At 67.2% G+C, this 229,732-nt stretch carries 209 protein-coding genes, 2 tRNA genes and 3 pseudogenes (2 of these 214 running past the window's edge); 94 read left to right on the top strand and 120 right to left on the bottom strand.

Annotated elements, in window-relative coordinates:
• The 9 genes from WS57_RS24990 to WS57_RS24950 all read right to left on the bottom strand — a co-directional run.
• On the bottom strand, window positions 1-252 hold the beginning of the coding sequence (locus WS57_RS24990) for a cupin domain-containing protein (RefSeq protein WP_069244963.1). It extends 483 nt beyond the left edge of the window; the window shows 252 of its 735 coding nt (coding positions 1-252); it begins with the start codon at window positions 250-252; the stop codon falls past the left edge of the window.
• Between the two features lie 117 nt (window positions 253-369).
• Window positions 370-825: a helix-turn-helix domain-containing protein gene (locus WS57_RS24985; protein ID WP_069244962.1), complete on the bottom strand. Its 456-nt coding sequence runs from the start codon at window positions 823-825 to the stop codon at window positions 370-372.
• 107 nt (window positions 826-932) lie between these two features.
• Window positions 933-2,267 (bottom strand): NAD(P)/FAD-dependent oxidoreductase, encoded by a 1,335-nt coding sequence (locus tag WS57_RS24980; RefSeq protein ID WP_069244961.1) that lies wholly within the window; start codon window positions 2,265-2,267, stop codon window positions 933-935.
• 141 nt (window positions 2,268-2,408) lie between these two features.
• Window positions 2,409-4,283, bottom strand: a complete 1,875-nt coding sequence (locus tag WS57_RS24975) for an ABC transporter ATP-binding protein (protein WP_069244960.1) — start codon at window positions 4,281-4,283, stop codon at window positions 2,409-2,411.
• Window positions 4,283-5,245, bottom strand: a complete 963-nt coding sequence (locus tag WS57_RS24970) for an ABC transporter permease (protein ID WP_059482427.1) — start codon at window positions 5,243-5,245, stop codon at window positions 4,283-4,285. Before WS57_RS24970 ends, WS57_RS24975 begins: the two co-directional genes overlap by 1 nt.
• A gap of 31 nt (window positions 5,246-5,276) precedes the next feature.
• Complete coding sequence (locus WS57_RS24965; protein ID WP_059482429.1) at window positions 5,277-6,230, bottom strand: ABC transporter permease; 954 nt, start codon at window positions 6,228-6,230, stop codon at window positions 5,277-5,279.
• 79 nt (window positions 6,231-6,309) lie between these two features.
• On the bottom strand, window positions 6,310-7,893 hold the full coding sequence (locus tag WS57_RS24960; RefSeq protein WP_009693088.1) for an ABC transporter substrate-binding protein: 1,584 nt from the start codon (window positions 7,891-7,893) through the stop codon (window positions 6,310-6,312).
• A 110-nt stretch (window positions 7,894-8,003) separates the two neighbouring features.
• The gene (locus WS57_RS24955; protein WP_069244959.1) at window positions 8,004-8,225 is read right to left on the bottom strand and encodes a hypothetical protein; all 222 of its coding nucleotides are present in this window, start codon (window positions 8,223-8,225) and stop codon (window positions 8,004-8,006) included.
• Between the two features lie 175 nt (window positions 8,226-8,400).
• Window positions 8,401-9,069, bottom strand: a complete 669-nt coding sequence (locus tag WS57_RS24950; RefSeq protein WP_059482432.1) for a haloacid dehalogenase type II — start codon at window positions 9,067-9,069, stop codon at window positions 8,401-8,403.
• A gap of 414 nt (window positions 9,070-9,483) precedes the next feature.
• Here WS57_RS24950 and WS57_RS24945 point away from each other — a divergent pair, with 414 nt between their 5' ends.
• From WS57_RS24945 to WS57_RS36200, 7 genes are all read left to right on the top strand, one after another.
• Entirely contained in the window at window positions 9,484-10,344 is an 861-nt protein-coding gene (locus WS57_RS24945) for a GNAT family N-acetyltransferase (RefSeq protein ID WP_069244958.1), read from the top strand.
• Between the two features lie 9 nt (window positions 10,345-10,353).
• Entirely contained in the window at window positions 10,354-11,289 is a 936-nt protein-coding gene (locus WS57_RS24940) for a 2-hydroxyacid dehydrogenase (protein WP_069244957.1), read from the top strand.
• A 169-nt stretch (window positions 11,290-11,458) separates the two neighbouring features.
• On the top strand, window positions 11,459-12,859 hold the full coding sequence (locus WS57_RS24935; protein ID WP_009693097.1) for an aspartate aminotransferase family protein: 1,401 nt from the start codon (window positions 11,459-11,461) through the stop codon (window positions 12,857-12,859).
• An 85-nt stretch (window positions 12,860-12,944) separates the two neighbouring features.
• Window positions 12,945-13,436 carry an Lrp/AsnC family transcriptional regulator gene (locus WS57_RS24930; RefSeq protein ID WP_009693098.1) on the top strand — a complete coding sequence of 164 codons (492 nt, stop codon included), beginning with the start codon at window positions 12,945-12,947 and terminating at the stop codon, window positions 13,434-13,436.
• A gap of 97 nt (window positions 13,437-13,533) precedes the next feature.
• On the top strand, window positions 13,534-15,006 hold the full coding sequence (locus WS57_RS24925; RefSeq protein ID WP_069244956.1) for an NAD-dependent succinate-semialdehyde dehydrogenase: 1,473 nt from the start codon (window positions 13,534-13,536) through the stop codon (window positions 15,004-15,006).
• A 48-nt stretch (window positions 15,007-15,054) separates the two neighbouring features.
• Complete coding sequence (locus WS57_RS24920; protein ID WP_069244955.1) at window positions 15,055-16,047, top strand: M14 family metallopeptidase; 993 nt, start codon at window positions 15,055-15,057, stop codon at window positions 16,045-16,047.
• A 180-nt stretch (window positions 16,048-16,227) separates the two neighbouring features.
• A complete protein-coding gene (locus WS57_RS36200) occupies window positions 16,228-16,554 on the top strand; it encodes a DUF4148 domain-containing protein (protein WP_081337664.1) in 327 nt (108 codons plus the stop codon).
• A gap of 44 nt (window positions 16,555-16,598) precedes the next feature.
• On the opposite strand, the gene WS57_RS24910 is transcribed toward WS57_RS36200, so the two are convergent.
• From WS57_RS24910 to WS57_RS24885, 6 genes are all read right to left on the bottom strand, one after another.
• On the bottom strand, window positions 16,599-17,339 hold the full coding sequence (locus WS57_RS24910) for an enoyl-CoA hydratase-related protein (protein WP_167361741.1): 741 nt from the start codon (window positions 17,337-17,339) through the stop codon (window positions 16,599-16,601).
• Between the two features lie 238 nt (window positions 17,340-17,577).
• Window positions 17,578-18,366 carry a flavin reductase family protein gene (locus tag WS57_RS24905; protein WP_009689561.1) on the bottom strand — a complete coding sequence of 263 codons (789 nt, stop codon included), beginning with the start codon at window positions 18,364-18,366 and terminating at the stop codon, window positions 17,578-17,580.
• Between the two features lie 264 nt (window positions 18,367-18,630).
• On the bottom strand, window positions 18,631-19,845 hold the full coding sequence (locus WS57_RS24900) for a CaiB/BaiF CoA transferase family protein (protein WP_069244954.1): 1,215 nt from the start codon (window positions 19,843-19,845) through the stop codon (window positions 18,631-18,633).
• A gap of 122 nt (window positions 19,846-19,967) precedes the next feature.
• Entirely contained in the window at window positions 19,968-21,044 is a 1,077-nt protein-coding gene (locus WS57_RS24895) for an alcohol dehydrogenase (protein WP_069244953.1), read from the bottom strand.
• A 67-nt stretch (window positions 21,045-21,111) separates the two neighbouring features.
• A complete protein-coding gene (locus tag WS57_RS24890; protein ID WP_059518436.1) occupies window positions 21,112-22,302 on the bottom strand; it encodes a porin in 1,191 nt (396 codons plus the stop codon).
• Window positions 22,303-22,679: 377 nt separating this feature from the next.
• Window positions 22,680-23,741, bottom strand: a complete 1,062-nt coding sequence (locus tag WS57_RS24885; RefSeq protein WP_009689555.1) for an LLM class flavin-dependent oxidoreductase — start codon at window positions 23,739-23,741, stop codon at window positions 22,680-22,682.
• A gap of 453 nt (window positions 23,742-24,194) precedes the next feature.
• Here WS57_RS24885 and WS57_RS24880 point away from each other — a divergent pair, with 453 nt between their 5' ends.
• The 17 genes from WS57_RS24880 (at window position 24,195) to WS57_RS24800 (ending at window position 46,367) form a co-directional block, all read left to right on the top strand.
• Complete coding sequence (locus WS57_RS24880) at window positions 24,195-25,850, top strand: long-chain fatty acid--CoA ligase (RefSeq protein WP_069244952.1); 1,656 nt, start codon at window positions 24,195-24,197, stop codon at window positions 25,848-25,850.
• Between the two features lie 4 nt (window positions 25,851-25,854).
• Window positions 25,855-27,066, top strand: coding sequence for an SDR family oxidoreductase (locus WS57_RS24875; protein WP_069244951.1), 1,212 nt, complete (start codon window positions 25,855-25,857; stop codon window positions 27,064-27,066).
• Window positions 27,067-27,249: 183 nt separating this feature from the next.
• Entirely contained in the window at window positions 27,250-28,062 is an 813-nt protein-coding gene (locus WS57_RS24870; RefSeq protein ID WP_069245477.1) for an SDR family NAD(P)-dependent oxidoreductase, read from the top strand.
• A gap of 45 nt (window positions 28,063-28,107) precedes the next feature.
• A complete protein-coding gene (locus WS57_RS24865; RefSeq protein ID WP_009689551.1) occupies window positions 28,108-28,881 on the top strand; it encodes an enoyl-CoA hydratase/isomerase family protein in 774 nt (257 codons plus the stop codon).
• A 78-nt stretch (window positions 28,882-28,959) separates the two neighbouring features.
• Entirely contained in the window at window positions 28,960-31,248 is a 2,289-nt protein-coding gene (locus WS57_RS24860; protein WP_069244950.1) for an acyl-CoA dehydrogenase family protein, read from the top strand.
• Window positions 31,249-31,291: 43 nt separating this feature from the next.
• The gene (locus tag WS57_RS24855; protein WP_063894479.1) at window positions 31,292-33,376 is read left to right on the top strand and encodes an acetate--CoA ligase family protein; all 2,085 of its coding nucleotides are present in this window, start codon (window positions 31,292-31,294) and stop codon (window positions 33,374-33,376) included.
• A 49-nt stretch (window positions 33,377-33,425) separates the two neighbouring features.
• The gene (locus tag WS57_RS24850) at window positions 33,426-34,013 is read left to right on the top strand and encodes a nuclear transport factor 2 family protein (protein WP_009689548.1); all 588 of its coding nucleotides are present in this window, start codon (window positions 33,426-33,428) and stop codon (window positions 34,011-34,013) included.
• Entirely contained in the window at window positions 34,010-34,891 is an 882-nt protein-coding gene (locus WS57_RS24845; protein WP_059600957.1) for an SMP-30/gluconolactonase/LRE family protein, read from the top strand. Before WS57_RS24850 ends, WS57_RS24845 begins: the two co-directional genes overlap by 4 nt.
• Complete coding sequence (locus WS57_RS24840; RefSeq protein ID WP_230949662.1) at window positions 34,851-35,672, top strand: SDR family NAD(P)-dependent oxidoreductase; 822 nt, start codon at window positions 34,851-34,853, stop codon at window positions 35,670-35,672. Before WS57_RS24845 ends, WS57_RS24840 begins: the two co-directional genes overlap by 41 nt.
• A 133-nt stretch (window positions 35,673-35,805) precedes the next feature.
• The gene (locus WS57_RS24835; RefSeq protein ID WP_069244949.1) at window positions 35,806-37,167 is read left to right on the top strand and encodes an MFS transporter; all 1,362 of its coding nucleotides are present in this window, start codon (window positions 35,806-35,808) and stop codon (window positions 37,165-37,167) included.
• Between the two features lie 130 nt (window positions 37,168-37,297).
• The gene (locus tag WS57_RS24830; RefSeq protein WP_040127125.1) at window positions 37,298-38,227 is read left to right on the top strand and encodes a LysR family transcriptional regulator; all 930 of its coding nucleotides are present in this window, start codon (window positions 37,298-37,300) and stop codon (window positions 38,225-38,227) included.
• A gap of 170 nt (window positions 38,228-38,397) precedes the next feature.
• The gene (locus tag WS57_RS24825) at window positions 38,398-39,189 is read left to right on the top strand and encodes an enoyl-CoA hydratase/isomerase family protein (protein WP_009689543.1); all 792 of its coding nucleotides are present in this window, start codon (window positions 38,398-38,400) and stop codon (window positions 39,187-39,189) included.
• 140 nt (window positions 39,190-39,329) lie between these two features.
• Window positions 39,330-40,082 (top strand): SDR family NAD(P)-dependent oxidoreductase, encoded by a 753-nt coding sequence (locus WS57_RS24820; protein ID WP_059518474.1) that lies wholly within the window; start codon window positions 39,330-39,332, stop codon window positions 40,080-40,082.
• Window positions 40,083-40,327: 245 nt separating this feature from the next.
• Window positions 40,328-42,235, top strand: a complete 1,908-nt coding sequence (gene hflK, locus WS57_RS24815; RefSeq protein WP_069244948.1) for a protease modulator HflK — start codon at window positions 40,328-40,330, stop codon at window positions 42,233-42,235.
• Between the two features lie 93 nt (window positions 42,236-42,328).
• A complete protein-coding gene (gene hflC, locus WS57_RS24810) occupies window positions 42,329-43,366 on the top strand; it encodes a protease modulator HflC (RefSeq protein ID WP_069244947.1) in 1,038 nt (345 codons plus the stop codon).
• Entirely contained in the window at window positions 43,363-44,406 is a 1,044-nt protein-coding gene (locus WS57_RS24805) for an SPFH domain-containing protein (RefSeq protein WP_069244946.1), read from the top strand. Before hflC ends, WS57_RS24805 begins: the two co-directional genes overlap by 4 nt.
• Entirely contained in the window at window positions 44,403-46,367 is a 1,965-nt protein-coding gene (locus tag WS57_RS24800) for a heavy metal translocating P-type ATPase (protein WP_009689536.1), read from the top strand. The genes WS57_RS24805 and WS57_RS24800 overlap by 4 nt, the downstream gene beginning before the upstream one ends.
• A 348-nt stretch (window positions 46,368-46,715) precedes the next feature.
• Here the strand turns inward: WS57_RS24800 and WS57_RS24795 are convergent.
• Window positions 46,716-47,926 (bottom strand): IS3 family transposase gene (locus tag WS57_RS24795; protein WP_155774291.1). Its coding sequence is split into 2 segments (ribosomal slippage): window positions 46,716-47,611 and window positions 47,611-47,926, totalling 1,212 coding nucleotides; the frame shifts between segments, so codons are not numbered across the junction.
• Between the two features lie 154 nt (window positions 47,927-48,080).
• Between WS57_RS24795 and WS57_RS24785 the strand changes: the two genes are divergently transcribed.
• Entirely contained in the window at window positions 48,081-48,521 is a 441-nt protein-coding gene (locus WS57_RS24785; RefSeq protein ID WP_069244945.1) for a hypothetical protein, read from the top strand.
• Between the two features lie 258 nt (window positions 48,522-48,779).
• On the opposite strand, the gene WS57_RS24780 is transcribed toward WS57_RS24785, so the two are convergent.
• From WS57_RS24780 to WS57_RS24745, 10 genes and pseudogenes are all read right to left on the bottom strand, one after another.
• The gene (locus WS57_RS24780; RefSeq protein ID WP_038455837.1) at window positions 48,780-50,030 is read right to left on the bottom strand and encodes an IS256 family transposase; all 1,251 of its coding nucleotides are present in this window, start codon (window positions 50,028-50,030) and stop codon (window positions 48,780-48,782) included.
• Window positions 50,031-50,289: 259 nt separating this feature from the next.
• Entirely contained in the window at window positions 50,290-51,033 is a 744-nt protein-coding gene (locus WS57_RS24775) for a hypothetical protein (RefSeq protein WP_155741124.1), read from the bottom strand.
• Window positions 51,034-51,529: 496 nt separating this feature from the next.
• A pseudogene (gene wecB / locus WS57_RS24770) lies at window positions 51,530-52,392 on the bottom strand (non-hydrolyzing UDP-N-acetylglucosamine 2-epimerase); the annotation flags it as partial.
• 249 nt (window positions 52,393-52,641) lie between these two features.
• A complete protein-coding gene (locus tag WS57_RS24765; RefSeq protein WP_009689534.1) occupies window positions 52,642-53,025 on the bottom strand; it encodes a type II toxin-antitoxin system VapC family toxin in 384 nt (127 codons plus the stop codon).
• Window positions 53,022-53,228: a DUF2191 domain-containing protein gene (locus tag WS57_RS24760; protein WP_059514585.1), complete on the bottom strand. Its 207-nt coding sequence runs from the start codon at window positions 53,226-53,228 to the stop codon at window positions 53,022-53,024. Before WS57_RS24760 ends, WS57_RS24765 begins: the two co-directional genes overlap by 4 nt.
• A 178-nt stretch (window positions 53,229-53,406) precedes the next feature.
• Complete coding sequence (locus tag WS57_RS37260; RefSeq protein WP_155741123.1) at window positions 53,407-53,688, bottom strand: hypothetical protein; 282 nt, start codon at window positions 53,686-53,688, stop codon at window positions 53,407-53,409.
• A 20-nt stretch (window positions 53,689-53,708) separates the two neighbouring features.
• Window positions 53,709-54,158 carry a CBS domain-containing protein gene (locus tag WS57_RS24755; RefSeq protein ID WP_059514569.1) on the bottom strand — a complete coding sequence of 150 codons (450 nt, stop codon included), beginning with the start codon at window positions 54,156-54,158 and terminating at the stop codon, window positions 53,709-53,711.
• A gap of 815 nt (window positions 54,159-54,973) precedes the next feature.
• Entirely contained in the window at window positions 54,974-55,213 is a 240-nt protein-coding gene (locus tag WS57_RS36195; RefSeq protein WP_081056715.1) for a hypothetical protein, read from the bottom strand.
• 223 nt (window positions 55,214-55,436) lie between these two features.
• On the bottom strand, window positions 55,437-57,815 hold the full coding sequence (locus WS57_RS24750; protein WP_208610305.1) for an exo-beta-N-acetylmuramidase NamZ domain-containing protein: 2,379 nt from the start codon (window positions 57,813-57,815) through the stop codon (window positions 55,437-55,439).
• Window positions 57,816-57,945: 130 nt separating this feature from the next.
• Entirely contained in the window at window positions 57,946-58,419 is a 474-nt protein-coding gene (locus WS57_RS24745) for a hypothetical protein (protein ID WP_009689529.1), read from the bottom strand.
• 420 nt (window positions 58,420-58,839) lie between these two features.
• On the opposite strand from WS57_RS24745, the gene WS57_RS24740 reads away from it, so the two are divergent.
• The gene (locus WS57_RS24740) at window positions 58,840-59,337 is read left to right on the top strand and encodes a lecithin retinol acyltransferase family protein (protein WP_009689528.1); all 498 of its coding nucleotides are present in this window, start codon (window positions 58,840-58,842) and stop codon (window positions 59,335-59,337) included.
• A 21-nt stretch (window positions 59,338-59,358) separates the two neighbouring features.
• On the opposite strand, the gene WS57_RS24735 is transcribed toward WS57_RS24740, so the two are convergent.
• From WS57_RS24735 to WS57_RS24720, 4 genes are all read right to left on the bottom strand, one after another.
• The gene (locus tag WS57_RS24735) at window positions 59,359-59,556 is read right to left on the bottom strand and encodes a hypothetical protein (RefSeq protein WP_069244944.1); all 198 of its coding nucleotides are present in this window, start codon (window positions 59,554-59,556) and stop codon (window positions 59,359-59,361) included.
• A 45-nt stretch (window positions 59,557-59,601) separates the two neighbouring features.
• Window positions 59,602-60,858: a putative glycoside hydrolase gene (locus WS57_RS24730; RefSeq protein WP_009689526.1), complete on the bottom strand. Its 1,257-nt coding sequence runs from the start codon at window positions 60,856-60,858 to the stop codon at window positions 59,602-59,604.
• On the bottom strand, window positions 60,855-61,646 hold the full coding sequence (locus WS57_RS24725) for a polysaccharide deacetylase family protein (protein ID WP_009689525.1): 792 nt from the start codon (window positions 61,644-61,646) through the stop codon (window positions 60,855-60,857). Before WS57_RS24725 ends, WS57_RS24730 begins: the two co-directional genes overlap by 4 nt.
• A 102-nt stretch (window positions 61,647-61,748) precedes the next feature.
• Complete coding sequence (locus WS57_RS24720) at window positions 61,749-62,699, bottom strand: 1-phosphofructokinase family hexose kinase (protein ID WP_009689524.1); 951 nt, start codon at window positions 62,697-62,699, stop codon at window positions 61,749-61,751.
• 201 nt (window positions 62,700-62,900) lie between these two features.
• Between WS57_RS24720 and WS57_RS24715 the strand changes: the two genes are divergently transcribed.
• Complete coding sequence (locus tag WS57_RS24715) at window positions 62,901-64,697, top strand: adenosylcobalamin-dependent ribonucleoside-diphosphate reductase (RefSeq protein ID WP_059514563.1); 1,797 nt, start codon at window positions 62,901-62,903, stop codon at window positions 64,695-64,697.
• A 76-nt stretch (window positions 64,698-64,773) separates the two neighbouring features.
• Here the strand turns inward: WS57_RS24715 and ftsH (WS57_RS24710) are convergent, their stop codons facing one another.
• Genes ftsH (WS57_RS24710) through WS57_RS24700 form a run of 3 tightly spaced genes read right to left on the bottom strand, consistent with a single transcriptional unit; the run spans window position 64,774 to window position 67,887 of the window.
• Window positions 64,774-66,657 (bottom strand): ATP-dependent zinc metalloprotease FtsH, encoded by a 1,884-nt coding sequence (gene ftsH, locus WS57_RS24710; RefSeq protein ID WP_059514561.1) that lies wholly within the window; start codon window positions 66,655-66,657, stop codon window positions 64,774-64,776.
• Between the two features lie 33 nt (window positions 66,658-66,690).
• Complete coding sequence (locus WS57_RS24705) at window positions 66,691-67,200, bottom strand: BCAM0308 family protein (RefSeq protein WP_009689520.1); 510 nt, start codon at window positions 67,198-67,200, stop codon at window positions 66,691-66,693.
• Between the two features lie 39 nt (window positions 67,201-67,239).
• Window positions 67,240-67,887, bottom strand: a complete 648-nt coding sequence (locus WS57_RS24700) for a BON domain-containing protein (RefSeq protein WP_059514559.1) — start codon at window positions 67,885-67,887, stop codon at window positions 67,240-67,242.
• 290 nt (window positions 67,888-68,177) lie between these two features.
• Here WS57_RS24700 and WS57_RS24695 point away from each other — a divergent pair, with 290 nt between their 5' ends.
• The 10 genes from WS57_RS24695 (at window position 68,178) to WS57_RS24650 (ending at window position 79,875) form a co-directional block, all read left to right on the top strand.
• Window positions 68,178-68,366, top strand: a complete 189-nt coding sequence (locus WS57_RS24695) for a DUF2964 family protein (protein WP_059505352.1) — start codon at window positions 68,178-68,180, stop codon at window positions 68,364-68,366.
• Window positions 68,367-68,588: 222 nt separating this feature from the next.
• Entirely contained in the window at window positions 68,589-70,091 is a 1,503-nt protein-coding gene (locus WS57_RS24690) for an efflux transporter outer membrane subunit (RefSeq protein ID WP_059600813.1), read from the top strand.
• Complete coding sequence (locus WS57_RS24685; RefSeq protein WP_069244943.1) at window positions 70,088-71,161, top strand: HlyD family secretion protein; 1,074 nt, start codon at window positions 70,088-70,090, stop codon at window positions 71,159-71,161. The genes WS57_RS24690 and WS57_RS24685 overlap by 4 nt, the downstream gene beginning before the upstream one ends.
• Window positions 71,158-73,986: a ribosome-associated ATPase/putative transporter RbbA gene (gene rbbA / locus WS57_RS24680; protein ID WP_069244942.1), complete on the top strand. Its 2,829-nt coding sequence runs from the start codon at window positions 71,158-71,160 to the stop codon at window positions 73,984-73,986. Before WS57_RS24685 ends, rbbA begins: the two co-directional genes overlap by 4 nt.
• 2 nt (window positions 73,987-73,988) lie before the next feature.
• On the top strand, window positions 73,989-75,113 hold the full coding sequence (locus WS57_RS24675) for an ABC transporter permease (protein ID WP_012218238.1): 1,125 nt from the start codon (window positions 73,989-73,991) through the stop codon (window positions 75,111-75,113).
• Window positions 75,114-75,269: 156 nt separating this feature from the next.
• Window positions 75,270-75,491 (top strand): DUF2964 family protein, encoded by a 222-nt coding sequence (locus tag WS57_RS24670; RefSeq protein WP_006415456.1) that lies wholly within the window; start codon window positions 75,270-75,272, stop codon window positions 75,489-75,491.
• Window positions 75,488-76,624, top strand: a complete 1,137-nt coding sequence (locus WS57_RS24665) for an ABC transporter permease (protein ID WP_006415422.1) — start codon at window positions 75,488-75,490, stop codon at window positions 76,622-76,624. The genes WS57_RS24670 and WS57_RS24665 overlap by 4 nt, the downstream gene beginning before the upstream one ends.
• Complete coding sequence (locus WS57_RS24660) at window positions 76,621-77,325, top strand: ABC transporter ATP-binding protein (RefSeq protein ID WP_059514550.1); 705 nt, start codon at window positions 76,621-76,623, stop codon at window positions 77,323-77,325. Before WS57_RS24665 ends, WS57_RS24660 begins: the two co-directional genes overlap by 4 nt.
• Window positions 77,322-78,407 carry an HlyD family secretion protein gene (locus tag WS57_RS24655; RefSeq protein WP_006415444.1) on the top strand — a complete coding sequence of 362 codons (1,086 nt, stop codon included), beginning with the start codon at window positions 77,322-77,324 and terminating at the stop codon, window positions 78,405-78,407. The genes WS57_RS24660 and WS57_RS24655 overlap by 4 nt, the downstream gene beginning before the upstream one ends.
• On the top strand, window positions 78,385-79,875 hold the full coding sequence (locus tag WS57_RS24650) for an efflux transporter outer membrane subunit (protein ID WP_006415442.1): 1,491 nt from the start codon (window positions 78,385-78,387) through the stop codon (window positions 79,873-79,875). The genes WS57_RS24655 and WS57_RS24650 overlap by 23 nt, the downstream gene beginning before the upstream one ends.
• A 20-nt stretch (window positions 79,876-79,895) precedes the next feature.
• On the opposite strand, the gene WS57_RS24645 is transcribed toward WS57_RS24650, so the two are convergent.
• A complete protein-coding gene (locus tag WS57_RS24645) occupies window positions 79,896-80,345 on the bottom strand; it encodes a hypothetical protein (RefSeq protein WP_069244941.1) in 450 nt (149 codons plus the stop codon).
• A gap of 230 nt (window positions 80,346-80,575) precedes the next feature.
• On the opposite strand from WS57_RS24645, the gene WS57_RS24640 reads away from it, so the two are divergent.
• Window positions 80,576-81,979 carry an MBL fold metallo-hydrolase RNA specificity domain-containing protein gene (locus WS57_RS24640; RefSeq protein ID WP_009693634.1) on the top strand — a complete coding sequence of 468 codons (1,404 nt, stop codon included), beginning with the start codon at window positions 80,576-80,578 and terminating at the stop codon, window positions 81,977-81,979.
• A 96-nt stretch (window positions 81,980-82,075) separates the two neighbouring features.
• Here WS57_RS24640 and WS57_RS24635 read toward each other — a convergent pair whose 3' ends face one another.
• From WS57_RS24635 to WS57_RS24615, 5 genes are read right to left on the bottom strand one after another with little or no spacing between them, the layout of a single operon-like run.
• Window positions 82,076-83,116, bottom strand: a complete 1,041-nt coding sequence (locus WS57_RS24635; RefSeq protein ID WP_009693635.1) for a zinc-dependent alcohol dehydrogenase family protein — start codon at window positions 83,114-83,116, stop codon at window positions 82,076-82,078.
• Window positions 83,113-84,144, bottom strand: coding sequence for a bifunctional enoyl-CoA hydratase/phosphate acetyltransferase (locus WS57_RS24630; RefSeq protein ID WP_059514548.1), 1,032 nt, complete (start codon window positions 84,142-84,144; stop codon window positions 83,113-83,115). The genes WS57_RS24635 and WS57_RS24630 overlap by 4 nt, the downstream gene beginning before the upstream one ends.
• Window positions 84,141-85,964, bottom strand: coding sequence for a PHA/PHB synthase family protein (locus tag WS57_RS24625; RefSeq protein WP_009690641.1), 1,824 nt, complete (start codon window positions 85,962-85,964; stop codon window positions 84,141-84,143). Before WS57_RS24625 ends, WS57_RS24630 begins: the two co-directional genes overlap by 4 nt.
• Complete coding sequence (locus WS57_RS24620; RefSeq protein WP_009690640.1) at window positions 85,961-86,707, bottom strand: beta-ketoacyl-ACP reductase; 747 nt, start codon at window positions 86,705-86,707, stop codon at window positions 85,961-85,963. The genes WS57_RS24625 and WS57_RS24620 overlap by 4 nt, the downstream gene beginning before the upstream one ends.
• Window positions 86,697-87,227 (bottom strand): hypothetical protein, encoded by a 531-nt coding sequence (locus WS57_RS24615; RefSeq protein WP_009690639.1) that lies wholly within the window; start codon window positions 87,225-87,227, stop codon window positions 86,697-86,699. The genes WS57_RS24620 and WS57_RS24615 overlap by 11 nt, the downstream gene beginning before the upstream one ends.
• A gap of 190 nt (window positions 87,228-87,417) precedes the next feature.
• On the opposite strand from WS57_RS24615, the gene WS57_RS24610 reads away from it, so the two are divergent.
• From WS57_RS24610 to WS57_RS24595, 4 genes are all read left to right on the top strand, one after another.
• Entirely contained in the window at window positions 87,418-88,257 is an 840-nt protein-coding gene (locus WS57_RS24610; protein WP_009690638.1) for a universal stress protein, read from the top strand.
• Between the two features lie 8 nt (window positions 88,258-88,265).
• Window positions 88,266-89,465: an acetate/propionate family kinase gene (locus WS57_RS24605; protein ID WP_059514546.1), complete on the top strand. Its 1,200-nt coding sequence runs from the start codon at window positions 88,266-88,268 to the stop codon at window positions 89,463-89,465.
• A 69-nt stretch (window positions 89,466-89,534) separates the two neighbouring features.
• Window positions 89,535-90,038 carry a universal stress protein gene (locus WS57_RS24600; protein ID WP_009690636.1) on the top strand — a complete coding sequence of 168 codons (504 nt, stop codon included), beginning with the start codon at window positions 89,535-89,537 and terminating at the stop codon, window positions 90,036-90,038.
• The gene (locus WS57_RS24595) at window positions 90,035-90,868 is read left to right on the top strand and encodes a universal stress protein (RefSeq protein ID WP_009690635.1); all 834 of its coding nucleotides are present in this window, start codon (window positions 90,035-90,037) and stop codon (window positions 90,866-90,868) included. Before WS57_RS24600 ends, WS57_RS24595 begins: the two co-directional genes overlap by 4 nt.
• 48 nt (window positions 90,869-90,916) lie before the next feature.
• Here WS57_RS24595 and WS57_RS24590 read toward each other — a convergent pair whose 3' ends face one another.
• Window positions 90,917-91,387, bottom strand: a complete 471-nt coding sequence (locus WS57_RS24590) for a universal stress protein (protein ID WP_009690634.1) — start codon at window positions 91,385-91,387, stop codon at window positions 90,917-90,919.
• A gap of 247 nt (window positions 91,388-91,634) precedes the next feature.
• Here WS57_RS24590 and WS57_RS24585 point away from each other — a divergent pair, with 247 nt between their 5' ends.
• The 3 genes from WS57_RS24585 (at window position 91,635) to fnr (ending at window position 95,469) form a co-directional block, all read left to right on the top strand.
• Window positions 91,635-93,629 (top strand): PAS domain S-box protein, encoded by a 1,995-nt coding sequence (locus WS57_RS24585; RefSeq protein ID WP_059514583.1) that lies wholly within the window; start codon window positions 91,635-91,637, stop codon window positions 93,627-93,629.
• Entirely contained in the window at window positions 93,626-94,273 is a 648-nt protein-coding gene (locus WS57_RS24580; RefSeq protein ID WP_009690631.1) for a response regulator transcription factor, read from the top strand. Before WS57_RS24585 ends, WS57_RS24580 begins: the two co-directional genes overlap by 4 nt.
• 422 nt (window positions 94,274-94,695) lie before the next feature.
• Window positions 94,696-95,469 (top strand): fumarate/nitrate reduction transcriptional regulator Fnr, encoded by a 774-nt coding sequence (fnr, locus tag WS57_RS24575; RefSeq protein WP_009690630.1) that lies wholly within the window; start codon window positions 94,696-94,698, stop codon window positions 95,467-95,469.
• Between the two features lie 25 nt (window positions 95,470-95,494).
• On the opposite strand, the gene WS57_RS24570 is transcribed toward fnr, so the two are convergent.
• On the bottom strand, window positions 95,495-96,484 hold the full coding sequence (locus WS57_RS24570) for a zinc-dependent alcohol dehydrogenase family protein (protein WP_059514542.1): 990 nt from the start codon (window positions 96,482-96,484) through the stop codon (window positions 95,495-95,497).
• 173 nt (window positions 96,485-96,657) lie between these two features.
• Between WS57_RS24570 and WS57_RS24565 the strand changes: the two genes are divergently transcribed.
• The 5 genes from WS57_RS24565 (at window position 96,658) to WS57_RS24545 (ending at window position 101,351) form a co-directional block, all read left to right on the top strand.
• A complete protein-coding gene (locus tag WS57_RS24565; protein ID WP_009690627.1) occupies window positions 96,658-97,665 on the top strand; it encodes an Acg family FMN-binding oxidoreductase in 1,008 nt (335 codons plus the stop codon).
• Window positions 97,666-97,684: 19 nt separating this feature from the next.
• Complete coding sequence (locus WS57_RS24560; protein ID WP_009690626.1) at window positions 97,685-98,020, top strand: c-type cytochrome; 336 nt, start codon at window positions 97,685-97,687, stop codon at window positions 98,018-98,020.
• Between the two features lie 22 nt (window positions 98,021-98,042).
• Window positions 98,043-99,071 carry an LOG family protein gene (locus WS57_RS24555; protein WP_069244940.1) on the top strand — a complete coding sequence of 343 codons (1,029 nt, stop codon included), beginning with the start codon at window positions 98,043-98,045 and terminating at the stop codon, window positions 99,069-99,071.
• A 171-nt stretch (window positions 99,072-99,242) separates the two neighbouring features.
• The gene (locus WS57_RS24550) at window positions 99,243-99,452 is read left to right on the top strand and encodes a hypothetical protein (protein ID WP_420481042.1); all 210 of its coding nucleotides are present in this window, start codon (window positions 99,243-99,245) and stop codon (window positions 99,450-99,452) included.
• 132 nt (window positions 99,453-99,584) lie between these two features.
• Window positions 99,585-101,351, top strand: a complete 1,767-nt coding sequence (locus WS57_RS24545; protein ID WP_059514536.1) for a SulP family inorganic anion transporter — start codon at window positions 99,585-99,587, stop codon at window positions 101,349-101,351.
• Between the two features lie 93 nt (window positions 101,352-101,444).
• Here the strand turns inward: WS57_RS24545 and WS57_RS24540 are convergent, their stop codons facing one another.
• Both WS57_RS24540 and WS57_RS24535 read right to left on the bottom strand, forming a co-directional pair.
• A complete protein-coding gene (locus tag WS57_RS24540; protein ID WP_009690622.1) occupies window positions 101,445-101,684 on the bottom strand; it encodes a hypothetical protein in 240 nt (79 codons plus the stop codon).
• Window positions 101,685-101,732: 48 nt separating this feature from the next.
• Entirely contained in the window at window positions 101,733-102,383 is a 651-nt protein-coding gene (locus WS57_RS24535; protein ID WP_009690621.1) for a BON domain-containing protein, read from the bottom strand.
• A gap of 231 nt (window positions 102,384-102,614) precedes the next feature.
• On the opposite strand from WS57_RS24535, the gene WS57_RS24530 reads away from it, so the two are divergent.
• Window positions 102,615-103,280 carry a nitroreductase family protein gene (locus tag WS57_RS24530; RefSeq protein ID WP_059514534.1) on the top strand — a complete coding sequence of 222 codons (666 nt, stop codon included), beginning with the start codon at window positions 102,615-102,617 and terminating at the stop codon, window positions 103,278-103,280.
• Window positions 103,281-103,384: 104 nt separating this feature from the next.
• Here WS57_RS24530 and WS57_RS24525 read toward each other — a convergent pair whose 3' ends face one another.
• From WS57_RS24525 to WS57_RS24510, 4 genes are all read right to left on the bottom strand, one after another.
• The gene (locus WS57_RS24525; RefSeq protein ID WP_009690619.1) at window positions 103,385-103,819 is read right to left on the bottom strand and encodes an Hsp20/alpha crystallin family protein; all 435 of its coding nucleotides are present in this window, start codon (window positions 103,817-103,819) and stop codon (window positions 103,385-103,387) included.
• Between the two features lie 177 nt (window positions 103,820-103,996).
• Window positions 103,997-104,272, bottom strand: a complete 276-nt coding sequence (locus tag WS57_RS24520) for a DUF1488 domain-containing protein (RefSeq protein ID WP_009690618.1) — start codon at window positions 104,270-104,272, stop codon at window positions 103,997-103,999.
• Between the two features lie 43 nt (window positions 104,273-104,315).
• A complete protein-coding gene (locus tag WS57_RS24515) occupies window positions 104,316-104,789 on the bottom strand; it encodes a universal stress protein (RefSeq protein ID WP_012218262.1) in 474 nt (157 codons plus the stop codon).
• 203 nt (window positions 104,790-104,992) lie between these two features.
• Window positions 104,993-105,430, bottom strand: coding sequence for a hypothetical protein (locus tag WS57_RS24510; RefSeq protein ID WP_059514530.1), 438 nt, complete (start codon window positions 105,428-105,430; stop codon window positions 104,993-104,995).
• Window positions 105,431-105,746: 316 nt separating this feature from the next.
• Between WS57_RS24510 and WS57_RS24505 the strand changes: the two genes are divergently transcribed.
• Entirely contained in the window at window positions 105,747-107,351 is a 1,605-nt protein-coding gene (locus tag WS57_RS24505) for an AAA family ATPase (protein ID WP_059514528.1), read from the top strand.
• 60 nt (window positions 107,352-107,411) lie between these two features.
• Here WS57_RS24505 and WS57_RS24500 read toward each other — a convergent pair whose 3' ends face one another.
• Window positions 107,412-107,861 (bottom strand): CBS domain-containing protein, encoded by a 450-nt coding sequence (locus WS57_RS24500; RefSeq protein ID WP_069244939.1) that lies wholly within the window; start codon window positions 107,859-107,861, stop codon window positions 107,412-107,414.
• Window positions 107,862-108,169: 308 nt separating this feature from the next.
• Here WS57_RS24500 and WS57_RS24495 point away from each other — a divergent pair, with 308 nt between their 5' ends.
• The gene (locus tag WS57_RS24495; protein ID WP_059514526.1) at window positions 108,170-108,763 is read left to right on the top strand and encodes a rhomboid family intramembrane serine protease; all 594 of its coding nucleotides are present in this window, start codon (window positions 108,170-108,172) and stop codon (window positions 108,761-108,763) included.
• Between the two features lie 34 nt (window positions 108,764-108,797).
• Here the strand turns inward: WS57_RS24495 and WS57_RS24490 are convergent, their stop codons facing one another.
• The 4 genes from WS57_RS24490 to WS57_RS24475 all read right to left on the bottom strand — a co-directional run bounded on the left by WS57_RS24490 (window position 108,798) and on the right by WS57_RS24475 (window position 113,687).
• Window positions 108,798-109,262 carry a hypothetical protein gene (locus WS57_RS24490; protein WP_009690611.1) on the bottom strand — a complete coding sequence of 155 codons (465 nt, stop codon included), beginning with the start codon at window positions 109,260-109,262 and terminating at the stop codon, window positions 108,798-108,800.
• A gap of 153 nt (window positions 109,263-109,415) precedes the next feature.
• Window positions 109,416-110,675 (bottom strand): nitrate/sulfonate/bicarbonate ABC transporter ATP-binding protein, encoded by a 1,260-nt coding sequence (locus tag WS57_RS24485; protein WP_069245475.1) that lies wholly within the window; start codon window positions 110,673-110,675, stop codon window positions 109,416-109,418.
• A gap of 119 nt (window positions 110,676-110,794) precedes the next feature.
• The gene (locus WS57_RS24480; RefSeq protein WP_059600802.1) at window positions 110,795-112,528 is read right to left on the bottom strand and encodes an ABC transporter permease; all 1,734 of its coding nucleotides are present in this window, start codon (window positions 112,526-112,528) and stop codon (window positions 110,795-110,797) included.
• Window positions 112,529-112,727: 199 nt separating this feature from the next.
• Window positions 112,728-113,687, bottom strand: a complete 960-nt coding sequence (locus tag WS57_RS24475) for a hypothetical protein (RefSeq protein ID WP_009690607.1) — start codon at window positions 113,685-113,687, stop codon at window positions 112,728-112,730.
• Between the two features lie 23 nt (window positions 113,688-113,710).
• On the opposite strand from WS57_RS24475, the pseudogene WS57_RS38300 reads away from it, so the two are divergent.
• Window positions 113,711-114,708 (top strand): annotated as a pseudogene (locus tag WS57_RS38300) (ribose-phosphate diphosphokinase).
• On the opposite strand, the gene WS57_RS24465 reads toward WS57_RS38300, so the two are convergent.
• The 5 genes from WS57_RS24465 to WS57_RS24440 form a co-directional block, all read right to left on the bottom strand.
• Window positions 114,611-115,987, bottom strand: coding sequence for a nicotinate phosphoribosyltransferase (locus WS57_RS24465; protein WP_059514579.1), 1,377 nt, complete (start codon window positions 115,985-115,987; stop codon window positions 114,611-114,613). The pseudogene WS57_RS38300 and the gene WS57_RS24465 overlap by 98 nt on opposite strands.
• 720 nt (window positions 115,988-116,707) lie before the next feature.
• A complete protein-coding gene (locus WS57_RS24455; RefSeq protein WP_012464860.1) occupies window positions 116,708-116,947 on the bottom strand; it encodes a hypothetical protein in 240 nt (79 codons plus the stop codon).
• 43 nt (window positions 116,948-116,990) lie between these two features.
• The gene (locus tag WS57_RS24450; RefSeq protein ID WP_063888039.1) at window positions 116,991-117,437 is read right to left on the bottom strand and encodes a hypothetical protein; all 447 of its coding nucleotides are present in this window, start codon (window positions 117,435-117,437) and stop codon (window positions 116,991-116,993) included.
• Window positions 117,438-117,527: 90 nt separating this feature from the next.
• A complete protein-coding gene (locus WS57_RS24445) occupies window positions 117,528-117,977 on the bottom strand; it encodes a CBS domain-containing protein (protein ID WP_059514523.1) in 450 nt (149 codons plus the stop codon).
• A gap of 168 nt (window positions 117,978-118,145) precedes the next feature.
• The gene (locus WS57_RS24440; RefSeq protein ID WP_230945461.1) at window positions 118,146-118,595 is read right to left on the bottom strand and encodes a flavodoxin family protein; all 450 of its coding nucleotides are present in this window, start codon (window positions 118,593-118,595) and stop codon (window positions 118,146-118,148) included.
• A gap of 145 nt (window positions 118,596-118,740) precedes the next feature.
• Here WS57_RS24440 and phaZ (WS57_RS24435) point away from each other — a divergent pair, with 145 nt between their 5' ends.
• Window positions 118,741-119,955, top strand: a complete 1,215-nt coding sequence (gene phaZ, locus WS57_RS24435; RefSeq protein WP_009690598.1) for a polyhydroxyalkanoate depolymerase — start codon at window positions 118,741-118,743, stop codon at window positions 119,953-119,955.
• Window positions 119,956-120,007: 52 nt separating this feature from the next.
• On the opposite strand, the gene ppsA is transcribed toward phaZ (WS57_RS24435), so the two are convergent.
• From ppsA to WS57_RS24390, 10 genes and pseudogenes are all read right to left on the bottom strand, one after another.
• Complete coding sequence (gene ppsA / locus WS57_RS24430; protein ID WP_059514575.1) at window positions 120,008-122,419, bottom strand: phosphoenolpyruvate synthase; 2,412 nt, start codon at window positions 122,417-122,419, stop codon at window positions 120,008-120,010.
• Between the two features lie 294 nt (window positions 122,420-122,713).
• Window positions 122,714-123,001: a hypothetical protein gene (locus tag WS57_RS38295; protein WP_335645810.1), complete on the bottom strand. Its 288-nt coding sequence runs from the start codon at window positions 122,999-123,001 to the stop codon at window positions 122,714-122,716.
• A pseudogene (locus tag WS57_RS38290) lies at window positions 122,892-123,200 on the bottom strand (hypothetical protein); the annotation flags it as partial. The gene WS57_RS38295 and the pseudogene WS57_RS38290, both read right to left, overlap by 110 nt.
• Before the next feature lie 427 nt (window positions 123,201-123,627).
• Entirely contained in the window at window positions 123,628-124,962 is a 1,335-nt protein-coding gene (locus WS57_RS24420) for a serine hydrolase domain-containing protein (protein WP_059514521.1), read from the bottom strand.
• Window positions 124,963-125,009: 47 nt separating this feature from the next.
• On the bottom strand, window positions 125,010-125,375 hold the full coding sequence (locus tag WS57_RS24415; protein ID WP_009691114.1) for a BON domain-containing protein: 366 nt from the start codon (window positions 125,373-125,375) through the stop codon (window positions 125,010-125,012).
• Between the two features lie 75 nt (window positions 125,376-125,450).
• Complete coding sequence (locus WS57_RS24410) at window positions 125,451-126,509, bottom strand: porin (protein ID WP_009691113.1); 1,059 nt, start codon at window positions 126,507-126,509, stop codon at window positions 125,451-125,453.
• A 115-nt stretch (window positions 126,510-126,624) separates the two neighbouring features.
• Entirely contained in the window at window positions 126,625-127,923 is a 1,299-nt protein-coding gene (locus tag WS57_RS24405; RefSeq protein WP_059514516.1) for an MFS transporter, read from the bottom strand.
• Between the two features lie 43 nt (window positions 127,924-127,966).
• Window positions 127,967-129,109, bottom strand: a complete 1,143-nt coding sequence (locus WS57_RS24400) for a CaiB/BaiF CoA transferase family protein (RefSeq protein WP_009691110.1) — start codon at window positions 129,107-129,109, stop codon at window positions 127,967-127,969.
• A complete protein-coding gene (locus WS57_RS24395) occupies window positions 129,106-130,293 on the bottom strand; it encodes an acyl-CoA dehydrogenase family protein (protein WP_059514514.1) in 1,188 nt (395 codons plus the stop codon). Before WS57_RS24395 ends, WS57_RS24400 begins: the two co-directional genes overlap by 4 nt.
• A gap of 11 nt (window positions 130,294-130,304) precedes the next feature.
• Window positions 130,305-131,858 (bottom strand): AMP-binding protein, encoded by a 1,554-nt coding sequence (locus WS57_RS24390; protein WP_059514513.1) that lies wholly within the window; start codon window positions 131,856-131,858, stop codon window positions 130,305-130,307.
• 101 nt (window positions 131,859-131,959) lie between these two features.
• Between WS57_RS24390 and WS57_RS24385 the strand changes: the two genes are divergently transcribed.
• A complete protein-coding gene (locus WS57_RS24385) occupies window positions 131,960-132,850 on the top strand; it encodes a LysR family transcriptional regulator (protein WP_009691106.1) in 891 nt (296 codons plus the stop codon).
• Between the two features lie 22 nt (window positions 132,851-132,872).
• Here the strand turns inward: WS57_RS24385 and WS57_RS24380 are convergent.
• The 3 genes from WS57_RS24380 to WS57_RS24365 all read right to left on the bottom strand — a co-directional run bounded on the left by WS57_RS24380 (window position 132,873) and on the right by WS57_RS24365 (window position 135,739).
• Window positions 132,873-133,999 (bottom strand): IS3 family transposase gene (locus tag WS57_RS24380; protein ID WP_419468979.1). Its coding sequence is split into 2 segments (ribosomal slippage): window positions 132,873-133,741 and window positions 133,741-133,999, totalling 1,128 coding nucleotides; the frame shifts between segments, so codons are not numbered across the junction.
• Between the two features lie 665 nt (window positions 134,000-134,664).
• A tRNA-Arg gene (locus tag WS57_RS24370) sits at window positions 134,665-134,741 on the bottom strand.
• A gap of 167 nt (window positions 134,742-134,908) precedes the next feature.
• Window positions 134,909-135,739, bottom strand: coding sequence for an undecaprenyl-diphosphate phosphatase (locus WS57_RS24365; RefSeq protein WP_009688196.1), 831 nt, complete (start codon window positions 135,737-135,739; stop codon window positions 134,909-134,911).
• 484 nt (window positions 135,740-136,223) lie between these two features.
• Here WS57_RS24365 and WS57_RS24360 point away from each other — a divergent pair, with 484 nt between their 5' ends.
• The 5 genes from WS57_RS24360 (at window position 136,224) to WS57_RS24340 (ending at window position 141,709) form a co-directional block, all read left to right on the top strand.
• Window positions 136,224-137,135, top strand: coding sequence for an aldose epimerase (locus tag WS57_RS24360; RefSeq protein ID WP_069244938.1), 912 nt, complete (start codon window positions 136,224-136,226; stop codon window positions 137,133-137,135).
• A 134-nt stretch (window positions 137,136-137,269) separates the two neighbouring features.
• Window positions 137,270-137,950 carry a peptidoglycan DD-metalloendopeptidase family protein gene (locus WS57_RS24355; RefSeq protein WP_059518583.1) on the top strand — a complete coding sequence of 227 codons (681 nt, stop codon included), beginning with the start codon at window positions 137,270-137,272 and terminating at the stop codon, window positions 137,948-137,950.
• Between the two features lie 366 nt (window positions 137,951-138,316).
• Window positions 138,317-139,936 (top strand): acyl-CoA synthetase, encoded by a 1,620-nt coding sequence (locus WS57_RS24350; protein ID WP_069244937.1) that lies wholly within the window; start codon window positions 138,317-138,319, stop codon window positions 139,934-139,936.
• A 65-nt stretch (window positions 139,937-140,001) separates the two neighbouring features.
• The gene (locus WS57_RS24345; protein WP_009688202.1) at window positions 140,002-140,325 is read left to right on the top strand and encodes a DUF2288 domain-containing protein; all 324 of its coding nucleotides are present in this window, start codon (window positions 140,002-140,004) and stop codon (window positions 140,323-140,325) included.
• A 10-nt stretch (window positions 140,326-140,335) separates the two neighbouring features.
• Window positions 140,336-141,709 (top strand): MATE family efflux transporter, encoded by a 1,374-nt coding sequence (locus tag WS57_RS24340; RefSeq protein WP_059518587.1) that lies wholly within the window; start codon window positions 140,336-140,338, stop codon window positions 141,707-141,709.
• Between the two features lie 43 nt (window positions 141,710-141,752).
• On the opposite strand, the gene WS57_RS37700 is transcribed toward WS57_RS24340, so the two are convergent.
• Window positions 141,753-141,926 (bottom strand): hypothetical protein, encoded by a 174-nt coding sequence (locus tag WS57_RS37700; protein ID WP_167361740.1) that lies wholly within the window; start codon window positions 141,924-141,926, stop codon window positions 141,753-141,755.
• A gap of 135 nt (window positions 141,927-142,061) precedes the next feature.
• Between WS57_RS37700 and WS57_RS37695 the strand changes: the two genes are divergently transcribed.
• On the top strand, window positions 142,062-142,232 hold the full coding sequence (locus WS57_RS37695; protein WP_009687382.1) for a hypothetical protein: 171 nt from the start codon (window positions 142,062-142,064) through the stop codon (window positions 142,230-142,232).
• Between the two features lie 232 nt (window positions 142,233-142,464).
• Here the strand turns inward: WS57_RS37695 and WS57_RS24335 are convergent, their stop codons facing one another.
• A complete protein-coding gene (locus WS57_RS24335) occupies window positions 142,465-143,271 on the bottom strand; it encodes a GNAT family N-acetyltransferase (RefSeq protein ID WP_009687383.1) in 807 nt (268 codons plus the stop codon).
• Between the two features lie 149 nt (window positions 143,272-143,420).
• A complete protein-coding gene (sixA, locus tag WS57_RS24330; protein ID WP_040127108.1) occupies window positions 143,421-143,882 on the bottom strand; it encodes a phosphohistidine phosphatase SixA in 462 nt (153 codons plus the stop codon).
• 149 nt (window positions 143,883-144,031) lie between these two features.
• Here sixA and WS57_RS24325 point away from each other — a divergent pair.
• Window positions 144,032-144,108: transfer RNA gene (locus WS57_RS24325), tRNA-Pro, on the top strand.
• A 202-nt stretch (window positions 144,109-144,310) separates the two neighbouring features.
• Here the strand turns inward: WS57_RS24325 and WS57_RS24320 are convergent.
• Both WS57_RS24320 and WS57_RS24315 read right to left on the bottom strand, forming a co-directional pair.
• A complete protein-coding gene (locus WS57_RS24320) occupies window positions 144,311-144,706 on the bottom strand; it encodes an immunity 50 family protein (protein ID WP_059513300.1) in 396 nt (131 codons plus the stop codon).
• Window positions 144,707-144,747: 41 nt separating this feature from the next.
• Window positions 144,748-145,869 (bottom strand): sensor histidine kinase, encoded by a 1,122-nt coding sequence (locus tag WS57_RS24315; RefSeq protein WP_009691009.1) that lies wholly within the window; start codon window positions 145,867-145,869, stop codon window positions 144,748-144,750.
• Between the two features lie 244 nt (window positions 145,870-146,113).
• On the opposite strand from WS57_RS24315, the gene WS57_RS24310 reads away from it, so the two are divergent.
• On the top strand, window positions 146,114-146,545 hold the full coding sequence (locus WS57_RS24310) for a hypothetical protein (protein ID WP_009691010.1): 432 nt from the start codon (window positions 146,114-146,116) through the stop codon (window positions 146,543-146,545).
• 61 nt (window positions 146,546-146,606) lie between these two features.
• Here WS57_RS24310 and ppx read toward each other — a convergent pair whose 3' ends face one another.
• Entirely contained in the window at window positions 146,607-148,121 is a 1,515-nt protein-coding gene (gene ppx / locus WS57_RS24305; protein ID WP_069244936.1) for an exopolyphosphatase, read from the bottom strand.
• Window positions 148,122-148,399: 278 nt separating this feature from the next.
• Here ppx and ppk1 point away from each other — a divergent pair, with 278 nt between their 5' ends.
• A complete protein-coding gene (ppk1, locus tag WS57_RS24300) occupies window positions 148,400-150,463 on the top strand; it encodes a polyphosphate kinase 1 (protein WP_059482489.1) in 2,064 nt (687 codons plus the stop codon).
• A gap of 108 nt (window positions 150,464-150,571) precedes the next feature.
• Here ppk1 and phoR read toward each other — a convergent pair whose 3' ends face one another.
• From phoR to WS57_RS24245, 11 genes are all read right to left on the bottom strand, one after another.
• Entirely contained in the window at window positions 150,572-151,891 is a 1,320-nt protein-coding gene (gene phoR, locus WS57_RS24295) for a phosphate regulon sensor histidine kinase PhoR (protein WP_009691014.1), read from the bottom strand.
• A 57-nt stretch (window positions 151,892-151,948) separates the two neighbouring features.
• On the bottom strand, window positions 151,949-152,650 hold the full coding sequence (gene phoB / locus WS57_RS24290; protein WP_009691015.1) for a phosphate regulon transcriptional regulator PhoB: 702 nt from the start codon (window positions 152,648-152,650) through the stop codon (window positions 151,949-151,951).
• Window positions 152,651-152,680: 30 nt separating this feature from the next.
• On the bottom strand, window positions 152,681-153,385 hold the full coding sequence (gene phoU / locus WS57_RS24285; protein ID WP_009691016.1) for a phosphate signaling complex protein PhoU: 705 nt from the start codon (window positions 153,383-153,385) through the stop codon (window positions 152,681-152,683).
• Between the two features lie 18 nt (window positions 153,386-153,403).
• On the bottom strand, window positions 153,404-154,252 hold the full coding sequence (pstB, locus tag WS57_RS24280; RefSeq protein ID WP_009691017.1) for a phosphate ABC transporter ATP-binding protein PstB: 849 nt from the start codon (window positions 154,250-154,252) through the stop codon (window positions 153,404-153,406).
• A gap of 15 nt (window positions 154,253-154,267) precedes the next feature.
• Window positions 154,268-155,161 (bottom strand): phosphate ABC transporter permease PstA, encoded by an 894-nt coding sequence (gene pstA, locus WS57_RS24275; protein ID WP_069244935.1) that lies wholly within the window; start codon window positions 155,159-155,161, stop codon window positions 154,268-154,270.
• Window positions 155,158-156,144 carry a phosphate ABC transporter permease PstC gene (pstC, locus tag WS57_RS24270; protein ID WP_069244934.1) on the bottom strand — a complete coding sequence of 329 codons (987 nt, stop codon included), beginning with the start codon at window positions 156,142-156,144 and terminating at the stop codon, window positions 155,158-155,160. Before pstC ends, pstA begins: the two co-directional genes overlap by 4 nt.
• Window positions 156,145-156,238: 94 nt before the next feature.
• The gene (pstS, locus tag WS57_RS24265; RefSeq protein WP_069244933.1) at window positions 156,239-157,270 is read right to left on the bottom strand and encodes a phosphate ABC transporter substrate-binding protein PstS; all 1,032 of its coding nucleotides are present in this window, start codon (window positions 157,268-157,270) and stop codon (window positions 156,239-156,241) included.
• A gap of 468 nt (window positions 157,271-157,738) precedes the next feature.
• Window positions 157,739-159,094, bottom strand: coding sequence for a phosphoglucosamine mutase (gene glmM / locus WS57_RS24260; protein WP_040127100.1), 1,356 nt, complete (start codon window positions 159,092-159,094; stop codon window positions 157,739-157,741).
• Between the two features lie 28 nt (window positions 159,095-159,122).
• Window positions 159,123-160,025, bottom strand: coding sequence for a dihydropteroate synthase (gene folP / locus WS57_RS24255; RefSeq protein WP_409070486.1), 903 nt, complete (start codon window positions 160,023-160,025; stop codon window positions 159,123-159,125).
• Window positions 160,026-160,092: 67 nt separating this feature from the next.
• A complete protein-coding gene (gene ftsH, locus WS57_RS24250) occupies window positions 160,093-161,988 on the bottom strand; it encodes an ATP-dependent zinc metalloprotease FtsH (protein ID WP_040127098.1) in 1,896 nt (631 codons plus the stop codon).
• A 166-nt stretch (window positions 161,989-162,154) separates the two neighbouring features.
• The gene (locus tag WS57_RS24245; RefSeq protein ID WP_040127097.1) at window positions 162,155-162,817 is read right to left on the bottom strand and encodes an RlmE family RNA methyltransferase; all 663 of its coding nucleotides are present in this window, start codon (window positions 162,815-162,817) and stop codon (window positions 162,155-162,157) included.
• 194 nt (window positions 162,818-163,011) lie between these two features.
• Between WS57_RS24245 and WS57_RS24240 the strand changes: the two genes are divergently transcribed.
• A complete protein-coding gene (locus WS57_RS24240) occupies window positions 163,012-163,539 on the top strand; it encodes a YhbY family RNA-binding protein (protein ID WP_059513553.1) in 528 nt (175 codons plus the stop codon).
• Window positions 163,540-163,618: 79 nt separating this feature from the next.
• On the opposite strand, the gene WS57_RS24235 is transcribed toward WS57_RS24240, so the two are convergent.
• The 8 genes from WS57_RS24235 to gloB form a co-directional block, all read right to left on the bottom strand.
• The gene (locus tag WS57_RS24235; protein ID WP_040127095.1) at window positions 163,619-164,077 is read right to left on the bottom strand and encodes a DUF4149 domain-containing protein; all 459 of its coding nucleotides are present in this window, start codon (window positions 164,075-164,077) and stop codon (window positions 163,619-163,621) included.
• Between the two features lie 14 nt (window positions 164,078-164,091).
• The gene (gene greA / locus WS57_RS24230; protein ID WP_006476345.1) at window positions 164,092-164,568 is read right to left on the bottom strand and encodes a transcription elongation factor GreA; all 477 of its coding nucleotides are present in this window, start codon (window positions 164,566-164,568) and stop codon (window positions 164,092-164,094) included.
• Between the two features lie 118 nt (window positions 164,569-164,686).
• Window positions 164,687-167,941: a carbamoyl-phosphate synthase large subunit gene (gene carB, locus WS57_RS24225; RefSeq protein WP_009690097.1), complete on the bottom strand. Its 3,255-nt coding sequence runs from the start codon at window positions 167,939-167,941 to the stop codon at window positions 164,687-164,689.
• Between the two features lie 49 nt (window positions 167,942-167,990).
• Entirely contained in the window at window positions 167,991-168,662 is a 672-nt protein-coding gene (gene leuE, locus WS57_RS24220; RefSeq protein ID WP_009690098.1) for a leucine efflux protein LeuE, read from the bottom strand.
• Between the two features lie 26 nt (window positions 168,663-168,688).
• Window positions 168,689-169,834, bottom strand: coding sequence for a glutamine-hydrolyzing carbamoyl-phosphate synthase small subunit (gene carA, locus WS57_RS24215; protein ID WP_009690099.1), 1,146 nt, complete (start codon window positions 169,832-169,834; stop codon window positions 168,689-168,691).
• A gap of 354 nt (window positions 169,835-170,188) precedes the next feature.
• Complete coding sequence (locus WS57_RS24210; RefSeq protein ID WP_059601131.1) at window positions 170,189-171,406, bottom strand: MFS transporter; 1,218 nt, start codon at window positions 171,404-171,406, stop codon at window positions 170,189-170,191.
• A gap of 137 nt (window positions 171,407-171,543) precedes the next feature.
• The gene (locus WS57_RS24205; protein ID WP_040127093.1) at window positions 171,544-173,124 is read right to left on the bottom strand and encodes a transglycosylase SLT domain-containing protein; all 1,581 of its coding nucleotides are present in this window, start codon (window positions 173,122-173,124) and stop codon (window positions 171,544-171,546) included.
• Between the two features lie 151 nt (window positions 173,125-173,275).
• The gene (gene gloB, locus WS57_RS24200; RefSeq protein WP_059514489.1) at window positions 173,276-174,082 is read right to left on the bottom strand and encodes a hydroxyacylglutathione hydrolase; all 807 of its coding nucleotides are present in this window, start codon (window positions 174,080-174,082) and stop codon (window positions 173,276-173,278) included.
• 18 nt (window positions 174,083-174,100) lie between these two features.
• Here gloB and WS57_RS24195 point away from each other — a divergent pair, with 18 nt between their 5' ends.
• The 3 genes from WS57_RS24195 to dnaQ are packed head-to-tail and all read left to right on the top strand — an operon-like array spanning window position 174,101 to window position 176,131.
• Window positions 174,101-174,913, top strand: a complete 813-nt coding sequence (locus WS57_RS24195) for a class I SAM-dependent methyltransferase (RefSeq protein ID WP_040127091.1) — start codon at window positions 174,101-174,103, stop codon at window positions 174,911-174,913.
• Complete coding sequence (gene rnhA, locus WS57_RS24190) at window positions 174,910-175,353, top strand: ribonuclease HI (protein ID WP_009689084.1); 444 nt, start codon at window positions 174,910-174,912, stop codon at window positions 175,351-175,353. The genes WS57_RS24195 and rnhA overlap by 4 nt, the downstream gene beginning before the upstream one ends.
• A 43-nt stretch (window positions 175,354-175,396) precedes the next feature.
• Window positions 175,397-176,131, top strand: coding sequence for a DNA polymerase III subunit epsilon (gene dnaQ / locus WS57_RS24185; RefSeq protein ID WP_040127089.1), 735 nt, complete (start codon window positions 175,397-175,399; stop codon window positions 176,129-176,131).
• A gap of 28 nt (window positions 176,132-176,159) precedes the next feature.
• On the opposite strand, the gene WS57_RS24180 is transcribed toward dnaQ, so the two are convergent.
• On the bottom strand, window positions 176,160-176,492 hold the full coding sequence (locus WS57_RS24180) for a YnfA family protein (protein WP_059514507.1): 333 nt from the start codon (window positions 176,490-176,492) through the stop codon (window positions 176,160-176,162).
• Window positions 176,493-177,000: 508 nt separating this feature from the next.
• Between WS57_RS24180 and proP the strand changes: the two genes are divergently transcribed.
• Window positions 177,001-178,488, top strand: coding sequence for a glycine betaine/L-proline transporter ProP (gene proP, locus WS57_RS24175; RefSeq protein ID WP_040127088.1), 1,488 nt, complete (start codon window positions 177,001-177,003; stop codon window positions 178,486-178,488).
• Between the two features lie 130 nt (window positions 178,489-178,618).
• Here proP and WS57_RS24170 read toward each other — a convergent pair whose 3' ends face one another.
• Window positions 178,619-178,816: a hypothetical protein gene (locus WS57_RS24170; RefSeq protein ID WP_069245474.1), complete on the bottom strand. Its 198-nt coding sequence runs from the start codon at window positions 178,814-178,816 to the stop codon at window positions 178,619-178,621.
• Between the two features lie 171 nt (window positions 178,817-178,987).
• A complete protein-coding gene (locus tag WS57_RS24165) occupies window positions 178,988-179,617 on the bottom strand; it encodes a glutathione S-transferase family protein (protein ID WP_059482504.1) in 630 nt (209 codons plus the stop codon).
• Between the two features lie 200 nt (window positions 179,618-179,817).
• Between WS57_RS24165 and phaZ (WS57_RS24160) the strand changes: the two genes are divergently transcribed.
• Window positions 179,818-181,062, top strand: a complete 1,245-nt coding sequence (phaZ, locus tag WS57_RS24160; RefSeq protein WP_069244931.1) for a polyhydroxyalkanoate depolymerase — start codon at window positions 179,818-179,820, stop codon at window positions 181,060-181,062.
• On the opposite strand, the gene WS57_RS24155 is transcribed toward phaZ (WS57_RS24160), so the two are convergent.
• From WS57_RS24155 to madL, 11 genes are all read right to left on the bottom strand, one after another.
• A complete protein-coding gene (locus WS57_RS24155; RefSeq protein WP_059514483.1) occupies window positions 181,049-181,717 on the bottom strand; it encodes a phosphoribosyltransferase in 669 nt (222 codons plus the stop codon). The two genes, phaZ (WS57_RS24160) and WS57_RS24155, sit on opposite strands and share 14 nt — an antisense overlap.
• Window positions 181,718-181,879: 162 nt before the next feature.
• Window positions 181,880-182,401, bottom strand: a complete 522-nt coding sequence (locus tag WS57_RS24150) for a phospholipase D-like domain-containing protein (RefSeq protein ID WP_059601933.1) — start codon at window positions 182,399-182,401, stop codon at window positions 181,880-181,882.
• A gap of 106 nt (window positions 182,402-182,507) precedes the next feature.
• Window positions 182,508-183,440 carry a malonate decarboxylase subunit epsilon gene (gene mdcH / locus WS57_RS24145; protein ID WP_059601931.1) on the bottom strand — a complete coding sequence of 311 codons (933 nt, stop codon included), beginning with the start codon at window positions 183,438-183,440 and terminating at the stop codon, window positions 182,508-182,510.
• Entirely contained in the window at window positions 183,437-184,303 is an 867-nt protein-coding gene (gene mdcB / locus WS57_RS24140; RefSeq protein ID WP_069244930.1) for a triphosphoribosyl-dephospho-CoA synthase MdcB, read from the bottom strand. Before mdcB ends, mdcH begins: the two co-directional genes overlap by 4 nt.
• The gene (gene mdcG, locus WS57_RS24135) at window positions 184,300-184,968 is read right to left on the bottom strand and encodes a malonate decarboxylase holo-[acyl-carrier-protein] synthase (protein WP_059514475.1); all 669 of its coding nucleotides are present in this window, start codon (window positions 184,966-184,968) and stop codon (window positions 184,300-184,302) included. The genes mdcB and mdcG overlap by 4 nt, the downstream gene beginning before the upstream one ends.
• Window positions 184,955-185,662 carry a biotin-independent malonate decarboxylase subunit gamma gene (gene mdcE / locus WS57_RS24130; RefSeq protein WP_059514473.1) on the bottom strand — a complete coding sequence of 236 codons (708 nt, stop codon included), beginning with the start codon at window positions 185,660-185,662 and terminating at the stop codon, window positions 184,955-184,957. The genes mdcG and mdcE overlap by 14 nt, the downstream gene beginning before the upstream one ends.
• Before the next feature lie 58 nt (window positions 185,663-185,720).
• Complete coding sequence (locus WS57_RS24125; protein ID WP_059514471.1) at window positions 185,721-186,647, bottom strand: biotin-independent malonate decarboxylase subunit beta; 927 nt, start codon at window positions 186,645-186,647, stop codon at window positions 185,721-185,723.
• Window positions 186,644-186,961 carry a malonate decarboxylase acyl carrier protein gene (gene mdcC / locus WS57_RS24120; protein WP_009690389.1) on the bottom strand — a complete coding sequence of 106 codons (318 nt, stop codon included), beginning with the start codon at window positions 186,959-186,961 and terminating at the stop codon, window positions 186,644-186,646. Before mdcC ends, WS57_RS24125 begins: the two co-directional genes overlap by 4 nt.
• A gap of 10 nt (window positions 186,962-186,971) precedes the next feature.
• Window positions 186,972-188,618, bottom strand: coding sequence for a malonate decarboxylase subunit alpha (gene mdcA / locus WS57_RS24115; protein WP_059601925.1), 1,647 nt, complete (start codon window positions 188,616-188,618; stop codon window positions 186,972-186,974).
• A gap of 149 nt (window positions 188,619-188,767) precedes the next feature.
• On the bottom strand, window positions 188,768-189,535 hold the full coding sequence (madM, locus tag WS57_RS24110) for a malonate transporter subunit MadM (RefSeq protein ID WP_040127077.1): 768 nt from the start codon (window positions 189,533-189,535) through the stop codon (window positions 188,768-188,770).
• Window positions 189,536-189,546: 11 nt separating this feature from the next.
• Window positions 189,547-189,942 (bottom strand): malonate transporter subunit MadL, encoded by a 396-nt coding sequence (gene madL / locus WS57_RS24105; RefSeq protein WP_059601923.1) that lies wholly within the window; start codon window positions 189,940-189,942, stop codon window positions 189,547-189,549.
• A gap of 320 nt (window positions 189,943-190,262) precedes the next feature.
• Here madL and WS57_RS24100 point away from each other — a divergent pair, with 320 nt between their 5' ends.
• Both WS57_RS24100 and WS57_RS24095 read left to right on the top strand, forming a co-directional pair.
• Window positions 190,263-191,111 (top strand): LysR substrate-binding domain-containing protein, encoded by an 849-nt coding sequence (locus WS57_RS24100; protein ID WP_040127075.1) that lies wholly within the window; start codon window positions 190,263-190,265, stop codon window positions 191,109-191,111.
• A gap of 149 nt (window positions 191,112-191,260) precedes the next feature.
• Window positions 191,261-191,533 carry a DUF4148 domain-containing protein gene (locus tag WS57_RS24095; protein WP_009691082.1) on the top strand — a complete coding sequence of 91 codons (273 nt, stop codon included), beginning with the start codon at window positions 191,261-191,263 and terminating at the stop codon, window positions 191,531-191,533.
• Between the two features lie 40 nt (window positions 191,534-191,573).
• Here the strand turns inward: WS57_RS24095 and WS57_RS24090 are convergent, their stop codons facing one another.
• Complete coding sequence (locus WS57_RS24090; RefSeq protein WP_059514465.1) at window positions 191,574-192,491, bottom strand: 3-hydroxyacyl-CoA dehydrogenase NAD-binding domain-containing protein; 918 nt, start codon at window positions 192,489-192,491, stop codon at window positions 191,574-191,576.
• A gap of 241 nt (window positions 192,492-192,732) precedes the next feature.
• Between WS57_RS24090 and WS57_RS24085 the strand changes: the two genes are divergently transcribed.
• Window positions 192,733-193,173: an Hsp20/alpha crystallin family protein gene (locus WS57_RS24085; RefSeq protein ID WP_009691080.1), complete on the top strand. Its 441-nt coding sequence runs from the start codon at window positions 192,733-192,735 to the stop codon at window positions 193,171-193,173.
• Window positions 193,174-193,190: 17 nt separating this feature from the next.
• A complete protein-coding gene (locus tag WS57_RS24080) occupies window positions 193,191-193,601 on the top strand; it encodes an Hsp20/alpha crystallin family protein (protein ID WP_060298206.1) in 411 nt (136 codons plus the stop codon).
• Window positions 193,602-193,712: 111 nt separating this feature from the next.
• Here WS57_RS24080 and WS57_RS24075 read toward each other — a convergent pair whose 3' ends face one another.
• Window positions 193,713-194,015: a zf-TFIIB domain-containing protein gene (locus WS57_RS24075; protein WP_059514461.1), complete on the bottom strand. Its 303-nt coding sequence runs from the start codon at window positions 194,013-194,015 to the stop codon at window positions 193,713-193,715.
• A 72-nt stretch (window positions 194,016-194,087) separates the two neighbouring features.
• The gene (locus WS57_RS24070; RefSeq protein ID WP_059514460.1) at window positions 194,088-194,834 is read right to left on the bottom strand and encodes a TerC family protein; all 747 of its coding nucleotides are present in this window, start codon (window positions 194,832-194,834) and stop codon (window positions 194,088-194,090) included.
• 106 nt (window positions 194,835-194,940) lie between these two features.
• Here WS57_RS24070 and WS57_RS24065 point away from each other — a divergent pair, with 106 nt between their 5' ends.
• The 7 genes from WS57_RS24065 (at window position 194,941) to WS57_RS24035 (ending at window position 204,526) form a co-directional block, all read left to right on the top strand.
• Complete coding sequence (locus tag WS57_RS24065) at window positions 194,941-195,834, top strand: LysR family transcriptional regulator (protein WP_059601919.1); 894 nt, start codon at window positions 194,941-194,943, stop codon at window positions 195,832-195,834.
• Between the two features lie 161 nt (window positions 195,835-195,995).
• A complete protein-coding gene (locus tag WS57_RS24060) occupies window positions 195,996-197,123 on the top strand; it encodes a DUF2242 domain-containing protein (protein WP_069244929.1) in 1,128 nt (375 codons plus the stop codon).
• Window positions 197,124-198,133: 1,010 nt separating this feature from the next.
• Window positions 198,134-199,336, top strand: a complete 1,203-nt coding sequence (locus WS57_RS24055; protein ID WP_069244928.1) for an MFS transporter — start codon at window positions 198,134-198,136, stop codon at window positions 199,334-199,336.
• Between the two features lie 645 nt (window positions 199,337-199,981).
• A complete protein-coding gene (locus WS57_RS24050) occupies window positions 199,982-200,464 on the top strand; it encodes a spore coat U domain-containing protein (protein WP_052102212.1) in 483 nt (160 codons plus the stop codon).
• Window positions 200,465-200,479: 15 nt separating this feature from the next.
• A complete protein-coding gene (locus tag WS57_RS24045) occupies window positions 200,480-201,199 on the top strand; it encodes a molecular chaperone (protein WP_009688547.1) in 720 nt (239 codons plus the stop codon).
• An 82-nt stretch (window positions 201,200-201,281) separates the two neighbouring features.
• Window positions 201,282-203,567 (top strand): fimbria/pilus outer membrane usher protein, encoded by a 2,286-nt coding sequence (locus WS57_RS24040; protein ID WP_230949705.1) that lies wholly within the window; start codon window positions 201,282-201,284, stop codon window positions 203,565-203,567.
• On the top strand, window positions 203,564-204,526 hold the full coding sequence (locus WS57_RS24035) for a spore coat U domain-containing protein (RefSeq protein WP_069244927.1): 963 nt from the start codon (window positions 203,564-203,566) through the stop codon (window positions 204,524-204,526). Before WS57_RS24040 ends, WS57_RS24035 begins: the two co-directional genes overlap by 4 nt.
• A gap of 75 nt (window positions 204,527-204,601) precedes the next feature.
• On the opposite strand, the gene WS57_RS24030 is transcribed toward WS57_RS24035, so the two are convergent.
• Entirely contained in the window at window positions 204,602-205,261 is a 660-nt protein-coding gene (locus tag WS57_RS24030) for a carbonic anhydrase (RefSeq protein WP_009692827.1), read from the bottom strand.
• Window positions 205,262-205,754: 493 nt separating this feature from the next.
• Here WS57_RS24030 and WS57_RS24025 point away from each other — a divergent pair, with 493 nt between their 5' ends.
• The 3 genes from WS57_RS24025 (at window position 205,755) to WS57_RS24015 (ending at window position 212,856) form a co-directional block, all read left to right on the top strand.
• Complete coding sequence (locus WS57_RS24025; protein WP_069244926.1) at window positions 205,755-209,414, top strand: CheR family methyltransferase; 3,660 nt, start codon at window positions 205,755-205,757, stop codon at window positions 209,412-209,414.
• 126 nt (window positions 209,415-209,540) lie between these two features.
• Window positions 209,541-211,019 (top strand): sensor domain-containing diguanylate cyclase, encoded by a 1,479-nt coding sequence (locus WS57_RS24020; RefSeq protein ID WP_069244925.1) that lies wholly within the window; start codon window positions 209,541-209,543, stop codon window positions 211,017-211,019.
• A gap of 208 nt (window positions 211,020-211,227) precedes the next feature.
• Window positions 211,228-212,856 carry a histidine-type phosphatase gene (locus tag WS57_RS24015; RefSeq protein ID WP_069244924.1) on the top strand — a complete coding sequence of 543 codons (1,629 nt, stop codon included), beginning with the start codon at window positions 211,228-211,230 and terminating at the stop codon, window positions 212,854-212,856.
• An 86-nt stretch (window positions 212,857-212,942) separates the two neighbouring features.
• On the opposite strand, the gene WS57_RS24010 is transcribed toward WS57_RS24015, so the two are convergent.
• The 4 genes from WS57_RS24010 to WS57_RS23995 form a co-directional block, all read right to left on the bottom strand.
• On the bottom strand, window positions 212,943-213,236 hold the full coding sequence (locus WS57_RS24010; RefSeq protein ID WP_009692823.1) for a hypothetical protein: 294 nt from the start codon (window positions 213,234-213,236) through the stop codon (window positions 212,943-212,945).
• 137 nt (window positions 213,237-213,373) lie between these two features.
• Window positions 213,374-214,396 carry a histone deacetylase family protein gene (locus WS57_RS24005; RefSeq protein WP_059601905.1) on the bottom strand — a complete coding sequence of 341 codons (1,023 nt, stop codon included), beginning with the start codon at window positions 214,394-214,396 and terminating at the stop codon, window positions 213,374-213,376.
• Window positions 214,397-214,427: 31 nt separating this feature from the next.
• The gene (locus WS57_RS24000; RefSeq protein ID WP_069244923.1) at window positions 214,428-215,699 is read right to left on the bottom strand and encodes a Zn-dependent hydrolase; all 1,272 of its coding nucleotides are present in this window, start codon (window positions 215,697-215,699) and stop codon (window positions 214,428-214,430) included.
• Window positions 215,700-215,730: 31 nt separating this feature from the next.
• Complete coding sequence (locus tag WS57_RS23995) at window positions 215,731-217,038, bottom strand: MFS transporter (protein WP_040127058.1); 1,308 nt, start codon at window positions 217,036-217,038, stop codon at window positions 215,731-215,733.
• A gap of 197 nt (window positions 217,039-217,235) precedes the next feature.
• Here WS57_RS23995 and WS57_RS23990 point away from each other — a divergent pair, with 197 nt between their 5' ends.
• Window positions 217,236-218,192 carry a LysR family transcriptional regulator gene (locus WS57_RS23990; protein WP_059514440.1) on the top strand — a complete coding sequence of 319 codons (957 nt, stop codon included), beginning with the start codon at window positions 217,236-217,238 and terminating at the stop codon, window positions 218,190-218,192.
• A gap of 62 nt (window positions 218,193-218,254) precedes the next feature.
• On the opposite strand, the gene WS57_RS23985 is transcribed toward WS57_RS23990, so the two are convergent.
• From WS57_RS23985 to WS57_RS23975, 3 genes are all read right to left on the bottom strand, one after another.
• Window positions 218,255-219,685 (bottom strand): purine-cytosine permease family protein, encoded by a 1,431-nt coding sequence (locus tag WS57_RS23985; protein ID WP_040128811.1) that lies wholly within the window; start codon window positions 219,683-219,685, stop codon window positions 218,255-218,257.
• Between the two features lie 345 nt (window positions 219,686-220,030).
• Window positions 220,031-220,660, bottom strand: coding sequence for an NAD(P)H-binding protein (locus WS57_RS23980; protein WP_009692813.1), 630 nt, complete (start codon window positions 220,658-220,660; stop codon window positions 220,031-220,033).
• A 99-nt stretch (window positions 220,661-220,759) separates the two neighbouring features.
• Window positions 220,760-221,800 carry an AraC family transcriptional regulator gene (locus WS57_RS23975; protein WP_009692812.1) on the bottom strand — a complete coding sequence of 347 codons (1,041 nt, stop codon included), beginning with the start codon at window positions 221,798-221,800 and terminating at the stop codon, window positions 220,760-220,762.
• Window positions 221,801-222,025: 225 nt separating this feature from the next.
• Between WS57_RS23975 and WS57_RS23970 the strand changes: the two genes are divergently transcribed.
• From WS57_RS23970 to WS57_RS23935, 8 genes are all read left to right on the top strand, one after another.
• A complete protein-coding gene (locus WS57_RS23970; RefSeq protein ID WP_236871919.1) occupies window positions 222,026-223,003 on the top strand; it encodes an alpha/beta hydrolase in 978 nt (325 codons plus the stop codon).
• A gap of 756 nt (window positions 223,004-223,759) precedes the next feature.
• Entirely contained in the window at window positions 223,760-224,785 is a 1,026-nt protein-coding gene (locus WS57_RS23965; RefSeq protein ID WP_069244922.1) for a substrate-binding domain-containing protein, read from the top strand.
• A 62-nt stretch (window positions 224,786-224,847) separates the two neighbouring features.
• Entirely contained in the window at window positions 224,848-225,876 is a 1,029-nt protein-coding gene (locus tag WS57_RS23960) for an ABC transporter substrate-binding protein (protein ID WP_009687499.1), read from the top strand.
• Window positions 225,877-225,882: 6 nt separating this feature from the next.
• A complete protein-coding gene (locus tag WS57_RS23955; RefSeq protein WP_059514436.1) occupies window positions 225,883-226,707 on the top strand; it encodes an ABC transporter permease in 825 nt (274 codons plus the stop codon).
• A gap of 11 nt (window positions 226,708-226,718) precedes the next feature.
• Window positions 226,719-227,609: an ABC transporter permease gene (locus WS57_RS23950; RefSeq protein ID WP_069244921.1), complete on the top strand. Its 891-nt coding sequence runs from the start codon at window positions 226,719-226,721 to the stop codon at window positions 227,607-227,609.
• Window positions 227,610-227,622: 13 nt separating this feature from the next.
• Window positions 227,623-228,654 carry an ABC transporter ATP-binding protein gene (locus WS57_RS23945; RefSeq protein ID WP_059514432.1) on the top strand — a complete coding sequence of 344 codons (1,032 nt, stop codon included), beginning with the start codon at window positions 227,623-227,625 and terminating at the stop codon, window positions 228,652-228,654.
• A gap of 41 nt (window positions 228,655-228,695) precedes the next feature.
• Window positions 228,696-229,520, top strand: coding sequence for a phosphodiesterase (locus WS57_RS23940; protein ID WP_069244920.1), 825 nt, complete (start codon window positions 228,696-228,698; stop codon window positions 229,518-229,520).
• Window positions 229,521-229,683: 163 nt separating this feature from the next.
• Window positions 229,684-229,732, top strand: partial view of an MFS transporter gene (locus WS57_RS23935; protein ID WP_059514428.1) — the start only. The gene runs 1,148 nt beyond the window's last position; the window shows 49 of its 1,197 coding nt (coding positions 1-49); it begins with the start codon at window positions 229,684-229,686; the stop codon falls past the right edge of the window.

Raw genomic sequence — 229,732 nt, 5'->3', positions numbered from 1 at the left:
CACTAACGGGGCGGCGCCGGCCGCCTCGAGCGTCAGCTCGCCCTCGACCACCACGAGCGTTTCGATATGCGGATAACTCGCGATGTCGAGTTCGCCGACGAAACGAATGCGCCCGGCAGCCATCGAGTCGGGCCCTTCCCATGCGATCTCCCGATGCCGCGAAAAAGGATCGCTGCCGCCGAACGCACGCCTGTCGAACCCGCTTGACGACGGTGTGCCGTCGGCACGGTGCAACACGAAAACTGCGGTCATTTCTGCTCCTGTGCTGTGCGCGACGGCCCGATCCCGAACCGTCGCGTCATATCGGAATTCGCCGTTCGCCGGCGTGCCGGCCCGAAACCGCCAGCGTCTCCCGCTCCGCCCTTGTGCCTACGCGGCGCGACACGACGCTTCGCGATGCGCGGTGCGTGTGCGCGCCGACGCGGTTCGCGCCGGCGTGCCACCGGGGCGCGCAACCACGTAGTCGCGCGGCGTGATCCCGAGCACGCGCCGGAAATGCCGACACAGGTGACTCTGGTCGAAGAACCCGACGTCGGTCGCGACGACCGATGGCGCGAGACCGGCGCGCAACAGGTCCTGCGCGCGCCGCACCCGCACGAGGCACAGATACCGATGCGGCGACAAGCCGGTCTCGCTGCGAAAGCGCGCGGTGAAGCGCGATACGCTCAAGCCGGCCACCGCCGCGAGCGTGTCGAGATTCAGCGGCTGCGCAAACGATGCGTCGATCGTGCGCAGCACATCGCCGATCGCCGGCGATACGGGCCGCGCGACCCGCGATGTGCGGGGCGTCGCGCCGTCGGCCGCGTCGTGAAGCAGGTCGAGCATGCTGGCCGCCCTCATGCCGCCGCCTGCACGACCGCGGCCGGCGCGGCAAGGCCCTCGATCGGGCAAACGAAACGCACTTTCATCTTCATTCCCCTCCGGCGCTCGCTTCAGTGCAGGAAATCCTGTATCCGGTAATACGCGCCGACGATCGGCAGGAACCACGCGTGCCCGAAATGGCCGGGCATCGCCGGCCACGCGAGTTCGCGCCACGGATTCGACGCGGCCGCGCCGTACAGCACGTCGGCCATCACGCGGCCCATGTGCACCGACATCTGCACGCCGTGGCCGCTGTAGCCCATCGAGTAATAGAGCCCGTCATGCTGGCCCGCGCGCGGCAGCCGGTCGGCCGTGATGTCGACCAGCCCGCCCCAGCAGTAATCGAGCCGCACGTCGGCCAGCTCGGGGAAATAGGCGGCCATGCCGGCGCGCAGGATTTCCCCGCTCTTCGCGTCGGAGCGCGGGCTCGACATCGCGAAGCGTGCGCGGCCGCCGAACAGCAGCCGGTTGTCGGGCGTCACGCGGAAGTAGTTGCCGATCTGGCGCGACGTCACGTACGCACGCCGATGCGGGAACAGCCTGTCGAGCTGCGCGTCGGGCAGCGGCTCGGTGACGACGATGAAGCTGCCGACCGGCGCGATGCGTCGCCGGAACCACGCGAACGGCCCATGCTGCGACGCGCCGGTGGCCACCAGCACGCGGTCGGCGACGATCGTGCCGCGCGCGCACGTGATCGCGTGGCGCTCGCCTTCCAGCCGCTTCAGCTGCGTGACGGCCGCGTGCTCGTAGATGCGCGCACCGGCCCGAACCGCGGCGTGCGCGAGCCCGACGCCGAACTTGCCCATGTGCATCTGCGCGCCATTGCGCTGCAGGAGCCCACCGTAGAAGCCGTCCGAGGCGACCTCGTCGCGAATCCGCGACGGCTCGATCAGTTCGATGTCCGGATCGACATCGCGCCGCAATGTTTCGAACGTCTTCGCGAGCCCGGCGAAATGCTGCGGCTTCGCGGCGAGCTTCAGCTTGCCGGCGCGCCGGAAGTCGCAATCGATCGCGTGCTCGGCAACGATCGTCTCGACGCTCCTGACCGCGCTTTCGTATGCGCGATAGAACTGTTTCGCCGGCTCGGCGCCGATGCGCGCGGCAAGCGACGCATAATCCTGCGCAACGCCCGTATTGCACTGGCCGCCGTTGCGGCCGGACGCTTCGCCCGCGACCTGCGCGGCTTCGAGCACGATCACCGATACGCCGCGCTGTGCGAGCGCCAGCGCCGCCGACAGGCCGGTGAAGCCGCCGCCGATCACGACCACGTCGGCGCGCCCTTCGACGGGCCCCTCGCAACCGGCGCGAAACGCGGGGCGAGTATCCAGCCAGTACGATTCGAATTTCATCGGGTCCTTTTCGAGCATTCCGGCGACGACGAGCGGCGACCGTTCACTGGAAGTCATTTAATCACCGTCAAAAAGCGCAGTTACCGCGTATTCGCGCACCGCACGCGTACAAATCGCCGTTTTGCGCGACCGTCGCAGCAGACTATGCGGCACGCCGGCCGCCTCGCCCCGGGCGAGGCACGGTCGACGCGTCGCGCGCTACAGCCGCACCGGCTGCACCGGCGCGACGCCCGCCTGCACCGGTTCGGCCTGGAAGCGCGCGAGATCCTCCTCGCTGCGATGGCACAGCACCTGCGCGCCGTTGTCGAGCGTGCGCAGCGCCGGCGCCGTCCGGTTGCATACGCCGTCCACCCGCATCGCGCAGCGCGCCAGGAACGGGCACAGCCCGGCGTCGTCCGCGCTCGCGCCGATCGGCACCAGCGGCCGATGACAGCGCTCGACAGCGTCATCGAGCCAGCCCGCGCGCAGCTCGGGCGCGGACGACACGAGCAGGTGCGAATACGGGTGGTAAGGCGGTGCGCACAGCGCATCGCGACTGCCGGTTTCGACGCGACGGCCGGCATACAGCACGACGATGTCGTCGCTGATCGCACGCACCTTCGCGATGTCGTGCGTGATGAACACGTACGACACGCCGAGCTTCGCCTGCAGGTCGCGCAGCAGGTCCATGATCGCGGCGCCGACCACGGTATCGAGCGCCGACGTGACTTCGTCGCACAGGATCAGGTCGGGCTCGGCCGCAAGCGCGCGCGCGAGGTTCACGCGCTGCTTCTGGCCGCCGGACAGCTCGCCGGTGCGCCGCTCGGCCACCGCCTGCGGGAGCCGCACGAGTTCGAGCAGTTCCGCGACGTGCTGCCGCGCACGCGCGCCCTTGATCCCGTGATAGAACGCCAGCGGCCGCGCCAGCGTGCGCTCGACGGTATGCACCGGATTGAGCGCGGTATCGGCGTTCTGGAACACGATCTGCACGCGACGGTGTTGCTCCTTGGTGCGCTTGCCGATATCGCGCGCGAGCGGCTCGCCGTCGAGCAGGATCTCGCCGCCCGTCGCCGGCACGAGGCCCGCGATCACCTTCGCGAGCGTCGTCTTGCCGGAGCCCGATTCGCCGATCACGCCGACCGTCTGCCCGCGGCCGATGCGCAGGTCCACTTCGTGCAGGATCACCTTCGCGGGCCAACCGGTCGCGGTGCGGCCGCCGTACCCGGCGATCGCGCCGCGCACGTCGAGCAGCGGCACCGGTGCGGCTCGCTGCGGTGCCGCGTCGCGTTCGGCGTCGCCGGGCGTGACCGCCGCGATCAGGCTTTGCGTGTAAGGATGCGTCGGCGCATGCAGAATCTGTTCGGTGTCGCCGGCCTCGCGAATCACGCCGTCGCTCAGCACGACGATCCGGTCGGCCATCTGCGCGACCACGGCCAGGTCGTGCGACACGTACACCGCACTCATCCCGCACCGCCGGATCACGTTCTTGAACGCCTGCAGGACGTCGATCTGCGTGGTCACGTCGAGCGCGGTGGTCGGCTCGTCGAGAATCACGAGTTCGGGATCGGTGATCAGCGCCATCGCAGCCATCAGGCGCTGCAACTGGCCGCCCGAGACCTGGTGCGGATAGCGCTTGCCGATCGTTTCCGGCTCCGGCAGCGCGAGCGCACGGAACAGTTCGACCGCCTTCGCCTGCGCGTCGCGCTTCGTCATCGTCCGGTGGATCAGCGCGCTTTCGATCACCTGGTCGAGAATCGTGCGCGACGGGTTGAAGGCGGCCGCGGCGCTCTGCGCGATATACGCGACCTTGCGGCCGCGCAGCGCCGCCAACGCGGCCGCGGACAGCGTGCAGACGTCCGTGCCGCCGAGCTTCACCGAGCCGCCGGCGATCCGGCAGCCGGCGCGCGCATGGCCCATCAGCGACAGCGCGATCGTCGTCTTGCCGGAGCCGGATTCGCCGATCAGCGCGAGCACTTCGCCACGCCGGATCTCGAAGTCGACGCCGTGGACGATCGTCGTTTCCTCGCCGCCCGGCCGGCCGCCGACCACGCGCAGCCCGCGCACCTCGACGAGCGGGTTCGATTCGTGTTGCATCAGTGTCCTCCCGCGGCGCCGGCCGCGCCCTTGCGGCGGCCGCGATGCGGCAAGCCGTCGATCATCAGGTTGACGCCCACCGTCAGGATCGCGATGGCGACCGCGGGCATGATCGCGACGGCCGAGCCGTCGCCGAGGCTCGCGATGTTCTCGCGCACGAGCGAACCGAGATCCGCGTAAGGCGGCTGCACGCCCAGCCCGAGAAAACTGAGACCGCTCAGCAGCAGCACGACGAACGTGAAGCGCAGGCCGGTATCCGCGAGCATCGGATGGATCATGTTCGGCAGCATCTCGACGCACGCGATGTACAGCGCGCCTTCGCCGCGCGCCTTCGCCACCTGCACGAACTCGAGCGTGCTGATGTTGATTGCCAGCGCGCGCGCGATCCGGTACGAGCCCGGCATGTAGCTGACCGCGGCGGTCAGGATCAGCAGCGGCAGCGACGAGCCGAACGCGGCGACGAACATCAGCGCGAACATCTTCGACGGAATCGACGTGAGCGCGTCGAGCAGCCGGCTCATCGTCTCGTCGACCGCACGGCCCGACACGGTGGCGAGCAGCCCGAGCGTCGTGCCGGTCACCGCGGCGAGCAGCACGGCCGCGAGCGCGAGCAGCACGGTCAGCCGCGTGCCGTACAGAATGCGGCTCAGCATGTCGCGGCCGAGAAAGTCCGAGCCGAACGGCAGCTTCGCGCTGAACGGCGCGAACACGTCCGGCGTGACGATTGCGCCGACGTCGTGCGGCGCAAGCAGCGGCGCGAACACGGCGATGAACAGCATCAGGCCGACCATCGACAAGCCGACCCGGCCGCCGGTCGTCAGTTTCGCGCGCGCGGCGCGGCGGCGCTTGCGCGGCTGGTCGGGGGAAGGCGCGGCGGGCGGCGTCGCGCCACCCCACGGCGAGCGCGGCTCGCCGGACGGCGGCAGCGCGCTGCTGCGGTGAACGGGTTCGGTCGGGTGCATGGGCGGCATCTCGAAAAAGGGACGGGACCGTTCAGGTCCGCAGTCGCGGGTTCGACACGATCGAGCAGAGGTCGGCGAACAGCACGAGCATCAGGTAGGCGACGCAGAAGATCAGCGTGCACGCCTGGACCAGCGGGAAGTCGCGGTTGCCGACGGCGTCGACCATCAGGCTGGCGAGGCCCGGATAGTTGAAGATCGTCTCGACGACGATCACGCCGCCGAGCAGGTAGGACAGGCTCAATGCGATCGCATTGGCGATCGGACCGATCGCGTTGGGCAGCGCATGGCGCAGCACGACGCGCGCCGGGCTCGCGCCCTTGAGCACGGCCATCTCGACATACGACGCGCTCAGCTGCTCGATGACCGCCGCCCGCGTCATCCGCGCCATCTGCGCAATCACGACCGCGCACAGCGTCAGCACCGGCATCGCATAGGCGCGCAGAAAATCGTGAACGCTTTCGATCGGACCGCTGTACGACAGCGCGGACAGCCAGTGCAGCTTCACGGCGAGCACGAGCACCGCGACCGTCGCGATCAGGAATTCCGGCGTCGCGACGAGCGACAGCGTGCCGAGGCTGATCACGCGATCGACCACCGATTCGCGCTTGACCGCCGCGAGAATGCCGAGCAGCAGCGCGATCGGCACCGACACGGCGGTCGTGATCGCGGCGAGCGCCAGCGACTTCGGCAGGCGCCCGCCGATCATTTCGGACACCGGCATGTCGCCCGACAGCGAGCGGCCGAAATCCCCGTGCAGCAGGCCGGCGAGCCAGTGCACATAGCGCACGTGAGCCGGCATGTCGAGACCGAACTGCTGACGCAGCGCGGCGACCGTTTCCGGCGTCGCGGACTGGCCGAGCGCGGCCTGCGCGGCATCGCCCGGCAGCAGGTTCGTGATCGTGAAAATGATCGCGGACACGATCAGCAGCGTCAGCGCGGTGACCGCGATGCGCCGGCCGATCAGCCCGAGCAGGATTCGGTTCATGAAGCGGCACTCCCGGAAAGATCGCGCGCGGCCGGGGCGGTTGCCCGTACCGGCCGCGCGACGGCGGCACGTCGCGGCGTCAAGCGTTCCACCAGACATGCTCGGCGAACATGAAGCCCATCATCCCGCCGGTCGGGATCGAGCCGAGACCCGCGAGCCGCTTGTCGTATGCATCGAGGAAGCTGATGAACGCCGGAATGCCGATCCTGCCCTGCTGCGACACGATGGCCTGCAATTCGCCGTACATCTGCTTGCGCTTGGCGTCGTCGGTCTCGGAGCGCGCGGCGAGCAGCAGCTGATCGAACTTCGCGTTCTTCCAGCCCGATTCGTTCCACGGCGCATCCGACTTGAAGAACTGCGTGAACAGCACGTCGGCGCTCGAGCGCGGATTGACGTTGCCGAATCCGAGCGGATGCTTCATCCAGTGGTTCGACCAGTAGCCGTCGGACGACACACGGTTCACCTGCAGGTTCAGCCCGATCTTCTGGCCGGCCTGCTGCAGCAGCACGGCCATCTCGACCGAGCCGTTCGCGTCGGACGTCGCATAGATCGGCGGCAGCGAAACGCCGAGCGCGCCGGCCTTCTGGAACAGGAACTTCGCCTTGTCGGGATCGTGTGCCCGCTGCGGCAGCGATGCGTTGAAGTAGCGATGGCCCGGCGGAATCGGCTGATCGTTGCCGATCACCGCATAGCCGCGAAACACGGCGGTGCGGATCTGCTCGCGGTCGAACAGGTACTTCATTCCTTCGACGAAATCCGGGTTCGCGGTCACCGGATTCTCGCTGCGCATGATCAGGTCGGTATAGAGGCCCGACTTGGTTTCCCTGAGCGCATAGCCGGAAGCCGACGCGACACGCTGCGTCGAGCGCGGATCGACGGCGTTCACGAGATGCACGTCGCCCGACAGCAGCGCGTTCAGACGCGCGGCGCTGTCGGTGATGCCGATCAGCTCGATCTGGTCGAGGTACGGCATTCCCGGCTTGAAATAATTGTCGTTGCGCACGCCGATCGTCGACACGCCCGGCTTGAACGACTTCAGCTTGTACGGTCCGCAGCCGATGCCGGCCGTGAAGTCGGTCGTGCCGTCCTTGACGATCACGAGCTGCGGCGTGGCGAGGATGACCGGCAGATCCGCGTTCGCGCTGACGAGCGTCAGCGTGACTTCGTCCGGGCCGCTCGCCTTCGCGTCGGCGAACTGGTCGGCGAGCGTCTTGACCTTCGACGCGGTGGCCGCGTTCTTGTGGCGCATCAGCGAGAACACGACGTCGGCCGGCCCGACGGGCTTGCCGTCGTGGAACGTGACGCCCTTGCGCAGCTTGATGATCCAGGTCTTCGCGTCGCTCGTCTGCAGCGACTCGGCCAGGTTCATCTGCGGCGTCAGGCTCGCGTCGAGCTGCGTGAGGCCGCTGTAGAACATGAAGAAGCGGATGTAGTCGGCGCCCGTCGAGCCCTTGGCCGGGTCGAGCGTATCGGCCGTCGAACTCGATTCGTTCGCGACCCGGATCTTGCCGCCGCGCTTCGGCGCGGGTGCGGCAAAGGCCGACTGCGCGTCCATCAGCAGTCCGCCGCCGCCGACGGCCATCATGCCGCTCGCTGCCATGACCCGCATCATGTCGCGGCGCGTGAAGCCACCCTTGCCGCCGTTGTCGATATCGTCGCTCATCCGAACTGCTCCTGACTGTGGAAAGTGGGTCCTGGGGTCCAGCGTGATTCGAGAAACCCGTCGCGTCCGCCTGCTGGTGGCGCTCGCAACGTCGTGCGCATGGATTTCATTTAAGCATCGCCAAAATGCGGGTTGTCGCGATTCACGGCGGCTGCACGATACGATTCGACCGTTTTGAACCGCCTGCGCAGCATGATTTGCTGCGTCCGCCGGTGCACCGCCATTTGCTCGATGCGCGGCGCGCGCGACCTCGAAACGATCGGAAGATTGCCGCGCCCGCGCGCCGCCGGCGCAACGTGGCGGGCGATGCCGTTGCCGAGCGGCACCGGCACGTCTGCATCGGGCGAAGACGATGCGATCGGATTCGGCGCGCGCGGCTGCGCGAGACGATCCGCAAGGCGCGCGATCTTCCGATGCGGACGGCCTGCGAGCGCCCGGGTTTTCCCGGGCCTCGCGGCAGGCCGGCAGCAGGCTGCGCGGCGCGATGCCGTGCGGCCGACGCTTCGCTTACAGGCCGAGCTGCGTCGCGAGATGGCCGATGTCCGACACCTCGTAGTAGTTGTAGAACGGCGTGCCCGGCTCGTGGCCGCGGTTGACGAACGCCTTGTGCTTGATGCCGAGATCCTCGGCCGTCATCAGGTCGTAGCGCAGGCTCGACGACACGTGCAGCACGTCCTCCGGCTTGCAGCCGAGCTTGCCGAACATGTATTCGAAGCCCTGCATCCGCGGCTTGTACGACTGCGCCTGTTGCGCGGTGAAGACCGCATGGAACGGCGCGCCGAGCTTGTCGACGTTGCTCATGATCTGATCGTCGGACGCGTTCGACAGGATCACCAGCTTGTATTTGCTCGCGAGGCGCGACAGGCCGGCCGGTACGTCCGGATGCGGGCCCCAGGTCGGCACCGCCAGATAGAAGCGCTCGGCTTCGGCTTCGTCGAACTTCACGCCGACCCGCGCGCAGGTGCGGCGGATCGCGTTGACGACGACGTCGCGATACGGCTTCCATGCGCCGAGCACCTCGTCGAGCCGATAGGCGGCGAACGCGCGCACGAATTCCTCCATTGCGACCGGCGAAAGCCGGTCCGCATAGACCTCGCGCGCCATCTCGGCCATCCGGAAGCGGGTCAGCGTGCCGTAGCAGTCGAACGTGATGAACTTCGGTTCAAATTGGATCATGGTGACGTCCTGTCGGTGTGAAGCCCCGGCAGGGCCGGGGACGGGCTGGGATTGAACACAATTGAATCAGGGCAAAAAATCCGCCGCGCATCGTTCGACGCCGCTCGAAACGCACAATCGTCGCGTGTTGCACGCCGCGGGCAGCACGATCTGCGGTGTGCTCGGGCGCGGCGCGGGTCGCGCGCGGGCCGCGGCGCCGCCGCGTTTTCATCGTAGTGGCATGCGCGCAGCAGAAGCTGCCGGAACGAACCGCCGTGCCGGCACCCGCCGCGCGTTCGCGGCCGCCGAACGCGCCGGTTTGCGTCGATTTCGCCACGCCATGCGCCGCGGCCGGAAAACAGGCGAATCGTCCTATCCGCGCCGCGCTGTCGCTGGCAGAGTCGATATGTCATTCCTACCCATCCGGAGTCCGGCGTGTCCGACCTCAATCCTTCCAGCACGCTCATCTATCGCCCGTTCGCCGACACCGACCTGCCCGCCGCGCATCGTCTGTCGGAAGCGGTCAAGTGGCCGCATCGGCTCGACGACTGGCGCTTCGCCGCCGAGCTCGGCAGCGGCTTTGCCGCCGAAGACGCGACCGGCGTCGTCGGCACCGCGCTCGGCTGGCGCTTCGACGACTCGCACGCATCGCTCGGCATGGTGATCGTGTCGCCCGAGCGCCAGGGCCGCGGCATCGGCCGCGAACTGCTCGCCCGCGTCGTCGACAGTCTCGGCGCGCGCACGATCTTTCTGCATGCGACACCGTCGGGCGAACCGCTCTATGTGAAATTCGGCTTCGAAGCGATCGGCACGATCGACCAGCATCAGGGCGCCGCCTTCCAGCCGCCGCTGATCTCGCTGCCGCCCGGCGAGCGCCTGCGGCCGCTCGGCACGAACGACGGACCGCGCCTCGCGGCGCTCGCGTCGCGCGCGGCCGGCTACGAGCGCGGCGCGGTGATCGAGGCGCTGCTCGGCGTCGCCAACGGCATCGCGCTTGACCGCGACGGCGAGCTGCTCGGCTTCTCGCTGTTTCGCCGCTTCGGCCGCGGCCATGTGATCGGGCCGGTGGTCGCGCCCGACGCGCTGCGCGCGCAGGCGCTCATCAGCCACTGGCTCGCGCTGCACGAGGGCATGTTCGTGCGCCTGGACGTACCGGGCGACAGCGGGCTGTCGGACTGGCTGCAGGGACTGGGCCTGCCGCGCGTCGATACCGTCGTCGCGATGGCGCGCGGCGCAGCGCCCGCGCGCGATCCGGCGCTGCGCGCGTTCGCGATCGTCAACCAGGCGCTCGGCTGAGCCGGCGCGATGCGTACGACGAGCTTCGTCTACAAGGCCGACCCGGTGCGCGGCACGCAGTGGGCGCAGCGCTTCGCGCAACAGGCGCCCGAGCTTGCATTCCGGATCTGGCCGGATATCGGCGACCCGCACGCGGTGCGCTACCTCGCTGCATGGCAACCGCCGGACGATCCGCTCGCGCTGCTGCCGAATCTCGAGATCGTGTTCTCGGTCGGTGCGGGCATCGACCAGTTCGACCTGTCGCGCATCCCTGCCCACATTCCGGTGGTCCGGATGATCGAACCGGGCATCGTCGAAGGCATGGTCGAGTACGTGACGCAGGCAGTCCTGACGATTCACCGCGACCTGTTCGACTATGCGGCGCAGCAGCGCGCCGAGGTATGGCGCGAGCGGCCGGTACGGCCGGCCGCGTCGCGGCGCATCGGCGTGCTCGGGCTTGGCACACTCGGCCAGGCCGTGCTCGACACGCTGCGGCGCTTCGGTTTTCAGTGCGCGGGCTGGAGCCGCACACCGCGCACGCTCGACGGCATCGACTGCTACGCGGGCGACGCGGCGCTCGACCGCTTCCTCGGCCGCACCGACATCCTGATCTGCCTGCTGCCGCTCACCGCCGATACGCGCGGGCTGCTCGGCGCGCGCGTGTTCGACGCGCTGCCGGCCGGCGCCTCGCTTGTGCAGGTCGGGCGCGGCCCGCAGCTCGATGCGACCGCGCTGCTCGCGGCGCTCGACCGCGGCCATCTCGACAGCGCGATCCTCGACGTGACGGACCCCGAACCTTTGCCCGCCGGCCACCCGTTGTGGTCGCATCCGCGCATCCGCATCACGCCGCACATCGCCAGCGCGACGCGCCCCGACACGGCCGTCGACGCCGTACTCGCGAACCTCGCGCGCCATCGCGCGGGCCAGCCGATGGTCGGCGTCGTCGATCGCACGCGCGGTTACTGAGCCGCGCCGGCCAGCCGCCGCACCGGTGCAGGGGCGCAGCAGAAAATGCCGCAGCGCCCCGTGCAAACGCCGCGTCCATACGTTTCCGACTGCAAATTGAAGGCGCGTGCCGATTTCTCGCTCGGTAGCATGAACTCACCGCTGACACCCGACGAGAGTCCTGCCTGCCATGAACCGAGCCGCGCTGATCGAAGCCGATCGTCAACATCTGATCCACCCCGTCGTCAACTACCGTGCGCACGAGGCGCGCGGCGTCACCGTGCTCGAATCCGCCGACGGCGTATTCCTGCGCGACGGCGACGGCAACACGCTGCTCGACGCGTTCTCGGGCCTGTGGTGCGTGAACGTCGGCTACGGTCGCGACAGCATCGTGAAAGCCGCCGCCGAGCAGATGGCGAAGCTGCCGTACGCGACCGGCTATTTCCATTTCGGCTCGCAGCCCGCGATCGAACTGGCCGAGCGGCTTGCCGCACTCGCCCCGCCGTCGCTGAACCGCGTGTACTTCACGCTCGGCGGTTCGGACGCGGTCGATTCCGCGGTCCGCTTCATTACGCACTATTTCAACGCGACCGGCCGCCCGTCGAAGAAGCAGATGATCGCGCTCGAGCGCGGCTATCACGGCTCGTCGTCGTTCGGCGCCGGCCTCACCGCGCTACCCGCGTTCCATCGCCATTTCGACCTGCCGCGCGCCGGCCAGCATCACATTCCGTCGCCCTACCCGTACCGCCATCCGCTCGGCGACGATCCGCAGGCGCTGATCGCCGCGTCGGTCGCGGCGCTCGAGGCGAAGGTCGCGGAACTCGGCGCGGAGAACGTCGCGGCATTCTTCTGCGAACCGGTGCAAGGCTCCGGCGGCGTGATCGTTCCCCCGCCCGGCTGGCTGAAGGCGATGCGCGACGCGTGCCGGCGCCTCGACATCCTGTTCGTCGCGGACGAGGTCATCACGGGCTTCGGCCGCACCGGCCCGCTGTTCGCGTGCGAGACCGAGCAGGTCGACCCGGACCTGATGACCGTCGCGAAGGGGTTGACCGCCGGCTATGCGCCGATGGGGGCCGTACTGATGTCCGACGCCGTCTACGAAGGGATCGCCGGCAGCCGCGCCGATTCGGCCGTGGTCGGGCACGGCTACACGTATTCCGCGCATCCGGTCAGCGCCGCGATCGGCCTCGAAGTGCTGAAGCTGTATCACGAAGGCGGCCTGCTCGCGAACGGCCAGGCGATGGCGCCGCGCTTCGCGGCGGGCCTCGACGCGCTGCGCGCGCATCCGCTCGTCGGCGACGCACGGTCGGTCGGCCTGCTCGGCGCGCTCGAACTGGTGGCCGACAAGACGCGCAAGACGCGCTTCGATGCCGCGCTGAACGTGCCCGACAAGATCGCCGCGGCAGCGTACGCGAATGGCGTGGTGTTTCGCGCGTTCGGCGACGGCACGCTCGGTTTCGCGCCGGCGCTGAGCTTCACGGCAGGCGAATTCGACCTGATGTTCGAGCGCGTGCGCAAGACGCTCGACGACGTGCTCGGCGACGCGGGCGTCCGGCGTGCGCTCGACGCCGCACAGGCGCAGCCGGCCTGAATCATGCAAGGGAAAGCCGGGCTTGTGGCGGCCATCGTTCGACTCTAAAGTAACCGGACATTCCATTTTTTCCCCTCACGTGAACATGACGGAAAGCAAGCTGGATCGCATTGACCTGCGCATCCTCTCCCAGTTGCAGAAGCGCGGCCGCATGACCAACGTCGAACTGGCCGATGCGGTCGGGCTGTCGCCCAGTCCATGCCTGATCCGCGTGAAGCGGCTGGAAAAAGCCGGCTACATCGGCGGCTACGGTGCGCACATCCAGCTCGAGAAGCTCGGCGACGTGCAGGTCGTGTTTACGGAAGTCACGCTGGCCGACCACCGGCGCGAGGACTTCGACCGCTTCGTCGCGGCGATCCGCAATGTCGACGAAATCGTCGAATGCCATCTGGCGAGCGGCGGCTACGACTACCTGCTCAAGTTCGTCACGCGCAGCGTGAGCCATTACCAGACGATCGTCGAAGGCTTGCTCGAACAGAACATCGGCATCGAGAAGTATTTCAGCTACGTGATCATCAAGTCGCCGTTCGTCAAACGGCACTACCCGCTCGAATCGCTGTTCGGCGAACGGCACTGACGAGCGGCGTGCGACCTCCGCGGACGCGGCAGCCTGCCCGCCGCGCGGGGCGCGCGCGCCCGCACCGCCGCCGAACGGCCTTATGCAAGGACCCATCATGCCGCTTACGCTGTCCCGAACCGAACTCGTTCGCACCGCCAACCTGATCGACGGCACGTGGCGCGACGCGCGCGACGGCCGTCGCTTCGAGGTCACCGATCCGGCGACGCTCGAGATCGTCGCCCGCGCGCCCGACAGCGACGCCGCCGATGCGCGCGCCGCGACCGATGCTGCTGCACGCGCACTGCCCGCATGGCGCGCGACGCCGGCCCGCGAACGCGCCGCGATCCTGCGCGCGTGGCATGCGGCGATCGTCGCGCACACCGACGATCTCGCCAGGCTGATATCGCGCGAACAGGGCAAGCCGCTCGCCGAAGCGCGCGGCGAAGTCGCATACGGCGCATCGTACGTGCTGTGGTTCGCCGAGGAAGCGACGCGCACGTACGGCGACCTGATTCCGCAGCAGCAGCACGGCAAGCGACTCAGCGCGGTGAAGGAGCCGATCGGCATCGTCGCCGCGATCACGCCGTGGAATTTCCCGCTGGCGATGATCGCACGCAAGATCGCGCCCGCGCTCGCGGCCGGCTGCACGGTCGTCGCGAAACCGGCAGAGGACACGCCGCTGACCGCGCTCGCGCTGGCCTTCCTCGCGCAGGAAGCCGGCGTGCCGCCCGGCGTGCTGAACATGATCGCCGCGTCGCGCGAGCACGGCATCGATGCGGTGGCCGACTGGCTCGCCGACGGCCGCGTACGCAAGATCACGTTCACCGGCTCGACGCCGGTCGGCAAGCTGCTCGCGCGCGAATCGGCCGCGACGCTGAAGAAGCTGTCGCTGGAACTCGGCGGCAATGCGCCGTTCATCGTGTTCGACGATGCGGAGCTCGATGCCGCGGTCGACGGACTGATGGCCGCCAAGTTTCGCAACGGCGGCCAGACCTGCGTGTCGCCGAATCGCGTGTACGTGCAGGCCGGCGTCTACGACGCATTCGCCGCGAAGCTCGCCGCACGCGTCGCCGCGCTCAAAGTTGCGCCGGCGACCGACCCGGCCGCGCAGATCGGCCCGATGATCAATGCACGGGCGGTCGACAAGATCGCGCGGCACGTCGGCGACGCGATCGAGCGCGGCGCGCGCGTGCTGACGGGCGGCAAACGTCTGACCGAACTCGGGCCGCACTATTACGCACCGACGGTGCTCGGCGACGCCGGCGGCGACATGCAGCTGACGTGCGAGGAAACCTTCGGCCCGGTCGCGGCGCTGTTCCGGTTCGATAGCGAGGACGAAGCCGTCGGCGCCGCGAACGACACGCCGTTCGGGCTCGCCGCGTATTTCTACACGCGGGACGTGCGGCGCATCGCACGCGTGTCGGCGCGGCTCGAAACGGGCATCGTCGGCATCAACGAAGGCGCGCTGGCGAGCGAAGCCGCGCCGTTCGGCGGGGTGAAGGAATCGGGCTATGGCCGTGAAGGCTCGCGCTACGGCCTCGACGACTACCTGTCGATCAAGTATCTGTGCCAGGGCGGCCTCGACTGAGCCCGCGCGCACCGAGATCGTCCGTCACACTTCAGGATCCGCACTGCCATGACCGCATCCGCTTCTGCCTTCGTTCCCTACCCGATCGAAGTCGCGTTTCCCGACCTGAGCGCGCACCGCGCAGGCAATACCGGCGTCGACCATGTCTATCGCTTCGAATCGGGCATACCGGGCCCGAACGTGATGGTCAACGCGCTCACGCACGGCAACGAGGTGTGCGGCGCGATCGTCGTCGATGCGCTGCTCGCGCTCGGCGTGCGGCCCCGGCGCGGCACGCTGACGCTGTCGTTTGCGAACGTCGCGGCCTATGCGCGCTTCGACGCTGCGCGGCCCGACGCGGCGCGCTTCGTCGACCAGGATTTCAACCGCGTGTGGACGCCCGCCGTGCTCGACGACCTGTCGATCCGCTCGGCGGAGCTCGATCGCGCCCGCGCGCTGCGACCGTTCGTCGACGCCGCCGACTGGCTGCTCGACCTGCACTCGATGCATGAACGCAGCGCGCCGCTGATCGTCGCGGGGCCGCTCGACAAGGGCGTCACGCTCGCGCGCCGCGTCGGCGCGCCGGCGACGGTGATCCGCGACGCCGGACACCCGGAAGGCACGCGGATGCGCGACTACGCGGGCTTCGGCGACCCGGTGAGCCCGAAGTGCGCGCTGCTCGTCGAATGCGGACAGCACTGGGAAGCGCGCGCGGTCGACGTTGCACGCGACTGCACCGCGCGGTTCATGGTCGCCTCGGGTGTGCTCGATGCCGCCGATCTGCCGGCCGACTGGTTCCTGCCGTTGCCGGACACGATGCGCATCGTGCAGGTGACGCAGCCCGTCGTCGCGACGAGCCTCGATTTTCGCTTCGCGGGCAACTATACGGGCCTCGAACATTTCGCTGAAGCCGGCACCGTGATCGGCTGGTCGAACGGCGAGCCCGTCGCGACGCCTTACCCGGACTGCGTGCTCGTGATGCCGTCGCTGCGGCAGTTGCGACCCGGCGTCACCGTCGTGCGGCTCGGGCGGCTCGAGAGTGAAGTCGCGCCACTGGGGTGAAACGGCCCGGCAACACTCGACAGCCGCAGCGGCGGGCAATTCCGGTCCATGCCGATTTGCGCGCCGATTGCAGCCGCGCGGCACCGCACCACCCTCCTTGCTCATCGGGAATAGGGGTCTATACTTAGACAGCCTTTGGCAGTCCCGTTGTCAAACACGACCCACGTCGACGGAGGGGATATGAACCTGCACCGCGGCATCAAGATCGCTGGCATGGGCGTACTGCTCGCCAGTGCCGTAACGTCTGCACAATCGTCACCCGCCTATGGGGACGCCCCCCCGCCACTGACCCGCGCCGAAGTCCGACAGCAGGTGATCGACCTGAAAGCGGTCGGTTATCGTCCCGAGATCACCGGCAACGCGCTGTACCCGAACGACCTGGTCGAAGCTCAACGACGCCTGGCCTGCAAGCAACGGCTGCAGGCCCAGGGTGCGGGCGAGGCGGAATCGGGACGACGTTGCAATATCGTCAGCACGATCACGACGATCAATCCGTCAGTCTATTGACCTTCGATGCACGGGTTGCGTGGCACGGCTCCTGCAGATCGTCCTTAATTCTTCCTGCCGAAGCCGGCAACGATCGCCCGCGACTCAGCCGACTCGAGCAGCGTTTCGAACTCGTAGAGTTCGGACCTGAACAGCGCGTTCATGCCCGCGAACGCATGGTTCTTGAGCAGCACCTTGGTCTTGACGACCGCGGCGGCGGGCATCGCCGCCAGTTTCTCCGCGCGTTCGCGAGCATAGGCGAACAGCTTTTCAGGCGGAAGCACGCGATTGACGAGGCCGGTGCGCAATGCATGGTCGGCGTCGAACGTCTCGGCAAACAACATCGCCTCGGCCGCCAGTCGATAACCGGCGGTCATCGGAGCCAGTCGGCTCGACCCGAACTCGGGGCTCACGCCGATTCTGGTAAATGGCATGCCGAATATCGCGTTGGAAGCCGCATACACGACGTCGCAGTGATACAGCAGCGTCGTCCCGATCCCCATCGCCGGTCCCGCTACGGCAGCCATCAGCGGTTTCGTCAGCACGTTCACCGTATCCATGAAGGTCAGGACCGGACGATAGCCCTCGCGGGCGACGGATTCGGACTTCAGGTCCTTCCCGGCCGTAAACATGTCGGTCTGGCCACGCACGAGAAGAACCCGAACGTCCGGGTCGTTTTCGGCATCGGAAAATGCCTCGCGAAGCATCGTATAGGCATTGTCGTCGAGCGCATTCCTGCGCTCGCGTCGATTGATTTCGATTTCGGCCACGCCATTGGATACAACATAGAGAATCGGCAGGTCCACTGTCGGTATCCTGATAACTTGAATCAAAAGACGCGCTTCATGAATCGGGGCTGCGCTGTGCCCTGAAATTCACCGGTTCCAGCCTGTCGTCATCGAAATAGCGCGCCAGGTCGAACCCGTAATCTCTCGGGTTGCCCCGTGCAGGTACGGCCGCGGAGCGAAAACCTGCGGAAATGGGAGGCGCCCATTGCCGCACCGCGTTGACCGCCCAGTCGTATGCCGGCATCCGGACCTCCGCTTACTGCGCCAGTGCACGAATTCCCGCATTGAAGTTGACCATCGGCGAGCCTGCGTCGCCGGTGGTCGTCTTGCGGATCTTGCCGACAAACATCTCGTGCGTGCCAAGGGTCGCGGTGTGGATGACGTCGCATTCGACATTGGCCAGCGCGTCCACCAGGATCGGCAGGCCGTCGAGCCCGGCACCCCACTGCCCCTCGGCAAAACGCGGGCCGCCCTGCGGCGCGTTCAGGAATTTCGTCACCACGTCCTGGTGTGCGTGGCCCAGGATATTGGCCACGAATTTGCCGTGGGTTCTCAACGGCTGGAGCATGGAGGAATCGCGGTGCACGAAGAAGCCCACCAGCGGCGGCTCGGCGGAAATCGCCGTCAGGCTGGAGACGACCATCCCGCTCGGATTGGCGAGGTCCCCCGTCGTGATCGCGGACACACCGGCTGCGAGCATGCGCATCGCCGCCTTGAAGTCTTCGACGGAGCTGCCGCCCGAGCACGGGTTGCGCACAATGTGCGCGCGAATCAGGCCGGCTTCGTTGACCCAGTTGAACTTCCGGGCAAAACCCACCATGGCGCCGAATCCGGCTTCCCATTCCGCATCGCCCGCCTTGCCGGACAGAAATCGAATGACTTGAGGATTGACCCAGACATGTTCTTCATCGGCGCGCTGGCCGACTCGCGCAATCGCGCGATCCAGCAGCGCACTGGGCTGCTCGTCTACCAGAATCTCGAACTGCTGGAAGTGCGATGGCGCAATCAGCGTAATCGCACCACTGTTGGTCATATGCAGACGCATTGCAAGTCTCCGTATTGCTTGCTTATCGATCAATCCAACCGCCACTCACGTTTCGATCCGCGTCGTCGGGATCGACAACGCGAGTGCGATTGCTTTTGAATCGATTCTAAGCTGTCCGGAAGATCCGGCTCAATTCAAAAAACTCGCTTTCTGTATTAGGAAATTGACATCAATACGCTTCGAATTTTTCTTGTTGCTCGTACCGGGATGAATCGGGCATCGATATCGCGATAGCTCGATGGCCGGCGCGGGCGCGGTTCGCGCTCACACCACGCCACGCTCGGCCAATTCGGCAATACGCTCCGCGCTGTAGCCGAGCACCTGTTGCAGCACGTCGCGCGTGCCCTCGCCCAGCTGCGGCGGCGCGCACCGCACCGGCATGCGCTCGCCATCGAAGCGCCACGGCGGCGCAAGCACGGGCGTCGTACCCGATTCCGTATGAGGATGAGCTTGCGTGGTCAGGAGCCCCGCTTGCGTCGCACGCTCGGACAGCAGTGCTTCGCGCAGCCCCGCCACCTCGCCGCATGGAATGCCCGCACCCGCAAGCTTGTCGAGCAGCGCGGCGCGTTTCTCGGCGGCAATCGCGCGGCGGACTTCGGGCAGCAGCGCGGCACGATTCCGCGAGCGCAGGATATTGGTCTTGAAGCGCGCGTCGTCGGCGAGATCGGGGCGCAGCAGCACTTCACGGCAGAAGCGCTCGTACTGACCGTTATTGCCGACCGCGACCACGAGCGGGCCATCTGCGGCGTCGAACACGCCGTACGGCACGATCGACGGATGCTCGTTGCCGAAACGCGGCGGATCCTCGCCGGCCACGAGCGCCTCGAGTCCGTAGTACGCCGTGATCATGAGCCCGCAGTCGAACAGCGCCATTTCGATGTGACGGCCGCGGTCGGTACGTTGGCGCTCGTAGAGTGCCGCGAGAATCGCCTGCGCCGAGTACATGCCCGTGAAAAGGTCGACGGCCGCAATCCCGAACTTGAGCGGCGGCCGTTCGGCTTCGCCATTCAACGCCATCAATCCGGCCTCGCCCTGCACGAGCAGATCGTAGCCGGGGCGATCGGCCTCCGGGCCGGCGCGATCGTAACCGGAAATCGAGCAGTAAACGAGCCGGTCGTTGTCGCGCTTCAGTTGCGCGTAGCCCAGGCCCAGCTTTTCCGCGCCCCCGAACTTGAAGTTCTGAACGACGACATCGCAGGTGTTCGCAAGGTCGCGAGCGATCTGCTGCCCTTCCGGCGTTTGCAGGTCGAGCGTGAGCGAGCGCTTGTTGCGATTCACGCTGTTGAAATAGGCCGTTTCCGTGCGGCCGATGCGCAGGCCCCAATCGCGCGTATCGTCGCCGCGACCGGGATGCTCGACCTTGATGACCTCGGCACCCAGGTCGCCGAGCACCATCGCGCACCACGGGCCGGCCAGCACGCGCGAAAGATCGAGCACGCGCACGCCGGCAAGCGGCAGGGCGCTGTTTTCTGAAGCCATCGGATTGTTCCTCGTTGGATTACGCCAGACATGGCTAACGCCGGCCCGCGAGTGGCGTTTCGTCCATCCGGCAGATGGGTTTGCGGCCGTCCGTGACGACCCGGAACACCATTCGCGTTCGTTTACGCCGCTGTTTCTTCGAGACCGGAAAAATCGAGCACCGTGCGCCCACGCACGCGGCCGTTGCTCAAATCGTCGAATGCGTCGTTGATTTCATTCGCCCGGCGCGTGCGCAGCGGCGGCGGAAGCAACTGGCCGCTTTTCGCGAGCCGAACCGTCTCCTTCAGGTCCGCGAGCGTGCCGACGAACGAGCCGACAATGGCCAGCGATCGCTGCGCGATCGGCGGCATGGGGATGGACAGTTCGCCGCCATGCAATCCGACGATCACGTACATGCCGCCCTTGCACAGCGCGGTGTTCGCCAGCGCGAAGGTGCCGGGCATGCCGACGAAATCGATCGCGCCGGCCAGTCGCCCTTCGGTCGATGCGAGCAGTTCCGCGCCTGCCTCGTCGTGATTCGAACGCAGCGTCTTGGTGGCACCGAGTTCCCGCGCGGCGGCAAGCTTGTCTTCGTCGACATCGCAGGCGATCACGTTCTCGACTCCACGCGCACGCAGGATCGAGATCGCGGACATCCCCACGCCCCCGCAGCCGATCACCGCCACCCAGTCGCCCGCATGGGGCTGCGGCAGCCTGGCCACGGCCGCATACGACGTCAGCCCCGAGCAGGCCAGCGTTGCCGCAAACGCGTCGTCCAGCCCGTCGACATCGACCAGATATTTCTCGTCGGGAACCAGCAGATGCGACGCAAACGCGCCCGGCGTCGCGATGCCGATGTTGCGCGGCTTCACGCAGAGGTTTGCCCGGCCGATTTCACATGCGCGGCACGTTCCGCAGCCGATCCACGGAAACACCAGCTTCTTCTGGCCGACTGCGGACTCGGTCACGTCTTCACCGCATGCGACGATCGTCCCGAGCGGCTCGTGGCCAAGCGTCAGCGGCGGCCGCAAGCCGCGTTCGCTCAACATCGCCTTCTTGCCGCCGCCCATATCGAAGTAGCCTTCCCACAGGTGAATATCCGAGTGGCACAGTCCGGCGTGGGTGATCCTGATCAGGACCTCCCGGCCCTTCGGCACCGGCGTCTCGCGCAGTTTCACCTGCAACGGCTTGCCATGTTCGATGACGTCGTAGCTGAACATTCCAATGCTCCTCAATGACCCTTTGCGCGGCGACGTCATGCGCCATCACGCGACGGGAATATCAGGCTCAGAAACTTTGCCGGAGGCCGATCCGCGCGACAACCTGTTTGCCGGTGGCGCTATCGACGATGTTGTCGATGTCGGCAACGGCGCGGCCGCCCTGCGAATTCACGCCTCGTGCGTCCTGGTAGCCCACCGCGGCATACAGCGCCGTACGCTTCGACAGGCTGTACCACGCGAGCCCGTAAAACTGGTTCGAGTGCTGGTTGCCGACCTTCGTGCCGTCCGGTCTCGTCACGCCGGCCGACGTCTGGTAGTTCCAGCCGATGGACGTCGAGAACATCGGCGTCCACATGTACTGGGCGCCCAGGTCGAACGTATTGAACCGGACCGCCGCGCCGTTGAAACTCGTCATATTCCCGAATTCGGCGTTCGACCACGAACCCGCGAACGTCCACGCGCCCTTCGTGTATTGCGCGGCCACCATCGCGATCTGGTACGACCGCGCGCTGACGTAGCCGGCGTCCAGTTGATGGCTCAGCAGCGTGCCCGAGCCGTTCGACGTGAACCAGCCGGTGCCGCTCGTCGTGCCGGTGGGATTCTTGAAGAACTCGTATGCCGCCCCGACCTTCAGGCCCACGCCCGTATCGTATTGCGCGCCGAAGTTGTATTGCAGGCCGTTTGTGACGTCGCCGGCGACGCCGCCAAGCGCGAGCCCGCCGCCGAACGTCAGGCCCTTGATGTTCGGGCTCAGGTAGCGAATCGAATTGTTTTCACGAAGATTGATTGCCGCGTTGTCGAGATCGCCCGCGTGCATCGAGGCGCCGTTCGAATTCAGCGTACCTGCATCCAGCGCCATCGTGAAGTTGTAGACGGAATCGTACTGGCGCCCGAGCGTCACCTGGCCGTATTGCGCGCTGCGCAGGCCGACGAAAATCTGGCGGCCCCACATCAGGCCGCCCTGACCGAAGCCACCGGTCGAAATATTGACGCCCGATTCCAGCGTAAAGATCGTGTGAAGACCGCCGCCCAGGTCTTCGTCACCCCGGATACCCCAGCGCGAGCCCGCCGTGCCCGACAGCGAATCCATCGCAAACTTCGAGCCGGCCGGCGTGACCGTGCCGTTTGCATTGGTCGTGCCGGTGTTGTTGGTGTATGTCATGGCCTGGTCGAGAATGCCATAGATCATGACCGAGCTTTGTGCGTGTGCTGCAACTGTGAACATCGCCAACGCAGCGCTCACGTAAGTCTTTTTCATTGCAGTGTCTCCAATCTTTTTCTATTAATTGCGTGATCCGATACGACTCGTATCCGTCCGCGAGGTGAAAAGAAATCGAAAATACGACGTTGTTTCAATCTCCATACGACAACACGACAAGACAACTCATACCCGCATCCGATTCTTATGACGATTGCTCGCGCGGTTTCTCCATGTGCTGCATCGGCGCACGGGTGGGCCGCTCATTGCAGGCAGCCTGCGTGCAGGCCGAATCGGCTCATCGGCCGCCGACGGCATATCGGGCTGCTCGCCCGCCAGCAATCCGGAATGACTGAAAGTGCGACGGTGCAATCCGCGCGATCGCACCACTGTCGTTCATGTTCGGACGCAATGCCGCCGTCCCTGCCTTCGCGCGGTCAAGCTGCGAGCTTGCTGTTGCGAGCCAGTTCCTTGCGTACTTCCGGGATGATCCTGTCGCCCCAGAGTTCGATCTGCCGGAGCATCGTCTTCTGGTCGCAGTCGCCAAGCTGCGTTTGAAGTGCAATATGGTTCGGCTTCAGGATGTCGATTTCGGCGAGCAGCTTGTCGATCACTTCGTTTACCGAGCCGACCGGCAGGTTCTGGCGCAACTGGTCGAGCGTCATGTCGGCTGCGCAGGGCGTCTCCTTCATCAGGTAGCCGTCGTCCACGTCCATCCGACGATCCTTCAGTGCCTCCGAAATGCGGCGCGCCCAGCGCGCCGAATCCAGGTACGCATCGATCTCGGCCTTGCTGTCCGATGCGAAGCCACACCGTAGAAACCCGATCCTGGTCTGGCCAAGGTCCTTGCCCCGCTCCGCGGCCATCGCCTCCAGCCGACTGCGCAGGCCGCGCAGTGCATCGTTGCCGCCGTGCAGAACGGTCGTAAACAGGTTCACGTTCTCGTTGAATGCGCGACCCAGCGTGCCCGGGTTCATCGAGGTGATCCAGAGCGGCACCTTCTTCTGGACCGTACGAACCGCAACCGAGGTCGGCAGCATGTCGAAGTGCTTGCCCTTGTACTCGAAGACCTTCTCGTTGAGCCCCTTGTTGAGGATGTCCCAGACCTCGTGAAAGATCTCGCCGCTGTTGGCGAGGCTGCAGCCGAATCGCTCGAATTCGAATTGCTGGTAGCCCGAGCCGATCCCCAGCTCGAGGCGCCCTTCGGACAGCGTATCGGCGAGACCGATCTCGGTCAGCAGGCGTGCCGGATGGTAGAGCGGAAGAATGCACACCGCCGAGCCGAGGCGGATCTTCGTCGTCCTGGCCGCGGCATGCGCGATCGTCATCAACGGCGACGGCGACAGCGAGTAGTTGTTGAAATGGTGCTCGGCGTACCACGCGGCATCGAAGCCGGCCTGCTCGGCCACGACCGTTTGCTCGATGGTGTTGTGGATGACGCTCTGTGATGTCTGAGCGTAGCTGCGCTGCTGCGCAAGTAGAAATACGCCGAATTCCATGATGACATCTCCGTTGTAGTGGTGAATGGCTTACTGGCTGGAGCTCAAGCTGAAGCGGATTATGAGCAGCCCGTCACCCATCACACAACCCACACAATTTCTCGTTCTGTATTGCGAATTCGACATAAATACGCGCCCGTTTTCGCTCATTCCGTGTAGTACATTAGCTCCAGCCATTTGAGGATATTTCCGGCGCCGGATCGGTATTAACCCTGTAGTTCATCTCGATGCGCGTGTTGCGTGAAGCAGGCTCGGGAAGCACTGCAGACGTCATCCGATACGATTCGCAGGACGGAATGCCGATGCAGACCGTCTGCATACCGAATCGATTATGTCGAGATGCCGAAGCCTGCCGAACCGGCAGGCGTTGCGCGGACCTGCCTCGGGCGCAGCCTGCCGAATCGGCAGGCGGGTTCATGGAGCGAGACTTTAGACCGATAAAACAGGACGACGATGAACGGACTGATGCAACAACGGCAACTGCTGATCTCCGATCTGATCGAGCATGCGGCCAACTACCATGGCGAGCGGGAAATCGTGTCCCACCTGGGAAGCGGCAGGATTCATCGCTACAGCTGGTCGGCCGCACTCGGCCGCTCGAAGCAGGTTGCAAATCTGATGCGCTGTCTGGGCGTGAACGCCGGTCAGCGCGTCGCGACGCTGGCGTGGAATACCCACCGCCACCTCGAACTCTATTACGGGGTGTCCGGCACCGGCGCGGTCCTGACTACCGTCAATCCGCGCCTGTTCGCCGAGCAGATCGTCTACATCCTCAACCACTCCGAAAGCACATATGTATTCTTCGACGTGGACCTGGCCGCGCTCGTCGAGGAAATTGCGCCGCAATGTCCGGCGGTCAAAGGCTTCATCGCACTGTGCGAAGCCGATCGGATGCCCGAGCTGACCGTCCCCGGCCTCGCCTGCTATGAATCCCTGATCGCAGCATGCAGCGACGCATATGCATGGCCGCGATTCGACGAAAACAGCGCGTCGTCCATGTGCTTCACGTCGGGCACGACCGGCCATCCCAAAGGCGTCCTGTACAGCCACCGCTCAACGGTCCTGCATGCGATGTCCACCTGCATGGCCGACAGCTTCGCGATCAGCGCGCGCGACAGCATCCTCCTGATCGTTCCGATGTTTCATGTGAACGGATGGGGCATCCCGCATTCGTCCGCAATGGCCGGCGCCAAGCTCGTTCTGCCGGGCTCGCGACTGTCCGGGGAAAACGTGTACGCGATGCTCCGCGACGAGAAGTGCTCGGTGTCTTGCGGCGTGCCGACCGTCTGGATGTCGCTGCTCGACTATGCGCAGAACGTGGATCCGGCGCAGCGCCGCCGCGACATCGTGATGACGCGCGCACTGTCGGGCGGATCGGCCGCCCCGCGCCGCGTCATCGAGCGGCTCGAGCAGTTTTTCGGCGCGAGTCTGTATCAGGCGTGGGGAATGACCGAGACGAGTCCGGTCGTGACCGTGAACGTGCCGCTTGCCAAGCACGCGCATTTGACGCCCGACCAGCGCATCGAACTCCAGATGCTGGCCGGCCGCCCGCTGCCCGGTACCGAAATCGCAATCTTCGACGACGCGGGCAACCTGCTTGCCCGCGACGGACAGACCACCGGCCAGCTGAAAGTGCGCGGCGCATGGGTTTCCCGTGCGTACTACAGGCACGACCATGACGGATGGGACCCGGACGGCTGGTTCGCGACCGGCGATATGGCGACGTTGAACGCCGACGGCTTTCTCAGGATCACCGACCGCGCGAAAGACGTGATCAAGTCGGGCGGCGAATGGATTTCCTCGCTGGACCTGGAAAGCGCGGCGCTCAGCCATCCCGCGATTGCCGAGGCAGCGGTCATTGGCCTGCCTCACTCGCACTGGCAGGAGCGCCCGCTGCTCGTCGCGGTAAGGCGCGACGGCATGGAGGCGACGGCGCAGGACGTCCTGGATCACATGCGCCGTCACGTTGCCAAATGGTGGCTTCCCGACGACGTCGTGTTCGTGGATGCCCTGCCCCATACCGCGACAGGAAAGCTGTACAAGGTCGCGCTGCGCAAGCAGTTCGAGGGCTTCCGGTTCTCGACCGATATCGAACACGCCCGGGGATAAACCTATGCAATCCGAAAAGACCGTGTTTATCACGGGATCCGCGTCGGGTATCGGCCACGCGAGCGCCATGCGCTTCGCCAGGGCCGGCTGGCGCTGCGTGCTGGTGGATCACCAGGCCGAGGCGCTGCAGCGCTTGCTCGAGACGATGCCGCATGCCGGCGAGCCGCACCTGATGCGCGTCGTAGACCTCACGAAGCCCGAGGACATCGCGACGCTGGCCGAGGACATGCCGCATCTCGATGCGCTGATCAACAATGCAGGCATGTCGGACAGCACGCAATTGCCGCTCACGGCCATGACGCAAGCGCAGTTCGCGCCGCTCGTCCGTCTGAATCTCGACGCCCCTCGCCTGATATTCGAGGCACTGGAAGCCCGGCTCAAACCGCATGCCCGCGTCGTCAATGTCGCGTCGGGCGCCGGACTGCATGCCATTCCATTGCGCGGCGCGTACTCGCCCACCAAGGCCGGCGTGATCGCGTTCACGAAGGCACTGGCCCTTGCGCGCCCGGATCTTGGCGTGACAGCACTGTGCCCCGGTTTCGTGCGCACCGAAATCGTACGTCGCCTGATCGAATCGGGCCGGCTCGATCCGGTTCGCGCAGCAGGAAAAACGCCGCTCGGCCGGATCGCGGAACCGGCTGAACTCGCCGAGGCGTTGTTCTTTCTCGGTAGCAAAGGCGCTCGCCCCTTATCGGGATCCGCCCTGTCGGTGGACGGCGCGGCATCGGTGTACGGCGGCTCTGCCCCGTGCACGCCGGCCGAGTATGACGTGCTGCCCATGGACACCGATACGGCCATCGAGGTTGCGGGTACTGCGCCGGGCGCCACGCAGGACTGGATGGCGCTGCAGACGGGCAACCGGAATGCAGGGTACACCGCGGTCATCGACGCCTCCGCGCTGAACGCGCCCGAGGGCCAGCGTCTGAACGCAGCGCATGAAGCGGCAACGCGCTTCGCTCGTTCGCATGCGCACAGCGCGAGCCTCACGCTTTTGCTTCCCACGCAGTCCACGGACTGGCGCACCTGCGGCGACGAGGCGGCAGCACGCATGTTCGTCGCGACCCAAGCTTGCGAATGGGGCTCGAAGGGGCTGCGCATCAACTCGTTCGAAGTCCACGCGCATACGTCGGTCGATGAAGTGCGGCCCATTGCCCATTACATGGCCGGCGCGGCGGCGCAATTTTTGACCGGACAGTCGTGGACACTCGCCCGCTGAACGACGCAAACCCGTAACGGATGGAGACAAGGATGGCGCAGTCAATCGAGCCACCGCGGATCAAGGAAAAGTTCATCGCCGCACGCGGCTACCGGCGTCCGGGGACCGGCACCCTACCGCATCCTCGGCCGGGCTTTCCCGGGCGGGATGCGCAATACGCCGGCCAGCCTGCGAGGCACGGCCATGAATGACATTGAAAACACGCTGTCGTGGCTGGGCCTGTCCGGACGCACCTGCGTCGTGACGGGCGGCGCCGGCGGTATCGGATCGGAAACGGCCCGGCGAATGGCGGCGGCCGGCGCAAAAGTCGCCGTCCTCGATCGAACCGAAGCGTCCTGCACCGAGGTCGTCGACGACATTCGGCGGGCGGGCGGCACCGCCATCGCCATCGGCTGCGACGTATCCGACGCCGCCTCCGTGGCGGCCGCCGCCAGGACGGTGTTGCGTGAACTCGGCGCTCCCCGCGTGCTGGTCAACAACGCAGGTATCGGCGGAGGCGGCCGCACTGCCCTGCTCGATGCATCGCTCGATGAGTGGAACCGCCTGCTGTCGATCAACCTGACCGGTGCATTCCTGTGCGCACAGGCATTCGGCGCCCAGATGCGCGACGCAGGACGAGGCGGAGCCATGGTGCATGTCGCGTCGATCGGCGGCGACATCGCGATACCGAACGGTATCGCGTACAGCGTGAGCAAGGCAGGCGTCCTGATGCTGTCGAAGCAGCTTTGCCTCGAACTCGCACCGTTCGGCATTCGCAGCAACTGCATCAGCCCCGGCTTGGTTCGCACGCCGATGAGCGAAGCCTATTACCGGGACGAAGGCCGCCTGCAGGCGCGCAACAAGGCAGTACCGAGCGGCCGGATCGCCACCCCGGCCGACATGGCGGAAGCGATTCTTTTCCTGTCCAGCGCCCGATCCGGCTATGTCAACGGCGAAGATCTCCTGATCGACGGCGGCTTGAGCCAGGTCGTCATGGCGAACATTCCGCGCATCTGATTGGCTGTACACACACCACGCGAAATCAATAGAGGAAGTCACAAAATGGAATTCAATACCCTGCTGGTCGAGATCAAGAACAGGATCGCGGTCGTGACGCTCAACCGCCCGGAAAAGCGCAACGCGCAGAACACGGAAATGCGCCATGAAATCATCGAGTGTTTCGATGTGCTCGGTGCGCGCGACGACGTGTCGGTCATCATCGTGACGGGTGCAGGTTCCGCGTTCTCGGCCGGCGCCGATCTCAGCGACCGCAAGGATCTGTCGCAGCCGGGCGCGTTTCCGAAGCATCACCGCATCGTTCGCGAATCGGCGTATGCGATCCGCGAGTGCCCGAAGCCCATCATCGCCGCGATCAATGGCGCCGCGATGGGCGCCGGTTTCGGCATCGTCATGAACTCGGACATCTGGGTGGCAGCGGAAGAGGCTTACGTATCGATGCCCGAGATCAACGTCGGCCTCGCCGGGGGCGTGTCGTTCCTGAATCGCATTTTCGGCCAGTCGCGGGCCCGCCGCATGTTTTACACGGGCATGAAGGTCACCGGACGCGAGCTGTATCGGCTCGGCCTTGTGGAAGCGTGCACGACGCAGGAAGAACTGCTGCCGTTCGCGATGGAAATCGCCACGGAAATCGCGTCGAAATCGCCCATCGCGCTGCGCCTCGCGAAGGAAGCGGCCCGTCTGACCGAGAACATGCCGCTGCGAGAAGCCTACCGCTACGAACAGGGCAACACGGAATTCCTGTCGAAAACGGAAGACTCGAAGGAAGCGCAGCGCGCCTTCATCGAGAAGCGCGCGCCCGTGTACGTCGGCCGCTGATCAACCGGACACCTTCGGAAATACGCGGCGACGCCCTCGTCCGGTACAGCCGCGCTATCGGATTACATCGAGTCAATCATGAGCGAAGTCGACCAGGTGAAGGATGAAGCGTTTTATGCAGCGTTTCGCCAAAAAATCGCTGACTATATTGAAGCCAATGTCCCTGCTGAAGTGCGCGCCGCGACGCGCGCCAACCGGAAGCTGGGCCGCGAGCTGCTGAGCCGATACACGGCGGCCATGGCCAAGGGCGGGCTCGGCTACTCGGCGCCCGGCTGGACCAAAGAGTTCGGCGGACCGGGCTGGGACGTGATGCAGCGCCTCATCTTCGAAGAAGTGACGGCGGCAATGGACTGCCCGCAGCTGTATCACCACGGTATCGGCCACATCGGCCCCGTCATCCAGGCGTTCGGCACCGACGCGCAGAAAGCGCGCTTTCTGCCCCCGATCATCGACGGCTCGGAATGGTGGTGCCAGGGCTATTCGGAGCCCGGCGCCGGCTCCGACCTCGCGTCCCTCAAGACCTCCGCGGTTCTGGACGAAGCCGGCGAGCATTACATCGTCAACGGCCAGAAGATATGGACCTCGCACGCGCAGGAAGCGGACATCATGTATACGCTCGTGCGAACGAGCAACGCAGGCAAGCCCCAGGAAGGCATCACGCTGCTGCTGATCCCGATGAATTCGCCGGGCATCGAAGTTCGGCCGATCCATACGATCGACCAGTGGCACCACGTCAACGAAGTGTTCCTGAACGACGTCAAGGTGCCCGTGTTCAATCGCATCGGCGCCGAAGGACAGGGCTGGTCATACGGCAAGTTCCTGCTCGACCGCGAGCGCCTGAGCCCGGCCCTGACGCCGCGCCTGCTTCGTCACGTCCAGCAGGTCACCGAGCTGGTTCGCGACAAGATCAGGGAAAAAGGCGCGACCCCGTCGTTGCTGAAAGCGCTCGACCGCTTGTTCGAAGTCGAAGCCGGTGCCTACGGGACACGCGAAATCCTGCTGTCGGCGATCCGGGAAGACATGGCCGGCACGTTGCAGTCGTCCAAGTCCTCGGCGCTGAAAATGGCCTGCTCGAAACAGAGCCAGGAAGTGACGTCGATTGCGATGGACGTGCTCGGCCCCGAATACGCCGCGCGCCTGCTGCCGCTGACAATGCCGGAAGACGAGTTGAATCTCGAGCGCAACTTCGTCCATACCTACCTCTTCTACCGTTCGCGTACGCTCGCAGGCGGTTCGACCGAAGTCCAGAAGAACATCATCGCCAAATCGATCATGGACGCGGGCTATGCCGTGACCACGATGTTCCGCGGCGACCTGTTCGACTCGTCGTCCCGCTTGGCCGCTGCCGCCGAAACGCACCCGGGCAACGCCGTCGAAGGCGCGGCCTCGGGCAAGTGGCGGCAAGCCCTCGAACTGGGCTGGCAGTCGGTCCTGGTCTCGGAAGACAACGGCGGCATCGGTGCGACGCTCGCCGATCTCGCAGGCATCGTCGAAGCGGCCTCGCGTTATCCGAACGTCGCGCCGCTGGTCGAGCGTTGTGCGGTGGCCCCCGTTCTCCTCGACGCAGCGGCCGCCGCACCGACCGTCCCGCCCGTGCTCGAACAGCTGCTGAGCGGCGAAGCCTCCGTGTCGCCGGTTCTGCAATCGCACCTGGGCACCCCGCTGCAGGCCGCTACGGTCAGCCTGGAAGGCAAGGTGCTGCGCGGTGCGGTACGCGGTTCGAACGAAAGCGAGCCGGCAACGCACCTCATCTTCAATGCGTCGACCCCGCAAGGCCAGGCGCTGGTGTTGATCGAGCGTGCGCGTCTGGCCGAGCGTGCGCGGTTCTTCGGCGGGATCGACGGTACGGTGACCGTCGATTACGTCGTCGACGGCCTCCAGGTCAACGAGGACGACATTGCCCTGACCGGCGCTGCAGCGAACGTCGCGGTCAACCAGGCGCTGCAGATCGGCGCACTGCTGACCTGTGTCCAGATCGTCGGGGCAGTCGGCGCCCAGGTCGAGCAGACGATCCAGTACCTGAACGACCGCGTGCAGTTCGGCAAGCCGCTGGCCGTTCATCAGGCGCTCAGGCACAACGTCGTGGACTGCTATGTGGCCTACGAGGGGATCAAGGGGCAAGTCGCTCGCCTGATCGAAGGCTTCGCAGGCAGCAACGACTGCGCGATCGATCGCCTGGTGATCCTGACCAAGATGTTCTGCGCAGGCGTCGCCAGGGAAGTCGGCCACGCGGTGATCCAGATGCACGGCGGCATGGGCATGACGGTGGAAATGCCCGCGACCCAGCTCTGCATGCAGTCGCGCACTGCCGCGGAACGGTTCGGCAATCGCAGCCAATGTCTCGACTGGCTCGTCGCGCAAGCCTGACTCCGAACTTCGTTCCGGCAATCATCGATCTCACTCGCATACCATGACATCGTCTACTCTCAGCGCACTGTTCGACGCCCGGTCGGTGGCCGTTATCGGCGCCTCGTCGGATCCGGACCGCATCGGCGGGCGCGTATTGCGATTCCTTCGCGAATCCGGCTATGAAGGCACCTTGTTCCCGATCAACCGCAGCGGCGCGGAAGTCCAGGGCTTGCCGGCCTACGCGTCGATCCTCGACGTGCCCGAGGTTCCCGACCAAGCCATCATCGTGGTGCCGACCGGCAGCGTGGAATCCGCATTGCACGATGCGATCCGCAAGGGCGTCAGGTCCGTGGTCGTGCTGACCGCGGGCTTTGCGGAAATCGACGCGCAAGGTCGTGCCGCTCAGGAGCGGATGGCCGCCCTGTGCAAAGCCGCCGGCGTGCGCATGATCGGCCCGAATTCGCTGGGTCTCCTGAATGTCGAATCGCGTCTGTTCTCGACATTCTCGGTCGTGCTCTACGGCGTGCGCCCCCAGGCCGGCAACATCGCGCTGGCGACGCAATCGGGCGCGTTCGGCTCCGCGCTTTACGGCGCCGCCACGCTGCGCGGCATGGGCTTCAGCAAGATCGTGGCGACCGGCAACGAAGCAGACGTCGACGTCGCGGAGGCCATCGACTACCTGGCCGGCGATCCGGGCACGCGGGTCATCATGGCCGCGCTCGAATCGGCAAAGGACGGCCGGAAACTGCGGCGCGCGCTGCTGAAAGCGGCCCATGCGCAAAAGCCCGTCATCATCATGAAGGTCGGCCGCTCGGCGCTCGGCGCTGCCGCGGCGGCAACCCACACGGGTTCGCTGGCCGGCAACGATGCGGCCTATGACGCCGTATTCGCGGAGTGCGGTGCGTATCGCGCCCGCTCGCAGGAAGAGATGCTGGACGTCGCGTACCTGATCTCGACCACGGGCCGCCTGCCCGTCAACAACGAACTCGGTGTCCTCACGTCGTCGGGCGGCATCGGCGTGATGGTCGCCGACGCATGCGGCGATTCCGGCCTCACGATGCCTGCGCTGCCCGAAGCGGCCAGAACGGCCATGCTCGAACTGCTGCCGTTCGCGGTCGCAGCCAACCCGCTCGACGTCACTGCTCAGATCACCTCGGTCAGGAACGGCACGGTCCGGGCGCTCGACCTCATGCTGTCGAACAGCAGCTACGGCACGACGCTCGCGTACCTGGCGTCGGCGGGCCTGGCTCCCGCATCGTTCAAGAGCAATTACGCGCAGCCGCTTGCCGAGCTCAAGGCAAGACATCCTGAACGCGACGTCGTCATCGTCACGCTGTCCGTGCCCGAGGTGGATCGCGAACTCGAAAAGATCGGCATTCCGGTATTCAACGACGCAACGCGCGCCACGCTTGCACTGGGCGCTGCGGCAACGATCCGCGCACGTTGGGCGAACCTCTACGAGCCGGCGGAAGCGTCGCGACAGGCCCGCGCGCTGGGCGACGTGAACACGGAGGCACTGGCCAAGGAAGCATTGGCCGACGCCGGCCTGCCGGTGCCGCGAGACGTGCTGGCCGTCGACGCCGATGCAGCGGTTGCCGCCGCCGAGGCGATGGGCTACCCCGTGGTACTCAAGATCGTCAGCCCGCAGATCGTGCACAAGACCGAAGTCGGTGGCGTCGCCCTCGACGTCAGGAACGCCGACGGCGTGCGTGCGGCCTGCCGGCAGATCCTGGACAGCGTGCGTGCCCATGCACCCGGTGCGCAGATCGACGGCATCCTTGTGTGCCCGATGATCGTGGGCGGCACCGAAATGATCCTCGGCGTGAACAACGATGCCACCTTCGGCCCGATGATTCTCGTCGGTGCCGGCGGCGTCAATACCGAGCTGTACAAGGACGTGTCGCTGGTTTCCGCCCCGCTCACGCCTGCGCGCGCACGCGAGGCGCTCGATCGGGTGAAGGCGACGGCCCTCCTGAAGGGCTGGCGTGGTGCAGCGCCGAAGGACATGGATGCCCTGGTCACGGCCATGGTCAAACTGTCGGATTTCGCGATGAACCACCCGGAGATCATCAGCGTCGACGTCAATCCGCTGGTCGTGCGCGAGCGCGGCGCGGCCGTGCTCGACGCCGTCATCGTCAAGCAATAGCGGCAAGCAGAAAAGCATCGGTATTTCCCTCTTTCAGCCAGGCAAACATATGGACCACAACGAAGTATCGAATCAGGCAGTACAGGATCTGCTCGACCGTGAAGCCATTCGCGAATGTCTGTACCGCTATTGCCGAGGCGTGGACCGGCGGGACGAGGCGGCGTTGCGCGCAACCTACTGGCCGGACGCGACGGACCGCCACGGCCCTTACCAGGGCTCGGCAACCGGCTTCTGCGATTGGGTGCTGGACGTACTGAGGACCCCGCGCCGCGGCGTCCACCTGATCGGCAACATCATGATCGAGTTGCACGGCGACCAGGCACTGGCGGAAAGCTATTTCCACGCGGTTCAGGAAGACCGCCAGGTCGTGCCCGATACGGTCACGGAAGTCTCGCTGTATGGCCGCTATATCGACCGTTTCGAAAAACGACATGGCGAATGGAAGGTCGCGGCCCGCACCGTGGTCTACGACTGGTCGCGCAGCACGCCGGTCGCGGACCCGACCGAAACCGGCATGTTCGGCACCGCGCGTCGTCCGCTCGGCGCCCATTGCCCCCACGACGCGCTCTACGAAGCCCGTGCCGACATGCTGGCGCGTTGCGCGGCGCAACCGGGCGACTCGCGCAAGGCATCATGACCCATCACGCCATCAGCATTTGCGGCGACTCGCGTGACGCGCTGGGCGAATGCCCGCTGTGGGACGACCGCAAGCAGATCCTGTACTGGATCGATTCCCGCGCGTGTCTCGTGAAGGCGCGCGAGCTGGCGACGCATACGGTTCGCGAATGGACATTGCCTTCGCAGATCGGCGCGATCGCATTGTGCGAAAGCGGTCGCCTGCTCGTCGCGCTCGTCGACAGCTTCCATTTTCTCGATGTCGATAGCGGCGAGCTCACGCACTTCGTCGATGTGACGCACCCGGCCCCGAACATGCGCCTCAACGACGGCCGGGTCGATCGCGAAGGCCGTCTCGTCCTCGGTTCGATGGCGCTCGGGCGCCGCGAACCCGTCGGCGAGTTGTATCAACTCGACGGCCAGGGCAACCTGAAGGTGCTGGAGACCGGTATCTGCATCACGAACTCGACATGCTTCTCGCCAGACGGCCGGTATCTGTACTTTTCGGACAGCTTGAGCCACCAGCTGCGTCGCTACCGCTACGACACCTCGGCCGGCACGCTGAGCGAGCGAACGCTGTTCGTGGATACGACCTCGCTCAAATCGGGCCCCGACGGCGCCATCATCGATGCCGAAGGCAATCTCTGGACGGCCCTGGTCATCTCGGGACAACTGGCCCGCTTCACCGCCGACGGCAGGCTGGACCGGATTATCGACCTGCCTACCGTCTATCCGACTTGCCCGTCCATCGGCGGGCCGGCTCTCGACACGATCTTCGTGACCAGCATCAGCGACAGCGGGAATGCGCTCAGGAGCGCCAACCCGAATGCCGGGGCGCTGGTCGCCGTGACCGGTACGGGTGTGCGCGGCCTGCCGGAATGCCGCTTCAAGGATCAGTGAATCAATCAGACGACATTCAGGAGTCGAAATGGCGAAGCAACTGGAAGGCAAGGTCGCGCTTGTGACAGGCGGCGCTCAGGGTATCGGTCGAGGGATCGTCAACAAATTCGTTCGCGAGGGTGCGGTCGTGGGCGTGCTGGATCGCGACCTCGGCGCGGCTCAGGCTGCAGCCGACGACATCAACGCACAGGGCGGTATCGCCCATGCATTCGGCGGCAACGTTGCCGAACGCGACACGATTTTCAACGCTGCCGCCGGCCTCGCCGAAGTTGCCGGCCGTCTCGACATCATCGTGAGCAACGCGATGTGGGTGCGCTATGCGCCGGTTCTGGAAATCACCGAGAAGGACGTGTCGATGATGACGGGCACGGGTTTCAATTCGGTCGTGTGGGGCATTCAGGCTGCGGCGCAATACATGAAGGACGGCGGCTCGGTCGTCAATATCGCGTCGTCGTCGGGCTTCATCGGTCTGCCCAAGGCACTCGTCTACTGCGGCGTGAAGGCCGGCGTGCTCGGCCTGATGCGCGCGGCCGCGGCGGAGCTCGGGCCGCGCGGCATTCGCGTGAACGCGGTCGCCCCGGGCTATACGGAGACCGAAGGCGTGGTCAAGAACGTGTCCGAGGAGACGCGCAAGATCCGTCAGGCGAAAACGCCGATGCCTCGCCTCGGCCGCCCCGACGACATCGCGAATGCCGTGTGCTTCCTGGCTTCGAACGAAAGTGCGTTCGTGAACGGCGAATGCGTACGCGTGGATGGCGGCTCCGCCATTGCCTATCTCTGAAGCGTATCGGGAGTCCGGTGTGATGTAGCGTGTGATGTAGAAAACCGAACAGGACGGCAGGGCGGCGTGGCCCGGGACGAATGGCCGCCCCGCCCTGCTCGAATCCCGTTCAAAACATAAAAGGAGACAAAACATGCAGACCATTGACGTCAAGTCGTTCATCGATCAACGACCACTCAAGCCTTTCCACGCAATTCTCTTTTCGCTGATGTTCCTGACCATCGTCCTCGATGGTCTCGATACCTCGGCGATGGGCCTGATCGCGCCCGCGCTGATCAAGCAATGGGGTGTGACCAAGACCGATCTGGCGCCGGTGCTCAGCGCCGCGCTGGTCGGTATCGGCATTGGCGCAATTTTCGGTGCGCCGCTCGCCGACCGCATCGGCCGTCGCGTCGTGCTCGTGACGTCGGTCGCCTTTTTCGGCGTGTTCTCGATCGCTGCAGGATGCTCGACCAACGTGACCGAACTGATGTGGTCGCGTCTGCTGACCGGCGTCGGCCTCGGCGCCGCCATCCCGCTGTGCGCGACGCTCATGAACGAGTTCCTGCCCTCGCGCATGCGCTCGCGTGCCGTGAACTTCATGCTCTTCGGCTTCGCCGTGGGCGGCGGCATTACCGGCCCGCTGGCCAAGTCGGTCATCCCGGCACATGGTTGGGAAGGCTATCTGATCATCGGCGGCATCGCACCGGTCATCGTTGCCGTGCTGCTCGCGTTCTTTCTGCCGGAATCGGTTCGATACCTGGCGGCGGCGGGCAAAGGACAGGACAAGATCGCGAAGGCATTGAAGCGCATCGATCCAACCGCCGATTTCACGGACACGACCTTCGTCGCCGAGGTGTCGGCTGCAGCCGAAAAGCGCCGGTTTCCGGTATCCGAACTGTTCTCCGACAAGCTGCGCGGCCCGACGCTGCTGCTGTGGGTCGCCTATATCTGCTCGACGATCACGCTGTACGTGCTGAGCATGTGGCTTCCGACCATACTCCAGGGAGACGGCCGCACGCTCGGCCAGACCGCCGACACGATGATGTGGTTCAACTGGTGCTCGGGTATCGCCATCCTGCTGGGCGGCATTCTGATGGACAAGTTCGGCCCGGTCCGCGTGATCTCCGCGTACTTCGCGATCTCCATGTCGATGGCGCTGCTGGTGTCGATCAGCGGTGCGCGCGGCGATACCTTGCTCACGCTGCTGATCTTGGCGGCGATGACCAACAACGGCGCTTGCTCGTCGATGTCGACGCTCGCGACGCAAATGTACCCGACCAGCAGCCGCGCCACCGGCGCAGCCTGGGTGCTCGGCATGGGCCGCTTCGGGGGCATTGCCGGCACGTTCCTGGGCCCTGTTATGATCGGCCTGGGCTGGCCGTTGACGACCATCGTGGCATGGATCGCGCTCCCGGCAGTGATCGCATCGGTCTCGATCTTCTGCATCGGCTTTCGCATTCCTTCACTGCGGCGTGGCTACGCAGGCTTGCCCGCAGGTGAGGCCGTCCACTGACGGACCAGCGACTCCGAATGCGACTCGGCAAGGCCGCTGCCTGTGTGTAGCGGCTTTGTGTTTTTCCGATTGGGGTAACCCCGTACCTACAATAGCCCCGTTCATTGTCAGCGGGGAAGGTGGAGACTTCGTGGACAGACTTCGCGCAATGGAATTCTTTCTTTCCATTTCCAGAAACAAGAGCTTTTCGGAAACTGCCCGCCAATTCGGCATCGCGCCGGCCTCCGTTTCGAGAATGGTCCTGGATCTCGAGAACGACCTGAAGGTCAAGCTGTTCACCCGCACGACCCGCTGCGTCACGCTGACCGAAGCGGGCATCGAGTACGCAAAGCACGTCGAAGGCATTCTGCGCAGCATCGACGACGCGCACCGGAGCATCTCGTCCATCACCTCGGCCCCGTCGGGCACGCTGCGCGTGCATTCACGCGTCATGTTCGGCCTCGGTGTATTGCCGACCCTGATCACCGAATTCTCCAAGCTGTACCCGAGCATTCAGATTGAATTGACGCTGAGCGAAGCGCCGTCGGATCTGAACAAGGACCAGATCGATATCGACTTTCGGATTGCCCCGCCGATCGAATCCGGCATCAAGCGGAGAATTCTGTTCCGAAGCGAACGCCACCTGGTGGTCTCCCCCGGTTACTTCATCGGCCGCAGTTCCGTCACGGCGCCGGAAGAACTGAAGAACCATCAATGCATCGCCTATTCCATGCCGGGATCCGGTTATTCCTGGCGATTCCGGAAAGACGGCGCGGAAACCGAGGTTCATTTTCAGCCCCGTCATGTCACCAACAACGGTATTGCCCTGCTCGAATTCGCGCGCATGGGGGAAGGTATCGTGCTGCTCGACGACTACACCGTCCACAAGGATCTGATCAGCGGAAAACTCGTCCGCCTGCTCCCCGAGTATCAGGTCACCAACTCCAGCTTTGAAGACGGGATGTACGCGACGATTATCGATTCACCGGCCATCCCGACCAAGATCCGCCTGTTCCTGGATTTCGTGGCCTCCCGCGTGTCCGGTCCGGAACTCCGCTTCTCCGCGTACGAGTCGCCGTGAAGCGAAGCGGTGTCGTCTGCCGCGATGCATGATAACGCCGCGTCGTCGCACCGACTAGCCGCTATTTCAGGCAAATCAGAACGCGTTTTTGATTGAAAATCGCCCGACCTCGGGGCCGTACAATTCCTGACAGCCCGATTCAAAAAATCCCTTCAGGAGACGATACGACCATGAGCGAAGCACTCGGCATAGACACCGACTCGGTCACCCTGGAAGTCACGGACGGCGTGGCCGTCGTCACGCTGAATCGCCCCGAGGTCAAGAACGCGCTGTCGCGAGCCATGCGTCGCCGCCTGATTGCCGTATTCGACGAAATCAGCGCGCGCGACGACATTCGCTGTGCGGTGCTCACCGGTGCCGGCAATACCTTTTGTTCGGGTGCGGACCTGCGTGACCGCCCCGACCCCGACGTCCCCGGCGACTTCCTCGACCACAACCGCTGGACCCGCGAAACTGGCAACGCCATCAAGGAATGCGCGAAGCCCGTGATCGCGGCGGTCAACGGCGCGGCCCTCGGCGCCGGCCTCGGTTTGATGGCCGCTTGCGACATCATGTACGCGAGCGAGAACGCCGTCTTCGCGATGCCCGAAATCAACGTCGGCCTGGCCGGTGGTGCGTCGATGCTGCGCACGCTGTTCGGTCGTTCGACCGTCCGTCGCATGTTCTTTACCGGCGACAAACTGACGGCCCGGGACCTACTCCGTCGCAACGTACTGGAAGACGTGCTGCCCGCCGACGCGCTGATGCCGCACGTCATGGAACTTGCCCGCCGCATCGCCGGGAAATCGCCCATCGCGCTGATTCAGGCGAAGAAGGCCGCGAACTTCACCGATCAAATGCCGCAGCGCGAAGCTTACCGTCACGAGCAGGACATCACGATGATGCTGTCCAGGACGGAAGACGCCAGGGAAGCGCGTATGGCGTTTCTGGAAAAGCGTGAACCGGTATTCAAGGGTCGCTAGGCAGCGCTCTCGACGATACCGCTTCCAGGCGCTTGCGTTCCGGCACGCCGGCAATGGCCTCGGCAAAGTCCGCGAGGCCATCGAGCGTGCTCGACCGCCACTATGAAGCCGTTCTCAACAAGTCATCGACGGAGAGTGAAATGCAACAGGATCTGGCCGGACGCCATGCGCTCGTGACGGGCGCCGGCGCGGGTATCGGCAAGGCTGCCGCGCTTCGACTCGCGGCACGTGGCGCTGTCGTCGGCGTCAACGATCTGAAGGAGGAACTGGTCGAGGACACGGTCGCCGCCGTGATCGCCGCCGGCGGCCGCGCGTTCCCGATCGTGAAGAACGTCAGCACCCGCGAAGGCATCACCGAGGCCGTGAACGCAGTCCACGCCCGAGGCGGTCGCTTCGACATCCTGGTCAACAATGCGGCCTGGGTGCGCTACCAGTCGGTTGCGGACATCGCGCCGGAAACCATGGATCGAATGCTCGACATCGGCTTCAAGGCCGTGGTCTGGGGTATCCAGGCCGCTGCAGCGGTGATGGGCGAAGGCGGCGCCATCGTCAACGTGGCATCGACGGCTGCGCTGCGCTCGGCCGCCCACTCGATCGTGTATTCGGGCATCAAGTCAGGAATCCTGGGCATCACGCGTGCCGCAGCGGCCGAGCTCGGCGCCCGCAAGATTCGCGTCAACGCGGTTTGCCCTTCCGCGGTGCCGACCGAAGGCACGGTCCGCAACCGCAACGAAGAGCGCGACGCGAGGCGCGTGGCCACGACGCCGCTGGGCCGCCTCGGCAACGTCGACGACATCGCCAGCGCGATCGCGTATCTGGCATCGGACGATGCCGGCTTCGTCACCGCGCAATGGCTGGCCGTCGACGGCGGGATCACTTTCACGAATCTCTGAGTCTTCCGCTCTCCTTCGGCTTCGGGGTGTTTCATCGTGCTGCGCAGGCGGATCGTCCCCCCGTTTCGACCACACCCGCCGCGACGCGGGTGACGTGCTCGCCTGTTCGAGGGTCGCCCTCCGACCGGTCGGTCCGGCCCTCGCCTGCGCACCTTGAGTTTCACCGCCCGCCGCGCTACATTGCCGCTCGCAGAATTTCGCGCGGGCACCTGCGCATCCCCGTAATGCGTACGTAAGGAACCCCGATGGGGCAACAGGCGGAAGGCAGCGACAACACCCCCGACAGCCCGGCCGGCCGCGGCGACGCCCTCGTGCCCGTCGCATGGGCCGCCGCATTGCTGGTCGCCGCGCTCGGCACGCTGAGTGCGGTCGACATCCTGCCGGTCGACCTGCGCTGGTGCGCGCCGCTCGCAAGCGCGTGGTGCAACGTGCTCGTCGTCGCGATCGGCGTGCTGCTCGCCGCTCGCCCGCGCCGCCGTCCGCCGGAGGGGTTCGCCGCCAGTCTCGCCAGTCTGCTCGTCGACGGACTTCGCGACGCGTTCCGCCGCAAACCGGCGTCCGAACGTCACGACAATCCGTGGCCCGCGATCGCCGCCGCGATCGACTGGCGGCCGTGGGCCGTCACGGCGAGCGCCGCGCTCTCCGTCGCGATTGCCGCGCTCGCCTGGCAGTCGCCGTCGCCTGCCATGCTGATCCGTGCCATGGCCGCCCCTGAACCGACGCTCGCGGCCGGCGCGGCCTGCATCGTCCTCGCCTTTCTCACGCTCGTCGCCGAACGCCATCATGCAGCGGCGGCCCACGCTTCGCCGGTTTCCGCGTCGCTCATGCAGCTGCTGCGCGTGGCGCTCGTCACCGCGCTCGCGGGTGCGCTGGCCGCGGCATGGTTCGCGTTCCGGCACCGCGCCGCGGACTGGCTCGTGCACGGCGTTGCACTGCTCAACGCCGCCGTCGCCGCCGAACTGGCCATCCGCGGCGCGCTCTCGTGGTTTGCGGTGCCGCGCGACGCAGTCGTGCCGACCAGCGCAATCGCCGGCCTGCTGAGCCGGCGTCCGTCGCCGTTCGCGTCGCTCGGCGCCGAACTGCGTCATCGCTACGGCATCGACCTGCGGCAAAGCTGGGGCTGGCGCAGCTTCGTCAGGCTGCTGCCCGGCGCGCTTGGCGCGACCGCCGCGTGCGCGTGGCTGCTCACTGCCGTCGTCGTGCTGAATCCGCAACAACGCGCGGTCTATGAACGCTTCGGCGCGCCCGTCGCGGTCTGGCAGCCCGGCCTGCATGTCGGCCTGCCCTGGCCGTTCGGCCGCGCGCGCATCGTCGACAACGGCGCCGTGCACCAGGTCGCGATCGCGGGCAGCGCGAGCGACGGCGGCGCCGATACGCCCGTCGTGCCCGCCGACGGTCCGACGCCCGAACGCCTGAACCGCCTGTGGGACGCGCCGCATCCGTGGGAAACCACGCAGGTGATCGCCGGCGCGAACGGCGATCGTCAGAACTTCCAGATCGTCAACGCCGACGTGCGCGTCGACTACCGCCTCGGTCCGACCGATGCCGACGCCCGTGCGGCGCTCTATCGCACGAGCGACCCCGAAAGCACGGTGCGCGTGAACGCCAGCCGCGAACTGGTGCACTACCTCGCGTCGCATACGCTCGAATCGCTGCTCGAGACGAATCAGGCCGCGATGGCCGAGCAGTTGAAACGCGCGATCCAGCAACAGCTCGATCGGCTGCAGAGCGGTGTCGACGTGATCGCGGTCGTGATCGAGAGCGTGCACCCGCCGACAGGCGCGGCAGCCGCCTTCCACGACGTGCAGGCGGCGCAGATCCGCGCTCAGGGCAGCGTCGCGCAGGCGCGCGGATTCGCGGCCGGCCTGCTCGGCAACGCGCAGCAGCAAGCGCTCACACGGATCGCGCAGGCCGAAGCGCAGGCGGGCGACACGCTGTCGTCGGCACGCGTGCAGCGCATCGATTTCGACGCCGACCTGATCGCATACCGGCTCGGCGGTCCCGCGTTTCCGTTCGAGTATTACGTCGACAGATTGCAGCGCGGCCTGCGCAATGCACACATGACGATCATCGACGATCGCCTCGCCGACGGCACGCGGGCGACCGTCGACCTTCGCAACACGCCGGCCGGCGATCTGGCCCGCATCCATTGACATGTCGCGGCAAATTGCGCGCGGGCGGCAAGACTCGGCGGCAGGCCGCGCCGCCGCACCGCACGCGCGCGGCGCCGCATCCGGGGTGACATCGTGAGTCTGTTTCATTCGCACGCGCATGATCATGCGCATCACGGCCATGGCCGCCACCATCACGCGCCGCACGGTGCATCGCCCCCGCCCGGCGCGCTCCGCCTGCGCATCGCCGTCGCCCTGCTATGCGTGCTCGTCGCGCTCGCGGTCGCGAGCTTCGTGCAGGTGCGCGCCGGCGAAGCATCGGTGATCACGCGCTTCGGGCGCCCCGTGCGCGTGCTGCTCGAACCGGGGCTGGCGTGGCGCCTGCCCGCGCCGATCGATGCGGTCACGCCGGTCGACCTGCGCCTGCATACGACGTCGAGCGGCCTGCAGGACGTCGGCACCCGCGACGGACTGCGCATCATCGTCGAGGCCTATGTCGCATGGCGCGTGCCGGCCGATGCGCGCGACATCGGGCGCTTCATGCGCGCAGTCGGCAACGAACCCGACGAAGCGGCGCGGCAGATTCGCTCGCTGGTCGGCTCCGCGCTGCAGACGACGTCCGCCGGATACGATCTCGCGTCGCTCGTGAACACCGATCCCGCGCAAGTGAAGATCGGCGAATTCGAAGACACGCTGCGCCGGCAGATCGACGCGCAGCTCTATGCGGCCTACGGCGTGCGCGTTGCGCAGGTCGGGCTCGAGCGGCTCACGCTGCCGGCCGTCACGCTCGCCGCGACCGTCGACCGGATGAGCGCGGAGCGCGAGACCGTGGCCGCGCAACGCACCGCGGACGGCAATCGCGAGGCTGCGCAGATCCGCTCCGACGCCGAGCGCGACGCCCGCATCGCGCTTGCCGATGCAAACGTGAAAGCAGCCGACATCGAGGCGCAATCGCGCAAGGATGCGGCCGACATCTATGGCAAGAGTTATGCGGCCAACCCGCATCTGTACACGATGCTGCGTTCGCTCGACACGCTGAACGCGGTGGTCGGCAGCAATACGAACCTGATCCTGCGCACCGATGCCGCGCCGTTCCGCGTGCTCGTGCAGGGCCCGGCCGACGCGTCGGGACCGGCCGCGCCGGCCTCCGGGGCGCACAAGGCCGCACGATGAGCGCCCCTTCTGCACCGCCGCTCGGACCCGGCGCCCAGGCCGTACGCCTGTCGTTCTGGTTCGTCGCGGCGCTCGCGGTGCTCGCCGCCTGCGCGTGGGCCGGCTCGAACATCCGGCGCATCCCGGCAGACAGCCGCGCGGTCGTGATGCGCTTCGGCGCCTTCGTGCGCACGCAGGACGCCGGGCTCGTGATCGCGTGGCCGCAGCCGTTCGAGTCGGTGCGGCTCGTGCCGGGCGCAGCGCGCGTGCTCGAGCAGAAAATCCGCTCGCTCGACCGCGACCCGCGGGCGCTCGTGCCGTCCGCGTCGAGCATCGCGCGGCTGCCCGACGCGCTCGCCGGCTCCGGCTACGTACTGACCGGCGATGGCGGCGCCGTTGCGTTGAGCGCGGTGCTCTACTACCGCGTCAGCGACCCGTACGCGTATGTGCTGCAGCACGATCGCCTCGACGCAGCGCTCGAGCGAATCGTGTCCGCATCGGCCGTCGAGGTCGCGGCGACCCGCGATCTCGACGCGATCCTGGTCGCACGCCCCGAACAGCTGGCCGCCGACCGGCAGATGGCCGCGCGTCGCGAACGGCTGCGCGGCGATCTCGCCGACGCGATCGCGCGGCATCTGCGCGCGCTCGACGCGGCGCACGCGGGGCTTGGCATCGAAGTCGCGCGCGTCGACGTGCAGCCCGCGTTTCCCGGCGCGGCGGCCGATGCGTTCAACTCGGTGCTGACGTCGCTGCAGCTCGCCGAGCGGACCATCGCCGAGGCGCGCACCGCGGCCGAACAGCGGCGGCAGGATGCCCAGCAGGATGCCGACCGGATCGTCCAGGATGCGCGAGCACGCGCGGCAGAACGCGTCGCGACGGCGCAGACCAGCACGCTCGAAATCCGCCAGCTCGAAGCGACGCTGCGCGAGAATGCCGATCCGGGCCTGCTGGCACGGCTCTATCGCGACCGCATGCAACGCATCCTGTCGAAGACCGGACGCGTGACGACGATCGATCCGCGCGATACCTCGAACCTGATCCTGCCCGGGAGCGCCCATTGAATCCGCTCGCCGAAACATCCGCGAGGCCGGCCGCCACGACCGCTCCCGCCGGCGCGACGGCGCCTGCCCCGGCGGTCTACGCGCTGTCCACCGACGAGCGGCGCACGATCACGCGGCAGATCGCGCTCGCGCTGCTCGCCGGCGGCCTGCTCGTGCTGTCCTTCGCATGGCGCACGTTGTCGGCGGGCGGCGAAACGCTCGCGCAAATGCTCGCCGCACTCGCGTCGCTGATCGTCGCGGGGCCCGTCTTTGCGAGCGCGTGGCGCAGCCTGCGCGCCCCGAGCCTGCATGGCGTGACCGACCGCCTGATCGCACTCGCTATGCTGGCCGCGTGGGCGATCGGCGACATGACCACGGCCGCGCTGCTGCCGATCGTGATGACGTTCGGACACGCGCTCGAAGAGCGCAGCGTGCTCGGTTCGCAGGAAGCGATCCGTGCGCTCGGCCGGCTGACGGCCGGCCGCGTACGCCGCATCGGCACGGACGGCAGCATTGCCGAAGTCGCTTACGACGCGCTCCGCGCCGGCGACCGGATCGAAGTGGTGGCCGGTGCGCGCATTCCGGTCGACGGCATCGTGTATGCCGGCGCGTCGAGCGTCGACAACGGCCCGATCACCGGCGAGTCCGTGCCGCTCGACGTCGACGAAGGCAGTGCCGTCTACGGCGGTGCGCTGAACCTCGACGGCGTGCTGCGCATCGAGGTCACGCATACCGGCGAGGATTCGACGCTCGGCAAGATCATCGCGCTGATGCAGCACGCGGAACAGGCGAAACCGCCCGTCACGCAGGTGCTCGAGCGGCACATGGGCGCCTATCTCGCGCTGGTGCTGCTGATCGCGGCGATCGTCTGGTTCACGTCCGCGAACGCGTCGGCGATGCTCGCAGTCATCGTGGCCGCATGCCCGTGTGCGCTGGTGCTCGCCGCACCGTCTACGGCGATCGCCGGCATCGCGGTCGGCGCGCGACACGGCATCCTGTTTCGCAATGCCGCGTTCCTCGACAAGATCGCCGAGGTCGACTCGCTCGTGATTGACAAGACGGGCACGCTCACGCGCGGTGAATTGCAGATCCGGCAGGTGTGGCTGCAGCCCGGCGTCGACGGTGCACAGGCGCGCGTACTGGCCGCGCGGCTCGGCGAGAGCAGCGCGCACCCGGCGAGCCGTGCGCTCGTGCGCGATGCCATCGCGTCCGGTCTTGCAGGCGCCGCCATCGAGCCGTTCGAACGGACCCGTGAATTACGCGGGCTCGGCGTCGTCGCCGAGACGCCGGACGGCACCGCGGTACTGGGCCGGCCCGCACTGCTCGCCGAGCATGCCGATGCATTGCCGCCGCCTCCCGACGATTTCGACGGGCCACTGGTCGGCCTCGTGCTCGACGGCCGGTTGCTCGCGTGGTTCGGTTTCGCCGACACGCTGCGGCCCGACGCACACGCTGCGCTCGCCGAGTTGCGTGCACTGGGCGTCGCGCGACAGACGCTGCTGACGGGCGACCTCGAGCGCGTCGCGCGCAAGGTCGCGGCCGAGACCGGCATCGACACGGTGATCGCGCAGGCGTTGCCGCACGACAAGCTCGACTACGTGATGCGCGAGATCGGCGCCGGCCTGCATCCGCTCGTCGTCGGCGACGGGCTGAACGACTTGCTGGCGATCAAGGCCGGCTCGACCAGCATCGCGATGGGCGAGCATGGCGTCGATATCGCGGTCGCGTCGGCCGACGTCGTGCTGCTGGGCGACGAACTGCGGCGCATTCCGACCTGCATCCGGCTCGGCCGGCGCTGCCGACGCACGGCGACGATCAATGCGGCGATCGGGCTCGCGTGGACGCTCGCCGTGATCGCGCTGGCCGCGACCGGCGTGCTCGGCGCGGTGTGGGCCGCGATCCTGCACAACGTCGGCACGTTCGTCGTGATTGCGAACGCCGGCCGGCTGCTGAGGATCGACGAGGCGGGTCGCGGGGGGTGAGTGGAGAAGTTTGTGGGTATCGGTGGGCGCTTGCGTGTGCCGGCATGTGTTGGGTTCGTTGTGCCGGGTGCGGGGGCGTCATTGCCTGAGCGTGAGGCAGTGGATCGAAATAGATTTTCGAATGCCCTAAATGCAGGTTACATCAGAGGTTCACCGGACTGCGTAAAAACCCGCTGCGAGAAATTTCACGCAATCGATAACAGTCGCCGGGTCATTGCATGGATGAGACTTGGCCCGCCCTACACGATTCGAACGTGTGACCTACGGCTTAGAAGGCCGCAGGCCATCTAGTTTCGCGGAGTTGATTGGTGTTGAAGTGGAGTTGACCCTGTAATCCCGGACACGGCATCACACTAAGGTTGCTGAATCCATCGAGCGCCGGAACTCGCGAGGCGAGCGGTATTTCAGCGCGCTATGGGGATGCTTCTCGTTGTAATGCTCGAACGCGATGGCCAAGTTGCGTGCGGCAGTCGCTGCGTCCGGCTTCGGCATGAAGGCGACGTAGTCGCGTTTCATCGTCTTCACGAAGCTCTCTGCCATCCCATTACTTTGTGGGCTGCACACCGGTGTGGTCAATGGCTTCAGGCCGATGGCCACTGCGAACCGGCGCGTGTCGTCGGCCGTGTAGCCCGAACCGTTGTCGCTCAGCCACTCGATTTCGGACGGGGTATGCAGTTCGTTGCCAAACCGATTTTCCACTGCAGCCAGCATCACGTCGCGCACGATGTCGCCGCTGTGACCTGCTGTCGTGGCTGCCCAGCTCATCGCCTCTCGGTCGCAGCAATCCAGCGCAAACGTCACCCGCAGCGGCTCGCCGTTGTCGCAGCGGAACTCGAAGCCGTCCGAGCACCATCGCTGATTGCTGCGCGCGACGGCCACCTTGCCATCGTGCCGACGTTGCGGCCGAGGCGGGGCTGGACGCCGTTGCATCAGCAGACCGTGAGTGCGCATGATGCGATAGATGCGCTTCGCATTGAACGGCACCTGTCCGGCAGCAATGCGTTCATTGCGCAGCGAGCCCCACACCCGGCGATAGCCATAGCTGGGCAAATCGCCGACGACTCGGCGGATTTCCTCGACCACGCTCGCATCGTCCGTCTGCCGCGATTGACGGCCATCGCGCCACGTCGCCGGACGCGACAGTCGTGCCGATACGTTCGAGCGCGACACGCCGAGAACTTCACAAACCAGTTTCACTGGTCGTCCTCCGGCAGCGAGGGCGAGTGCGCTATCCATTTTTTTGCCCGGCCGTACTCGACTGCTTCGCGGAGAATCTCGTTCTCCATGGTCTTCTTGCCGAGCATCCGTTGCAGCTCGCGAATCTGCTTGAGCGCGTCGGCCAGCTCTGAGGCCGGAACCACTTCCTCGCCAGCCTTGACCGCTGACAGGCTCCCATCCTGGTACAGCTTGCGCCAGTGGAACAGCTGGTTCGGGTTCACGCCGTGCTGCCGCGCGACCATCGAAACCGACTTCCCTGGTTCGAAACTCTCGCGAACCATCGCCAGCTTTTGCTCCGCCGTCCAGCGCCGCCGGCGCTCCGGGCCCGTCAACACTTCCATCACTTCCTGCCTGGTGTTAGTCAAAAACACAGTCTTATGCCTACCCGTTATTGTAAGTGGGTGACTGTGTCCGGCGTTTCAGGGGGCTGCTCCAACTGGAACGAAACCCACCAACTATCCGAACGACCAGTACATCTACAACATTCGAACGGACGTGCACTACGTCGACGATGTGGTTCAGAACCAAAACGACGTCGATCGCATGAATCAATTTGGCCATCAGGTCGCTGATTGCGTTCATCAAGCAGCGTATCCGATGGCGCAGACGAAGGGTCGCACCTACCTGACTACCGACGAGCAAAAAGAACTGATCAATCACTGCAAAGGCCAAGCTAGCGCCATCAACAACTCTCGTAGCAACAATCCTTCGATCCTTGCTGCGGCCTCGGGCGAAGATAAGAAGGTTAGTGCTTACCTCGACTCGGTCAACAATAAACAGAACGAAAATCGCGACGAGTGGCCGAACGAGGACAACGCTTGTACGCAGAAATGGCAGAAGAACTTCGTGGCGAAGAACGGCCCCGATGCGATGATCCGGTACGACATGGCATGGGAATGGGTCGACAACTGCCGAGCCGGTAAACAGCCGTCGTAATCTACCGTTCTCGGCGGATCTGTGGGATGTTATTCGCAGATTCGCCGTCTCATTTTTTTGACTATTCGCACGTAATCTCGACGTAGATGTATTGTTCGATTCAGAGTAGCCGAACAATGAAGCGAGCAGTATTCTTGGTCAGCCTGTGCTGGTGGTCCAGATTCGAACGCTCGAGGACTGCTCGATTCAGACGAGAGATTAGTTTATGTAAAATCAATGGGGGTGTCAGGATTTCCGTGTTCAAGGCGGGTGGAGTAATTACACGGAAGGCCGAACGAATCGATCTGCGTAAAGGATAGCGAATTGGTTCATGGCCGTCTTCCAGTCGTGAGCGGCGCTCCCCCAGTTCGCGGTGATGTTGCGCAAGGCCAGCCAGATGAGCTTGGTGGCAGCCTCGTCGGTCGGGAAGTGACCACGGGTCTTGATGATCTTGCGCAACTGCGAGTTGATATTTTCAATCGCGTTCGTCGTGTAAATGATCTTGCGCACACCCGGCGGAAACGCAAAGAACGGGATCACGCGATCCCAGGCGTTGCGCCACGCGCTACTGACAGTCGGGAATTTCTGACCCCACGGCCCATCCGCAAACGCATCGAGTTCGGCCTGAGCGGCTTCCGCGCTGGGAGCGGCGTAGATCGGCTTGATCGCCGCGGCCAAGCCTCGGCGGTCCTTCCAACTGGCGTAATCGAGGCTGTTGCGGATGAGGTGGACGATGCAGGTCTGCAGCGTGGTGGCCGGGAACACGGCGGCCAGCGCTTCGGGCATGCCCTTGAGCCCGTCCGTGACGGCAATCAGGATGTCGTGAACGCCGCGCGTCTTCAGATCGTTGAACACCTTCATCCAGAACTTGGCCCCCTCGGTATTCTCGATCCACAGGCCCAGGATTTCCCGCGTGCCGTCGGGCAGCACGCCCAGCGCCAGATAGACCGCCTTGTTGCGCACGACGGCGTCTTCGCGAATCTTGACCCGCAGTGCGTCGAAAAACACGACCGGATACATCGGCTCAAGCGGTCGGGCCTGCCAGGCGGTTACTTCGGCCATGACCTCGTCGGTGACCGAACTGATGAAGTCGGGCGAGACCTCGGTGCCGTACTGTTCCAGCAAGAAGCCCTGAATCTCGCGTACGGTCATGCCTCGGGCATACATGGCGACGATCTTGTCGTCGAAGCCCGTGAAGCGCCGTTCGTGCTTGGGAATCAGGATGGGTTCGAAGCTGCCGTCGCGGTCACGCGGCACCTCGATACGGATCGGGCCGTCTTCGGTCAGAACCGTCTTGGCCCCTTTGCCGTTGCGCTGATTCGTGGCGTTGACCGGCTTGGCAGCACCGGGAGGGTAGCCGAGATGATGGTTCATCTCGCCGCCCAGCGCCCGTTCGATCAGCGCCTTCTTGAGCGCCAGCGTCGCGGCGTTGATGGCTTCGGCCGTCATCGGACCGTTGCCGAACTGCTCGAGCAGCTCGGCCGGAATCGCCGGCAGAGCCGCCGGCTGGGCTTTCGGTTTGCGAGGCATAAACTCTCCTTGGGAGCATGTTATGCCTTAAACACAAAATTCCTGACAGGCCCAACTCAATCGATCTACTATGAAACATGGCGTACAACAGCATGGACCGACTAGACTTGCCCAACACACGCTGATGCTGTAGTACCTGCGCCACCAAGCCTGACAACCCTTCAGAGAAAAAGCCACGCTAAAACCTACGCCGCCGAGCGTCCGGAGGCGCCTTTCCCGCTCCATGCTCGTCGCTGTCGGCGTGCCTAGGGTAGCTGGGTCAAAGTCGCTCGAGAAATTCGAGGAAGAGCAATATGACGATGAGGACGCCAAGCCATTTCACCGTCACATTGAGGTTAGCGAGCTTGAGGCCCAGCGAGACCACCGAGTCCGCGACGAGTTTCGTCGTAACGTCGCTTCCCGGGTCTCCGCTCTGCTCGGTGCCACGCAATGAAGTCGCCGCAAACTCGATTCGAAGGCCGGTGACATAGCCCGTTGCAATAGTCGGCCATTCGATCGTGTCTTCGCTGTCGTTGGGTTTGAGAAAAAGTCGAGACTGTTGTTGTCCGGGGGCAGCCGTCGGACGCTCGGCCAAATACAGATGCCGCATGGCCAATCCCAACTCTACTGCGCCAAGCTGGCCATCCGCGCTTGCCCTCGCAAGCACTTGCAGGCAAGCGTCGGGAATGTGGCAGGCGAGCCACCATTGATCAGGCTCGTCGACTTCGTCGTCGGCGCGATTGAAGCCGAGTCGGGTACTGCCGAGCGCGACGTCGGACAACGAGGTACCCAACTCGTCTTCCAGCGCACGCAGCCCCAGCCGGTCGGCCGTGGTGACGTCGCGCGCGTCAAAAGTCACCTGAAGCGTGCGCGTCGAGCGATGCGTGTCGCCTATGATCGACAACTCCTGCCCCTCGATACTCGCCACGCCGTGTAGCGACGTGGAAAGTGTCGGCTGCTTGCCTTCGTCCAGTGGTTCGATGAGTTGCTGCACGATCTGAAGCTGTTCCAGCTTCAACCACATGGACGTCGCCGCATAATACGTCTGTCTCTCGTTGTCAGACCCGACGTGTTCAACGGCGTGAGCCTTCGGGGCAATCGGACTCACCGCCCCCCCTGTTTCCACAAAATCCATGACACGCCCCCGCTACTGGCTATTACATCAGGCTCCCCGCTGGCGAAAAAATGCGAGTTTCGTTCGTCTGACCATGTGATTGAATCATCCGTTGTTTCCTATCGCTTCGCAGTAGGGAGATACGCGGCATTTTGCTTACTCTGCGCCTTCGCCAATCGCGTACCGCTCATGGTTTGATATCGACTTAATTTGGGGCCGCAAGGCAAAGCCTCGTCAGGCTTGGACGTATCTAACCGGAAACCGCACGAAAATCAAAGTTACTCCTTGCATCGCGAAAAATTCATTGCGGGCCGCGAACATGCAGACATCCGGCCGACTTGGCGGCCCGACCGGATGCCTGACGTCTGCGTCGAACGCGCCGAAACATGCGACCGCCCGGTCCTGCTCACCGCGAGCGCAACGCCTGCAACCCGAGCGAGAGCGCGTTGAACGGCGTCTCCGCGCTGCCTATCGAGAAACTCGTCGTCTTCCTGGGCACCTCGGACGGACGCCTCAGCGCGTGAACGATCCGGTCGCTCGCATGGCCGTCGCCGTACGGATTGCTCGCGCGCGACATTTCCTCGTATGCGCGTTCACTGTCGAATAGCCGCGACGCCTCCCACACGATCCTGTCCCGATCAGTACCGACGAGCCGTGCGGTGCCGACCTGAATCGCTTCGGGCCGCTCGGTCGTCTCGCGCGTGACGAGCACCGGTTTGCCGAGCGCCGGCCCTTCTTCCTGAATGCCGCCCGAATCCGTGATGATGAAATGCGCGCGTGACATCAGGAACACGAACGACAGATATTCCTGTGGCTCGATCAGGTAGATGTTGGGCACGCCGTCGAGCCGGGCACGTGCCGGCTCTCTCACGTTCGGGTTCAGGTGCAACGGATAGACGAACTGCGCGTCTCGATAGCGGTTCGCCAGCGTGCACAGCGCGTCGCAGAAATGCCGAAACGGTTCGCCGAAACTTTCGCGGCGATGCCCGGTTATCAGCACCACGCGCGCGACGGGTCGAGAAACGGGAAGCAGGCGGCGATCTTGTCCGACAGCGCAGTCGTGCAATCCAGCATGCGCTTGACCTCGTGCAACGCATCGATCACGGTATTGCCGGTCAGCGAGACGGACCCGGTCGGCACCTCCTCTCTCAGCAGGTTGTCGCGCGCCTGCCCGGTCGGTGCGAAATGCCAGGACGACACGGCGTCGGTCACGCGGCGATTCAGCTCCTCGGGCCACGGCGACCAGATGTCGCCGCTGCGCAAGCCAGCTGGCCACGTTCGATGCTGACTGCTGCGGACCTGTCATATGTGCGGTTGGATTTCCTGCACACTGGGCAGCAGGCGCCAGGTCGATATGATTGACTTCGTTTTCGCGCGTGCTCACGCAGCATCCGGATCATCGTCCTAGGATCATCCCGACGCTGACCACCTGATCTGCGCATGGAGCATATTTGCCGTGAGTTCGGTTTCGAGAAGCTCGGCGACTAAAGACGGCTTCCCTACCGGCGACGGCTTCGCTCAATGCATGTCAGGCGGTACGTAGTGAACTCCGAATTGCTCTGCCAGTTGCGCGAGGCGCCGATCGCGCGTCCAGAGCCAAGTGCTAGGGGTCAATAGCGCTGATGCCAGCAACGTGCAATCCACCGCACCGCATCCGCGCCCGTACAGCCGTTCCCGCTCGATCCAGTCCGCTACTTCCCCTGGCGTCGCGAGGCGCGTTTGGCGCAAAAGCGCGAGGTCTCCCAACGTTTGGGCCCGCGGTTCGGGCGGCGTCCCGCACGTGAGCTCGAGCATCACTAGCGGATGCGTCAAAACGTCGTCGACGCGGAGCAATTGGATGAGCGCCGGTAGCGGCCGTCGGAAATGCTCGACCCAAACGGACGTATCGACCAGAACGCTCATCGGGTAGCTGACTCCTGGTGGCGGCGTGGCACGTCAGGCATGTCGGGGGCCCGCCCGCCAAGCGCGGCAAGGCGATGGCCGGCTTGGACACGCACGAACGTTTCCAGTGCGGCGCGGAATAGGTCGGCCGGCGCCATGCCCGGCTCGGCGAGTTCTAGAGCGCGCGCGTAGAGAGTATCGTCAACGGTGACGGTGGTACGCATGATGACTCCCGTGATGCATTCGAGCATCAATTTTAGCACCAATTCAGTACCTATCTTGTCGTTGATAAGCGGTTTACCAATCGAGCTAAAACGAAGCTCGTCACGCCTTCGGCAGAAAGCGGCCGGCGAAAATCGTATCGGCTATCAGCGCGCGGAATCGGCACGCTGCCGACCGTGCTCAAGCAGTCTTTCCGCAGACCGATGGCTGCGGGATCTTGGTTATCTCGTCGAGCGCCCACGGCATTTGTGCAATGGGGCGCCGCACAAATTTCATCTCAAAAAACGGTTTGGCGAAGGCGCAATTTAACTGATTCGCGCGGCGGACATCGTCCTGTCCCCAATATGCAAATCGATTTCGGTGCTGCAGCATACCTGAGCCGCGTGTCCTGACCAACGTTGCTTGCCAATTTTCGAACGTAATCGCGGTGTAGCCCGCGAACCAGCGTCCGGACAGCCGCATCAGGTACCACGTCAGTAGTATCAGGATCGGAAACGCTGCCGTTCGATCTGCTGCAGCTTGCCAACTTTGACAACGCCATCGAGTAACTCCGCCAGATGCCGCACGATATCGTCGAGCGTTACGATGCCGGCAAGACTGCCCCCGTTGTCGACAACCGGGAGCCTACGAACCCCCGACCGATGCATTTCGTCGAGCGCGACACCTATTTCGTCAGCGTCGGACACGACGACTAGGCCGCGCGACATAATCTGACCCGCTTTCACATTAGCCGGATCGTCGCCGCGCGCCATCACCTCAATCACTAGGTCGCGGTCGGTTACCAGCCCGATGGGAATGGCTCCTCCGTTTCGGTATTCAATCACGACGACATCGCCAACGTGCGTATGCCGCATAATCCCAGCCAGTTCAAACGCACTGCATTCGGCCGTGCACGATTCCACCGGCTGCGTACAGATACTTCCAATGTACATGGTCAGGCTCCAGTTGCCCCCTGCGTGGACGATACGCGTGTGCCCCCGCGGCGACACATGCGATTTGAGTTCAGGGTAGGCGCGGCGACCCGGCCTGGGTTGACCCACGTCAACGTAGCGCTTGCAGTCGGGGCCGGCAACGAACGGGGGGCAAAGCAAAAGGCCGTTAATGTCCAATGCCCCTCACTGCGACGGGCAGCGCATGCTGTTCGGAGCTCGTTGCGCGCAATCCGAGTTCGACGGCGTGGCGGAAGTAAGTGAACCCGTCGTCGTGACCATGCCAGACGCCCGGACGGATTCGACACGCGAGCTGGCATAGACTGTTCCGTCAAACCGAGCCTAAACGGGTACTGACTCGCTGGTTCGGCTGGATTGATTCCCTATCACGAGGCTCGTTGTCTTACACATGTGTGCAGGCGCCGCGGCCCTGAGAGCTAAACGAACTAGATCGGCCGCAGGCACGCGCATCTATCGGCCATCACGGAAAACGCGCGCAGTAGGCTCAAGATTTTGTTTTGGTGCACCGAGCCCAGCACCGGTTCGCTATTCTGAAGCGATGCCGAGCACGGCATCAAATACGAATAGTGATCCGAGGGCAGCCGCGTTGCCAGATGTGTCCTTGCCAATTTGCAACACGATGGCAGCTTAGAGCAACAGAGAGATGGCGCACAAAATTTCGGTCGCAGAACACGCTAGTCCGGAACCGGTACTGCACAGATCGCGTCTGTTCCGAACTCTATTGCACGCTTGCATACGTCCACGGGTGATAGTTCGGCCTCGGATGCCGGCTCTGGGCTTCTTTCGTTGAATGCTACCTAACGTCGCCCCCTAACGCCAAGCTCTTCGACGTGTGTAAGCAACTCGTTTGCTTGGTTTTTAAGTCCCGGATAGTTGTAGCGCTCAGCAATGTCGCGGATAGCGTGAAGTCTCGCGCGCCAGTAACTCGGCTCGCTGATTACTGTTCCGAGCGGAAACTGTTCTCGCGTCTCTTCGAGAATTTGAATCGCATTTCTCACATGCGTTAATTCTTTCTCGATCGAGTGATACCAGTTCATGTTAACCTCGAGTAAGTTTTTCTGACGATAGTGCATCGACGCTCGGGTGACGCAATTGATCTAACTCAAAAGGTTAATCTCGCTTAACACGCTAGGTATTGAGATTCCAGCTGTAGCGAGGATGAGCAACCGTTGGCGTTTTCTGGATTCTTTGATGCTCGACTGCATAGTGTCGATGTTTCGTGGTGGACCGCGTGCGGATTTCTGCGTTGCTGCATCGATGTCAGTAAATCAAAAACGCCCCTCGCTCGCGGGCGAACGCGGCATTTTGCGCATCGACGACACGTTCTATCTCATCAATCGACCGCCCCGCCTCCAGCATGTCCGCCACCTCGCGCGAGCCGACCGATGCGCGGATAGCTTCGATCCGGAACCGCGCCGGATAACGTCGGTGCAACGCCAGTGCGAGTGCCAGCCCGACCTCGCCCGGCCGCGCCGCGCCGGGCGGCAGTTCGATGCGCACCCCTTCGCACACCGTGCCGTGATACGGCCCCTCCGCCGGGACGAAGCGAACCGGCGAGAACGTCGCGGCCAGCCGCATCGCACGAAGGTCGTCCGCAAGGATGCGCCCGTCGATCCACGGCGCGCCTACCACGCCGAACGGTGTCTCGGTGCCGCGTCCGACACTGACTTCCGCTCCCTCGATGAGCCCGGTCTCCGGGTACAGCGACAACGCGGCGCCATCGCGCAGGTTCGGCGATAGGGCCAGCCAACCGAGTCCGGTATCGCCGAAGCGCATCGCGCGCGCGTAGTTCGCCATCGGCACCACGGTCAGAGCCGCGCCGATGTGCAGGCGGTCGTTGAACAGCCGCGCCAGTTCGCCGAGCGTCATGCCGGGCTGGAGCGGCAACGGGTAATAACCGGTGAACGTGGCCGCTCCGGCATCGGCCATGGGGCCGCCGAACGTATCGCCGCCCAGCGGGTCCGGGCGGTCGAGCACGAGCACCGGACGATGCGCGGCGGCGCCGGCCTCGAGCGCGTAACCGAGGGTAGCCAGGTACGTGAAGAAGCGTACACCTGCGTCCTGCAGGTCTAGCACCAGCATGTCGACATCGGCGAGCAGCGCGGGCGCGATCCTGCGGCGGTCGCCGTACAGGCTGTGAATGACCAGACCGGTCGCGACGTCGATCGTGTCGCCGAACTTCTCGTCGACGTCGGTGCCGAGCCCATGCTCGGGCGCGAACAGCGCGACGAGGCGCGCGCCCGGCGCCTGTGCGAGCAGGTCGACCGTGCGCCGTCCGAACCGGTCGAAGCCGCTGCGGTTCGTGACGAGCGCAATGCGCTTGCCTGCGACGGCTGCGAAGCCGCGCGCAGAGAGCACGTCGATGCCGGCCAGCACCGGCCCGCGCGATACCGGCAACCGGGCGACCTGCGCGACGGCCGCCGCCATCGCGGGCACGCGCGTCGCAATCCGAGACGACGACACGGGCGCGGCTTCGCTCGATACGATGCCGAGCACGAGCGAGCGCAATGGCATCGCCGTACCGGCTTCGTCGGGATACAGCCGGCTCGTGAGCACGATCGCGAAGCGGTGCGTCACGAGATCGATCCACAGCGCCGTGCCCGTGTAGCCGAGGTGTTGGAGCGCGCCGACCGGCGGCAGCCGGTAGCGGTTCGCGGTGAGCGGCGGCCCGACCGCCCAGCCTGGCGTGTGCAGATCGCCTTGCGCGTCGAGCGAGGCCGGCGTCTCGAGCGCGGCGATGCTGCGGCGCGCCAGCACACGCACCGCGCCGAGCGCGCCGCCGTTCATCAGCATGCGCGCGAAGCGCGCCAGATCGTCCGCACTCGCGAACAGACCTGCATTGCCGGCAACGCCGCCCATCGCGGCCGCGAGGGGGTCGTGGACGCTGCCCCGGAGCAGATGGCCATCGCGAACGGTGGTGGGCGCCACGCGCGCGAACAGCGGCGCCGGTGGCCGGAACGCGGTGCTCGCCATCCCGAGCGGCCCGAACACATGTGCGGCGCACCACACGTCGAGCGGCCGGTGCGAAATGCGCTCGACGATCTCGCCAAGAACCACGTAGTTGACGTCGCTGTAGCGCACCTGTGTGCCGGCCGGCGCACCGGGTGTCATTGCGACGATGTCGGCGAGCACGGCGGCACGACTGCGCAGCGCCCGGGACGACGACACACCGACCGGCAACCCCGACACATGCGCGAGCAACTGGCGGATCGTGATGCCGGCCTTGCCGTGCGCACCGAACGCAGGCCAGTAGCGCGCGGCCGGCGCGTCGAGGCTCAGCATGCCGCGTTCCGCGAGTTGCATGGTCGCGACCGCCGTCGCCACCGGCTTCGTCAGCGACGCAAGATCGAAGACGGTATTGACCGTCATCGCCTCGGCGTGCTCGCCCGTCACGCGCAGGCCGCGCGCGACGCGCACCCGCACGCCGTCGGCGTCGCCCGTCACGACCACCGCGCCGGCAAGATGGCCGTCGACGATCTCGGCGGCGATCGCTTCATCGATCGCGGCGGCCTGCTGCGGCGCCATGGCCGCGTCGGCATCCGCTTGCGCATCAGCCGATACAAGCGCGAACACTAGCGCGCCGGTCAGCACGGCAGCGCAGCGACATCGTCGCAATCGAGCGTGTTCCACTGTAGCCATTCCTTCGTGCCGGCAGCATCTGCGGAGTCGACCTGCGAACGGATGTCCGCCGGTCGACGACATCAAGATCCGCGACCGGCTGCGGCATCGTCAGTTCGGCCCTGTTCGCAGGTCATGATCGAACGTGCGGCTAGCGGGCTGGTTGCCGCTGCGACAGGGGGCACCACTTGCACAGGCGCATCGCACCCTGCCCCTCAGCATTGCGCCAGTAAAAAAGCACCTCGACGCCGCCACGCGCCGGGACGACGACGTGCCGGACTTCCTGGACTGCCCTATCGTGCGCGGATACGGTGTACCGCCCAGGCGGCACGCGAGCGAACAGGAACGGGCCGTTCGTGTGTACGTCGAGAAGCGTCGACTTGCCGGACGACAATGTGACGTCGACGTCGGACAGATAGTGGCCGGCCTTCGATGCGAACATGATCCGCAAGTTGTATCGAGGGGCGACGTCACGAAACGCGATGATCTCGTCCTGGCCGATTCCGCCGGTGATATACGCGACACCGTTGCGCTCGATCGGCTCGGTCGACGTTTCAGCCAGTGCGTTCGCGCCGACCGTCAGCAAGCAGGCTGCAAGCAGCATCGTCATGGTTCCGGTCCACATCTTCACTCTCCTGATTGAGTACGCACGGTCACGATGCCCGCGTCCGATCGCGAAACCCCGTGCGTGCCGCGACGACGTCCATGTGTATCGGCGATATCGCCAGCGTCGCGCGGAACGTCGATTTCCCATTGACTCAAATCAAGCGCGTTGCCGCGGAAGCCGAACGAAACTGCGCGGCAAGCCCAAAACCGGTGAAATGGCACACGGCCTGCGCAATTGTCCGTGACAGGTGTCAGCCGATATTGCATGGCTCGTCGGAAATTTCCGACACGACGCCACGACATCGGACAGCAAGCTCAGGCCACGCTGATTGTTCCACGCGGCTCAACTGTCAATACTGGAGACGTGACAGGACGCAACGTGTTTCGCGGCCGGCGCGCGGCTCTTCCGCCCCGCCGCCGCAGGACCGAGGAGTTGGCGATGATTGACCCGACCGCAGTGCACGCCGACGACGCGATGCTGGATGGCGAGCCGCCGGTCGGTGCTCACCTCGTGACCCGCCGCCCTGGCTATCTGCATCACGGGATCTATATCGGCGACGGCGACGTGATTCACTACGCGGGATGGTCCCGCCATGCGAGCGGCGGTCCGGTCGAAGTCGTCACCCTTGACGGCTTCCATGCCGGTTTCGGGTTCGCGGTCATTCGTCACACGCGCACGCTATACGACGGAACGGAAGCAGCGCGCCGCGCGGCATCGCGCCTCGGCGAATGCCAATACCGGCTACTCACGAACAACTGTGAGCACTTCTGCCTGTGGTGCCTGTTCGGTGTGGGGAGGAGCGAACAGGTCTCGTCGTGCCTGCGCAACCCGGTACACGGCATTGCGGTCGTCGCCATGCTGATCGCCTGCGTCCTGGCCGCTCAATTGCATCCGGCGATGACCGGACGGGAATGCCCGGCACGATGTATCGCCTAGTATCGACGGCAAGGCCGTCGCTCAGTCACCCGTCACCTTCCCCCCAAAGACGCCACGCGCACGCCCCCAGCGTTTCGCCTGCTCAATCGCGATACGAATCGCGCTACCCTCGGTACGTCCCTGCCGCAGCAGCGCATTAGCGATATCGATCGCCTTGTCGCGAACCGGCTGCGGCAGACTCCGCATCGAAGGCGGATAACGCTCGGCATTCCACGGCATGATCGATTCGACTCCTGCACGCTCGCACCGGTCCGCACCTGCTGCTCAGCGCGGCAACGCGGCAGGATCGTAGCGATTGCGCGGATTCCACAGCATCCAGCCGTCTGTGCCCTCCGCATCGGCCGCGTCGACCTGTGCGCGGATCTCGTCGGCATCGAACGGCCGACGATCGAACGCATAGTCGCGGAACGCCTGGAGCCACGGGCGAAACCGGACCCCGCCTAGCCCGGTACGGCGCTTTGCCTCGGCCAGCGACCGCGACACGATCTCGCCCGGATGCTCGGTCGGCTTCCGGCAGCCGGGCAGGCCCCACGTGAAGCCGGACGGATACAGCATCGGCGACACATAGTCGACGACCGGTCCGAGCGCGTCGAGCCGTTGCCCGATCGCGGTGTCGTCGGCGTTCCAGCAGACGTACCCAAAAATGTCGGCCGACATGTAGAGGTTGTACGGCCGCAGCCGTTCGCGCGCGCCGGTCAGGAATCCGGCGATCGCCGCAACCCGGTTGGCCTCGGTATTTGGCTCGGCGAACCGGAGACCGTTGGCGTCGGGAAACCGCAGGTAGTCGAACTGGATTTCGTCGAAGCCCATTCGGGCGGCCTCTTCGGCGACGTCATAGTTGTGTTGCCAGGCCGCGCGCGACGTCGGGTCGATCCAGCGTTGATGCTCGCGGTCCTGCCAGACCTCGCCGGCCGCATCGCGCACGGCCCATTCGGGATGAGCGCGAGCCAGCGGGTCATCCTTGAACACGACGATGCGGGCAATCAGGTAAAGACCGCGCGCATGAAAAGTCCGCAGCAGGTCCGGCAAATCGGGTGGGCGAACGATGGCGCCGGCGACATTGTTCGCGGCGCCGGAGATCTCACGCGCCAGGCTGCGATACGGCGTCGCGCCACTGTCGCCCTTCACGTCGATGACGAGCGCGTTGATCGCCGTCTTGTCCTGGAGGGACACTGCCGCCTCGCGCAGCGTGCGGTCCGCGACGCCGTAAGCGGACAGGTAGACGGCTTTCGGACGCACCGGCGTCATGCGGATCGTCTGTGCGCCCTCGGTGGGTGCCAGCGTGACTTCGGTTCGCGCGTAGCCCGGCGCCCGCACGCTCAGGCGTGTACCAGCCGCATCGATCTCCAGTGAAAACGCGCCGTCGCGATCGGCGGTCCGGTTCGCGCCAGACGCGTGGCCGATCGCGCCGGCCAGCGGGTGCCCGTTCGTCGCATCGACGACGGTGATCGTGACGGGCGCCGCCCGGGCGGAGAATCCGGCGAGCGACACGAGCAGACAGACGATCAGGCGTTCGATCACAGCTTCCCCCCGGCGGTTCTCAGCAATCCGTTCATGCATCGTATGTCGCAGGCGTCGGTCATCATATAGCGCGGCAGCGCCATTGCAGGGTCGGTGATACGAACGGGGCGCGCGTCGAGCGTAAATGCCGCGACGTAGCCTTCTCGAACGGCGATCTGGTCGGTCTGCGCATCATGGACGCCGAACGGCCAGGCCAGCATCCGGACCGGCCGGCCGATTTCGGACTCGAGCCGTGCGCGCGAACGGATCAACTGGAACGACACGAAGCGCTGGTAGTCGTCCGGCGTAAGTCGGGCGCGCTCGGTGCGGAAGTTCGGATGCCAGTACGTGTGGGATTCGATGTCGAACCCGCCGGACTGCCCAAGCATGCGCAGCTGGTCCCATGTCATCGCATAGCTAGCGTTGGAGATGGCCGACGGATAGATGAACAGCGTAACCGGCATCGGATGTGCAGCCAGCAATGGGCGCAGCACCTCGTAGACGGAGCGATGGCCGTCGTCGACGGTGATCGCGACCGCTCGCGCCGGCACGGCATCGGCCTGGCCGCCATGCCAGCGCACGACATCGGCGAGCGGTACGACACGGTATCCGTTCGCCTCGATCGCCTGCAGCTGGTTGCGCAACGTCTCGGTACGCACCGTCATTGAATCCAGGCGCGCAGTGGCGAACCGGTGGTAGACGAGGATCAGCACACGCGGCGATGGCGAATCGACGGTCGCGACGTCGGCGGAGCAGGCCGGTGGCATACACGACGACAGGAACAGACAGGCGATCAGGCGAAAGGCCATGGTGGATCTCGTGGATTGGCTGCCCCATTTTTCGCGATCGCGGCACGAAAACCGCTGAGCCAGATCAACGATTGATCGCGCATCGACGCGATCTCGCACACATCAGCCCGTCTGGTCGTCAGCTTGCTCGCGCAACAGTTCGGCGTGAATCCGCTCCACGTCGTCGCGCGTGCACAGCGCCGTCCCCGGATGCTCGACTGAAGCGGCTGAAGCCGCCAGCGCATAGCGGCACGCTTCGTCGAACGGGACGCCTCGCGCCAGCGCCCAGACCATGCCGCCGACGAAACTGTCGCCAGCGCCGACCGTGCTGCATACCGCTGCCTGCCTGCCGGGCAGGCGCAGCGCGCCGTCGCGCGTGACGACCCATGCGCCGCGCGCACCGAGCGTCAAAGCGACAATTTCGGCTTGTCCTCGCGCCACGAGTTCGCTTGCCTTCCGGCATGCCGACGTGTCGTCGAGCGATTCGCCGGCCAACGCACTCAGTTCCCCGAGACTGGGCTTCACGAGATGAACGCCGGCCTCAAGAGCAACTTGCAGCGCCCGCCCCGCCGCATCGATGATCACCCGGCTGCCCCTTGCCTTGGCAGTCCGCGCGAGCGTCGCATACAGGTCGTCTGGTGCACCGGGCGGCAGGCTGCCGCTCAACACGAGATAGCGCGGCGGCGGTTGCATGGCGTCGATGCGGATTGCGCAGTCGCACCACTCGGCCTCGGAGACCAACGGCCCCGGCATCAGGAAGCGGTATTCGCGCCCGGTCGCGGTTTCGGTTACGCACACGTTCTCGCGCGTCTCGCCGCCGATCCGGATGCGCACCGCCGGCAGGCGCTCGGCTTCAAGCAGCAGCGCCAATACGTCGCCGGTCGGCCCGCCTGCGAGGTACAGCGCGACGCAGTCGCCCCCTAGGCGGTGAATGGTTCGGGCGACGTTGATTCCGCCTCCGCCGGGGTCGCGCCGCGGCCGTGCACAGCGCAGCTTGTGTGTATCGACGATGCGCTCGACGGACGTCGCGACATCGACGGCCGGGTTCAAGGTAACGGTAACGATGTCGGTCATGGTGCGTGGTTTGCAGTCGATGGCAGGCGCTGCGAATCGCGGTAACCTCTGCGTGTCGGCCGTGACTCCACCTTACGTTCGATGCCGGTCGCGGCGTTGATCGGTGTCAAGCGACGCCGTGAAGGCGCCCGGTTGCGCTCGATCAATGACACATCCCGGCAGGCTTCTACAGTGAATCATTCGTCGTTGCCGGGCCCCGCCATGGACGAGCAGCCGCTTTGCAACACCGTATTCGCCGAACGCTATGCGCAACCCGGCGAGGCGTCTCGCGCGGACGTGTTCCATCGCGTCGCCCATGCCCTGTCGCTTGCCGAGCCGGCCGAGCGACGTGCGCAGGTGGAGCGCGCGTTCTTCGTTAACCTACAGCGCGGCGCGATCGGCGCGGGCCGCATCCTCGCCAATGCCGGCGCGGACAATGGCAGGACGATGATCAACTGCTTCGTCCACCCGCTCGCGATTCCTGCCGACGCCCCCGTGCAGGCGGTCGACACGGCGCTCGAGCATGCGCTCGCCGATGCACGGGTCACGTTATTGATGGGCGGCGGAATCGGTTACGACTTCTCGCCGGTCCCGCCCGCCGACGCATACGAACGGCACCAGTCGTCCGGGCGCGGTGCATGCGCAGCGATCGACCGATTCGACGCCATGTGCCAGGCACTGCCGTTCACCGGCCCTCGTCGGGGGGCGCAAATGGGCGTGTTGCGCTGCGATCATCCGGATCTGGTTGCGTTCGTCACCGCGAAGCGCGGACGATTGCGCTGGCCGACGTTCAACATGTCGGTCGGCGTCACGGACGCGTTCATGGAGGCGGTCCGGTACGACCTACCGTGGGCGCTCGTCCATCATGCGCCACCGCGCTGCGCATCCGGCGCACCACCGAGGCTACCTGACGGGCGTTACCTACACGCAATGGCTTCGGCCCGAACGCTCTGGCATGAGATCATTAAGGCCGCTCGCGACAGTGCCGAACCCGGCCTGCTGTTCCTCGACACGATCCGCGACGCGAATCCGCTGCGCGAGCACGAGCGGATCGACGCGACGAACCCGTGCGGTGAACAGCCGCTTCCGCCGTACGGCAGTTGCGTGCTGGGGCCGATCGACCTGTCGCGCTTCGTGCTCCACCCGTTCAGTATCGACGAGATGCCGCGCTTCGACTTCGCGATGCTCGCCGACGCGGTGCGCGTCCAAGTCCGCATGCTAGACAATGTGCTCGACCTGACCGCGTGGCCGCTCGCCGCGCACGAGTGTGAGGCGCGGCGGACACGGCGCATCGGGGTCGGCGTGACCGGGCTTGCCGACGCATTGACGATGCTGCAGCTGCGCTACGACAGCGTGGAAGCACGCACGTTCGCACGCGGGATCGTGCTGAGGATGCGCGAGCATGCATTTGCCGCATCGGCCGCGCTGGCTGCTGAGCGCGGCGTTTTTCCGGCCTACGACCCGGCCGCCTACTTGGCCGGCCCCGCGTATCTCACGCCGTTGCCGCTGAAAGTGCATCACGCGATCGCGCGGCATGGGCTGCGCAACAGCCATCTGCTGTCGTTCGCGCCGACCGGCAGCGTGAGCCTCGCATTCTGCGACAATTGTTCGAACGGGATCGAACCGGCCGTCGGCTGGCAGCAGCGTCGCATGGTCCGCACCGCCAACGGGCAGATCCGGCCGTTTCTGGCGGAGAATCACGCTTCCCGGCTGTTCCGCGAACTGCATGGTGAGAACGTCAAGCTGCCGGACTATTTCGTCACGGCCGCGGAAATCGCGCCGGCGGATCATGTCGCGATGCTCGCGGCCCTGCAGCCATGCGTCGACGCCGGCATCTCGAAGACCGTGACGATGCCCGGCCAGTGTTCGCTCGCAGAGGTCGACGCGTTGTTCTTCCAGGCGTGGCGCGACGGGCTCAAGGGCATCACTGTCTTCCGGCCCGATCCGCGGCTCGCCTCAGTCGTGGCCGATGACGCGGCGCTCGCGCGGCGCGACGGCCCGGTGTGCATCGGCTGTTGAACGCCACGATCGCCGGTGGCAGGCCTCCGGCGCGATCGTGGTGTTCGCTTCTTCAGGTGGAGACGCCCGCGGTCGTTTACGTGTCGGCTTCCGCCAGCCGGGGCGGCACGTCGGCATCGTCCGGCGGCGCGATGAGTGCCACCAGCATGTCGTGATCGACGGATTCGCGCTGCAGCAAGCTGAGCGCGATCCGTTCAAGGGCATCGCGGTGCTCGACGAGCGTCGCCGTGACCCGTGCATGCGCATCGTCGAGCAGCGCGCGCACCTCTTCGTCGATCAGTTGCGCCGTGTGCTCGCTGCAATGGCCGTCGCCCGGCGTCCACACGCCCGGCGCGCCGCCCTGGCGGGCGCCGTCGTCGAGCGTCGCGAGGCCGACTTCCTCGCTCATCCCGTACTGCATTACCATGTGACGCGCCAGCGCGGTCGCCCGCTCGAGATCGTTCTGCGCGCCGGTCGACACGTCGCCGAACGCGATTTCCTCGGCCACGCGTCCGCCGAGCAACACGTCGAGCCGGTCGAGCAGTTCGCTTTTGCGCAGCACGTAGCGATCCTCGGTCGGCACCTGCTGCGTGTAACCGAGTGCCGCGATCCCGCGCGGAATGATCGACACCTTCTTCACGGGGTCGCAGTGCGCGCGACTTTGCGCGACCAGCGCATGCCCCGATTCGTGGTATGCGATGGTCCGCTTTTCCTGTTCGTTCATCACGCGGCTCTTGCGCTCCATGCCGGTCATCGCGCGATCGATGGCTTCGTCGAAATCGGCCATCCCGATCGCGGGCTTGCCCAGTTCGGCCGCATGCAACGCGGCTTCGTTGACGACGTTCGCGAGATCGGCGCCGACGAAGCCGGGCGTGCGCTGCGCCAGCTCGGTCAGGTCGACTTCCGGCGCGAGTTTCACGCGCTTCGTATGCACGGCCAAGATCTGCTTGCGTCCGGTCAGGTCCGGCCGGTCGATCGCGATGTGCCGATCGAAGCGCCCGGGGCGCAGCAACGCGGGATCGAGAATCTCGGGCCGATTGGTCGCGGCCATGATGATAACGCCCGAATTAGCCTGGAAGCCGTCCATCTCGACGAGTAGCTGGTTCAGCGTCTGTTCGCGCTCGTCGTTGCCCGACATCAGACCGACGCCGCGCGCCTTGCCAAGCGCATCGAGCTCGTCGATGAACACGATGCACGGCGCGCTCTGCTGGGCCTGCTCGAACAGATCGCGCACTCGCGCCGCGCCGACGCCGACGAACATCTCGACGAACGCCGAACCGCTGATCGTGAAGAACGGCACCGCTGCCTCGCCGGCGACCGCACGTGCCAGCAGCGTCTTGCCGGTGCCGGGCGCGCCGACGATCAACACGCCCTTCGGGATCTTGCCGCCGAGCCGCTGGTAGCGTTCGGGGTTCCGCAGGAACGCTACGATCTGTTGCAGTTCGGCCTTCGCTTCGTCGATACCCGCGATATCGTCGAACGTAATGCCGGTTTCCTTCTGCATGTACACGCGGGCGCGGCTTTTGCCCATGCCGTTCAGGTCCCTCATTCCGCCCGGCCTTCGCATCATGAAATTCCAGATCACGACGAAGCCGATCAACGGGAAGATCCATGCCGCGAGCGTCTCGATCCAACCCGTATCCGTCGCGCCGCGGTAGCGAATCCCGGCATGCGTCAGCGCAGCGACCAGGCCTTCGTCGCTCACCCGGTTCGTCGTGAAGCGCCACGGCGGCCCTAACTCCTTCACCTCTGCCGCGTCGGACGCGGGGAGCGCGGCGCCGGCCGCCGGCATGCGCAGCGTGCCCGAGATCGACGATTGGCCGATCTCGAGTTCGTCGACGAGCCGTGCTTCCACCAAGCGGTGAAAATCGCTGTACGAAATCGACGTCGCCGCCGGCTGACGCGCCAGCAGTTGGAACGCGACCAGCACGGCGAACGCGATCGGGATCAGCAACCCGGAGTAGTCGAATGATTTCTTCATGGGATCGAACCTGCCCGGCTGACGACCACCCGCTCACGCTTCACCGCGCGTCCAGTGTGCGCGCAGCACGTCGTCGCCGTCGCGGTAGTTGATCGCGAGATCGCCGTGGTGCGCACGCAGCAGCGCTTCACCGAGGCGGCGGACCATGTGTACGCCCGTCGTTCGAACAATGAGCGATTCGGCGGATTTCTCGATGTCCATGATGCGTTCGAGTGCATGCTCGCTCGTCTCCAGATCGGCCTGATGCTCGAGCAACTTGAGAATCGTCGAGCGGTGCGCTCGCAGATACTCGCCGTGCAACACCAGTTCGCCCGCTGGCACGTTTTCCCGCATTCGCTTGCAGGCCGGGCATTCGAGTTGGCGCCGGTCGAGCGCGGTCGCGGACCATGTCCAGCGGCCCGCGTCGCAGACCGCGCCGCAACCTTCGCAGACGTGGTCACCTGTCGGCCGCTTCGGATCACGGTAACTGTCCTTCGTATGCGGCTGCATGCGCTTGTCGCGGCGCAGATAATTTCGGCTGGGGCCGGTATGCGAACGCTTCATCGCTGTTTCTCCTGGTAGTAGACCGCACGTGCAAGCCGGTCAGGCTACGGTCAGCCGGTCGACGACTTCGCGCACGCCCCTGACCGACGCCGCCGCGCCGCACGCGGCACGCTTTTCCGCCAGCGACGCGACCGCGCCCGTCAGCGTGACAACGCCGTCGGCCGCGTCGATCGAGATTCCCGCGGATTCACGGTGCGCGCGGCGCGCAAGCGCCTCGGCGATCCGTGCGCCGACGTCCGGCACCGTGCGGTCGGCACGCACCCGGATGCGGTTCGCCACGCCGACGACGCCGATCATCCGGCTCACCATCGCCTCCGCCGCCCGGCTCTGATACGCATGATCGACTTCGCCATCGAGCGTCACGCAGCCGTGATCGACCTCGACGCTGATCTTGTGATCGCGCAACGCCTCCTGCCATCCGAGCGCGAAGGTGATCGCGATCGCCAGTTCCTGGTCCGCGCACGCGTTCTCCGGCGGGGCGACAGTCAGTTCGAGCACGAGCGCGCGCGCATCGGCGATATGCAGTGCCGCTTTCTGCGCCTCGAGCTTCTGGGCCCAGCTGTCGACCGTGCCGCGCAATGTCACGATCCGGTCGCGCACCTCGACGTCGATCCTGCGTGCATCGATCGCCGGATTCCAGAACAACGCCTGCTCGACATCCTGCTTGAGTACTGCATCGGATTTCATGTCGGTCTCCCGTCGGCCCGTGCCGGCCGCAAAGCATGCGAGCGAGCGCGTGCGGCACCGTGTACAGCATCACGCACGGCCGCGCGGGCGGGTTGACGAGGATCAATCAAAGGCGGGCTGGCGGCGGAGGCCGTCGGGCAGGCGATGGCCGATTTTGTCCGTTGACGCAGATCAACCGCGCAACCAGGCGCGACGCCATCATGAATCGGCGGACGTCGCGAAAACCGCCGCAACCGGCGCGTTTCGCATTCGTACGACCGTCGACGTCCACCGCTTTCCGGGAGACCGTCATGATCCACAAGCAGTACCGCATCGTGCTCGCGACGCTCTGCGTGTTCATCGCGATTGCGTCGCTGGTCGGCATCGTTCACGGGATGCTGTTCGACGAGGAGGTGTTCAGGTACTCGATCGTCACGCTGATCTCCAGCATCCTCGCGTTCGTCGTGCTGCTCAATCCGGGGCCGGGCGATCGCCCGTGACAGGCACCACGCGGTTGCGTCCGCCATGCGATCACGAAACCGTCGGAGTCACGCCGCGACGCGTGCGTCAATCGAGGGGCGGCTCGAAACGCATTCCCGCCCGAGTGACACAGATCAAGGGGAAACCCTGCAATCGTCGGATATAAGTGAATCCGAAGCGGCAGCGCCTGGAGGGCGACGCCATCCCGTATTCCCGCATTTCAGTATTCGACGAGGCATCCCATGCGCGCTGCCGCGCCTGCTGTTCGCTTTCATCCTGCCGTCGTGCGGCGCATGCGTGCCATTGCGCTCGCGGCAGGCGTGGGGCTGCTGTCGGGCTGCCTGTCGCTTGCGCCACCCGACGAGCGCCCCGCCGCACCGATTCCCGCATCCTTTCCGGATCCTTCCGCCGACGCGACGCCCGCGACATCCGCGGCGCCTGTGCCCGAGTGGCAGGTCTACTTCGTCGACGCACGCCTGCGCGCGTTGATCGGGCAGGCGCTCGCCGACAACCGCGATCTGCGCGTGGCCGTTGCACGGGTCGAGCAGGCGCGGGCGGTCTACGGCATCCGCAGCGCCGATCAATGGCCGACGATCGGTGCGGGGGCGGCCTATGCACGGTTTCGCACGCCGGGTGGCTTCCTCACGCCGGCGCCCGTCATCGGCCAGCTCTACGAAGTCCAGCTGGCCGAGACGCAGTGGGAGCTCGACTTCTGGGGACGTGTGCGCAACCTAAAGGACGCGGCGCTCCAGCGCTATCTCGCGAGTGACGCGGCGAAACGGGCGGTGACGCTGAGCGTCGTCACCGGTGTCGCTAACGCATATCTGAACCTGTGCGAAATCGACGAACGCATCGCGCTGACCCGCGCGACGATCGACACACGCCGCGAATCGCTGCGGATTTTCCGGCTTCGCCACGCGGCCGGCGCGATCTCCCGCCTCGACCTGACGCAATCGGAAATCCTGCTGCAACAGGCAGAATCGCTCGGCGTCCAGTTGCAGCAAGTGCGCGCGACGGCCGCCGATGCGCTGGCGTTGCTCGTCGGTGCGCCGCCGGCGCTGGCCGACACGCCGCTCGCGCTCGACGACGGCGCGGTGCTGCCGTCGCTCGCCCCCGGCCTGCCGTCGTCGCTGCTGACCCGGCGCCCGGACGTGATCGCGGCCGAGCGCGAACTACAGGCGACCCGCGCGAACATCGGCGCGGCGCGCGCGGCATTCTTTCCGCGCATCGCACTGACGAGCGCGATCGGCTCGGGAAGCAGCGCGCTGCATGACCTGCTGTCGTCCGGCGCGGGCGTGTGGTCGGTGATTCCGAACGTGACGCTGCCGCTCGTCGACGGCGGCCGCAACCGGTCGAATCTCGCGCTCTCGCACGCGCAACGCGACGAGGCGCTCGCGCAGTACGAGAAGACGCTGCAGCGCGCGTTCCGCGACGTGTCCGATGCGCTCGCGGCGCGCCACTGGCTCGCCGACCAGGTCGCCATCGAGCGCGCCACGCTGACGTCGCAGGCCGAGCGCGCACGCCTCGCGAAGCTGCGCTACGACAGCGGGGCAACCCGCTTCCTCGAAGTGCTCGATGCCCAACGGGACCTGATGAACGCCGAACAGCAGCTGGTCATGACGCGCCGTGCGCTGCTGTCGAGTCGCGTCGCGCTGTACGGCGCGCTCGGCGGCGGCGAGATCGACACCGGCAAGACCACCGCGGCAACGGCTCCCCTTTCGACAGACTCGGACAACACACCATGAAAACCATTCCGCGCCCTCTTCTGACCGGTGTCGGTGCGGCCCTGCTCGCGATCGGCCTCGCGTACTACGGGTGGACGCGCTGGCGCGACGGCCAGACGGATGCGGGGCTCGTCAGCGGCAACGGCCGCATCGAGGCGACCGAAATCGACGTCGCGACCAAGCTGCCGGGGCGCGTCACCGCCATGCTCGTCGACGAAGGAGACTTCGTGACGGCCGGCCAGCCGCTCGCACGCATGGACATCGTCGTCCTTCAGGCGCAGCTCGACGAAGCACGGGCGCGCGAGCAACAGGCGGTGAACACCGCGGCGAGCATCGACGCGCAGGTCGCGCAGCGCCGCAGCGACAAGGCTGCGGCCGCGGCCGTCGTCGTGCAACGGGAAAGCGAGCTGGACGCGGCCACGCGACGGCTCGCGCGGTCCGAAACGCTGTCGCGCGACGGCGCGTCGTCGCTGCAGGAGCTGGACGACGATCGCGCGCGCGCCGGCAGCCTGCGCGCGACCGTGAACGCCGCGCGCGCGCAGGTGGAAGCGGCCCAGGCCGCCGTCGACGCAACGCGCGCCCAGCTCGTCGCGGCGCGCTCGGCCGTGACGGCCGCGCAGGCGACCGTCGCGCGCGTGCGGGCCGACATCGCGGACAGCGAGCTGACTTCGCCGCGCGACGGGCGTGTCCAGTACCGGATCGCGGAATCGGGCGAAGTCCTGCCGGCAGGCGGCAAGGTGCTCAACGTAGTCGACCTGTCCGACGTCTACATGACGTTCTTCCTGCCCGAAGCGGTCGTCGGCCGGGTGCCGCTCGGCGCCGACGTGCGGATCGTGCTCGATGCGGCGCCGGAATACGTGATTCCCGCACGCGTGTCCTATGTGTCGAGCACCGCGCAGTTCACGCCGAAAACGGTCGAGACGGCCACCGAGCGGCAGAAGCTGATGTTCCGCGTCAAGGCACGCATCGATCGCGATCTGTTGCAGCGCCACCTGAAACTCGTGAAGACCGGACTGCCGGGCGTCGCGTGGCTGAAGACCGACCCGCGCGCGGGCTGGCCGGATCGCCTCGCGATCAGGGTGCCGCAATGAACGCGCCGACGCCCGCCGGCACCGGTGCCGGAGCGAGCGATCGTTCGCCGGTGTCGGCCGATCCGCGCATGGTCGCCCGGCTGTCCGCCGTCTCGCTGCGCTACGGCGACAAGTACGCGCTCGACGACGTGACCCTCGACATCCCGGCCGGCCGCATGATCGGGCTGATCGGGCCGGACGGCGTCGGCAAGTCGAGCCTGCTCGCGCTCGTGTCCGGCGCGCGCGCGATCCAGCAGGGGCGCGTATGGACGCTCGACGGCGACCTGGCGTCGCGCCGCCATCGCGCGCGCGCATGTCGGCGCATCGCCTACATGCCGCAGGGCCTCGGCCGCAACCTGTACGCGACTCTGTCGGTCGAGGAAAACCTGCAGTTTTTTGCGCGACTGTTCGGCCACGATGCCGCGGAGCGCCGTCGCCGGATCGACGCGCTGACGCAGAGCACCGGCCTGCAGCGGTTCCTCGATCGCCCGGCCGGCAAGCTGTCCGGCGGCATGAAGCAGAAGCTCGGCCTGTGCTGCGCGTTGATCCACGATCCCGACCTGTTGATCCTGGACGAGCCGACGACCGGCGTCGATCCGCTGTCGCGCGCGCAATTCTGGGAACTGATCGGCCGCATTCGCGCCGCCCGCCCGGCGATGAGCGTGCTAGTCGCCACCGCGTACATGGACGAGGCCCGTCGCTTCGACCGGCTGATCGCGATGGACGCGGGCCGCGTGCTGGCAACCGGCAGCCCTGACGAGCTGCTCGAGCGCACCGGTTGCGACACGCTGGAAGCCGCGTTCATCGCGCTGCTGCCGGAGGCGCGCCGGCGAGGACACCAGTCGGTCGTGATCGAGCCGTTCCAGCCCGACCAGGCCGCCGGCTACGCGATCGAGGCCGACGCGTTGACGATGCGGTTCGGCGATTTCGTCGCGGTCAACCACGTGAGCTTGCAGATCCGCCAAGGCGAAATCTTCGGCTTTCTCGGCTCCAACGGCTGCGGCAAGTCGACGACGATGAAGATGCTCACCGGCCTGCTTCCCGCGTCCGAAGGCACGGCGACGCTGTTCGACCGGCCGGTCGCCACGAACGACATCGACACGCGCCGGCGCGTCGGCTATATGTCGCAGGGGTTTTCGCTCTACGGGGAACTGACCGTGCGGCAGAACCTCGTGCTGCACGCGCGCCTGTTCGGCGTGCCGGAACCGGACGTGCCCGCACGCGTGACCGAAATGGTCGAGCGCTTCGGGCTGGCCGACGCGCTCGATGCGCTGCCCGAGCGCCTGCCGCTCGGGATGCGGCAGAGGCTGTCCCTGGCGGTCGCGATGGTGCACAAGCCCGAGCTGCTGATCCTGGACGAGCCGACCTCGGGCGTGGACCCAGTCGCGCGCGACGACTTCTGGCGGCTGATGATCGCGCTCGCGCGCAACGATCGCGTCACCATCTTCATTTCCACGCACTTCATGAACGAGGCCGCACGGTGCGACCGCATCTCGCTGATGCATGCGGGCCGCGTGCTCGCGAGCGCAGCGCCGGCTGAACTGGTGCGCCTGCGCGGCGCGGCCACGCTCGAGGACGCGTTCATCGGCTACCTGAGCGATGCGCAGCATGCTGACGCTGACGGTGCGGAGGGCGCGGGCGGCGCGGCGGCCGATGCGCCGCCCGACGCCGGCTGGCTCGCGGCGCCCCTCGCGGCGGCCGGTGCCGCCCACGCGGCCGCGTGGTTCAGCCCGGCACGCGCCGGCAGCTATCTGTGGCGCGAGGTGCTGGAATTGCGGCGCGATCCGTTGCGCGCGACGCTGGCGCTGTTCGGCTCGCTCGTGCTGATGTGCGTGATCAGCATCGGGATCAGTCTCGACGTCGACAACCTGACGTTCGCGGTGCTCGACCGCGATCAGTCGATCCTGAGCCAGGACTATGCGCAGAATCTGGCCGGGTCCCGCTACTTCGTGCCGCGCGCGCCGCTCGCGGACGACCGCGACATCGAGCGCCGCATGCGCCACGGCCAGCTGTCGCTCGCGCTCGAGATACCCCCCGGTTTCGCGCGCGACGTCGCGCGCGGGCACCGCGTGGAGATCGGCGCGTGGGTCGATGGCGCGATGCCGATGCGCGCGGAGACGATCCGCGGCTATGTGGCCGGCATGCACGAAAACTGGATGCGCGACCAGGCCAGGCGCCGGCTCGGCGTATCGCTCGTTCCGGCCGTGGATATTGCGATCCGCTATCGCTACAACCCCGACGTCAAGAGCCTGCCGGCGATGATTCCGGCGATTATGCCGATGCTGCTGCTGATGCTGCCCGCGATGCTGACGGCGCTCGCCGTCGTGCGGGAACGCGAACTCGGGTCGATAGTCAACCTGTACGTGACTCCCGTCACGCGCGCCGAATTCCTGCTCGGCAAGCAGGCGCCATACGTCATGCTGGCCATGCTGAACTTCCTGCTGATGGCCGTGCTGGCCGACGTCGTGTTCGGCGTGCGGATCAAGGGCAGTTTCGCAACGCTGGCGGCCGCCGTACTGATATTCAACGTCGTGGCCACCGGCATCGGGCTTTTCGCGTCGACGTTTACCCGCAGCCAGATCGCGGCGATTTTCATGACGATCGTCGGCACGCTGATTCCGGTCGTGCAGTTCTCGGGCCTGCTCACGCCGCTATCGTCGCTCGAGGGCAGCGGCAAGTGGATTGGCACCGTCTATCCGGCCACTTACATGCTCGCGATCAGCCGCGGCGTCTACAACAAGACGCTCGGCCTGGCCGACCTGTCATCCCAGTTCTGGCCGATGCTCGCGTCCGTGCCGGTCATCCTGGTCATGACCGGCGTTCTGCTGCGCAAGCAGGAGCGCTGACCATGTCGCGCCTGCTCGTCATTTTCCGGCTCGGGGTCAAGGAATTGTGGAGCCTCGCTCGCGACCCGATCCTGCTCGCGCTCATCGTCTACACGTTCAGCGCGTCGATCTACGTTGCCGCCACCGCTCGCCCGGAAACGCTGCACAAGGTGCCGATCGCGATCGTCGACGAGGATGCGTCGCCGCTGTCGGCGCGCATCGCGGCGGCGTTCTTCCCGCCGCAGTTCGCGCCGCCGCCGATCGTCGACGCCCGCGCCGCCGATCGCGGGCTCGACGACGGCGACTACACGTTCTCGCTCGACATTCCGCCCGACTTCCAGCGCGACGTGCTCGCCGGCCGCCACGCGACGGTCCAGCTCAACGTCGACGCAACCCGCATGACGCAGGCGTTCACCGGCGGCGGCTACATCCAGCAGATCGTATCGGGCGAGATCGATGCATTCGTGCGGCGCCATCGCGGCACGGCATTGCCGCCCGTCGATCTCGCGATGCGCATGCGCTTCAACCCGAATCTCGACGAAGTCCGGTTCGGCGCGCTGATGGAGCTGATCAACAACGTCACGATGCTGTCGATGATCCTCACCGGGGCCGCACTGATTCGCGAGCGCGAGCACGGCACGATCGAGCATCTGCTCGTGATGCCGGTGACCGCGGCGGAAATCATGCTCGCGAAGGTGTGGTCGATGGGGCTCGTCGTCGCGGCGGCTGCCGTCGCGTCGCTGATGTTCGTCGTGGGCGGCGCGCTGCACGTGCCGATTCCCGGCTCCGTGTCGCTGTTCGTGGCCGGCATGGCGTTGCACCTGTTCGCGACGACATCGATGGGGATCTTCCTCGCGACGCTCGTGCGCAGCATGCCGCAGTTCGGCATGCTGCTCGTCCTCGTGCTGCTGCCGCTGCAACTGCTGTCGGGCGGACTGACGCCGCGCGAAAGCATGCCGTCCGTTGTACAGGACGTCATGTTGGTCGCGCCAACCACCCATTTCGTCGAGCTCGCGCAACGCATCCTGTATCGAGGTGCCGGGCTCGATGCGGTGTGGGCCCAGTTTGCCGCGCTGTTCGCGATCGGATGCGTGCTGTTCCTGCTGTCGCTGACGCGATTCCGCAAGACGATTGGTCAGATGACTTGATCGGCGCGTCGCGACAGCGACGCCGGAATTCGTCCGTTGATACAGATCAATCGTGCCGGCGCGCGGCACGCGATCATGACGCCATGTCTTGCGCAACCAGCGGCGGCTGCGTGGGCGGCACCGCCCTCCGCGACGCCCGCTTCCCGGGAGAACGTCATGATGGGTCTGCCATACCGAAGCGCGCTTGCAACGTTCTGCGTGTTCATCGCGCTCGCCTCGCTGCTGGGCGTCGTGCACGCGATGCTGATCGACGAGCGGGTCGTCCCGTACGCGATCATCGCATTGGTGTCGGGCATCGTCGCGTTCGTCGCGCAGCCGGATCCGGCATCGTCCGGGCGACAGCGGCACGGGCCGGACGCGCTGGATTCGCCATCATGAACGGCATTCTCCGTCTCGCGTTCAAGCTGCTCGTCAACGACAGCGCGAAATTCACCGCGCTGACCGTCGGCATCACGTTCTCGGTGCTGCTGATGATCGAGATGACATCGCTGTTCGCCGGCATCCTGAACAAGTCGTCGGCGTCGGTCATCAATATCGGCGCGAAGGTCTGGGTGATGGATCCGGCCGTGAAGACGATCGCGAACAGCATCGGCATGCCCGACTACGTGCTCGACGCCGTGCGCAGCATCGATGGTGTCAAGTATGCGGTACCGCTCTATTCCGGCGGCGCGCTCGTCAAGCTGCGCTCCGGTACCTATCAGGCCGTGACGGTCGTCGGCCTCGACGACGCGAGCCTGCTCGGTCGCCCGACGATGCTGCAGGGCCGCATCGAGGACATCTACGCGGAAAACGGCTTCATCGCGATTCAGGATCCCGAGTTTCCGAAGCTCGAGAATCCGTCCGTCGGCACCGATTTCGAGTTGAACGATCATCGCGGCGTGATCGTCGGCATCGCGAAGGTCGCCGCGAGCGGATTGTTCGGCACGCCGACGCTTTACACTACCTACGCGCGCGCGATCCGCTACATTCCGTCGCCGCGCTTCACGACCTCGTACATCCTCGTCGAGCCGAAGTCGGATGCCGACGTCGCCCACATCAAGGCCGTCGTGCAATCGCTCGGCTATCGCGCATACACGCGCGACGAATTCATCGCGCAGATCGCGCGCTTCTACAAGTACGAGACGGGGCTCGGCACCAACATCATGCTGATGACGATCATCAGCTTCATCATCGGCCTGTCGATTTCAGGCCAGACGTTCTATGCGTTCATCCTCGAGAACCTGGACAAGTTCGGTGCGCTGAAGGCGATCGGTGCGAAGAGCCGCGAGTTGGTCGCGATGATCCTGTTCCAGGCGACGTTCACCGCGCTGACCGGCTACGGCATCGGCGTCGGGCTGTGCGTGCTGATGATCAGTCTCGCGAAACTGCGGATTCCAGACTATGCGGCGCTCGTCACGTACGGCAACCTGTCGCTCGCGTTCGGGATGGTGGTCGTGATCGCGACGATCTCGAGCTATCTCGGGGTGCGGCGCGTGTTGCGCATCGAGCCATTCGACATCTTCCGGGGATGACGATGGCCGGCATCGCGATCGACGCGCGCGGCGTCAGCAAATGGTTCGGCGAAGGCGACGCGCGCACGCAGGCGTTGCGCGACGTGTCGATGCAGGCGAACTTCGGCGAGATGCTGCTGATTGTCGGGCCGTCCGGCAGCGGCAAGACGACGCTGCTCAGCGTGATCTCCGGCATCCTGCGACCGGACGGCGGTTCGGTTTCGATCGACGGCGTCGACCTGTGGTCGCAGCCGAACGACGCGATCGCCGATTTCCGGCTGAACCGGATCGGCTTCGTGTTCCAGGACTACCACCTGTTCCCGCGGCTCACGACCGCGGAGAACGTGGCGATCCCGCTGATCCTGAAGCGCCGGTCGTGGAATGACGCGATCAAGGAAGCGCACGCGTACCTGGACGTCGTCGGGCTCGCGAACCGCGCGCAATTGCCGCCCGTGAAGCTGTCCGGCGGCGAACAGCAGCGCGTCGCAATCGCCCGCGCGATCGTCAGCCAGCCCGACCTGCTGATCCTCGACGAACCTACCGCGTCGCTCGACGGCGACACGGGCCGCATGATCATCGACTTCGTCAAGCACAAGTTGCTCAACGACACGCGCTGCATCGTGATCGTCACGCATGATGCGCGGATCTTCGAATACGCGGATCGCGTCCTGCGGATGGAAGACGGCAAGCTGAACGGCATCGAGCGCGGAGGTGCGCGATGAAACACCGGCTCGTGTTCGTGGCGGCCGTGCTCGGCTTCCTGGCAAGCGTCGTCGCCGCGTGGGTCTATAGCCGCCAGGAGCCGCCGCAGCCGCCGGTATTCAAGCCGGCGGCCAATCCGTATGCACGCGGCGTCTATGCGAACGGCATCGTCGAGAGCGAGCAGCCGGCCGGCGCGAACGTGAACGTCTATCCGGACGTCTCGGGCGCGGTGACGCGCATCCTCGTGCACGACGGCGATCCGGTGAAGGCCGGCGACGCGCTGCTGACAATCGACGACTCGGTGCAGCGCGCGACCGCTGCCCAGCTTGCGGCACAGGCCGACGCGGCCGACGCGCTGCTCGACGAGCTGAAGGCGCAGCCGCGCCGCGAGGTGCTCGACGTGGCCAGTGCGCAGACCGCAGCCGCGCAGGCGAGCCTGAAGCTCGCGCAGGATCAGTACGACAAGCAGCGGCACGCGTACGACATCGATCCGAAAGCCGTCAGCCGCGATGCGCTCGACACGGCCGCGAACACAGTTCGCGTCGCGGCGGCCAACCTGGACGTCGTGACGCGACAGTATCGTCTGACCAAGGCCGGCGCGTGGCGCTACGACGTGCGCAACCAGGAAGCGCAGGCCATCGCGCTGCGGCGCGCGGCCGACGCGGCGGCGGCCCTGCTCGCCCGCTACACGCTGCGCGCGCCGGCGGATGGCACCGTCCTGGCGATGAACGCGGCCGTAGGCTCCTACCTGACCTCGCAGGGGCTCTACGACACCTACACGCAGGGCAACGCGCCGGCCGCGGTGCTCGGCACGCCGGTCGACCGCCTGCAGGTGCGCTGCTACGTCGACGAAATCCTGATCCACCAGCTACCCGACCTGCATGCGTTGAAGGCACACATGTTCGTGCGCGGCACGTCGGTCGAGGCCGATCTCCAGTTCGTGCGCGTGCAGCCGTACGTCACACCGAAGATCGAGCTGTCCGACCAGCGCACCGAGCGCGTCGACGTGCGCGTGCTGCCGGTCATTTTCCGTATCGTGCCGAACAGGAATGTGCGGCTGTTTCCCGGACAGATCGTCGATGTCTACGTCGCAGGCAAATAACGGGGTCCGTTGCGCGCCCGCCCTGCGCCGCGGAACCGGCGCGCTGGCCGTCGCCGTGCTGCTCGCCGGATGCACGGTCGGGCCGAACTTCGTGCCGCCGCCCGCGCCGCGCGTCGCGCGCTTCGTGCCGCCCGACGATCCGGGCGCGGCGTCCGGCTCCTGGAGCGGCGATGGCCGGACGCAGGCGTTGTCGACGGACGCGGCGCTCACGCGCGACTGGTGGACGCGCTTTGGCAGCCGCGCGATCGACTCGACCGTCGCCGAAGCGCTGACCGGCAGCCCGACGCTCGATCTCGCCGAAGCGACGCTGCGGCGCAGCGAGCACGCGCTGCGGGCGGGCCAGGGGATCTTCTTTCCGCAGGTGGATGCGCAGGCCGGTGCGTCGCGCCAGCGCGCCTGGCCGCTGCGCACCGGCCAGGCGTTGCCGGCGTCGATCTTCAACCTGTTCACGCTGTCGGCGACGGTCAGCTACACGCTCGACCTGTGGGGCGGCGAACAGCGCCAGGTCGAAGCGCTCGCGGCCGACGTCGATGCGCAACGGCAAGCGCTGGCGGGTGCCTACCTGATGCTGACCGCGAACGTCGTCAATACGATGGTCGCGCGCGCGGCCTATCGCGACGAAGCCGCGGCGACGCGCGAAATGATCGGCCTGCTCGATGAGCAGATTCGTCTGACAGGTGCGCAGGTGACGGCCGGCGCGGCGGCCTACGTCGCGGTGCTGACGCTGGAATCGCAGCGGGCGTCGCTCGAGGCGGCGCTGCCCGCACTCGACCAGAAACGCGCGCAGGCCGATGATCTGCTCGCGCTGCTGGCCGGGCGCTATCCGGTCGACTGGCGGACGCCGGACCTGTCGCTCGACGGGATCGAACTGCCCGCCAGCCTGCCCGACACGGCACCGTCATCGCTGGTGCGTCGCCGCCCCGACATCCTGCAGGCTGAAGCCCAGCTGCACGTGGCCAGCGCGCAGGTCGGCGTCGCGACGGCCGCGCTCTACCCGAACCTCACGCTGTCAGCATCGGGCGGGTTCGACAGCGTCGTCGCCAGCAAACTGTTCGCGCCGGCCGGCCGCGCATGGAGTGTCGGCGCCGGACTCACTGCGCCGATCTTTCATGGCGGCACGCTGTTGAACCGGCGGCGCGCCGCGCAGGATGCGTACGACGAAGCCGATGCGGCCTATCGGCAGGTCGTTCTGTCGGCGTTCTCGCAGGTGGCCGACACGTTGCGCGCGCTTGCCAACGACGCGATGGCGCTCGATGCGCAGGCGCGCGCGATGGCCGCGGCGCGTGACGCACTGAAGCTCACGCAGGCCGGTTACGACGCGGGGATCGCCGGCTACGTCCAGTTGCTGGTCGCCGACCTGCAATACCATCAGGCGCGGATTGCCTGGCTGCAGACGGTCGCGCAGCGCCTGCAGGACACGGTCGCGTTCTACGTCGCGCTCGGCGGCGGCTGGGGTGACGCGGGCTGACGACCGCGCTTCACGGACCATTAGCCCGTCTGCGGCACGACGTCGGGCCGCTGCCACGGCGGTAACTCCGCCCAGCCGAGCGGCCCGTAGACGGTGCCGCCGGCAGCCTCGATCCTTTCGACGAACGTGGCGAGCGTGGCCCCGGCCGGCACGGTCAGCGTCAACGCATCGACGAAATCCTCGCTGCGCAGCCACGGCGCCGCGCCGTGGTTGATCTGCTGGACGCTCCACGCATGCCCGTGCCGCCCGGCCTCGGGCGGCAACAGACTCGGCGCGTCGAACGCTACCCGGAGCAATTGCGCGCGCGAATCGCTGTACGGCGGCTTCGCGGCATTCTGGTACGGCACGTCTGTCCAGCGCTCGCCGCACTGTTCGTCGAGCGGCAAGCAGGTGAACCACGCCCACGGCGAGCGGACGAAGCACAGCCGGTAATGCTGCCCGGCACCGTCCAGATTCACGATCAACGTCATGATGGGTTCATCCCGAAAGACGCGTGATGCCGATACGCATCGCGCACGCAGAATCACTATCCTGCCGCGTCCTGGGCCGAAGATTGATCCTCGTCAACCCGCGCGCCACCTGGGAATCTCGCCCGGCCGGCGGCACAAGGATTCCGCAATTCCTGATTTCGGTCAACCGCCGTTCGCGCGTTCGGGATGTAATCGACCTGCTGTTCCGTCGACTCCCGGTGAGACAATCCATGAAACTGACTTTTCTCGGCGCGACCGAAACCGTGACCGGCTCGAAGTATCTGGTCGAGCACGGCGGTCGACGTGTTCTGGTCGATTGCGGCCTGTTCCAGGGCACGAAGAACCTGCGGCTGCGCAACTGGCGGACGCTGCCGCTCGCCCCCGACACGCTGGACGCCGTCGTGCTCACGCACGCGCACATCGATCACACCGGGTATCTCCCGGTACTGGTGCGCGAAGGCTATCGCGGGCCGGTGTACTGCACAGCAGCCACGGCCGAACTCTGCGACATCATGCTACGCGACAGCGCGCGGCTGCAGGAGGAGGAAGCCGACTTCGCTAACCGGCACGGTTACTCGAAGCATCATCCGGCGCAACCGCTCTACACGCTGGACGACGCGCAGCGCGCGCTGCGCCTGCTGACGCCCGTCGCGTTCGACGAATGCACGGCGCTGGGCGGCGCCGTGTCGTTCCGCCTGCTGCCGGCCGGGCACATCCTCGGCGCGGCGAGCGTGGTGATGCACTGGGATCAGAAGGTGCTCGCGTTCTCGGGCGACCTCGGCCGGTATCACGACCCGATCATGCAGCCGCCGCGCCCGCCCGCGCATGCCGACTATTTGGTCATCGAATCGACATACGGCGACCGCCTGCATCCGGCGTCGGATCCCGAGAACGAACTGGCCGAGATGTTCGACAAGACCTTCGCGCGTGGCGGCGTCGTCGTGATGCCCTGCTTCACCGTCGGCCGCGCGCAGGAAATCCTGCACTACATCGCGCGGCTGAAGGCATCCGGCCGCATGGCGCGCGTCCCGGTGTTCGTCGACAGCCCGATGGCGACGGACGTGACCGAAATCTACCGCCACCATATCCTCGAGCACCGCCTGACCGTCTCCGAAGCGAACGCGCTGGGCCATGCGGCAACGATGATCCGGTCGGTCGACCAGTCGAAGGCGATTGCCGAACACCACGGCCCGATGGTCATCATTGCCGGCAGCGGGATGGCGACGGGCGGACGCGTGCTGCATCACCTGGCCCGCTACGCGCCGGATGCGCGCAACACGATCGCGCTGGTCGGCTACCAGGCCGCCGGCACGCGCGGCGCGGCACTGGCCGCGCACGAGCCGACGCTGAAGATTCACGGCGAATACGTTCGCGTGCGCGCGCAGGTCGAGTCGATCACGACGCTGTCGGCCCATGCCGACTACGAAGAGATCCTGAAGTGGCTCGGCACGATGCCGTGCGCGCCCGTGCGGACGTTCGTCACGCATGGCGAACCCGCCGCCGCGGATGCGATGCGCCGACGCATCGAGGAGCGCCTGCACTGGCGGTGCGAGGTGCCGACCTACGAGCAGTGCGTCGATCTGGACGCGGTTGAATCCGGCAACACGCAGGAGCCTGCCGCGCTGCCTACGTGACCCGAAGCGCCGGCGATTCGCCGGCGAAACGCCCGCTGCGCGTCACGGGAAGCGCAGACGCGGCTTCGCCGGCCCCCGTCACGCGCGCGGCGGCAATCAGCCGACTCCGATGATGACCTTCAACGCATGGGTTTGCGCGGCGCGCCCGAACGTGTCGTAAGCGCGCTCCACGTCGTCGAGCGAGAACCGGTGCGTGATCAGACGGGCCGGATCGAGGCGCCCGGCGCCGACGGTCTTGAGCAGCATCGGCGTGCTGACCGTGTCGACGAGCCGCGTCGTGATCGCGATGTTGCGATCCCACAGCTTCTCGAGGTGCAGGTCGGCCTTGATGCCGTGCACGCCGACGTTCGCGACAACCCCGCCGGGCGCCACGAGCGACGTGCACATCTCGAACGTCGCCGGAATGCCGACCGCTTCGATAGCGCAATCCACGCCGACGCCGTCGGTCAGCTTCATCACGTCCGCCACCGGGTCGCCGTCGCGCCCGTCGAAGCAGTCGGTCGCGCCGAAGCGCCGCGCGATGTCGAGGCGGTTGCTGTCCGGATCGATCATGACGATCCGCGCGGGCGAATAGAACTGCGCGGTCAGCAACGCGGCCAACCCGATCGGCCCTGCCCCGACGATCGCGACCGAGCAGCCCGGCTGCACCTTGCCGTTCAGCACGCCGCATTCGAATCCGGTCGGCAGGATGTCGGACAGCATCACGAGCGCGTCCTCGTCCGCGCCGGCCGGAATGCGGTACAGGCTGGTCGGCGCGTGCGGGATGCGCACGAACTCGGCCTGCGTGCCGTCGATCCGGTTGCCGAGTATCCAGCCGCCGGTCGTGCAATGCGAATACAGCCCGCGGCGGCAATACTCGCAGCGGCCGCACGACGAGATGCACGAAATCAGCACGTGGTCGCCCGGTTTCAGCGAATCGACCGCGGCGCCCACCTGCTCGACGATGCCCACGCCTTCGTGGCCGAGAATGCGGCCCGGTTCGCAGGTCGGGACGTCGCCCTTGAGGATGTGCAGATCGGTGCCGCAGATCGTCGTGCGCGTCACGCGGACGATCGCATCGGTGGGCGACTGCAGTGCCGGTTTGGGCCGCTCTTCGAGCGCCTTGCGCCCAGGGCCGTGGTAAACAAGTGCTTTCATCGCTGTTCCTCCATCGAAAGGGGGGCCTGTTCAGGAATTGGAGCGGCGCCACGCCGTGCCTGTGCCAGCAACACCGCGAGCGCACAGGAGGCGACGCGCACGGCGACGCCGTCGGCGCGGCTCGTGAGCACGATCGGCACGCGCGCACCCACGACGACGCCCGCATTCGCGGCACCGCCCAGGTATTCGAGCTGTTTCGCGAGCATGTTGCCCGCTTCGATATCGGGCACGACGAGGATGTCGGCACGGCCGGCAACCGGCGAATCGATGCCCTTCTCGCGCGCGGCCCGCTGCGATATCGCGTTGTCGAACGCGAGCGGGCCGTCGACGATCGCGCCCGTGATCTGCCCGCGCCCGGCCATCTTCGCCAGTGCCGCCGCGTCGAGCGTCGAGCGCATCGCCGGATTCACGGTCTCGACCGCGCACAGCACCGCCACGCGCGGGCACGCGACGCCCAGCGCATGCGCGACGTCGATCGCGTTCTGCGTGATCGATGCCTTCCGGGCCAGATCCGGAGCGATATTGACGGCCGCGTCGGTCAGCAGGAACGGGCGCGGATACGCGGGCGCCTCGATCAGGAAACAGTGAGACATGCGCTTGTCGGTGCGCAGGCCCGATTCCGCGGCGACGACCGCGCCCATCAACTCGTCGGTGTGCAGGCTGCCCTTCATCAGCGCGCCGGCGCGGCCCGACGCCGCGAGCGTCACCGCGCGGGCCGCCGCCGCGTGGCTGTGCGGCACGTCCTCGATCGTCCATTTCGCCAGATCGACGCCGGCCTCGTCCGCCACGCGCGACACCTTCGCCCGCGGCGCCACGATCAGCGGCTCGATCACCGCGCCCAGCGGCGACGCATCGATCGCGGCCAGCGCGACGAGGCTGGCCGGGTCGCACGGATGCACGACGGCCACCGTCAGCGGCGGCGCATGGCGCGCACGCGCGATGAGCTCGGGCAGTGCGCCGTCCGCGCGCGGCAACAGGCCGGGCAGGCATGCGCCGGCGGACACGTCCGGATGCAGGTTCATGTTCATGTCTCGAGCACGTAGGTGCCGGGGGCCGCGCCGAAGCCGGCGGCCGGCACGCGGGCCGACACGTCGCCCGACGAATGCGCGCGCAGCCAGTCGCGCCAGCATGTCCACCACGATCCGTCGACGGCCGGCGTTTCGCGCACGAAGTCGTGCCGGCTGCGGTAAGGCGCGCCGGGCTCGCGCGTCGCGCAGCGATAGTGGCGCCCGGGGTGCCCGGGCTCGGACACGATGCCGGCATTGTGGCCGCCGGAAGTCAGCACGAACGTCAGCGCGTGGTGCGTCAGCAGATGCAGCTTGTAGACGGAGCGCCAGGGCGACACGTGATCGCGTTCGGTCCCGACCACGAACGTCGGCACGTCGATGTCCGACAGCGCGACCGGCCGCCCGTCGACGCTGTAGCGGCCGGCCGCGAGATCGTTGTCGAGGAAGAGCCGCGTCAGGTATTCCGTGTGCATCCGGTACGGCATGCGCGTGGTGTCCTCGTTCCACGACATCAGGTCGTTCGGCTTGGTGCGCGTGCCGAGCAGGTATTCGCTCATCATGCGCGACCAGATCAGGTCGCGCGCGTTCAGCAGCTGGAATGCGGCGGACATCTGCGCGCCGTCCAGATAGCCCTGCCGCCACATCAGCGCATCGAGCGCGGACAGTTCGCTCGCGTCGATGAACAGGCCGAGTTCGCCCGGTTCGCTGAAATCGGTCTGCGCGGCCAGCAACGTGACCGAGCGCAATGCGTCGTGCTGCCGCCCGTCGCCCGCGAGCGCCGCCGCGCCGATCGCCAGCAGCGTGCCGCCGAGGCAGTAGCCGACCGCGTGGACGGCTGCGCCGCAGATCGACAGGACGGCATCGAGCGCCGCCATGCAGCCGTCGTGCAGATAATCGTCGAGCCCGAGATCGCGCGCCTCCGCGCCCGGATTGCGCCAGGACACGGCAAACACCGTGTAGCCGGCATCGACCAGGAAGCGGATCAGCGAATCGTGCGGCTGCAAATCGAGGATGTAGTACTTCATGATCCACGACGGCACGATCAGGATCGGCTCGCGTGCCACGGCGGGTGTCGTCGGATCGTATTGCAGCAGCTCGCACAGCGCGTTGCGCCATACGACGCGGCCCGGCGTGATCGCCACGTCGCGCCCCGGCAGATAGCTGCGCGTGTCGCGGGCGCGCGTGCCGCTCGTGCGATCGAGCAATGCGCTCGCATCGTCCAACCAGTGGCGCAAGCCTGCCGCGAGATTCGCGCCGCCGCTGCGCATTGTCGCGGCGAGCACGACCGGGTTGGTCGGCAGGAAATTGCCCGGCGAGCACGCGTCGAGCCACTGTCGCGCGGCGAATCCGACTAGCTCCTCGTGATGGCGCTCGACGCCGGGCACGCCGCGCGTCGCGTCGCGCCACCAGCGCTGGATCGACAGGAAGCCGTCGCGATACGCGCAAAACGGCCATCCGGACCACGCGGGCGCGGCGAAGCGCGGATCGGCATGCCCGGCGTGCACGGCCAGGCCGCGCGTATCGGCGTCGTCGGCGGTGGCGCTCTCGCCCCGGCTTGCGGCCGGCGCGAGAGCGGCCAGCCACGCCTGCGTCGCGAGTTCGTAGCATTTTCCGGGCGACACGGCCAGATGCGCGCCCCAGTCGAGCATGGCCAGCGCCATCGACACGGGCGACAGCCCGAAGGTCATCGCGGCCACGTTCGCATGCGCGGCGCGGTTCCATTGTTCGGCGGGCGACGTGCGGGCCGGCGTGCATTCGGCCGCGCGCGACGCCGGCTCGTTCGTACCCGTTGGCCGCATCGATTCGTGCTCGATCGGCAAGCGCGTGACGGATGCCTTCATCGCATGTGCATGCCGCCGTTCACGTCGAATTCCGCGCCGGTCGCGAACGCTCCCGCGTCGGAACAGAGGAACGCGACGAGTTCGGCGATCTCGCCGGGATTGCCCAGGCGGCCGACCGGAATCTGCGGCAGGATCTTCGTGTCGAGCACGTCCTTCGGCACCGTCTCGAGCATCGCGGTCGCCAGGTAGCCGGGCGCCACCGTATTGACCGTGATGCCGTGGCGCGCGAGTTCGAGCGCCAGCGCCTTCGTGAAGCCATGGATGCCTGCCTTCGCGGCCGCGTAATTCGCCTGCCCGTATGCGCCGCGCGAACCGTTCACCGAGCCGATGTTCACGATCCGCCCGAAGCCGGCCTCGATCATCCCCGGCACGACCGGCTTCGTCATGTTGAAGATGCCGTCGAGGTTGGTGCGCAGCACCGCGTCCCACATGCTCTTGGTCATCTTCACGAAGGTGGCATCGTGCGTGATCCCGGCATTGTTGACGAGCACGTCGACACGGCCGAACTCGGCCAGCAAGCGCGACGCGCAATGCTGGCACGAATCGTAGTCGGCGACGTCGACCTCGAACGCGTGGAACGTCCTGCCCGCCTCGCGTTCGTGCGTGAGCCACGTCGCGACGTGGTCGTTGCCTTCCGTATGCGACACCGCCACCGTCATGCCGGCATCGTGCAGGCGCCGGCCGATCGCGGCGCCCAGGCCGCCCATTCCGCCCGTGACGAACGCGACGCGATCAGCGCACATGGTCGTTCTCCGGTGCGCCGGCCGTGCCGTTCAGGCGGCGCACGGCAAGCGGCGCCCCGTCGTTCGCGTCCTCGATTCCGCGCTCCAGCGCCGTCATCCAGTCTGCCCACGGCATGCTGGCTTCGTTGACCACAGCCAGTCGTTCCAGATCGGGCAACCAGTCGGTCTGATAGCGCGACAGCGCGCCCGCGCCGTATTCGCGCGCCCAGGTGCGCCATGCGCTGGCGCTCTCGAATTGCGAGCGCATGCACAGCTCAGTGGCGTCCTGCCAGAGCGCGACGCTCGCGACCGCGTAGTCACGCATCACCTGCCGGCCCGCCTCGCCGAAGGCCGTCCACTCGTTCGTGTCCGCAAGCGCCTGCTGCAGCCGGCGAACGGCGTCGCGGTCGCGTTCGATGCGCCGCCCTGCCAGCGCATGCCACTCATGCTGCCAGTCGCGGTTCAGCGCGACCATGCGCAGCGCGAGATCGCAGCCCGCGCGGCAAACGTCGTTCGGTGTCGTCAAAGCGTACGTACTCATCGGCTTTCCTCTTTCGATCCGGTCAATGGGTTTGCATCCCGCCTCGCGCCGCCTGCCCGGGATCGGCATCGCGACCGCTTCACTGTGCGGGCATCGCGCAAGGGAGCCGTTGATCTGAGTCAAGTGCGCGAAAACCCTGCTCCGTAGACTGGATTGCACTGGCGGCTACCCCGTCGATGGAGCGATTCCGATGAGCTACAAGAGCATAGTCGTGCACCTCGATTCGAGCGCCCGCGCGCATTCGCGGCTCGAATTCGCGTTGCATCTCGCCCGGCGCTTCGATGCGCACCTGACCGGTCTGTATGCGGTCTACACACCGGAACCGAATTCGTTCTACGTGATGGCCGGCTCTGCCGATTACTTCCGCGAGCACCGCGAACAGCGCGACGAACGGCGCGCCGCGCTGGAGCGCCTGTTCCATGCGGAGACGGCCCGCGCGAAAGTGGCGGCCGCATGGGTACGCGCCGACGATCGCGCGAACCTGGCCGTGCCGCGCGCCGCACGCCTGGCCGATCTCGTGATCGCGGGCCAGAACGATTCGAACGATCCCGAGACCTTCATCGACGACCAGTTTCCGGAAAACCTCGTGCTGTCCGCCGGTCGGCCGGTGTTGTTCATGCCGTACACCGGCGAGTTCCCGTCGATCGGCGAACGCGTGTTCGTCGCGTGGGACGGCAGCCGGGAAGCGGCCCGCGCCGCGCACGATGCGATTCCCTTTCTCGAACACGCGAGGCGCACGACGATCGCCGCCGTGATCGACGGCGATTCGGAAGCGGCCGCCACGCGCATTCCGGCCGCCGATGCCGCGCTGATGCTGGCGCGCCACGCACGCGACGTGAACGTGCTCGATATCGACGCGGGCGCCGGCTCGGCGGTCGGCGACACGCTGCTGTCGCGCGCCTACGAAACCGGCTCCGACCTGCTCGTGATGGGCGCCTACGGGCATTCGCGCTGGCGTGAACTGGTGATGGGCGGCGCCACGCGCACGGTGCTGGCGTCGATGACGCTGCCGGTGCTGATGTCGCACTGAGCCGGCCGATGCGTACGCTCGCATTGCTCGTCGTCAACGCCGGTTCGTCGAGCGTCAAGTTCTCGATCTTCGCGTATCCGCCGCACGGCGATCCAGCCCGGCGGCCGTTGCACGACGGCGAGGCGGTCGCGGCCGGCAACGGCGTGTCGATCCGCTTCGACGCCGATCCGGAGGGTTCGCTGCCGCTCGTCAACGGCGATCCCTACCGCGCCGTGCTCGCGCAGATCGCGATGTGGATCCGCGTGAAGCTGCCGCACGTGACGCTGGGCGCGATCGCGCACCGCGTCGTGCACGGCGGCGCGCGATACGGGGAGCCGGTGGTCGTCGACGACGACGTGCTGGCCGCGCTGCGCACGCTGACGCCGCTGGCGCCGTTGCATCAGCCGCACAGCCTGGATGCGATCGACGCGCTGCGCGACGCGTTTCCGGACGTCCCGCAGATTGCCGTGTTCGACACGGCGTTTCATCGCACGCTGCCGCGCGTCGAGCAGCTGTTGCCATTGCCGCGCGCGTGGTTCGACCAAGGCGTGCGCCGCTACGGGTTCCATGGTCTGTCGTACGAATACCTGTCCGTCGCGCTCGCCGAATCGTTCGGCGCGCGTGCGCATGGCCGCGTGATCGCCGCCCATCTCGGCAGCGGCGCGAGCCTGTGCGCGCTGCGCGACGGCCGCAGCGTCGCGACGACCATGGGCTTCTCCGCGCTCGATGGATTGATGATGAGCACCCGCTGCGGGACGCTCGACCCCGGCGTCGTCCTGCACCTGCTCGAGGCCGGCAGGCTGTCCGGCGACGCACTGGGACACATGCTGTATCACGAGTCGGGGCTCAAGGGCCTGTCGGGGGCATCCGGCGATCCGCGCGTGCTGCTCGCATGCGAGGCGGCCGGAGACGAGCCGGCACGCGACGCGCTGGCGCTGTACGTTCATCGCATCGTGCGCGAGACGGGCGCACTGACCGCGCTGCTCGGCGGCCTCGACATGCTGGTCTTCACGGCCGGCATCGGCGAACACTCGGCACCATTGCGCGAGCAGATCTGCGCGGCGCTCCGCTGGCTCGGCATCGCGCTCGACGCGCGCGCAAATGCCGAGCATGCGCATGTCGTGTCGTCCACGTCGAGCGCGGTTACGGTGGTCGTCGAGCCGACCAACGAAGCGTGGGTGGCGGCGCGCGCCGCGGTGCGCGTGCTGCGCGACAACCGCGACGCTTGATCCAGATCAGCGCGACCGACGCGCACGCGCCGATGATAATTGCATCAACATCCGGTGAAGGGAAAGGTCATGTACTCGAACATTTTGGTTGCGCTCGACGGCAGCGAAACGTCGTCCCGCGCGCTCGACGCCGCGCTGAACCTCGCGTCGGAGACGGGTGCGAGGCTGACCCCGGTCTACGTCGTCGATTTCCTCGTGCCGGCCTACGACACCTACGGATACGACCCATCGATTCTGATTGACGCATTCCGCGAAGAAGGCCTGCGCATCACCGAGGATGCGGCGAGGCGCATGAAGGCGCGCGATGTGGCCGGCACACCGCAGATTTCCAACGTCGCGCCGGCGGGTGAAGACGTCGCGCAACGCATCGTCGGTCTCGCCGGCGAGATCAATGCCGACCTGATCATGATGGGCACGCACGGCCGGCGCGGTATCCAGCGCATTTTCCTCGGTAGCGTGGCCGAACGCGTGTTGCGTCTGGCCACCTGCCCGGTCCTGATGATTCCGGCGCGCTGCGCGGGGAAGGTGTCTGCCGAGTCCACCGCGGCATCGACCGAAAAGGAGCCGTCATGAGCTACAAGACCCTGCTCGTCCATCTCGATGACAGCGAGCGCTGTACGACGCGCGTCGATCTCGCGCTCGAACTCGCGGGACGCTGGAACGCCCATCTGATCGGCCTCTACGTGATCTGCCAAGACCTGTTCGAGCCGTTACGGCGACCCAACGAACCGCTGAAGCTGGCAGTCTACGAGCGTCTGTGCGACCAGCGACGCAAGGAAGCGGAAGAAAAATTCCTGATCGCCGCCGAACGCGCCGGACGCAGCGTCGAATGGCAGGCGCCGGCCGGCAACGCGACCGAGGCCGCGATCCTGCATGCGCGCCACGCAGATCTGCTGGTGCTCGGTCAGGAGAACCCCGACGACCGCATGACCTACGTAGCTCCCCATTTCATCGAGGACGTCGTGATGGGCAGCGGACGTCCGGCACTCGTCGTGCCCTATGCGGGCGACGTGCGAACGCTCGGTGAGAACGTGTTGATCGGTTGGGACGGCGGCCGAGAAGCCGCCCGCGCGATGGCCGACGCGCTGCCGCTACTCACCCGCGCGCGCTTCGTCAACGTCGAGACAGTCACCCGCGGGCAACCCGATCCGGACAAGACGCCGGCGGGGGTCGACGTCGCCGCGTATCTCGAACGGCACGGCGTTCGCGCGTCGTTCTCGACCACGCCGCGCGAACGGTCAGTCAGCGTGGGCGCGACGCTGCTGAACCGGGTGACCGACCTGCATTCGGATCTGTTGGTGATGGGCCTGTACAGCCATGCGCGGATGCATGAACGCGTGCTGGGCGGCGCGACGCGTACGATCCTCGAGACGATGACCGTGCCAGTCCTGCTGTCTCATTGACGAACCGAAAACGGGCCGCCGCCCGCGGCTGCCCGCCCCTCGTGCCCGTCACAGCACGCCGGCGCACGCGCCTGGCCCTTCCCGCACGACCAGCACCGGCCGGTCCGCGATGCGCACAAGCGATTCGGCAACGCTGCCGAGCAACGCGCGGTGCACGCCGCGCCTGCCGTGCGTGCCAATCACGATCAGATCCGCATCGCATTCGGCCGCGGCTCGCGCTAGCACGTCAGATATGTCCTCCCCACAGGCGTCGATCATTTGCGCGATGCCGCGTACGCCCGACAGCTGGAACGCGTTTTCTGCGTCCGAGACCGCGATCGCGGCCTTGTCCGCGTCCAGCCCGGCCCGGTCGCGCTGGTCGATATAACCGCTGTCGACGTCGGCCGGCGGCGGCGCATCCGATACCACGCACATGGCGATGACCAGGCTGCCCGACTCGCGCGCGAGCGCAATCGCCTCGTCGAGCGCGAGCCGCGCACTGCGGCTGCCGTCAAGTGCCGCAAAGATCTTATGGTACATGGTGCCTCCCTGCTTTCGTTCGGGCTCGACCGGTTCGTGAAACCAGTCTGATCCCGGCGGGCGCCTTTCCGTTGATACGGGTCAAGCACGCACGGCACCGCCCGTACGCGTCGGTCCCGATTGGCGAACGTCGGTAAACCGCGCACAATTCGGCGCGATATCGCAGTTGCGGCCCGCCCCGCTGTTCGTGCCTCGCGTCCGGCCTGCCGCCAGCCAGCCACCGACGAAATTCGTCAGGATGAACGGCATGACAACGAATTCGCCCCCTTTCAGGGCTGGGCCGGCATCGCACCGGATCCGGCCCGCGCGATTTGCAGCCAAGGCCGCGCTGCTGACGCTAGCGCTTGGCCTGACTGCAACGTTTGCGGCCTCCCGGATACTGCAGAACGAGGCACGAAAAGCCGCCCGGGAGAGGTTCGAGCAAACCGCGACACTGGCGACGGCCGACCTTCAGCGCACGCTCCTCGGCGCGGCTGCCGTATTGCGCAGCGCGCGCGGCTTCGCGTCGAACTTGCCCGCACCGCCTTCCGGGGCCGCTTGGCGCCGCTATCTCGCCAGTCTGAATCTGGACGGATTGCAGTCGCCGGTCCGCAGCCTCGGGAGAATAGAGCCGAGCGCGGCCGAGGACAATCAGGCGACCCTGCAGGCGCTGCAGCGCGCGGGGGAAACCGGCAGGGTCGCACTCACCGCGAATGCGATCCAGGACAGCACCGATGCGACGATCGCTCGGACGGAGCTGACGCTGTACCTGCCGATTTATGCGAACGCTGAAGACGTTGTTCTGTCCGTGCCGCGGCACACAACGGCCACCGGGTACGTTTTTGCCGCGCTGAATGCGGATCGCCTCATCGATTCGTCTGTTCTCGATCGATTGCACGTGGAAATCACGGCCGACAATCCGGGCGCGCCGGTGTATTCCGGCGGCTTCGGCGCCGGCGACTCCACCGCCGCCCGCGACATGCTCCTGCGTACCGATTCCCTAACGTTCGGCGGCACGCCGCTCTCGCTACGCTACAGCGCGCCGCGCACCGACACGTCCGGTGTCATGATGGCCGTCCTGCTGCCCGGCACCGTACTCTCGCTGACGCTGGCCGGGCTCGTGCAGCAGGTCGTCGCGAAGCGAGGGCTCGCCGGTACACCCACTGGCGACAGTCAACCCACCGAGGCGCGGATGATGGGCATCATCCGGTCGTCGATGGAGGCCATCATCACCGTCGACGAAAACCAGACGATCGTGATCTTCAACCCGGCCGCCGAACATGTGTTCGGCGTCTCCGCGATGGAGGCGGTCGGCGCGCCGCTGTCCCGCTTCATCCCCGAGCGCTTCCGCACCGCGCACGCGCAACACGTCGAGCAATTCGGCGTGACGGGCGTGTCGGAGCGCCAGATGGGTCGGCAACGCGTGCTGTTCGGTTTGCGCGGCAACGGCACCGAATTTCCGATCGAGGCATCGATCTCGCAGATTCGCGACAGCACCGGCAAGCTGTATACGGTGATGCTGCGCGACGTGACCGAGCGGGTTCGTGCGGAGAACGCGCTCAAACAGTCGCGCGAGGAACTGCGCGACCTGTCCGCCAACCTGCAGAACGTGCGGGAAGAAGAGAAAACGCGCATCGCGCGCGAATTGCACGACGACCTCGGCCAGCAACTCACCGCGCTCAAGATGGACCTCTCGGTCGTCGAACTGGCGCTCGCGGGCGTCGTCGGCCCCGACTCCGGCGTGCGCGAGCAACTGGGCGGCATGCATCGCCTGATCGATTCGACCGTTGCGTCGGTGCGGCGCATCGCGGCCGATCTGCGACCGGTGATGCTCGACGATCTGGGCCTCGTTCCGGCGATCGAATGGCTTGCAAGCGATTTCGCGCGCCGCTACCGGATTACGGTCGATCGCGAGCTGCCGCCCGTCGATACTGCGTTCACCGGCACCGGCGCGACCACGCTGTTCCGCATCGTGCAGGAGGCGCTGACCAACGTCGCGCGACACTCGGACGCCACGAACGTGACGCTGGCATTGAAAGTGGAAGACGGATATTGCATGCTGCGCATAGCGGACGACGGTCACGGCGCGCCCGAGCACGCCGGCAACGTACAGGACCGCCCGTCGTTCGGCCTGATCGGTATCCGCGAGCGCGCCCACATGCTCGAGGGTACGGTGACGATAGACAACCGGCCGGACACGGGATTCACGATCACCGTGGCGCTGCCGCTTCATGCCATCCTGCAAGGAGAGGGGCTGTCATGATCAGGGTACTCATCGCCGACGACCATGCACTCGTCAGGGACGGCCTGCGGCACATCCTGCAGAGCGCGAGCGGTTTTGAGGTCGTCGGAGAAGCGCAGGACAGTGCATCGACGATCGCGCTCATGCGCGACACGGATGCCAACGTGTTGGTGCTCGACCTGTCGATGCCCGGCCGCAACGGTGTCGAACTCATCAAGCAGATCAGGGACGAGAAGCCGGGATTGCATATCCTCGTGCTGACGATGCATGCCGAACAGCAATATGCGGTGCGTGCATTCCGCGCGGGTGCCTCGGGCTACATGACCAAGGAAAGTGCCAGCGCCGAACTGGTCGCCGCATTGACCAAGATCGCTGCCGGCGGCGTCTACGTCAGCCTGGCCATGGCCGAGCAGTTCGCGCAGAGTCTGAACGAGCCGACCGACCTCCTGCCGCACCAGCGCCTGTCCGACCGCGAGTTCGACGTCTTCCGGCGCGTCACCACCGGCGAGTCGATTTCCGAAATCGCGCAGGCGCTCTGCGTCAGCGTGAAGACCGTCAGCACGTACAAGACGCGGATCCTCGAGAAGATGCAGTTGCCGAACGACACGGCACTCGTGCGCTACGCGATGCGCCACAAGCTGTTCGAGGACCCTGACGAGCTCTGACGGCGGCCTCGGGCGCGATCGCTTCCCCGTCCCGAAGCCCCGAAGCATCGGTGACAACGGCCCGGCCGGCGCGGCCGCATTGCGGCCGCCATGGGTGCCCGGCGCACGCGCGCGACATTCGCGACGAGTTGCCGAGCCCCTGTAGGAAACCTCCTACAAGACTTCCCTCTCACCTACCGCAACTTCAATCCCGGCTGATTTTCTTGACGTCACGCAACGTCCATACTGCACATCAAGAAAAACGAGCAAGCGCGACTTCCGGAGCAAAAGCAACATCGTCGTCGAGACCGGCGTATCGGTCTCCAGGCGCGTCCGGTGTGGCGTTCCTGACAGGAAGGCGGCAGGAACCACGGCCGCCGGTACAACGGCCAGCGCCCCCCGCCCGACGGCGAACCGCCGCTGCCCCCGAACTGGAGCCGATCATGCAGAGCAGTGCCGAAGTCTCGACGACCATGCCGTTACGCCCGTTCATCCCGCTTCATCCCGTCGAATCGGCGGATCGGCCCAAGCGCGCCGCGTCCCGCTGTTCGACGTGCGCGTTGCGGACCGTCTGCCTGCCGCCCGATCTTTCGCCGGACGATTTCGCGCGCGTCGACGCGATGATCTGCACGACGCGACACGTCAGGCGCGGCGAAACGCTGTTTCGCGCGGGCGACACATTCAATAGCATCTATGCGGTGAGAACCGGATCATTCAAGACCATCGTGATACATCGAGACGGCGACGAGCAGATCACCGGCTTCCAGATCGTCGGTGAATCGCTCGGGCTCGAGGGCGTGCACACCGGGCACCACAATGGCGACGCGATCGCGCTCGAGGACAGCACGGTCTGCATCATCCCGTTCGGCCAGCTCGAGCAGATGTGCCGCGAAGTGCGGCCGATGCAGCATCACGTCTATCAGATGATGAGCGGCGAGATCGTGCGCGAATCCTCCCAGATGCTGCTGCTCGGCACGATGAGCGCCGAGCAGCGTGTGGCCGCGTTCCTGCTGAATCTTTCCGCACGCTTCAAGGCACGCGGCTATTCAGCTGCGGAATTCGTGCTACGGATGACGCGCGACGAGATCGGCGAATATCTCGGGATGACGCTCGAGACTGTCAGCCGCATGCTGTCGAAGTTCCAGCGCAAGGGGCTGGTCGCGGCACAAGGCAAGCAGATCCGGATCGTGGATTCGGACGGTCTGCGGCAGATCTAATCGCACCGCGGGTCCGCCAAGTCGATCAACCGCGCATGACCAGCACGGCGGCGCCCGATACGCGGCCGCCGCGCAGGTCGTCGAGCGCGCGGTTCACGTCCGTCACCGCGTAGCGCACCGCCTCGACCCGCAGCGGCGTCGCGGCGGCGACCTGCATGAATTCGGCCGCGTCCGCGCGCGTCAGGTTGGCCACCGACGCGATACGGCGCTCGCCCCACAGCCACGCATACGGAAAGCTCGGGATGTCAGTCATGTGAATGCCGCCGCATACAACGATCCCGCCTTTGTCGACCGCGCGCAGCGCGGCCGGCACCATTGCGCCCACCGGCGCGAAAATCAGCGCGGCATCGAGCGGCTCCGGCGGCGCTTCGTCGCTGCCGCCAGCCCACGCGGCTCCCAGCGACAGCGCGAGCTGTTGCGCCGCTGTGTCGCCGGGTTTCGTCAGCGCGAACACCTTGCGCCCTTCGACATGCGCGACCTGCGCGACGAGATGGGCCGCCGCGCCGAAACCGTAGATGCCGATGCGGCGTGCGTCGCCCGCCATCCGCAAGGTTCGATAACCGATCAGGCCGGCGCACAGAAGCGGCGCCGCCTCCAGATCGGCATAGCGTTGCGGCAGATGCACGCAATACCGGTGATCTGCAGTCACGCGCTCGGCATAGCCGCCGTCGATCGTATAGCCGGTGAAACCGGGGTGGTCGCACAAGTTCTCGCGACCGGACGTGCAATACACGCAATGCCCACAGGTCGACCCTAGCCACGGAACGCCTACCCGGTCGCCCACGACGAAGCCCATCACGCCTTCGCCCAGCCGGCGCACCGTTCCGACGATTTCGTGACCCGGAATCAGCGGCAGCTTCGGGTGAGCGAGATCGCCGTCGACGACGTGCAGATCGGTCCGGCATACGCCGCATGCGTGTACGTCGATCAGCAACTGGCCCACCGCGGGCGACGGATCCGGCACGTTCGCTTGGCGCAAGTGTGGTGTCGTGCCGTCAAATATCATCGCAAACATACTCGCCTCCCTGCGCGACCAGTGTCGCGCGACTCACGTTCCAAGGCTAGCCCTCGGCCGGCGCGCGTGTCGGGCCTGCTGACAGGCGCTTGACGTGGGTCAACGCCCGCCGCGCGGTTACTGACACGATGAAGTGGCGTGATGCCGCCCGCGCGGCAATCTGGAGATGATCGATGATATCCGTTCCCCCGCTTGCCGCAAGCGCCCATCCTGACCATCAGTTGCGGGAGTTGCTGGGCTATGCGGTGCTGGCGCCGTCCAGCCATAACTCCCAGCCGTGGCGCTTCCTAGTCAACGGTGCGACGATTTCCGTGTGCGCGGACCGCGTTCGCGCGTTGCCCGTTGTCGATCCGTTCGATCGCGAACTCATAATCAGCTGCGGCGCTGCGTTGCTCAACCTGCGTGTCGCGCTCGATCACGCCGGGCTCGCCCACACGATCAGCACGTTTCCTTCCGAGGTTGATCCCGATCTGCTGGCGCTCGTTCGGATCTGCGACGACGGCTATTCCGATGCGTCTCTCGGCGCGCTGTTTGATGCAATTCCGGATCGCGTCACGACGCGTGCACCATTCGAATCGAAGGCCGTGCCGGACGATATCCAGCAAGAGTTGATCGCGGCCGGTGTCGCGGAAGGCGTCGACGTCGCGTGCGTCGACTCGATCGCGCATCGCGCACGCGTCGCCGAGCTGGTGGCAGAGGCCGACCGTCAGCAGTTCGCGGACCCGCGCTTCCGGCGCGAGCTGGCGAGCTGGATCGATCCGCGCCGGCACGTCGATGGCATGCCGGCATTCGCGGCCGGCGTGCCAACGTTGCTCGACTTCGCCGCACCCGTCGCGACGATGGCGGTACGAACCTTTGATCTGGGCAACGGGCTCGCCGCGCTGCATCACCAGCTCGTCGGCGCATCGCCGTTGATCATGTGCATCGCGACCGCGCGCGACGATCGCGAAGCGTGGCTCGCCGCCGGCCAGGCGCTGGAGCGCGTCCTGCTCGTCGCAACGCGGGCGGGCTATACAGCGTCGTATCTGAATCAACCGATCGAGACCGCCGGGCTGCGCGCCCATTTGTGCCACATGCTCGCGCTGCGCGGCGAGCCGCAGTTGCTGCTGCGCGTCGGACGCGGTCCGCATACGCCGCATTCGCCGCGTCGCCCGCTTGACGAAGTGGTCTCCTTCTCCTGATCCCGACAAGGAAATGAACATGAGGATCATCCGTGCCGCCGCCCTTTGCGCGATCGCTGTGACGGCCGGGATGGCCGCCGCGCAGACGTCCGTGCCCGAGCCGACTGAGCTCGTCAATGCGCAGCACTGCATGTTCTGCCATACGACGGACATGACGTTCCTCGGGCCGTCGTTTCACGAGATCGCCGAGCGCTATCGCGGCGATCCGCATGCCGCCGCGGCGCTGGAACGCAAGCTGCGCGTCGGCGGCCCCGTGCACTGGGGCGACACGCCGATGCCGTCGGCCATCGATCGCGGCGGGCCGTTGTCCGCCGACGACGCGCATCTGCTCGTGCAATGGGTGCTGAACCAGTGACCGCCGCGCGGCACTTCCGTTGATGTCATCCGCCCTCAAACGCGCTCGCGCCGGTACGGCAAAAGGCCGCGCACGCCTCCGTCCAGACCCCGCCGCGACGATCGCGAAAGCGCGCGGCAAGCGGCTACGCGCGAGGCACGTTGCCACCGTCCGCCAGGGAGACATCCAGCTCGTCTCACGCAGCGCGCGACGCGCCACCAAAAGCCCGAAACGCACGCCGGCCGACGAAGACGCAACCCTTCTGCAGGGTCCGGGCATGCGCGGCATCCGGCTGCAACTCGACTACTGGAAAGCCGAGGAGCGCCTGCAGAACGAACAGATCGGCCATGCGGTCGTTATCTACGGTAGCACGCGTATCGTCGCGCCGCCGGTTGCCAACTCGCGGCTGGACGAAGCGAATCGCCTGCTCGCCCGGCGTCCGCACGACGCGAGCCGGCAGCGCGCCGTCGCGATCGCCAGCCGGCTGGTCGAACAGAGCGTGTACTACCGCGTCGCGCGCGAGTTCGGGCGTATCGTCGCCCATGCCGACCGGTGCACGCGCACCGCGCGGCTGGCCATTGTGACCGGCGGCGGCCCCGGCATAATGGAAGCCGCCAACCGCGGCGCCTACGAGCGCGGCGCCCCGAGCATCGGCTTCAATATCGAGCTGCCGCGCGAACAGGCGCCGAATCCGTACATCACGCCGGATCTCTGCTTCCGGTTCCACTATTTCGCGATCCGCAAGCTGCACCTACTCGAGCGCGCGAAAGCGGCCGTATTCTTCCCCGGCGGCTACGGCACGTTCGACGAGCTGTTCGAGGTGCTGACGCTGCTGCAGACGCGCAAGATCGCGCCGCTGCCGGTCATCCTCGTCGGCGAGGCGTACTGGCGCCGCGCGGTCGACCTGGCGTTTCTCGCGGACGAAGGGATGATCGACCGGCGCGATCTGGAACTGTTCACGTATTGCGAATCCGCCGCGGCAATCTGGCACGCGATCGGAAGCTGGTATGCGCGGCGCCGGGAACGCGCGCCGGCACGCTGCAAGGCGTCGCCGAAACCACGCGCCGTGTAGGAATCCGCCCACGAAGCGTGCGTGATTCCTACCGCGACTTCGGGACCGACTGATTGAATCGCGGACGCACCGCAGCGATACTGAACCATGGATACCGGCGACCGGCGCACCGATCGCACAACAGCCAGGAGAAACGTCATGTCACACGCCGACTATCGTTCCGACTTGGGGATGAGGGCCGCCACATCCGACACGTCCGAAACGTCCGGCACAGCCGCGCTCGACACGCCCACACTTGTCGCACTCGCACAAGACGCCGGCATGCTGGTGATACTTGACGGGCAGATCGGGCGCGAGCGATACGAAAGCGTGACGGGATCGATCGCCACGCTGGCCCGCTTCGCGCAGGCGCTGCAGCTTTCCACGCTCAAGGTGGCGTGATGCCCGCCGGCGTGGCGTCGAGCCTCGGCATCCATCGCTGTGCGGTTTCACGCGTCTATTCGGAGGCGGCCACATACCGATGAGCGACTGCCTAACGGGGCAAGGCAAGCCTGTCGCCCCGCCCTTTCCGCGATGAACCGCCCGTTATCCGGACGAATCGGCCGCATGCTCCCAGGCGTCGCGCTGCTCGCGAACTATCGGCATGCGTGGCTTTCGCACGACCTTTACGCCGGGATCGCGCTTTCGGCCGTCCTAGTGCCGGTCGGCATGAGCTATGCGCAAGCAGCCGGGCTGCCGGCCATCACAGGCCTCTATGCGTCGATGGCTGCATTGCTCGCGTACGCGCTGCTCGGCCCGAGCCGGATCCTCGTTCTCGGCCCGGATTCCGCGCTGGCGGCGCTGATCGCGAGCGCCATCGCGCCGTTCGCCGCACATGACCCGCAGCGCGCGATCGCGCTGTCCGGCGCGCTAGCGCTGTCGGCCGGCGCGATCTGCATCCTGCTCGGTGCGCTCGGTCTCGGCTTCATCACTGATCTGCTGTCGCGCCCGATCCAGTACGGTTATCTGAACGGCATCGCCATCGCGCTCGTGGTCGGGCGGCTGCCCGAACTTTTCGGCATGCCATTATCGGGCAGCGACGTGCTTTCCAGCCTGACGCGCATCGTTCACGCCGTCGTCAACGGCCGCTTTTCCATCGCTGCCGGTCTGCTCGGCGTCGCAGTGCTGACGGCCATCTTCCTGATCAAACTCGTGACGCCGCGCTGGCCCGCAATATTGATCGCCGTGCTGGCAGCAACGCTCTTCGCTCGCCTGTCGCCGTTGCACGGCGTCGCGACGGTCGGCGCGTTGCCGGTCGGCATGCCTGTCCCGCACCTGCCGGCCGTCTCGCTGCCCGACGTGTGCGCGCTCGCGTCTGGCGCGATCGCGGTGGCGCTGGTATCGTTCGCCGACATCAGCATGCTGTCGCGCGCACTTTCCGCTCGGGCGGGCGATGCGCCGGACCGCAACCAGGAGCTGATCGCACTGGGCGCGGCCAATCTGCTGGCCGGCGTGACCCAGGGCTGCGCGGTCAGCAGCAGTGCGTCCCGCACACCGGTCGCGATCGCCGCGGGCGGGCAAAGCCAGGTCACGAATGTCGTCGCGGCCGCGTGCATCGCGATCCTGCTTATTGCCGCACCGATGCTCCTCACGTTTGTCCCGCGCACCGCGCTGGCCGCTGTCGTGATCTATGCGGCCTTCGGCATCGCAGATTTCCGTAGCGTCGTGCGGCTGTACCGGATGCGCCGCAGCGAATTCCTGATCTCGATGCTGTGCTTCGCCGGCGTGATCGGCGTGGGCGTCGTACCCGGGGTTCTGCTCGCCAGCGCGCTGTCGCTGCTATCGTTCGTTTGGCGGGCCTGGCATCCGTACGACGCAGTGCTGGGCCGGCTGACGGGCGTGCGCGGCTATCACGACGTCGCGCGTCATCCCGACGCCGCGCAAACGCCGGGGCTCTTGCTGTTCCGCTGGGATGCCCCGCTTTTCTATGCGAACGTCGAGATATTCTGCGAGCATCTGGACGCCGCGATCGCGCAAGCGACAAGCCCGGTTACGCGCATCGTAGTCGCCGCAGAGCCAGTCACCGACATCGACGTCAGCGCCGCGGATCGGCTCGTGGCGCTGCACGACGAACTCGAGGAACGCGGCATTACGATGAATTTCGCTGAGATGAAGGGGCCGGTGAAGGATCGTCTGCGCGCCTACGGGCTGTTCGACGTGTTCGGCGCAGCGAGCTTCTTTCCGACTGTAACCGATGCCGTCGCCCGGCATGTTCGGCGACCGGAACGACATGCGCGTTCCTGCAAAAAAAAGCGCGCGCAGCGCCGGCGCGTGTCGCACAAGACGCGCTTGGCGCGCTAGACGAGCGTGGCGCGAATCGGTGCGGCGCGCGCTGCATCGCGCGACCGGATCGGCGCCTTCGCCGACGCGTCCCGCCCTGCGAGGCGGGCCGATTCATATCGTGAAGGTGTTCGACTTCTTCATCTCGGCCCAAGTCATCCCGGCTCGCAACCCCTCGATCGCGGCTTCTCGCTCGGTTGCATGAATCCCACTATGCGCGAACGTCCGCTCGCAACCGCCGTCCGGCGATTTGAGGGTGACGTGAATCCGGCAGCGGAAGCCGCCGGATTCGGCCACGACCGTCTCGATCGCGACCGACCAGTCCGCTTCGTGAAGTTCACCCGAAAGTGTCATTTGACTGCCCTCCTTGATCTCCGTGGACTGCTCATCCGGCTACCGACCTTACTCGACCACCAGATCGTCGACGACGGCGCGCACGCCGCGCGCGGACCACGCGGCCCCGCGCACGGCCTTGCGTTCGGAGAACGAGCCGACTTTTCCGGACAGCCGCACGGTGCCGTCGTGCACGTCGATCGCGATATGCTTAGCCTCGCGCTCCGCGTGGCGCATGATCGCGCGTTTGATGTTTCCGCCGATGTCGTCCGAACCGACCGTCCCCTGTACCGTGATGTGGTCGGTCACGCCCGTCACGCTGCGCATCTGCGAGATCGCGCGCACGGCCAGGTGGCTCTGGTATGCCCAGTCGACCTTGCCGGACAACGTGATCCAGCCGCGTTCGACCTGCACCTTGACCGCGTCGTCATGTAGACCGACCGTCCAGTGCAGCACCGAGCGTACCGCCTTCGCGACGTCCTCGTCGGTGCGCACGTCGTGGTCCGGCAGATGCACGGTCATGTCCACGACGAGCGCCTTGACACCGGCCACGCGGTTCGCCGCGCGCTCGATCGCCAGCTTCTCCGCGTAGCTCGGCGGGTGCCCCGAAAGCGTCACGATCCGGTCGGCCACCTCGACACCGATACGGGTCGAATCGATCGACGGGTCTGACTCCAGTTCGTCCTGGACATCCTGCTTCAACTGCTTGTCGGTTTTCATCGTCTGCTCTCCTGTGAGCCGCGGCGTGCCTGTCCGCCGCACGCAGTCAGATTTGCACACGCGCGGCGCCCGATCGCTGATGCAGGTCAACGGATACCCCCTCGCCACACGTCGTGGCCGGCCGGTGCGCCGCTTGACGGAAGTCAAGCCGATACGGCTGCGCCGGCTTATCGTGAAATCGCCGATGCGCGACGTTCCAGGCACGCGCAATCACGCTTCAAGGAGACTCGAATGACCGAACAGCAGATGTTGGCCTATTCGCCGGCACCCGTGATGCAGCCGGCGTCGCCCGAGGGCGAGTCGCCGGCGATCGTTGACCTGCCGCGCCCGATGCTCGACAACTACGTGCCGCTGATGACGGCGCTCGCGACCCGAATGAGTTCCCGCGAATTCGCTGCCACACCGCTCCCGCCGGCGACGCTCGGCACGATGCTGTGGGCGGCGGACGGCATCAACCGCCCGGCGAGCGGCGGTCGTACCGCGCCGTCCGCACATGCATTCAATGAAATCGACATCTACGTCGCGCTGCCGTATGGCGTCTATCGTTACGACGCGCCCGCGCATCGGCTCGTACTGAAGCACGCGGTCGATGCACGCAACCTGACCGGCTATCAGGACTTCGTCGGCCGCGCGCCGCTGGATCTCGTCTACGTCGTCCGGACGGCCGCGATACTCGACATGCCGCCGCAGCAACGCGGCGTGTTCTCGGCGATCGCGGCCGGCGCCATCGCACAGAACGTCTCGCTTTACTGCGCGGCGGCCGGCCTCGGAACGGTCGTGCGCGGCTGGATCAATCACCGCACGCTCGCCGACGCGCTGCGGCTGAACGAGGACGAGCTGCCGATCCTCGCGCAGACGGTCGGCTACCGAACCGGCAGTACGGCATCGCATGCGTGAGGGCAGATTCGGTCGCGCCAACGAAACGGCGCGCGGATCGCTCCGCGCGCCGGATCCTCCCGATGGGCGATGCGTGCCCGCATCGCCCGTTGCCCGTCGTCCGATCAGCTGATCGTGAGTTTCTTCTGCCCGACCGGCGCCTTCTTCGGCAGCGTCAGCGACAGCACGCCATCCTGATACGTCGCCGTCGCGTTCGCATCGTCGATGTCGCCAGACAGCGAGAACGAGCGGCTGATCGCACCGCTGTAGCGCTCGCGCCGGATCACGCGCTCGCCATCCTTCTGCTCATTGTTGCGCTCGATCTTCGCATTGATCGATACGGTATTGCCCGTCACCTGGACGTCGATGTCGTCCTTTGCGACGCCGGGTAGTTCCGCGTTGACCGTATACGCCTTGTCGTTTTCGGTGACGTCGATCTTCATCGACGCAAGATCGGGTTCGTCGGCAAGCGTCATACCGCGCAGCGGCCTGAACAGACCCTGGAACAGGTCGGAAACGGGTTCGATCGAAAACGGATCGTAACGGGTCAGATTGCTCATGGTTCGCACTCCTCATACGGTGACATGCAACCGGCGCTTTCGTCCCGACAGCATCGGCCGCAATGAAGATCGGATAGCGCGGCACCACGTGCCGCGCATGGGACGAATGATCTTTAGGAATCCAGCGTACCCGCACGCGCCGGCATGTGCTTGATACGCGTCAAGGGCGGCGGTCGGTTACGTACAGAACCGGAAATGGCCGCTGCGGAGCAGGATCGGCCGCCCGCCGATTTCCTCGAGCAAGCGGCGTGCCGCACGCTCGATGGCGGGACGATGGCGCGCAAAGGCGTCGACGAGATCCTGCTCGCGAGGCGACGCTGCTCGGAAATGATCTTCCAGCGCGGCCGAGGTGATCGCGCAGCGCACTCGCCGCCCTTCGACGAGCGCCGGAAAACTCAGCGCGGAATCGAGGTCGCAATACGTCGGATGTTCGGAAGGAAACGATATCTGCATGATGATCACCTGGGCTGGTGAGCCGCACTGGCCGGCATCGGCCCTAGGCCACCGCGACCGTGGCGGGAGAGGTATCCTCGCCGCGCACAAGCAGGACCGGGCAACTCGATGCGCGAAGGAAGCGTTCGGCGACGCTGCCGAGCACCAGCCGCCGGACACCGCGTCGGCCGTGCGTGCCGACCACGGCCAGATCGATCGAATGATCGACGACGTAGCGCTGCAGGCGCTCCGCGACGTCCTCACCGAAATCGGTCTCGATGATTTCCGTCTCGCCATTGACTGCCGCGCGCGAGATCGTCCGGTCGGCGTCTCGCAAGATCGCGGCGCCATGGCGCCGGATCTCGTCGAGCAAGGCTTCGGGCTCCATGCGGCCGCCGTAGACGAACAGCGTGGATTTGTCGACGACGAACACGGCAAACAGGCGGGCGCCGCATAACCTGGCCATCCTGAGACCTTCGTCGAGCGCCTGATTCGCCGAAGGACTGCCGTCCGTGGCAACCATTATATTCGTGTACATGCGAACCTCGCTGATGAACCGACGCGCCGGCGGCGTTCGGATTCGCTTCCATCATCGGCGCTCGCAGCAAGCGGGCGTTGACCGAGGTCAACGGTTTGGAGCCGCTACGAAACCGGCGCGAGAAGAAACGGGCGGCCGTAGGCCGGCATCCGCCCGGCCGGGAGGCGAGACGCCGCATTGCCGAGGACTGACGACATCCGCCGCTAGCTCGGTGGGTTCTCGTCCGACCGGAAGCCTTGCTCTATCTCCAGGATCTTCCGGGCACATACATCGTATTGCCATCCCGGGCCGCCGTTGCTGTCATACATGCCCTTGCACATCGCCTTGAGCCGGATCATTGAGCCGCCGCCCGATTCCGCGCGTGACGCCCATAGATAGACTTCTCCGGCCAGATACGGTTGCGCCGTTTCGATCCGGTCCGTGCTGAATCGCGTGATGCGGGTCGACGAATGATCCTGGACGTAGCGCCGCGTGCGGCTCCACGCGCGGCTGCATTCGGACGGGGTCGAACACTGCAGCGATGCAGCCTGACGCATCGCAAGCAGTCGTGTTTCCATCGTCCTGAATGCCTCGGTTCGCTCTGCTCCCGCACATGCACCCAGTGCGAGCAGCACACCCATCGCCAATGCCCGTCGCTCCATCGTCAATGCCTCGCCAGGCCGTGAATTTCGCACATGGTCACGCGTCGCTTTACGCTGGCGCTGGAACCGACTGTATTGCCGCTCCGGTGAATGCGGTTGACCTGCGTCAAGCGCCCTCTCGCGCGACTGGCTTGACCGGCATCAAGCCGGAAAGCGCCGTGGTCGGTTGCAATAGGGTTCGTCGAGCCGGTCATTCCTGGCCTGCCAGCCGGATCCTGCGACATCGGGCAGACGAGAACGTGCTTGCTCGTTTCGAATCCAACCCGCCGCGTGCGGCAACACGTCCGCGCGCCCCGAATGACCCCATCCGTTCATCATGTCCCGAGCGCCGCATCTCCCGTTCGCGCTGAGTCGCGGAAATGCTCGACGAAAGTCGACGCAATTCGATCGCGCAATGCGCCGACCCGCCACCTATCCCCACCCCGCAGGCCGGATCGAGCGGATCGAAACCCACCTGTCCGTCGTTTATCTGGCCGGACGCTATGCGTACAAGCGCATCAAGCCGGTGCACTTCGCCTTCGTCGACCTCATGCGGCCTGCACGGCGGCGCCGCTGCGCGCTCGCGGAGTGTGCGCTCAATCGGCCGTTCGCCGGCCCGCTGTACCTGGGTGTCTGGCCGCTCGTCGCGCACGGCCGGCGATGCGCGTTCGCGGCACCGGTGCCGACCGGCGGGCGCCGGCGCCGGCAGCAGACGGTGCCGGGCGAGTACGTGGTGCGCATGCGCCGGTTCGACGCGCAGGCGATGTTGTCGGTTCGCAGCGCATCGCGTGATGACGGTCTGGCGGATGCGGATGCCCTCGCCGATACGCTCGCCCGCCATCATCTGCGCGCGCCGCGCCGTGCGCCGCGCGGCCATCCCGGCAGCGCGGCGAGCGTCGCGGCCCAGTGCCGACCGTTGCTCGATACGCTCGACGTCGCGGTGCCGGACGAAGCCGCGCTGCGCGCCTGGTACGAAGCCGAACTGGCCTGCATTGCACCGCTGCTCGCTGATCGGCATGCGCTCGGTTTCGTGCGCGCGTGTCACGGCGACCTGCATCTCGAGAACATCGTGCGCTGGCGGAACCGGATCCTGATGTTCGACTGCATCGAATTCGACGACGCGCTGCGCTGGATCGACGTGGCGAGCGATCTCGCGTTCGCGCTGATGGATTTCTCCGCCCACGGACGCGACGATTGCGCCCACCGCCTCCTTTCAGGCTGGCTGGCACGCACGGGCGACCATGCGGCACTGGGCGTGCTGCCGTGCTACTTCGTCTACCGTGCGGTGGTACGCGCGCTGACCGCCCGACTGCGCGGCGACGAAGCGGCGCGCGCCGGCTATCTGCGCATTGCGTCGGCGATGGCCGATGCACGACGCGATGCGCAGCCGGTGTTGCTGCTGTGTCACGGGGTTTCCGGTTCGGGCAAATCGCTGGCCAGCCGCGCACTGGCCGCGCAACTCGGCGCCATCCGGTTGTCCAGCGACGTCGAGCGCAAGCGCCTGGCTGGTACTTCGGACAACACCCGTCTGTCCCCCCGCGCCTATTCGGACACGGCGATCGACGAGATCTACGAAAGGCTGCTTTCGGCGGCTCACGTGGTCCTCGACAGCGGCTACACGGCGGTCGTCGACGCGACGTTCCTGCGCCAGCACAACCGGGCGGCGTTCATCGCCCTAGCCGCACGGCTCGGCGTGCGCGTCGCGATGCTCGACTTCACCGCGAGTCGGGCGACGCTCGCCGCGCGCGTCGCGGGCCGGGCTGCAGGTGGACGCGATGCCTCCGATGCGGACACCGCTGTGCTAGCCCGGCAGATCGAGCATGCCGACCCGCTGACCGAAGCCGAAGCCGCAATCGCGATTCGTTTCGACACCGATTGCGATGCCGCGGCGTACGAAAGCCGCGCGTTCTGGGCGCCGTTGATCGCCGCGCTGCGCACGTAAGCGCGTGTTGCGAATGCCTCGGGCAAGCGGCCCGGCCGTGCCGGGCGCCAGCCTGCACCGTCACGCGCGGAAACGCTGCTCCTCGATCTGCTGCAGCTTGCCGACTTCCGCGACACCGCCGAGCAGCCCTGCGAGGTGCTCGACGATATCGTCGAGCGTCACGATGCCGGCGAGGCGGCCTGCGTCGTCGACGACCGGCAGTCTCTGAATGCCCGAGCGGCGCATCTCCTCGAGCGCGACGCCGATCTCGTCCGTGTCTGACACGACGACGAGGCCGCGCGACATGATCTGGCCGGCCGTCACGTCGCCCGGATCGTCGCCTCGGGCCATCACCTCGATCACCAGGTCGCGGTCGGTAACCAGACCAATCGGAATGGCTTCGCCATTGCGGTACTCGATCACGACGATGTCGCCGACATGCGCGTGCCGCATGCGGTCGGCCAGTTCAAACGCACTGCATTCGGCCGTGCACGATTCGACCGGTTGGGTACTGATTCTTCCGATGTGCATGATGACGCTCCCGTTGTCCTTTGCGTGGAGGATACGCATGCGCACCGCCCCGCGGCGACGCATGTTTCCCGAATTCAGGGTAAGCGCGGCGCCCCAGGCGGCCTTGACGCACGTCAACCTGCTGCTCGCCGTCGACGGTTGACGCGTACGGGGTAGTCTGGTTCGGCCGGAAAGCGGCAAGTGGCGACGTCCATGATCTGCCGCAACGGTCATGCACGCGGCATCGCTAACGTGACGGTATGTCGTGAAATTCGGATCCGTCTGCACCGCTGGCCGGCAACGTCACCTCTCCCTCGGATTCCTTCGCCATGACGTACGCGTTGATTTTGGTGAATGTCGCTGTGTTTATCGCCGAGGCGAGCGGCTGGCCGATGCTCATCGACCAGTTCGCGCTGTGGCCGCCCGCACGACCAGGCGCACCGGCAACACCGGATTTCCACGTCTGGCAGCTGCTGACCTACAGCGTGCTGCATGCCAGTCTCGCCCACATCGCGTTCAACATGTTCGGGCTCTACATGTTCGGTCGCGACGTTGAACGCGTGCTCGGGCGTGCGCGCTTTCTCGCGCTCTATCTTGCGAGTGTGCTGGCCGGCGCGATCACGCAGCTCGCTGTGATCCGCGCGCTGCCGCCCAGCGACGCGCCGACCGTCGGTGCGTCGGCCGGTGTGTTCGGCGCGCTGATCGCCTACGCCGTGCTGTTTCCGAAACGGCGCGTCGTGCTGCTGTTTCCGCCGGTACCGATGCCCGCATGGCTCTTCGCGACCGGTTATGCGTTGACCGAATTGCTGTCCGGGCTCAGCGGCGACACGAGCGGCGTCGCGCATTTCGCCCATCTCGGCGGCATGCTCGGCGCGCTCGTATGCCTCGCCTTCTGGCGAAAACGCGCGGACGAGCGCGCGTGACGCGTGTTCCCGTCGATCCCGCCGATGGCGCGAACTAGATGCTGAGATATCCCTGGAACAGCCACGGCGGGCCGGCTCTCTCGCCTGTCGTGCGACCGCTCCCCGCAGGCACGCAGACGCCCGAAAAACCGGGCGACCCGTCCTGCCAGAACGTCGGCACGAAAGAAAATTCGCCATTGACCGTCACGACGAAGTCGCGATTGAACTGCGATGGCGCAAAAATCGTCACCTCGCGGAAGAACGACGCGGCCTCGTCGTGCGCCGTGCTGCGCGCGGCAAGCAGCCCGCGGGAGTCGTAACGCGCCGGCAGCGTGTAGGTCCTCCCGCCGCGTTCGACCGCCTCCGCCGGCGTGAAAACGAGTTCAACACCCGGATACGGCAGGCGGTAAGGCTCGCGACAGATCGGGCCGTCGGGCCCGAGCGCGAGCGGCGGATGAGCCCAGAGCGAAAGCGACAGCGGGCTCGTGCGCTGGGCGAAGTATTCGGAAAGCCAGTTCATGGTCAGTCCTCCCGTGAACGGTCATTGATGTCGAGTTGCGGAGCTTGTCTGCCGGATCGACGCGGTCGCGTCGACGGTTCTTCCAGCGTCGCACGCGCCGCCGCGCGACGCTTGATGCCGATCAAGCACGTAGCCGACGTGCGGCCCGAACGGTCAACGGCCGAACGTCCGGGTATGGTCGTCGTAGTCGAACAGTCCCGCGTAGCGGCCCCAGTCGGTCACGACCCGCAGTGCCTGGTCCGCGCTGCGCGGATCGAGATGATCCTCGAGTTCGAGCTCGAAACGCTCGCGCGGCGCGCGATGCCCTTCGCGCTCGCCCAGCACCTCGTCGATATGCGCGGCGAGCGGCACGAACCGGACGAGATGTTCGCTGAACAGACGCCGCCGCGCATCGTCGTCGCTTTGCGCGAACACATGGCCCGCGGCACTCAGCCGGATGGTCCGGTCGTGCCATTCGGCAAACGCGAGCAGATGAAGCGCGGCCGCCGTCGAATACAGCGCGTCGGTCCGCAGCGCGAGCGCCGATGCAATCGTGCCGAGCTCCGCATGGCCGTCGTACGGAGCGGCCGCGAGCGCGTCGACGAATCCGGCGAGATGGTGGCTCGACACGTCGGGCAGCTTCATGGCCAGCGCACTGCCCGTCGCCGCCCGGCCCGCCGTCGCGTCGGTGATGCGTGCGGTCAGCGTCGCATAGATCTTGCCGACGATCGCCTGAACGGCCGGATCATGCCGACTGCGCGGACGCGGCAGCGGCACGTTCAGCGTCGCCTCGATGCGCGCCGGACCAGCGCCGAGCACCAGAATGCGATCGCACATGAGCACGGCTTCCTCGATGTTATGCGTCACCATCAGCACCGACCGGATCGACAGCTGGTGCGCGTTCCACAGGTCGAGAAAATCGGTGCGCAGCGTTTCTGCGGTCAGCACGTCGAGCGCCGAGAACGGCTCGTCCATCAACATCAGCACGGGTTCGCTGACGAGCGCGCGGGCGAATCCGACCCGCTGACGCATGCCGCCCGACAGCTCGCGGGGAAACGCCGATTCGAACCCGTCGAGACCGATCAGCTCGATCGCGGCGGCCGCGCGTGCGCGTGCGTCCTCTGACGCCAGGCCCTGCGCGTCGAGGCCAAGCTCGACGTTTTCGATGACGGTCAGCCACGGGTACAGCGCGAAGGTCTGGAATACCACCGCGATGCCGTCGGTCGGACCGGCGAGCGGTGCACCGCGATAGGTCACCGCGCCGGACGAGGGCTTGACGAGCCCGCCGGCGATTCTCAGCAGCGTGGATTTGCCCGAGCCCGAGCGGCCCAGCAACCCCAGGATCTCGCCTTCATGCAACGCGAGGTCGATATCGGCCAGCACGTGCAGCGGTTCGCCGGACGGCTTCGTGAACGACTGGCATACGGCGCGCATCTCGAGCACGACGGCCGCCTCCGCCGAAGTCGGCGCAGCCGCGCTCGCGACGTTCCCTTCCGTGCATTCGCTAAGGTTGGGCACGCGGGTCTCCCGTGAGTAAATGATCGATCGAGGGCTCAATCGAGCCGTGTGCGGCGTTCCGCGAACGCGTACATCGGGCGCCACACGAGCCGGTTGGTCGCGATCACGAGCAGCGACATCACGGCGACGCCGAGCGCGATGCGCGGATAGTCGCCGGCGTCCGTCATCCGCGCGATATAGGCGCCGAGTCCGCCGGCATCCAGGCGTGTGCTGCCCCAGCTCACGGTCTCGGCGACGATGCTCGCGTTCCATGCGCCGCCCGACGCGGTAATCGCGCCCGTCACGAAATACGGCAGGACGCCCGGCAGCATGACGTGTCGCCACCAGGTCGCCGGCCGCACGCGGAAGCATGCGGCCGCTTCGCGCAGGTCGGCCGGGAATGCGCTCGCCCCGGCGATCACGTTGAACAGCACATACCATTGCGCGCCCAATATCATCAGCGGGCACAACCAGATGTCGGGTTCGAGCCGCAGGCGCACGATCGCGAACACCGCGACCGGAAACAGCAGGTTGGCCGGAAACGCGGCGAGGAACTGCGTGACCGGCTGGATGCGGGCGGCCACGCCCGGCCGGAGGCCGATCGCGATGCCGATCGGCACCCAGATCATCGATGCGAGGGTGACCAGCACCGTCACGCGGACGAACGTGAGCCCTCCTTCGCTTGCGACGACGCGCAGGTCCGTCCAGGTGAGCGTCGCGCGGCCGAGCCGGAACAGTTCGTACGCCGCATACGCGCATCCCGCGCCGCACAGCGCGAACCAGAGCACGTCGCCCGTGCGTGGCGGCAGCACGATCCGGTCGCGCCATGCCGACATGAACCCGCGCAGCCGCGCGCGCGCCGCACGGCGCAGCAGCGCCCGGACCGGGCCGCTCGCACGGCCCATCCATCTGGATCGGTGGAACAGGTCGAGCATCCAGCTGCGCGACGCGACCGTGGGCGCGGCATCGCCATAGCGGAACCGTTCCGACCACGCGACCAGCGGCCCGAACAGCAACTGGTCGTACAGGACGATCGCGACGCTCATCGCGACGATCGCCCAGCCCACGGCAGCGAGGTCGCGGTTCGCGATCGCCTGCGCGACGTAGGCGCCGACGCCCGGCAGGTCGACGTGCAGGTTGCCGACCGCGATCGCCTCGGATGCGACCACGAAAAACCAGCCGCCCGACATCGACATCATCGCGTTCCAGACGAGTCCCGGCATCGCGAACGGCACGTCGAGGCGCCAGAAGCGCTGCCATGCGGACAGCCGGAAGCTGCGACTGGCTTCGTCGAGATCGAGCGGCACCGTGCGCAGCGCCTGATAGAAGCTGAACGTCATGTTCCACGCCTGGCTGGTGAAGATCGCGAAGATCGCCGCGCACTCGGCGCCGAGGATCCGCCCCGGAAACAGCGACAGGAAAAACAGCACCGTAAACGACAGATAGCCGAGGATCGGCACCGACTGCAATACGTCAAGCAGCGGGATCAGCACGCGCTCGGCGCGACGGCTGCGCGCCGCCGTGGTCGCGTAGACGAACGTGAACACGATCGACGCGAGCAATGCCGCGAACATGCGCGCGACGGTGCGCAGCGTGTAGCCGGGCAGCGCCGCTGGCGACAGCGAAATGGCCGGCGGATGCGCCACCGCCAGCGGGCCGCCCATCTGGCGCGCCGAGATGCCGGCCAGTAACAGGAAACCGACCACGATCAGCATCGCGGCGAGATCCCGCCAGCCCGGCACGGGCAGCGTCCAGCGCCCGCCCCGCAATACCTCCGCATGGTGCTCCACGACCTCTCTCCCCACCGGTGATGGCGGTTCATCTTCCCGGGCGGAGCGGCCGGCACGCTTGACATGCATCAACCGCCCCGCATTGCGCGGCGCCACGATTGCAGCGAGTCTTTGCGCGCAACGGCCACCGTTCAGGAGCATCCCGATGACACTCGTTCCGGCCATGCCGTCCCGCACCGACGAGCGTGCCTGCGTCGGTTCACGCGGCGGGGTACGCGTTCGCGAGCGCCGCGACGAACGCGTCGAGGCGCTCCGGCGCGAGCCCGTTGATGCCGGCCGCCCCTTCACGGCCGCCGCCCCCCGGAAATGCGCGACAAAGACGATCGGCGCCGTACGGTGCGGCGACGGGCGCGCGAACGCTGACGATGTACCCACCCGAGGCCGACACCGTCAGCACCGCGTGAGCGCGTGTCGCGTCGCCACGCGCGAGCCGATTGGCGAAAACGCCGCGCACGCGACGCGCCCAGCGCGTGTCGGGGAGGATATAGACGTCCGCTCCCGGCAGCGCGATGTTCGCGCGCTGTCGCTCCGCACGCGCGATATCGCGTCGCCGGTTGGCGTCGAGCCGCCGCGCAAGCGGCGACTTCGCGAACTCGAGTGGGTCCGCATATGGCCGCACCGCCGTGTATACGGCCAGCGGTGCCATGAAGAGGTCGTCCGGGCAATCGCCGTAACCGTTGTAATTGACGGATTCGCCGAGCACCTGCAGACGGTAGGCATCGGCGTCGGTCAGGCCGCAAGCGGCGGCGAGCCTGCCGGCCACGCCGACCAGATTGTCCCCGTAGGCGCCGACCACCGCCCAGATTCGCTGCCGGCCCGCCAGGTACCGGTCGACGATGACACTCGTACAGGTGTCCGGCGCCGTGTCGACATGCGCGTGAAGGCGCGGATGGTCGGGCACGGCGCCGGGCATGTGGTGATCGAAATAGTCGACATCGACCCCGCGCGCCAGCAACGCATCGAGCGCCGTGCGGTTCACGTCGAGCGAAACGTCCAGCACGGTGACGAAGTCGCCTCTGGCGGCCGACACGCGCGCGAGCAGCGCGATGTCGCGCTTGGGCCCCGTCACGAGCACCGACTCGGCCGGCATCTCGAGCCGGAGCTGATGAAGCGAACAGATGCCGTCCGCATCACCGTTGAACACGTCAAAGCGCGTCATGATGCGCGACGATCGATGACTGCATGAATCGAGGTAGCCATGCCACGGAACGACTCCCTTTCAGCCTGTTTGCCTTCGCCTCGTGTCGCGCGGTCGGCGAACGAATCGCAGCCCGTCTCGGCGTCACGCTCGCCGCGCACGAGGAACGTCCGTTCGAGGACGGTGAACACAAAACGCGCGCGCTTGCCAGCGTGCGCGGACACGACGTCTACGTCGTTCAGTCGCTGCACGGAGAGCCAGGCATTTCCGTCAACGACAAGCTGTGCCGGTTGCTGCTGTTCATCGGTGCGTTGAAGGACGCGTCGGCCGCACGCGTCTGTGCGGTTACACCCTACCTGTGCTATTCGCGCAAGGACCGCCGCTCTCAGCCACGCGATCCGGTATCCACGCGCTATGTCGCCACGTTGCTCGAAGCGGTGGGTGTCGATCGTGTCGTCGCGATCGATATGATATTCACAACATCGCGGCGTTCCAGAACGCGTTTCGCTGCCCGACGGAGCATCTCGAGGCGAACGGCATGCTGGTCGAATGGTTCGCCTCGCAAGCCGGCGAACGGCCGGTCGTGGTCGTATCGCCCGACGCAGGCGGAGTGCGGCGGGCCGAGGATTTCCGTGCGAGGCTGGAAACGCGCATCGGGCGCCCGGTCGACGCGGCATTCGCCGGCAAGCTGCGCAGCGGCGGCATCGTGACGACCAAGCCGATCGTCGGCGAGATCGCCGGCCGTTGCGCCGTCATCGTCGACGACCTGATCGGTACCGGGACGACATCGGCCCGCACGGCCGAGGATTGCCGCACGCTCGGCGCACAATCCGTCTCCACCGCCTCGACCGATCGCGTGCTGTCTGGCCAGGCCGAAGGCGCTCGCAATGCGACCATCTTGTCGCTCAGCGTGATTGCGCGGCCGACCGGGATACGTGCATCGTTCATGCCGCTTGCTGCCTCGCGTGCGCGTCCAGCCTGGCATTCTCCTGCGCGACGAGTGCCGCCAGCGCCGGAGAAATTGCCGCCTGCATCGGCATGACGGGCGCCAGCGCCTGCATCGAATCGGGCAGCGTGGACAGTTCGCGCGTTGCATGAATGCGGCTCTCGCCGAGCGTGGGGGCCGCGAGCCGCGATCCGCCGATCATGACGGGCCGCAACAGCGGCGTTCCGTCGTTGCGCTCGCCGTCGAGCCCGAGGCTGTCGGCGGCGATTCGGCCGTCCCGGTCGTATTGCCGGAACACCTGCTTGCCGCCGGGTAGCGTGGCCTTGCCCTCGGACCGCTTGCAGCGCGGCCGGCCCGCATACTCGACGAGCTTGTACGCGCAGTCGAGGCACGGTGCATCCGCCGACGTACTCATCTGTGTACCGATTCCGAAACCGTCGATTGGCGCATGCTGATGGACAAGCTCTCGCAGCCGGATTTCATCGAGATTACCGCTCGCGAAGATCGTCACTTCCGTCAGACCGCCATCATCGAGTATCGCGCGCACGTTGCGCGCGTGCGCCGCCAGATCGCCGCTGTCGATCCGGACGCCCTTGATGCGCACGTTATCGGACGCAAGGCGCCGCGCGAGTTCAACGACCTTGTGCGCCGCGCGCTCCGTATCGTACGTATCGATCAGCAGTAACGCGTTATCCGGCTGCGATCTCGCAAAGTGCTCGAACGCGAGCGCTTCGTCGTCGTGCGCCTGGACGTATGAATGCGCCATCGTGCCGTACACGGGAATGTCGTAGCGCACCCCCGCGAGCAGGGTCGCCGTGCCGGCGAAACCCGCTAGGTAGCTGGCCCGCGCGGACAGCATCGCCGCCTCCGCGCCATGCGCGCGCCGCATGCCGAAGTCGACCAGCAACCTGCCATGCGCGACGAGCGCAGCGCGTGCGGCCTTGCTCGCAACCAGCGTTGCGTAATGGAGCAGGTTCATCACGCGGCTCTCGACGAACTGCGCCTCGCGAAGCGGCGCCGTGATCCGCAGGATCGGTTCGTCGGCGAAGAACACGGTACCTTCCGGCATCGCGTCGACCGCGCCCGTAAAGCGGAAGCCGGCGAGCGACGCAAGGAAATCCGCTCGCAAACGTCCGGTCGCGGCCAGTCGCTCGAGGGTGGCGGCCGTAAAGCGCAGGCCCGACAGATAGTCGAGGACGGGCGCCAGCCCCGCCGCCATCAGGAATGCCCGATGCTCGGGCAACGCCCTGACGAAGAACTCGAAGCTGGCCATGTCGTTCATTCCAGCATCGAACGAGGCCTGCATCATCGTCAGTTCATACCAATCCGTCAGCATCACGTCGTCGACGTCAGCGTCCGGCCAGGATCCGTTCATCATGTGCCCTCCCGCGTCGCTCGCACGCAATCGAGCAGCCGGTACGCGGGCGCGTCGCAGCGAACGAGCGTCGCTTCCGTCATTGCGACGCCGGGTCCGGACTCGACGGAACCGCGGTCCACACGCCATTGCATGACGCGACATATGGATAGTATCCGCGCGGGTCGTTGCAGTAGTACCACGCGCGTGCCGGCGGCAACCGGGCCGGGGTCGGCGGCGGCCGCTGAACGACGATCGCCGGCGGAATGTAGGTCGGATACGGATACATCGGTTCAGGATAAATGTACCAGTAGCCGTCGACGATCCACCACCACGCGTAACGCCCGCCGTGCCAGTCCTGGACCCATCGACCGCCCCGCCACCGCGCCCGCTCCGTCGGCGCGAAGTGGCGAAAGTCCCGCCCGTGGAAGTCCCTGCCGTGGACATCCTGGCGGGGGACATGGCGTGCGTGCTGCGCATGTGCCTGCTGCGTCGGCACGCAGCAGGCCGCCACGCACAGCACGAGCACACGGCATGCGCGACTGAGCCTGTTCATGGTCGTCATTTCTTTGCAGAGATGCGATCCATCGTATTGAGGCCGTCCCGCGCAGCTTTGACCGGGATCAACGCATGCCTGCCGCCCGGCGAGATGGCGCGACACGGCATTTGGAGGCTCCAGGTCGTACCACACGCGCAGGTTTCGTGCCACCGTGCTCGCCGGTTCGCATGCGGCGCCGCCCGTCAGTACGTGAACGTGTCCGATTTCTTCATTTCCACCCATGTCATTCCGCTGCGCAGCCCCTCCAGCGCTGCCTCGCGTTCGGTCGCGAATACCCGATGGTGTGGAAAGACATGCTCGCACCTGCAATCGGGCGAGCGAACCGTCACATGGACACGGCAGCGGTAGCCGCCGGTCGCGACGCCAACCGTTTCGATCGCCACGGTCCAGTCCGCCTCGTTCAGTTCACCGGAAATCGTCATGATCGTTCCTCTCCTTTTGCCGTGCGAATGCATGCCGCTTCCATCATCGGCCGCGCCGCGAGCCGCGATGGCGATATCCGGCCCGCCGCATGAAGATCCATATCGGGCCGGCGACGAGGCCCAGGATCGCCGCCCAAAACAGAAGCACATAGCCGAACAATTGCCAGAATTCACCGACCCGCTGCTGCAGGATCCACGTGCGGTATGACGCGACGTCGCTTGCGGCATCGGGATACGATGCGCGATAAACGAACAGCGACAGGCAGACGTCCTGTTCGGGAATCGGCGTCGTCAACATCGATCCGGCCGGCCGAGCACCCACGCGCCCGCATTCCGGCGCGGTCATGCCGGCCACGACACCGGGGCTCACAGGATGGTCATGGATCGCGCCGAGCCACGTCGTCGCGCTCGACAGCAGCAGGCAGAAACCGATTGCGCCGAGCCACCGGCGCATCCAGGTGCGCGGGCCGGTATGCCGGCCGCGTGTCATGGGATCGCGCGCGCCCGAGGGGCACATCGCACCGGCATCGAGACCGCCGCAGCATCATGCGCGGCGCGACGGAAGCGGAAACCGACCGAATCAGCCACGCTGCTTCTCTTCGAAATACGGCTGGCGGGCCGCCACGAGCCGTAACTCGTCGAGCAGCGCCGCGGCCGCGCGCAGCAGATCGTCGAGCGAGACAATGCCGATCAGTTCACCGTCGCCGCCTACGACCGGCAATCGTCGAACGCCGTGCTGACGCATCCGCTTCGCAAGCAGCCAGATGTCGTCGTCGGTGTTCGCGGTTGCCACAGGCGCCGACATGATGTCACCGACGAACAGCGAGCCGGCTTCCGCATCGGGGCTGACTACCGTCAGTACGATGTCGCGATCGGTCACCATACCGACCGGCACGCATCGCCCTTCCTGTTCGCGCACGACGATCAGATCGCCGGCGTGCGCGTCGCGCATCATTTCCGCCGCCTCGACGACGGTTGCCCGTGCCGAACACATGGCGACATCGCGGGTACAAAGCATCGCGGCATTCACGTTCGTTCTCCCGGCCGGGGCGAGGCGGACGCTCGATCGAGGTCCGCCGCCGCCCGGATCATCATGCAACGGTAAGTTGACCGACTACGTCACGCACGCCCGGCGCCGACCACGCAGCATCGAAGGAAAGCCGCCGCTCACTCAGCGATCCCACCTGGCCGGTCAACGTCACGCCAGGCCGCGACCGATATCGCGCCCGGAAATCGCGCAAGTCGCGATCGGCGCTTGCCGCGCAAGCGCCTGCAACTGCCCAAATGTCGTCGGGTCGTTGCGCGCGCCCATCGTGCAGAAGAATGCGGTCTCGCGAAGTTCGGACCCGTGCCACGCCAACCAGGCCGAAACTGGCGTCGATGCGCGGCCCGCCCAGACCGGCGTGCCCACCACGACCGCATCGTATGCGGACGGCGAACAGGCCGTCGGCCGAACGTACCCGGCACGATCGCGGATCTCGTCCGCGAGCGAACGCACGAAGCCGACGGCCCCCGCCCGCTGCCGGTCGTTGGCTTCCCATAGCCGCTCGCAATCCGCGCCAAGCTCGGCGGCAAGCCGGCGCGCAACCGCCACCGTCGTTTCGCTGCGCGAGTAGAAAACGGCGAGCATGCGTCGAGACACGTCCATGTTCCACTCCGCGCATCCGTCCGGGATCCGTAGACCAGCTTATGCATCGACGATCGAGGCGACACTGATGCAGGTCAACCCGTCGCCGCACGATCCTGCGACAGTAGGTTTGTCCGAATTCCCCGCGATTTTCCGCCCATGCGCCATGTGGTATGACCTGATCGAACGGCAACGGCAATGGTTTCGGACGTGGAGCGCGGCGACGCGATTCACACGCGCTCTTTGGCCCGATGCCGCGTCGTCGTGTTACGCCGACCTGTTGGAGCCTCTGCTCGACCTGCAGACCGAGGCGCCACGGTTCGCCATCGATTCGGTCGACGTGGACGGCCGTCGCGCCGAAGTCGACGAGTCGATCGTCGCGCACACGCCGTTTTGCACGCTGCGCCGCTTCGCGCGCGCGGGCGCGCAACGCGTGATCCTGCTCTGCGTGCCGCTGGCCGGCCATGCGGCCGTGATGATGCGGGAGACGGTCGAGACCCTTCTTGTCGACGGCGATGTGTGCATCACCGACTGGATCGATGCGCGCGATGTGCCTTGCGACGCGGGTCGCTTCGGCCTCGACGAATATGTGTCGATGCTCGACCGGTTCATCGATACCCTGCTGGCCGACGCCCGGCCGATGCATGTCGTCGCGGTCTGTCAAGCGACGTTTCCGTCGCTCGGCGCCATCGCGCTGCGCGCGCAACGTGATGCCGCGGTGCCGGCGAGCCTGACGTTGATCGGCGGCCCCCTCGATGCCCGCGTCAATCCGAGTGCGCTCGGGACCGCGGCCCGCTCGCATTCGCTCAACTGGTGTCGCGCCACGCTGATCGATACGGTGCCGCACGGTTTCGCCGGATACGGGCGGAAGGTATTTCCGGCCTACCTGCAGCGTGTCGAGATCGCGGTCACCTACCCGCAACGCTACATGGCGCTGGCCGATCGCTATCGACGCGCGATTTCGCGCGGTGACGCCGACGCACTCGCAACCGCGCGCCGGGCGCTGCGCGAATACCTGACGCTCCTCGACATGCCCGCCGAATACTTCCTCGATACGGTCAACGTCGTTTTCCAGCGAGCATGTCTCGCAAACCGGACGTGGCACGTTCATGGCCAGCGAGTCGACCCCGCCGCGCTGCGTTCGATCGTGTTGCTGACCATTGAAGGCAAGTGCGATGCGGTCACCGGCGCAGGCCAGACCCATGCCGCCCTGGCCATGTGCAGCGGCCTCGCGGCGGCTGCCCGGCAACGCGTCGACATCGCCGATTGCGACCATTACGGACTTTTTACCGGCGACCACTGGCGCGCCGACGTGCATCCGGTACTGCAGGCGGCGTTCGCCCGCGCCGAACACGGCCTGCCGCGCTCGTGCGCGGCGTGATGTGCGTTCAGCCTGGTCCGGTACGTACAGTCGTGCAGCTATCCGCGGTCCTTCATCGCGGCGACGCACGCTCGCCGGGCGCGGTGTTTTCCGCGGCGGCCACGCGACGCTTGACCGCGATGAAGCTGTCGGGGCTGACGGAAACCGAGTCGATGCCGCACGCGACGAGAAAATCGGCAAATGCCGGATGATCGCTCGGCGCCTGGCCACAAAGGCCAACCTTCGCCCCCGCGTCGCGGGCGGACTCGATCACGCGGGCGATCATCCACTTCACGGCTTCGTTCTGTTCGTCGAACAACCCGGCCAGGTCCGCCGAATCGCGGTCTACGCCGAGCGTCAGTTGGGTCAGATCATTGCTTCCGATTGAGAAGCCGTCGAAGCGCTGCGCAAACTGGCTCGCCAGGATGACGTTCGACGGGATTTCGCACATCACGTAGATCTGCAATCCGTCCTCGCCGCGCTTCAGGCCGTTGACGGCTAGGACCTCGAGCACGCGATCCGCCTCGTCAAGCGTCCGGCAGAACGGGATCATCACGACCACGTTCCTGAATCCGATGTCGTTTCGCAGCCGCGCGATCGCTCGGCATTCGAGCGCAAATCCGTCACGGTAGCGCGGCGAATAGTAGCGCGACGCGCCGCGAAATCCGAGCATCGGATTCTCTTCCCGCGGTTCGAACTGCGCACCGCCGACCAGATGCGCGTACTCGTTCGTCTTGAAGTCGCTCATGCGGACGATCACCGGCGCAGGATGACAGACCGCCGCGATACGCGCAAGGCCGTGCGCCAGCCGGTCGACGAAATAGTTGGACGGCTCGTCGTACCCCGACGTCAAGGCAGCGATCTCGCGCTTCGCGTGCGCATCCGTCAGCGCATCGTAGTGGGCCAGCGCCATCGGATGGACCTTGATATGGTTGCTGATCACGAACTCCATGCGCGCGAGCCCGATTCCGTCGGCAGGCAGTCGCCACCACCTGAACGCCGCGGCCGGATTCGCGAGGTTCAGCATGACCTGTGTACGGGTGGCCGGCAGGTCGGTCAGGTCAATCGCCTCCACGTGGTATTGCGCGATGCCTTCGTACACGAACCCGGCCTCCCCCTCCGCGCACGATACCGTCACTTCCTGCAGATCGTGCAGCATGCTGGTAGCGTTGCCGGTTCCGACGATGGCCGGCAATCCCAACTCGCGGCTCACGATCGCGGCATGTGACGTGCGGCCGCCATGATCGGTGACGATCGCCGCGGCGCGGCGCATCAACGGCAGCCAGTCGGGATCGGTCGTATGCGTCACCAGTACCGCGCCGTCGACGAATCGCCCCATGTCGTTCGGACTGCCGATCACGCACACGCTGCCGACCGCGATCGCCTCGCCGACACTGACGCCAGTGAGCAGCTTGCGGCCGGTCTGACCCAGTCGGTAGGTCTTTATGGCGCTCGCTTCACGCCGGGACTGCACCGTTTCGGGACGTGCCTGCACGACAAACAGTTCTCCGGTTACACCGTCCTTCGCCCATTCGATGTCCATGGGCTGGCCATAGTGCGCCTCGATCGCGCAGGCCCAGTTCGCAAGCGCCAGGATTTCGCGATCCGCCAGCACGAACGTGGCGCACTCCGCTTTCGAGGTCGGCACGTTGCGGGTCGGCGTATCCTCGTCGCGCGCATAGATCAGCTTGCGCGCCTTGCCGCCAAGCGTCTTGCCGATGACGGGTGTGCGCGCCGAATCGCCGAGCAATGGCTTGAACACCTCGTATTCGTCGGGGTCCACGGTGCCCTGAACGACGTTCTCGCCAAGCCCCCACGCCGCGCTGATCAGCACTACCTTGTCGAATCCTGTCTCCGTGTCGAGAGAAAACATCACGCCGGCAGCACCGAGGTCAGAACGCACCATCCGCTGCACGCCGATCGACAGCGCGACGCGCAGGTGATCGAAACCCTTTTCCTCGCGGTAGGCGATCGCGCGGTCGGTGAACAGCGACGCATAGCACCGGCGGCAAGCCGCGAGCAACGCATGCTCGCCGCGCACGTTCAGGTAGGTTTCCTGCTGACCCGCGAAGCTCGCGTCGGGCAGATCCTCGGCGGTCGCGCTCGATCGCACGGCGACATCAACGTCGTCTGCGCCGGCCTGCCGGCACAGTTGCCGATACGCGTCCCGGATCGCATCGGCGACGTCGTCGGGCCAGTCTCCGTGGAGAATCGCCTGCCTGATCAACGCACCGGCCTCGGCCAACGCAATCTTGCGTGCTCCGAGCGCCTCGAGCGTACTGCCGATGGCTTGTCTCAATCCGTTTGCATCGATGAATCGCCAGTATGCATCCGCGGTCGACGCGAACCCGGGTGGCACGCTCACGCCCTGCGCGGACAGGTTGCCGATCAATTCGCCCAGTGACGCATTCTTGCCGCCAACGCGTGCCACGTCGCCGCGCCGTAGGTCGTCGAACCAGACGATATGTGCTTTCCCGTGATCCATGACGAGCCCTCCGATGATCGCGGCCTGGCCGCGTGCGACAGGCGCGGCCCGCATTGGCCGGCGCCGTCGGCCGAACACGTTCATCGTGGCCCGACGCTTCGGCGTCTCCCGTGACCTGCATCAAGAACGGCGGCCGGCGCGCGAACGGTGCTGCCCCGCGCGTGGCTTCATCTCCTTGGCCGGGCGGCATTAACACTGCAAGCCGCGACCGATGTCGGTCTCAGGGCTGCGGGGCCAACCGCTTCGATGCGAATATCCGGCTCGGGATGATGGATCGCCTCCTGAACCGAGGCGTCACGGACTCCTGGCCGATGTCGCGGCTGACCGAGCCCCCGTTTCACAGAAGGTACTTCGAAAGCCACCCCGGCGCACGGTCGAAAGCCACGTGCAATTCCGGACTGAATGAGCCGAATTCGAGCCCATGCTGCGTCGCCAGCAGCGTAAGCGCGTGGCTCGTGAAAACGAAAAATACCCGTTGCGCGGCACGCAGTACCACCATTGCTCGATCCCTCGCGCAACGAGCTCCGGCGTGATCAGGGGCGTCTGAAACAGCAGTGCGCCGGCCGGCGCCCGATACCGGATGATGTCGGCGCACAGGCTTTGGGGATCCGGACGATGCTCGAAGACTTCGAACGACAAGGATCGCATCGAACTGCCCCTGCGGCGCGCGGGGATGGCTAAACGGATCGTATGAGGTCAAATCCGCGAACCCGCGCGCGGACAGCTTCTTTTCCAGCAACCCAAGCCCCGAGCCGAAATCGAGAATGCGGCTCTCTCGCATCGACGGAAAGCTCGTGCAGATCAGGTCGCCGTGCTGCTGTGGACGATGCTCGTGATACTCCGGATCGTGGCGCGCGTAGTCGTCGTTGTACAGGTGACGCGAAAAATCATCGTGCGTCCAGTGGTCGAAGGCCGGCGTGCACGTGAATCCGCATTGCCGGCACGTGTAGTTCGTATTCGGCCATTCCACTGATGCTCACCGTTAGCAGAAACTTCGAAAGGCAACCTCAGGGTCACATGTCGGAAATCTCTACTTCCGGTCGGGACTGATCCTGGTTCAAGATCACGTGTCAACGACGTGCTGTTCAACTGTCTAGTTGCGCCCCATAGTGTGGCGTAGTGACAAAGTTCCCCCTTTGTAGTTATCACCTCAGCGCGGGCACAAGGGTAGAGATTAATCTCTACCCTCACCCGCCCTTTGAACCTCGCTACTGCAGGCGGACTGCGACTGCGCGCGCCACCGCGCTCAGCGCATCGCCGCGCTCGAGCGCCGCGCGCGGCCGGGTCGCCTCGCCCTGGGCATCGAGCGCGCGCGGGGCGAAGTCCGGCGACGACGAGAACTTCACGATCGTCAGCGCGGTTTTCGGATCGACGAGAATCGCCTGGCCGAAACGCCCCGCCGCCGCGAATGCGCCATCGCCGTCGTTCACCTGATACCAGTAGTCGCGATACGCATAGCCGTCCTTACCGGGCACCACGTTGCCCTTCGCGAACAGCGCCGCATTGTCCGCCGGCTGCAGCGCCGCGCGAATCGTCGCGGCCGGCAGCGTGCCGGGCGCGCCGGCGAGCCCGGTGCGCACGCGTTCCGCGAAGCGCGCGGCGTCGCGCAGCGTCGTATACAACCCGCCGCTCGCCATCGCCATCGCATTGCGGTCCACCGCGACGTACGCATCGTCTTCCGCGAAATCGCGCCACAGCCACCGCTCGACCAGCGCGCTCCACGATTGCCCCGTCGCGCGCTGCATCGCCCACGAGACGGCTTCCGGCGACCCATTCTGGTAAAACCACGCGCTGCCCGGTGCAACGTCCGGCACGCGCCGCACGGTCAGCAGGAAATCGGCGATGCTCGCCGGCGCACCTTCGCGGTGCGGCACAAGCCCGACCGCGCCGAACAGCCCGAGATCTGGCGGGATGCCCGGTGCATACGCGGTGGGCACTTCCATGTCGAGGTTCTGCTGCAGCGTCGCGCTACCGAACGGCGTGTCGGCCAGTTCCGGCACCGTGCGCGACAGCGGCGCATTCGCATCGAGCACGCCGGATTCGATCATCTGCGCGGCGAGCAACCCCGTCACCGATTTCGTCATCGACGCCCATGCGTGCTGCTGGTCGGGCCGGAAGCCGTCGAAGTAGCGCTCGTAGACGACCCGGCCGCGCTGCAGCACGATGAAACCGTCGGTACGGGTCGCACGCAGGTACGCGTCGAGCGTCAGCGTCTCGCCGCCGATGGTCACGGGCAGCGCGTCGAGACCGGGCACCGGCTGCTCGGGGAGCGGCATCGGCGCGGCCGCATGCCGGATGCCGGCCGTCGGCGCGAGCAACCGCGTGTTGCTCAACGCCCAGCGCAGCCGGGCCGGCGTGAACGCGTTCGCCTTGTCGACGATCCGGTCAGCCGGCGGCGGGAAGCCCTGCATCATGCCGGTCGGTGCAGCGCCGTCGGCTGCGGCGGCGACCGTCGCCGCGAGCGCGAGCCCGCTGGCCAGCGCGAACGTGCCGGCCAGCCGGCGGCCTCGCCGGGTCGGGGTAAAGCGTCGATGAATTTGCATCGGATCAAACCTCGTAGTGGAAAAGGATCGCGCGATGCGCGCGGACATCACGGCTGCTGGCCGTCGACGCGCAACTGGTTCGATACCGACGTCACGCCGTTGACGCGCCGCGCGACCGCCGCCGCGAGATTCACCTGGGTCGTATCGGTGACCGAGCCGGCGAGTGTCACCCCGCCGTCGCGCGCCCGCACGAGGATGCGCGTCGCGTTCAGGTTTTTCGTGCGGGCGAGCGCGGTGCTGACGCGGCGCTTCAGCTCGCGGTCGGCCGCCTTGCGCTGCGCGGGCGGCACGCCGGCCGACGCCGGTACTTGCGCTTGCGCAGATTCGTGCGCACCGGGCGCCGATGACGATAAATCCGCTGCGCTCGCGGCATCGGGTTGCGCATGAGCGACGAGGGCCCAGCACGCTGCCATCAGCAGCCCTGCGGTGAATCCGAATGTAGTACGCGTGATCGAATCGCACTCTTGAAAATCGTTGAAGGGAAGACTTCAGAACTGCGTCATCAGCCCGATCGACACGCCTGTCGTCGCGCTCGCGCCGCGCCGCAAGTTCAGCGCCGCGATCGTCGCCGGGTCGCGCATATACGCGCCCGTCATCCCGTTGCGGTCGACTTCGACATACAGCTCGGTGCGCTTCGACAGGAAATACTCAGCGATCGCGTAGGTCGTCAGCTTGTGGCCGTCCGCGCCCGACACGTTGCCGAGATTGCGCGCGCGGTCGTAGAACGCCGCCGCGCTCAACTGCACCGACGGCAGCGGCTGCGCGACGACGCCGAACGACGGGATATCGTCGCGTCGAGATGGCGCGCCGGCCTTGTTCGCGCGGACGTTCAACGACACATAGCTCAGGTAGAAGCGCGCGCGGCCGAGCTGCAGCGTGCCGCCCGCCTGGATCGTCTGCGCGGACTGCGAGCCATCCGGGCTGTACGTCTTCGCGTATGACACACCGCCCATCAGGTCCGAATACGTGTACATCGCAGCCGTCGAATAGCTGGTGCCCGCATGCGAGCTGCCCGCGACGCCGCCCGGCGAATAGTTCGCACCGAAGCGCAGGCCGCCCACCTGCCCAAGATACTTGATGGTGTTGTTGAAACGTGAATCGAGCGTAAAGAAGTTGCCGTCGAACAGCACGCCTGGCTCGACCGCGAGCGACTGCCCGCGCCCGCCGAGCGGATCGAGCGCGATGCCGAGATCCTCCGCGACGTTGAACTGGCGGCCGAGCGTCAGGCGGCCGAAATCGCCAGCGAGGCCGACATACGCAGCCTGCGAAAACAGCGTGCCCGACGTCTTGAGCGCGCCGGTCCCACTGTTGAACGCCCCGTCGAGCACGAACAGCGCCTTCAGCCCGTTGCCGAGATCCTCCCGGCCCCGAATGCCGAACTCATTGCCGGCAATGATGTTGTTGTTGAAGCCGACCTGACTGCCGCCCGGCAGCCCGTTGACCCACCGCACGCCCCCGCCGATCCGGCCGAACAGCGTCACGCTCGACTGTGCATGCGCGCTTGCGCACAGCGCGCCGAGCAACGTCGCCGCGATCATCTTCTTCATGTCTCCTCCTGCCGCGTCATTGCGCGGTATATCGTGGAACTGCCTGCCGTCGAGAAGCGCCGCCGCCCGGCAAGCGGGCCGTGCGCCGAAAACGATGTGATGGGCTGCGCGAGGGCTAACGGCCGCATACGCCGACCGGCGACGCGGCGCGCGCCGTCTCGCCCGCGAGACGCCGCAGCGAACGCTGCGGATCGAGGCACCAGGCGCCGAGCACGCCGCACGCAATCAGCACGACGCCGCATACGATGCTTGCCTGTTCGAAGCCGTGCGCGACCGACGCGCCGGCGCCCTCGATCAACATCCCGGTGACGACCGGCGCGCTCAGGCCGGCGAGCGACGCGAAGCCGTTGCTGAGCGCGAGCACGCCGCCGCGCTGTGCATCCGGCGTCACTTCGGCGAGCATCGCGGGGCCGATCGAATACATGGTCAGCGTCAGGCCGCTGCCGAGCGTCAGCAGCACGAGCTTGGCCGCGCGCGGGATGTCCGGCACCGGCAGCATCGCCAGCATCGCGCCGGCGGCCGCCAACGTGATCGCGATGAACGTGCCGCGCCCGTGCCGCGACGGCATCCCGCGTGCGAGCAGCGTTTGCGACAGCCACGCGAGCGCGAGGCTGAGCGGCGACGTGACCGCGACGAACAGCGCGAACATCCGGCCGGCCTCGTGCGGCCCGAAGCCGAGACCGAGCTGCAGATAGGTCGGCATCCACGTGAGCGTCATCGCGAGAATCCAGTTCGCGGCGAAGTGACCGAGGAAGTTGCCGAGCACCGTGCGGTCGGTCAGCAGCCGTCCGTACGGCACGCGATCGCCGCCCGCCGTGCGCGGCGCCCGCGCCAGCGTGCCCTCCTCGCCGAGCACCGCCCATGCGATGCACCACACGGCCCCGAGCAGCGCGAGCACCGCGAAATTCGCGCGCCAGCCCCAGTGAGTCGTGATGACCGGAATCGAGAGCCCCGCGATCAGCAGGCCGAGCGCGCTGCCCTGGTGCAGCAGCGCGACGGGGAGATTGCGTCGCGTATCGGGAAACCACTTGTAGATCGCGTGCGTCGCCACCGGCGACGCAGGCCCTTCGCCGATGCCAAGCAGCACGCGGCATGCGATGACGACCCAGATCGAGCTCGCGGCGAGCATCGGCAGTTGCAGCAGCGCCCACGCGGCCGCCATCGCGAGCAGCAGCCATTTCGCGGGCCAGCGGTTCGCGGCGATACCGCCCGCGACCGCCGCGACCGCGAACAGCCAGTTGAGGCTGCCGCCGATCACGCCGAACTGTGTCGGGCTCAGATGCAGGTCGCGCATCATCGGCACCGACACGAGACCAAGCACGACCTTGTCGAGAAAATTCACCAGCATCATCAGCGCGAGCATCGTCGCGATGGACCACGCCCGTCCGGGGCGGTACTGCGCACCATTCGTCATGGCTGTCTCCTGTTTCGTTATCGTGGGCGGTCGGGGTGTCGCGCTACGCGCCGCCGTGCTCACCGGGCGCCGGCACACGGTCGTCGCCGTCCGGCAAGCCGAGCGAGAATTTCACCGGGAAGCGCACCGCGAGCGTGCTGTCCGGCGCCACTTCTCGCACAACGCCGCGGGCCCGCACGTGCGGATCGTCGAACACCTCGCCGGGATCGGGTACGCGCGATACCGGCAGCCCCAGGCCGCCGAGCACTCGCATCCAGTTGTCCTGGGTGCGCGTCGCGAAAAGCGCGCGCAACTCTGCACCGAGCGCGTGCCGATGCTGCTGCCGGCCCGCGCGTTGCGCGTAACGCGGCTCACGTAGCGCCTGGCATGCATCGCCGAGCGCGTCGGCGAACGCGGCCCAGAACTTGTCCTCGAACGTCGCGAGCACGATGTGCCGTCCGTCGGCGGTTTCGAACAGGTCGTTGTCGGGCATCACCCAGCGGGCGGCATCCGCCGTATCGCGGCCCGTGCGCAGCGCCCAAGCGGCCGGGGCGGTCCACGCGAACATCGCGTCGTGAATCGACACGTCGAGGTGCTGGCCGAGCCCGTTCGCCCGTGCGCTCATCACCGCGACGGCCAGCGCGAGCGCCGCATGCATCGCGGCCGCATGATCGGCGAGCCGCACGCGCGGCCGCGCGACGGTGTCGTGCAGTTGCGCGGGCACCGACCAATAGCCGGCATCGGCAAGAAAATTCAGGTCGTGGCCGGGCCGGTTCGCGTACGGGCCGTCCTGCCCGTAGCCGGTGATCGAGCACAGCACGACGCGCGGGTTCGCGCGGGCCAGCGTCGCATAGTCGAGCCCGAGCCGCGCCATCACGCCCGGCCGGTTGCCTTCGACCACCGCATCGGCGTCGCGCGCCAGATCGAGAAAGCGCGCGCGCCCGTCCGGCGTCTTCAGGTCGAGCACGAGCGAGCGCTTGCCGCGGTTGAACTGCGCGAACGTGTCGGCGCCAAACTGCCGCAACGCGTCGCCGCCCGGCGGCTCGACCTTGATCACGTCGGCGCCGAGCTGCCGCAGCAGCGCGCACGCATGCGGGCCGGGCAACAACTGGTCCGCATCGACGATCCGCACGCCGCGCAGGCACGACCACGCGGGGGCGTGGTCCTCGCCCGCCGGCCACGCATCGTGCGTGCCGCGGGCCGTCATGCGTTGCGCCCCGTGCCGGCCGGCTCGAGAATCGCCTTCGCGATCGCGTTGCGCTGGATCTCGCTCGTGCCGGTCAGGATCCGGAACATCCGCAGCTTGCGGAACGTCTGCTCGACCGGATGGCCACGCGTCACGCCGACGTTGCCGTGGATCTGCACGGCCTTGTCCGCGACCTCGAAGCAGCGCTCCGACACGTACAGCTTGCACGCGGACGACATCATCCGCAGGTCCGCGCCCGCATCCGCGAGCGCGGCGGTGTGCGCGATCATGCTCTCGCAGGCCCACAGCTCGGTGGCCATGTCGGCAAGCATGTGCTGGATCGCCTGGAAGCGCGCGATCGGGCCGCCGAACTGCCGGCGCGTGCGGGCATAGTCGAGCGCCGCCCGGTACGCGGACATCGCGAGGCCGAGCATCGTTGGGCAATGCAGCAGCCGGTTCACGCTGATGCGCGACATGCCGAGCTTGAATCCGTTACCGATTCCGCCGAACACGTTCTCGCGCGTCACGCGCACGTCGACGAAGCGAATGTCCGCGTCGATGTGCTGGCCCGACATCGGCACGTACTCGTGCTCGACGGTGACGCCGGGCAGGTCGAGATCGACGAGCACGGCCGTGATCTGCGGCGGCGTCGCGGTCACATCGGTCACGCACATCACGATCGCGAAATCCGCGAACGGCGCGCCGCTGATGTAGTGCTTGGTGCCGTTGATGACGAGCGAATCGCCATCCTCGACCGCCGTCGTGCGGATGCTCATCGCGTCCGAGCCCGAGTGCGGTTCGGTCAGCGCGAAGCACGTCGATTTCTCGCCGCGCATCACCGGCTTGAAATAGCGCTCCAGTTGCGCGGGCGTCGCGTACTTCAGCATGTTGCCGATGCGCGGCGGCCCGCCGAGTTCGCCGAGTACGTGCGGCGCGAGCGCCGCGCCGCTCGCGGCCAGGTCGGCCTTCAGCGCGCACACCTCGGCGATCGACAGCCCCTGTCCGCCGATCTCGACCGGCAGGCTCGCGGTATAGAAGCCGAGCGCGGCCGAGCGGCGCCACACGCGGCGCAGCACGTCGCGCGGCCACACGTCTTCCGAGTCGAGCTGAAGCTCGCGCTCGATCGGGCGCAGCTCGTCGTCGACGAAGCGCAGCACGGCCGCGCGCAGCGCGACGAATTCGGGGCGTTGCAGATGATCGAACATCGCGGGCTCCTTCAGTTGACGCGGCGCGTGACGCCGCGCCAGTACGGCTCGCGCACGAGCTTGCGGGCGATCTTGCCGCTCGCGTTCTTCGGCAGTTCCGCGACGAAATCGACGGAGCGCGGCGCCTTGTAGTCGGCGAGCTGCGCGCGGCAGTGCGCGACGAGATCGGCGGCTTGCGCGATGCGCCCCGAACGCAACACGACGACGGCCTTCACGGCCTCGCCCCACTTGTCGTCGGGCACGCCGACGACGCACGCCTCGAGCACGCCTTCGTGCCGGTACAGCGCCGCTTCGACTTCGGTCGGATACACGTTGAAGCCGCCCGAAATGATCATGTCGTGCTTGCGGTCGACCAGGTAAATGAAGCCGTCGCGATCGGTGCGTGCGAGATCGCCCGTATGCAGCCAGCCGTCGACCAGCACCTCGCGCGTGAGCTCCGGCGCATTCCAGTAGCCGTGGAACACGTCCGCGCCGCGAATCACGATCTCGCCGATCGCATCGCCTTCGACTTCTTGCCCGTCCGCATCGACCACCCGCACTTCCGTTTCACCGAGCGGCCGGCCGCACGATGCGAGCCGCTCTCGGTCGTGCAGCAGCGCATGCGCGTGATCGGCGATCCCGAGCCGCGTGACGCCCGACGTCGATTCGCTCGCGCCGTAGCCTTGCGACAGCACGGGACCGATGCGCGCCCACGCTTCCTCGATGCGCGCGGGCGCCATCGGCGCGGCGCCGTAGCCGAGCACCTTCAGGCTGCGCAGGTCGGCCTGGGCGAGTTCCGGCGTGTTCAGCAGCATGTTGACCATCGCCGGCACCATGAACGTGTGCGTGATGCGCTGACGCGCGACTTCGGCGAGGAAATGCGCGGGCTCGAACGCGTCGAACAGTACGAGCGTCGCACCGCAGAACAGGTACGGCTGCATCAGCATCCCCGACGCGTGCGTGATCGGCCCGATCAGCGCGAGCCGGTCGCCGGGCTGCGCGGGACGATCCATCCCGAGCACGATCTTGCGCAGCGACGCGAGCCGGTTGCCGTAGCTCTGCATCGCGGCCTTGATGCGACCGGTCGAGCCGGACGAGAAGTGCAGCACCGCGAGATCGTCGGCCGCCGGCACGTAGTCGGGCGCCGTATCGCCGCCCTTCGCGAGCAGCGTTTCGTAGTCGAGATAGCCGGTGGCCGGGCCGCCGAGCGACACGAACCGCTCGACCGAGCCGAAGCCCGGCGAATCGGGCGTGTAGTCCGTATGGCCGCGCCCGCCGATGAACGCGACGGGCGTGCAATTGCCGACGACGTCGGCAGCCTCGGCCGCCGTGAAACGCGGGTTCAGTGCGGCCTTCACGAGGCCGGCCTTGTACAGCGCGCACTCGATCTCGACGAGCTCGATGCAGTTGCGCGCCTGCACGGCGATGCGCTCGCCGCGGGCGAAGCCGAGGCCGCGCAGCGCGTTCGCGAGGCGCGTCGAACGTTCGTCGAGCTGACGATACGTGACGGCGCGGTCGCGGTGGATCACGGCGGGCTGGCTGCCCCAGTAACGGGCCGCACGCCGCAGGAAATAGGCGAAGCTCAAGACGATTCTCCTGGTCGAACAGTGCCGCCAGTCTGTAAGATGCCGAGGCATCACCACAATGCATTACCGGATATAACGTCATAACCGACAGGAATCCCCTGATGGATACCCGCGATCTGGAGTACCTGCTGGCCGTGGAGCGGCACGGCAGCATCGGCAAGGCCGCCGACGCGCTGGGGCTGTCGCAGCCCGCGCTGACCAAGGCCGTGCAGCGACTGGAGGCGCAGGTCGGCGTGACGCTGTTCGAGCGCACCGCGAACGGGATGACGCCGACGCCGGCGGGCGCGCGCTTCGTCGCTCGCGCGCAGCGGATCGCGCTCGAATTCGACGATGCGATGCAGGAGATGCGCGCGATCCGCGGCGGCGAACAGGGCGTGGTGCGGGTCGGCTACTCGCCAACCGTGCCCAATGCGTTCGTGCTCGGCGCGTGCCGGCAACTGATCCGCGAACGGCCGGCCGCGCGGTTGCGGCTGCGCTGCCGGCTCGCGCGCGAACTGCTCGACCTGCTCGCGGCCGGCGAACTCGACTTGGTGGTGGCGCCCGAGCCGCAGCAGCCGGACGCCGCGCTTGACACGATCGCGCTGTTCGACGACCGGCTCACGGTGCTCGCCGATGCCGAGCACCCGCTGCAGCGCAAGCGCGCGCTCACGCTCGCGGATCTCGCCGACCAGGAATGGCTGCTGCCGGAGACGACGATCCCAGTCCGGCACCGGATCGATGACGCGTTCCGTGCGCGCGGGCTGCCGGCGCCGCGCCTGCGTGTCGAGACCGATTTCGGCAATACGTCGCTGCTGCAGTTGCTGCGCGGCACGTCGCTCCTGTGCGTCGGCGGCGCCGACGCGCTCGACGAGGTCGCTGGGCTACGCGCGCTCGACCTGCAGGTCGGAGAACTAGACCTTGGCCGGCGCATTGGCGCAATGCACCGTGCTGGCGCCTACGTGTCGCCGCTCGCGCGGCGAATGATCACGCTATTTCAAGAGCAGCTGAAATAGTTCTGATGACCTGCCCCCGGTTTTAGTCCGAACCGCAGTTAGAGTCCGAGGTTAAAAACTGCTGCTTTGCATCGTGCGCCCGCGCGAACTGCACCGGCGTCAGATAGCCGAGTGAACTATGAGGCCGCTCGGTGTTGTACTCGATACGCCATTCCTCAATCAGCCGCTTGGCGTGGCGCATTGAGACGAACCAGTGCTCGTTCAGGCATTCATCGCGGAACCGCCCGTTGAAGCTCTCGATATAGGCATTCTCCACCGGCTTGCCAGGCCGAATGAACGACAGCGTGACACCGGCTTCGTAGGCCCATGCATCCAGCACCTTACCAGCGAACTCCGGCCCGTTGTCGACCGTGATGGATGCGGGTAAGCCTCGCATCTCCTTGAGCCGCTCGAGCACTTGCTGCACTCGTAGGCCCGGCAGCGAAGTATCGACCTCGATGGCCAAGCACTCGCGCGTGTAGTCGTCGACCACGTTCAGGCATCGAAACCGCCGACCATAGGCCAGCCCGTCAGAAACGAAGTCCATCGACCAGCTCTGATTCGGGCCTGTTGCTAACGGCAGCGGCGTGCGCTCGACAGCCGCAATACGCTTGCGTCGCCGCTTGCGCACGCTCAGCCCCGCCTTGCTGTACAGGCGCCAGATGCGCTTGTGGTTGGCGAAGCAGCCATCCCGCTGCAACAGCACGTGAATCCGGCGATAGCCGTAGCGGCGCTTCTGCGCGGCGATGGCCATCATCCGGCCAGTCAGCGCTTCGTCATCAACTCGGCGGCGTGATTCGTAGTGGAACAGCGAGCGCGAAATCCCTACCAGCCCGCAGGCCCGGGTAACACCCATGGCACGTTCGGTCATCAATATCCGGACCGCTTCGCGCTTGGCCTGCGGGCTTGCTACTTTCGAGCCAGCAGGTCCTTCAGCGCGGCGTTGTCGAGCATCGATTCGGCTAACAGTCGCTTGAGCTTGCTGTTCTCCTGCTCCAGTTCCTTCAGGCGCTGAGCTTCGGAGACCGTCATCCCGCCGAACTTCGCTTTCCAGTTGTAGTAGGTCGCTTCCGAGATGCCGTACTTGCGACACAGCTCCGCCGGCTTCAGGCCAGCCTCGGCTTCCTTCAAGATGCCGATGATCTGTTCTTCGGTGAATCGCTTTTTCATTGCCGTTCCTCTCTGGAACGGACTCTACACCGTCACCGTACTAAACGCGGGGAGCAGGTCACAACATCTAAGGAGGCTAAGCCCTTGACTTTGCGCTTCCTCGGTAACACGCGGAGTACCCATGCCAACGCGGCAGTCGAGCCAAGTCGGCCGATCCTCACTCGAAGCTAGTGTAATGTGCCGCTCTAAGTCATCGGCCGCAGTCGAATAGCGAAACAGGGCCTCTCTGAACTGTGGAATGAATTCCGGTTCATTCGTATCTGCGCACCTTTCTAGAGACGGGACCGTCACACAACCGGCCACGGACAATAAGACTTCTCTAAGGGAAATGAAATCAGGCTCTGCACTCGTCATGGCGAATATTGGCGTGGATCACAAATGAACGTCCAACGTGTGCGCTCAAAAGAGAGTACGGGACAGACGAAGGCGTTCCATAGACACCCTCAACCCTCGTCAGCCAGCGTTGTGTTGGACAGCTATGGCAATTTTATCGCGCCAGATCGATGCCAACCCAAACGGTCGACTTTACCCGCCTGCCGGAGTCCCATGCCACAAAGGCAACCAGCTCGATCAATGTTGACGTGAACGGGTTACACCGCGGTTACATGCAAAGCAATGCGATAAATCCACGGCAAGCCAAAAATCCACTAAATATCTGATTTGACTGGCCCGCCCTACACGATTCGAACGTGTGACCTACGGCTTAGAAGGCCGTTGCTCTATCCAACTGAGCTAAGGGCGGTCGAGGGAAAAAGACACGGCGCCAGCAACCCGGACCCTGCTCCGATCACCGCCGCCGGTACGAAACCGACGCGACGCAACCTGAAACGAAACGGGCCCGGCCTGAAGCCGAGCCCGAAATTATACCCGATCATCGCGTCGAATCACGCAAGACCGACGCCCTCAGCCTTACACCGGCTGCGCATGCAGCATGAACCAGCCCAGGCAAAACACGCCGGCGATCACGCAATACAGGCCGAACGACGCCAGCCGGCCGCGCCCTTCGAAATAGCGCATCAGGAATCGCACGCTCAGGTACGCGGCGATCGCCGTCAGCACGCCGCCGAGCAGCGCGTCGGCGAGTTGGTCGCGCGCATGGAACAGCTTCGGCAGTTCGAGCACGCCCGCCGCGAAGATGATCGGCGTGCCGAGCAGGAACGAAAACTCCGCCGCCTTCTCCGCCGTCAGCCCCGCCGCATTGCCGGCGATCATCGTCAGGCCGCTGCGCGAAAAACCCGGAATCAGCGCACCGATCTGCGCGAGACCCACGAAGAACGCCTGCTTGAACGTCATCTTCTCGGGCGGCTGATGCGCGCGGCTGCGCTGGATGCGATCGCCGATCCACAGCAGCACGCCATTGACGATCAGCGCGGCCGCGACGATCCGCAGATCATGGAACACGTGCTCGATGCGCTTCTCGAGCACCAGGCCGACGATGCCCGTCGGAATCGTGCCGATGATCAACGCCCACATCAGATGGCCGTCGTCGTTCTTGCGGCCGCCGAGCTGCGCGAAAAAACCGCCGATCAGCGCGATCCAACGCGCGCGGAAATACCACAGCAGCGCCAGCGCGGTACCGAGGTGCAGCGCAACAAGGAACGGCAGCAGCTGCGGCGCATGCTTGTCGATATGCATGCCGAACAGCGCCGGCACGAGCAACGTATGGCCGAGACTGCTGACGGGGAAGAGTTCGGTCACGCCCTGCAGGACGCTCAGGAATACCAGAAACCAGAGACTCACGCGTCGGTCCTTTGAATGGAAATTAAGCGGGAAGAAGTGACGGACGACGCGATGCGCGTCCGCAAAAACGCGCCCTGATTATGCCCAGCCATGATTACTGCGCCAAGGCATTTGACTGGCAATTGCGGCAATGCACACAATCGCTTGCAATTTGTAAGTCAGCAGAAAGCAAAAGGCCCGCCATTTGCATGGCGGGCCTTTCGAATCCAGCAGAAATTGCCGTCAGCGACCGAGCTGATAGAAAAACAATACCGTGCTGCCGGTGAACATGCCGAACAGTGCGATTCCCATTGCCATTGCCAGATCCATGGCGCCTCCTCGAAGTGTCATGACCCGGCAATATCACCGGTTTAGAGGCATTATCCCGACGGCTGACGCCCTTCAAAACTCGCAATTTCCCGAGAAGGGTTTTCCCCGACCGCGTCGCGGGCCGATAATGGAGCGCGCCGTCGCGCATCCGCCCACCCGTTCCTATCGATTCGCCATGCCGATCTTCCAGCAACACGAGATTCAAGAACTCCATGCCGGCCCGTCCATCGTCCGGGTCGCCCCGCAATTCGGCGGTCGTCTGCTGTCGTGGCACCTCGACGGCGAACCCGTCATCTTCTGGCCCGACACCGCCGACTGGAGCAACCTCGCGCGCGTGCGCGGCGGCAATCCGCTGCTGTTTCCGTTCCTCGGACGCCATCGCGTCGACGGCGAACTCGGTCGCTGGCGCGACGCCGACGGCGTGGTCCGCGACCTGCCGATGCACGGCTTCGCGCGCGACCTGCCGTTTTCGGCGCAGCCGTCGGCCGACGGCGCCGCGATCGCGATGACGCTCGAAAGCAGCGACGCGCTGCGCGCCGGCTACCCGTTCGAATTCCGCTTCGAAGCCCGCTACCGGCTCGCCGATGCCCACACGCTCGACGTCGCGCTGACCACGACCAATCTCGGCGGCACGCCGCTGCCCTACTACGCGGGTCATCACTTCTATTTCGCGCTGCCGCACGGCGAGCGCGCGGCGACGACGCTGGAGCTGCCGCCGACGCATCGCTGCGAGCAGCGCCCCGATGGCTCGATCAGCGCGCCCGAACGCGGCGACGCCCGCTACACGCTCGACGAGGCGCGAATCCTCGACCGCTTCCACTGTCTCGACGGCACGCCGTCGAGCCCCGTGCGCATCGAGATGCCGGGCCGCGGCCGCGTGGTCGAGATCGCGCTGGACATCCCCGGCTCGATTCCGTGGTACGCGGTCACGACCTGGACTGAAAAGCCGGAGTCCGACTTCTATTGCGTCGAGCCGTGGCTCGGGCTGCCGGACGCGATCCACAACGGGCTGGGGCTGCGCTGGCTCGCGCCCGGCGCGACCGAAACGGCCGCGCTGCAGATCCGCGTGCGCCCGCTCGAGGACTGAAAGCCGGCACGCCGAACCGGCGCCCGACGAGGCCCGCAGCGGACCCAAACTGCGGCACGCGGGTCGAACCCGTTAAAATCGGACGTTTTTGTGTCACCTGCCGTGCGGTGCGCGGCAGGGTTTTGCGAGGTTCAATGTTCGGAACAACAACGAAACGACTCATCGCGGCCGCCTGCGCCGCCCTGCTCGTCGCGTGCGGCTCCGCGCCCGTCGGCCCCGGCTTCTATCGCGTCGAGCGCGGCGACACGCTCTACAAGATCGCGCGCGAGAACCGCCAGTCGGTGCAGAACATCGTGCGCTGGAACCAGATCACGAACCCGGATGCGATCGAGGTCGGCCAGGTGCTGCGCGTCGCGCCGCCGCCCGGCACGACCACGGGCACCGGCACCGCGGGCCGCAGCCGCCCTGCACCGTCCGCGCCGGTGGAATCGGCCGTGAAGCCGGCCACCAGCATCTCGCTGATCTGGCCGGCGCCCGGCACCGTGGTTCGCAGCTTCGACGGCTCGAAATCCAAGGGCATCGACATCGCGAACGCCGCAGGCACGCCGGTCGCGGCGGCCGCGCCGGGTGTCGTCGTCTATGCCGGCAACGGGCTGCGCGGCTACGGCAACCTGATCATTCTCAAGCACAACGCCGATTACCTGACCGCGTATGCGCACAATCGCGCGCTGCTCGTCAAAGAAGGCCAGTCGGTCACGCAGGGGCAAACGATCGCCGAGATGGGCAGCAGCGACAGCGACCGCGTCGCGCTGCATTTCGAGTTGCGCTACGGCGGCCGTTCGATCGATCCGGCACGCTACCTGCCGGCGCGCTGAGCACCGGCCGTCGACACGCGATGCCGGTGCGCATCGCGTGTCGACGCGGACACAGTCGGAAATATTGAGTCAGCGCTTGCGCAGACGTCCGGTGAAACGCCCGGACAGCGGATCGACGTGGCGTGCAAACGCTACCAGCACGCCGATTCCGAACAGGCTGAACCCCGCAGCTATCAGAAGCAAATCCATGGTCTCGTTACAGTTTTGTCGTCATCTTATGCGGCATCCCGAAATCGTGCACTGAAGCGGGCCACTCGGACGAGTCCGCACAATCCCTATCATCAGACGCGCTTGTCGTTTCGGCAGCATGAAAAGCCGATGTAATCTACGCATCGAAGGCCACGCCACGCGACAAGGAGACCCCCGATGCTGCCCGCCGCCGAACGCTACGACGACCTGCTCAGCCGCTTCGCGTGGGCCTTTCCGGCGCGCTACAACATTGCGGTGGACGTCTGCGACAAGTGGGCGGACGGCAGCGGCAGGCTCGCGCTGATCCACGAAACCGCGCAAGGCGACGTCGCGCGTTTCACGTTCGACGATTTGAGAAATGCCTCTAACCGGCTCGCCAACAGCTTCGCGCGCGCCGGCCTGCGCCGCGGCAACCGGATCGGCATCTTTCTCGCGCAAGGCCCCGAAACGGCGATCGCGCACCTCGCCGCGTACAAGCTCGGCGCGATCGCCGTGCCGCTTTTCACGCTGTTCGGCGCCGACGCGCTCGAGTATCGCCTCGCGAACAGCGAAGCCGCCGCGCTCGTCACCGACGCGGCCGGCTACGCGAAAGTCGCGCCGCTGCGCCCGCAGCTGCCCGCGTTGCGCACCTGCTACTGCGTCGGCGACGATGCGCCCGACGCGCCGGACGTGCTGCGCTACGACGCGGCGCTCGCCGCCGAATCGGCCGACTTCGTCCCGGCCGATACGGCCGCCGACGATCCGGCGCTGATCATCTACACATCCGGCACGACGGGCAAACCGAAAGGCGCGCTGCATGCGCACCGCGTGCTGCCCGGCCACCTGCCCGGCGTCGAAATGTCGCAGCAATGCTTTCCGCGCGACGCGCGCCTGTTCTGGACGCCCGCCGACTGGGCGTGGATCGGCGGCCTGCTCGACGTACTGCTGCCGTCCTGGCATCACGGCGTGCCCGTGCTCGCACGCCGCTTCGAGAAGTTCGACGGCGACGCGGCATTCGCGCTGATGGCGCGGCACGGCGTCACGCACGCGTTCCTGCCGCCCACCGCGCTGAAACTGATGCGCACCGTCGAGCGGCCGCGCGAACGCTACGCGCTGTCGCTGAAATCGGTCGCGAGCGGCGGCGAATCGCTCGGCACCGAACTGACCGCGTGGGGACGCGACGCGCTCGGCGTCACGATCAACGAGTTCTACGGGCAGACCGAGTGCAACATGGTGCTGTCGTCGTGCGCGGCGCTGTTCGATGCGCAGCCCGGCGCGATCGGCAAGGCCGTGCCCGGCCACACGGTCGCGATCGTCGATGCCCATGGCACGCCGCTGCCGCCCGGCACCGAAGGACACATCGCGGTGCGCCGTCCCGATCCGGTGATGTTTCTCGAATACTGGCGCAATCCCGCGGCGACCCGCGACAAGTTCGCAGGCGACTACCTGCTGACCGGCGACACCGGCCTGATCGACGCCGACGGCTTCGTGCGCTTCGTCGGCCGCGACGACGACGTGATCACGAGCGCGGGCTACCGGATCGGCCCCGGCCCGATCGAGGACTGCCTGCTCACGCATCCGGCCGTGCGGATGGCCGCCGTGGTCGGCGTGCCCGATCCGACCCGCACCGAGATCGTCAAGGCGTTCGTCGTGCTGAATCCCGGCCATGCCGGCGACGACGCGCTCGTGCAGGCGCTGCAGGCGCATGTGCGCACGCGCCTCGCCGCGCACGAATACCCGCGCGCGATCGCGTTCGTCGACAGCCTGCCGATGACCGCGACCGGCAAGATCGTGCGCCGCGCGCTGCGCGACGCGTGAGCCGCGCCCGGCCCGCCCGGCCGGATGGTTTATAGTGGCGCACACGCAGTCTTTCCAAGAAACCGATGTCCTCCCAACACGAATCCGCCGCGGGCGCGTCGCATAGCCCGCTCTACGCCAAACTCCTCGGCGAGACCGCCAAGATCGACTGGTGCGACCTCGAGCGCTTCTTCGCGCAGGGCAAGCTGCTCGCCGTTGCGCGCGACCTCGATCTCGTCAGCGTCGCGGAAGCGATCGCCGGCGACGACGCCGAACAGGTCACGCGCTGGCTGTCTGCCGGCCTCGTGGCCCGCATGCCGGCCGAAACCGCCAGCGACTATGCGGCACGCAACCCGGAGCTGTGGGCGGTCGTCGTATCGCCGTGGGTATGCGTGCAGGAACGCGCCTGACGCGTCCGCCATGCCCGACACCGCCTTGCCGCACGACGCCGGTCGCGCCACGTCGCACCGGCGCGTGCTCGCGCTCGCGTTCCCGATCGTCCTTGCGAACCTGACCCAGCCGATTCTCGGCGCGGTCGACACGGCCGTCGCCGGCCACCTCGACGGCGCGCAGTATCTCGGCGGCGTCGCGCTCGGCGGGCTGTTCTTCAATTTCGTGTTCTGGGGCTTCGGCTTCCTGCGGATGGGCACGACCGGGCTGGTCGCCCAGGCGCACGGCGCCGGCGACACCGCCGGCATCCGGCTGAACGTGCTGCGTGCGCTGATCGTCGCGTTCGCGCTCGGCGCCGCCGTGCTCGCGCTGCAGGTGCCGTTGCTGTCGTTCGCGCTGAGCGCGCTCGGCGGCAGCGATGCGGTGCGCGCGACGGCGCTGGCGTACAGCCACACACGGATCTGGAGCGCGCCCTTCGCGCTCGCGAACTACGTCGTGCTCGGCTACCTGCTGGGCGTGCAGCGCGTGCGGCTCGCGCTCGTCGCGCAGGTGTTCATCAACGCGGTGAACATTGGCGCGGTGCTGCTGTTCGTGTACGGCTTCGGCTGGGGCATCGCCGGCATCGGCGCGGCCACCGCCACCGCGGACGTGTGCGGCTTCGCGCTTGGCGCTTGGATGCTGTGGCAGTTGCGGCCGCGCGGCCTGCCGCCGCTCGCGCCGCGCGCGCTGGCCGATCGCGCGGCCCTCAAGCGCCTCGTTGCGCTCAATCGCGACATCTTCCTGCGCACGCTGTGCCTGCTCGGCGCGTTCGGCTGGTTCGCCCATCTCGGCGCGAAACAGGGCGACGCGACACTCGCGGCGAATGCGCTGCTGCTGAACTTCCAGACCTTCATGGCGTACGGGCTCGACGGTTTCGCGCACGCGGCCGAGGCGCTCGTCGGCGCGGCCGCCGGCGCGCGCGATCGCGCCGCATTCCGGCAGGCCGTGCGCATCACGCTGTTCTGGTCCGCACTCGGCGCGCTGCTGTTCGCGCTCGTCTACTGGGCGGCCGGCGGCTGGATCGTCGGCCGCCTGACCGACCAGGCCGAAATCCGCGCGGTCGCGCTGCGCTACCTGCCGTGGGCCGCGATCTCGCCCGTCGTGTCGGTATGGGGATTCCTGCTCGACGGCGTGTTCATCGGCGCGACGCAAACGCAGTCGCTGATGCGCGCGATGGTCGTGTCGTTCGCGATCTTCGTCGCGGCCACGTTCGCCTTCGTCGACGCGTTCGGCAACCACGGCCTCTGGTTCGCGCTGCTGCTGTTCATGGCCGCGCGCGGCGCCACGCTCGCGCGCTACCTGCCGGGCCTGGTGCGGCAGATCGGCGGCGCCGACGCGCGCGTCGCGGCGGCGAGCGGCGCGTGAAGCCGCCGATGCCCGGGCGAGCGCCCGGCATTCGGCCCGGCCCTTACTGTGCAGCCGGCGGCGGCTCGGTGAGCATCGACGGCGGCGTCATGTCGGTCGGCACGCCATGGTAGTCGGCCGGATCTTCCGGCGGATGGCCGCGACGGGCCTGACGGGGGTCGCTCGCGCAGCCGGCGAGAAGAGATGCAGCCAGCACGGCCAGCATGAAACGGGTCATCGGGTATCGCTCCGGAAAACGGCGCGCCCACCGCGCGCCACGACCGCGCGAGTCTAGCGGAATTCCGGTTTCGGGGTCCGGCGGCGCATGTCCTAATATGTACGCATGGCGCTGTGCCGTAGAAAGGAGGCTGCCATGTCGTCTGAGGAAATTGCCGGCCTGATTGGCCTGTTCATCGGTCTGATGGTGCTCGCCGCGCTGTCGTACTTCGAATCGCGCGAATACAAGCGCAGCCACGGCGGCGAAGGGATGATCCACCACTGGATGGCCGAACACCACTTGCTCGACTGGCGACGCAAGCACTAGCAAATCGCTAGGCTGGCCGCCCCGCGCGAGTCCCGGCCCGCTTTCCGCGGCGGGCCGCCACCGGACGTGCCCACCCCGGCACAGGGGCCGGCGCATGTCTCGCCGATTAACGGGGACCGATAGCGGGTCCTTCAACCTCGTCCGAATACACGAACGCCGTCGCGCGGCAGGCAGCCGCACGACGGCGTTCGCTTGCGCGCGCCTGTGACGGACGCAACGCGATTCAGGCCGTTCAGCCGAGGAAATGCCGCGCGTAGCGCGCGTTGATGTCGGACAGACGGAACAGCGTGAGGAAATCCGCGCAGTTGAAGTCGGGATCCCAGGCCGGTGCGCCGCAGATCTTCGCGCCGAGCCGCAGGTAGCCCTTGATCAGCGGCGGCGGCGCGACGACGGTGCCCGTCTGCAGTTCGTCGACCGGCAGCGCCGTGTGCGGAAACGCGCGGTATTCGGTTGCCGTCAGCGCGCTGGCCGGCAGCGACTGGTACAGGTTCGCCGCGTAGTGCCCGCCGTCGGCCATCGACACGCTCGCGCAGCCGAGCATCGTCTCGTAGCCGTTCTGCATCATGTAGGCGCCCAGACCGCCCCACAGCGCCATGATGACGGCACCGCTGCGGTAGTCGCTGTGCACGCACGAACGGCCGACCTCGACCATCTTGCCGCGCAGGTGCGTCAGGCGCGACAGGTCGAACTCGCCTTCCGCGTACAGGCGGCCGACACGCGCCGCCTCGTGCGGCGGCAGCACGCGGTACGTGCCGACGACCTTCAGCGTATCGAGATCGCGAACCAGCAGATGGTCGCAATACGCATCGAACGGATCGACGTCGAGACCGGCGGGACCGCTGACCTGCGCGCCCATCTCTTCGGCGAATACGCTGTAGCGCAGGCGCTGGGCTTCGCGCAGTTCGTCTTCCGTGCGCGCCCACGCGGCGCGCAGGCGGTATTCCGAGGTGACGGTTTCAGCAGCGCGCGGCAGATGACGCCGCGTCGAATCGAGGGGCAGCGAGGCAAAAGGGAGCGTAGGCGTCGGCAGTTCTCGCATTAGGCTTTCCTGGTCGTAAGGAATAGGACGACATGCCCGCCAATGTAGTAACCAGCCATGACCGTTATGTGGCACGACCATGTCCGTTCAATGACGTGTCGCCGAATTGACTTTAGCAGAAAGCTTGCGGAACCGTATGATCAAACCCTTCAAATCAATTCAGGCGACAGCAGCGCGCGCAACACCGCCTGCTTGCTGCCGTCGCGCGTGCGGCTCGCGAGCCATACGATTCCGCCCTTCTTGATGCTCCAGCTGTCGTCGCTGCCGGCGATCAGCCGCGCGGCCACGCTGCCGAGCGTCGGCTGGTGGCCGACGATCACGACCGTGGGCGCGATGCCGTCGGGCCAGCCGGCGGCCGCCAGCACGTCGTCGACGCTTGCGTCCGGCGCGAGCGCGTCGACGGTCCGGTACTGGTCGGTCAGCGCCTCGACGGTCTGCACGGTGCGCGCCGCCGGGCTGGCGAGGATCACGCTGTTCGTCTCGAGACGCCCGCGCAGCCATTTGGCCATTGCCTGTGCGTCCTTGCGGCCGCGGGAGGTCAGCTGGCGCGCGAGATCGCTGGATGCGTAGTCTTCGGCTTCGGCGTGGCGCCAGAGGATCAGGTTCATCATGGTTCGTCTCCTGTCGATCCGGACGGGCGATGGTACGCCTGCACCGGGTCCATGCGATGTTCGATGACACGGTCGTCGCTGCGGTGGCACGTCGTGCGCATAACGCGATTGACCGGGCGGGTAATTAGACGATAGAATCTCTGGCTCGTCGGAGCGTAGCGCAGCCTGGTAGCGCATCTGATTTGGGATCAGAGGGTCGAAGGTTCGAATCCTTTCGCTCCGACCAAAGGAATCAAGGGGTTACAGGAATTTTCCTGTAACCCCTTTTCCATTTCCCGCCTCCCGCGACGATCAGGTCGCCCGATTCGCGTCACATGCATCAATGTAGATCCATGTCGGAACGGGCATCTTTCCCGTTAAACGGACTTCCATTTTACCGAGCACTCACGGCATCCGTTTAGCTGGAATCCGGCGCGTATTTGCACACGTCAGCCGCCACCCAGATAGCCGTATGCGACTCCCTCTACGCGAACCCAGTCGCACTTCAGCGCGATCGACACGCCTTCCCTGCAATGGATCGTTATCGACATGCCATTGTCGGTGACGGTCGATGAAAACGTCGCAATAACGTTGTCACGCCCCCACCCTTCGAGCGAGAGGTCGGAAGCACCGATAAATGACAAACTCAAATAGACGACGTCATAGTCTGTCGGCCATCGGTTGGGCGGAGACAACGGCTTCCGGGCAGTCATGATTCTCACCGACAGTCGAGGTTCGTCCCGCCCGAGTCGAACTTCGACGATCTCGGCACCATCGAGCGGCACATCGCTCCCATAGAGCGCAGTGAGCGCTTGCGGATTCATGATCCGCTGTATCAGGCTCATTTCTTGTTCGAGCGATCGAATACCAGGGTCCGCAAAGCCCCTCACCCTCTTCTCGGCAAGCGCACCGCAAACACCGTTTCCGTCTGATCCGATCGCGCATCGATCCGGCCGTGATGTGCCTTGGCGATCTCACTGGCGATGAACAACCCGAGCCCCAGCCCGACCTCGTCGCCGCTTTTTTCCGGCTGATCGGCGCCGCGTCGAAGCGGATCGAAGATATGGTCGAGCATGACCGGATCGATGGCTGGCCCGCGGTTGCCGACCTCGATGAGCACTTCCTTGCCAGTCGATGCCGCCGACACCCGTATCGGTGTCTCGGGCGCTCCATACTTGACCGCGTTGGTCACCAGATTACTCAGCAACTGCTGCATGCGCTGATCATCCCAGTCGCCCCGCAAATCGCCGACTATCTCGACATTGATCTCGCGATCGGGATGCGCGGTCCGCAATTCGTCCACCACATTGGCGATCACCGGAGCGAGATCGACATGGCGGGGCGAGACATTGATGCCGAGCCCGAGCTGGGTCCGATTGAAGTCGCACAGATCGTCGAGCAGGCCCTGCATCCGACCACCGCTTCTGATCAGCCGGCCAGCGGCCTCCGATACGTCCTCGCCCGCATTGAGCGCGGCAAGATAGGTTGCCGTGACCTGGATCGTCTGCAGCGGCGTGCGCATGTCGTGACCCAGCATGCCCAGCAGCAGGTTGCGTGCCTGCTCGACCTGTTCGGTGAAGAAAGCGACCGATTCCGCAAGCGCCTGATCTATCGCCTCGTTGAAGCGAATCATGTCGTCCAGATGAGGCGGGCTCGGCTGGCACTCGTCGATCCACAAACGCAGCACACTGGCGCGCAGCGCGCGATATTCGGCTGCCAGCTGATTGATGTTGAAGCCGCGCCGGGCGCGCAGGACGGCGTGCGTCTGCGCGGCCGTATCGCTGGCGCTCGCCGGTTCGGGCGCGCGTCCGAGGGACTTTTCGCGCTGCTCATCCCTGGTTTGCGGCGTGCTGATGTCCTTGGCCACGGCCTCCAGGATCTGACGCGCGTGGTCGCGCAGTCCATACGAATCCATGCTCTTCGCAGCGGGCAACAGCGTGGCGGCAAACGCTTCCCACTGCACCAGGATCTGCTCCATGTTCCGAACGATGAAATCGGCTAGGCGCATGTCGCTCCTCGTCACTGAATGAACGGTGGATGCTGCTGTCGTACCGGACGATATCACGCAATGACCGGCGTCCGTGCGCCACTACACGGAATGCGGAACCTCCTCCCCGCCCGCGCCCTGCCGCCGACGACATGAAGCAACGGACGGCCCGGCAGTTTCACGATCCGACCCGAACCACTGCCGAAAGCTAACATCCGAATAAACGAGAAAACGCGATAATATCGTTTCAACCTCGCGAAATCGCATGAAAACCCACACCCGAACCGCCCTCTGCGGCGCGCTGCTCGCCCTCGCGGCCTCCAGCGCCGCATCGGCCAAGTCGCTCGACGACGCGCTCGACTGCCATTCGAACGGCCACAAGTTCGTCGCGCCGCTGCTCGCCGCCGGCGACATTCAGCCGGAACCGATGCATGTCGAATCGAACTCGGTCAACGCATTCCGCACGGCCCGCTCGCTGACGGCCTACGGATTCGGCGTCTACGTCGTGCTCGGCTACCAGGCGAACGACCCGATCTTCCGCGAGGGCGACGGCAAGCCGATCGGCGACTGGGCTTACGGTGTCGTGGTGCGCGGCACGAAGTCCGCGGTGGAGGAAGCCGTGCGCAAGGCCGGCAGCGACGCGACGGTCAAGCAGGCGTTCCCGTTCCTGACCGCGATCGTCTGTTCGTCGGACTGAACGACCGCCCGACACTCACGGCGCACCCGTGCGGTGCGCCGCGCAATGCCATCCGGCGCAATCACGCGCCCGTGTAAACCACGCGATACGGAATGCCGACCTTCTCCCACTCGGCCGCCTCCTGGCTGAGGCTGTAGTCCGTCAGCGGGTTCTGTTCGACCCAGGCGCTAGGCAGGCGAACCTCATATCCACCTTTCTTCATCTGCGACACCGCAATGTCCGGCAGCCCGGCATCGGTGCGGCGCCGGCACAGCAGCGCGGCGAGCCGCAGGCAGAACAGCAGCGGCCACTCGACGTCGCGCGCCTGCGACAGCTTGCCGAGCTTGCCCGCATGACCGAGCACGAGCGCAGCAAGGCGCGCCTGGTCGGTGCGCGAAAAACCCGGCATGTCCGCGTTGCTCGCGATATACGCCGAATGCTTGTGATACGCGCTGTGCGAAATCGACAGGCCGATCTCGTGCAATGCCGCGGCCCAGCCGAGGAACATCCGGCACTCCTCGCGACGCTCGTCGTCGGATTCCTCGAGCTGGTCGTAGAAACGCACCGCGAGCGCGGCGATCCGCTCGGCCTGCGGGCGATCGACGCCGTAGCGGCGCGAGAAGCCCTCGACGGTCACCGCGCGCATGTCCTCGTGCTGCGTGCGGCCCAGCAGGTCGTACAGCACGCCCAGACGCAGCGCGCCGTCGGTCGTGTCGACATAGTCGACGCCGAGTTCCTCGAACACCGCGAGCATGATCGCGAGACCGCCCACGAGCACCGGCACGCGATCGGGCTTCAGCGCGATCAGCTTCAGCCGGTTCACGTTCTCGGACTTGATCAGCGCACGCTTCAGACGTTCGAGGCCGCCGCGCGAGATACCGTGCGTGACGCCCGGATCGTTGAAGCCGTTCGCCTCGACGAGTTCCGCGAGCGCGCGCGCGGTGCCCGACGAACCGATCGCCTGGTCCCAGCCTGCCTTCTTGTATTCGCTCGAAATGATCTGGATTTCGCGCTTCGCCGCGAGCTCGGCCTGTCGCATCGTGTATTCGTCGACGTTGCCGGCCGGGAAGAATGCGCGGCTATGGCTCACGCAGCCGATATAGAGGCTCTCCATCACGATCGGCGTGTAGTGCGAGCCGATGATGAATTCGGTCGAGCCGCCGCCGATGTCGACGACGAGCCGCTTGCCGGCGCTGGCCGGCACCGAGTGCGCGGCGCCCGCATAGATCAGGCGCGCCTCTTCGCGCCCGGCGATCACTTCGATCGGGAAACCGAGCGCCGCCTCGGCCTCGCCGAGAAACTCGCCGGCGTTCTTCGCGACGCGCAGCGTGTTGGTCGCCACCGCGCGCACGTGATCGGGGTGGAAGTCGCGCAGGCGCTCGCCGAACCGCTTCAGCGCCTCCCAGCCACGCTCCTGCGACGCGCGGTCGAGCATCTTGTCGCTCGACAGGCCGGCGGCCAGTCGAACCGGCTCGCGCAGCGCATCGACCGGGTAGATCTGGCTGCCCGCCGGCGTCTCCTCGACGCGACCGACGATCAGCCGGAAGCTGTTCGAGCCGAGATCCACGGCAGCCAGCAGGTGGGGGGTTGTAACCATCAGAAGGAGGCTCCGTGCGCATTCATTCGCGGCGCCCGGGCGGGCCCGCGAAGCGGTCGATCAAAGCCGGTATTTTAAGCGTGGAACGCTTTCGGATGTCACGCTTGCAAAACATGCACATTGCGAGATTGTATATCGCCAAAACATTTATGAAATGAAAGGCTCCAGGCTTAGAATTTGCTGCTATAAATTCCCGATTGTCATCAGCATGTCATCGTATCGTGAGAGTTTCCGAGCGTCCTTTCGAAACAGCGCCTGACTTACCCCCTATCCTGCCGATGTCCGTCCGTTATCCGCTTCTCAATCGTGAACTCGGCATCCTCGGATTCAACGAGCGCGTGCTGGCCCAGGCAGCCGACCCGCAAGTCCCGTTGCTCGAGCGCCTGCGCTTCATCTGCATCACCAGCAGCAATCTCGACGAATTCTTCGAAGTCCGGATGGCGGGCCTTCAGGAGCAGCTCCGCGACAATCCCGGCGCAATGACACCCGACGGCATGTCGCTGCAACACGCATACGACCTGGTCGTCGAGCGCGCACAGCGGCTCGTGCACCGCCAGTACACGATGCTGCACGAAACCGTGCTGCCGGCCCTCGAACAGGAAGGCATCTACTTCCACAACAGCGACTCGTGGAACGACGCGCAGCTCGAATGGGCGCGCCGCTATTTCCTCGACGAGCTGCTGCCCGTGCTGACGCCGATCGGCCTCGATCCCGCGCACCCGTTCCCGCGCGTGCTGAACAAGAGCCTGAACTTCGTCGTCGAACTCGAAGGCCGCGACGCGTTCGGCCGCCAGGCCGTGATGGGCATCGTGCAGGCGCCGCGCGCGCTGCCGCGCGTCGTGCGCATGCCGCAGGCGCTGTCGGGCTTCGAGCACGGCTTCGTGCTGCTGAGCTCGTTCATGCAGCGCTTCGTCGGCGAGCTGTTCCCGCAGCTCGTCGTGAAAAGCTGCAACCAGTTTCGCATCACGCGCAACAGCGAGCTGTTCGTCGACGAGGACGAAATCACGAACCTGCGCGTCGCGCTGCAGGGCGAACTGCCCGCGCGCCACCTCGGCAACGCGGTGCGGCTCGAAGTGTCGGCCGACACGCCGCAGCACATCGTGCGGCGCCTGCTGGAGGAAAGCGGCATCGGCGAGAAGGACTGTTATCGCGTGATCGGTTCCGTGAATCTCGTGCGCCTGATGCAGATCCCCGATCTGGTCGATCGCCCGGACCTGAAGTTCGCGCCGTTTACCGCGTCGATCCCGGCCGTGATCGCCAACGCGCCGACGATGTTCGACGCGATCGACGACGGCGACATCCTGCTGCACCATCCGTACGAGAGCTTCCAGCCGGTGCTTGAACTGCTGCAGCAGGCCGCACGCGATCCGAGCGTCGTCGCGATCAAGCAGACGATCTATCGCACCGGCACCGACTCGCCGCTGATGGATGCGCTGATGGAAGCGGCGCGCAACGGCAAGGAAGTGACCGTCGTCGTCGAACTGCTCGCGCGCTTCGACGAGGAAACCAACATCAACTGGGCGTCGCAGCTCGAAGCGGTCGGCGCGCACGTCGTGTACGGCGTCGTCGGCCACAAGTGCCACGCGAAGATGATGCTGATCGTGCGCCGCGTCGTGCAGGGCGGCACCACGTCGCTGCGCCGCTACGTGCACCTCGGCACCGGCAACTATCATCCGCGCACCGCACGCCTCTATACCGACTTCGGGCTGATGACGGCCGACCAGAAGATCTGCGAGGACGTCCACCACGTGTTCCAGCAGCTGACCGGCATCGGCGGCGAGCTGTCGCTGCACGAGCTGTGGCAGTCGCCGTTCACGCTGCATCCGCGCATCATCGACTCGATTCGCGCGGAGATCGACAACGCGCGCGCCGGCAAGCGCGCCCGCGTGGTCGCGAAGATGAACGCGCTGCTGGAGCCGTCGGTGATCGCGGCGCTGTACGAAGCGTCGCAGGCCGGCGTCAAGGTCGACCTGATCGTGCGCGGCGTCTGCGCGCTGAAGCCCGGCGTGCCGGGGCTGTCGGAAAACATCACGGTGCGCTCGATCGTCGGCCGCTTCCTCGAACACCACCGGATCTACTACTTCCATGCGGACGGCGCGGAAGAAGTCTATCTGTCGAGCGCGGACTGGATGGATCGCAACCTGTTCCGCCGCGTCGAGGTCGCGTTCCCGGTCCGCGAGCGCAAGCTCAAGCGCCGCGTGATCGCCGAGGGCCTGTCGGTCTGCCTCGGCGACAACCAGTCGGCATGGCAGATGCACAGCGACGGCCACTATCGTCGACGCCGCGCCGGCAAGACGGTCCGCAACGCGCAACTCGGGCTGCTGGCGAAGTTCTGCTCGTGACGCACGCGCACGGCGCGCGTCGCCCGAAACAGAAAACGCAGCCGACGTGGCTGCGTTTTTTGTTTCACCTCATCGCCGAGGAGCGGCGGCGCGCGTCACCGCCTCCGATCACGCCTCGAACGCCGCCGGCCGGATCGCGATGATCCGCGATGCCGGGAAGCGCGCGGTGAACGTGCTGCCGCGCCCTTCCTCGCTCTGCACGTACAGATGCGCATCGTGCCGCTGCAGCACGTGCTTGACGATCGCGAGCCCGAGACCGGTGCCGCCCGTATCGCGCGAGCGGCTGCGATCGACACGATAGAAGCGCTCGGTCAGCCGCGGCAGGTCGGCCGCCGGAATGCCGAAGCCGCTGTCGGTCACGGAGAACACGCCCTGCGCGCCCTCGCGCCGCCACGACACGCAGATCTTCCCGCCGTCCGGCGTATAGCGGATCGCATTGGTCACGAGATTCGCGAACGCGCTGAACACTTCGGTCTGCGCACCGGTCACGCCGAGCGTCTCGTCGATTTCGAACGAAATGTCGTGATGACCGTTCGACAGCGTCTGCGCATCTTCCTTCAGATGGTCGAACACCGCGCGCATGTCGATCGCGCGATCGAGCGGCGGCTTGCTCTCGCCCTCGAGCTTCGCGAGCACCAGCAGGTCGGTGACGATGTGCCGCATCCGCGACGCCTGCTGCTCCATCATATCGAGATAGCGCGCGCGGTCCTCCTCGTTCAGCGGCAGCTCGCGCATCGTCTCGAGAAAGCCCGACAGCACGGTAAGCGGCGTCTTCAGCTCGTGCGACACGTTCGCGACGAAGTCGCGGCGCATCGCGTCGGTGCGCTCGAGCTCGGTGATGTCCTGCGTGAGCAGCAGCTTGCGGTTCTCGCCGTAGGGGAACACCTGCACGGCCAGCACGTTCTGGCGCGCGCCGCCCATCCCGCGCATCACCAGCGTTTCGTCGTAATGCTGCGAGTTCAGGTAGCGGACGAAATCCGGATGACGCACGAGGTTGGTGATGTGCTGGCGCAGGTCGCGCTTCGCGTCGAGACCGAAGTGCACTTCGGCGATCGCGTTGCACCACTCGATCTGGTCGTGATCGTCGAGCATCGCGACACCGTTCGGCGAGGCCTGGATCGCCTGGATGAAGCGCGAATGCTGCTGCTCGACCTGCCGCACCTGCGCATGCCACTGCTTCGCGAGCTTGTGCAGCCGGTAGTAGATCTCGCCCCAGATGCCCGGCGCGCTCGGCACCTCGCCGTAGACGGGCGCATCGAGCAGGCGCCACAGCCGCTGCGTATGGAACGTACTGAAAAAGCCCTGCACGACCAGCATCACGACCGCGAAGCCGAGCCCCGCGGCCGGGCCGGCGAACACGCCGACCAGTACGCTGATCAGCACGAGCAGCACGAGCGACACCAGAAAGCGCGCCCAGATGATGTTCATGATTCAGCGTCCGAAAGAATGAACGGCATGCCGTGGCACACGGCACGTCCGACTGCGTTACGCGTGCTTGGCGAGCCGATAGCCGCTGCCGCGCACGGTCTCGATCATCGCATCGCAGCCGGCCGGTTTCAAGGCCGCGCGCAATCGTTTGATATGCACGTCGACCGTGCGCTCCTCGACGAACACGTGATCGCCCCACACCTGGTCGAGCAGCTGCGTGCGGCTGTGCACGCGCTCCGGATGCGTCATGAAGAAATGCAGCAGGCGGAACTCGGTCGGGCCGAGATCGAGCTTGATCTCGCTGCCGTCCGTATGCGCGGCGACGCGGTGCGTGGCCGGGTCGAGACGCAGCCCGTTGATCGACACGACGTCCTCGGTCAGCTGCGGCGCGCGGCGGCGCAGCACGGCCTTGATGCGCGCCATCAGCTCCTTCGGCGAGAACGGCTTGGTCACGTAGTCGTCCGCGCCGATCTCGAGCCCGAGCACCTTGTCCTGCTCGTCGCCGCGTGCGGTCAGCATGATGATCGGGATGTGCTTGGTCCGCTCGTTGTTGCGCAGGTCGCGCGCGAACGCGATGCCGGACTTGCCCGGCAGCATCCAGTCGAGCAGCACGAGATCGGGCAGCACGTCGCTGATCAGGTTCTGCGCCTGTTCCGCGTTGTAGGCGCGGATCGGGCAGTGGCCGGCATGCTGGAGATTCACCGAGATCAGTTCGGAAATCGCGGGCTCATCTTCAACGACGAGAATGTTGCTGGGCATCGGCACCTCTTTCTTCCTGACGTAGTCGCGTTAACTGTTGGCTTCGCGATCGAGCAAGTCGCGCGGCTGGTGCCGCACGTCGGTGCCCTTCACGATGTAGATGATGAATTCGGCGATGTTCTTCGCGTGGTCGCCGATCCGTTCGATCGCCTTCGCGATGAACAGGTATTCGAGACCGACCGAGATCGTGCGCGGGTCTTCCTGCATGTACGACACGAGCTTGCGCACGAACGCGCGGAATTCCTGGTCGATCTCCTTGTCGTCCTTGACGATCTGCGCGGCGGCCACCGTATCGAGACGCGCGAACGCGTCGAGTGCGCGGCGCAGGATCGTCACCGCCATCTCGCCCGACACCTTGATCTCGGCGATGTTGACCGCACGCGCGGCCGGTTCGTCGACGAGGCGGCGCACGCGCTTGGCGATCTTCTCGGCTTCGTCGCCGGCGCGCTCGAGGTTCGTAATCGTTTTCGAAATCGACATCAAAAGACGCAGGTCGCGCGCGGCGGGCTGCCTCAGCGCGATGATGTTGCCGCACTCCTGGTCGATGTCGACTTCCATCGCGTTCAGGGTCTCCTCGGCCGCGATCACGCGTTCGGCCGCATCGCGGTCGAATTCGTTGAGCGCGTGCATCGCGCCGACGATCTGCGACTCGACGAGCCCGCCCATCTCCAGCACCTTCGACGACACCGCGTTGAGATCGGCGTCGAACTGGCTCGACAAATGTTTATCCGACATGGCTGTTGTTCTCCGTCATCAGCCGAAGCGGCCGGTGATGTAGTCTTCCGTTTCCTTGCGCACCGGCTTGATGAAGATCTTTTCGGTCTCACCGAACTCGATCAGCTCGCCCAGGTACATATAGGCCGTGTAGTCCGAGCAACGCGCCGCCTGCTGCATGTTGTGCGTGACGATCACGACCGTGTAGTCGCTCTTGAGCTCGGCGATCAGCTCCTCGATGCGGCCCGTCGAGATCGGATCGAGCGCCGAGCACGGCTCGTCGAGCAGCAGCACTTCGGGACGGATCGCGATGCCGCGCGCGATGCACAGACGCTGCTGCTGGCCGCCCGACAGGCCGTAGCCGCTCTGGCCCAGCTTGTCCTTCACCTCGCTCCACAGCGCCGCCTTGGTCAACGCCCATTCGACGCGGTCGTCCATCTCCGAGCGCGTCAACTTCTCGAACATCTTCACGCCGAACGCGATGTTGTCGTAGATCGACATCGGGAACGGGGTCGGCTTCTGGAACACCATGCCGATGCGCGCGCGCAGTAGCGAGATGTCGCGCTTGGTCGTCAGCAGGTTCTCGCCGTCCATCAGGATTTCGCCTTCGGCGCGCTGCTCCGGATAGAGCGCGAACATCTTGTTGAACGTGCGCAGCAGCGTCGACTTGCCGCAGCCCGACGGGCCGATGAACGCGGTCACCTTGCCGTCCGGAATGCGCAGGTTGATGTTCTTCAGCGCATGGAACTTGTTGTAGAAGAAGTTGAGGTTGTTGACCTCGATCTTCGCGTTCAGCGGCGCAAGCGGGCGACCGTTCGCCGCATCGTGCGAGCCGGCGGGCGCAGCAGCGCGCTCGACTGGATTCAGGTGGCTTTCTGCCATATTCATCGGATTGCTCCGCCGTTACTTTTTCGAGAAGATCGTACGCGCCAGGATGTTGAGTCCGAGCACCCCGAGCGTGATCAGGAACACGCCCGCCCATGCGAGCGACTGCCATTCCGCGAACGGGCTCATCGCGAACTTGAAGATCGTGACGGGCAGGTTCGCCATCGGCTGGCTCATGTCGGCCGAGAAGAACTGATTCGACAGCGCGGTGAACAGCAGCGGCGCCGTTTCGCCGGCGATCCGCGCAACCGCGAGCAGCACGCCCGTCACGATCCCGCCGAGCGACGCGCGCAGCGTGATCTTCAGCACCATCCGCCACTTCGGCGTGCCGAGCGCGACCGCCGCTTCGCGCAGCGCGTTCGGCACCAGCTTCAGCATGTTCTCGGTCGTGCGGATCACGATCGGGATCTGCAGCAGCGCGAGCGCGATGACGCCGGCCCAGCCCGAGAAGCGGCCCGACTTCGCGACGACCAGCGCATACACGAACAGGCCTACCACGATCGACGGCGCCGACAGCAGGATGTCGTTGATGAAGCGGATCGTGCTCGCGAGCACGTTCTTCTGGCCGTATTCGGCGAGATAGACGCCGGCGAGAATGCCGATTGGCGTGCCGATCAGCGTGCCGAAGCCGCACAGCAGCAGGCTGCCGACGATCGCGTTGGCGAGACCGCCGCCTTCGGTGTTCGGCGGCGGCGTCGATTCCGTGAACAGCTGCAGCGACAGGCCGCCGATGCCCAGGTGCAGCGTCGTGTACAGGATCCAGACGAGCCACAGCAGGCCGAAGGCCATCGCGCCGAGCGACGCGGTCAGTGCGATCGCGTTGGTCACCTTGCGCTTGCGCTGCAGGCGCGTGCGCATCGCTTCGAGCGCGGCGCCGTCCGGCCCCGGAAAATTCATGATGGGCTCGCTCATTTCTTGCCCTCTCCCTTCTCGAGACGCAGCAGCAGCAGTTTGGAGATGGCCAGCACGATGAAGGTGATCACGAACAGGATCAGGCCCAGCTCCATCAGCGCGGACGTGTGCAGGCCCGGCTGCGCTTCCGCGAATTCGTTCGCGAGCGCCGACGTGATGCTGTTGCCCGGCGCGAACAGCGACACGCTGTCGAGCAGGTTCGTGTTGCCGATCACGAAGGTCACGGCCATCGTTTCGCCGAGCGCGCGGCCGAGGCCGAGCATCACGCCGCCGATCACGCCGGTCTTCGTGTAGGGCAGCACGACCTTCCACATCACTTCCCAGGTCGTGCAGCCGATCCGGTACGCCGACTCCTTCAGCAGCACCGGCGTGACTTCGAACACGTCGCGCATCACCGACGCGATGTACGGGATGATCATGATCGCGAGAATCACGCCGGCGGCCAGAATGCCGATGCCGATCGGCGGGCCGGCGGTCAGCGGGCCGAGAATCCATACGTTCTCGAACAGGCGGCCGAGCGGCTTCTGGAAGTATTCGGCGAAGATCGGCGCGAACACCAGCAGCCCCCACATGCCGTACACGATCGACGGAATCGCAGCGAGCAGTTCGATCGCGATGCCGAGCGGGCGGCGCAGCCACACGGGCGACAGTTCGGTCAGGAACAGCGCGATGCCGAAGCTGACCGGCACCGCGATGACGAGCGCGATGACCGACGTCACGAGCGTGCCGTAGATCGGCACGAGCGCGCCGTAGACGTCCGAGTTGGGATCCCACTCGGATTGCCACAGAAAGCCGAGGCCGAACTTCTGGATGGTCGGCATCGACGCGATGATCAGGGAAACGATGATCCCGCCGAGCAGCAGCAGGGTCACGATGGCGGCGAGCCGTGCAAGGCCGCCGAACAGGATGTCGCCGAGACGGCCGGGTGCGCGTTGCGACGCACCGTCGGCGGACCGGGAAGACACGTATGAAATATCAGACATGGGTGCCTGCTTTTGATCGCCGGGCGCCGTAACGCCCGGCCTTACCGCACACACTGCCCGGCCGGTACGGCCGGGCAGCGAACCGCTGCAAAGCTTACTCGGCGATCGGCTTGCCCGATGCGTCCGTCACCTTCGTCTTCCACTGCTTGCGGATCTCGGCCGTGACTGCCGACGGCAGCGAGATGTAGTCGAGGCTGTCGGCCGCCTTCTCGCCGTTCTTGAACGCCCAGTCGAAGAACTTCAGCGTTTCCGTGCCCTGCGCCGGCTTGTCCTGCTTCGCGTGCAGCAGCACGAACGTCGCACCGACGACCGGCCATGCGTCCTTGCCCGGCTCGTCCGTCAGGATCTGGTAGAACGACTTCGACCAGTTCGCGCTGGCGGCTGCGGCCTTGAACGTTTCGGTCTTCGGCTCGACGACGGCGCCCGACGAGTTCTTCAGGGCCGTGTAGACCATGTTGTTCTTCTTCGCGTACGCCCACTCGACGTAGCCGATCGCGCCCGGCAGGCGCTGCACGAAGGCCGCGACGCCATCGTTGCCCTTGCCGCCCGTGCCCGTCGGCCAGTTGACCGTCGTGCCTTCGCCGATCTTCGACTTCCACTCGCCGTTGACCTTCGACAGGTAGTTCGTCCAGATGAAGCTGGTGCCCGAACCGTCAGCGCGGCGCACCACGGCGATGTCCGTATCCGGCAGCTTGACCTTCGGGTTCAGCGCGGCGATCGCCGGGTCGTTCCACTTCTTGATCTTGCCGAGGTAGATGTCGCCGAGCACCGGGCCCGACAGCGTCAGTTCGCCGGCCTTCACACCCGGCACGTTGACGACCGGCACCACGCCGCCGACCACCGTCGGGAACTGGAACAGGCCTTCCTTCGCGAGTTCGTCGTCCTTCAGCGGCGCGTCCGAACCGGCAAAATCGACCGTCTTCGCGATGATCTGCTTCAGGCCGCCCGACGAGCCGATACCCTGGTAGTTGATCTTCGCGCCGCCGGACTGCTGGTAGTCGGCAGCCCATTTCGTGTAGATCGGCATTGCGAACGTGCTGCCTGCCCCCGTGATGTCGGCAGCGTGCGCGGCAACGGCGAAAAGCGCGCCAGCCAGGCCGGCAATCGCGGTTTGCATCAATTTCATGAGACCTCCAGTGTGTGAGCGGATGACTACGGCACCGCGAAGGTTAGGGGCTGCTCATGACGGTAATGTGACAATCGATGAAACTGGCGTGACAGTAACATGACTGGTTGAAAGGGTATAGCGGCGTACGGGGAGGCAGTATCGTGCTGCGCGAGGCGGCAAAAATTGCCGATCCGTGAAGGCAGGAAGCGGCGCAAGATTGCAGGCGCGGGCGCCGCCGCGTCGCACCGGACATCGGCGAGACATTGCTGCGCCGCCCCGTGCGAGCAGGCGTAACCGGGGTCGGAAACGAGCGCGCAGCCAGCCTGCCGCCGCCGCGCGCGGCGCCGCTGCGAAACCGCGACGCGCCCGCCCCCGGCGCTCATGATTCTGGCACATGAAAAGCGGCGCCCTCGGGCGCCGCTTCTCTGGATGCACCGATCGGCAGCACCCTCGACGCGCAACCCGCGCGTCACGGTGCCGCCGCGCTCAGGCGGTCGCCGCGCGCACGGCTTCGGCGATCGCCTCCGCGTGGCGGCTCGCATCGGCCGCGTGCTGCGCCTCGACCATCACGCGCAACACGGGCTCGGTGCCCGACGCGCGGATCAGCACGCGCCCGCTGTCGGCCAGCGCCGCCTCGGCCGCGTCGATCGCCGCGCGGATCGACGCACTGCCCTTCCAGTCGGCGTCCGGCTTCATCCGCACGTTGATCAGCTTCTGCGGGAACAGCGTCACGCCGTCGAGCATCTGCGCGAGCGTCTTGCCGCTGCGCTTGAGCGCAGCCAGCACGAGCAGCGCGGACACGATGCCGTCGCCGGTCGAATGCCGGTCGAGCGACAGGATATGGCCCGAGCCCTCCGCGCCGAGCTGCCAGCCGTGCTCGCGCAACTGTTCGAGCACGTAGCGATCGCCGACCGCCGCGCGGACGAACTTCACGCCGGCGCGCTGCAGCGCAACCTCGACCGCGAGGTTGGTCATCAGCGTGCCGACCGCGCCTTCGACCTTGCCGTCGGTCGCGATGCGGTCCTTGACGAGCACGTACAGCAGCTCGTCGCCGTTGTACAGCCGGCCCGTCGCGTCGACGAGCTGCAGGCGGTCCGCGTCGCCGTCGAGCGCGATGCCGAGGTCGGCATGGTTCGCGCGCACCGCGCGCACCAGCGCATCGGGCGCGGTGGCGCCGACGCCGTCGTTGATGTTGAAGCCGTTCGGCGCGACGCCGATCGGCATCACCTCCGCGCCGAGCTCGTGGAACACGTGCGGCGCGACCTGGTATGCGGCGCCGTGTGCGCAGTCGACCACCAGCTTCAGCCCGCGCAGGTCAAAGGTGGCCGGGAACGTGCTCTTGCAGAATTCGATGTAGCGGCCGGCCGCATCGTCGAGGCGGCGCGCCTTGCCGAGCCGGTCCGACGGCGCGCATTCGAGCGGCTTGTCGAGCCACGCTTCGATCTCGGCCTCGGTGTCGTCCGGCAGCTTGTTGCCGTCCGCCGAGAAGAACTTGATGCCGTTGTCCTGATACGGGTTATGCGATGCGCTGATCACGACGCCGGCCGACAGGCGCAGCGCGCGCGTCAGGTACGCGACGCCCGGCGTCGGCATCGGGCCGGCCAGCATCACGTCGACGCCCGCCGCCGAGAAACCGGCCTCGAGCGCGGCCTCGAGCATGTAGCCCGACACGCGCGTGTCCTTGCCGATCAGCACGGTCGGCCGCGCGCCGGTCGCAACCTCCGCCGCACCGGCCAGCACCTTGCCGGCTGCATAACCGAGACGCAACACGAAATCGGGCGTGATCGGGGCCTCGCCCACCGTGCCGCGAATGCCGTCCGTGCCGAAATATCGACGTCCCATGGTGATTCTTCCTCCTTCGTCTTCTGACTTACCGTTGCCGCGCGGCGTCGCGCACGGCCTTCCATACTTTCAGCGCATCGACCGTCGCCGCGACGTCGTGCACGCGCACGATCGCGGCGCCGCGCCCGACCGCGCACAACGCGGCCGCGACGCTCGCCGCGACGCGCTCCATCGGCGGCTTGCCGCCGATCACCGCACCGAGCATCGACTTGCGCGACATGCCCGCGAGGATCGGATACGCGCGCCCGTCGGGCCGCGCGGGCGCCGTGTCGGGCAGCGCGGCCAGCAGCGCATAGTTGTCGTCGATCACGGCCTTGCCGAAGCCGAAACCGGGGTCCACGCAGATCCGCTCCGGCGCGACGCCCGCGTCGCGCAGCGCCTGCGCGCGCGCCGCCAGAAACTCGCGCACGTCGGTCACGACGTCGCCGTAATCCGGTTCGCCGACCTGCATCGTCTGCGGCTCGCCGAGCATGTGCATCGCGCACAGCCCGCTGTCGCCGTCGCGCACCGCGTCGATCGCGCCCGGCTGCCGGAACCCCCAGATGTCGTTGATCAGATCGGCGCCGGCGGCGAGCGACGCACGCATCACGGCCGGCTTGTAGGTATCGATCGACAGCGGCACGTTCAGCGGCCGCAGCGCCTCGACGAGCGGGATCACGCGCGCAAGCTCCTCGTCGAGCGGCACCGGTGGTGCGCCCGGGCGCGTCGATTCGCCGCCGATGTCGAGGATGTCGGCGCCTTCGGCGATCATCCGCTCGGCCTGTCGCAGCGCGTCGTCGCGCGCGAGAAAGCGACCGCCGTCGGAGAACGAGTCGGGCGTCGCGTTGAGGATGCCCATCACGAGCGGGCGTTCGAACGTCAGCGTGAAACGGCCGCATCGCAGCAGCGCGGGAACAGGCGGGAAAACGGTGAAATCGGACACGAGCGGCAGGCTTGGATGAATGCAAAACGGGCCGGTGTGGAGTCACACCAGCCCGTGAACGGAACTAAAGCGGAGTTTATACCGGCGAAGCAGGCGCCGGAGCGTTGCCGGGCTTGACCTCGGCGCTGCTGCCGCCACCCGACGACGGGTCGCTGCCGACGGCAGGCGACTTCGGCGAACGCGGCGGACGCCCTTCCATGATGTCGTTGATCTGATCGGCGTCGATCGTCTCCCACTCCATCAGCGCGGCCGTCATTGCCTCGACCTTGTCGCGGTTCTCCTCGAGCAGGCGACGGGCCAGCCCGTACTGCTCGTCGAGCACGCGGCGGATTTCCGCGTCGACCTTCTGCTGCGTCGCTTCCGAGATCGTGCGCGTGAAGCCGCGGCCGAACGGACCGCCGTCGTTCTCGTCGTCGACGTAGACCATCGGCCCGAGCGCGTCGGTCATGCCGAAACGGGCCACCATCGCACGCGCCGTCTGCGTCGCCTTGTTGAAGTCGTCCGACGCGCCGGTGCTGATCAGGTTCAGGAACAGTTCCTCGGCCACGCGGCCGCCGAACAGGATCGCCAGACGGTCGAGCAGGTAGTCCTTCGAGTACGTCTCGTTGTCATGCTCCGGCAACTGCCACGTGACGCCCAGCGCACGGCCGCGCGGAATGATCGTGACCTTGTGCACCGGATCGGCCTTCGGCAGCAGCTTCGCGATCACCGCATGGCCCGACTCGTGGTATGCCGTCGCGCGCTTCGCTTCCTCGCGGATCACGGCCGACTTGCGCTCCGGACCCATGAAGATCTTGTCCTTCGCGTCCTCGAAATCCTGCATCTCGACGATCCGCTTGCCGCGACGCGCGGCAAAGAGTGCCGCCTCGTTCACGAGGTTCGCGAGATCGGCGCCCGAGAAGCCCGGCGTGCCGCGCGCGATGACCGCCGCATCGACGTCGTTCGCGATCGGCACCTTGCGCAGGTGCACGCGCATGATCTGCTCGCGGCCGCGGATGTCCGGCAGGCCGACATAGACCTGGCGGTCGAAACGGCCCGGACGCAGCAGCGCCTTGTCGAGCACGTCCGAACGGTTGGTCGCGGCGATCACGATCACGCCCGAGTTCGCTTCGAAGCCGTCCATCTCGACGAGCATCTGGTTCAGCGTCTGCTCGCGCTCGTCGTTGCCGCCGCCCATGCCGGCGCCGCGATGGCGACCGACCGCGTCGATTTCGTCGATGAACACGATGCACGGCGCATGCTTCTTCGCCTGCTCGAACATGTCGCGCACACGGGCCGCGCCGACGCCGACGAACATTTCGACGAAGTCCGAACCCGAGATGCTGAAGAACGGCACCTTCGCTTCACCCGCGATCGCGCGGGCAAGCAGCGTCTTACCGGTCCCCGGCGGGCCGACGAGCAGCACGCCGCGCGGAATCCGGCCGCCGAGCTTCTGGAATTTCTGCGGATCGCGCAGGAAGTCGACCAGTTCGGACACTTCCTCCTTCGCCTCGTCGCAGCCCGCGACGTCGGAGAAGTTCACCGCGTTGTTGTTCTCGTCGATCAGCCGCGCGCGCGACTTCCCGAACGAGAATGCGCCGCCTTTGCCGCCTCCCTGCATCTGCCTCATCATGTAGAACCAGAACACGATGATCAGGATCGTCGGCCCGAGGTAGTACAGTGCGGACATCAGTGCGTTCGGCTCGTCGTCGGCCTTGCCGCTGACCTGCACGCCGTACTTCATCAGATCGCCGACCATCCAGATGTCGCCGGGCGACACGATCTGGTATTTCTGGCCATCAGCCGGAGTGACGGTGAGGTTGCGCCCCTGAACGATGACGTTCTTGACCTTGCCGTTCTTGGCGTCGTCCATGAACTGCGAATAGGACACGCCTTCCTGGACGCGGGGCTTGTCGAACTGCTTGAACACCGTAAACAGCACCAGTGCGATCACCAGCCACACTGCTGCCTTCGAAAACATATTGTTGTTCAAAGCACCACTCCTTCACTCGTAGACGAGCGCCTACATTTTCCTTGCGGCGCTCCTCGGTCATTCTAATCCAGTCCGACCACCCCCGCCATAAGCATTGACAACCGTCGCGATAGCGATTCGCTTGTCTGGCAAGGGCCGGAGCCCGTTTGCGGCTCCGTGCTCCGCGTTACTGCGGATGCTTCAGATGCCGACCCAAAATGAACGTTTCGGACGATTTGTCGCGGGACGCCTTGGGCTTGCGTGGTGCGACGACCTTAAACTGCTGCTTGAACTTCTCGACGATCTGGCTGTAGCCGCTGCCGTGAAAGCACTTCACGAGCAGCGCGCCGTCCGGCTTCAGATGATTCTGCGCGAATTCGAGCGCCAGATCGCACACGTGCTCGATGCGCGCCGCATCCGCCGACGCCACGCCCGACAGGTTGGGGGCCATGTCGGAAATAACAAGGTCTACCGGGCGGCCTTCGAGCACGTCCTCGAGCTGATGCAGCACCTCGTCCTCGCGGAAGTCGCCCTGGATGAAGTGCACGTCGGCGATCGGCTCCATCGGCAGCATGTCGAGCGCGACGATCGTGCCGTCGATCCCGCCTTCGCGCACCGCGTCGCGCTTCTTGCCCTGCGCGAGCTTGTTGCGGGCATACTGGCTCCAGCTGCCCGGCGCGGCGCCGAGGTCGACGATCACCTGGCCCGGACGGATCAGCTTGTCCTGCTCGTCGATTTCCTTCAGCTTGTACGCGGCGCGCGCGCGATAGCCCTCCCGCTGCGCCATTTTGACGTACGGGTCGTTGATGTGATCGTGCAGCCAGTGCTGGTTAAAGCGGTTTTTTGCCATTCGAGAGAGAGATTGCTGCCATTTGCTTCGTGAAGCCGCGCTTTTGGCGGATAATACGCGTCTTCTTCGCGCGGCTGCGGCCCCGTTTCGGGCCCAAGCCGCGATTTTACGTGGTTTCGGCGCGCGGCTGATGCGGTAACTGCTCCGCCTGCGCTTTTCGTGCAACGCGCCCTTATTTAGATTTCGACATTTCCATGCCCGCCCTTTCGCTTTCCCCCGCCGAGCGCTCCGCGCTGCGCTCCCAGGCCCATGCGCTCAAGCCCGTCGTGCTGATCGGCGCCGAAGGGCTGACCGACGCCGTGCTGAAGGAAATCAAGGTGCACCTCGACGCGCACCAGCTGATCAAGATCCGCGTGTTCGGCGACGAGCGCGACACGCGCATCGCGATCTACGACGAGATCTGCGACCGCCTGGGCGCCGCACCGATCCAGCACATCGGCAAGCTGCTCGTGATCTGGAAGCCCGAGGCCGCCGTGGCGACCCCGGCCCGCGGCCGCCGTGCCGGCGCGCTGCCGAGCGCGGCCGAAGCCGCCGACGACAAGAAAGGCCGCGCACCGCGCACCGTCAAGGTCGTCAAGGTGTCGCCGAACGCGAGCCCGGTGCGCCGCCCGAAGCCGACCAAGGTCGTCGTGCGCGGCAACGAGCGCGTGACGGCAGGCGGCAACGTGAAGCGCGCGAAAAAGCGCCAGGCCAGCGCGAAGCGCCCGTTCCAGGACAAGTGATCGCGAACGGCACGGGCCTTCCGTGCCGCCCTGCCCGTCGCGGGCCCGGCGCCAGCCGGCCCGCGCGGCGTCGAGACGCTTACGCGTCGCGCGCCGGCAGACGCCAGATCAGCATCAGCCCCAGCACGCTCTCGACCAGGTAGAACAGGCTCGAGACGCCGTGCAGCATCCCGAAGCGGCTCGCATACGGCGAGTTCGCGATATCGGTGCCCGCTTCCATCGCGGCCACCCGCAGCGCGTTCATGAACGGCTGCAGCGCGAAATAGCCGATCAGCACGCAGACGACCATCGCCGCGACGACCCAGCGCACGCGGCGATACTCGTCGCCGCCGCGCCGCACCTGCTGGTTCGACAGCGCGAGCAGCAGCACGCCGCACACGACGCCGACGATCGCCTCGATGCGGAACAGCTGGGCCGCAACCGAACCGGCCGTCATCCGCTCGAGCGTCTTGAACAGCACGGGTGCGACCGCATACCCGATCGTCAGCAGGCTGCCGACCCAGACGGTCGACAGCAGGCGGAACACGCGATGCGGCATTGCGTCGCTCCGCTTCAGATGTAGCTGACGGAAATGATTTCGTACTCGCGCACGCCGCTCGGCGCCTGCACGGCCGCGACGTCGCCCTCGGACTTGCCGATCAGCGCGCGCGCGATCGGCGAGCTGACCGAGATCAGGCCGTGGTCGATATCGGCTTCGTCGTCGCCGACGATCTGGTACTTGACGGTGTCGCCCGACTCGAGATCCTCGAGCTCGACCGTCGCGGCGAACACCACGCGGCCGTCCGCATCGAGGACGGTCGGATCGATGATCTGCGCAGCGGACAGCTTCGATTCGAGTTCCGCGATGCGGCCCTCGATAAAGCCCTGCTTTTCCTTCGCAGCGTCGTATTCGGCGTTTTCGGACAGATCGCCCTGTGCGCGGGCCTCCGCGATCGCGTTGATCACGGCCGGCCGCTCGACGGACTTGAGGCGCTGCAATTCATCGCGCAGTTGCTCTGCGCCACGCTTTGTCAACGGAATGGTGCTCATAAACGGCTCAATCGCTAAAAACGGCTATAAAAAAAATCACCGCGATTAAGCGCATTTCCGGCGAACCGGAAACACCGCCTAATCGCGGCACGTGTTGCTTCGACAGGTAACTGACCGCTTAGTTTAGGCGAGCGTGAAGACCTTGTAAATCATAGACTTCCAGATCCTTCAGGTAACGCAGGCCCTCGACGGCCGCGCGGGCGCCCGACATCGTCGTGTAGTACGTGACCTTGTGCGCCTGCGCGCTCATGCGAATCGAGCGCGAATCGGCGATCGCCTGGCGCGTTTCGTCGACCGTCGTGAACACGAGTGCGATCTCGCCGTTCTTGATCATGTCGACGATGTGCGGACGGCCGTCCTTCACCTTGTTGACGACCTTCACCGGCACGCCGGCCGCCTCGATCGCGGCCGCCGTGCCCTTGGTCGCGACGATCGGATAGCCGAGGTCGTGCAGCATGCGCGCCACTTCGACCGCCTTCGGCTTGTCGGCGTCCATCACGGTCAGCAGCACCGTGCCCGACTCCGGCAGGCGCGAGCCGGCCGCGAGCTGCGACTTGAACAGCGCTTCGCCGAAGGTCCGGCCGACGCCCATCACTTCGCCGGTCGAACGCATCTCCGGCCCGAGCACCGGGTCGACGGTCGGGAACTTGACGAACGGGAACACCGCTTCCTTCACGCTGAAGTACGGCGGCTCGACTTCCTGCGTCACGCCCTGCTGCGCGAGCTTCTGGCCGACCATCGCGCGCGCCGCGATCTTCGCGAGCGGCAGGCTGGTCGCCTTCGACACGTACGGCACCGTGCGCGAGGCGCGCGGGTTCACTTCGAGCACGTAGATGATGTCCTGCTTCGAACCGTCGGCCTGCGGGACCTGCTGGATCGCGAACTGCACGTTCATCAGGCCCACCACGTTCAGCGCCTTCGCCATCGCGGCGGTCTGGCGCTTCAGCTCGGCAACCGTTTCCTTCGACAGCGAATACGGCGGCAGCGAGCATGCCGAGTCGCCCGAGTGGACGCCCGCCTGCTCGATGTGCTCCATCACGCCGCCGATGAACACCGCGTCGCCGTCGCAGATGCAGTCGACGTCGCACTCGATCGCATCGTTCAGGAAGCGGTCGAGCAGCACCGGCGAATCGTTCGACACCTTCACGGCCTCGCGCATGTAGCGCTCGAGATCACGCGGCTCGTGGACGATTTCCATCGCGCGGCCGCCGAGCACGTACGACGGGCGCACGACCAGCGGATAGCCGATTTCGGCCGCCAGCGCGAGCGCTTCTTCCTCGGCGCGCGCGGTGCGGTTCGGCGGCTGGCGCAGACCGAGGTCCTGCAGCAGCTTCTGGAAGCGTTCGCGGTCTTCGGCCGCGTCGATCATGTCCGGCGAGGTGCCGATGATCGGCACGCCGTGCGCCTCGAGGTCGAGCGCGAGCTTCAGCGGCGTCTGGCCGCCGTACTGGACGATCACGCCGACCGGCTTTTCCTTGTCGACGATCTCGAGCACGTCTTCGAGCGTCAGCGGCTCGAAGTACAGGCGGTCGGACGTGTCATAGTCGGTCGACACCGTTTCCGGGTTGCAGTTGACCATGATCGTTTCGTAGCCGTCCTCGCGCATCGCGAGCGCCGCGTGCACGCAGCAGTAGTCGAACTCGATGCCCTGGCCGATCCGGTTCGGGCCGCCGCCCAGCACCATGATCTTCTTGTTGGTGGTCGGCTGCGCCTCGCACTCTTCCTCGTAGGTCGAGTACATGTATGCGGTTTTCGTCGCGAACTCGGCCGCGCAGGTGTCGACGCGCTTGTAGACCGGGCGCACGTTCAGCTCGACGCGGCGGCGGCGCACGTCTTCCGGCGTCGCGCCGAGCAGCTTCGCGAGGCGGCGGTCGGAGAAGCCGCTCTGCTTCAGGAAGCGCAGCTCGTCGAAGGTCAGCGACGCGAGCGTGCGGCCCGCGAGCGCCTTTTCCTTCAGGATGATCTGTTCGATCTGTGCGAGGAACCACGGGTCGATCGCGGTTTCCGCATAGATTTCCTCGGCCGTCATGCCGATGCGGAACGCATCGCCGACATACCAGATGCGGTCCGGGCCCGGCTCGTGGATCTCGATCGCGATCTCGTCGCGGTCGGTCGACTTCTCGTCGAGACCGTCGACGCCGACTTCGAGGCCGCGCAGCGCCTTCTGGAACGACTCCTGGAACGTGCGGCCGATCGCCATCACTTCGCCGACCGACTTCATCTGCGTGGTCAGGCGCGAATCGGCCTCGCGGAACTTCTCGAACGCGAAGCGCGGGATCTTCGTGACGACGTAGTCGATCGTCGGCTCGAACGACGCCGGCGTCTGGCCGCCGGTGATTTCGTTCTTCAGCTCGTCGAGCGTGTAGCCGACCGCCAGCTTCGCCGCGACCTTCGCGATCGGGAAGCCAGTCGCCTTCGACGCGAGTGCCGACGAACGCGACACGCGCGGGTTCATCTCGATGACGACCATGCGGCCGTCCTTCGGGTTGATCGAGAACTGCACGTTCGAGCCGCCCGTGTCGACGCCGATCTCGCGCAGCACCGCGAGCGATGCGTTGCGCAGGATCTGGTATTCCTTGTCGGTGAGCGTCTGCGCCGGCGCGACCGTGATCGAGTCGCCGGTGTGCACGCCCATCGGGTCGAGGTTCTCGATCGAGCAGACGATGATGCAGTTGTCGGCGCGGTCGCGCACGACTTCCATCTCGTATTCCTTCCAGCCGAGCAGCGATTCCTCGATCAGCAGTTCGCGCGTCGGCGAGAGATCGAGGCCGCGCTTGCAGATTTCCTCGAATTCCTCGCGGTTGTACGCGATGCCGCCGCCCGAGCCGCCGAGCGTGAACGACGGACGGATCACGACCGGGTAGCCGCTGCCGCCGGTGTACGCCATGATCTCGGCATGCACCTGGGTCGCTTCTTCCATCGAGTGCGCGATGCCCGACTTCGCCGAGCCGAGACCGATCTTGGTCATCGCGTCCTTGAACTTCTGGCGGTCTTCCGCCTTGTCGATCGCTTCGGGCGACGCGCCGATCAGCTCGACGCCGAACTTCTCGAGCACGCCGTGGTGATGCAGGTCGAGCGCGCAGTTCAGCGCGGTCTGGCCGCCCATCGTCGGCAGGATCGCGTCCGGGCGCTCCTTCTCGATGATGCGTGCGACGACTTCCCACGTGATCGGCTCGATGTAGGTCACGTCGGCCGTGTTCGGGTCGGTCATGATCGTCGCCGGGTTGCTGTTGACGAGAATGACCTTGTAGCCCTCCTCACGCAGCGCCTTGCATGCCTGTGCGCCCGAGTAGTCGAACTCGCACGCCTGGCCGATGATGATCGGGCCGGCGCCGATGATGAGGATGCTTTTGATGTCTGTGCGTTTTGGCATGGCTTGTGAATTCAATAAGTAATCGTTGTCGTGGATCGGCCGGCTGCGCTCAGCTCATGGTGGCGAGCGCGAGTTTCACCGAGAAGCCGATGAACAGGCCGCCCACGCTGCTCGCCGCGCCCGCCGCGAGCCTGCGGCGGCGGCGGAAATGCTCGGCGAGCCGCGCGCCCGCGAAGATCAGCGTGCTCAGGTACAGGAAGCTCGCGCATTGCGCAATCGCCCCGAGCACGGCGAACGACAGCGCGGGATGCGGGAATGCCGGGTCGACGAACTGGATGAAGAACGAGATGAAGAACAGGATCGCCTTCGGGTTCAGGAGGCTCACGATCAGCGCCTTGCGGAACGGCCGGTCGAACGACCGCTCGCCGTCGATCGCGCGCGGCGCTTCGTCCGGCGCATCGGCGCTCGCGCGCAGCTTGCGCCACGCGCCGCGCAGCATGCCGGCGCCGATGTAGAGCAGATACGCGGCGCCGCCGTACTTGACGACCGAGAACAGCAGCGGGTTCGCCTTCAGCAGCGACGCGACGCCCGCGGCGGACAGCACCATCAGCACCGTGTCGCCGACGAACACGCCGCAGGCCGCGCGATAGCCGGCCTTCACGCCGCGCTGCGCCGCGAGCGACAGCACGTACATCGAATTCGGTCCCGGCAGCAGGATGATGAAGATCACGCCGAACACATAGGTCCAGATATCCGTGATGCCGAGTGCGTGACCGAACATGATGCGGGCCTCCTTGCTTCAGCCGTTCAGGCCGTGCGCTGCTTCGCCGCGTCCATCAGCGCGGTGAAACGGTCGAACAGGTAGCCGATGTCGTGCGGGCCGGGCGACGCTTCCGGGTGGCCCTGGAAGCAGAACGCCGGCTTGTCGGTCAGCTCGAAGCCCTGCAGCGTGCCGTCGAACAGCGACACGTGCGTCGCACGTGCGTTGGCCGGCAGCGAGTCGGCGTCGACCGCGAAGCCGTGGTTCTGCGACGTGATCACGACGCGGCCGTCGGCGAGGTCCTTCACCGGGTGGTTCGCGCCGTGGTGGCCGGTCTTCATCTTCAGCGTCTTCGCGCCGACCGCGAGGCCCATGATCTGGTGGCCGAGACAGATGCCGAAGGTCGGCACGCCGCGCTCGATGAAGGTCCGGGTGGCCGCGATCGCGTAGTCGCACGGCTCCGGATCGCCGGGGCCGTTCGACAGGAAGATGCCGTCCGGATTCAGCGCCAGCGCCTCTTCCGCGCTCGCCTGCGCGGGCAGCACCGTCACGTGGCAGCCGCGCTCCGCGAGCATGCGCAGGATGTTGTACTTGACGCCGAAGTCGAACGCGACGACGCGGTACTTCGGCGCTTCCTGCATGCCGTAGCCGCTGCCGAGGCGCCATTCGGTCTGCTTCCACTCGAACGGCTTGGCGGTCGACACGACCTTCGCGAGATCCATGCCGGCGAGGCCCGGGAACGAGCGCGCGAGTTCGATCGCCTTCGCTTCGTCGCTGGAGCCGGCCAGGATGCAGCCGTTCTGCGCGCCCTTGTCGCGCAGGATGCGGGTCAGCTTGCGCGTATCGATGCCGGCGATCGCGACGACGCCTTCGTCGCGCAGGTAATCGCCGAGCGTGCGATCCATGCGGAAGTTCGACGCGAGCGTCGGCAGGTCGCGGATGATCAGGCCGGCGGCATGGACTTTCGTGGCTTCGACGTCTTCGGCGTTGACGCCGACGTTGCCGATATGCGGATAGGTGAGCGTGACGATCTGGCGCGCGTAGCTCGGATCAGTCAGGATTTCCTGATATCCGGTGATCGCGGTGTTGAACACGACTTCGCCGATCGTATGGCCTTCGGCCCCGATCGAATAACCACGAAAGACCGTGCCGTCGGCGAGTGCAAGCAAGGCGGGAGAAAAAGACGGCAACACGGGAGGCTCCTTGGGGAACACCCTGCTGCCGACCTGTCTACCCTGCCGCGCGGGCGCCGCGCGGCGTGGACGCGCGCGGTCGCTTGCGGGACGCTGTCTGAGGGGTCGGCACGCGAACCCGGCGCGTGGCGCACGAGGCTTCGCGGCATCGCCCGGCAGGCGGCGTGCGGCGGATGAACGGGATGAGTAAGGTAGGCGCTAGGGTGCGAGGTTGATCAGCACAAACTTTCAAATTATAGCCCGAAAATGGCCCCTTCTTCAATCGATATGGCCGTCCGATCGTGCGCGCGCCGTGGCGCGCAGGCGCTTGCGCCCCGATTTCGCGGGCGCCTTACCCGCCAGCGTACCGCCGGATCAGTGCGCTTGACCAGCGCCGCGCGACGGCCATACGTACCAGACCGCGCTCGCGGCCTGCAGCGCGAGCAGCACGCTCCATGCGGCGAGGTGCGCGGCCGGCGGATAACGGCCGTCGACCGCGGGCCAGTGCGACAGCACCGCGCCGACGCCGATCTGGAACGCGAAGATCAGCAGGAAGATCACGAGCGTCAGCGTCGTGTTCGCGCGGCCGATCAGGTGCGCGGGGAAATGGCCGGCCATCACCGCGTAGGTCAGGATGCCGACCCCGCCGAACATCCCGTAGGCGGCCCACAGCACGGCCGGCGGCAGCGGCACGCGCGCGACGATCGCGAGCTGCGTCGCGACGAACAGCATCATGCCGACGCCGCAGAACGCATAGACGGACACGCCGCGCCGTTCGAGCATGCGCGCCGCCGCGCCGAAGCCGACGCAGCCGGCCATCATCGCGAAGCCGAGCACCGACACGAGGCGCGCCGCATGCTGCGCATCGAAGCCCGCGACGTCGCGCAGGTACGGCCCGACCCACAGCGACTGCATCGCATAGAACACGCCCTGCGTGACGACCGAGAACGACGCGATCTTCCAGAACGCGCGGCTGCTCAGGATGTGCCAGGTGCCCTTGAACTGGCTGACGAGGCCGCCCTGGTGGCGCGTCTGCGCGGCTTCGGGCGCACCGAAGCCGATCGCGGCCGCGACGACGATCGTCAGCACCGCGAGGCCGCCGCAGATCGCGCGCCAGCTGGTCCAGCCGAGCAGCCAGGTCAGCGGCGAGCCGACCGCGACGCCGCCAAGGCCGCCGACGGCCATCACCAGGCCGTTGACGAGCGGCAGCCGGCCGACCGGGAAATGCTGCGCGAGCGCCTTGAACGCCGCGCCGAGGCACACCGACACGCCGACGCCGATCAGCAGCCGGCCGATCATCATCGTGCCGAGGCTGTGCGCGGCGCCGAACACGGCCGCGCCGGCCGCCGCGAACAGCAGCATGCCGGCCGTCACGCGGCGCGGGCCGAAATGGTCGAGCATCACGCCCGCCGGAATCTGTGCGCCCGCGAAGCCGAGAAAGTAGAGACTGGTGAGCAGGCCGAGATCGGCGGCCGACAGGCCGAGTTCGTGCGTGACGAACGGCGCGAAGCCGAGATTGACGCCGCGAAACACGTACGACACGAAATAGCCGAGCGCAAACAGCGCGAGCACCCTCACCTGCACCGACGACATCACCCCTCCCGATCGGATAAAGCAGCGGCTGCGCGCCGCATGCAAACAAAAACGCCGTCACCTCGGTGACGGCGTTTTCGTCGGATGATAGCGCAATCGCGCAGCCCGGGCGGGCTGCCATCGCGCCGGCAGCCGCGTTATTTCTTCTTGCCCTTGTGTGCGGCGGCCTTGGCGGGCGCCGCCTTCGCGGGCGCGGCGCGCGTCGTGCGCGCGGCCGGCTTCGCCGCACCGCGCTTCGCGCCGCGCGCGGCGGACTTGCCGCCCGTCGACAGGCTCGCGCGCTCGATGTGACCGCCGCCGACCGACGTCGCGATCCGCTCGGGGCCCGGCTCGGCCGGCACCGCGCGGCCGACCGGCACGTGCAGCACGAGCGCCTGGCCCGGCATCGCGAGATCGCGGTGCGTGCGGTTCCACGCCTTCAGCTGGCCGACCGACACGCCGTAGCGGCTCGCGATCGTCGCCATCGACTGCTTGCGGCGCACGCGGATCAGCATCTTGCGCGTGTCGGGCACGTCCGGCTCCATCGCCAGCACGCCGTTTTCCGCGACGTCCGCACTGATGTCCTCGTCATCGTCGTCGCCGCGCGGCACGACGATCGTCGAGCCCGGCTTCAGGCGCATGCCGGCCGGAATCTTGTTGACCGACATCAGCGTGTCGGCGTCGACGCCGATCTTCTCGGCAATCGCCGCCGGCCGCGCGCGCTCGCTGACCGTGTAGGTCGTCCACGACGACAGCTGGCCGCCGTACGACTTCAGGTTCTTCTCGAACGCCGCCGCGTTGTCGAATGGCAGCAGGATCTGCGGATCGGTCGCACCGAGGATCACCGGCTTCGAGAACGACGGGTTCAGCGACTTGAATTCGTCGAGCGACAGGTTCGCGAGCTTCGCGGCGACCGACACGTCGATGTCGCGCGACGTCGTGACCGTCACGAAGTACGGGTGGTTCGGGATGTCCGGCAGCGTCAGCCCGTACTGCTGCGGATTCGCGATGATGTTCTTCACCGCCTGCAGCTTCGGCACGTAGTTGCGCGTCTCGTTCGGCATCCGCAGGTTCTGGTAGTCGGTCGGCAGGCCGGCCGCCTGGTTGCGCGCGATCGCGCGCTGCACGTTGCCCTCGCCCCAGTTGTACGCGGCGAGCGCGAGATACCAGTCGCCGAACATGTCATGCAGGCGCGACAGATAGTCGAGCGCGGCGCTCGTCGACGCGAGCACGTCGCGCCGTTCGTCCTGCCACATGTTGCGCTTCAGGTTGTAGGTGCGGCCCGTGCCGGGCATGAACTGCCACATGCCGGCCGCCTTCGCGACCGACAGCGCCTGCGGGTTGTACGCGGATTCGATGAACGGCAGCAGCGCGAGCTCGGTCGGCATGTGACGCGCCTCGAGCTCCTCGACGATGTGATACAGGTACTTCTGCGAGCGCTCGGTCATGCGCTGCACGTAATCGGGACGCTGCGTGTACCACGTCGTCTGCATGTCGACGAGGTCACTCTGCAGGTCGGGCATCTGGAAGCCGCGGCGGATGCGCGCCCAGAGATCGCTGTCGGCACTGGTCAGATCGCCGACGGACTGCTTGTCGACGTCGACGGTTTCTTTGGCGGTGGCGGATTTACGGAGGTAGGTGGACGTCGCCTGCGAATCGGCGGCGTTGTTGGCGACAGGGCCCTGACTCGCACAAGCGGCGAGTAGCAGGACCATCAGCGCACTCAATATAAGTCGCATGAAAATCTCGGCTTCCGACGGCTGGAAATTGCAGGCGATACTACGGAAGTGCGTGCTTCACGTCAATAAAAACACCGAAAACTCAGCCAAATCCTACATTTGGAGCAATTTTTACAGACTCCGCTTGAGCTTTGGAGTCCTCCGGAAATGCTCATCGGAACCGGTTTTTCCATTCACGCAGCAGCCGAAACGCCGCGAGACGGTCCGGCACCGTTTCGTGCAGTTCGGCCTCGAGCGTCGCGCGGATCGCCTCGCTGTCCGCACGCATGAACGGGTTAACGGCACGTTCGTGCGCGATCGTAGTGGGCAGCGTCGGGACGCCGCGCGCGCGCAGCGCCTGCGCTTCGTCGCGCCACGCGGCCAGTGCCGCGTTGCCGGGTTCGCAGGCGAGCGCGAAGCGGATGTTCGACAGTGTGTATTCGTGTGCGCAATGCACGCGCGTGTCGCCCGGCAGCGCCGCGAGCGCGTCGAGCGACGCGAGCATCTGCGCGGGCGTGCCCTCGAACAGGCGGCCGCAGCCGCACGAGAACAGCGTGTCGCCGCAGAACACGTGGGGCACCGCCGCGCCCTGCCCGGCGGGCTGGAAGTAAGCGATATGGCCGCGCGTGTGACCCGGCACGTCGAGCACGTCGAAGTGCGCGGCCGGCGCGGCGAGCGTCACGCGCGCGCCGCCCGCGAGCGGCTGCGTGACCACGCCGATCCCCTCGGCGGCAGGGCCGTAGACGGGCAGCGGAAGATCGTCCGGCTGGCCAGCGCGCAGCGCCTCGACACCGCCGACATGGTCGGCGTGGTGGTGCGTGAGTAAAATAGCGGTCAACCGCCAGCCGCGTTCGGCAAGAACGCGGCGCACCGGCGCGGCTTCACCCGGATCGACGGCGATCGCATCGCGGCCGTCCGACACGAGCCAGATGTAGTTGTCTTCGAATGCCGGTACCGGCACGTATTCCAGCTCGTTCATGGGCGCGTAATCATCGCTATGTCTGACCGACAAATTATAGACTGGCCAGCCTGGACCGACTCCCCTCCCGGCCGCTACGTGCTGGGCTGGGAGCAGGCGCAGCTCGACCGCATCGTGTCCGACGTGTTCGGTTTTCACGCGCTGCAGCTCGGGCTGCCGCAGCTCGACGCGCTGCGCGAGAACCGCATGCCGTATCGCGGCCTCGTGCTCGATCCGGCGAGCGGCGCGAGCGCGCCGTTCCAGTATCCGTGGGCGCGCGCGGCGCACGCGCCGCAGCACGCGCCGGCCGATCGCAGCACGACCTGGTGCGACCTGCTGGACCTGCCGTTCGAGTCGCAGAGCGTCGACCTGATCGTGATGCCGCATACGCTCGAATTCACGTCCGACCCGCACCGGCTGCTGCGCGAGGCCGAGCGCGTGCTGATGCCGGAAGGCCAGCTCGTGATCACCGGCTTCAATTCGCTGAGCCTGTGGGGCATGCGGCAAACCTTCGGGCGCATGGCGAACCGGCCGTTCGTGCCGGCCACGCGCGACCAGATCGCCTTCATCCGGCTCAAGGACTGGATCAAGCTGCTCGGCTTCGATCTCGAGCGCGGCCGCTTCGGCTGCTACCGGCCGCCGCTCGCCACCGACAAATGGCTCGCCCGCTACGGCTTCATGGAAGCCGCCGGCGACCGCTGGTGGCCGATCTTCGGCGCCGTCTACATGGTGACGGCCGTCAAGCGCGTGCGCGGCATGCGCCTCGTCGGCCCGATCAAGGTGAAGAAGCCCGTGCTCGCGCCGGGCCTGACGCCGGCGGCCTCCCCGACCACCCATCAAGAACACTCATGACCATCGACACGATCGACATCTATACCGACGGCGCCTGCAAGGGCAATCCCGGCCCCGGCGGCTGGGGCGCGCTGCTGCGCTTCGGCGACCGCGAGAAGGAGCTGTTCGGCGGCGAGCCGAACACGACCAACAACCGCATGGAGCTGATGGGCGTGATCGCCGCGCTCGAAGCGCTGAAGCGGCCGTGCCGCGTGATCGTCCATACCGATTCGCAGTACGTGCAGAAAGGCATCAGCGAGTGGATCCACGGCTGGAAGAAGAAGGGCTGGATGACCGCGGCGAAGACGCCGGTGAAGAACGCCGACCTGTGGAAGCGGCTCGATGCGCTCGTCGTGCAGCACGAGGTCGAGTGGCGCTGGGTGAAGGGCCACGCGGGCCATCCCGAAAACGAACGCGCGGACGCGCTCGCCAATCGCGGCGTCGAATCGCTCGCGGCCTGACCGCGGGCCGCCTCCCTGCCCTGTTTCTCCCGATTTATCCGACATGCGCCAGATCATTCTCGATACCGAAACCACCGGCCTGAATCCCCGCACGGGCGACCGCCTCATCGAAATCGGCTGCGTCGAGCTGCTGAACCGGCGGCTCACCGGCAACAACCTGCACATCTACGTGAACCCCGAGCGCGACAGCGATCCGGGCGCGCTGGCGGTGCACGGCCTGACCACCGAATTCCTCAGCGACAAGCCGAAGTTCGCGGAAGTCGTCGACCAGATCCGCGACTTCGTGAAGGGCGCGGAGCTGATCATCCACAATGCGCCGTTCGACCTCGGCTTTCTCGACGCCGAGTTCGCGCGGCTCGGCCTGCCGCCGTTCACCGAGCATTGCGGCGGCGTGATCGACACGCTCGTGCAGGCCAAGCAGATGTTCCCCGGCAAGCGCAACTCGCTCGACGCGCTGTGCGACCGCTTCGGTATCAGCAACGCGCACCGTACGCTGCACGGCGCGCTGCTCGACTCGGAACTGCTCGCCGAGGTGTATCTGGCGATGACGCGCGGACAGGACAGCCTCGTGATCGACATGCTCGACGACGAGGCGGCCGACGGCGGCGCGGGCGGCGGCCAGCGCGTGTCGCTCGCGTCGCTCGACCTGCCCGTGCTGGCCGCGAGCGACGACGAGCTTGCCGCGCATCAGACCCAGCTCGACGAGCTCGACAAGTCGGTCAAGGGCACCTGCGTGTGGCGCCAGGCGGCCGCGGCCGACGCCGCCGAAGCGGCCTGACGCAGCAGCGCCGCGCCTGCGGCCGCGCTCACGCGCGCGGCTGCAGCGCGATGACGGCCATCCCGGCCAGCGCGAGCGCCGCGCCGGCCACGTCCCAGCGGGTCAGCGCGACGCCGTCCACCGTCCGCAGCCAGATCAGCGCGACCGCGATGTACATGCCGCCGTACGCCGCATACGTGCGCCCCGCCGCGCTCGGATGCAGCGTCAGCAGCCACGCGAACAGCGCGAGCGACAGCGCGGCCGGCGCCAGCAGCCACACGGGCCGGCCCGCCTTCAGCACGAGCCACGGCAGGTAGCAGCCGACGATTTCGGCCAGCGCGGTGGCGGCGAACAGCGCCGCGATCCTGATCCATTCGGTCATCCGGTTCCCCATGAATGCGGCCCGCATCATCGGGCCTGCGCGGCCATGCCGCGCGCCGCCGATCATACCGGAGCGCGCCCCGCCCCACGGGCGTTTCCCGGCAATTTGCACGATCGTCTGTCATCGTGCTATCATGTCGCCTGTTTCAACATTCAATTTCTGCCCATTCGATTTTGGGCGAAGTCTGTCCGCCCGTGGCGGGCCGGGGCTTCGGCCGGAATCGCATCCACAGAGAAGCGCGCCCGAGCGGCTCGCTTTTTCTCGTTTCGTCGCCCTTCCGGGGCGTCCGCCGGAACGCCGGACTTCGTCCGCACCGGCATCTGCCGCCAGCATCACGCGGCCCATTCTTCATGAGCGCACTGTCGCGACGGCCCATCGGGCCCGCGTCGAAGCAAGCCCTTGCGCAGTAAGCGTTTAATGGCCTGCCCCGACGCGCCGCACACGACACCGCGCTTGCCGGCAAACCGTGTCGGACGGCTCGCCCGTTCCGGCGCAGTCAAAGGAGTGCATGACCTTGACCGCAACACACGTCAGCCCGACCGCTGTCTCTTCTTCCCCGTCGTCGACCGGCGAGGCCCCGCTCGCCGCGGACGACATTACCGTCGTCGACCAGAGCCTGCTCAAGCGCGCCGTCAGCGCGATGGCCATCGGCAATGCGATGGAATGGTTCGACTTCGGCGTCTACAGCTACATCGCCGTCACGCTCGGCAAGGTGTTCTTCCCGTCCAGCAGCCCGTCCGCGCAGCTGCTGGCCACCTTCGGCACGTTCGCGGCCGCGTTCCTCGTGCGCCCGCTCGGCGGCATGGTGTTCGGCCCGCTCGGCGACCGCATCGGCCGCCAGCGCGTGCTCGCGATGACGATGATCATGATGGCCGTCGGCACCTTCGCGATCGGCCTGATCCCGAGCTACGCGTCGATCGGCATCATGGCGCCCGTGCTGCTGCTGGTCGCCCGCCTCGTGCAGGGCTTCTCGACCGGCGGCGAATACGGCGGCGCCGCGACCTTCATCGCCGAGTTCTCGACCGACAAGCGCCGCGGCTTCATGGGCAGCTTCCTCGAGTTCGGCACGCTGATCGGCTACGTGATGGGCGCAGGCGTCGTCGCGCTGCTCACCGCGTCGCTGTCGCAGGAAGCGCTGCTGTCGTGGGGCTGGCGCGTGCCGTTCCTGATCGCGGGCCCGCTCGGCCTGATCGGCCTCTATATCCGGATGAAGCTCGAGGAGACGCCGGCGTTCAAGCGCCAGGCCGAGGAGCGCGAAGCGCAGGACAAGGCCGTGCCGAAGGCGCGCTTCCGCGAGACGCTGCTGCGCAACTGGCGCGCGCTGCTGCTGTGCGTCGGCCTCGTGCTGATCTTCAACGTCACCGACTACATGGTGCTGTCGTACCTGCCGAGCTTCATGTCGTCGACGCTGCACTTCGACGAATCGCACAGCCTCGTGCTGGTGCTGCTCGTGATGGTGCTGATGATGCCGATGACGCTCGCCGCCGGCCGCCTGTCCGACCGGGTCGGCCGCAAGCCGGTGATGCTGGCCGGCTGCGTCGGCCTGCTGGTGCTGTCGATCCCGGCGCTGATGCTGATCCATGCAGGCACCACCGCGTCGGTATTCGGCGGCCTGCTGATCCTCGGCGTGCTGCTGTCGTGCTTCACCGGCGTGATGCCGTCCGCCCTGCCGGCGCTGTTCCCGACCGAGATCCGCTACGGCGCGCTCGCGATCGGCTTCAACGTGTCGGTGTCGCTGTTCGGCGGCACGACGCCGCTCGTGACCGCGTGGCTCGTCGACGCGACCCACAACCTGATGATGCCCGCGTACTACATGATGGGCGCCGCCGTGATCGGCGTGGTGTCGGTCGTCGCGCTCGCGGAAACCGCGCGCCAGCCGCTGAAGGGCTCGCCGCCGGCCGTCGCGACGCGCCGCGAGGCGCACCAGCTCGTGCGCAAGCTGCGCGACGAGGACGAATCGGAGCTGTACGGCGTCGTCTCGACCGCGCGCGCCTGAGCGCCGCAATGAAAAAGCCCCGGCGGGAACCGGGGCCTGATCGTGTGGCCGGCTGCCCGGCCCTCGGATCCGCCCGATCGGCGCATGCGCGCCGGCCGGGCTTTTTTTCATCTGCGCATGGCGCGCGCCGTCATGCGTGCGCTTCGCAGTGCCGGCAGAAGATCAGTGCGCGCGAGCGCGCCACGGCCGCCTGCGCGCCTCGCGCGGCCACGATCAGGCCGACCTGGCCGAGATTGAAATCGCGCTCGACCATCAGCTGCGTCAGCGCGGCCAGCGGCAGCAGAACGGACGGGTGGTACAGGCTCGATTCGATCAGGGCTTTCATCATCGACTCCATCTGGCAATGCGCTATTCGATGGAGTGGATTCTAGGGATCGCCGCCATCCGGATAAACCGCAGGAAAGCGAAGTCACTTGTCAGCGCCCAAGAACAATCGACGGCGCCCGGGTGGCGGCGCCTGCGCGCACCGCCAGCCTGCGCCGCCGGCCCGGTCGTCGCTTCAGTCGAGCGGCGTCTCGACGAACGCCGGCAGCGCCTCCGCACGCGCCGAATGCGCGGCGAGCGCCGGATAGCGGGCCGGATCGATCCGCGCGAGCGGCGCAAAATCGGCCGCCATGAACTGCGTGAAGCGCCACGCGACCGCCGTCGTCACGTCCGGCTGCAGCAGCCGCGCGCCGCCGAACCAGCCGTGCGCGGCCGCGACCAGCGGCTCGAGCGCGTCATACGCGGCCTCGAGCTGGCTCAGCACGCGCTCGAGCCACGGTTCGTGCTGCTTGTCGGTCGGCCGCAGCATCTGCTCGTAGACGACCTGCACGGTCTTCTCGGCCGCCGCGAGCGCGAAGCCGACCGGCACCAGCGCGCGCAGCCGCGCATCGGGTGCGTCGGGCAGCAGGCGCCGTTCCGGCGCGACGCGGTGGTCGAGATAGTCGACGATCAGCGACGAATCGAGCAGCGTCGCGCCGTCGTCGGTCACGAGCGTCGGCGCCTTGACGACCGGATTGACCGTCCTGAACCGGTCGAAGTGACGGAACACCGACAGGGGCTCGTGTTCGAACGGCAGGTCGAGCAGCTTCGCCGAAATGGCGACGCGGCGCACGAACGGGGAATCCAGCATGCCGATCAGCTTCATCGCAAACGCTCCGCTTGAGGGAATGGGACCGACGACTGTAGCAGCGTCGCGCGTGCGCGCCTAGCGCCGCGTGCGCGTGCCCGCCGCAGCGCGCGACACCCGTCGCGCGGCCGGCGCGTCGTAGGCGTCAACACCCATCCCGCTGCCCCGCAACCGTGACCATAATGCAGGTTCACGCCTTCTCCACCGCGAGGTCCGCCATGTGGTACGCCCTCGTCGAGCAGCAGCGGGAATGGATGCGCGCGTGGCGCGACGCGACACGGCACGCGTTCGACGCGTGGCCGGCGGCGGCGCTGCCGCAGGCCGCGTCGTCGTGCTACGACGACCTGTTCGAGCCGCTGCTCGGGCCGCCGGCCGGACCGCCGCGCTTCGACATCCGGCCGCTGGCCGTCGACGGTCGCGACATCCCCATCGACGAGCGGATCGCCGCGCACACGCCGTTCTGCGACCTGCGCCGCTTCGGTCGCGCCGGCGCCGCGCGCACGGTGCTGCTGTGCGTGCCGCTCGCGGGTCATGCGGCCGTGATGATGCGCGAAACCGTCGAGACGCTGCTCGCCGACGGCGACGTATCGGTGACCGACTGGATCAATGCGCGCGACATCCCGCCCGCCGCGGGCCGCTTCGGGCTCGACGAATACGTGGCGATGCTCGACGGCTTCATCGATGCGCAGCTGGACGACGCGCGACCGCTGCACGTCGTCGCGGTGTGCCAGGCCACCGTGCCGGCGCTCGGCGCGCTCGCGCTGCGCGCCGGCCGCGGCCTCGCGCCGCCGGCGAGCGTCGCGCTGATCGGCGGCCCGCTCGATGCGCGCCTCAACCCGAGCACGCTCGGCGCCGCCGCCGCGTCCCATTCGCTCGCGTGGTGCCGCCGTCACCTGATCGACATCGTGCCGCCCGGCTTTCGCGGACAGGGCCGCCATGTGTTCCCGACCTATCTGCAGCAAGGCGAGATCGCGCTGCTGTATCCGCAGCGCTTCCTGACGCTGATCGACGACTATGCGCGCGCCGCGGCGCGCCTCGACATGGCCGCGTTCGCCGCGGCACGGCGCGCGCTGCGCGAATACACCGCGCTGCTCGACATGCCGGCCGAGTACTTTCTCGATACCGTCGATGTCGTGTTCCAGCGCATGTGCCTCGCGAACGGCACGTGGGACGTCGACGGCCGGCGCGTCGAGCCGGCCGCGCTGCGCGGCATCGCGCTGCTGACCGTCGAAGGCGCGCGCGACGCCGTCACGGGCGCCGGCCAGACCCATGCGGCGCTCGACTTGTGCTGCGGCCTCGCCGCCGGCGAACGGCAGCGGATCGACGTCGACGACTGCGATCACTACGGACTGTTTTGCGGCGCGCACTGGACCGACGACGTGCATCCGGCGCTGCAGCGCCTGTTCGCACGGGCCGAGGCCGCGCGGCCACGGGCGCGTGCACGGAGAATCAGGCGGAGCTGAGGTCGCCGCCCGGTTCGCACGCCGCATCGAGCAGCCGGCGCACCTCGTCGTCGCCGGTCTGCTCGAAGCGGGCATAGAACTGGCTGATGCCGAACAGCGACAGCGGCCACACCACCGCGACGAACGCATCGGCGAGCGTGTCGAACGCATGGCGCGCGCTCGCCGGCGCAACGGGCACCGCGGCGACAATCCGCGCCGGATGGCGTTCGCGCAGCGCCTGCAACGCGACGCGCATCGAGGCGCCGGTCGCGACGCCGTCGTCGACGACGATCGCGGTGCGCCCCTCGACCGGCAACGGCGCCCGCGCGCCGCGATAAAGGGCTTCGCGGCGCTTCAGTTCGTCGCTTTCGCGCGCGATCGTGTCGGCGAGCTGCGCATCGGTCACGCCCATCGAGCGGATCACCGCATGCTGCAGATGAATCGTGCCGCCCGTCGCGATCGCGCCCATCGCGAGCTCGGGCTCGTACGGCACGCCGAGCTTGCGCACGACCAGTATGTCGAGCGGCGCGCGCAGCGCCTGCGCGACCGGATATGCGACCGGCACTCCTCCGCGCGGCAACGCGAGCACGACGACGTCGCCGCGCCCCGCGTAGTCGTGCAGCGCGCCGGCGAGCCGGCTGCCCGCGTCGGCACGATCGGCGAAACACTCGGTCATGATCGGCTCCCTGCCCCTGCGCCGGCCTTGCGCGACCTGCGCCGGCGCCCTGCTAACGAGCTTGGTGCATCGACGCCTTCGATGCAAGCGGGGTCATACCGGCGTGCGTGCCGCGTGCGCGGCGACCCGGCCCGCGCGCGGCTTGCGCGCGCTCGCGCGGCGTCAGAAACCGCCCGCCTGCCGGTACAGGCGCCAGAACGATTGTGCGTAGGATTGCGCGAGCTCGGGCGCGCGATGAAAGACGTTGACCGTCTCGGCACGCGCGGCCGCGTCGCCGGACAGCGTGGTCAGCGCGACGCTGTCGTCGACGATCACGAAGCGCGGCGCCGGATCGCCATGTCGCGAGTCGATCGCGACGTCGATGCCGGCCGACTTCAGATAGCCTGCGCCGCTGTACTTGCCCGCGTGCGCCGAACGCACGAGCACGACGCGCACCTCGATCCCGCGCGCGCGGGCCGCCCGCAGCGCGCTTGCGACGGCCGGCGGCACGTACGCATAGCCTGCCAGCAGCACGCGGCGCTGCGCGCGTTCGATCAGGTCGACGGTCGCGTCGGCTGCCGCGTTGTCGTATGAAAAATAGGCGCCGACGGACGCGGCGTCGGACGGAATCTGGGCGGCGTGGGCGGTCGCCGCGCAGCCGAGCGCGGCGACGAGTAAGGCGGCTGGTCTCATGGCGGGCGCCATTGTAGCGACGCCAATTCGCGTGGCAAGCGCCCGTCGCGGCGGTGCTGCGTCGGCGCAACACACGGTGCGAAACGGCTGCGCGGCGCACGCGTCGCCGCGCGTTCGATCAGCCTGCGGCGACGCGCGCAAGCCAGCCCGTCACGCCGTCGACCGAGCGAAAATCGGCGAGGCTGCGCGCCGGCAGCGCCGGGTAGGCGCCGCTCGCCATGTCGGCCAGCGCGCGCCCGGGCCCGAGTTCGAGAAACGCTGTCGCGCCGGCCTCCACGCATGCCGCCAGGCACGCCGCCCACTCGACCGGCTCGGCGATCTGGCGCGCGAGCTTGTCGAGCCCGGCGTCGACGTCGAGCACCGACGCACCGTCGATCCCCGAGAACAGCCGCGTGCCGGGCAGCGGCCGGCGCACGCGCAGCGCGGCGAGCGACGCGCGAAACACGGGCACGGCGGCCGCGAGCCGGCGCGTGTGGGACGCGATCCGCACGCACACGGGCGCGACGCGCTGCGCGCCGGCATGTACGGCATCGTTGGCCACCGCATCGACATCGGCCTGCGTCCCGGCGACCACGAACGCATCGCCGGGATTGGCGATCGCGATCGCGGCCTCGCGGCCGTCGCAAAGCTGCGCGAGCTGCGCGCGCGACAACCCGCGCACGAACGCCATCCGCTCGTCGCCGTCGCTCGCGGCGTCCATCGCCTGCGCACGCGCGGCCGCCAGGTCGAGCGCGTCGTGCGGGTCGACGATCCCCGCGACGCTCCACGACGCGACTTCGCCGACGCTGTAGCCGGCCACGCAGCGCCGGCGCGGCCATGCCGCTTCGAGCAGCGCGGCGGCCGCCAGCGCCTGCACCGTGCAGAGAATCTGCGCGGCGCGGTTCTCGCGCAGCGCGTCCGAACCGGCCTGCCGGACCCACGTGCGCGGATCGTCGCCGAGCAGCCGTCCCGCGTGCGCGAACAGCGCGTCGGCCTGCGGCGCGGCGCCGGTCAGATCGAACATGTCGGCGCGCTGCGCGCCCTGCCCCGAGCAGAGGATGGCCAGCGTCATCGCGTCGCCTCGTCCGGTTCGAGCGCATCGACGAACACGCTCATCGCGAGCAGGTCGGCCGCGCCGCCCGGGCTCAGCCGCCGCGCGACGAACGCGCGATGCGCGGCGGCTGCGCGCAGCCGCCAGTCGCGCGCGCGCACGCCGCCGCGTGCGACGAACGCGCGCGCGGCCGCCCACGCGAAATCGAGGCCGGCCTGCCCGCCGCGGTGCAGCAGGTTCGTGTCGTCGAGCGCGGCGATCAGCGCGAAGCAGGCGTCGACGCGCGCGGCTTCCGGATCGTCCGGCCGGTCGAGCCGTGCGCGCCGCAGCGCGGGCAGCCCGACCCGATAGACGGTGACGAAACCGTCGGCCGCTTCGCGGCGCGCGCCGCCGACGCCGTAGCGGCGGCTCGCGCGCTCGCCATGGCTGTCGGGCAGGCGCGGGCCGCCGAGGATATCGGCGCCCCAGCGGCGCGCCACCCACGCGCCGAGCGTCAGGTCGCGGGGCACCGCGCCGGGCACGCCGCGCCGGCCCGCGGCCGCGCACAGCAGCCCGAGCCCGAAGATCGCGCCGCGATGGGTGTTGACGCCGCCCGTCGCCGCGAGCATCGCATGCTCGGCACGCAGGCCGATCTTGCGCAGCGCGGCCATCTCCGCGTCGCGCGCGCCCGCCTCGGCCAGTTCCGCGAAATACGGCCGCAGCACGGCCGCGCTGCGCGCAAACATTGCGGCATCCATGTCCGCATGACTGCCGGTATCGACGTGGCTGACGAGCCCCGGCTTCGGATAGGTGTCGATCTCGAGCAGGAGGCTGTGCTCGGCGAGCGCCGCGATGCGCTCGGCGTCGGTCGGCGCCGGGATGCGACAGACGGCTCGCGCGCTCATCGTCCGGCCCCGGTGAACAGGTCTGCCGAAACCAGCTCGACGCCGGTCGCGGTCTTCAGCGCGACCTCGGGCAGCCGCGCCTGCAGCTCGCGCCAGTTGACGCCCGCCCCATCGTCGCGCAGCAGCTCGCCGTCGATGCGCATCGGCGCGTGCGCATCGACCGCCGCGAGCCCGTCGAGCAGCGGCGCGAGCCGGCCTGCGCCCGGCAGCGGAAATACGAGGTCGAGATCGGACGACGCGCCCAGATAGGTTTCGCCCGTCAGCCACTGCCATGCGAGGCTGCCGAACGCGCGCCCCGGCACGCCGCAGCGCGCGCCGAGCGCATCGAGCTCGCGCAACGCCGGTTGCCACGCGTCGGGCGCCGCGCCGCGCACATCGGCCAGCGCCGGCAGCGGGCCGACCGTCGCGAGCGCATCGGCGGAGACGTTCAGCGCGATGCGACGCTTGCCGGCCGACGGCGGCAGCGGCATGCCGAGCGGCACGCGGCCGGCCGCCGCCTCGTCCGGCGACGCGCGGCGCACGATCAGCGGCCAGCCGTGCTCCGCCCAGCTCTGCGCGCACGGATCGGCCGCCAGCAGCGGATCGCGCGCGAACGCCGCGCGCCACCCCGCCGCCGTCAGCGTGACGAGCGTGTGGCGGCGCAGCGGTGCGTCAGCGTGCGGCACGCGCGAGCGCCTCGACGCGCTGTGCGACCTCGGCCGCGACCGGCCGCCCGCGCGCGGCGCGGCGATCGACGCGGTCGACCGGCTTCGCGAGCCATGACGCGACCTGCGCATCGAGCGCCCGCGCCGGATCGAGCACCGCATCGACCGCGCCCATCTTGACGAGATTGTCGAGGCCCGGCGCGAACACGGCCGTCGAACGCGACATCTCCTTGAGCACGTCGATCGGCAGCTTCGTCACGCGCGACATCGACGGCAGGTCCATCACTTCCGGCTCGGCGCCCGGCAGCGCGAGCAGCGTGCGCGTCGCCAGCGCGGTCGCGATGAACGCGCCGGCCGCCGTGTGGCCATACAGCACGCCGATCGTCCGATGCCCGGCGAGATCCGCGTGGATCAGGCACTTCGCGAGATGCGACAGCCCTTCGTTCAGGCCCAGCAGTTCGTCGCGCTTGCTCATCCGCTGGCTGTCGCTGTCGACCAGCACGAGGATCGGCGTCGCCGCGCCGCGCTCGATCGTGTCGAGCACGTGCGACGCGAGTTTCAGCGCTTCATCGATGCCGAACGGCAAGCGTTCGGCCACGCCGATCACGTCGACGCGCGCGCCGCCCAGTTCCGCATGACCGGCGAGCAGGCCGCCGTCGCGCGCGATCGCATGGCCGTGCGGGAACAGCGCGTTCAGGACTTCGTCGAGCGTCATGCGAGGCCTCCTGCCGGGCCGCCCCGTCCGGGGTGCGGCAAACCGAGTGAGCGTGGTTTCATTTCAACTCCTGCAGTTGATCGGCGAGCGCAATGAACGCGTCGTCCGGCATCCCGGGAATCGCTTCCGGCGCGTTGGCGCCCAGCGTGCGCCACACGTCGAGCGCATCCGCGCACGCACCGAAACGCGCGACGCGTGTGTCGAGCCGCGCCTGCTCGGCGCGCAGCATCGCCGTGTCGAACGTCGGCGCGCAGCCGATCAGCTCGAGCGCCGCCGCGCGAAACGCCTGTGGCGTGTCGGCGACGTAGCGGTCCGCGCCGCCGATCAGGCGCCGGTGCTTGCCGCCCATCGTGCGCCAGATCAGCGCGCGGTCCTTCGCATCGAATTCCTCGACGCCGCGATTGGTCTCGATCACTTCCGGCCCCGACACGCTGATGCGGCCCTGCTCCGACACCGCGAGCGCCGAGCAGCACGCGGCGAGCAGCCCGCCGCCGCCGTAGCAGCCCGCGCGGCCGCCGATCAGGCCGATTACCGGCACGCCGGCCGTGCGCGCCTCGACGAGCGCCCGCATGATCTCGGCGATCGCGAGCTCGCCCGCATTCGCCTCCTGCAGCCGCACGCCGCCCGTATCGAACAGGATCAGCACCGGCGTGCCGCATTCGCGCGCCGCGCGCAAGAGGCCGGTCAGCTTCGCGCCGTGCACTTCGCCGAACGCGCCGCCCATGAAGCGGCCCTCCTGCGCGGCGACGAACACCGGCCGGCCGTCGAGCCGGCCGTGGCCGACCACCATGCCGTCGTCGAACTGCTGCGGCAGGTCGAACAGCGGCAGGTGCGGGCTCGTCACGCGTTCGGCCGGCCCGAGGAATTCGCCGAAGCTGCCCGCGTCGAGCAGCCCGTCGATGCGCTGCCGCGCCGACGCTTCGTACCAGCTCGCGGCGTTCGCGACGAAGGCCGGCGCATCGTGACCGAGGTTGACGTCGCTCATGCCGCGTCCCCCTCGATCGCGCGCACCGCCTGCGCGAGCCGCAGCGACACCATGTCGGGCCGCGCGCCGCCGTCGTTGATCGACAGCTTCAGGCCGCCCGGCGTGCGCCGCTCGACGAAGTCCGCGACGACCGCCTGCCAGACCGCGCCGAAACCGACCGCCGCGGTGCGGATGTCGATCTCGCATTCGCGGCCCGGCAGCGTGCGTTCGACCAGCACCTCGAGATTGCCGGACGCGACCACGCCGACGAGCGCCGAGTCCCGTTCGCCCTTCGCGCGTTCGCGCGCGGTGAAGCGATAGTTCAACTGTTCCATGCCGTCTTCCTCACCAGTTGCGGAACCGGGCCGGCGGCGCATACAGGCCGCCCGACCAGTGCACGAGATCCTTGATCGAGCGCGCGGCGAGCCAGCGGCGGTCGGCGTCGAGCGGATCGATGCCGAGATCCTCCGGGCGGCGGATCACGCCGCGCTCGCGCAGCCGCTCGACCATCCTGCGGTCGCGGCCGCGGCCGATCTCCGTATAGCCGGCGACGCCGCGAATCGCCTGTTCGCGCTCGTCGCGGTCGCGGCACATCAGCAGGTTCGCGATCCCCTCCTCGGTGACGATGTGCGTGACGTCGTCGCCGTAGACCATGATCGGCGCGAGATCGAGCTGCAGCTTGTCGGCGAGCTTCAGCGCGTCGAGCTTCTCGACGAACATCGGCACGTTCTTGTCGCCGAAGGTCTCGCCGATCTGCACGACCAGCTTGCGCCCGCGCCGCAGCGCGGCCGGCGTATCAGGATCGGCTTCCGCGCCGGCCTTCAGCCACGGTTCGCTCGGATGACGCCGCCCGCGCGCGTCGCTGCCCATGTTCGGCGCGCCGCCGAAGCCGGCGATGCGCTCGGCCGTGACCGTCGACGAATGGCCGGACAGATCGATCTGCAGCGTCGAGCCGATGAACATGTCGCACGCATAGAGGCCGGCCGTCTGGCAGAACGCGCGGTTCGAACGCAGCGAGCCGTCCGGGCCCGTGAACCACACGTCGGAGCGCGCGCGGATGTATTCGTCCATCCCGACTTCGGAACCGAAGCAGTGGATCTGCTCGACCCAGCCCGATTCGATCGCCGGGATCAGCGTCGGATGCGGGTTCAGCGCCCAATGCGTACAGACCTTGCCCTTCAGCCCGAGCTTCGCGCCGTAGGTCGGCAGCAGCAGCTCGATCGCCGCGGTGTTGAAGCCGATCCCGTGGTTCAGGCGCTTGATGCCGTACGGCTCGTAGATGCCCTTGATCGCGAGCATCGCAGTCAGGATCTGCGTTTCGGTGATCGCAGCCGGATCGCGCGTGAACAGCGGCTCGACGTAGAACGGGCGGCCCGCCTCGACGACGAAATGCACGCGGTCGCCCGGAATGTCGACGCGCGGCACCTTGTCGACGATGCGGTCGACCTGCGCGATCACGATGCCGTCCTTGAACGCGGTCGCCTCGACGACGGTCGGCGTGTCCTCGGTGTTCGGGCCCGTATACAGGTTGCCGTCGGCGTCGGCGCTGACCGCCGCGATCAGCGCGACGTGCGGCGTGAGGTCGATGAAGTAGCGCGCGAACAGCTCGAGGTAGGTATGCACCGCGCCGAGCGCGATCTTGCCGCCGAACAGCAGCTTCGCGATCCGCTGCGACTGCGGGCCCGAATACGCGAAATCGAGGCGCTTCGCGATGCCGCGCTCGAACACGTCGAGATGCTCGGGCAGCACGACGCCCGACTGCACCATGTGCAGGTCGTGCACCTTCGCGCTGTCGACGTCGGCGAGCGCCGTCGCGAGCAGGTCGGCCTGCTTCTGGTTGTCGCCTTCGAGGCAAACGCGATCGCCGGGGCGCAGCACCGCTTCGAGCAGCGCCACCGCGTCGCGCGCATCGACCCGCTTGCCGCGCGCGAACGGCGCGCCGGCCGCGAGGCGTGCATCGCGCGCCTGCCGCGCGTGATTCCATCCCGTCATGAACAGTTCTCCTGCTTCGATGGTCCAGCGGCATTCTAAGCCTGGCGCCGCCGCCGATTGATGATGTTGCCGAATCCGACTCAGAGGCGGCCGCGATGGATGCGTCCTGCGCGCTGCCCGTGCGGACGCGGCGCGCAGGCCCCGCCGCGCTATGCGCCGACCAGCGCGCGCGTCGTGAAGAACAGCACCGACGGCCCGAGCAGGCAGCCGACGCCGGTATGGAAGGTCGCGACCAGCGCGCCGTACGGCACGAGCCGGCGGTCGGTCGCCGCGAGCCCGGCGCTGACGCCGCTGACGGTGCCCGCGAGGCCGCCGAAGATCATCGCGGAGCGCGGCGTCTTCAGGCCCATGAAGCCGGCCGCGACCGGCGTGCCGATCATCACGATGATCGCCTTCACGAGCCCGGTCGCGATGCTCAGCGCGATCACGTCGGAACTCGCGCCGATCGCCGCACCCGTGACGGGCCCGACGATGTAGGTGACGGCGCCCGCGCCGATGGTCGTCATGCTGACCGCATCGGTATAGCCGAACGCGCGCGCGATGCACGCGCCGACGATGAACGGCAGCACGGTGCCGAGCAGCAGCGACAGCACGCCGACCAGCCCGGCCTTGCGCGCTTCGGCCGGCTGCACCTCGAACGCGGTCGCGACGATCGCGAAATCGCGCAGCATCGCGCCGCCCATCAGCCCGACGCCCGCGAACAGCGGCAGGTCGGCGATGCCTTTCTCGCCGCCGGTGAATGCGCCGCCGACGTAGGCCAGCGCGAGGCCGATCACGATCGCGATCGCGGAGCCGTGCACGCGGCCGAACGTGAGCTTGCGCGACGCGATCGACGACACCCACATGATCAGGCCGACCAGCGCGAACGACGCGACGAGCCCGTTGTGGGCGACGACTTTTTCGAGCATCTGCAGCATGGCGGCCTCCGTCACTGTTCTTCGAATTGCGGCACGCCCGCGAAGGCCGTGTCGTCGCGCCCGGTGCGCACCAGTACCGCAATGCAGCACGCGCAGATCGCGACCGCGCCGACCGCGGCCAGCAGCGCGACCGGCCCGCCCCTCAGCGCGGCGACGACGTTCTGGTTCGCGGCCATCGCGACGACGACCGGGATGTACATCGCGCCCCAGAAGCCGACGCCGGCCTCGGTCTCCTTCGGCAGCCAGCCGCGCCGGTGCAGCCACAGCCGCAGGCAGATCAGCAGCAGCATCGCGATGCCGACGCCGCCGACGTTGGTCTTCACGCCGATCGCGGCGCCCAGCAGGTCGCCGAGAAACAGCCCGGCCAGATGGCAGAACGCCAGCAGCGCGGTTCCGTAGATGATCATGAGTCGTCTCCAGTCTCTTCGTGACGGGCGCCTGGCCGTCCGCAGGAGGCGTGCGGCGCCCGGCGCTTGCGGGCCGGGCTGTCTCCTGCGGCGGTGCGCCGCGGCCCGGCGCGCCGTCGTGCGGACGCGTTCTCGGGCGGTCGATGGGATGATGCGGTTTCGGGCCGGACGCCGTAGACTGACCGATGCAGCCGCCGGCGCGACACGGGCGACGCATCCGGCTGGCCTGCCATGCGGGCGCACCGGTGCGTGATCCGATACTAGCCCCGCCGCCTCCGGCCATTTATGAAGTTGTCGAAACCGATTCAGTGGATTTAGCAATGCGCCCGTTACCGCCCGAGCTGCTGCGCAGCTTCGTCGCCGTCGCCCAGTCCGGCAGCTTCACCGCCGCGTCCGAACGCGTGAGCCTGTCGCAGTCGACCGTCAGCCAGCACATCCGCCGTCTCGAGGAGTTGCTGGACCGGCCGCTGTTCGAGCGCGACACGCGCAACGTGCGGCTGTCGCAGCACGGCGACGCGCTGTTTCGCTACGCGGTGCGCATCCTCGAGCTGATGGACGAGGCCGTCACGTCGGTGTGCGGGCCGCCGCTGTCGGGCAAGGTGCGGCTCGCGATGTCCGAGGATTTCGCGTCCGCGCACCTGACGGCCGCGCTCGCGAGCTTCGTGCAGCGCAATCCGGACGTCGAGCTCGCGATCGCCACCGGCCTGTCGGGCGACCTGTTCGACGCGCTCGACGAGGGCCGGCACGATCTCGTGTTCGCGAAACGGATCGCCGGCAGCCGGCGCGGCCGCGTGATCCGCAGCGAGCCGCTGTACTGGTGCACCGGCCCCGATTCGCGCATCACGGGCCACGAGACCGTGCTGCCGCTCGCGATGCATCCGGAGCCGAGCGTGTCGCGCCGCCGCGTGCTCGAATCGCTGGAGGCGGTCGGGCGGCCGTACCGGATCGCGGTGGTCAGCAGCAGCGTCGCGGTGCTGCGCGCGGCCGCGAGCGCGGGGCTCGGCGTCAGCGCGTTCGCCGGCTACGTGATCCCGGCCGGGCTCGCGCGGCTCGACGCCGGCTTGCCCGAACTCGGCGAACTCGAATACGTGATCGACCGCCCCGCCGCCGCGTCGCGCTCGACGCTCGCGCTCGAAGCGACGCTGATCGCGGCGGCCGCCCAGCTGTAGCCGCGCCCCGCTTGCCGCAGCGCGGCTGACAGCGCTGCCCGCGACGCGTCAGCGTCCTCGCAGCACCCGCTCCCGACAATGGGACGTCCGGAAAACGCACGGCTTGCGCCGCGTATTTTCGCCGTCCCTTTTCGATTGGAGCGTGCACCATGAACGTGATGCGATTCGCCGTCGCGACCGCTGCGGCCGCGCTGCTGTCCCCCGCCTTCGCCCAGACCGACGCTGCGCTGCCCGACCCGGGCCTGACGCGCGCGGACGTCATCGCGCAGCTGAAACAGGCTTACCTCGACGGCGACCTGCCGACGACCGACGGCGACTACCCGCCGAGCGACCGCACCCGCGCGCGCAATCGCGAACTGATCCAGGCCGCGCATCCGGCATGGCTCGACCGGGCGCCGCAGGCGGTCTCGCAGCAACAGTAGCCGGGCCGCCTGCCGACGCGCGTTGCCGCGCTGCGCGCCGTTACGGCAGGAAGCTGCGCCGCCGCGCGTCGATCAGCTCGACCAGCAGCCGGTCGCGCTCGGCCGCCAGGTCCTGCATCGAGCGCGCGCCCTGGATCGCGCGCAATTCGTCGATCAGCTTGCGATCGACGTCCGCGTCGAACGACGGCGTGCCGAGGTCGTCCCACCAGCTCGTCATCGGGCCCGACAGGTGCTCGAGGAAATGCGCGATGCCGCCCGCGCCGCCGCCGAGGTGATAGGTCAGGCACTGCCCCATCAGCGCCCAGCGCAGCCCGGGCCCCCATGCGACGGCCTTGTCCGCGTCGGCGACGCTCACGACGCCCTCGCCGACGAGGTGGTACACCTCGCGAAACAGCGCGGCCGCGAGCCGGTTCGCGACATGTCCGGCCATCTCCTTGTTGAGGACGATCGTCTCCTTGCCGAGCGCATCGTAGAACGTCTTCGCGCGCGCGATCGCGTCGCTGTCGGTCGCGTTGCCGCCGACCAGTTCGACGAGCGGAATCAGGTGCGGCGGGTTGAACGGATGCGCGATCAGGCAGCGCTCCGGATGCTTCGCGCACGCGGTCTGGATCTCCGACATCTTCAGTCCCGACGAACTCGACGCGATCAGCACCTGCGCGGGCAGCACGTCGTCCATCCGGCGATACAGCTCGCGCTTCAGGTCGAGCCGCTCGGGACCGTTTTCCTGCACGAAATCGACGCCGTCGAGCGCGCGCTCGAGATCGGCGTCGAACGCGAGCCGCTTCGACAGCTCGTCGGCGCGCTCGCCGAGAAACGCGGCGAGCGCGTCGCGCAGTCGTGCGTCGGCCCGCGGCGCGGGGTCGGTCGCGACGACGTCGAAGCCCTTCGACAGATAGAAAGCGGCCCAGCTCGCGCCGATCACGCCGGCGCCGACGATCGCGATGCGTTGAATGTCCATATGCGTCCCGTCTCCGTGATTCGTTGATGGCGCGGCGATTGTCGCATCGAACCGCGTCCGCGCGCGCCGACGAAGATTGCATGCCGCGCTCTTGAAATGCGCGGCAGCGGTCACTAATTACGCTTCACCCCGCGGCCGCATGCAGCGCGCTGCCCGTTCCGACCCGCTGGAGAAGCCGGTCGCGCCCGTCATCGACGGCGCGCCGTCGCGTCTCCCGTGCATCCTGTTCCGGAGGACCAACATGAGCGGTATCCATTTCGGCAACGACCTGTTCGACGAATTCGCCCGCGTGCAGCGGCAGATGGCGAACCTGTTCGGCGAACTCCCGTCCGGCATCCGCGCAGTGCGGCCGAACGCCTTCCCGGCGCTGAACGTCGGCGCCACCGACGATGCGATCGAAATCGTCGCATTCGCGCCCGGCATGGCTGCGACCGACTTCGACGTGTCGATCGACAAGGACCTGCTGACGATCAGCGGCGAGCGCAAGCGCGCGCCCCAGGGCGCAGGCGACGACGTGCGCGCGTATGCGCAGGAGCGCTTTCACGGTACGTTCCGCCGCGTCGTCGAGCTGCCGCAGAACGCGGACCCCGACAAGGTCAGCGCCCGCTATGAAAACGGCTGTCTGCTGATCCGTGTCGGACGCCGCGAAGCATCGAAGCCGCGCGCGATCGCCGTCCATTAATCGCTGAGGAGAACGACATGAATACGAGCCAGATCCTGACCGAACGCCAGACGGGCGCCGCTCCCGCGGCTGCGACAGAAAGCGTGCGCCGCCCTGCCGCGATGCCGGCGGTCGACATCGTCGAGGACGGCCGCGGCGTCACGCTGTGGGCCGACCTGCCCGGCGTGCCGCGCGAGAATCTCGACGTGAAGGTGCACGACAACACGCTGACGATCGAAGCCGACACGCGCATCGACACGCCGTCCGAACTGCGCGTGCGTCACGCCGAAGTGCGCGCGCCGCGCTTTGCCCGCAGCTTCGTGCTGAGCCCCGATCTCGACACGTCGCGGATCGAGGCGAACCTGCGCGACGGCGTGCTGACGCTGACCATCCCGCGTCGCGAGGAAAGCCGGCCGCGCCGGATCGACGTGACGGCCGGCAACGCGTAAGCGAACGCGCGCCGCAGCGCGGCGCGTAATGAAAAGCCCCGCCGGACATGCAGTCGGGCGGGGCTTTTTCGCGTCCGGCGCGCACCGGCACGCGGGCCGCACGCAGCGCATTCAATCGAAGTCGAACCGGTCGAACAGCGATCGGCGCCGACGCCGGCCGTCGTGTCGGGACCGGTCGTCGTGCGGGCGGCCGTCGCGGCCCCACGCGTCGTCGCGAGCGCGGGATGCGCATGCATCGCCTGGCGCGGCCGCGTGATCGCGGCGCACCGGCGCGTCGCCGGCATCGCGCGCAATCAGCTTGTCGAGTTCGCCGCGATCGAGCCACACGCCGCGGCACGCAGGGCAGTAATCGATCTCGATCGACTGGCGCTCGGCCATCAGCAGGTCGGGCGTCTTGCAGACGGGACATTTCATCGTGTCGCTCCTTTCAGCATGCGGAGGCCGCCGGCATCCGCTCGAACCTGCCGCCACGGCGGCAGGCATCACTCAGTGGCCTTCCGCGCGCTTGGCCTTCGCGCGCCGCGCCAGCATGTTCATGCCTTCGACGAACGCGGAGAACGCCATCGCCGCGTAGATATAGCCCTTCGGCACGTGCGAGCCGAAGCCTTCCGCAATCAGCGTCATGCCGATCACGACCAGGAACGACAGCGCCAGCATCACGACGGTCGGGTTGCGGTCGATGAAGCGCGCGAGCGGCTGCGCGGCGAACAGCATCACGGTCACGGCGGCGATGACCGCGACGAACATGATCGGGATGTGCTCGGTCATGCCGATCGCCGTCACGATGCTGTCGATCGAGAACACGATGTCGAGCATCAGGATCTGGCCGACCGCCGCCCACATCGTCAGGCCGGCCGCGCCGCCGGACGCGCCGTCGCTGCCGCCGTCGCGCGACACGTGATGATGGATCTCGGTGGTCGCCTTCCAGACCAGGAACAGGCCGCCCGACAGCAGGATCATGTCGCGCCACGAAAACGCATGGTCGAACAGCGAGAACACCGGCTCGGTGAGGCGCGCGATCCAGGCGACGGTGCCGAGCAGCGCGAGGCGCATCACCAGCGCGAGCGCGATGCCGAGCCGCTGCGTGCGGGCGCGCTGCGCCTCGGGCAGCTTGTTGCTCAGAATCGAGATGAAGATCAGGTTGTCGATGCCGAGCACGACCTCCATCACGACGAGGGTCAGGAGCGCGGCCCAGACGGCGGGATCGGCGGCAAGCGTCAGCAGGTAGTCCATGAGAGGAATCGGTGAAATGGAAAGCCTCGATGATATTTCGGTCCACGCTTCGGAAAAATCAGAGAGAATCTGACATCTGGTTCGGTTTTTTCGAAGTTTTGATCCGATGCTGAATTTCCGACATCTTTACTACTTCTGGGTCGTCGTGAAGGAAGGCGGGTTCGCGCGCGCGGCCGAGCGGCTCGACATGGCCGTGCAGACCATCAGCGCGCAGGTGCGCGAGCTCGAGAAATCGCTCGGCCATCAGCTGCTGCGCCCCGCCGGACGCGGCGTCGCGATGACCGACGCCGGGCAGGCCGCCTACGCGCGCGCGGAAGCGATCTTCGAGCTGGGGCGGCTGATTCCGGACGAGGTGCGGGCGGCGGCCAGCCAGCCGACGGTGCGGCTCGCGGTGGGTCTTGCGGACGGGATCTCGAAACTTGCCGCGCACGCGATCCTCGCGCCGGTGCTGCACACGCCCACGCTGCGGCTGCTGTGCCACGAAGGCGAGCACGATGCGCTGCTCGCGGAACTCGCGCTGCATCACCTCGATCTCGTGCTGGCGGGCCAAGGCGCGCCGTCGGGCTCCAACCTGCGCGTGACGAGCGAGCGGCTCGTCGCCTCGCCGGTCGACTGGTACGGCCCCGCCGCGCTGGTCACGCCGGCCGCGCGGCAGCGCTTCCCGCACGGCCTCGCCGAGCTGCCGGTGCTGCTGCCGACCGCGCATTCGGCGCTGCGCGCACGCCTCGACCGCTGGTTCGAGGCCGAGCGGATCCTGCCGCGCATCGTCGGCGAATTCGAGGACAGCGCGCTGATGGCCGTGTTCGCGGCGCGCGGCCTCGGCGTGTTTCCGCTCAGCGAACTCGGTGCGAACGACGCGTCGCTGCTGCGCGGGCTGCGGCGGCTCGGGCGCGCGGGCGACGTGACCGAGGAGATCCATGCGATCCGCTCGCGGCGCGGCGAACATCACCCGCTGACGGCGCAATTGCTTGCCGTCGCGCGTGACGCGTCGGCCGGCTGAAGCGAGCGCGACATCAAACGAAACTATAATAGCGCCCCGGCCATACGAGATTGCCGTACGCCGTCTGGCGCCGCCGCCGGCACGCGCCGGCCGCCGGCCGGCCGTTGCGCACGCTGCGTGCGGCCCGATGCGGCATCTCGCCGAGCCTTTTGAAAGACGCCATGCACAACCGATTCCGTCTGTTTTCCGTTTCGTGCGCGCTCGCGGCCGCGACCGTGCTGGCGGCGTGCTCGTCGCCGCCCAAGCCGATCTATCAGCAGGAGCAGTTCGACGCGACCAGCAGCCCGTACGCACACACGTTCCACGCGAAATCCGACGCGGCCTGCGAGGCCGCGCGGCGCGCGCTGCTGAGCCAGGGCTACGTCGTATCGTCGTCGCGCAACGACGCGGTCGACGGCAGCAAGAATTTCCAGCCGAGCAACGACATGCACGTCGTGATCGAATTTCACGTCGTGTGCGCGGACGCGAACGCGGACGGCACGTCGAGCATCGCCTACGTGAACGCGGTGCAGGACCGCTACACGCTGAAGAAGTCGAACACGTCGGCGAGCGTCGGCCTCAGCGTGTTCGGCTCGCTGTCGCTGCCGATCGGCTCGAGCGACGACGCGCTGGTCAAGACCGCGAGCGAGACGATCCCCGCCGGCGTGTTCTACGAACGCTTCTTCAACCTCGTCGAGCATTTCCTGAAGATCGACCCGGCGCGCCGCGACCGCGCAGCCGTCAAGGCCGCCGAGAAGGAAGCCGTCACGCCGCTGCCGGAGCCCGCGCCGACGCCGCAGGGCGAGCCGATGAAGATGACCACGCCGGTCGTGCCGACGCCGCCCGCCGCGCCGGTGCCGCTGTCCGTGCCGGGCGTCGCCCCGGCCGCCGGCGCGGCCGCCGTGCCGGGTGCGGCGTCGGCTGTGGCGGCGCCGGCGTCGTCTGCGCTGCGGGGTGCGGCGCCCGGTTCGGTTTCGCCGGCGCCTGCGGCTTCGGCACCGGCGTCCGCGTCGGCACCCGGTTCGACGTCCGCTCCGGCGGCAGCGCCCGCCCCTGCTTCGGCGGCGACGCCTGCTTCGGCGCCGGCAGCCGCTTCCGGGCCGGTGACGAACCCGGCTGCTGCTCCGTCCGCCCCGGCGCCTGCTGCGGCGACGCCGGCACCGGCGTCGGCCGCGCCAACACCGGCGTCCGCGACACCCGCGCCGGCCAATCCCGCGCCCGCTCCGGCGGGCAACGCATCGACACCCGCGAATACCGCCCCCGCGACGCCGTCGGCGCCGTCCGGCGCCAGCACGCCCGCCGCGAACTGAACGGCCTTGCCACTGTCGTCGCGCGACGCGGTACGCCTTCCCGCTTGCGTCGTTCACCGACCGAGAATATCGGCGCGCACGACAGGCTGTCGTGCGCAAACGCTCGATGGTAAAGGCAATAGCGACGCCACGAAACGGATGACGTAGGCGCGTATCTGCCTCGGCATTCACGGAATGCCGATAACGCCACCACCGCTGCACGTCGGTGCCGATCAGGCGAATTACACAGCTCCGTCGTCCGCCGCTTGCGCATCAGTCCGACGCTGCATGCAGCGCGCGCCAATCGACGAACCCTCACCCGACCGACGCCCGGACCGCCGGCTGAACATCCGCGCCGGATCCCCGAAAAATATTTCAATTCGCCGACACGACGCGCGCCTCCGTCCGTGTTTTTAAATTGACACCAAAAACGGCCGTTTAATGCGGGTTCGAATTGTTACGGACGGAAATATACTGCGCGCGCATCCCACCCTCGTGCCAAAGAGAGGATGCTTTTTTGCCCCGGCCACGGTCCCCCTGTGGTCGGGGTATTTTTTGTCTGCGCCCCGGCTGGCAAGGCTTTTCGATGGGGCGCTCCGATGCACGCGCCACTGCATCGGGACAGCCGCCGCCCCTGCGGCACGGCCCGTCCACAGCCCGTCATTGCATGCGCACCGGCCGACCTGCCGGTTGCGTCACCGAACGGAGCCCGTTCACTGCCGGCATCCGCGAATGTCCGATATCCGGCCGCGCCCTTCGCATCAGCCACCTTGCATCGGCCTTTCGCCGACGAACGGCCACCGTATATCCGCGCTCCATGTTGCTCGGACGACGATTGGCGGCGAACCGACGCCTTCCCGATCCTCGCGCACACCACGCCCATGCCCCTCACGCCGGCCATGGATTGTTGAATCCAGATCAAGATAATTTCGCCCGGACACGGCTTTTTCCGCAAAAGTCATGCAGGCACACTGCGCACTGTCCGCAACGGCGAGCGACGCCGTTGTCCATTGCTTTCAGGAGCCCCGCGCATGAACGCCCCGACTTCCTCTTCTGCCCGCCCCGGCGGTGCCGCCCTGCCGCTGCTCGCGCTCGCCGCCGGCGCGTTCGGCATCGGCACGACCGAGTTTTCGCCGATGGGCCTGCTGCCCGTGATCGCCGACGGCGTGCACGTGTCGATCCCGCAGGCCGGCATGCTGATCAGCGCCTACGCGATCGGCGTGATGGCCGGCGCACCGCTGATGACGCTGCTGCTCGCGCGCTGGCCGCGCCGCTCGGCGCTGATCGCGCTGATGTCGATCTTCACGGTCGGCAATCTGCTGTCGGCCGTCGCGCCGAACTACACGACGCTGCTGCTCGCGCGGCTCGTCACGAGCCTCAATCACGGCGCGTTCTTCGGGCTCGGATCGGTCGTCGCGGCCAGCCTCGTGCCGCGCAACAAGCAGGCCAGCGCCGTCGCGACGATGTTCACGGGCCTCACGATCGCGAACGTCGGCGGCGTGCCGGCCGCGACCTGGCTCGGCCAGATCATCGGCTGGCGGATGTCGTTTGCGGCGACGGCGGGCCTCGGCCTGGTCGCGATCGCCGGGCTGTTCGCTGCGCTGCCGAAGGGCGAAGCGGGCAGGATGCCGGACCTGCGGGCCGAGTTGTCGGTGCTCACGCGTCCGGTCGTGCTCGGCGCGCTCGCGACCACGGTGCTCGGCGCCGGCGCGATGTTCACGCTGTATACGTATGTCGCGCCGACGCTCGCACACCTGAGCGGCGCGACGCCCGGCTTCGTCACGGCGATGCTGGTGCTGATCGGCGTCGGCTTCTCGATCGGCAACATCGCGGGCGGCCGCCTCGCGGACCGCTCGCTCGACGGCAGCCTGATCGGCTTCCTGGTGCTGCTGATCGCGACGATGGCCGCATTCCCGCTGCTCGCCGGCTCGCATGTCGGCGTCGCCGCGACGCTGCTGGTGTGGGGCATCGCGACGTTCGCGGTCGTGCCGCCGCTGCAGATGCGCGTGATGCGCGCCGCCGCCGAAGCGCCGGGCCTCGCGTCGGCCGTCAACATCGGTGCATTCAACCTCGGCAACGCACTGGGCGCGGCGGCCGGCGGTGCGGCGATCTCGGCCGGCTTCGGCTATGCGGCGGTGCCGCTCGTCGGCGGCCTGATCGCTGCGGCCGGGCTCGCGCTAGTCGTGCTGCAGGTCGCGCAGCGCCGGAACGTGGCAGTCGCCGCGAATTCGTAAGCGCCGTGATGGGGAGAACGCGCGCCGGGCCGGTATCGGCGCGCCCGCCCGACGCCTTGCCGGCACCGACATTCGATGGCAATGACTCATGCGCGTCGGTGCCGATTACGTCGCAACAGCGGTCACCGCCGTACAATATGCAATATGGCCGGCTTCGGCGTTTCAATTGAATTTCGACAATTCAATCCGCGCCCCTGGATATCGACGATTTCACCCGCCATCAAATAAGAGCCCGGCTTATCCGCTTATCGAAATCGATTCAAGCGGAATATCCGTCGAATAACCGCCCTTCCCCTTTCAATTTATCGTTCCGAACAGCTGTCCGCAATGCACTGCGCCATACTGAAAAATCGCATCGCACCCCGCTCAGACCGCGCATAAATTACCGTATACAAAGAAAAATTTTCACTCCACAGGCCCCGCCCCGAATCCCAAGCGGCAATGTTTTCCCAAACCTTTCACCGATCGGCCACGCTGACTGTAACAAAATGAAACAGCTTCACCGACAAGATTGAAAGATTGATCAATTCGTATCAGGATTTAGCGGACCGCGGCAAGCAACGCGCGGCATAAATCGAATCAAAATCCGATCGATGAGGGATCCGCGTGAAACTCGCCCTTGCTTCCACGACATTCGCGCTCGCGATGTCAATCGGCCTTCAGTCTCCCGCTGTGGCAGCCACCTATTCGAACGGCACCGCGACTGCCACCTTCAACGTCACGCTGACCCTGCAACCGAACTGCACGATCGCTGCGACGCCGCTGAACTTCGGCACCAACGGCGTGCTCGCGACCGCGATCAACCAGCAGACCACCGTCAACGTGACCTGCACGAACACGACGCCGTACAACGTCGGCCTCGACGCGGGCTCGGTCACCGGCTCGAGCGTGGCAAGCCGCCTGATGGCCGGCACGTCGACGGGCAACACGACCACGACCGTCGGCTTCCAGCTCTACCAGGACGCGGGACGCACGACGATCTGGGGCAACACGCAAGGCACCAACACGGTGGCCGGCACCGGCACGGGCGCCGCGCAGGCGCTGACCGTCTACGGCCAGGTGCCCGCGCAGGCGACGCCGAAGCCCGACACCTACCAGACGACCGTGACCGCCACCGTCTACTTCTGACGCACGCCGCTTCACATGACCGTTTTTCGTCGAACGCTCGCCGCGCTGCTGTGCGCGGCCGGCGCCGCGCATGCCGCGTCGCTGCAGATTTCACCCGTATCGATCGAATTCGCCGCGGACGATACGGCGAGCGGCATCACGCTGCGCAACCCGGGCGAGCGCCCCGTGTACGGACAGGTACGCGTGTTCCGCTGGGACCAGGTCGACGGACAGGACACGCTGACGCCAACCCAGGACCTCGTCGCGAGCCCGCCGCTGATCCAGGTCGCGACGCAGTCCGACCAGCTGATCCGAGTCGTGCGCGCGTCGCACGCGCCGTCGGGCGCCGAGCAGAGCTACCGGCTGCTGATCGACGAGCTGCCGCAGCCCGGCGAGGCGCCGACCAGCGGCGTCGCGATCCGGCTGCGCTATTCGATCCCGGTGTTCGTCGAACCGGCCACCGACGGCGCGCCGCAACTCGACTGGACGCTGCTGCGCCGCAACGGCGACTGGCTGCTGCGCGTGCGCAATCTCGGCGCGCGGCGCGCGCAGCTGGCCTCGGTCGAGCTCGTGACGGCCGATGGACACAAGTATCCGCTCACGCGCGGGCTGCTCGGCTATGCGCTTGCCGGCCGCACCGGCCAGTGGAGCGTGCCGCTGCCGGCCGGCGTCGCACTTACTGGCAAGGTGACGGTGCGCGCGGCCGTCAATTCGCAACCGGCCAGCGCGGTGGTCGCGGTGGAGCCATCGGGCTGACCGGCCGGTGCGTCGCCCGGCCCCTTTCCCTGTCCCGCTCCGCCGCGCGCCGCGACGTGCATCGCGTGCCGCCTGCGCGGCCGTGGTGGCCGGCAGCCTGCTCGCGCTCGGCGCCGCACAGGCGGACGAACCGGCAGCCCTCGTGATGGCCGAAGGCAAGCACGACGTGATCCTCGGCGTCAGCGTCAACGGCGACGACACGGCGCTGCTCGCGCATTTCGTCGAACGCGACGGCCACCTGTCCGCGAGCGGCGCCGACCTGCGCGCGATCGGCTTCGCGACCGACCGGCTCGGCATCGCCGATGCGACAACCGTCGACCTCGACTCGATCGCCGGCCTCAGCTACCGCTACGACGCTGCGCGCCAGGTCGTCGACCTGCGGATGCCCGACAGCCTGCGCCGCCCGTACGCGCTCGACAGCCGCGCGCTGCCGGCCACGCAGGCGGCCACCGCGTCGCGCGGCCTCGTGATCAACTACGACGCGTATGCGCAGACGCTCGGCGAGCAGCAGTTCTCGCTGTACACCGACCTGCGCTACTTCGACCCGCACGGCGTGTTCAACAACACGGGCACCGCCTACTTCTACAACGGCCAGCGGCACTATACGCGCTTCGACACGTCGTGGAGCCGCTCGGACCCGGCACGGCCGAGCACCACGCAGATCGGCGACGCGGTGTCGGGCTCGCTCGCATGGACGCGCTCGGTCCGCCTCGGCGGCTTCCAGTGGCGCAGCAACTTCGCGCTGCGCCCCGACCTCGTGACGTTCCCGATTCCGTCGCTGTCGGGCTCCGCCGCGGTGCCGACCGCGGTCGACCTGTACATCAACAACGTGCGCCAGTACAGCGGCAGCGTGCCGAGCGGCCCGTTCATCATCCGCGACGTGCCGGGCATCACCGGCGCCGGCCAGGCGACCGTCATCACGCGCGACGCGCTCGGGCGCACGGTGGCGACCTCCGTGCCGCTCTACGTCGATACGCGGATGCTCGCCGCGGGGCTGTCGAGCTATTCGTTCGAGGCCGGCTTCCTGCGCCGCAACTACGGGCTGCAGTCGTTCGACTACGACGCGCGGCCGGCCGTCAGCGGATCGATGCGGCGCGGCCTCAGCGACGTGCTGACCGTCGAGGGCCATGCCGAGGCGACCGGCGGCGTGCTCAATGCCGGCGTCGGCGCGCTGATGAGGCTCGGCCACGCGGGCGTCCTGAGCGGCGCGGTCGCGGGCAGCGCCGGCCGCTATCCGGGCACGCAGGTCAGCGTCGGCTACCAGCTGATCGAGCCGCGCTTCTCGATCAATGCGCAGACGACCCGCGCCTTCGGCCGCTATGGCGACCTGGCCTCGCGCGACGGCACGCCGGTGCCGTCGGCGACCGACCAGGCGACCTTCGCGCTGCCGTTCCTGCATCGCCAGACGCTGTCGCTCAGCTATATCGGCTTCCGGCTGCCGCAGGGGCCGAGCGCGCGGATCGGCACGGTGTCGTACACGCTCGGACTCGGCGATCTCGTGTCGCTGAGCGTCAGCGCGTATCGCGACTTCGCGCAGCACGGCGCGAACGGCGCGTTCGTGTCGCTGAACATCGGGCTCGGCCGCAACACGTCGATCAACGCGACGGTCGGCCGGCAGAACGGTCAGTCGAACTACACGGTCGATGCGAGCCGGCCGCCCGACTACGACGGCGGCTGGGGCTGGGGCGTGCAGACCGGCGGCACGGGCGCGGTGCCGTACCGGCAAGCGCAGCTGCGCTATCTCGGTCACGCCGGCGAAGTGATCGCGGCCGCGCAGAGCATCGACCGGCAGACCGGCGCATCGCTCGACGTGAGCGGCGCGGTCGTGTTGATGGATCGCAGCCTGCAGTTGTCGCGCCGCATCGACGACGGCTTCGCGCTCGTGTCGACCGACGGCGTCGCGGGCATTCCGGTGCTGCACGAGAACCGCGTGATCGGCACGACCGATCGCGCAGGCCATCTGCTCGTGCCCGACCTGAACGCGTATCAGAACAACCAGATCGCAATCGACGCGATGAAGCTGCCCGCCGACGCGCGGCTCGCGCGCACGTCGATGACGGTGGTGCCGCAGGCGCAATCGGGCGTCGTCGCGCATTTCGGCGTGTCGCGCTATCGCGCGGCGTCGGTGATCCTGCACGACGATGCCGGCCGCGCGCTGCCGGCCGGCGCGCGCGTCCACCACGTCGAAAGCGGCGCGAACACGATCGTCGGCTACGACGGACTCACGTTCGTCGACGGACTGAAGGAGGACAACCATCTCGTGATCGACTACGGTTCACGCCGCTGCGAAGCGGAATTCCCGTTCACCGCGCCCGGCAACGGCACGCTGCCGACCGTCGGGCCGCTCACGTGCCGGGCAACGCAATGAGGCGCGTGCTGCTGCTTGTCGTCGCGCTCGCCGCGTGGTGCGGCGTGCCGCGTCACGCGCAGGCCGAGAGCTGCACGGCGGCCGCGTCGAACGTGAACTTCGGCTCGGTGAGCCCGATCACGCGCGCGTCGGTGGCCGTGACGGGCGCCGTCAACGTGACCTGCACGTGGTCGGCCCTGACCGTGACGCCGAACGTGCTCGTCTGCCTGAATCTCGGCGGCACGAGCCCGCGCAGCCTCGTGAACGGCAGCAACGCGATGCAGTACGACCTGTACCAGGACGCCGCGCATTCGGTCGCGTGGGGCTCGATCTATTCCGGTACGACGCCGCTGTCGGTCACGCTGGTCAAGCCGGCGCTCGGCACGACCGCGAGCGCGACCGTCACCTTCTACGGCCAGATCACCGGCAACCAGCCGACCGTGCCGACGACCGGCAACAGCAGCACGACCTACTCGCAGAACTTCGGCGGCAACACGACGTCGGTCAACGCCGGCTTCTACCTGCTCGGCGCCCCGACCTGCGCATCGCTGACCACGTCGAACGGCACCTTTCCGTTCAGCGCGACCGCGACCGTCGTCAACAACTGCAACATCAGCGCGACCAACGTGAGCTTCGGCACCGCGAGCGTGCTGTCGGGCGCGCTGACGGCGACCGGCTCGATCACCGCGCAGTGCACCAACGGCGACGCATGGAAGATCGCGTTGAACGGCGGCGGCAGCGGCAATGTGATGGCGCGGCAGATGCAGCGCAGCGGCGGAGGCGGCACGATCGGCTACGGGCTCTATACCGATGCGGCCCGGTCGATTCCGTGGGGAGACGGCACCGGCGGCAGCTCGACGGTCACAGGCGTCGGCACCGGCACGTCGCAGGTCGTGACCGTGTACGGCACGGTGCCCGCGCAGACGACGCCCGCGCCCGGCAACTACAGCGACACGATCACCGCGACGATCAGCTTCTAGCGCGGCGGCAAGGGTTCATACGTGTGCGCAGCGGTGCGCGGTGGCGCCGGACGAGGCCCGGCGCGTGGCCGGAAGTCAGGCCGCGTCGCCCTTGCGCGACGCAACGGCGACCGTGGTCGGTGATTCCGCCAACGGCACAAATCGCCGCGTGGCGCCATCGAGCGCGTCGATCACGCCCCGCTCGATATCGTAGACCCACCCGTGCAGATTCATGCGCCCCTGTTCGAGCGCGAGTGCAACGGAAGGATGCGTGCGCAGGTTGGCGAGCTGCGCGATGACGTTCTCGCGCACCAGGCCATCGAGTTTGGCGCGCGGCGTATCGAACTCGTGCGCGGCATTGATGGCTTTGGCGGCATCCGAATGGCGCAGCCAGTTCGCGACGGCGGGCATGTGATCGAGACAGGTGCAGCGCGAGATCGCGCCCATCGCCCCGCAGTCGGAGTGGCCGCATATCACGATGTCCCTGACGCCGAGCACCGCCACCGCATATTCGACGGTCGCCGAAACACCGCCCGGCTCGGGGCCGTAGGACGGCACGATGTTCCCCGCGTTGCGGATCACGAACAATTCGCCGGGTTCACGCTGGGTAAGCAGCTCCGGGACGACCCGGCTGTCCGAGCACGTGACGAACAATGCCTTCGGATTTTGTGTGGTGGCCAGCTTCTTGAACAGCTCCACGCGTTGCGGGTAGATCTCGCGCTGAAAGCGCAGGAAGCCGTCGATGATGTCGCGCATGAAATCCTCCTTGAATCCTCGCGGCTCGCAGCCGCCACCTGTCGGCGGCGCTGTCGAGCCGGCCGGCATTATCGCAGATCGCGCGCTTCGCGCCGCCGGTCTCGTCCGGCATGACGCAGCCGGCATGCTGTGCCGGCTATACCCGCGCCGGCCGCCGCCGGGCGACGACCTCGGCGGGGCAAGAGAAAAAAATGGCGCCCGATACCCCGACACGCCTGACGGTCCTTGCTCCACGAGCCCGTCTGTTCCACGGCCCTGGCAAACCACGCCGGGCGAGCACGAAAATTGCGCAGTCGCCAACCGACCGCATCGTGCACTTGCCCGGCAGCCGGGAACGAGGCGGCGGTCTCGACGGTGAATACGGTCTCCGAGGATGCGGACTGCAACGACGCACGCCGCGCATGCCCCGGAGCCGCCGGCCGCCATTGTTGATGGATGGGGGTCGCGGCGATAGACTCCGTCCCACATCAGCAAAACAAGCAGGAGGACGGCCGTGGGGTCGAATTTCACCACCGAGCAACTGCGGGTGGTCGTACTGGGCGGCTCGGCCGGCAGCCTGGACGCCCTGCGCGCGATCGTCGCCGCCCTGCCGGCTCAGGCGGGCTTCGCCGTCCTCGTCATCACCCATCTCGATCCGAGCGAGGAAAGCCGGCTGGCCGAGATCCTGCAGGCGGACTCGCGCATGCCGGTCGAGAAACTGGCCCATCTGCGCAAGATCGAGCATGACCGTTTGTACGTGCTGCCCGAGAATGCCGGCGTGATCGCACTGGACGGTCATTTCCGGCTCACGCGCCGACAGGCCGGACTGAACCTGCCGATCGACACCTGCCTCGCATCGCTCGCGCAGGATCCGGACGTCAATGGTGCGGCGGTGATCCTGTCCGGCACCGGGCAGGACGGAGCGTCGGGCCTGGTGGACCTGAAGGCCTCCGGCGGCTTCGCGATTGCGCAACAGCCGCAGACGGCCAGCCACCAGGGCATGCCGACAGCGGCAATCGATACCGGTCTGGTCGACGAGGTGCTGCCGCCCGCAGACATCGCCCGGTGCCTGGTGCAGCGCTTTGGCGACCCGGCCCGCGGCGACGGGACTGCCGACGGGCAGGCGTCGGACCACGACGCGCTCGGCACCGCGGTCTCCATCGTCCAGCAGAAGACCGGCATCAATCTCGGCTACGTCAAGGACGTCAACCTGCGCCGCCGGTTTCTGCGCCGCGTGCTGTTGCAGAAGGACCGGGACGTCGATGCCTACCTGCAACTGCTGCGCAGCGATGCACGCGAAGCCGAAGCGCTGCGGGACGACATTCTGATCGGCGTGACCGCCTTCTTCCGCGACGCCGAGTTCGTCAACGTGCTTCGTCAGTCCGTCATCCCTTCCCTGCTCGAGCTCAAGCGCGATCCGATTCGCGTATGGGTGCCGGCCTGCTCGACGGGAGAAGAGGTTTACACCATTGCGACGCTGCTGCGGGAGGCGCTCGATCGCGAGGCGCTGCACCGCCACGTGCAGATTTTCGGCACCGACATCAACGAGGCATCGATCGAGATCGCGCGAGCCGGCCGCTACAGCCTGGCATCGATCGACGACGTGCCGGAGGCGTTTCGCGAAACCACGTTCGCCGCCACCTCGGGCGGCTACGTCGTGCGCAAGTCGATCCGCGACATGTGCGTGTTCGCGCGGCACAACGTGCTCACCCACGCGCCGTTCTCCGGCATGGACCTGATCAGTTGCCGCAACCTGCTGATCTACCTGCGCAAGGAGGCCCAGCAGCACGTGCTCGAGGTATTGCATTACGCGTGCCGGCCGGACGGTTTCGTGCTGCTCGGTCGCGCCGAAGCCGTTTCCGGCACGGACGGCTTCGAGCATGCGGGCGCGCCGCACCTGTACCGCAAAGTACCGGCCGCGAAGCGGCAACAAGGCGCGTTTCCGATCGATGCATTGCGGCCGTGGGCCAGCCAGGGCGTCGCACCGTCGGTACGCCGTGTCCAGCAGCCGGACCCCGTCCTGGAGGCGGCCAACCGTGCGGCGCTGGAACGCTATGCGCCGCCCGGCTTCGTGGTCGACGACAAGGGCGACGTCGTCCACTTTCGCGGCGACGTGTCGGGCTTCGTCGCGCCCGCGAGCGGGGAAGCCTCGCTGGCCCTGCCGCGCCTGTTGCGCCCCGAGCTGAACGTGACGGTGCGCACGGCCCTGATCGAGGCCAAGCGCACGGGGCATCCCGTGCGGCGCGAGCGGGTCGCCCTGGACGACGCGTACTTCGCGCTGGAGGTACTGCCGCTCGCGGCCGACGACCTGGTCCCGCACTACCTCGTCACGGTGGAGCGCCTGCCCGCCGACGCGCCCGCGCCGCAAAGCGCCGGCGCAGGCAGCGCGAACGGCCGCGTTCAGGAGCTTGAACGCACCATCACCACGCTGTCCGACGAACTCGAGGCCACGCAGGGGCAGCTCAAGAGCGTGGTCGCGGAATTCGAATCGGCCAACGAAGAGCTGCGCACCGCCAACGAGGAAATGCTCAGCACCAACGAGGAGCTGCAGAGCGCCAACGAAGAATTGCTGCTCGCCAAACAGGAGCTCGAGTCGGCCAACCAGGAGCTGGCGTCGCTGAACGAAGAGCTCAAATCGCGCAACCAGCAGCTGGACCGGGCCAACGACGACCTGAGCAATCTGGTCGAAGGCATTCCGCTGCCGGTGGTCGTGCTCGACCGGCAGCTGCGTCTGCGCCATTTCTCGCCGCAGGCACAAACGCTGTTCGCGTTGCCCGACGACAGTGTCGGGCAGCCGATGGCCCAGCAGAACAAGCTGTTCTCCGCGGCCGATCTCGAACGGGTGGTGCAGTCCGCCGTGCAGGGGCTCGCCGACGTGGAGCACGAGTATCAGGACAGCGAAGGTCGCTGGTGGCTCGTCAACGTGCGTGCATACCGCACGGCCGACGATCGCATCGACGGCGCGGTGCTCGCATTCCAGGACATCGATGCGCTCAAGCGCGCCCTCGGGACCGCGCAAGCCGCCAGGACGGAGGCCGAGCGCGCCAATACGGCAAAGGACAACTTTCTCGGCCTGGTGTCGCACGAGCTGCGCGCGCCGCTGAACGTGATTTCCGGCTGGGCGGCCGTGCTGGCGACGGCCAGCGAACGCGGGATGCCGGCCGACGAGCAAATGAGTCAGCGCGCGGTGACGACCATCATGCGCCACTGTCAGCTGCAGGCCGAACTCATCGACGATCTGCTGGATGTCTCCCGCATCTCCTCCGGCCGGTTCTCGCTCGACACGAAGCCGGCCGACTTCGCGGCGATCGTGCAGACCGTGGTGGAAAGCAATCGTCCCGTCGCGGCGAGGAAGGAGATTTCGCTCGCCACGGCCGGGCTGAACGCCCGGGCCGTCGTGAGCGGCGATGCGCGGCGCTTGCAGCAGGTCGCATCCAACCTGATCGGCAATGCACTGAAATTCACGCCGCAAGGCGGCCGCGTGGAGGTCGCACTGACGCGCCTGGGCACGATGCTCGAACTGTCGGTCACCGACAACGGGATCGGCGTAAGCGCCGAGCAGCTTCCCTATCTGTTCGACCGCTTCATGCAGTCCGACACGAGTCGCACGCGCAACTACGGCGGCCTCGGCCTGGGTCTGTCGATCGTCAAGCATCTGGTGACGGCGCACGGCGGCACGGTCACGGCCAGCAGCGAGGGCGAGGGCCGCGGTACGCGACTGACGGTGCGCCTGCCGTCGCTGCAGGACTCCATCGTCGATGCGGACGCCGCTGCGCCCGCCTCGAGCGGCTCGGTGCGCCTGGAAGGCCTGTCGGTCCTGCTGGTTGACGACGACGTGCAGGCGCAGGAGGCACTGGCGCATCTGCTGCGCGGCCTTGGCGCGCAAGTCCAGCTCGCCACCGGCGCCAAGGATGCGCTCGCGCGGCTCGCGGCCGGCTCTTTCGACATCCTGATCAGCGACCTCGCGATGCCGGACGACGACGGTCATGCCCTGCTGCGCGGCGTGCGCGAGCGCGAAGGCGATCGACAGCGCATTTACGCGCTGGCCCTCACCGGTCTGGCGTCGATCAACGATCGGGATGCCGCGATCGCCGCGGGATTCGACGATCATCTGCCCAAGCCGGTGAATCTGCAGTTGCTGCTGGAGAAGCTGTCGCTCGGACGCGGTCGGTAGGCGCCGCCCTCCGCTCGACGAGGTTCATGCGGGTCTGCCTCGCTTGCGCATGGCACGCTCTTTTCTTAGTATCCGGAAAGCAAATCGACAATAACGGCGCGAATGCGCCCTCCATCGAGGAAACGGATGCAAGCGCGCTCGTCAGCGCCTCATTATGTCGTCGCCATCGGCGTGTTGATCGCATGCGCGCTCATGGGGCTATGCATATTGCAATTGTTCCAGAGCCGGAACGATGCGCTCGATCGGGCGCGCGAGACTTCACACAACCTGGTGTTGGTCGCCGAGCGCGACATCGCCCGCAATTTCGAGCTGTACAATCTTTCGCTCGAAGCGGTGATTCAAGGCGTCCAGCGGCCGGACGTGATGGCCGCCGCGCCGGCATTGCGTCGCAGCGTGCTGTTCGACCACGCGATGACGGCCCAATATCTGGGCTCGATGCTGGTGCTCGACGCACACGGCAATATCGTCCTCGACTCGCAGAACGATATACCGCGCAAAGGCAATTTCGCGGATCGCAAGTACTTCACGGTTCACCGCGATCGCGACGACGTCGGGCTGTACATCAGCGATCCGTTCGAGTCGCGCCTGCGCGGCGGCACGCCGAGCATCGCGCTGACCCGCCGCATCTCGAACCCGGACGGCTCATTCGCCGGCGTCGCCCTGATCGCCATCAATCTCGAGTACTTCCACACGCTGTTCGCCGGCCTGGCGCTGGGCCCGCACGGGTCGATCTCCCTGATCGGCACCGACGGCATCATGGTCATGCGCCAGCCGTACGACATACACACCGTCGGGCGCGACATCCGCGGCGCCGCCACTTTCCGCCGGTTCCGCCTCGCGCCCGAAGGCTCCTTTCTCGAGAAGTCGACGATCGACGGCGTGCGTCGCCTGTATTACTTCAAGACCCTGCCGCACCTGCCCTTGATCCTGATGGTCGCCGAAGCCGAACAGGACATCTATGCGGCATGGTACCGGCGCGCAATGACGATCGGCGCCCTCGTCGCCACGTTCGGCGCGGCGTTCATCGCGCTTTCCGTCCTGCTCAGCAGCCAGCTTCGACGCCGCATGCGGGCCGAGTCCGAACTGATCCTGCTCGCCCGCACCGACGGCCTCACCGGCCTGGACAATCGCCGCAGCTTCGGCGAGGTCCTCGACAGGGAATGGCGCCGCGCACGTCGCATGCGTTCGGTCTTCTCGCTGCTGTTCGTCGACGTCGACCGCTTCAAGGCCTATAACGACACCTACGGCCATCAGGCCGGCGACGACGCGCTCGCCGCTGTCGCCCGCTGCATCGGCGACAGCATCCGTCGGCCGGCGGACGTCGCGGCCCGCTATGGCGGCGAAGAATTCGTCGTGTTGCTGCCCGACACGTCGGAAAACGGCGCGGCGCAGATCGCCGAGCGCATCCGGCTCGCCATCAACGAACTGGGCCTCGAGCATGCCGGCAGCGAATACGGCCGCGTCACCGCGAGTATCGGTCTGGCCAGCTGGACGCCCGAGCACGACGACGATCCCGGCGCAATCATCAAGGCCGCGGACGAGGCGTTGTACTACGCGAAGGCAACCGGTCGAAACAAGATTTCCGCCGCCCGGCATCCGGCCTAGGCGCGAGCCGGTTTCGGCGTAGCCGTCAGCGTTGCGGCCGCGATGTCGCGCATGCCGTCCACGCCCCCGCCGCCGGCAATCCGACGATTTGCCAACCGCATCCTGACATTTCGCTGTCAAAGTCGCTTGCCACACTTCCGGGCTCGATCACTCGCTCCCGGAGCCGAAACGACGCGCATTCGCATCGTTCCGTCCGCTGCCCGCCACGATGACACGCCCCATCCGCACTACCGCCGCCCTGACGATCGCCTGCCTGCTGCTCGCCGCTTGCGGCGGCGAGGACTCGACGCCGCCCGCCGCGTCGGCCGACAACCACGGCACGACGCCCGCACCGCAGCCGCAACCGCAGCCGCAGCCGCCGGCACCGACGCCCGCGACCTACTACCAGACGAAGACACCGTACCGCCCGCAGCAGGACGCCGCGACGTACGAAGCGCCGCCGGCCGGATACGCGCCGGTCTACACCGAACTCGTCGCGCGTCACGGCTCGCGTGGGCTGTCGGGCTTCAAGTACGACGGCGCGATCTACGCGATGCTGGTCAAGGCCGAGGCCGACGGCGCACTGACCGCGCTCGGGGCGCAGCTCAAGGCCGATACGTACACGATGATGAAGGCGAATGCGCTGCTCGGCTATGGCGTGCCGGGCATCTCGACGCCCGGCTACGGCAACCTCACGCAAACGGGCATCCGCGAACAGCAGCAGCTCGCCACGCGTCTCGCGCAGCGGCTGCCCGCGCTGTTCGCGGCGGGCAACCGGCAGGTGGTCGTCGTCAACTCGGGCCAGGACCGCGCGGTCGACAGCTCGACGTATTTCTCCGCGGCACTGGTTGCCGCCCGCCCTGCACTGGCGCCGGCGATCACGCTGCCGGCCGCGCCGGCCGGCTATCCGGCGGGCGCACCGGTCGCGCAGCCGGCCGGCACCAATCGCTTTCTGCTGTACTTCCACTCGCTGAAGCCGGCCTCCGACCTCGTGACCGATTCGGGCGATCCGTACTATGCGACCTATCAGGCGAGCCAGGCGTACCAGGCCTATGCAAGCGACGCGACCGTGGCCGCGAAGCTGAAGGCGATCAAGGCCGCGCCGCAGGCGGCCGAGGTCGCGCAAACGGTGCTGTCCGCCCTGCTGTCGCCCGCCTTCATCGCGAAACTCGGCTCGGACGGCTACACGTTCTCGAACACCGGCACCCATGCGTTCACGTCGGCGGACGGCAAGTTCACCAACACGCTGAAGGGCGACGGCAAGACGAAGATCGCGACGCCCGTCGATGCGGTGAACGTGCTGTACAACCTGATGCAGGTCGCGCCCGCGATGACGGCGGAAACCGGCGGCGTCACGATGGAAAAGTACATCGGCGCCGAGCAGGCGCAATATCTCGCCTACCTGCAGGACGCCGAGGACTACTACCAGAAGGGGCCCGGCATCCAGGAAGCGAATCCGCGGACCTACCGGATGGCGAAGGTCCTGCAGGACGATTTTTTCGCCGAGGTGGAGGCGATCGCGCGCGGCGACCTGACGCGCGCCGCGAAGCTGCGCTTCACGCACGCGGAGGTCGTGATTCCGTTCGCGTCGATCATGAACCTGAAGAACGTGTTCGTGCCGACGCCGCAGGCGCAGACGTACACGTATGCGAACAACCCGTGGCGCGGCGATCAGGTGTCGCCGATGGCCGCGAACATGCAGTGGGATGTCTACCGCAACGGGTCGCGGCTCATCGTCAAGATGCTGTACAACGAGCGCGAGACGGATTTCCAGGCCGCGTGCGACGGCGCGAAGATTGCGCCCGGCAGCCACTACTACGATTACGCCGGGCTGAAGCAGTGCTACGGCTATCGGTGAGGCGCCTGGACGCCCGATCGACCGGCGGTCGTCTCGCCCGCTCCGGATTCATCGTCCCGATTGCAACGGGCTGCCGACGCCCCGGTTCAGAACGTGACGGTCCATGCGGGCGACGCGCCCGCACTGCTGCTGCGCGGCGGCGTCGAGCGCGGATCGGGCGTCGGCGCATGACTCAGCACGAACGGCGTGCCGCGCGCGCAGCTGACGCCCGGCGCGTCCGCACCGGCGCCCGGCTGCGCGGCGGGCGCGATCGTGCACGTTTCCGGGATCGTCAGACTGACCCGGAGCGGAATCGACGGCTCGGCCCGGCACGAAAGCGGCCCTGTGCCCAGCACCGCAAGCGCGATCGCGCCGCATCCGATTCGGCCGCAAGCGTTCATGATCCGCTCCTCCTTCGTGCATTCATCCAGCGTATGCGCGAATTAACGGCATGCAAGCGGAAAACTTGAACGCACGGGATCGCGACCCGACCCCGGTTCGCACGGCGCCGCAGCGCGGTGCGAACCGTCCGGCGAGCTCAGCGCGCGGCCGCGAACCCGCCGAAGAAGGCTCGCGCGTTCGCGTCGAGGCTTTCGAGGTGATAGCCGCCTTCCTGCACGATCACGGTCGGCAGCCCGAGCGCGCCGATCGCACCGCCCAGCCGGCCGAAGCCGTCGGTCGTCACCGCGACCTGCGACTGCGGATCCTCCTTGTAGATGTCGAAGCCGAGCGCGAGCACCAGCGCATCGGGCTCGAAGCGCGCGAGCGCGCGCAGCGCATCGTCGAGCCGCTCGAAAAACACCGACTCCGGCGCGCCGTGCGGCATCGGCAGGTTCAGGTTGAAGCCGTCGCCTGCGCCCGCGCCCGTCTCCTCCTCGTAGCCCGCGACGACCGGATAGAAGTTGGTCGGATCGCCGTGGATCGACACGTACAGCACGTCGTCGCGACCGTAGAAGATCTCCTGCACGCCCTGGCCGTGATGCATGTCGGTGTCGAGGATCGCGACGCGGCGATGGCGGCCGAGCAGCGCCTGCGCGGCGATCGCCGCGTTGTTCAGGTAGCAGAAGCCGCCCGCCGCATCGCGGCGCGCGTGATGGCCGGGCGGGCGGCACAGCGCATACGCATCGCGCGCGCCGTCGTTCACGTCCGCCGCCGCCGCGAGCGCGCTCTGCGCGGACCAGTAGGCGGCCCGCCACGTGTTCGCGCCGACCGGGCAGCTGCCGTCGGCGAGATAGCGCGCAGCCTTCGCGAGCACGCCGCGCAGCGGATTCGGATCGCGCACGAAGATGTTCGACATCACTTCGTCGCCCCAGTCGTCGGGCATCTGCTTCCAGTCGCGATGCGCGTCCTCGAGAAAGCGCAGGTAGTTCATGTCGTGCACGGCCGCGATCGGCGCCGTGCCGCGGTCGGCCGGCTCGCGTACGTCGAAGTCGAGCCCGCGCACGGCCGCGACCAGACGCGCGGCGCGCTCGGGCACTTCCTGGGGCGAGCGCATCTGGCCGCGCGACAGGTAGGTGCGCGGATGATGCAGCAACTGTTCGGGATGGAAATAGGTTTTCATCGATCGTCCTCGTTCGTGTCGGTGGCGCGCGTCATGCGCTGCGCGCCGTCGTCGCATCCTCGGCATGCGCCGCGACGCCCGCGCGCGCGAGCACCGCATTCAGCAGCACGTTCGTGCCGCGCGTCACGTCGTCGGGCAGCGCATCCTCGGCCTCGTTGTGCGACAGCCCGTCGACGCACGGAATGAACACCATCGCGGTCGGATAATGGCGCGCGAGCAGGATCGCATCGTGCCCGGCGCCGCTGACGATCCGCTCGTTCGTATAACCGAACGCGGCCGCCGCCTGCGCGACGAGCTCGACGCAGTCGCGATCGAACGGCGTCGCGGGGCTGCGCCAGCAGGTGTCGATCGCGACCTGCACGCCGCGCGCGGCGGCCACGCGTGCGCACGCATCGCGCAGCGCGTGCTCCATCGCGTCGACCTGTGCATCGTCGTGATGGCGCAGGTCGACGGTGAACGTCACGTCGCCGGCAATCGTGTTGCGCGACGCGTTGCGGATCCCGACCTGCCCGATCGTCGCGAGCCCGCGCGGCGCGAAGCCGGCGACGATCCGTTCGAGTTCGAGCGCCATTTGCGCGCTCGCGAAATACGCATCCTTGCGATACGGCATCGGCGTCGTGCCCGCGTGCGCGGCCACGCCCGTCACGGTCACGTCGAGCCAGCGGATCGCCTGCCCGCCCGTGACGACGCCGATCGTCGTGCCGTTCGCTTCGAGCACGGGCCCCTGCTCGATATGCGCTTCGAAATACGCATCCACCGCGCCGCCGGTCGCGCGCGTCGCGCGGCAGCCGCATGCTTCGAGCGCGGCACCGAGCGTGATGCCGTCGGCGTCCTGCTTCGCGAGCGCGTCGTCGAGCGGCAGCGCGCCCGTAAACACCGCCGAGCCGAGCATCGCCGGCGCGAAGCGCGCGCCCTCCTCGTTGGTCCACGACACGATCTCGAGCGGCTTGTCGGTCACGATGCCCGCATCGTTCAGCGTGCGCACGAGTTCGAGCCCGGCGAGCACGCCATAGACGCCGTCGAACCGGCCGCCTTCGGGCTGCGTGTCGAGATGGCTGCCGATCACGACCGGCGCGGCCTGCGCGTCGGCGCCGTCGCGCCGCGCGAACAGGTTGCCGACCGCATCGACGCTGACCGTCATGCCCGCGTCGCGACACCACTGCGCGAACAGTTCGCGGCCGCGCCGGTCGTCTTCGGTGAGCGCGAGCCGCCGCACGCCGCCGCGCGGCGTCGCGCCGATGCGCGCCATGTCCGTCAGGCTCTGCCACAGGCGGCCGCCGTCGATTTCCAACAGGTCTTTCATAGGGACTCCGGATGACTTCGTTCGTTGACGCTCAGTGCGAGCCGACCGCTTCGACGGCCGGCCGCGCGGCGCGGCGCGCGTCGAGCGCGACGATGCACAGCAGCGAGATGCCGGCCAGGCACGTGTAGAACACCGCGAGCGGCCACCACTGGCCGGTGAAGCGATGCGCGAGCCAGGTGCCGACGAGCGGCGTCAGGCCGCCCGCGACCGCGCCGCAGATCTGGTACGCGAGCGAGATCGCCGAGTAGCGCACGTGCGCGGGGAACACGCCGCTGACGAAACCCGCGATCACCGAATAGAAGCCCGACATGCAGACGACCGCGAGCGCGATGCCCGTCACGAGCGACGCGGACGTGCCGCCCTGCACGAGCACGAACATCGGGTACGGCGACAGCATCGCGAGCAGCGCCGCGAGCTTCAGGAAGCGCGCACCGCCGATGCGCTCGGCGATCCACGCCGCGATCGGCTGCGCGACGAACTGGATGATCGCGACCGCGAACAGGCTGTCGAGGATCAGCGAGCGCGACACGCCGACGTACTGCGTCGTGTACGCGATCATGAAGGTGTTCGTGAAATAGACGCCGGCGATGCCGATCGTGTTCGCGCCGATGCACAGCAGCACGAGCCCCCACGCGGAACGGAACACCTCGGCGACCGGCAGCTTCACCGTGCGGTTCGCTTCCTTCACGCGCGCGAATTCCGGCGACTCGTTCACGCCGAGCCGGATCAGGATGCCGACCACCAGCAGCACCGAGCTGGCGAGAAACGGCAGGCGCCAGCCCCAGGCGAGGAAATCGGCCTTGTCCATCGACGTGACCGCGCGAAACGCGACCAGCGACAGGATCAGCCCGGCCGGGCTGCCGAGCTGCGCGAACGACGCGAAGAAGGTGCGGCGCCCCTGCGGCGCATGCTCGCCGGCCATCAGCACCGCGCCGCCCCACTCGCCGCCGACCGCGATCCCCTGCACGATGCGCAGCGCGACGAGCAGCACCGGCGCGAGCACGCCGACCTTCGAATAATCGGGCAGCAGCCCGACGCAGACGGTCGCGACACCCATCATCATCAGCGTCGTCATCAGCGCCTTCTTGCGGCCGATGCGGTCGCCGAGATGGCCGAACACGATGCCGCCGAGCGGTCGCGCGAAAAAGCCGACCGCGAAGGTCGCGAACGACGCCATCGTGCTGACGAACGGATCGTGCGACGGGAAATACAACTCGCCGAACACGAGCGCCGCGGCGGTCGCGTAGATGTAGAAGTCGTACCACTCGATCATCGTGCCGATGAAGGCGGCGGTCGCCGCGCGAGCCGGCTGGCGGCCCGAAGGAAGGGACTGGGTCATGCGTGCTCCTGATGCGCGCCGCGTCGGGCGGCGCGCCATATCGTGATGGCCGGCCGTCTTGCGCGGCCTCGCGCCGCACGATGCGGCGCCCCTCCTTTATCGGCGACCGCAAATCATTAGTCAAATTTCAAGTTATTATTCGCGATATAAATTCGACTAATGCCTGGCTCGACCCGACGCCTCGCTGAGGAGACCCGATGCGCCCCGACCTCGCCCCTTTCCTGAACGACCGCCTCGACTGGAACCTGCTGCGCACCTATCTGGTGATCATGCAGGAGCGCAGCGTGAGCCGCGCCGCCGCGCGCCTGCACGTGACGCAGCCGGCCGTGAGCCAGGCGCTGCGGCGGCTCGAAGACGCGCTCGAGCGCCGGCTGATCGAGCGGCGCGGCGCGCACTTCGCGCCGACGCCGGCCGGCGAGGCCGTCTACCGGATCGCGAGCGACATCTACGGCGGCATCTCGCGCCTGGAAACCGAACTCGACGACGGCAGCGCCGACCTCACCGGCTCGATCCGCCTGCTGACCGTGAGCCGCATCGAGTCGCCCGTCTACGACGAATTCCTGGCCGACTTCCATCGCGCGTATCCGCGCATCGACCTGCAGATCGACGTGATGCGCTCGTCGGACATCCTGTCGTCGCTGCTGCAGAAGACCGCGACGGCCGGGCTCGGCCTGTGCCGCACGCCGCACGACAAGCTGGAGATGCGCTGCTTCCTGCGCCAGCGCTATGCGATCTATTGCGGCCGCCATCACCGGCTGTTCGGGCAGACGCAACTGCGGATGGAGGACCTGCTCGCGGAAAACTTCGTGTCGTTCACGAGCGACCAGATCGGCGACAGCCTGTCGCCGCTCACGGTATTTCGCGACCAGAAGGGCTTCACCGGGCGCATCGTCGCGTCGTCGCCGAGCCTCGAGGAAGTGCGGCGGCTGATCTTCGCGGGCTACGGGATCGGCTGCCTGCCCGAACACATCGTGCGCGACGACATCGCGCAGCAGCGGCTGTGGCGGCTGCCGCCCGACGACGGGCTGGTCGACGTCGACGTGTTCCTGCTCTGGCATCGCGAGCGCAAGATGAATGCGGCCGAGCTGGCGTTTCTCGACGCGATGGAGCGCTGCATGCAGCGCTATGCGCTGGCCGAGCGGCTGGGGAATTAGCGACCGCCGGTGCGGGCGCGGCAGCCCGCCCGGGCCGGCACATGCCGGCCCGGTGCGCGCCTTCAGGGTTGGGCTTCGCCGCGCTCGAGCGGCAGGATCAGGCGGTCGGGGATGCTGCGTCGCGACGCGCGCGCGCCGACGTAATACAGCACGGCCGGCACGACGAGGCCGAGAATCCACGAGATGTCGGTGCCGCCGAGCGCATCGACGAGCGGCCCCGTGTAGAGGTGCGTCGACATGAACGGCAGCTGCACGAGGATGCCGATCACGTAGATCGCGATCGCCATCGCGTTCCAGCGGCCGTAGCGGCCGTCCGGGTCGGACAGCGCGGGCACGTCGTAGCGCGAGCGCGTGAAGCAGTAGTAGTCGACGAGGTTGATCGCGCTCCACGGCGTGAAGAACGCGAGCAGGAACAGGATGAACGCGGTGAATTCCTTCAGGAACGAATGCCGGCCGGCGAGCGCGAGCAGCGTCGACACGCAGATCATCCCGAAGATGTAGGCCATGCGGCTGCGCGACGACACCGCGCGCTTGCCGCGAAAGCCGCTGACGATCGTCGCCATCGACATGAAGCTGCCGTAGGCGTTGAGCGCCGTCACCGTGACCTTGCCGAACGCGATGCTGAAATACAGCAGCGCGGCCACGGCGCCGGTCGAACCGAGGCCGACGATATACGCGACTTCATGGTGCGCAAAGCCGCTGCCCGCCAGCGCCGCCGCGAATACGCCGAACACCATTGCAGCCTGCGCGCCGATCACCGAGCCGAGGCCGACCGCGAAGAACGTGCCGAGCGACGACGTCGAGCGCGGCAGGTAGCGCGAATAGTCGGCGACGTACGGGCCGAATGCAATCTGCCACGACGCGGACAGCGACATCGACAGCAGGAAGCTCGCCAGCGAGAAGTGCCGGTTCGCGAGCAGCGCGCCGATGTCGTGGTTCGCGAACAGCTGCGTGAACATGTAGACGAACGCGACGATGCCGATCACGCTCGCGATCCGGCCGACGCAGTGGATCGCGCGATAACCGCACACGGTCAGCACGACGATCACGGCCGCGAACAGCAGGATGCCGGCCGCGTCGTCGATATGCAGCAGCTGCGCGACGGCTTGCCCGGCCAGCACCGAGCCGCTCGCGGAAAAACCGACGTACATCAGGCACACGAGCACGATCGGGATCATCGCGCCATACACGCCGAACTGCACGCGGCTCGAAATCATCTGCGGCAGGCCGAGCTGCGGCCCCTGCGCGCCGTGCAGCGCCATCACCGCGCCGCCGATCAGCTGGCCCAGCAGCAGCGCGACCAGCGACCAGAACACGTCGCCGCCGAGCACGACCGCCAGCGCGCCCGTGACGATCGCGGTGATCTGCATGTTCGCCGACAGCCACAGCGTGAACTGGCTCAGCAAGCCGCCGTGGCGCTCGGCGTCGGGAATGAAGTCGATCGAGCGGACCTCGATCAGGCCGCCGGCGTTTCCAGTGGGATTCGTTGACACGGGCAAATCTCCAGATGACTCGGGACGACAAATGGTTCGAACGGGACGCGGAACGTGTCGAGCCGCCGTTTTCGGCGCTTCGACGCGGGTCGTCGTGGATCGCGGGCAGGCGCCGCGCATGCATGATCCGCACGGCGACGCGCACGCGGCGCGACGCGGGCCGGCATTGCCTGCGCATCATCTTGTATATACAACTTGTCTCCTATCCGGAAATACCCGTCTTTCGCCGCTTTTTTAGGCGTGTAGACCGGCCGGTGCACGACTCGCGGTGTGATGCCGGGTGTAGGGAAACAGAAAGGCTGACGGTGGCATCGTCGGCAGCCGGCGACGCCGTTCGTTCGCCGCTCAGACCAGCCGGTCGGACGTGACGACGTGCACGCCCGGCCGCGCATCGAGCGCGGCATCGAGCAGCGCTTGCGCAATCCGTGGCGCGGGATTCACGCGCCACTTCCGCGGCAGCAGCGCGCCCGCGACTCCCAGTGCGAGCAGCAGCGCGCGCTCGCCGAGCCGGAACGCGTCGCGGCTGCCGCCGATCAGGCCGGGACGCACGTACGTGAGCGACGTGAACCCGACGTCCGCGAGCGCGCGCTCCACTTCGCCCTTCACGCGGCTGTAGAACACGCGTGACGCCGGATCCGCGCCGAGCGCGGAATTCAGCACATAGGTCGGCGTGCCGTGCCGATGTGCGAGCCGCGCGACCGCGAGCGGATAGTCGTGGTCGACGCGCCGGAATGCCGCCTGCGACCCGGCGACGCGCATCGTGGTGCCCAGCGTGCAGATCACGGCGTCGGCGCGCCACCAGTCGGCGTCGGCGGGCAGCTGCTCGAAGTCGACCGTCACGGCCTGCAGCTTCGGATGCGACGACAACGGACGGCGCGCGACGACGACGATGCGCGTCACGCGCGGATCGGCGAGCGCCGCATCGAGGACGTGGCGTCCGACCAGTCCGGTCGCGCCGACCAGCAGCAGTTTCATGTTCGCTCGCTCCTTTTCGCGGCCCGCCGATGCCTGACGGTGCATCGCCATAGTGTACGGTCGTGCCGCCGCGCCGCGAACCCGCGCCACATACCTGCGCTACGAACCGCCCGCGCCCTGCCGCGACACGCTCGGCGCCACGCCCGTCCATCGCTTGTACGCCTGCGAGAACGACGACAGGTCGCTGAACCCCAGTTCCTGCGCGATCTCCTTGATCGACAGGCGCCCCTCGGCAACCAGCGCCTGCGCGCGCGCCTTGCGCACCGCGTTCGAGATGTCGCGAAAGCACGCGCCCTCTTCCTGAAGCCGGCGCTTGAGCGTGCGCTCGCTCGTGTTGAGCAGCGCCGCGACGTCCTTCAGTTGCGGCGGCCTTTCGAACGCGTGCGTGGCCAGGTATTCGTTGAGGAACGACACGATGTCGACGCGCGTGCGCCTGCGCGACAGCAGCTCGGCGCACATCCGCTCGCACATCGCCGCGGTGGCGGCGTTCGCCTGCGGCAGCGGACGTTCGAGCTGCGCGTGCTCGAACGTGATCGTGCTCGCCGGCCGTTCGTACCGGACCTTGGTGCCCAGCACCTGCTGACGGGCACCCGGCTCGGCGCCGTATGCGAGATCGAAGGTCGCGAGCGCGAAGGCCGGGCCCATCACGTCGCGCAGCACGCGGCAGGTCGCCCCCATCGCGCGCTCGACGAAGAAGCGCTGCAGCTGCGCGGACAATTCCGGCGACGGCTCGAACACGACCGCGTCGTGCGTCCCGACGCGGCGATAACGCATGCCGACGAACGTATAGGTCAGCGCCAGATAGCGGCTGCCGAGCGCGATCGCGTCACGGCCCGTCGCGCTGCTCATCAGCCCGTAGCCGAGCAGTCCGTAGGCCGACAGCTGATAGGACAGCCCGACCTTCAGCCCGACGCCCGCCTCGTTGCCGGTCAGGCTCAGCAGGTTCGACGCGACGGTCAGCTCCTGCGCGGCCAGCACCGTGAAATCCGGATCGGCGAGCTGCTTCAGCGTGAGCTGCGAGCCCTTGAGCAGCGCGGCCGGCGCGATGGCCCTGCTGCGCCCGAACTCGATCATGAGCAGGACGGAAGCCGGGCTGCGTGCGAAGTTCCAGACGGTCATGAAGCGCCTCGCGATATCCATTGGCCTGGATTCTAAAGCGGTTGGCCCGCGCCAGCATGGATCGCGCAACGCCCGCCGAGCATGATGAGGTCATCGCAACCCGCACGGATCGTCACCGCCATGAAACCTGCCCTGCATCCCCATTCGGCAAAAAAGCTGCTGCTGGCCCTCGGCGTGTCGGGCGCGCTGCATGCCCCCGCATTTGCCGACGATGCCGTCTCGCTCTCCTTACCGGATTCCGCCGCCATGCCCAAGACCTACGCCGACCAGACCGTCTGGCGCGACATGCAGAAATTCCTGCCGCCCGAGTTCCAGTGGAACGACAGCCAGCTGCCGCGCGAGGAATGGTGGAACTGGCACGGCAACCGTCTCCATCTCGACACGTATCGCAATCCGCAGGCGAAAGTGAATGTGATCCTGTTCCACGGCGTGGGCACCAACGGCCGGCAGATGTCGATGATCCTCGGCGAGCAGCTCGCGCGCCGCGGCTACGAGACGATCGCGGTCGACATGCCCGAATACGGGATGACCGAAGTCGCCAAGGGCGCGCTGATCCGCTACGACGACTGGGTGCAGGCCGGCAGCGACCTGATCGACGCCGAGCGCGCGAAGGACGACCGGCCGATCGTGCTGTACGGGCTGAGCGCGGGCGGCATGCTGACGTATCACGTGGCCGCACTGAACGGCAAGGTCAAGGGCATCGTCGGCATGACCTTTCTCGACCAGCGCAGCCAGCAGGTGCGCGACGAGACCGCGCGCAACCTGTTCATGAGCCGCGTCGGCGGCCCGATGACGCATCTCGCCGCGCACACGCCGCTCGTCAGGTCGATGCGCATCCCGATGACGATGGCCAGCAAGATGTCCGCGCTGGTCAACGACCCCGCTGCGCTGAAGGTATGGCTGTCCGATCGCACGTCCGCCGGCAATGCGATGACGATGGCCTTTCTGAGTTCCTACATGACGTATCGGCCAGCGGTCGAGCCGGAGGATTTCGCCGTCTGCCCGGTGCTGCTGACGCAGCCGGCCGCCGACCGCTGGACGCCGCTGCATCTGAGCGAACCGTTTCTGCAGCGCATCCGCAAGGAGCCGGTGAAGGTCGTGATGCTCGACAACGCGGGACACTATCCGCTGGAACAGCCGGGGCTGTCGCAGATGGTCGATGCGATCGACGGGTTCTATCGGGAGGTGACGACGAGCGCGGCCGACACGCGGACGCTGCCGTAGGTTCGTTGCGCGCGGACCGACAAAAAAACCGCGGGGATCGAGGATGCTCGCGGGGGGCGGGGTCGAGGTCGGGCGCGGCTCGACAGTCGCTTGGTGCCGGGGACCGGACTCGAACCGGCAAGCCAGTTAAGGCGGCGGATTTTCGTCACACTGCTTCTTTCGAAGCCGACGTCGTCGGAACGACATCGTTCGTGCGCTGGACTATGCCTTCACCGTCGCGCGCGGGCGTGCTGCGTGCCCGTGCGCCTTAGGCGCCCCCCGTCTAGTCTCTACACCTTCCTCGCGCAGGCCGCGAGGCTTGGCTCGGCGTTGCCTCGATGCGCACATCAGGGGTTTCGCCGAATTTGAAGGGTTCTGCACCGACCGTTTCCGGCCGGGCACTCAATCTTTTAAGTCCGCTATGTTTACCAATTTCATCACCCCGGCAACAGGGCGGACGCGATTCTACCATTGGTCGCGCATGCGTTCCCTGATTCGAGCATGTCGCGCGCCGTCGAAGCATGCTTTCGCGCGCCCGACGCAGCGATGCGCGGCCTGAACAACGCCACCGCAAGCAACGCGGCTCCGGCAACGCATCCGGGTTTCACTCCCCATTGACGCATCCGCCGATACAATCCAGACTGCCGTGCCCGCTGCGCCGATCGTCTTGCTTCCGGACCGCACGCACGCCGCGATACGCCCCCTTCACGCGTCATCGACAGGTCATAAACGTTTTCGATAATCACCGTGCCGAAAACGTTTACATCGGGCTCCCACATGACCTCGACCATCAAGGATGTCGCCGCCCTGTCGGGCTTTTCGATCGCCACCGTGTCGCGTGCGATCAACGCACCGCACACGGTCAGCCCCGCCACGCTCGAAACGATCCGCGCGGCAATCGACACGCTGCAGTTCCGCCCGAGCCCGCTCGGCCGACAGCTGCGCGGCGAACGCACGCGCCTGATCGGCGTCGTGCTGCCGACGCTGTCGAACCCCGTGTTCGCCGACTGCCTGCAGGGCATCGACGAACTCGCCACCGCGGCCGGCTTCAAGCTGATCCTGATGACGACCGAATACGACGCGGCGCGCGAGCGCCACGCGATCGAAACGCTGCGCGAGCAGCGCGTCGAAGGCCTGATCCTGACCGTCGCCGACGCGGACACGCACCCGCTGCTCGACATGCTCGATCGCGACGGCCCGCACTACGTGCTGATGCACAACGACACGCAGCGTCGCCCGTCGGTATCCGTCGACAATCGCCGCGCCGCGTACGACGGCGTGCGGCTGCTGACCGCGCGCGGCCACCGCCGCGTGCTGATGCTCGCCGGTTCGCTCGCCGCGTCGGACCGCGCGCGCCAGCGCCATCTCGGCTATGCGCAGGCGCTCGACGAAAGCGGCGTCGCGACGCTGCCGCCCGTCGAGGTCGACTTCAACGCGCCCGAACTGCCCGACGCGGTGCTTGCGCACCTGACCGCGCAGGCGACGCGCCCGACCGCGCTGTTCTGCAGCAACGACCTGCTCGCGATGGTCGTGATGCGCGGCCTGCGCCGCGCCGGCTTCTCGATCCCCGACGACCTGTCGGTGCTCGGCTTCGACGGCATCGCGCTCGGCGAACTGCTCGCGCCGCCGCTCGCGAGCGTCGCGACGCCGAACCGCGACATCGGTCGTCACGCCTGGCTGCGCCTCGTCGAGTCGATCGGCGGCGCGACCATCGACCGAGCGTCGCTGATCCTGCCGCACGCGGTGCGCGACGGCGCGACGGTCGCGCCGCCGGCCGCCGACCTGCAGCTGCGCCACGCCTGAACGCGCGCGCCGCGCCCGCGTGCGCGGCGACGTGCGCCCCACCCTCGTCCGGAGACCTCACCGTGCCTATCCGCCTGACCTCGCTGCTGCGCACGCTCGCAGCCCCGCTCGCCTGCGCCGCCCTCCTCGCCGGTGCGGGCGCTGCCCATGCCGACGAAACCGCGATCTGCTACAACTGCCCGCCCGAATGGGCCGACTGGGCCGCGCAGATCGCCGCGATCAAGCAGAAAACCGGCATCCGCGTGCCGTTCGACAACAAGAACTCGGGCCAGGCAATCGCGCAGTTGATCGCCGAGCAGAAGAGCCCGGTCGCCGACGTCGTCTACCTCGGCGTGTCCTCCGCGTTCCAGGCGAAGGACAAGGGCGTGATCGCGCCGTACAAGCCCGCGCACTGGAACGACATCCCCGCGAACCTGAAGGATCCGCAGGGTTACTGGTTCGCGATCCACTCGGGCACGCTCGGCTTCTTCGTCAACAAGGACGCACTCGACGGCAAGCCCGTGCCGCGCTCCTGGGCCGATCTGCTGAAGCCCGAATACAAGGGCATGGTCGGCTATCTCGATCCGTCGAGCGCGTTCGTCGGCTATGCGGGCGCGGTCGCCGTCAACCAGGCGCTCGGCGGCAGCCTCGACAACTTCAAGCCGGCGCTCGACTGGTTCCGCAAGCTGAAGGCGAACGCGCCGATCGTGCCGAAGCAGACCGCCTATGCGCGCGTGCTGTCCGGCGAGATTCCGATCCTGCTCGACTACGACTTCGACGCATACCGCGCGAAGTACAAGGACAACGCGAACGTCGAGTTCGTGATCCCGAAGGAAGGCACGATCGCGGTGCCGTACGTGATGAGCCTCGTGAAGGGCGCGCCGCACGACGCGAACGGCAAGAAGGTGCTCGACTTCGTGCTGTCCGACGAAGGCCAGAAGCTGTGGGCCAGCGCCTATCTGCGTCCGGTGCGCGCGCAGACGCTGCCCGCCGACATCGCGTCGAAATTCCTGCCGGCCAGCGAGTATGCGCGCGCGAAGCCGGTCGACTTCGGCAGGATGGCCGCCGGCCAGCAGGCGTTCGGCCAGCAATACCTGCAAGTGATGCAGTAAGCGCCGATGCTCGACCTGACCTTCCCGCTGCGCTGGCGCATCGCGCTCGTCGCGCCGGCGCTCGCGGTGTTCGCCGCGTTCTGGCTGCTGCCGATGGCCGCGCTCGTGCATGTCTCCGCCGACGGCGGGTTCGTCGCGCGGTACGCGGCGCTGCTCGGCGACGCGCGCTACATGAAAAGCCTCGGCGCGACCGTCGCGCTGTCCGCGGGCGTCACGCTCGCGACGCTCGCGCTGTCGACGATTTCCGGCCTGCTGCTCGCGCGCCGCGAATTCGCCGGCAAGCGCGTGCTGCTCGCGCTGCTGACCTTTCCGCTCGCGTTCCCGGGCGTCGTCGTCGGCTTCATGGTGATCATGCTCGCCGGGCGGCAGGGATTGATCGGCGTGTTGTCCGCGAAGCTGACCGGCGACAAGTGGGTGTTCGCGTATTCGATCGCCGGGCTGTTCGTCGGCTACCTGTACTTCTCCATTCCGCGCGTGATCGTCACCGTGATCGCGGCCGCGTCGAAGCTCGACGCGTCGCTCGAGGAAGCCGCACGCTCGCTCGGCGCGTCGCCGTGGCGCATCTTCGCCGACATCGTGCTGCCCGCGCTCGCGCCGGGGCTGGTCGCGGCCGGCGCGATCTGCTTCGCGACCGCGATGGGCGCGTTCGGCACCGCGTTCACGCTGGCGACCGACCTGAACGTGCTGCCGATGACGATCTATACCGAGTTCACGCTGAACGCGAACATCGCGACGGCCGCCGGCCTGTCGATCGTGCTCGGCGTCGTCACATGGGCCGTGCTCGCGCTCGCGCGCCGCTTCACGGGCCACACCGCCGCCGCCGCGGCCTGAGGATTGCCGTCATGCCATCGATTTCCGGCTCTTCCACCCAGTCGCCGGCTCCGGCGCACGCGACCGGCGTCGCCCGGCGCGCGCCGCGCATCACCGGTGCGCGCGCGATCGCCGCGCTGCAATGGGGCGTCACGCTGCTGCTGTGCGCGTTCCTGATCGTGCCGGTCGTGATGTCGGTGCTCGCCGGCCTGACCGTCAACTATTTCCGCGGGCTGTCGAGCGGCCTCACGCTGCGCTGGCTCGAACAGGTGTGGCAGCAGTATCACGGCTCGATCTGGCTGTCGCTCGCCGTCGCGTTCGCGACGCTCGCGATCGTGCTCGTGGTCGGCGTGCCGGCCGGCTATGCGCTCGCGCGCAGCCCGAGCCGCGCCGCGCGCGCGATCGAGGAAGCGCTGGTGCTGCCCGTCGCGCTGCCGGGCCTCGCGTCGGCGCTCGCGCTGCTGATCGTCTACGGCGGCTTCACCGCATTCCGGATGAGCCTGTGGTTCATCGTCGCCGGCCACGTCGTGTTCACGCTGCCGTTCATGGTGCGCGCCGTCGCGGCCGTCGCGGCCAGCGCCGACCTGCGCACGCTCGAGGAAGGCGCGGCCAGCCTCGGCGCGTCGTTCGCCACGCGCTTCGTCACGATCGTGCTGCCGAACCTGCGCCCCGGCATCGTCGCGGGCGCGCTCGCGGTGCTCACGCTGTCGATCGGCGAATTCAACCTCACGTGGATGCTGCACACGCCCGACACGAAGACGCTGCCGGTCGGCCTCGCCGACACCTATGCGTCGCTGCGTCTCGAAGTCGGCAGCGCGTACACGATCCTGTTCCTGTTGATGACGCTGCCGCTGCTCGTCGCCATGCAGTGGCTCGGCGCCGATCCGTCCGGCACGCGCGCCGCGAAGCGCCGCCCTCGCTGACTTTCCTGTTCCGATGAAACTCGATTCCATTCCCATCACGCTGACCCGCTGCGCGAAAACGTTTCGCGGCACGCGCGTGCTCGAACCGCTCGACCTGTCGATCGGCGCGGGCGAAACGCTCGTGCTGCTCGGACCGTCGGGCTGCGGCAAGACGACCACGCTGCGCCTGATCGCGGGCCTCGACACGCCGGATGCCGGCGGCACGATCGCGTTCGGCAACGACGACGTGACGGCGCTGCCGATCGAGCGCCGGCAGGTCGGCATGGTGTTCCAGAACTACGCGCTGTTTCCGAACCTGACGGTGCGCGGCAATGTCGGCTACGGGCTGAAGATTCGCAGGACCGAGCCGCGTGCGCTGCGCGAGCGCGTCGACGAGCTGCTCGCGATGATGCGGCTCGACGCGCACGCCGACAAGCCGATCGACCAGCTGTCGGGCGGTCAGCGCCAGCGCGTCGCGCTGGCCCGCGCGCTCGCGGTGCGTCCGCGCGTGCTGCTGCTCGACGAACCGCTGACCGCGCTCGACGCGAAGCTGCGCGACGTGCTGCGTCGCGAGATGAATGCGCTGCTGCGCGAGCTCGGCGTGACGACCGTCTACGTGACGCACGACCAGGCCGAGGCGATGGAGCTCGGCGATCGCATCGTCGTGATGGGCGCGGGCCGCATCGAGCAGATCGGCACGCCGCGCGACATCTACTACCGGCCCGCGAGCCGCACGGTCGCGCAGTTCATCGGCACGCTGAACCGGCTTGCAGGACAATGGCGGGACGGCGCGCTCGTGACGACGGGCGGCGCGATCGTCACGCCGCACGCCGCCGACGAGTGGTTCTTCCGTCCCGAGGACGCGCAGCTCGCCGATCCCGCGCATGCGCCGCTGCGCGGCGCGGTCGGCGCCTGCGCGTTCCTCGGCGAGCGCACGCGGCTCACGATCGAGCAGGCGGCGCCCGAACCGATCGTGATCGACGTGCCGGGCCGCATCGAACTGGCACGCGGCACGACCGTCGGCATCGCGATCGCGGCGGAGGGCCTGATCGCGCTCGGCGCGTGACGCGCGCCCCCAACATTATCCGAAGATTCCGAGGAACGACGATGCTGCTTGCTCAAATCAGCGATCTCCACATCAAGCGGCCGGGCCAGCTCGCGTACCGGCGCGTCGACACGGCGGCCGCGCTCGCGCGCTGCATCGCGCGCCTGAATGCGCTCGTGCCGCGCCCCGACGCGGTGCTCGTCACCGGCGACCTGACCGATTTCGGCCACGACGACGAGTACCGCCATCTGCGCGAACTGCTCGCGCCGCTCGAGATTCCGTATTACCTGATGGTCGGCAATCACGACGACCGCGGCGGGCTGCGCCGCGCGTTCCTCGACCGCCCCGAGCTGCAGGGCGGCGAATTCGTGCAGTACGCGCTCGACGTCGGCAGCGTGCGCGTGCTCGCGCTCGATTCGCAGGTGCCCGGCGCGAGCCACGGCGATCTGTGCGATGCGCGGCTCGGCTGGCTTGCCGGCCAGCTCGACGCCGCGCGCGAGCGGCCGGTGATCGTCGCGCTGCATCACCCGCCGTTCGTGGCGGGAATCGCGCACATGGACGCGCTGCGCCTTGCGCCGCCGGCCGCCGCGAAGCTCGACGCGCTGCTGCGCGGCCACCCCAACGTCGAACGCGTGCTGTGCGGCCACGTGCACCGGACCATGTTCGCGCGCTTCGGCGGCACGCTCGCGTCGGCCGTGCCGGCGCCCGCGCACCAGGTCGCCTTCGACCTGCGCGCCGACGGGCCGTCCGCGTTCCGGCTCGAGCCGCCGGCGTTCGCGGTGCATCGCCATACGCCGGAAGCGGGGATGACGTCGCATCACGTGTACGTGGACGAAGGCGACGGGCCTTATCCGTTCTACGAGCCGAGCGGGGAACTGGTCGACTGACGCAGCGGCTGGCTGCGCGGCGCCTTCGCCCCTCCATCGGGCGAAGCGCCGTCATACCCGCCCGCTGCCCGGCAGGATTCATCGCGCTCCGGTATGATCGGCACCCTCGATCGACGTCCGGCGCGCGCCGCGTGCCGGACGCCCCACTCCGCACCGTGCCGCCATGTCCACTGCCTCCACCGACCGTCCGGCCGAAGCCTCGCCCCACTACT

This window comes from Burkholderia pseudomultivorans (assembly GCF_001718415.1).
GTDB lineage: Bacteria > Pseudomonadota > Gammaproteobacteria > Burkholderiales > Burkholderiaceae > Burkholderia > Burkholderia pseudomultivorans_A.
This window is presented reverse-complemented; position numbering and strand designations above follow the sequence as displayed.

Bases quoted from the DNA above. Each gene is read 5' to 3' on its own strand.
- WS57_RS24985 (WP_069244962.1), bottom strand. From the start codon at position 825: ATGCTCGACCTGCTTCACGACGCGGCCGACGGCGCGACGCCCCGCACA.
- WS57_RS24980 (WP_069244961.1), bottom strand. From the start codon at position 2,267: ATGACTTCCAGTGAACGGTCGCCGCTCGTCGTCGCCGGAATGCTCGAA.
- WS57_RS24975 (WP_069244960.1), bottom strand. From the start codon at position 4,283: ATGCAACACGAATCGAACCCGCTCGTCGAGGTGCGCGGGCTGCGCGTG.
- WS57_RS24970 (WP_059482427.1), bottom strand. From the start codon at position 5,245: ATGCACCCGACCGAACCCGTTCACCGCAGCAGCGCGCTGCCGCCGTCC.
- WS57_RS24965 (WP_059482429.1), bottom strand. From the start codon at position 6,230: ATGAACCGAATCCTGCTCGGGCTGATCGGCCGGCGCATCGCGGTCACC.
- WS57_RS24960 (WP_009693088.1), bottom strand. From the start codon at position 7,893: ATGAGCGACGATATCGACAACGGCGGCAAGGGTGGCTTCACGCGCCGC.
- WS57_RS24950 (WP_059482432.1), bottom strand. From the start codon at position 9,069: ATGATCCAATTTGAACCGAAGTTCATCACGTTCGACTGCTACGGCACG.
- WS57_RS24940 (WP_069244957.1), top strand. From the start codon at position 10,354: ATGCGTACGACGAGCTTCGTCTACAAGGCCGACCCGGTGCGCGGCACG.
- WS57_RS24935 (WP_009693097.1), top strand. From the start codon at position 11,459: ATGAACCGAGCCGCGCTGATCGAAGCCGATCGTCAACATCTGATCCAC.
- WS57_RS24930 (WP_009693098.1), top strand. From the start codon at position 12,945: ATGACGGAAAGCAAGCTGGATCGCATTGACCTGCGCATCCTCTCCCAG.
- WS57_RS24925 (WP_069244956.1), top strand. From the start codon at position 13,534: ATGCCGCTTACGCTGTCCCGAACCGAACTCGTTCGCACCGCCAACCTG.
- WS57_RS24920 (WP_069244955.1), top strand. From the start codon at position 15,055: ATGACCGCATCCGCTTCTGCCTTCGTTCCCTACCCGATCGAAGTCGCG.
- WS57_RS36200 (WP_081337664.1), top strand. From the start codon at position 16,228: ATGAACCTGCACCGCGGCATCAAGATCGCTGGCATGGGCGTACTGCTC.
- WS57_RS24905 (WP_009689561.1), bottom strand. From the start codon at position 18,366: ATGCGTCTGCATATGACCAACAGTGGTGCGATTACGCTGATTGCGCCA.
- WS57_RS24900 (WP_069244954.1), bottom strand. From the start codon at position 19,845: ATGGCTTCAGAAAACAGCGCCCTGCCGCTTGCCGGCGTGCGCGTGCTC.
- WS57_RS24895 (WP_069244953.1), bottom strand. From the start codon at position 21,044: ATGTTCAGCTACGACGTCATCGAACATGGCAAGCCGTTGCAGGTGAAA.
- WS57_RS24890 (WP_059518436.1), bottom strand. From the start codon at position 22,302: ATGAAAAAGACTTACGTGAGCGCTGCGTTGGCGATGTTCACAGTTGCA.
- WS57_RS24885 (WP_009689555.1), bottom strand. From the start codon at position 23,741: ATGGAATTCGGCGTATTTCTACTTGCGCAGCAGCGCAGCTACGCTCAG.
- WS57_RS24880 (WP_069244952.1), top strand. From the start codon at position 24,195: ATGAACGGACTGATGCAACAACGGCAACTGCTGATCTCCGATCTGATC.
- WS57_RS24875 (WP_069244951.1), top strand. From the start codon at position 25,855: ATGCAATCCGAAAAGACCGTGTTTATCACGGGATCCGCGTCGGGTATC.
- WS57_RS24870 (WP_069245477.1), top strand. From the start codon at position 27,250: ATGAATGACATTGAAAACACGCTGTCGTGGCTGGGCCTGTCCGGACGC.
- WS57_RS24865 (WP_009689551.1), top strand. From the start codon at position 28,108: ATGGAATTCAATACCCTGCTGGTCGAGATCAAGAACAGGATCGCGGTC.
- WS57_RS24860 (WP_069244950.1), top strand. From the start codon at position 28,960: ATGAGCGAAGTCGACCAGGTGAAGGATGAAGCGTTTTATGCAGCGTTT.
- WS57_RS24855 (WP_063894479.1), top strand. From the start codon at position 31,292: ATGACATCGTCTACTCTCAGCGCACTGTTCGACGCCCGGTCGGTGGCC.
- WS57_RS24850 (WP_009689548.1), top strand. From the start codon at position 33,426: ATGGACCACAACGAAGTATCGAATCAGGCAGTACAGGATCTGCTCGAC.
- WS57_RS24845 (WP_059600957.1), top strand. From the start codon at position 34,010: ATGACCCATCACGCCATCAGCATTTGCGGCGACTCGCGTGACGCGCTG.
- WS57_RS24835 (WP_069244949.1), top strand. From the start codon at position 35,806: ATGCAGACCATTGACGTCAAGTCGTTCATCGATCAACGACCACTCAAG.
- WS57_RS24825 (WP_009689543.1), top strand. From the start codon at position 38,398: ATGAGCGAAGCACTCGGCATAGACACCGACTCGGTCACCCTGGAAGTC.
- WS57_RS24820 (WP_059518474.1), top strand. From the start codon at position 39,330: ATGCAACAGGATCTGGCCGGACGCCATGCGCTCGTGACGGGCGCCGGC.
- hflK (WP_069244948.1), top strand. From the start codon at position 40,328: ATGGGGCAACAGGCGGAAGGCAGCGACAACACCCCCGACAGCCCGGCC.
- WS57_RS24805 (WP_069244946.1), top strand. From the start codon at position 43,363: ATGAGCGCCCCTTCTGCACCGCCGCTCGGACCCGGCGCCCAGGCCGTA.
- WS57_RS24780 (WP_038455837.1), bottom strand. From the start codon at position 50,030: ATGCCTCGCAAACCGAAAGCCCAGCCGGCGGCTCTGCCGGCGATTCCG.
- WS57_RS24775 (WP_155741124.1), bottom strand. From the start codon at position 51,033: ATGTGGTTGAAGCTGGAACAGCTTCAGATCGTGCAGCAACTCATCGAA.
- WS57_RS24765 (WP_009689534.1), bottom strand. From the start codon at position 53,025: ATGAGCGTTCTGGTCGATACGTCCGTTTGGGTCGAGCATTTCCGACGG.
- WS57_RS24760 (WP_059514585.1), bottom strand. From the start codon at position 53,228: ATGCGTACCACCGTCACCGTTGACGATACTCTCTACGCGCGCGCTCTA.
- WS57_RS37260 (WP_155741123.1), bottom strand. From the start codon at position 53,688: ATGCGGCTGTCCGGACGCTGGTTCGCGGGCTACACCGCGATTACGTTC.
- WS57_RS24755 (WP_059514569.1), bottom strand. From the start codon at position 54,158: ATGTACATTGGAAGTATCTGTACGCAGCCGGTGGAATCGTGCACGGCC.
- WS57_RS36195 (WP_081056715.1), bottom strand. From the start codon at position 55,213: ATGAACTGGTATCACTCGATCGAGAAAGAATTAACGCATGTGAGAAAT.
- WS57_RS24750 (WP_208610305.1), bottom strand. From the start codon at position 57,815: ATGGCTACAGTGGAACACGCTCGATTGCGACGATGTCGCTGCGCTGCC.
- WS57_RS24745 (WP_009689529.1), bottom strand. From the start codon at position 58,419: ATGTGGACCGGAACCATGACGATGCTGCTTGCAGCCTGCTTGCTGACG.
- WS57_RS24740 (WP_009689528.1), top strand. From the start codon at position 58,840: ATGATTGACCCGACCGCAGTGCACGCCGACGACGCGATGCTGGATGGC.
- WS57_RS24735 (WP_069244944.1), bottom strand. From the start codon at position 59,556: ATGCCGTGGAATGCCGAGCGTTATCCGCCTTCGATGCGGAGTCTGCCG.
- WS57_RS24725 (WP_009689525.1), bottom strand. From the start codon at position 61,646: ATGGCCTTTCGCCTGATCGCCTGTCTGTTCCTGTCGTCGTGTATGCCA.
- WS57_RS24720 (WP_009689524.1), bottom strand. From the start codon at position 62,699: ATGACCGACATCGTTACCGTTACCTTGAACCCGGCCGTCGATGTCGCG.
- WS57_RS24715 (WP_059514563.1), top strand. From the start codon at position 62,901: ATGGACGAGCAGCCGCTTTGCAACACCGTATTCGCCGAACGCTATGCG.
- ftsH (WP_059514561.1), bottom strand. From the start codon at position 66,657: ATGAAGAAATCATTCGACTACTCCGGGTTGCTGATCCCGATCGCGTTC.
- WS57_RS24705 (WP_009689520.1), bottom strand. From the start codon at position 67,200: ATGAAGCGTTCGCATACCGGCCCCAGCCGAAATTATCTGCGCCGCGAC.
- WS57_RS24700 (WP_059514559.1), bottom strand. From the start codon at position 67,887: ATGAAATCCGATGCAGTACTCAAGCAGGATGTCGAGCAGGCGTTGTTC.
- WS57_RS24695 (WP_059505352.1), top strand. From the start codon at position 68,178: ATGATCCACAAGCAGTACCGCATCGTGCTCGCGACGCTCTGCGTGTTC.
- WS57_RS24690 (WP_059600813.1), top strand. From the start codon at position 68,589: ATGCGCGCTGCCGCGCCTGCTGTTCGCTTTCATCCTGCCGTCGTGCGG.
- WS57_RS24685 (WP_069244943.1), top strand. From the start codon at position 70,088: ATGAAAACCATTCCGCGCCCTCTTCTGACCGGTGTCGGTGCGGCCCTG.
- rbbA (WP_069244942.1), top strand. From the start codon at position 71,158: ATGAACGCGCCGACGCCCGCCGGCACCGGTGCCGGAGCGAGCGATCGT.
- WS57_RS24675 (WP_012218238.1), top strand. From the start codon at position 73,989: ATGTCGCGCCTGCTCGTCATTTTCCGGCTCGGGGTCAAGGAATTGTGG.
- WS57_RS24670 (WP_006415456.1), top strand. From the start codon at position 75,270: ATGATGGGTCTGCCATACCGAAGCGCGCTTGCAACGTTCTGCGTGTTC.
- WS57_RS24665 (WP_006415422.1), top strand. From the start codon at position 75,488: ATGAACGGCATTCTCCGTCTCGCGTTCAAGCTGCTCGTCAACGACAGC.
- WS57_RS24660 (WP_059514550.1), top strand. From the start codon at position 76,621: ATGACGATGGCCGGCATCGCGATCGACGCGCGCGGCGTCAGCAAATGG.
- WS57_RS24655 (WP_006415444.1), top strand. From the start codon at position 77,322: ATGAAACACCGGCTCGTGTTCGTGGCGGCCGTGCTCGGCTTCCTGGCA.
- WS57_RS24650 (WP_006415442.1), top strand. From the start codon at position 78,385: ATGTCTACGTCGCAGGCAAATAACGGGGTCCGTTGCGCGCCCGCCCTG.
- WS57_RS24645 (WP_069244941.1), bottom strand. From the start codon at position 80,345: ATGACGTTGATCGTGAATCTGGACGGTGCCGGGCAGCATTACCGGCTG.
- WS57_RS24640 (WP_009693634.1), top strand. From the start codon at position 80,576: ATGAAACTGACTTTTCTCGGCGCGACCGAAACCGTGACCGGCTCGAAG.
- WS57_RS24635 (WP_009693635.1), bottom strand. From the start codon at position 83,116: ATGAAAGCACTTGTTTACCACGGCCCTGGGCGCAAGGCGCTCGAAGAG.
- WS57_RS24630 (WP_059514548.1), bottom strand. From the start codon at position 84,144: ATGAACATGAACCTGCATCCGGACGTGTCCGCCGGCGCATGCCTGCCC.
- WS57_RS24625 (WP_009690641.1), bottom strand. From the start codon at position 85,964: ATGAAGGCATCCGTCACGCGCTTGCCGATCGAGCACGAATCGATGCGG.
- WS57_RS24620 (WP_009690640.1), bottom strand. From the start codon at position 86,707: ATGTGCGCTGATCGCGTCGCGTTCGTCACGGGCGGAATGGGCGGCCTG.
- WS57_RS24615 (WP_009690639.1), bottom strand. From the start codon at position 87,227: ATGAGTACGTACGCTTTGACGACACCGAACGACGTTTGCCGCGCGGGC.
- WS57_RS24610 (WP_009690638.1), top strand. From the start codon at position 87,418: ATGAGCTACAAGAGCATAGTCGTGCACCTCGATTCGAGCGCCCGCGCG.
- WS57_RS24605 (WP_059514546.1), top strand. From the start codon at position 88,266: ATGCGTACGCTCGCATTGCTCGTCGTCAACGCCGGTTCGTCGAGCGTC.
- WS57_RS24600 (WP_009690636.1), top strand. From the start codon at position 89,535: ATGTACTCGAACATTTTGGTTGCGCTCGACGGCAGCGAAACGTCGTCC.
- WS57_RS24595 (WP_009690635.1), top strand. From the start codon at position 90,035: ATGAGCTACAAGACCCTGCTCGTCCATCTCGATGACAGCGAGCGCTGT.
- WS57_RS24590 (WP_009690634.1), bottom strand. From the start codon at position 91,387: ATGTACCATAAGATCTTTGCGGCACTTGACGGCAGCCGCAGTGCGCGG.
- WS57_RS24585 (WP_059514583.1), top strand. From the start codon at position 91,635: ATGACAACGAATTCGCCCCCTTTCAGGGCTGGGCCGGCATCGCACCGG.
- WS57_RS24580 (WP_009690631.1), top strand. From the start codon at position 93,626: ATGATCAGGGTACTCATCGCCGACGACCATGCACTCGTCAGGGACGGC.
- fnr (WP_009690630.1), top strand. From the start codon at position 94,696: ATGCAGAGCAGTGCCGAAGTCTCGACGACCATGCCGTTACGCCCGTTC.
- WS57_RS24570 (WP_059514542.1), bottom strand. From the start codon at position 96,484: ATGTTTGCGATGATATTTGACGGCACGACACCACACTTGCGCCAAGCG.
- WS57_RS24565 (WP_009690627.1), top strand. From the start codon at position 96,658: ATGATATCCGTTCCCCCGCTTGCCGCAAGCGCCCATCCTGACCATCAG.
- WS57_RS24560 (WP_009690626.1), top strand. From the start codon at position 97,685: ATGAGGATCATCCGTGCCGCCGCCCTTTGCGCGATCGCTGTGACGGCC.
- WS57_RS24555 (WP_069244940.1), top strand. From the start codon at position 98,043: ATGTCATCCGCCCTCAAACGCGCTCGCGCCGGTACGGCAAAAGGCCGC.
- WS57_RS24550 (WP_420481042.1), top strand. From the start codon at position 99,243: ATGAGGGCCGCCACATCCGACACGTCCGAAACGTCCGGCACAGCCGCG.
- WS57_RS24545 (WP_059514536.1), top strand. From the start codon at position 99,585: ATGAACCGCCCGTTATCCGGACGAATCGGCCGCATGCTCCCAGGCGTC.
- WS57_RS24540 (WP_009690622.1), bottom strand. From the start codon at position 101,684: ATGACACTTTCGGGTGAACTTCACGAAGCGGACTGGTCGGTCGCGATC.
- WS57_RS24535 (WP_009690621.1), bottom strand. From the start codon at position 102,383: ATGAAAACCGACAAGCAGTTGAAGCAGGATGTCCAGGACGAACTGGAG.
- WS57_RS24530 (WP_059514534.1), top strand. From the start codon at position 102,615: ATGACCGAACAGCAGATGTTGGCCTATTCGCCGGCACCCGTGATGCAG.
- WS57_RS24525 (WP_009690619.1), bottom strand. From the start codon at position 103,819: ATGAGCAATCTGACCCGTTACGATCCGTTTTCGATCGAACCCGTTTCC.
- WS57_RS24520 (WP_009690618.1), bottom strand. From the start codon at position 104,272: ATGCAGATATCGTTTCCTTCCGAACATCCGACGTATTGCGACCTCGAT.
- WS57_RS24515 (WP_012218262.1), bottom strand. From the start codon at position 104,789: ATGTACACGAATATAATGGTTGCCACGGACGGCAGTCCTTCGGCGAAT.
- WS57_RS24510 (WP_059514530.1), bottom strand. From the start codon at position 105,430: ATGGAGCGACGGGCATTGGCGATGGGTGTGCTGCTCGCACTGGGTGCA.
- WS57_RS24505 (WP_059514528.1), top strand. From the start codon at position 105,747: ATGTCCCGAGCGCCGCATCTCCCGTTCGCGCTGAGTCGCGGAAATGCT.
- WS57_RS24500 (WP_069244939.1), bottom strand. From the start codon at position 107,861: ATGCACATCGGAAGAATCAGTACCCAACCGGTCGAATCGTGCACGGCC.
- WS57_RS24495 (WP_059514526.1), top strand. From the start codon at position 108,170: ATGACGTACGCGTTGATTTTGGTGAATGTCGCTGTGTTTATCGCCGAG.
- WS57_RS24490 (WP_009690611.1), bottom strand. From the start codon at position 109,262: ATGAACTGGCTTTCCGAATACTTCGCCCAGCGCACGAGCCCGCTGTCG.
- WS57_RS24485 (WP_069245475.1), bottom strand. From the start codon at position 110,675: ATGCGCGCCGTATGCCAGTCGTTCACGAAGCCGTCCGGCGAACCGCTG.
- WS57_RS24475 (WP_009690607.1), bottom strand. From the start codon at position 113,687: ATGACGCGCTTTGACGTGTTCAACGGTGATGCGGACGGCATCTGTTCG.
- WS57_RS24465 (WP_059514579.1), bottom strand. From the start codon at position 115,987: ATGAACGGATCCTGGCCGGACGCTGACGTCGACGACGTGATGCTGACG.
- WS57_RS24455 (WP_012464860.1), bottom strand. From the start codon at position 116,947: ATGACGATTTCCGGTGAACTGAACGAGGCGGACTGGACCGTGGCGATC.
- WS57_RS24450 (WP_063888039.1), bottom strand. From the start codon at position 117,437: ATGACACGCGGCCGGCATACCGGCCCGCGCACCTGGATGCGCCGGTGG.
- WS57_RS24440 (WP_230945461.1), bottom strand. From the start codon at position 118,595: ATGGACGTGTCTCGACGCATGCTCGCCGTTTTCTACTCGCGCAGCGAA.
- phaZ (WP_009690598.1), top strand. From the start codon at position 118,741: ATGTGGTATGACCTGATCGAACGGCAACGGCAATGGTTTCGGACGTGG.
- ppsA (WP_059514575.1), bottom strand. From the start codon at position 122,419: ATGGATCACGGGAAAGCACATATCGTCTGGTTCGACGACCTACGGCGC.
- WS57_RS24420 (WP_059514521.1), bottom strand. From the start codon at position 124,962: ATGCAAATTCATCGACGCTTTACCCCGACCCGGCGAGGCCGCCGGCTG.
- WS57_RS24415 (WP_009691114.1), bottom strand. From the start codon at position 125,375: ATGGCAGCGTGCTGGGCCCTCGTCGCTCATGCGCAACCCGATGCCGCG.
- WS57_RS24410 (WP_009691113.1), bottom strand. From the start codon at position 126,509: ATGAAGAAGATGATCGCGGCGACGTTGCTCGGCGCGCTGTGCGCAAGC.
- WS57_RS24405 (WP_059514516.1), bottom strand. From the start codon at position 127,923: ATGACGAATGGTGCGCAGTACCGCCCCGGACGGGCGTGGTCCATCGCG.
- WS57_RS24400 (WP_009691110.1), bottom strand. From the start codon at position 129,109: ATGACGGCCCGCGGCACGCACGATGCGTGGCCGGCGGGCGAGGACCAC.
- WS57_RS24395 (WP_059514514.1), bottom strand. From the start codon at position 130,293: ATGTTCGATCATCTGCAACGCCCCGAATTCGTCGCGCTGCGCGCGGCC.
- WS57_RS24385 (WP_009691106.1), top strand. From the start codon at position 131,960: ATGGATACCCGCGATCTGGAGTACCTGCTGGCCGTGGAGCGGCACGGC.
- WS57_RS24360 (WP_069244938.1), top strand. From the start codon at position 136,224: ATGCCGATCTTCCAGCAACACGAGATTCAAGAACTCCATGCCGGCCCG.
- WS57_RS24355 (WP_059518583.1), top strand. From the start codon at position 137,270: ATGTTCGGAACAACAACGAAACGACTCATCGCGGCCGCCTGCGCCGCC.
- WS57_RS24350 (WP_069244937.1), top strand. From the start codon at position 138,317: ATGCTGCCCGCCGCCGAACGCTACGACGACCTGCTCAGCCGCTTCGCG.
- WS57_RS24345 (WP_009688202.1), top strand. From the start codon at position 140,002: ATGTCCTCCCAACACGAATCCGCCGCGGGCGCGTCGCATAGCCCGCTC.
- WS57_RS24340 (WP_059518587.1), top strand. From the start codon at position 140,336: ATGCCCGACACCGCCTTGCCGCACGACGCCGGTCGCGCCACGTCGCAC.
- WS57_RS37700 (WP_167361740.1), bottom strand. From the start codon at position 141,926: ATGACCCGTTTCATGCTGGCCGTGCTGGCTGCATCTCTTCTCGCCGGC.
- WS57_RS37695 (WP_009687382.1), top strand. From the start codon at position 142,062: ATGTCGTCTGAGGAAATTGCCGGCCTGATTGGCCTGTTCATCGGTCTG.
- WS57_RS24335 (WP_009687383.1), bottom strand. From the start codon at position 143,271: ATGCGAGAACTGCCGACGCCTACGCTCCCTTTTGCCTCGCTGCCCCTC.
- sixA (WP_040127108.1), bottom strand. From the start codon at position 143,882: ATGATGAACCTGATCCTCTGGCGCCACGCCGAAGCCGAAGACTACGCA.
- WS57_RS24320 (WP_059513300.1), bottom strand. From the start codon at position 144,706: ATGAGCCTGATACAGCGGATCATGAATCCGCAAGCGCTCACTGCGCTC.
- WS57_RS24315 (WP_009691009.1), bottom strand. From the start codon at position 145,869: ATGCGCCTAGCCGATTTCATCGTTCGGAACATGGAGCAGATCCTGGTG.
- WS57_RS24310 (WP_009691010.1), top strand. From the start codon at position 146,114: ATGAAAACCCACACCCGAACCGCCCTCTGCGGCGCGCTGCTCGCCCTC.
- ppx (WP_069244936.1), bottom strand. From the start codon at position 148,121: ATGGTTACAACCCCCCACCTGCTGGCTGCCGTGGATCTCGGCTCGAAC.
- ppk1 (WP_059482489.1), top strand. From the start codon at position 148,400: ATGTCCGTCCGTTATCCGCTTCTCAATCGTGAACTCGGCATCCTCGGA.
- phoR (WP_009691014.1), bottom strand. From the start codon at position 151,891: ATGAACATCATCTGGGCGCGCTTTCTGGTGTCGCTCGTGCTGCTCGTG.
- phoB (WP_009691015.1), bottom strand. From the start codon at position 152,650: ATGCCCAGCAACATTCTCGTCGTTGAAGATGAGCCCGCGATTTCCGAA.
- phoU (WP_009691016.1), bottom strand. From the start codon at position 153,385: ATGTCGGATAAACATTTGTCGAGCCAGTTCGACGCCGATCTCAACGCG.
- pstB (WP_009691017.1), bottom strand. From the start codon at position 154,252: ATGAATATGGCAGAAAGCCACCTGAATCCAGTCGAGCGCGCTGCTGCG.
- pstA (WP_069244935.1), bottom strand. From the start codon at position 155,161: ATGAGCGAGCCCATCATGAATTTTCCGGGGCCGGACGGCGCCGCGCTC.
- pstC (WP_069244934.1), bottom strand. From the start codon at position 156,144: ATGTCTGATATTTCATACGTGTCTTCCCGGTCCGCCGACGGTGCGTCG.
- pstS (WP_069244933.1), bottom strand. From the start codon at position 157,270: ATGAAATTGATGCAAACCGCGATTGCCGGCCTGGCTGGCGCGCTTTTC.
- glmM (WP_040127100.1), bottom strand. From the start codon at position 159,094: ATGGGACGTCGATATTTCGGCACGGACGGCATTCGCGGCACGGTGGGC.
- WS57_RS24245 (WP_040127097.1), bottom strand. From the start codon at position 162,817: ATGGCAAAAAACCGCTTTAACCAGCACTGGCTGCACGATCACATCAAC.
- WS57_RS24240 (WP_059513553.1), top strand. From the start codon at position 163,012: ATGCCCGCCCTTTCGCTTTCCCCCGCCGAGCGCTCCGCGCTGCGCTCC.
- WS57_RS24235 (WP_040127095.1), bottom strand. From the start codon at position 164,077: ATGCCGCATCGCGTGTTCCGCCTGCTGTCGACCGTCTGGGTCGGCAGC.
- greA (WP_006476345.1), bottom strand. From the start codon at position 164,568: ATGAGCACCATTCCGTTGACAAAGCGTGGCGCAGAGCAACTGCGCGAT.
- carB (WP_009690097.1), bottom strand. From the start codon at position 167,941: ATGCCAAAACGCACAGACATCAAAAGCATCCTCATCATCGGCGCCGGC.
- leuE (WP_009690098.1), bottom strand. From the start codon at position 168,662: ATGTTCGGTCACGCACTCGGCATCACGGATATCTGGACCTATGTGTTC.
- WS57_RS24210 (WP_059601131.1), bottom strand. From the start codon at position 171,406: ATGTCGTCGGTGCAGGTGAGGGTGCTCGCGCTGTTTGCGCTCGGCTAT.
- WS57_RS24205 (WP_040127093.1), bottom strand. From the start codon at position 173,124: ATGCGACTTATATTGAGTGCGCTGATGGTCCTGCTACTCGCCGCTTGT.
- gloB (WP_059514489.1), bottom strand. From the start codon at position 174,082: ATGAACGAGCTGGAATACGTGCCGGTACCGGCATTCGAAGACAACTAC.
- WS57_RS24195 (WP_040127091.1), top strand. From the start codon at position 174,101: ATGTCTGACCGACAAATTATAGACTGGCCAGCCTGGACCGACTCCCCT.
- rnhA (WP_009689084.1), top strand. From the start codon at position 174,910: ATGACCATCGACACGATCGACATCTATACCGACGGCGCCTGCAAGGGC.
- dnaQ (WP_040127089.1), top strand. From the start codon at position 175,397: ATGCGCCAGATCATTCTCGATACCGAAACCACCGGCCTGAATCCCCGC.
- WS57_RS24180 (WP_059514507.1), bottom strand. From the start codon at position 176,492: ATGACCGAATGGATCAGGATCGCGGCGCTGTTCGCCGCCACCGCGCTG.
- proP (WP_040127088.1), top strand. From the start codon at position 177,001: ATGACCTTGACCGCAACACACGTCAGCCCGACCGCTGTCTCTTCTTCC.
- WS57_RS24170 (WP_069245474.1), bottom strand. From the start codon at position 178,816: ATGATGAAAGCCCTGATCGAATCGAGCCTGTACCACCCGTCCGTTCTG.
- WS57_RS24165 (WP_059482504.1), bottom strand. From the start codon at position 179,617: ATGAAGCTGATCGGCATGCTGGATTCCCCGTTCGTGCGCCGCGTCGCC.
- phaZ (WP_069244931.1), top strand. From the start codon at position 179,818: ATGTGGTACGCCCTCGTCGAGCAGCAGCGGGAATGGATGCGCGCGTGG.
- WS57_RS24155 (WP_059514483.1), bottom strand. From the start codon at position 181,717: ATGACCGAGTGTTTCGCCGATCGTGCCGACGCGGGCAGCCGGCTCGCC.
- WS57_RS24150 (WP_059601933.1), bottom strand. From the start codon at position 182,401: ATGGCGCCCGCCATGAGACCAGCCGCCTTACTCGTCGCCGCGCTCGGC.
- mdcH (WP_059601931.1), bottom strand. From the start codon at position 183,440: ATGACGCTGGCCATCCTCTGCTCGGGGCAGGGCGCGCAGCGCGCCGAC.
- mdcB (WP_069244930.1), bottom strand. From the start codon at position 184,303: ATGAGCGCGCGAGCCGTCTGTCGCATCCCGGCGCCGACCGACGCCGAG.
- mdcE (WP_059514473.1), bottom strand. From the start codon at position 185,662: ATGACGCTCGACGAAGTCCTGAACGCGCTGTTCCCGCACGGCCATGCG.
- WS57_RS24125 (WP_059514471.1), bottom strand. From the start codon at position 186,647: ATGAGCGACGTCAACCTCGGTCACGATGCGCCGGCCTTCGTCGCGAAC.
- mdcC (WP_009690389.1), bottom strand. From the start codon at position 186,961: ATGGAACAGTTGAACTATCGCTTCACCGCGCGCGAACGCGCGAAGGGC.
- mdcA (WP_059601925.1), bottom strand. From the start codon at position 188,618: ATGACGGGATGGAATCACGCGCGGCAGGCGCGCGATGCACGCCTCGCG.
- madM (WP_040127077.1), bottom strand. From the start codon at position 189,535: ATGCTGCAGATGCTCGAAAAAGTCGTCGCCCACAACGGGCTCGTCGCG.
- madL (WP_059601923.1), bottom strand. From the start codon at position 189,942: ATGATCATCTACGGAACCGCGCTGCTGGCGTTCTGCCATCTGGCCGGG.
- WS57_RS24100 (WP_040127075.1), top strand. From the start codon at position 190,263: ATGCGCCCGTTACCGCCCGAGCTGCTGCGCAGCTTCGTCGCCGTCGCC.
- WS57_RS24095 (WP_009691082.1), top strand. From the start codon at position 191,261: ATGAACGTGATGCGATTCGCCGTCGCGACCGCTGCGGCCGCGCTGCTG.
- WS57_RS24090 (WP_059514465.1), bottom strand. From the start codon at position 192,491: ATGGACATTCAACGCATCGCGATCGTCGGCGCCGGCGTGATCGGCGCG.
- WS57_RS24085 (WP_009691080.1), top strand. From the start codon at position 192,733: ATGAGCGGTATCCATTTCGGCAACGACCTGTTCGACGAATTCGCCCGC.
- WS57_RS24080 (WP_060298206.1), top strand. From the start codon at position 193,191: ATGAATACGAGCCAGATCCTGACCGAACGCCAGACGGGCGCCGCTCCC.
- WS57_RS24075 (WP_059514461.1), bottom strand. From the start codon at position 194,015: ATGAAATGTCCCGTCTGCAAGACGCCCGACCTGCTGATGGCCGAGCGC.
- WS57_RS24070 (WP_059514460.1), bottom strand. From the start codon at position 194,834: ATGGACTACCTGCTGACGCTTGCCGCCGATCCCGCCGTCTGGGCCGCG.
- WS57_RS24065 (WP_059601919.1), top strand. From the start codon at position 194,941: ATGCTGAATTTCCGACATCTTTACTACTTCTGGGTCGTCGTGAAGGAA.
- WS57_RS24060 (WP_069244929.1), top strand. From the start codon at position 195,996: ATGCACAACCGATTCCGTCTGTTTTCCGTTTCGTGCGCGCTCGCGGCC.
- WS57_RS24055 (WP_069244928.1), top strand. From the start codon at position 198,134: ATGAACGCCCCGACTTCCTCTTCTGCCCGCCCCGGCGGTGCCGCCCTG.
- WS57_RS24050 (WP_052102212.1), top strand. From the start codon at position 199,982: ATGTCAATCGGCCTTCAGTCTCCCGCTGTGGCAGCCACCTATTCGAAC.
- WS57_RS24045 (WP_009688547.1), top strand. From the start codon at position 200,480: ATGACCGTTTTTCGTCGAACGCTCGCCGCGCTGCTGTGCGCGGCCGGC.
- WS57_RS24035 (WP_069244927.1), top strand. From the start codon at position 203,564: ATGAGGCGCGTGCTGCTGCTTGTCGTCGCGCTCGCCGCGTGGTGCGGC.
- WS57_RS24030 (WP_009692827.1), bottom strand. From the start codon at position 205,261: ATGCGCGACATCATCGACGGCTTCCTGCGCTTTCAGCGCGAGATCTAC.
- WS57_RS24020 (WP_069244925.1), top strand. From the start codon at position 209,541: ATGCAAGCGCGCTCGTCAGCGCCTCATTATGTCGTCGCCATCGGCGTG.
- WS57_RS24015 (WP_069244924.1), top strand. From the start codon at position 211,228: ATGACACGCCCCATCCGCACTACCGCCGCCCTGACGATCGCCTGCCTG.
- WS57_RS24010 (WP_009692823.1), bottom strand. From the start codon at position 213,236: ATGAACGCTTGCGGCCGAATCGGATGCGGCGCGATCGCGCTTGCGGTG.
- WS57_RS24005 (WP_059601905.1), bottom strand. From the start codon at position 214,396: ATGAAAACCTATTTCCATCCCGAACAGTTGCTGCATCATCCGCGCACC.
- WS57_RS24000 (WP_069244923.1), bottom strand. From the start codon at position 215,699: ATGAAAGACCTGTTGGAAATCGACGGCGGCCGCCTGTGGCAGAGCCTG.
- WS57_RS23995 (WP_040127058.1), bottom strand. From the start codon at position 217,038: ATGACCCAGTCCCTTCCTTCGGGCCGCCAGCCGGCTCGCGCGGCGACC.
- WS57_RS23990 (WP_059514440.1), top strand. From the start codon at position 217,236: ATGCGCCCCGACCTCGCCCCTTTCCTGAACGACCGCCTCGACTGGAAC.
- WS57_RS23980 (WP_009692813.1), bottom strand. From the start codon at position 220,660: ATGAAACTGCTGCTGGTCGGCGCGACCGGACTGGTCGGACGCCACGTC.
- WS57_RS23975 (WP_009692812.1), bottom strand. From the start codon at position 221,800: ATGGATATCGCGAGGCGCTTCATGACCGTCTGGAACTTCGCACGCAGC.
- WS57_RS23970 (WP_236871919.1), top strand. From the start codon at position 222,026: ATGCCCAAGACCTACGCCGACCAGACCGTCTGGCGCGACATGCAGAAA.
- WS57_RS23965 (WP_069244922.1), top strand. From the start codon at position 223,760: ATGACCTCGACCATCAAGGATGTCGCCGCCCTGTCGGGCTTTTCGATC.
- WS57_RS23955 (WP_059514436.1), top strand. From the start codon at position 225,883: ATGCTCGACCTGACCTTCCCGCTGCGCTGGCGCATCGCGCTCGTCGCG.
- WS57_RS23950 (WP_069244921.1), top strand. From the start codon at position 226,719: ATGCCATCGATTTCCGGCTCTTCCACCCAGTCGCCGGCTCCGGCGCAC.
- WS57_RS23945 (WP_059514432.1), top strand. From the start codon at position 227,623: ATGAAACTCGATTCCATTCCCATCACGCTGACCCGCTGCGCGAAAACG.
- WS57_RS23940 (WP_069244920.1), top strand. From the start codon at position 228,696: ATGCTGCTTGCTCAAATCAGCGATCTCCACATCAAGCGGCCGGGCCAG.